At 63.5% G+C, this 174762-nt stretch carries 145 protein-coding genes and 4 tRNA genes; 88 read left to right on the top strand and 61 right to left on the bottom strand.

Annotated features, from left to right (window positions below; translation table 11 throughout):
• Nucleotides 1-192: 192 nt before the first annotated feature.
• Nucleotides 193-543 carry a DUF805 domain-containing protein gene (locus tag BAUR9175_RS04395; RefSeq protein ID WP_444500374.1) on the top strand — a complete coding sequence of 117 codons (351 nt, stop codon included), beginning with the start codon at nucleotides 193-195 and terminating at the stop codon, nucleotides 541-543.
• Nucleotides 544-879: 336 nt separating this feature from the next.
• On the opposite strand, the gene BAUR9175_RS04390 is transcribed toward BAUR9175_RS04395, so the two are convergent.
• A complete protein-coding gene (locus tag BAUR9175_RS04390; RefSeq protein WP_165770318.1) occupies nucleotides 880-1986 on the bottom strand; it encodes a tellurite resistance/C4-dicarboxylate transporter family protein in 1107 nt (368 codons plus the stop codon).
• Between the two features lie 234 nt (nucleotides 1987-2220).
• On the opposite strand from BAUR9175_RS04390, the gene BAUR9175_RS04385 reads away from it, so the two are divergent.
• Nucleotides 2221-3063, top strand: coding sequence for an ATP-binding cassette domain-containing protein (locus BAUR9175_RS04385; RefSeq protein WP_009884317.1), 843 nt, complete (start codon nucleotides 2221-2223; stop codon nucleotides 3061-3063).
• A gap of 94 nt (nucleotides 3064-3157) precedes the next feature.
• Nucleotides 3158-5335, top strand: a complete 2178-nt coding sequence (locus tag BAUR9175_RS04380) for a YhgE/Pip domain-containing protein (RefSeq protein ID WP_101556582.1) — start codon at nucleotides 3158-3160, stop codon at nucleotides 5333-5335.
• A 37-nt stretch (nucleotides 5336-5372) separates the two neighbouring features.
• Here BAUR9175_RS04380 and BAUR9175_RS04375 read toward each other — a convergent pair whose 3' ends face one another.
• The gene (locus BAUR9175_RS04375) at nucleotides 5373-6095 is read right to left on the bottom strand and encodes an AAA family ATPase (RefSeq protein ID WP_009884315.1); all 723 of its coding nucleotides are present in this window, start codon (nucleotides 6093-6095) and stop codon (nucleotides 5373-5375) included.
• Between the two features lie 80 nt (nucleotides 6096-6175).
• Complete coding sequence (locus BAUR9175_RS04370) at nucleotides 6176-6775, bottom strand: LysE/ArgO family amino acid transporter (protein WP_009884314.1); 600 nt, start codon at nucleotides 6773-6775, stop codon at nucleotides 6176-6178.
• 69 nt (nucleotides 6776-6844) lie between these two features.
• Between BAUR9175_RS04370 and BAUR9175_RS04365 the strand changes: the two genes are divergently transcribed.
• Nucleotides 6845-7780 (top strand): ArgP/LysG family DNA-binding transcriptional regulator, encoded by a 936-nt coding sequence (locus BAUR9175_RS04365; protein WP_069601455.1) that lies wholly within the window; start codon nucleotides 6845-6847, stop codon nucleotides 7778-7780.
• Between the two features lie 21 nt (nucleotides 7781-7801).
• On the opposite strand, the gene BAUR9175_RS04360 is transcribed toward BAUR9175_RS04365, so the two are convergent.
• Complete coding sequence (locus BAUR9175_RS04360) at nucleotides 7802-8404, bottom strand: TetR/AcrR family transcriptional regulator (protein ID WP_101583056.1); 603 nt, start codon at nucleotides 8402-8404, stop codon at nucleotides 7802-7804.
• A gap of 159 nt (nucleotides 8405-8563) precedes the next feature.
• Here BAUR9175_RS04360 and BAUR9175_RS04355 point away from each other — a divergent pair, with 159 nt between their 5' ends.
• Nucleotides 8564-9043 (top strand): hypothetical protein, encoded by a 480-nt coding sequence (locus BAUR9175_RS04355; protein WP_009884311.1) that lies wholly within the window; start codon nucleotides 8564-8566, stop codon nucleotides 9041-9043.
• 70 nt (nucleotides 9044-9113) lie between these two features.
• Nucleotides 9114-11237 (top strand): RecQ family ATP-dependent DNA helicase, encoded by a 2124-nt coding sequence (locus BAUR9175_RS04350; RefSeq protein WP_096146250.1) that lies wholly within the window; start codon nucleotides 9114-9116, stop codon nucleotides 11235-11237.
• A 65-nt stretch (nucleotides 11238-11302) separates the two neighbouring features.
• On the opposite strand, the gene BAUR9175_RS04345 is transcribed toward BAUR9175_RS04350, so the two are convergent.
• From BAUR9175_RS04345 to BAUR9175_RS04330, 4 genes are all read right to left on the bottom strand, one after another.
• Nucleotides 11303-11734 carry a hypothetical protein gene (locus tag BAUR9175_RS04345; RefSeq protein WP_205677676.1) on the bottom strand — a complete coding sequence of 144 codons (432 nt, stop codon included), beginning with the start codon at nucleotides 11732-11734 and terminating at the stop codon, nucleotides 11303-11305.
• The gene (locus BAUR9175_RS04340; RefSeq protein WP_069600983.1) at nucleotides 11731-12492 is read right to left on the bottom strand and encodes a VOC family protein; all 762 of its coding nucleotides are present in this window, start codon (nucleotides 12490-12492) and stop codon (nucleotides 11731-11733) included. Before BAUR9175_RS04340 ends, BAUR9175_RS04345 begins: the two co-directional genes overlap by 4 nt.
• A 73-nt stretch (nucleotides 12493-12565) precedes the next feature.
• Nucleotides 12566-13339, bottom strand: coding sequence for an isocitrate lyase/PEP mutase family protein (locus BAUR9175_RS04335; RefSeq protein ID WP_096146252.1), 774 nt, complete (start codon nucleotides 13337-13339; stop codon nucleotides 12566-12568).
• 114 nt (nucleotides 13340-13453) lie between these two features.
• The gene (locus BAUR9175_RS04330) at nucleotides 13454-15178 is read right to left on the bottom strand and encodes an amidase (RefSeq protein ID WP_096146253.1); all 1725 of its coding nucleotides are present in this window, start codon (nucleotides 15176-15178) and stop codon (nucleotides 13454-13456) included.
• Between the two features lie 147 nt (nucleotides 15179-15325).
• On the opposite strand from BAUR9175_RS04330, the gene mobA reads away from it, so the two are divergent.
• The gene (gene mobA, locus BAUR9175_RS04325; RefSeq protein ID WP_069600980.1) at nucleotides 15326-16000 is read left to right on the top strand and encodes a molybdenum cofactor guanylyltransferase; all 675 of its coding nucleotides are present in this window, start codon (nucleotides 15326-15328) and stop codon (nucleotides 15998-16000) included.
• A gap of 36 nt (nucleotides 16001-16036) precedes the next feature.
• Here the strand turns inward: mobA and BAUR9175_RS04320 are convergent, their stop codons facing one another.
• The 5 genes from BAUR9175_RS04320 to BAUR9175_RS04300 all read right to left on the bottom strand — a co-directional run bounded on the left by BAUR9175_RS04320 (nucleotide 16037) and on the right by BAUR9175_RS04300 (nucleotide 23969).
• Nucleotides 16037-16837 carry a hypothetical protein gene (locus BAUR9175_RS04320; protein ID WP_125178419.1) on the bottom strand — a complete coding sequence of 267 codons (801 nt, stop codon included), beginning with the start codon at nucleotides 16835-16837 and terminating at the stop codon, nucleotides 16037-16039.
• A 194-nt stretch (nucleotides 16838-17031) separates the two neighbouring features.
• Nucleotides 17032-19368 carry a hydantoinase B/oxoprolinase family protein gene (locus BAUR9175_RS04315; protein WP_206430638.1) on the bottom strand — a complete coding sequence of 779 codons (2337 nt, stop codon included), beginning with the start codon at nucleotides 19366-19368 and terminating at the stop codon, nucleotides 17032-17034.
• 12 nt (nucleotides 19369-19380) lie between these two features.
• A complete protein-coding gene (locus BAUR9175_RS04310) occupies nucleotides 19381-21543 on the bottom strand; it encodes a hydantoinase/oxoprolinase family protein (RefSeq protein ID WP_069600978.1) in 2163 nt (720 codons plus the stop codon).
• Nucleotides 21544-21557: 14 nt separating this feature from the next.
• Nucleotides 21558-21998 carry an acetone carboxylase subunit gamma gene (locus BAUR9175_RS04305; RefSeq protein ID WP_069601453.1) on the bottom strand — a complete coding sequence of 147 codons (441 nt, stop codon included), beginning with the start codon at nucleotides 21996-21998 and terminating at the stop codon, nucleotides 21558-21560.
• 54 nt (nucleotides 21999-22052) lie between these two features.
• The gene (locus tag BAUR9175_RS04300; RefSeq protein WP_096146257.1) at nucleotides 22053-23969 is read right to left on the bottom strand and encodes a hydantoinase/oxoprolinase family protein; all 1917 of its coding nucleotides are present in this window, start codon (nucleotides 23967-23969) and stop codon (nucleotides 22053-22055) included.
• A 315-nt stretch (nucleotides 23970-24284) separates the two neighbouring features.
• Between BAUR9175_RS04300 and BAUR9175_RS04295 the strand changes: the two genes are divergently transcribed.
• A complete protein-coding gene (locus BAUR9175_RS04295) occupies nucleotides 24285-26948 on the top strand; it encodes a winged helix-turn-helix domain-containing protein (protein ID WP_164513994.1) in 2664 nt (887 codons plus the stop codon).
• 76 nt (nucleotides 26949-27024) lie between these two features.
• On the opposite strand, the gene BAUR9175_RS19325 is transcribed toward BAUR9175_RS04295, so the two are convergent.
• Nucleotides 27025-27189 carry a hypothetical protein gene (locus BAUR9175_RS19325; protein ID WP_164513993.1) on the bottom strand — a complete coding sequence of 55 codons (165 nt, stop codon included), beginning with the start codon at nucleotides 27187-27189 and terminating at the stop codon, nucleotides 27025-27027.
• Nucleotides 27190-27470: 281 nt separating this feature from the next.
• Between BAUR9175_RS19325 and BAUR9175_RS04290 the strand changes: the two genes are divergently transcribed.
• Nucleotides 27471-27686 (top strand): GntR family transcriptional regulator, encoded by a 216-nt coding sequence (locus BAUR9175_RS04290; protein ID WP_083248857.1) that lies wholly within the window; start codon nucleotides 27471-27473, stop codon nucleotides 27684-27686.
• A gap of 22 nt (nucleotides 27687-27708) precedes the next feature.
• Nucleotides 27709-28152: a GntR family transcriptional regulator gene (locus tag BAUR9175_RS04285; RefSeq protein ID WP_083248856.1), complete on the top strand. Its 444-nt coding sequence runs from the start codon at nucleotides 27709-27711 to the stop codon at nucleotides 28150-28152.
• A 7-nt stretch (nucleotides 28153-28159) separates the two neighbouring features.
• Here the strand turns inward: BAUR9175_RS04285 and ykgO are convergent, their stop codons facing one another.
• Complete coding sequence (ykgO, locus tag BAUR9175_RS04280) at nucleotides 28160-28282, bottom strand: type B 50S ribosomal protein L36 (RefSeq protein ID WP_069600974.1); 123 nt, start codon at nucleotides 28280-28282, stop codon at nucleotides 28160-28162.
• 68 nt (nucleotides 28283-28350) lie between these two features.
• On the opposite strand from ykgO, the gene BAUR9175_RS04275 reads away from it, so the two are divergent.
• Nucleotides 28351-29391, top strand: a complete 1041-nt coding sequence (locus tag BAUR9175_RS04275) for a GTP-binding protein (protein ID WP_096146259.1) — start codon at nucleotides 28351-28353, stop codon at nucleotides 29389-29391.
• A 13-nt stretch (nucleotides 29392-29404) separates the two neighbouring features.
• Here BAUR9175_RS04275 and BAUR9175_RS04270 read toward each other — a convergent pair whose 3' ends face one another.
• Nucleotides 29405-29818, bottom strand: coding sequence for a Fur family transcriptional regulator (locus tag BAUR9175_RS04270; RefSeq protein WP_069600973.1), 414 nt, complete (start codon nucleotides 29816-29818; stop codon nucleotides 29405-29407).
• Between the two features lie 142 nt (nucleotides 29819-29960).
• Here BAUR9175_RS04270 and BAUR9175_RS04265 point away from each other — a divergent pair, with 142 nt between their 5' ends.
• Together BAUR9175_RS04265 and BAUR9175_RS04260 are read left to right on the top strand one after the other, a co-directional pair.
• Nucleotides 29961-31130: a CobW family GTP-binding protein gene (locus BAUR9175_RS04265; RefSeq protein ID WP_069600972.1), complete on the top strand. Its 1170-nt coding sequence runs from the start codon at nucleotides 29961-29963 to the stop codon at nucleotides 31128-31130.
• A 452-nt stretch (nucleotides 31131-31582) separates the two neighbouring features.
• A complete protein-coding gene (locus tag BAUR9175_RS04260; protein WP_180959202.1) occupies nucleotides 31583-35245 on the top strand; it encodes an efflux RND transporter permease subunit in 3663 nt (1220 codons plus the stop codon).
• Nucleotides 35246-35300: 55 nt separating this feature from the next.
• Here BAUR9175_RS04260 and aztA read toward each other — a convergent pair whose 3' ends face one another.
• The gene (aztA, locus tag BAUR9175_RS04255) at nucleotides 35301-35933 is read right to left on the bottom strand and encodes a zinc ABC transporter ATP-binding protein AztA (RefSeq protein ID WP_096157623.1); all 633 of its coding nucleotides are present in this window, start codon (nucleotides 35931-35933) and stop codon (nucleotides 35301-35303) included.
• A gap of 29 nt (nucleotides 35934-35962) precedes the next feature.
• Between aztA and aztB the strand changes: the two genes are divergently transcribed.
• Genes aztB through aztD form a run of 4 tightly spaced genes read left to right on the top strand, consistent with a single transcriptional unit; the run spans nucleotide 35963 to nucleotide 40267 of the window.
• Nucleotides 35963-36814 carry a zinc ABC transporter permease AztB gene (aztB, locus tag BAUR9175_RS04250; RefSeq protein WP_096146262.1) on the top strand — a complete coding sequence of 284 codons (852 nt, stop codon included), beginning with the start codon at nucleotides 35963-35965 and terminating at the stop codon, nucleotides 36812-36814.
• 9 nt (nucleotides 36815-36823) lie between these two features.
• A complete protein-coding gene (locus tag BAUR9175_RS04245; RefSeq protein ID WP_096146263.1) occupies nucleotides 36824-38056 on the top strand; it encodes an outer membrane protein assembly factor BamB family protein in 1233 nt (410 codons plus the stop codon).
• A complete protein-coding gene (aztC, locus tag BAUR9175_RS04240) occupies nucleotides 38056-38997 on the top strand; it encodes a zinc ABC transporter substrate-binding protein AztC (protein ID WP_096146264.1) in 942 nt (313 codons plus the stop codon). The genes BAUR9175_RS04245 and aztC overlap by 1 nt, the downstream gene beginning before the upstream one ends.
• A gap of 19 nt (nucleotides 38998-39016) precedes the next feature.
• Nucleotides 39017-40267 (top strand): zinc metallochaperone AztD, encoded by a 1251-nt coding sequence (gene aztD, locus BAUR9175_RS04235; protein WP_096146265.1) that lies wholly within the window; start codon nucleotides 39017-39019, stop codon nucleotides 40265-40267.
• A 9-nt stretch (nucleotides 40268-40276) separates the two neighbouring features.
• Here aztD and BAUR9175_RS04230 read toward each other — a convergent pair whose 3' ends face one another.
• Nucleotides 40277-41083 (bottom strand): FadR/GntR family transcriptional regulator, encoded by an 807-nt coding sequence (locus tag BAUR9175_RS04230; protein ID WP_096146266.1) that lies wholly within the window; start codon nucleotides 41081-41083, stop codon nucleotides 40277-40279.
• Nucleotides 41084-41299: 216 nt separating this feature from the next.
• On the opposite strand from BAUR9175_RS04230, the gene BAUR9175_RS04225 reads away from it, so the two are divergent.
• The 7 genes from BAUR9175_RS04225 to BAUR9175_RS04195 all read left to right on the top strand — a co-directional run bounded on the left by BAUR9175_RS04225 (nucleotide 41300) and on the right by BAUR9175_RS04195 (nucleotide 49908).
• Nucleotides 41300-42991, top strand: a complete 1692-nt coding sequence (locus BAUR9175_RS04225) for an L-lactate permease (protein ID WP_096162012.1) — start codon at nucleotides 41300-41302, stop codon at nucleotides 42989-42991.
• An 89-nt stretch (nucleotides 42992-43080) separates the two neighbouring features.
• On the top strand, nucleotides 43081-44349 hold the full coding sequence (locus BAUR9175_RS04220; protein ID WP_096146267.1) for an alpha-hydroxy acid oxidase: 1269 nt from the start codon (nucleotides 43081-43083) through the stop codon (nucleotides 44347-44349).
• 384 nt (nucleotides 44350-44733) lie between these two features.
• The gene (gene dnaK / locus BAUR9175_RS04215; RefSeq protein ID WP_101583051.1) at nucleotides 44734-46599 is read left to right on the top strand and encodes a molecular chaperone DnaK; all 1866 of its coding nucleotides are present in this window, start codon (nucleotides 44734-44736) and stop codon (nucleotides 46597-46599) included.
• Nucleotides 46599-47318: a nucleotide exchange factor GrpE gene (locus tag BAUR9175_RS04210; RefSeq protein WP_096178397.1), complete on the top strand. Its 720-nt coding sequence runs from the start codon at nucleotides 46599-46601 to the stop codon at nucleotides 47316-47318. Before dnaK ends, BAUR9175_RS04210 begins: the two co-directional genes overlap by 1 nt.
• 145 nt (nucleotides 47319-47463) lie before the next feature.
• Entirely contained in the window at nucleotides 47464-48483 is a 1020-nt protein-coding gene (locus BAUR9175_RS04205; protein WP_101583050.1) for a DnaJ C-terminal domain-containing protein, read from the top strand.
• A 14-nt stretch (nucleotides 48484-48497) separates the two neighbouring features.
• Nucleotides 48498-48941: a heat shock protein transcriptional repressor HspR gene (locus BAUR9175_RS04200; RefSeq protein ID WP_009882590.1), complete on the top strand. Its 444-nt coding sequence runs from the start codon at nucleotides 48498-48500 to the stop codon at nucleotides 48939-48941.
• Between the two features lie 94 nt (nucleotides 48942-49035).
• Complete coding sequence (locus tag BAUR9175_RS04195; RefSeq protein WP_009882589.1) at nucleotides 49036-49908, top strand: DUF1206 domain-containing protein; 873 nt, start codon at nucleotides 49036-49038, stop codon at nucleotides 49906-49908.
• Nucleotides 49909-50057: 149 nt separating this feature from the next.
• On the opposite strand, the gene BAUR9175_RS04190 is transcribed toward BAUR9175_RS04195, so the two are convergent.
• The 3 genes from BAUR9175_RS04190 to BAUR9175_RS04180 form a co-directional block, all read right to left on the bottom strand.
• Nucleotides 50058-51419, bottom strand: a complete 1362-nt coding sequence (locus BAUR9175_RS04190) for a COG1361 family protein (RefSeq protein WP_009882588.1) — start codon at nucleotides 51417-51419, stop codon at nucleotides 50058-50060.
• Between the two features lie 242 nt (nucleotides 51420-51661).
• Nucleotides 51662-53848 (bottom strand): hypothetical protein, encoded by a 2187-nt coding sequence (locus BAUR9175_RS04185; protein WP_125240796.1) that lies wholly within the window; start codon nucleotides 53846-53848, stop codon nucleotides 51662-51664.
• Between the two features lie 174 nt (nucleotides 53849-54022).
• Complete coding sequence (locus tag BAUR9175_RS04180; protein ID WP_029416838.1) at nucleotides 54023-55138, bottom strand: diacylglycerol/lipid kinase family protein; 1116 nt, start codon at nucleotides 55136-55138, stop codon at nucleotides 54023-54025.
• 119 nt (nucleotides 55139-55257) lie between these two features.
• On the opposite strand from BAUR9175_RS04180, the gene serS reads away from it, so the two are divergent.
• Both serS and BAUR9175_RS04170 read left to right on the top strand, forming a co-directional pair.
• Nucleotides 55258-56538, top strand: a complete 1281-nt coding sequence (serS, locus tag BAUR9175_RS04175) for a serine--tRNA ligase (protein WP_101583046.1) — start codon at nucleotides 55258-55260, stop codon at nucleotides 56536-56538.
• A 28-nt stretch (nucleotides 56539-56566) separates the two neighbouring features.
• The gene (locus BAUR9175_RS04170) at nucleotides 56567-57415 is read left to right on the top strand and encodes an HAD family hydrolase (protein ID WP_101583044.1); all 849 of its coding nucleotides are present in this window, start codon (nucleotides 56567-56569) and stop codon (nucleotides 57413-57415) included.
• 3 nt (nucleotides 57416-57418) lie between these two features.
• Here BAUR9175_RS04170 and BAUR9175_RS04165 read toward each other — a convergent pair whose 3' ends face one another.
• The 5 genes from BAUR9175_RS04165 to ilvA form a co-directional block, all read right to left on the bottom strand.
• Nucleotides 57419-58255 carry an HAD family hydrolase gene (locus tag BAUR9175_RS04165; RefSeq protein WP_241211301.1) on the bottom strand — a complete coding sequence of 279 codons (837 nt, stop codon included), beginning with the start codon at nucleotides 58253-58255 and terminating at the stop codon, nucleotides 57419-57421.
• Nucleotides 58252-58770, bottom strand: coding sequence for a hypothetical protein (locus BAUR9175_RS04160; RefSeq protein ID WP_096159837.1), 519 nt, complete (start codon nucleotides 58768-58770; stop codon nucleotides 58252-58254). Before BAUR9175_RS04160 ends, BAUR9175_RS04165 begins: the two co-directional genes overlap by 4 nt.
• Complete coding sequence (locus BAUR9175_RS04155) at nucleotides 58767-59291, bottom strand: proteasome activator (RefSeq protein ID WP_101583042.1); 525 nt, start codon at nucleotides 59289-59291, stop codon at nucleotides 58767-58769. The genes BAUR9175_RS04160 and BAUR9175_RS04155 overlap by 4 nt, the downstream gene beginning before the upstream one ends.
• A 61-nt stretch (nucleotides 59292-59352) precedes the next feature.
• Entirely contained in the window at nucleotides 59353-60381 is a 1029-nt protein-coding gene (locus tag BAUR9175_RS04150) for an NAD(P)H-quinone oxidoreductase (protein ID WP_101583041.1), read from the bottom strand.
• 114 nt (nucleotides 60382-60495) lie between these two features.
• A complete protein-coding gene (gene ilvA, locus BAUR9175_RS04145) occupies nucleotides 60496-61782 on the bottom strand; it encodes a threonine ammonia-lyase IlvA (RefSeq protein ID WP_101583039.1) in 1287 nt (428 codons plus the stop codon).
• A 214-nt stretch (nucleotides 61783-61996) separates the two neighbouring features.
• Between ilvA and BAUR9175_RS04140 the strand changes: the two genes are divergently transcribed.
• Both BAUR9175_RS04140 and BAUR9175_RS04135 read left to right on the top strand, forming a co-directional pair.
• Nucleotides 61997-64252 (top strand): maltokinase N-terminal cap-like domain-containing protein, encoded by a 2256-nt coding sequence (locus BAUR9175_RS04140; protein ID WP_101583037.1) that lies wholly within the window; start codon nucleotides 61997-61999, stop codon nucleotides 64250-64252.
• A 102-nt stretch (nucleotides 64253-64354) separates the two neighbouring features.
• Nucleotides 64355-64439: transfer RNA gene (locus tag BAUR9175_RS04135), tRNA-Ser, on the top strand.
• Between the two features lie 66 nt (nucleotides 64440-64505).
• On the opposite strand, the gene BAUR9175_RS04130 is transcribed toward BAUR9175_RS04135, so the two are convergent.
• Nucleotides 64506-65915 (bottom strand): APC family permease, encoded by a 1410-nt coding sequence (locus tag BAUR9175_RS04130; protein WP_101583035.1) that lies wholly within the window; start codon nucleotides 65913-65915, stop codon nucleotides 64506-64508.
• A gap of 368 nt (nucleotides 65916-66283) precedes the next feature.
• On the opposite strand from BAUR9175_RS04130, the gene BAUR9175_RS04125 reads away from it, so the two are divergent.
• Nucleotides 66284-67366 (top strand): MBL fold metallo-hydrolase, encoded by a 1083-nt coding sequence (locus tag BAUR9175_RS04125; protein ID WP_069600953.1) that lies wholly within the window; start codon nucleotides 66284-66286, stop codon nucleotides 67364-67366.
• Nucleotides 67367-67400: 34 nt separating this feature from the next.
• Nucleotides 67401-68510, top strand: coding sequence for a C45 family autoproteolytic acyltransferase/hydrolase (locus BAUR9175_RS04120; RefSeq protein WP_101583034.1), 1110 nt, complete (start codon nucleotides 67401-67403; stop codon nucleotides 68508-68510).
• 37 nt (nucleotides 68511-68547) lie between these two features.
• Here the strand turns inward: BAUR9175_RS04120 and BAUR9175_RS04115 are convergent, their stop codons facing one another.
• Together BAUR9175_RS04115 and BAUR9175_RS04110 are read right to left on the bottom strand one after the other, a co-directional pair.
• Entirely contained in the window at nucleotides 68548-69570 is a 1023-nt protein-coding gene (locus BAUR9175_RS04115; RefSeq protein ID WP_096146279.1) for a hypothetical protein, read from the bottom strand.
• 89 nt (nucleotides 69571-69659) lie between these two features.
• The gene (locus BAUR9175_RS04110) at nucleotides 69660-70307 is read right to left on the bottom strand and encodes a TetR/AcrR family transcriptional regulator (protein ID WP_009882568.1); all 648 of its coding nucleotides are present in this window, start codon (nucleotides 70305-70307) and stop codon (nucleotides 69660-69662) included.
• Between the two features lie 205 nt (nucleotides 70308-70512).
• On the opposite strand from BAUR9175_RS04110, the gene BAUR9175_RS04105 reads away from it, so the two are divergent.
• Together BAUR9175_RS04105 and BAUR9175_RS04100 are read left to right on the top strand one after the other, a co-directional pair.
• Nucleotides 70513-73374 (top strand): MMPL family transporter, encoded by a 2862-nt coding sequence (locus BAUR9175_RS04105; protein WP_101583031.1) that lies wholly within the window; start codon nucleotides 70513-70515, stop codon nucleotides 73372-73374.
• Nucleotides 73371-75779, top strand: coding sequence for a YhgE/Pip domain-containing protein (locus BAUR9175_RS04100; protein WP_101583030.1), 2409 nt, complete (start codon nucleotides 73371-73373; stop codon nucleotides 75777-75779). The genes BAUR9175_RS04105 and BAUR9175_RS04100 overlap by 4 nt, the downstream gene beginning before the upstream one ends.
• Nucleotides 75780-75949: 170 nt before the next feature.
• On the opposite strand, the gene BAUR9175_RS04095 is transcribed toward BAUR9175_RS04100, so the two are convergent.
• Together BAUR9175_RS04095 and BAUR9175_RS04090 are read right to left on the bottom strand one after the other, a co-directional pair.
• Nucleotides 75950-78250 carry an FAD/NAD(P)-binding protein gene (locus BAUR9175_RS04095; RefSeq protein ID WP_096162023.1) on the bottom strand — a complete coding sequence of 767 codons (2301 nt, stop codon included), beginning with the start codon at nucleotides 78248-78250 and terminating at the stop codon, nucleotides 75950-75952.
• Nucleotides 78247-80127, bottom strand: a complete 1881-nt coding sequence (locus BAUR9175_RS04090) for an LCP family glycopolymer transferase (protein WP_101583028.1) — start codon at nucleotides 80125-80127, stop codon at nucleotides 78247-78249. The genes BAUR9175_RS04095 and BAUR9175_RS04090 overlap by 4 nt, the downstream gene beginning before the upstream one ends.
• 711 nt (nucleotides 80128-80838) lie before the next feature.
• Here BAUR9175_RS04090 and BAUR9175_RS04085 point away from each other — a divergent pair.
• The 8 genes from BAUR9175_RS04085 (at nucleotide 80839) to BAUR9175_RS04050 (ending at nucleotide 87649) form a co-directional block, all read left to right on the top strand.
• Nucleotides 80839-80927: transfer RNA gene (locus BAUR9175_RS04085), tRNA-Ser, on the top strand.
• 208 nt (nucleotides 80928-81135) lie between these two features.
• Nucleotides 81136-81729, top strand: coding sequence for a short chain dehydrogenase (locus tag BAUR9175_RS04080; RefSeq protein ID WP_009882562.1), 594 nt, complete (start codon nucleotides 81136-81138; stop codon nucleotides 81727-81729).
• Nucleotides 81730-81784: 55 nt separating this feature from the next.
• Nucleotides 81785-82540: a GntR family transcriptional regulator gene (locus tag BAUR9175_RS04075; protein ID WP_069600948.1), complete on the top strand. Its 756-nt coding sequence runs from the start codon at nucleotides 81785-81787 to the stop codon at nucleotides 82538-82540.
• A 188-nt stretch (nucleotides 82541-82728) separates the two neighbouring features.
• Nucleotides 82729-83979, top strand: coding sequence for an FAD-dependent oxidoreductase (locus tag BAUR9175_RS04070; RefSeq protein WP_101583027.1), 1251 nt, complete (start codon nucleotides 82729-82731; stop codon nucleotides 83977-83979).
• Between the two features lie 57 nt (nucleotides 83980-84036).
• Nucleotides 84037-84936 carry a dihydrodipicolinate synthase family protein gene (locus BAUR9175_RS04065; protein ID WP_069600946.1) on the top strand — a complete coding sequence of 300 codons (900 nt, stop codon included), beginning with the start codon at nucleotides 84037-84039 and terminating at the stop codon, nucleotides 84934-84936.
• Between the two features lie 34 nt (nucleotides 84937-84970).
• Entirely contained in the window at nucleotides 84971-86086 is a 1116-nt protein-coding gene (locus BAUR9175_RS04060; RefSeq protein WP_069600945.1) for a proline racemase family protein, read from the top strand.
• Between the two features lie 4 nt (nucleotides 86087-86090).
• Nucleotides 86091-86837 (top strand): SDR family NAD(P)-dependent oxidoreductase, encoded by a 747-nt coding sequence (locus BAUR9175_RS04055; RefSeq protein WP_096146285.1) that lies wholly within the window; start codon nucleotides 86091-86093, stop codon nucleotides 86835-86837.
• Nucleotides 86838-86893: 56 nt separating this feature from the next.
• Nucleotides 86894-87649 carry an SDR family NAD(P)-dependent oxidoreductase gene (locus tag BAUR9175_RS04050; RefSeq protein ID WP_083248850.1) on the top strand — a complete coding sequence of 252 codons (756 nt, stop codon included), beginning with the start codon at nucleotides 86894-86896 and terminating at the stop codon, nucleotides 87647-87649.
• Nucleotides 87650-87700: 51 nt separating this feature from the next.
• Here BAUR9175_RS04050 and BAUR9175_RS04045 read toward each other — a convergent pair whose 3' ends face one another.
• The 4 genes from BAUR9175_RS04045 to BAUR9175_RS04030 form a co-directional block, all read right to left on the bottom strand.
• Nucleotides 87701-88504, bottom strand: a complete 804-nt coding sequence (locus BAUR9175_RS04045) for an ATP-binding cassette domain-containing protein (RefSeq protein ID WP_009882555.1) — start codon at nucleotides 88502-88504, stop codon at nucleotides 87701-87703.
• Nucleotides 88501-89238, bottom strand: coding sequence for an amino acid ABC transporter permease (locus tag BAUR9175_RS04040; RefSeq protein ID WP_009882554.1), 738 nt, complete (start codon nucleotides 89236-89238; stop codon nucleotides 88501-88503). Before BAUR9175_RS04040 ends, BAUR9175_RS04045 begins: the two co-directional genes overlap by 4 nt.
• A 31-nt stretch (nucleotides 89239-89269) precedes the next feature.
• Entirely contained in the window at nucleotides 89270-90112 is an 843-nt protein-coding gene (locus BAUR9175_RS04035) for a substrate-binding periplasmic protein (protein WP_101583025.1), read from the bottom strand.
• 303 nt (nucleotides 90113-90415) lie between these two features.
• Nucleotides 90416-92029, bottom strand: a complete 1614-nt coding sequence (locus BAUR9175_RS04030) for a PucR family transcriptional regulator (protein WP_101556567.1) — start codon at nucleotides 92027-92029, stop codon at nucleotides 90416-90418.
• A gap of 185 nt (nucleotides 92030-92214) precedes the next feature.
• Between BAUR9175_RS04030 and BAUR9175_RS04025 the strand changes: the two genes are divergently transcribed.
• From BAUR9175_RS04025 to BAUR9175_RS04015, 3 genes are all read left to right on the top strand, one after another.
• Complete coding sequence (locus tag BAUR9175_RS04025) at nucleotides 92215-93660, top strand: aspartate aminotransferase family protein (protein WP_009882549.1); 1446 nt, start codon at nucleotides 92215-92217, stop codon at nucleotides 93658-93660.
• A gap of 226 nt (nucleotides 93661-93886) precedes the next feature.
• Nucleotides 93887-95260, top strand: coding sequence for an inorganic phosphate transporter (locus BAUR9175_RS04020; protein WP_009882548.1), 1374 nt, complete (start codon nucleotides 93887-93889; stop codon nucleotides 95258-95260).
• Nucleotides 95257-95490, top strand: coding sequence for a hypothetical protein (locus tag BAUR9175_RS04015; RefSeq protein ID WP_009882547.1), 234 nt, complete (start codon nucleotides 95257-95259; stop codon nucleotides 95488-95490). The genes BAUR9175_RS04020 and BAUR9175_RS04015 overlap by 4 nt, the downstream gene beginning before the upstream one ends.
• 516 nt (nucleotides 95491-96006) lie before the next feature.
• On the opposite strand, the gene BAUR9175_RS04010 is transcribed toward BAUR9175_RS04015, so the two are convergent.
• Nucleotides 96007-97839, bottom strand: coding sequence for a phosphoenolpyruvate carboxykinase (GTP) (locus BAUR9175_RS04010; RefSeq protein ID WP_009882546.1), 1833 nt, complete (start codon nucleotides 97837-97839; stop codon nucleotides 96007-96009).
• A gap of 355 nt (nucleotides 97840-98194) precedes the next feature.
• On the opposite strand from BAUR9175_RS04010, the gene BAUR9175_RS04005 reads away from it, so the two are divergent.
• The 3 genes from BAUR9175_RS04005 (at nucleotide 98195) to BAUR9175_RS03995 (ending at nucleotide 99716) form a co-directional block, all read left to right on the top strand.
• Nucleotides 98195-98581 (top strand): hypothetical protein, encoded by a 387-nt coding sequence (locus tag BAUR9175_RS04005; RefSeq protein WP_009882545.1) that lies wholly within the window; start codon nucleotides 98195-98197, stop codon nucleotides 98579-98581.
• Between the two features lie 165 nt (nucleotides 98582-98746).
• Nucleotides 98747-98819 (top strand) — tRNA-Arg (locus BAUR9175_RS04000).
• Between the two features lie 93 nt (nucleotides 98820-98912).
• Entirely contained in the window at nucleotides 98913-99716 is an 804-nt protein-coding gene (locus tag BAUR9175_RS03995; RefSeq protein ID WP_096146291.1) for an alpha/beta fold hydrolase, read from the top strand.
• Here the strand turns inward: BAUR9175_RS03995 and BAUR9175_RS03990 are convergent.
• The 3 genes from BAUR9175_RS03990 to BAUR9175_RS03980 form a co-directional block, all read right to left on the bottom strand.
• On the bottom strand, nucleotides 99679-100458 hold the full coding sequence (locus BAUR9175_RS03990; protein ID WP_009882543.1) for a DNA alkylation repair protein: 780 nt from the start codon (nucleotides 100456-100458) through the stop codon (nucleotides 99679-99681). The genes BAUR9175_RS03995 and BAUR9175_RS03990 overlap by 38 nt on opposite strands.
• A gap of 118 nt (nucleotides 100459-100576) precedes the next feature.
• On the bottom strand, nucleotides 100577-101998 hold the full coding sequence (gene argG, locus BAUR9175_RS03985) for an argininosuccinate synthase (RefSeq protein WP_069600939.1): 1422 nt from the start codon (nucleotides 101996-101998) through the stop codon (nucleotides 100577-100579).
• Nucleotides 101999-102113: 115 nt separating this feature from the next.
• Nucleotides 102114-103613: an APC family permease gene (locus tag BAUR9175_RS03980; RefSeq protein ID WP_101583023.1), complete on the bottom strand. Its 1500-nt coding sequence runs from the start codon at nucleotides 103611-103613 to the stop codon at nucleotides 102114-102116.
• 223 nt (nucleotides 103614-103836) lie between these two features.
• On the opposite strand from BAUR9175_RS03980, the gene BAUR9175_RS03975 reads away from it, so the two are divergent.
• The 12 genes from BAUR9175_RS03975 (at nucleotide 103837) to gap (ending at nucleotide 117838) form a co-directional block, all read left to right on the top strand.
• Nucleotides 103837-104946, top strand: a complete 1110-nt coding sequence (locus BAUR9175_RS03975; RefSeq protein ID WP_009882540.1) for a CPBP family intramembrane glutamic endopeptidase — start codon at nucleotides 103837-103839, stop codon at nucleotides 104944-104946.
• A 54-nt stretch (nucleotides 104947-105000) separates the two neighbouring features.
• Nucleotides 105001-105477: a DoxX family protein gene (locus BAUR9175_RS03970; protein ID WP_096146293.1), complete on the top strand. Its 477-nt coding sequence runs from the start codon at nucleotides 105001-105003 to the stop codon at nucleotides 105475-105477.
• A gap of 81 nt (nucleotides 105478-105558) precedes the next feature.
• Nucleotides 105559-106236: a GrpB family protein gene (locus tag BAUR9175_RS03965; protein ID WP_101556565.1), complete on the top strand. Its 678-nt coding sequence runs from the start codon at nucleotides 105559-105561 to the stop codon at nucleotides 106234-106236.
• Between the two features lie 53 nt (nucleotides 106237-106289).
• Nucleotides 106290-106856, top strand: coding sequence for an isochorismatase family protein (locus BAUR9175_RS03960; RefSeq protein WP_009882537.1), 567 nt, complete (start codon nucleotides 106290-106292; stop codon nucleotides 106854-106856).
• 122 nt (nucleotides 106857-106978) lie between these two features.
• Nucleotides 106979-109393 (top strand): MMPL family transporter, encoded by a 2415-nt coding sequence (locus BAUR9175_RS03955; RefSeq protein WP_096146294.1) that lies wholly within the window; start codon nucleotides 106979-106981, stop codon nucleotides 109391-109393.
• 173 nt (nucleotides 109394-109566) lie between these two features.
• Nucleotides 109567-110829: a sensor histidine kinase gene (locus tag BAUR9175_RS03950; RefSeq protein ID WP_240513693.1), complete on the top strand. Its 1263-nt coding sequence runs from the start codon at nucleotides 109567-109569 to the stop codon at nucleotides 110827-110829.
• Nucleotides 110826-111446: a response regulator gene (locus tag BAUR9175_RS03945; RefSeq protein WP_009882534.1), complete on the top strand. Its 621-nt coding sequence runs from the start codon at nucleotides 110826-110828 to the stop codon at nucleotides 111444-111446. Before BAUR9175_RS03950 ends, BAUR9175_RS03945 begins: the two co-directional genes overlap by 4 nt.
• Nucleotides 111447-111577: 131 nt before the next feature.
• Nucleotides 111578-112876 (top strand): chromate efflux transporter, encoded by a 1299-nt coding sequence (gene chrA, locus BAUR9175_RS03940; RefSeq protein ID WP_096146296.1) that lies wholly within the window; start codon nucleotides 111578-111580, stop codon nucleotides 112874-112876.
• 332 nt (nucleotides 112877-113208) lie between these two features.
• On the top strand, nucleotides 113209-115059 hold the full coding sequence (locus BAUR9175_RS03935; RefSeq protein WP_101583022.1) for a serine hydrolase domain-containing protein: 1851 nt from the start codon (nucleotides 113209-113211) through the stop codon (nucleotides 115057-115059).
• Between the two features lie 112 nt (nucleotides 115060-115171).
• Entirely contained in the window at nucleotides 115172-115516 is a 345-nt protein-coding gene (locus BAUR9175_RS03930) for a carboxymuconolactone decarboxylase family protein (protein ID WP_009882529.1), read from the top strand.
• 36 nt (nucleotides 115517-115552) lie between these two features.
• A complete protein-coding gene (locus tag BAUR9175_RS03925) occupies nucleotides 115553-116590 on the top strand; it encodes a GlxA family transcriptional regulator (protein WP_096146297.1) in 1038 nt (345 codons plus the stop codon).
• 252 nt (nucleotides 116591-116842) lie between these two features.
• A complete protein-coding gene (gene gap / locus BAUR9175_RS03920; RefSeq protein ID WP_009882527.1) occupies nucleotides 116843-117838 on the top strand; it encodes a type I glyceraldehyde-3-phosphate dehydrogenase in 996 nt (331 codons plus the stop codon).
• Between the two features lie 114 nt (nucleotides 117839-117952).
• On the opposite strand, the gene BAUR9175_RS03915 is transcribed toward gap, so the two are convergent.
• The 3 genes from BAUR9175_RS03915 to BAUR9175_RS03905 all read right to left on the bottom strand — a co-directional run bounded on the left by BAUR9175_RS03915 (nucleotide 117953) and on the right by BAUR9175_RS03905 (nucleotide 121640).
• On the bottom strand, nucleotides 117953-118267 hold the full coding sequence (locus BAUR9175_RS03915) for a hypothetical protein (RefSeq protein WP_009882526.1): 315 nt from the start codon (nucleotides 118265-118267) through the stop codon (nucleotides 117953-117955).
• A 91-nt stretch (nucleotides 118268-118358) separates the two neighbouring features.
• Entirely contained in the window at nucleotides 118359-120263 is a 1905-nt protein-coding gene (locus tag BAUR9175_RS03910) for a bifunctional sugar phosphate isomerase/epimerase/4-hydroxyphenylpyruvate dioxygenase family protein (RefSeq protein WP_101583020.1), read from the bottom strand.
• A 54-nt stretch (nucleotides 120264-120317) separates the two neighbouring features.
• The gene (locus BAUR9175_RS03905; protein ID WP_096146299.1) at nucleotides 120318-121640 is read right to left on the bottom strand and encodes an MFS transporter; all 1323 of its coding nucleotides are present in this window, start codon (nucleotides 121638-121640) and stop codon (nucleotides 120318-120320) included.
• A 160-nt stretch (nucleotides 121641-121800) separates the two neighbouring features.
• Here BAUR9175_RS03905 and BAUR9175_RS03900 point away from each other — a divergent pair, with 160 nt between their 5' ends.
• Genes BAUR9175_RS03900 through BAUR9175_RS03890 form a run of 3 tightly spaced genes read left to right on the top strand, consistent with a single transcriptional unit; the run spans nucleotide 121801 to nucleotide 123879 of the window.
• Complete coding sequence (locus tag BAUR9175_RS03900; RefSeq protein ID WP_009882523.1) at nucleotides 121801-122550, top strand: IclR family transcriptional regulator; 750 nt, start codon at nucleotides 121801-121803, stop codon at nucleotides 122548-122550.
• 2 nt (nucleotides 122551-122552) lie between these two features.
• Complete coding sequence (gene aroQ, locus BAUR9175_RS03895; RefSeq protein WP_096146300.1) at nucleotides 122553-122990, top strand: type II 3-dehydroquinate dehydratase; 438 nt, start codon at nucleotides 122553-122555, stop codon at nucleotides 122988-122990.
• A gap of 46 nt (nucleotides 122991-123036) precedes the next feature.
• Nucleotides 123037-123879 (top strand): shikimate dehydrogenase, encoded by an 843-nt coding sequence (locus BAUR9175_RS03890; RefSeq protein ID WP_009882521.1) that lies wholly within the window; start codon nucleotides 123037-123039, stop codon nucleotides 123877-123879.
• Nucleotides 123880-123904: 25 nt separating this feature from the next.
• Here BAUR9175_RS03890 and BAUR9175_RS03885 read toward each other — a convergent pair whose 3' ends face one another.
• Nucleotides 123905-124690 carry a DedA family protein gene (locus BAUR9175_RS03885; RefSeq protein WP_009882520.1) on the bottom strand — a complete coding sequence of 262 codons (786 nt, stop codon included), beginning with the start codon at nucleotides 124688-124690 and terminating at the stop codon, nucleotides 123905-123907.
• Nucleotides 124691-124839: 149 nt separating this feature from the next.
• Here BAUR9175_RS03885 and BAUR9175_RS19320 point away from each other — a divergent pair, with 149 nt between their 5' ends.
• From BAUR9175_RS19320 to BAUR9175_RS03840, 9 genes are all read left to right on the top strand, one after another.
• Nucleotides 124840-125307 carry a hypothetical protein gene (locus tag BAUR9175_RS19320; protein ID WP_096146301.1) on the top strand — a complete coding sequence of 156 codons (468 nt, stop codon included), beginning with the start codon at nucleotides 124840-124842 and terminating at the stop codon, nucleotides 125305-125307.
• Entirely contained in the window at nucleotides 125228-126766 is a 1539-nt protein-coding gene (locus BAUR9175_RS03875; RefSeq protein ID WP_257944261.1) for a sensor histidine kinase, read from the top strand. Before BAUR9175_RS19320 ends, BAUR9175_RS03875 begins: the two co-directional genes overlap by 80 nt.
• Nucleotides 126763-127422 carry a response regulator transcription factor gene (locus BAUR9175_RS03870; protein ID WP_009882516.1) on the top strand — a complete coding sequence of 220 codons (660 nt, stop codon included), beginning with the start codon at nucleotides 126763-126765 and terminating at the stop codon, nucleotides 127420-127422. Before BAUR9175_RS03875 ends, BAUR9175_RS03870 begins: the two co-directional genes overlap by 4 nt.
• Nucleotides 127423-127507: 85 nt before the next feature.
• Nucleotides 127508-128734, top strand: coding sequence for a glycosyltransferase family protein (locus BAUR9175_RS03865; protein ID WP_009882515.1), 1227 nt, complete (start codon nucleotides 127508-127510; stop codon nucleotides 128732-128734).
• Nucleotides 128724-130097 carry a glycosyltransferase gene (locus tag BAUR9175_RS03860; RefSeq protein ID WP_096159793.1) on the top strand — a complete coding sequence of 458 codons (1374 nt, stop codon included), beginning with the start codon at nucleotides 128724-128726 and terminating at the stop codon, nucleotides 130095-130097. Before BAUR9175_RS03865 ends, BAUR9175_RS03860 begins: the two co-directional genes overlap by 11 nt.
• Nucleotides 130094-131269 carry a glycosyltransferase family 4 protein gene (locus BAUR9175_RS03855; RefSeq protein ID WP_069600933.1) on the top strand — a complete coding sequence of 392 codons (1176 nt, stop codon included), beginning with the start codon at nucleotides 130094-130096 and terminating at the stop codon, nucleotides 131267-131269. The genes BAUR9175_RS03860 and BAUR9175_RS03855 overlap by 4 nt, the downstream gene beginning before the upstream one ends.
• On the top strand, nucleotides 131266-133152 hold the full coding sequence (locus tag BAUR9175_RS03850) for an ABC transporter ATP-binding protein (protein ID WP_009882512.1): 1887 nt from the start codon (nucleotides 131266-131268) through the stop codon (nucleotides 133150-133152). The genes BAUR9175_RS03855 and BAUR9175_RS03850 overlap by 4 nt, the downstream gene beginning before the upstream one ends.
• Before the next feature lie 2 nt (nucleotides 133153-133154).
• Entirely contained in the window at nucleotides 133155-134417 is a 1263-nt protein-coding gene (locus BAUR9175_RS03845) for a phosphotransferase (RefSeq protein WP_069600932.1), read from the top strand.
• Entirely contained in the window at nucleotides 134414-135553 is a 1140-nt protein-coding gene (locus BAUR9175_RS03840; RefSeq protein WP_133066482.1) for a phosphotransferase, read from the top strand. Before BAUR9175_RS03845 ends, BAUR9175_RS03840 begins: the two co-directional genes overlap by 4 nt.
• A 46-nt stretch (nucleotides 135554-135599) precedes the next feature.
• Here BAUR9175_RS03840 and mgrA read toward each other — a convergent pair whose 3' ends face one another.
• Nucleotides 135600-136640 carry an L-glyceraldehyde 3-phosphate reductase gene (gene mgrA, locus BAUR9175_RS03835; RefSeq protein ID WP_009882509.1) on the bottom strand — a complete coding sequence of 347 codons (1041 nt, stop codon included), beginning with the start codon at nucleotides 136638-136640 and terminating at the stop codon, nucleotides 135600-135602.
• A gap of 151 nt (nucleotides 136641-136791) precedes the next feature.
• Between mgrA and BAUR9175_RS03830 the strand changes: the two genes are divergently transcribed.
• From BAUR9175_RS03830 to BAUR9175_RS03800, 7 genes are all read left to right on the top strand, one after another.
• Entirely contained in the window at nucleotides 136792-137514 is a 723-nt protein-coding gene (locus BAUR9175_RS03830; RefSeq protein WP_101583017.1) for a GntR family transcriptional regulator, read from the top strand.
• Nucleotides 137511-138722 (top strand): anhydro-N-acetylmuramic acid kinase, encoded by a 1212-nt coding sequence (locus BAUR9175_RS03825; RefSeq protein ID WP_009882507.1) that lies wholly within the window; start codon nucleotides 137511-137513, stop codon nucleotides 138720-138722. Before BAUR9175_RS03830 ends, BAUR9175_RS03825 begins: the two co-directional genes overlap by 4 nt.
• Nucleotides 138723-138818: 96 nt before the next feature.
• Nucleotides 138819-140324: a sodium:solute symporter gene (locus tag BAUR9175_RS03820; protein WP_096159786.1), complete on the top strand. Its 1506-nt coding sequence runs from the start codon at nucleotides 138819-138821 to the stop codon at nucleotides 140322-140324.
• Nucleotides 140324-141265, top strand: a complete 942-nt coding sequence (gene murQ / locus BAUR9175_RS03815) for an N-acetylmuramic acid 6-phosphate etherase (RefSeq protein ID WP_096146307.1) — start codon at nucleotides 140324-140326, stop codon at nucleotides 141263-141265. The genes BAUR9175_RS03820 and murQ overlap by 1 nt, the downstream gene beginning before the upstream one ends.
• Nucleotides 141262-142281: an N-acetylglucosamine kinase gene (locus BAUR9175_RS03810; RefSeq protein WP_069600928.1), complete on the top strand. Its 1020-nt coding sequence runs from the start codon at nucleotides 141262-141264 to the stop codon at nucleotides 142279-142281. The genes murQ and BAUR9175_RS03810 overlap by 4 nt, the downstream gene beginning before the upstream one ends.
• A 98-nt stretch (nucleotides 142282-142379) precedes the next feature.
• Nucleotides 142380-144056 carry a glycosyltransferase family 2 protein gene (locus tag BAUR9175_RS03805; protein ID WP_180959201.1) on the top strand — a complete coding sequence of 559 codons (1677 nt, stop codon included), beginning with the start codon at nucleotides 142380-142382 and terminating at the stop codon, nucleotides 144054-144056.
• A 90-nt stretch (nucleotides 144057-144146) separates the two neighbouring features.
• Nucleotides 144147-145400 carry an FAD-dependent oxidoreductase gene (locus tag BAUR9175_RS03800; RefSeq protein WP_069600927.1) on the top strand — a complete coding sequence of 418 codons (1254 nt, stop codon included), beginning with the start codon at nucleotides 144147-144149 and terminating at the stop codon, nucleotides 145398-145400.
• A gap of 33 nt (nucleotides 145401-145433) precedes the next feature.
• Here the strand turns inward: BAUR9175_RS03800 and BAUR9175_RS03795 are convergent, their stop codons facing one another.
• Complete coding sequence (locus BAUR9175_RS03795) at nucleotides 145434-146732, bottom strand: PH domain-containing protein (RefSeq protein WP_069600926.1); 1299 nt, start codon at nucleotides 146730-146732, stop codon at nucleotides 145434-145436.
• A 459-nt stretch (nucleotides 146733-147191) separates the two neighbouring features.
• Here BAUR9175_RS03795 and BAUR9175_RS03790 point away from each other — a divergent pair, with 459 nt between their 5' ends.
• On the top strand, nucleotides 147192-147443 hold the full coding sequence (locus tag BAUR9175_RS03790) for a PspC domain-containing protein (protein ID WP_069600925.1): 252 nt from the start codon (nucleotides 147192-147194) through the stop codon (nucleotides 147441-147443).
• A 38-nt stretch (nucleotides 147444-147481) separates the two neighbouring features.
• On the opposite strand, the gene BAUR9175_RS03785 is transcribed toward BAUR9175_RS03790, so the two are convergent.
• Complete coding sequence (locus BAUR9175_RS03785; protein ID WP_096146309.1) at nucleotides 147482-148483, bottom strand: aldo/keto reductase; 1002 nt, start codon at nucleotides 148481-148483, stop codon at nucleotides 147482-147484.
• A gap of 101 nt (nucleotides 148484-148584) precedes the next feature.
• On the opposite strand from BAUR9175_RS03785, the gene BAUR9175_RS03780 reads away from it, so the two are divergent.
• Nucleotides 148585-149424, top strand: coding sequence for a helix-turn-helix transcriptional regulator (locus BAUR9175_RS03780; RefSeq protein WP_101583061.1), 840 nt, complete (start codon nucleotides 148585-148587; stop codon nucleotides 149422-149424).
• Between the two features lie 60 nt (nucleotides 149425-149484).
• On the opposite strand, the gene BAUR9175_RS03775 is transcribed toward BAUR9175_RS03780, so the two are convergent.
• Together BAUR9175_RS03775 and BAUR9175_RS03770 are read right to left on the bottom strand one after the other, a co-directional pair.
• Nucleotides 149485-149557 (bottom strand) — tRNA-Lys (locus tag BAUR9175_RS03775).
• Nucleotides 149558-149682: 125 nt separating this feature from the next.
• Nucleotides 149683-150621 carry a hypothetical protein gene (locus tag BAUR9175_RS03770; protein WP_257944258.1) on the bottom strand — a complete coding sequence of 313 codons (939 nt, stop codon included), beginning with the start codon at nucleotides 150619-150621 and terminating at the stop codon, nucleotides 149683-149685.
• 168 nt (nucleotides 150622-150789) lie between these two features.
• Here BAUR9175_RS03770 and BAUR9175_RS03765 point away from each other — a divergent pair, with 168 nt between their 5' ends.
• The 3 genes from BAUR9175_RS03765 (at nucleotide 150790) to BAUR9175_RS03755 (ending at nucleotide 153294) form a co-directional block, all read left to right on the top strand.
• Complete coding sequence (locus BAUR9175_RS03765) at nucleotides 150790-151377, top strand: hypothetical protein (protein WP_069600912.1); 588 nt, start codon at nucleotides 150790-150792, stop codon at nucleotides 151375-151377.
• A gap of 237 nt (nucleotides 151378-151614) precedes the next feature.
• Nucleotides 151615-152280 (top strand): DUF47 domain-containing protein, encoded by a 666-nt coding sequence (locus BAUR9175_RS03760; protein WP_226823654.1) that lies wholly within the window; start codon nucleotides 151615-151617, stop codon nucleotides 152278-152280.
• 3 nt (nucleotides 152281-152283) lie between these two features.
• Nucleotides 152284-153294, top strand: coding sequence for an inorganic phosphate transporter (locus BAUR9175_RS03755; protein ID WP_009883699.1), 1011 nt, complete (start codon nucleotides 152284-152286; stop codon nucleotides 153292-153294).
• A gap of 60 nt (nucleotides 153295-153354) precedes the next feature.
• On the opposite strand, the gene BAUR9175_RS03750 is transcribed toward BAUR9175_RS03755, so the two are convergent.
• The 4 genes from BAUR9175_RS03750 to BAUR9175_RS03735 form a co-directional block, all read right to left on the bottom strand.
• A complete protein-coding gene (locus tag BAUR9175_RS03750) occupies nucleotides 153355-153816 on the bottom strand; it encodes a DUF4383 domain-containing protein (protein WP_009883698.1) in 462 nt (153 codons plus the stop codon).
• Between the two features lie 442 nt (nucleotides 153817-154258).
• Nucleotides 154259-155980, bottom strand: a complete 1722-nt coding sequence (locus tag BAUR9175_RS03745; protein WP_226825635.1) for an ABC1 kinase family protein — start codon at nucleotides 155978-155980, stop codon at nucleotides 154259-154261.
• A gap of 63 nt (nucleotides 155981-156043) precedes the next feature.
• Nucleotides 156044-156601, bottom strand: a complete 558-nt coding sequence (locus tag BAUR9175_RS03740) for a PadR family transcriptional regulator (protein WP_009883696.1) — start codon at nucleotides 156599-156601, stop codon at nucleotides 156044-156046.
• A 194-nt stretch (nucleotides 156602-156795) separates the two neighbouring features.
• The gene (locus BAUR9175_RS03735) at nucleotides 156796-157356 is read right to left on the bottom strand and encodes a dihydrofolate reductase family protein (protein ID WP_069600909.1); all 561 of its coding nucleotides are present in this window, start codon (nucleotides 157354-157356) and stop codon (nucleotides 156796-156798) included.
• 101 nt (nucleotides 157357-157457) lie between these two features.
• Here BAUR9175_RS03735 and BAUR9175_RS03730 point away from each other — a divergent pair, with 101 nt between their 5' ends.
• Nucleotides 157458-158102, top strand: coding sequence for a winged helix-turn-helix transcriptional regulator (locus BAUR9175_RS03730; RefSeq protein ID WP_069600908.1), 645 nt, complete (start codon nucleotides 157458-157460; stop codon nucleotides 158100-158102).
• Nucleotides 158103-158255: 153 nt separating this feature from the next.
• Here BAUR9175_RS03730 and pstB read toward each other — a convergent pair whose 3' ends face one another.
• The 9 genes from pstB to BAUR9175_RS03685 form a co-directional block, all read right to left on the bottom strand.
• Complete coding sequence (gene pstB, locus BAUR9175_RS03725; RefSeq protein WP_009883693.1) at nucleotides 158256-159035, bottom strand: phosphate ABC transporter ATP-binding protein PstB; 780 nt, start codon at nucleotides 159033-159035, stop codon at nucleotides 158256-158258.
• Nucleotides 159036-159098: 63 nt separating this feature from the next.
• Nucleotides 159099-160238, bottom strand: coding sequence for a phosphate ABC transporter permease PstA (gene pstA / locus BAUR9175_RS03720; protein WP_009883692.1), 1140 nt, complete (start codon nucleotides 160236-160238; stop codon nucleotides 159099-159101).
• 2 nt (nucleotides 160239-160240) lie between these two features.
• Nucleotides 160241-161248, bottom strand: a complete 1008-nt coding sequence (gene pstC, locus BAUR9175_RS03715; RefSeq protein ID WP_371860648.1) for a phosphate ABC transporter permease subunit PstC — start codon at nucleotides 161246-161248, stop codon at nucleotides 160241-160243.
• 119 nt (nucleotides 161249-161367) lie between these two features.
• Nucleotides 161368-162471: a phosphate ABC transporter substrate-binding protein PstS gene (pstS, locus tag BAUR9175_RS03710; protein ID WP_029417181.1), complete on the bottom strand. Its 1104-nt coding sequence runs from the start codon at nucleotides 162469-162471 to the stop codon at nucleotides 161368-161370.
• A 397-nt stretch (nucleotides 162472-162868) separates the two neighbouring features.
• Entirely contained in the window at nucleotides 162869-163843 is a 975-nt protein-coding gene (locus BAUR9175_RS03705; protein WP_009883689.1) for an NUDIX hydrolase, read from the bottom strand.
• Nucleotides 163840-165984, bottom strand: a complete 2145-nt coding sequence (locus tag BAUR9175_RS03700) for an RNA degradosome polyphosphate kinase (protein WP_069600907.1) — start codon at nucleotides 165982-165984, stop codon at nucleotides 163840-163842. Before BAUR9175_RS03700 ends, BAUR9175_RS03705 begins: the two co-directional genes overlap by 4 nt.
• Before the next feature lie 4 nt (nucleotides 165985-165988).
• Nucleotides 165989-166957: a mycothiol synthase gene (gene mshD, locus BAUR9175_RS03695; RefSeq protein WP_009883687.1), complete on the bottom strand. Its 969-nt coding sequence runs from the start codon at nucleotides 166955-166957 to the stop codon at nucleotides 165989-165991.
• Nucleotides 166954-167937 (bottom strand): winged helix-turn-helix domain-containing protein, encoded by a 984-nt coding sequence (locus BAUR9175_RS03690; protein WP_069600906.1) that lies wholly within the window; start codon nucleotides 167935-167937, stop codon nucleotides 166954-166956. The genes mshD and BAUR9175_RS03690 overlap by 4 nt, the downstream gene beginning before the upstream one ends.
• Before the next feature lie 134 nt (nucleotides 167938-168071).
• On the bottom strand, nucleotides 168072-168887 hold the full coding sequence (locus BAUR9175_RS03685) for a class I SAM-dependent methyltransferase (protein ID WP_096157575.1): 816 nt from the start codon (nucleotides 168885-168887) through the stop codon (nucleotides 168072-168074).
• 303 nt (nucleotides 168888-169190) lie between these two features.
• On the opposite strand from BAUR9175_RS03685, the gene BAUR9175_RS03680 reads away from it, so the two are divergent.
• The 5 genes from BAUR9175_RS03680 to BAUR9175_RS03650 all read left to right on the top strand — a co-directional run bounded on the left by BAUR9175_RS03680 (nucleotide 169191) and on the right by BAUR9175_RS03650 (nucleotide 174670).
• On the top strand, nucleotides 169191-169994 hold the full coding sequence (locus BAUR9175_RS03680; protein WP_257944256.1) for an ammonia permease: 804 nt from the start codon (nucleotides 169191-169193) through the stop codon (nucleotides 169992-169994).
• Nucleotides 169995-170164: 170 nt separating this feature from the next.
• Nucleotides 170165-170764 carry a nitrobindin family protein gene (locus BAUR9175_RS03675; protein WP_009883682.1) on the top strand — a complete coding sequence of 200 codons (600 nt, stop codon included), beginning with the start codon at nucleotides 170165-170167 and terminating at the stop codon, nucleotides 170762-170764.
• A gap of 1 nt (nucleotide 170765) precedes the next feature.
• Nucleotides 170766-171968, top strand: coding sequence for a CAF17-like 4Fe-4S cluster assembly/insertion protein YgfZ (gene ygfZ / locus BAUR9175_RS03670; protein ID WP_009883681.1), 1203 nt, complete (start codon nucleotides 170766-170768; stop codon nucleotides 171966-171968).
• A gap of 208 nt (nucleotides 171969-172176) precedes the next feature.
• On the top strand, nucleotides 172177-173541 hold the full coding sequence (gene gabT, locus BAUR9175_RS03665) for a 4-aminobutyrate--2-oxoglutarate transaminase (RefSeq protein WP_101583012.1): 1365 nt from the start codon (nucleotides 172177-172179) through the stop codon (nucleotides 173539-173541).
• Between the two features lie 805 nt (nucleotides 173542-174346).
• On the top strand, nucleotides 174347-174670 hold the full coding sequence (locus BAUR9175_RS03650; protein ID WP_096161804.1) for a hypothetical protein: 324 nt from the start codon (nucleotides 174347-174349) through the stop codon (nucleotides 174668-174670).
• Nucleotides 174671-174762 lie beyond the last annotated feature (92 nt).

Below are 174762 nucleotides of genomic sequence, written 5' to 3'. Positions count from 1 at the left end.
GCACCTGAGAGGTGCCCCTTTCTTGAACGGGAATGTTGACTTCGAACATCATCATTTTCCCAGTTCAGAAGGGGCATTTCCATTTCACGCGCGGCTTGATCCGGCTACTCGCATCGGTGGATCAAGGTTAAGCGCTTCTTCAAGAAGTACACCCACTTCTCGGGCCGCGCATCGCGCAGCGAGTTCTGGTGGATGGCGCTGTTCGCTTTCCTCGTGCAGCTCATTCCAATGATTCTGATCACTGTCGGCGCAATCATGGCGGCTAGTTCCGCGGCGATGGTCGATCCCTACGATCCGGCTGCTGCACAGGCTGCTATGTCGGGTCCCGGCGTGATCATCGCTGGAATCGGCTATGTCATCGGCGGTCTCATCGCTCTCGCCATGATCATCCCGAACCTGGCGATCACGTGGCGTCGCCTGCACGACGCGAACTTCGCCGGACCGTTCTTCTTCCTCAGCTTCATTCCCGGAGTCGGCGGTCTCATCGTGTTCGTCCTCGAGCTCCTGCCTTCCAAGCCTGAGGGCCAGCGCTTCGACGTCTGATCGTCTGAACGTTCTCGTCTGAGCGGGGCTCTGATCGCAGAGCCCGGGCCTCAAACGAACTGAAGCTGCCGCATGCATACCCTGCATGCGGCAGCTTTTTGCTGTGCGGGAACAGCCTGAGCATCGTCGTAGGCGTTGCTTCGCCGATTCGTACACGCCAATTCATACGCTCAGCGCCGTTTCGCACCTCGCCTGCTAAGTCGCACCGTTCCCGCTACCTCATACAGCTAGTTTCACTTTGCGACCTGGGGCTACTAAAACCTACTGGTGCAGATGTAGGGCGTGAAGCTGACTGGGCGTATTGCTCCCGGCGACGCCGCCCTCGTAGCAACGCCCTCACCCCGCCGCTACGCCAGAAGACCCCCTCGCGCTCATGGACTTCACAAATGACCACACCATCGCGGCGAAGACGATCGCCCAGACTGCCAGCGCGATCCAATACCACTGAGCGCCGATCCAGGAGATGATCGGCACATCGTCGACCTTCCCCACGTTCGTGCTCGCCCCGGAGTACATCCCCAGTGGGAAGACCATGCTCCACAGCCCGGCCGAGTACCCCAGGGGGATGCGATGTCCGAAGTGTCGCCACAGGCCGGCGATGACTAGTGCTGGGATGAGCCAGGTCGAGATCGACCACAGGATCGCCGAGGCGCCCGCGATGATGACGGTCGTCGCCGCAAGGATCGGCGCAGTCCCACCCTCGAGGATCTTCGAACCTGCGACCACTGAGATCGCCAGTGCGCCCATCATCACCCAGTACGGGGCATCGAGGTCCTCCGGGCCGATGCGGTGGAGCAGCGCCCTCATCCCGACGAAGGCGGCACAGAGGAGGTAGAGCCCGATGCCGACGCTCCAAGCGATGACAGCGATGACGGCAAGGGCGGAGCTGAGATTGACGCCAGACGCAGCCTCCGGGGCTGGCAGGTGTGCCATCAGCCCGGATGCGGCGACGGCAACTGACTGAGCCGCAACCACGCAGACGAACCAGGTGCCGTTGACCTGCGTGAGAATGGGAGACTTCGATGAGCCGAGCACGGCGGAGAACGGGATGAGGTAGCCCAGAATCAGCAAGGCGATGAGGCCGACGCTGAAGACGACGAGGGCGACGCGGAAATGTGCTTGGCCCTCCAGAGCGGTGGCCAGGACATTGGTGGCTGCGACGAAGGTGAAGAACCCGAAGGCCTTCGACGGATTGTGGAGATCGGCACGCAGCTCCTCGTTGTGCACGCAGGCACGCCAGATGACGAGCGAGAGGAAGAAGACGTAGAGAACCACGGCCAGCCAGAAAAGGATCGTTGAGAGTGCGGTCAGTCCCTTGAGGTGTGCGCCGACGGACATGATTCCGGTGGCCATGACGGACGCGAAACATCCTGGTGTGACCGTCCCCGGGCTCAGCCCCCACCTTGTCTGCAGGTGTGCCAAGTTCGTCTGTCCGTTGCTCATTTCTCCATTATCGACTTTTTGTGGGATTGGAGACATTCGCCGCATTTTGAAGACGGTAAGCAATTTCGGCACTATAGTTACTCATGAGTGACTTGACCTGCGTCAGACGGAACGGCTCCGTGCGAGCCTATGTGGCGTAATGTGCTTGGCAGCGGAGCATGCCTGAACCGCGTTCCCCGCGTCATCGGCCAGCGCAATGGGTCGACAGAGTCGCACACTTTGGGGGCAACAGGAATGCAGAGCACTTCGCAGACGCTCGTCGATGAGACGGAGCAGGCGGTCAGCCACGTCAGTCTTCGCGGATGGGGGCTGTCGGGAAAGCAGGGGGACGTGTTCTCCGGCCTCGACCTTGACGTCCCGCGCGGTTCGGTCGCCATCATCCAAGGTGCTGCCGGGTCCGGCAAGACATCCCTCTTGCTCTCGATCGCTGGACGCATGCGCGTGACTTCCGGCGAGGGGCATGTGGGCGAACTCGACATCCGTAAACAGCCTCGCCTCGTCCGCGAGCAGGTCACAGTCGGCCACATCGCCGGTCTCACCGACCTCGAGAACGACTTCACTCTCGCCCAGCACATCGCCGAACGGCTGATCATGCTCCAGCCCTGGTACAAACCCTGGGTCTCGAAGTCCTCCCTGCGCGAGGTCATCGACGTCATCCGCGAGACCTTCGCCTCCGCCACCGGGGTGATCGACCGTCTTCCCGAGGGCAACTTCTCCACATCTGATGCCAAGGACGCCGATTTCCTCATCGACGACGAGGGCAAAGCCTTCGTCTCCGAGCTCACCGAGCTGCAGAAGTTTCTCCTTGAGCTCGGCCTTGCCAGTCTCGCTCAGGCACCGGTCGTCGTCCTCGACAACATCGACTATCTGCGCGAGCGCGAAGACCGTGCCCGCGCCTGGGCGGCCATCCTCATCTACCAAGAGCTGCGCCGCAAACGCGATCCCGAGCATCCACTCACGGTCATCGCGTCCTGCGAGGACTCCTCCGATGTCGACCTCGTCCTCGACGCGTTGTCCACGGAGGTCTCACCCACCTCGGTGAGCACATTGCAGCTCACCCAACATCCCCGCCACTGAGTCGCCGGACTCAGTCACCGAGGTGGGCGACTCGGACCGTGGCCCGCTTCCACCAGCTTTTCGAATCTGTCGACGACAATAAGGTGCTTCTTCGATGTTCTCTCTGCCTTGGCTCGAGCTCAGCCGTTTCAAACGACACACGATCACTCGCCTGGCGATCATCGTCGTCGCGGTCATCCCCGCGATCTACGGTGGACTGTACCTGGCCTCGAACTGGGCCCCGACGGACAACCTTGACCAGCTCCAGGCTGCCGTGGTCAATACCGATGAAGGCGCGGAGAAACCTAACTCCGACGGCGAGAAGCTCCAGGCCGGCGACGAGCTCGTCGACAAGATCACTCCCGAAGGCGAAGGCGGATTCGACTGGCAGGAAACTTCGCTGAAGGAGGCCAACGACGGCCTGGCCGAAGGCAAGTACTTCGCAGTCCTCGAGATCCCATCGAACTTCTCGAAGCGTCTGGTCTCAACCGGGGGAGACGACCCTGAACAGGCAGGACTGAACCTGCGCACCGACGATGCACACAACTTCATCGTCGGACAGATGGCCGGAACCATCCTCAACGAGATCAAGTCAGGACTTAACGAGACCACGACGGCCGAATACGTCTCCGAGGTCTACCTCGGCTTCAACGACATCCACTCCTCGACAGAGCAGGCCGTCGACGGCGCCTCCCAGCTCAACGACGGCGCGACCGACCTCCACGAGGGGACGGGCGAACTCTCCGACGGCGCGCATACTCTCGACAAGGGAGTAGGGACGCTGCAGACCGGAATCGGCGATCTCGATGAGGGAGCAGGAGAGCTCGAAAAGGGCAGCGGAGACCTCAAGACCGGGGCCGACAAATTGGCCAAGAGCACCACCGAGGCGAAGAACGGTTCGAAGAAACTGGCGACCGGGGCCGGACAGGTCGCCGATGGAACTTCGCAGCTGCGCGACACCGCGGACGAGACCACGGACAAAGCCGAGGACCTGCGCGATCGCGCCGACGACCTCGTCGAGGGAGCACGCCCCAAGCTGAACCAGGCGGAAGACGACTTCGACTCGGCGCGGAACACGGTCAACGGCGATATGGACGACCGGGTCGCACAGCTGCGTGAAGATTATCCCGATGACCCGAATGTGCAGAAACTCGCTGACGACATGGACAACCTCGGCGGGGATCTCGACAAAGCCCACGGGCGGGCATCGAAGGCCGCAGATGAGGCCAAGGATCTGGAGGATCCGGTCAAGGACGCCGTCGATGACGTCATGGGCAAGATCAGGGAAGCCGATAAGAAGATCGGCAAACTCGACGATGGGGCGCAGAAGGTGGCCACCGGGGCCGATGACCTGCACTCCGGACTGATCAAACTCGACGCCGGTGCGGGAGACCTGGCCAAGGGCGCCGGCGACCTCAACGACGGCGTCATCCAGCTCAAGGACGGCACCGAGAAGGCCAAGACCGGTGTCGCCGACCTCAAGGACGGATCCTCGCAGCTGGCTGACGGCTCCGACGAACTCGACAAGGGTGCGAATAAGCTCGTCGATGGTTCGGGAGAACTCGCCGACAAGCTCGCCGACGGGCTCAAACAGATCCCGACCTATGACAAGTCTGATCGCGAGAACCGATCGGATGTCGTTGCGGTGCCTGTCGACGCCGAGAAACTCAAGGACAATGCTGTGGACGCCTACGGTGAGGGCCTGGCTGCATTCTTCGTCTCCCTGGCCCTGTGGATCGGCGGCATGATCACCTATATGGTCATCAACGCGATTCCGTATCGCGCGCTGATGTCATCGGCGAAGTCCTCCCGCATCGCGTGGGCCGGCTACGTGCCCGGCATCCTGTTCGGAGTCGCCCAAGTCGCGGTGCTATATGGAGTGCTCACCTTCGCCCTCGACTTCTCCGCAGGCAGCTGGATATGGACCCTGCTGTTCTCGATGCTCGTAGCGGCCAGCTTCCACGCGGTCCACCAACTCTGCGTCGCGGCCTTGGGAGGTGTCGGCAGACTGGTCGCCCTGGTCCTCCTCATGGTCCAGATCGCCTCGGCGGGAGGCACCTACCCGGTGCAGACGGCGCCGAGCATCTTCCAGATCATCTCGCCGTTCCTGCCGATGACCCACGCGGTCAACGGTCTGCGGACCCTGATCGCCGGCGGGGACATGTTCATCGCCGCGCAGTCGGCGGTCGTGCTGCTGCTGATGACCGCGATCTGTCTGGTGGCAACCATGTTCGTCTGCGGCCGGAAACGGATGGTCACGCTGACCCAGCTCCACCCGAGCCTGTCGCTCTAAGGTTCCGGAGCGTTGGACCCATTCCTCGCCGAGGTGGTCAATCGTCATCGAAATATCTCAGGTACCGCTGAGGTTCATGGAGGAATCGCCTCCAGTGATCGACCATATCGAGACGGTCCCATGTGGATTCGCGCAGCCCCCACTCGCCGACCTCGACGAGTTTGGCTCCCTCGGCCCGGGCCAGGACGGGGGAGTGGGTGGCCATGATGGTCTGCAGCCCCGCGCGATCTCGCTCTCGGATGAGCTGCAGGAGCGTCAGCGAAGCAGTGAAGGACAGTGCGCTCTCCGGTTCGTCGAGAACCCACAGCCCTAAGTCCATGAACTTCCCTGACAGCATCTCGATGAACATCTCGCCGTGTGACTGCTGCGAGTAGTGGTGGCCGCGCATGGCGCCGATCTCCATCAGGTAGGCCATGTTCTCGTGCATAGTTTCGGCGCGGAGGAAGAATGCGCCGCGCTTCGAAGCGGCACCGCGCACGATCTGCACGTGCTCGCTCAGCTCAGGAACCTCCTCAGCGTGGTCGCGCACTTCCCATCCCGTGCCGCCACCGTGCGGGAGGTCGAGAGCGGTGGCCAGCGCTTCGATGAGCGTTGACTTGCCTGAGCCATTCTCACCGACGAAGACGGTGGTGCGCTCGAACTCAAAGCCGTCCAGAAAGTCATGCACAGCAGGAAGCTCACGCAGCCAAGGGCTGAGCTCTGGCGGGGAGTGTGCATGTTTGGTCACCGATCGCAGCGGCAGATCTACCCGGGAATCCATGTGTCCGAATGTAGACGTCGGCACGGACATGACAATTCCGGGCAACGTCGCCGAGGCGGCTGGCGAAGACAGCTAAACTTCTACCCGAACGCCAACCGCAGGGCCAAGATCACCAGCACCACGGCGATGAGCACGTCGAGAACCTGCCACACCCGCGGCTTTGCAAGGAAGCGCGAGAGCCCACGGGCGCCGTAGCCGATGCCGAGGAACCAGGTGAGAGATCCGAGCATCGCCCCGATCGTGAACGGCAACGCTCCTCCTGGCCCCTGCTGATTCGCCAGATTGCCGAGCATGACGACGGTATCGAGGTAGACCCCAGGATTGAGGAACGTCAGTGCCAGGGTCGTCGCGATGATGGACTTCAGGCTGCGCTGATGCGTATCTGCCTCGAGCCCCGATGCCTCGCGCGCAGATTTCAGGCTGCCCCACGCATACCAGAGCAGATAGGCCACACCCAGCCACCGCAGAATCTCCAGAGCCCACGGAGCCAGCAGCACGATCGCACCGATGCCCACCGTGCCAGCTCCGATGAGCAGCACATCGGCGAGGATGCAGATCGTGAGCACCACGCCGAGATGCTCACGCCGAATTCCCTGCCGCAGGACGAGCGCATTCTGCGGACCGACGGCGATGATGAGCGACCAACCGGCGAGGGTTCCGCTGACGAGATGAGTGAGCACTCGAAAAGACTATGGCGCGCAGGCGGATAAGAAAAACAACAGAATCTTCATCTGATGCACAATTACTTCATGAACATCGATCACGTCAAAGCTCTGGCCGCCGTCGTCGACGAGGGCACGGTCGAAGGTGGAGCGTTCGTCCTGGGCGTCACGCCATCGGCGACGAGTCAGCGCATCCGCACGCTCGAATCCCGCATCGGGCAGGTGCTCATCCGTCGCACGAACCCGATCACCGTCACCGAGGCGGGGGAGGCGGTCCTGAAATATGCGCGGGAGATAGAGCTCCTCGAGTCCGAAACCATGGACCGTCTGCACGGCATCGACATCGACGCTCCCGACGGCATCGGCAAGGACGCCGGTGCAGCGCCCAACCAGAGAAGGCGAGTCCCGACAGTGCTGCGCATCGGTGTCAACGCCGATTCGCTCTCGACGTGGTTCCGTCCGATCTTCGCCGAGGTGGCCGACTGGGACGATATCGTCATCCGCATCGAGGTCGCCGACCAAGACAAAGCCCTGCCGCTGCTGACGTCGGGGGAGGTACTGGGCACCATCACCTCGGCGGAGGTCGGTGGGTACGGCACCCAGGTGCAGAAGCTCGGTTCGATGCGCTACGTCGCCGTCGCGACGAAGGGCCTGCTCGCGAAGTACGGCGCCGAGGTTGACGGTGGATCATTCGCCGAGGTGGATCTCGGATCCCTGCCCATGGTGAACTTCGGCAAGGACGATGACCTGCAGTTCACCTATCTCAGGCGCGCCGGAGTGACGACGATTCCGCCGATGTCGGTGGTGCCCAGCTCCTGGGAGTTCGCGGCCGCAGTCGAGGCAGGGGTCGGGTGGGGGCTGATCCCGATCACGCAGCTGGGAGATCTCAGCAAGGACCTCGTGCCGCTCTCGTCCGAACCGAACATCGACGTTCCGCTCTATTGGCATCATTGGAACCTCGCCTCGGAGAAGCTCGGCCGACTTACCGAGGCCCTGCACCGAGCCGCCGCCCAGATGCGCTGACGCTCGACCCAGCTGGCACGTCTACCGTTGCGCGCCAGGTACCGGTTCGAGCACCTTCGCGATCAGCCACCTGAGCTGATCGAGCGCGGCATCGACGGTGACGCGCTCGGGAGTAACGATCGAATGCAGAGCCAGCCCATCGAGCATGGTGAACAGGGCAACGGAGATGGCGGCCACCTCGGCGGGGTCGATATGGCCCTCCTCGGACAGCATTCCGAGCCACCGATGCAGGCATTCATAGGTGAAGTCGTGCCCGTACTCGAGGAGCCTGCGGGACACTTCGCGCCGGTCGGGGCCGAGTGCACTCAGATGCATCGTGAACCACAGCTCGAGCTGCATATCGCGGTGCTCGTGCGTGGGGAGGAACTGCGCGCAGCACTCGAAGAGACGATCGGCAGGATCCAGTTCGGAATCAGAGATTGAGAAATCTTTGACTGCCGTCTTCATCGAACCCCGGGCGATTGCTTCGTGCAGGTCAGCCTGGGTCGGGAAGTAGTGGCGCAGCGTCGAGGCACCGATCCCGGCCTCCTTCGCAACTGCCCGCACGCTGAGGCTGATCTGCCCAGGCGGGCCCTGTTCGGCCAGGCGGATTGCCGCAGAGATGATGTCATCGCGTCGTGACATTGCTGCTCCTCTCGGTCTCGCACTGCAGTGTCCCTTCCTGTATAGTACAGCGTACTGGCACACTGTGCTAGAAAGTCGGGTTCCAGGTCTGAAATGGATCGTGGGGTCGGACGCAGAACCTCGACCGTGACTCCGCCCTAGTGAAAATGGAGCCCAAGAATGATCGAATCCATCCAGAATTTCGCCGACTCGTTCCCCGACTGGCTGCAATGGGCCGGGGTGCTGCTCGTCTCCGCGATCCCCTTCGTTGAGTCCTACTTCGGTGCCGTCATCGGTGTCGCCATCGGCCTGCACCCGGTCGTCGCGATCCTCGTGGCCGTCATCGGCAACGTGATCTCGATGCTCGCCTTCGTATACGGAGCCGGGGCCATCCGCGACAAGGCGACGAAAAACAAAGACAAAGACGCTGAGCCCTCGCAGAAGCGCCAGAGACTCAAACGCATGTTCGACAAGTTCGGTGTCCCCGGAGTCTCCCTGCTCGGCCAGACTCTCCTGCCTTCGCAGATCACCTCGATGGCCATGGTCGGATTCGGTGCCAACCGCAATATCGTGGCCTTCTGGCAGATCATCTCGATCATCCTGTGGGGCGTGCTCTTCGGTGTCCTCGCCACCCTGGGAATCGAGCTCGCGCTGAGGTGATGAGGCAGAAGCTGAGCGGGCGGGCCAGGGGCTGAGCGGCTGCGTCAGTGCTCCCGCCTAGACTGGGCCCATGACGGAATCCACCCCGAGCACAGGGACCATCGACGCCGACGAATTCGCCGTTCAGGCTCAGCGGATCCTCGCCGAGCTCACCGCGAATCCCGACGCCCAGTTCCGCGACGGCCAGCTCGAATCGATCCGCGACCTCGTGGTCGAGAAGAAGCGCGTCCTCGTGGTGCAGCGGACAGGGTGGGGCAAGTCAGCTGTGTATTTCGTGGCAACCAGAATGCTGCGCGCGGCAGGCACCGGACCCAGCCTCATCATCTCCCCGCTGCTGGCCCTCATGCGCGACCAGATCGCTGCGGCCGAACGTGCCGGAGTGCGCGCGGCCAGCCTCAATTCCTCGAACGTCACCGAATGGGACACCGTCCTCGATGACCTCAGGGCAGGAAATCTCGACGTCCTGCTCGTCTCGCCCGAGAGACTGAACAACCCGCAGTTCCGTGACGAAGTTCTGCCGCAGCTGCTGGCCTTCCTCGGCCTCATCGTCGTCGACGAAGCCCACTGCATCTCCGACTGGGGCCACGACTTCCGCCCCGACTACCGGCGCATCGGACACATCCTGTCCGAACTTCCCGGCAACACCCCCGTCCTCGCCACGACAGCCACAGCCAACTCCCGGGTCGTCACCGACGTCGCCGAACAGCTCGGCCAGGACACCACCGTTGTCCGTGGCGAGCTCGCCCGCGACTCCCTCCGACTCGGGGTCCAACCCGGGCTCGACGCAAGCGCGCGCATCGCCTGGTTGTCCTCCCACCTCGGTGATTTCACCGGTTCGGGAATCATCTACACACTGACGGTCAGCGCAGCCGAGGACATCACCCGAATCCTGCGCGACCAGGGGCATGAGGTTCGTGCCTACACCGGCCGCACCGATGCTGAGGAGAGGGCCGAACTCGAGCAGCAGCTCAAGGACAACCGCATCAAGGCGCTCGTGGCCACCTCGGCGTTAGGAATGGGCTTCGACAAGCCTGACCTCGGCTTCGTCGTCCACGTTGGCGCCCCGTCCTCAGCCGTCGCCTACTACCAGCAGGTCGGTCGTGCCGGTCGTGCCACGGACTCCGCGGATGTCCTGCTTCTGCCCGGAGCAGAGGATCAGGAGATCTGGAACTATTTCGCCACAGCGTCGATGCCCAGCCAGACTGATGCCAATGCCGTGCTGCAGTCCCTCGCCGAGGCGGACGGCCCCCTGTCCGTGGCCCGCTTGGAGACGCTGGTCGGCACCAAGCGCACCCGGCTGCAGCTGCTCCTGAAGACCCTCGAGGTCGAGGACGCCGTGACCAAGATCAAGGGCGGCTATGTCTCGACGGGCCGCGGCTGGACCTACGACCAGGAGCGATACGAGAAGGTCGCTGCAGTGCGCGCGGCCGAAGCGCAGGCGATGCTTGACTACGAGTCGACGCGCGAATGCCGGATGGAATTCCTCATCCGCCAGCTCGATGACCCCGAGCCCAAGCCATGCGGACGCTGCGACAACTGCGCCGGAGCCTGGTGGTCGGCCGAGATCTCGGACGAGAACAGGCAGGCGACAGCAGGGACTCTGCATCGCATCGGCCTGCCCATCGACCCACGCAGCACCTGGCCCAGCGGCATGGCCAACATCGGCGTCCCGCTCAAGGGCCGCATTCCCGCGGGAGAGCTGGCAGCCGAAGGGCGAGCCATCGCCCGACTCAGCGACCTGGGGCAGGGGCAGACCCTGCGATCCTTCCTCGCTCCGGACGCTCCCGATGCCGAAGTGCCCGCGCAGATCGGCAAATGGTGCCTTGAGGTCCTGGCCCAATGGAACTGGGAGATCCGCCCCGAAATCGTCGTCTCGGTGCCAAGTGCGCGCAGGCCCACGACGGTGAGATCGTTGGCGGCGAATCTGGCCTCGGTCGGCAGACTCATCGACGGGGGAGAGCTGCTGCAGGTCCATGATCACGGCAGCCCTGAAGTCAACAGTGCCTTCCGCGTGAAGGATCTCTACGATGCCTTCGTCGTCCCGCCCGAGATCGAAGAGGCAGTGGCCGGTAAAGCGGTACTGCTCGTCGACGACGAGGTGGTCTCTCGCTGGACGATGGCGATCGGGGCGCGACTGCTGCGACAGGCGGGAGCAACAGCAGTGCTGCCATTCGCACTCGCACTGCGCGCCTGAGCTCAGCGTGCCGCGCGCATGTCCTTGACCAGCTTCGGCGTTCTCCAGCGACCGATCTCTGAGGCCTACTGCGTCCACGGGTAGGAAAGCCGGACGAGGTAGTAGTTGACGTATTCGGCGATTCCGAACACCCACACGACGATGACGACCACAGCCGCCAGCGGCGTCGATGGAAAGTTGGCGATCACTCCTGCTAACCCGGCGAGCAGGATGAGCGGGTTGATGATTCGCAGTCCGCGGAATAGTCGAGCCAGCTGCAACGGCATTCGACCAGGGCCGATCCAGGTCCGCGCGAGCAGCCAATAGACCCCTGCCTGGATGAGAACGAACTCCAGCGGCATGAGGGCGAACCACAGCGCCGCGCCCGCTCCTGCTCCCGCAGAGTCGAGTCGCTGCTGCAAGACGAAGGCGGCCGCCGCAAATGCTGCGACGGCCGCCAGCTCGCCAAGTCCCAGGCTCAGATATTTCCGCCTCAGCCTGGAGAAGCGATCTCTCACGGATTCTGTTGGAGTTGGAAGGTCGCCCCTTCCGGATCGGTGACGGTGACGATGCGACCATAGGGTGAATCCTCGGGGCCCGCGAGCGCCTTGCCGCCGAGTTCAGCCACCCGTGCTGCGGTGGCATCGGCGTCCTCGACATTGATGTAGTCACGCCAGAAGGAGACCTGTGTCCATTCGCTGGCGTCGCAGATGCCGGCCACGGCATTCTCCTCGGCGCCATGGGTCGAATAGGGGAACCCCTCCATCGCCACGATGTCGAATGAGAAGACGTTGCGGTAGAACTCCTGGGCGACGGGATAGTTAAGTGTCATGAGCTCGAACCACACCGGAGTTCCGGGCGTGAGTGGGGTGTCGAACCCGGTGAAGTTGCCGGGCTGCCACATGCCCACACCTGCACCCGTGGGGTCGGTGATGACCGCCATCTGTCCCAGCGGTCCGACGGACATGGGTTCGGCGATGGGGGCCGCGCCGGCGGTGAGCGCCGCCGCGTAGGTGCTGGCGATATCGCTGGTGTGGAGGTAGGTCGTCCACATCGCCGGAATCATCGGGTTCGGAGTGCCGTCCATATTCACGGCACGCATGGCACCGCCGACAGCGGCGCCGTCCTTCGTGATCATGTTGTAGTGGCCGAAGTCAGGTCCCTGATCCTCGAACTCCCACCCGAAGATCTCGGAGTAGAACTTCGTCGTGGACTCGAATTCGTGGCAGGTGTAATCGATCCAGACGGGCTGTCCTTCACGGAGATTCTCAGGCATTGCGGCTCCTCATCATTGCGGTTGGCGATCTGCTGGTGATTGCGTTCGGTGGCCGCGGAAACAGCGGCTGATATCAGTGCCAGTTCCTGGTGAACTCTGCGAAGTAGTCGCGCACGGTCGCCTGCAGCAGCGGGCCGAAGGTCACACGACTCACCCCGAGATCCTGCAGCTGGGAGAGATCGAGTTCATCGGGGACAGCTCCCTTGACGGGGTGTGCCGTGACATTGAGCGGCAGCGCTACCTCGGACAAGATGGTCTTGAGGGTGTCCGTGTTCGGCAGTCTGACGGGGTAGACGGAATCGGCACCCGCTTCGGCACAGAGATTGAGACGTCGGATCACCTCGGCGGTGGGATCTTCGAACTGATCAGGGTTCTTGAACACGTCGGTGCGGGCATTGATGACCACATGCACTCGCTGCGCATCGGCGGCCCGACGGAGATCACCGATGTATTCGGCATGTTCCTCGGTACTGCGCATCCGACCCTCACTGTGCACCGTGTCCTCGATGTTCACGCCCACCGCTCCCGCCTCGAGGAGGCCAGCAATGAGGTCCGGCGCCGAGGTGTCGTAGCCGGATTCCAGGTCAGCAGAGACCGGGACATCGACAGATCCGCACACACGGGCGATGCCCGCCAACGCTTGGCTCAGGCTCATCGCCTCACCGTCCGCGGCACCCAGAGAATCGGCGAGCGGGTGGGAGCCGATGCTTAAGGCCTCGAAGCCCGCTTCCACCATTGCACGAGCCGACCAGGCGTCCCACACCGTCGGCAGAACGAGGGGACGATTCTGCTGGTGGGCTTCGAGCAGAGTGGAGGCGCGTTCGGCGAGAACAGAGAAATCGGTCATGTCCAACACTGTGGCACCGATTGATGGCTACGATCCAGTAACCTGGCGATTTCACCCGAAGGTTTCAGACTTATTCACCCTGCGTGGACAGCCGGTTTCACCGCCTCGACATGATCACAGCCGTGGCGTGCGGGGAGGCTCCTCACGCCGGTCGCCGGTGGCTTCGAAGGCCGCGGCGAGTTCGATGAGCTTCGTGTCATCCCAGCCGCGGCCCGAGATCGTCAGCCCGATGGGAATGCCGGTGTCGGTCATCGTGCCCATCGGCACCGTCACCGAGGGGATGCCCAGATGCCGGGGCACCAGGTTGCCGTTGGCGACCCAGGTGCCGTTGCGCCAACCCAGATCGGCCGAGGCCTCGTTGACATCCATATCGGCCGGTCCCACGTCGGCCATCGCCGGGTAGACGACGGCGTCGAGTTCGTTGGCGTCCATCCACTCTTCGAGGTCGATCCGTCGTGTGACTTCGAGGCCTCGAACACCGTCTTCGAGCTCAGGGATCTCCGTCACCGAGGTGTAGGGGCGGTCCGCAGCCAGCTGCGGGTATTCGGCGATGTCGTCGTCGAACCCGGTGTAGCGGTCCGGCAGGGCACCGTCCGGGTGGGGGAAGATCCTCGTCCCGTCCACCTCAGCGAGGGAGGACAGCTTCGGGTCACCGTTGGCGGCGAGGAAGTCGTCCCAGGCCCACGCGGAGAGATCATTGATCTCGCGATCGAGGTAGTCGGCGCTGACGATGCCGCGCGTCTTGATGGTCGGAGCACCGTGGCGATCGCCTTCGTAGTTGCTCACGACGGGGAAGTCGGTCTCGACCACCTCTGCACCGGCGGCCTCAAGGTCACGGCGGGCGGTCTCCCAGGCAGCGATCACCGAGGCTCGGGTCTCGACCCGCTGTCCCGTCGGTCCGCCGATGCCGCCCTCGGGGTTCGTTCCGGCCTCGGGGTCCGCGTTGATGTACATCTTCGGGATGCCGAAGCGTTTGCCGGCCAGAGTCGAGCGTGCCGCCTCGGCATCGGTGGGAAGCAGTGTGGCATAGGAATCGGGGCGGATGGCAGAAGCGGCGGGAATCTCGACCCAGGGCTGGACTCGCCAGAAGTCGCCGCGAGTCTCGGTGTCGTCGGCGACGATGATGTCGAGAACCTCGCAGAGGTCGGCCATCGATCGGGTGTGGGGGACGACGACGTCCATTGTCGGCACCAGGGGCCAATTGCCGCGCACCGAGATCACTCCGCGAGAAGGGGTGTAGGCGACGAGTGCGTTGTGTGAGGCCGGAGCCCGTCCCGAGGACCAGGTCTCTTCGCCGAGTCCGAAGGCGGCGAAGTTCGCAGTCGTCGCTGTACCGGAGCCGTTCGACGATCCCGAGGCGAAGGCGCTGGTCAGCCATTCGGGGTTATAGGGGCTTTCGGCTCGACCGTAGAGACCGCGCTGCATGCCGCCGTTGGCCATCGGCGGCATGTTGGTCAGCCCCAGACAGATAGCCCCGGCGCCGCGGAGGCGTTCGACGGTGAAGGCGTCTTTGCCCGCGATGAGCTCCGCGAACGCGGGGGAACCGGCGGCCACAGTCAGGCCGGTGACCATATAGCTGTCCTTCGCGGTGTACGGGATCCCGTCGAGGGGGCCCAGCGCGTGACCGCGGGCACGTCGCTCGTCGGAGGCGGCCGCCTCGGCGAGAGCCTCCGGGTTGGCTACGATCACGGAGTTGAGCTTCGTCTCGGTGTCGGGGCCGTCGAAGGCGGCGATGCGCGCCTGGTAGGCCTCGACCAGCCCCACCGAGGTGGCGGTTCCGTCCTCGAGTGCCTGTCGCAGTGAGGCGATGGATGCTTCGACAACATCGAACTTCGTCATTCGCGATTCCTCCGTGCAATTCGAGCGCTGGTCCGCGGTTGCGGATGTGTTCGTGCCTACCAGTATGTCCCAGAGCTCGCGGGATCTGACTTCGAATTCCGTTGCTCGCCGCCGCGGAACCTGTCATCCACGCGTAGCATCGGGGGTATGACGATCAGCGCGATCATCCTCAGCGGCGGCCGCTCGAGTCGATTCGACGGAGCCCACAAGCCCGCAGTCGAACTCGGCGAGGCGACCGTCATCTCCCGCATCCTCGGCGCTGTCCGGACGCTCGATCCCACCGCGGAGGTGTGGGTTGTCGGATCAGTGGAGGGGCTCTCAGCTGGGGAGGAGAAAACAGTGCATCACATCCGTGAAGAGCCGGAGTTCGCCGGACCCCTCGCCGGTATCGCCGCTGCCGGTGAGAGGATGCATAGCGCGTCGTCGACAGCCGATGCGGTCGACACGAATCCTGTGGCTCTGACGCGATCGCAGCCCTCCCTGGCCCGAGATGCCGCGAGTGTGACCCTCGTGCTGGCGGGCGACATGCCTCTCATCACCCCCGGCCACCTCCGAGAACTCGTCGACTACTGCCGGGGAACCGGGCTGCCGGCGGCCGGAAGCGATGATCGGGGCAAGACCCAGTTCCTCTGCGCCGCGTGGCCGCGCGGGCTCCTCCTCTCACGCCTCGCTGAGGTCGGCGACCCCGTGAACGCGGCGGTGAAGCTCCTATACGCCGGTGTCGAGACAACCAGGGTCCACGTCGACGCGGAGGTCATCGCCGACTTCGACACCGTGGAAGAACTCGACCGCATCCGCGCCCGATTCGACTCAGAGCTCTGAGACGCACTCGATTTGATCAGAATGGGCAGAGTCGAATCAACTCGCCTGCCCCTGTTCTCTGATCTCCTTGATCCGCTCGAGGACTTGTTCGGGCACGGCGTCGGCGGGAACCTCCGAGAACAGTGCCTGAGCGGTCGGGACATCCCCGGATCCGTCCCAGAAATCTGCTCCGACGACCGGAACCGTCGGGATGTCCTCACCAAAGTCCAGTGAGTCTTCCCCTCGATGCCCGATCAGCCAACCATAGTGTTCGGCGGTATTGCGGATCGGCTGGTATGCCTCATCCGTTGTCAGTTCTGTCCGTTCGTCGAAGATGATGCCGGCGATTCTGTGTTCCGCAAAGATGCGTACCCAGTCCGCGTAGTAGACGGCCGCGAATTCGGCCGAATCATCGTCGAAGCTCTTGTCAGAGTCCGGATTGGCCGCGCGATCGGCCGTAATGAGCAGAGCCTTCGGTGACGAGAGATGGAGTAAGACTGGTGCGTTCTGCGTCTTGGACGCAGTGAAGACAAGATCGCGCACCTTTTCTTTGAGCGCCTCGTCGCCCAGCATTGTCCTCGTTGCGTACCCGGTTCGGGTCTTCGCCGCCATCGTCTCGAGCAGTGTCGTGTTGTGCGCCAGCTCGTCCTGTAGCAGCTGATCGATCCGGATGAGGGCGACGTCCGGTTTGAGCAGCATCTGAATGCTAGAGAGGTGATTCGAGAAGGCGGTGGCGTCGCTCCAGGGGACATCTTTGTCTTGGAGCAGAACTCGCTTGGCGTAGTCGGCCGCGTCGAGGAGTAGCCGAGGTGTTTTGTCGTTGCTGGTGAGCAGTGCTGTGAGCCGGTCTGACATCATTCTTCCTAACGCTTGTGGGTGTGACGATGGGTGTTGCAGTGCCTATTGTGGTTGTGGTGATCGGGGATGCCCGGAACCCGACTCTGGAGCAGAGCCGGGTTCCGGGCATCCGTTCCGCTGGTCCACGGCTCTCGATGGGCCAGCGGCCTCAACGAGGCTGGGGTCCCAATGGGCCCGGGCCCGGCGTGCGGGCGTCAGATCCGATGCGGAATGACTTCGTTGTATTTCTCTTCCAGCTCCCTGATTCGGCTCTCGAGGTTGTTGATCTTCACAACGTGCCTGTTCGGCATGAAGATGATCGGTATCTCTTCGAGTCTTCCTTGCACCTGCGTCGCGCCATGATGATCCCAGACCGTGGCGAACAGGTGTTCGTTGTTCTCCTGCCCCCAGGAGCCGAAATAGGGCACATCCGTCGGCGGCTCTTCGGTGACGAACTCCTTGACGAACTCGGCGTAGGGTTTGCTCCGTTTGATCCGGGCCCGACGCTCATCCGCGCGAAGCTGCTCCGTCTGCTCCACGTCGACGACGAAGGTCTCCGGGTTCCACGAGATTCGGTAGATGTCGCGAGCCACCTGTTCCGAGATGCGATCGAGCTGTAGATCCTCGACGACGAGTTCCGGGTCGCGTTCCAGCACATCCCCGTAGCCGCCTCCCGCACCTTGGGCGATCATGTAGAGTTCGCCTTCCTGTGCGATGTCGAACTGCAGGCCCATGTGATAGGTCGAATAGGTCCCACCTTCGAAGGGCTGCTCGTTCATCACCCGTTCCATGGACAGATCGAACTGCGAGGGATCCTTCTTCACGATGTCGAAGATGTTGATTCCTTTGACCATCGCGAGTGGGTAAGTGGGGCATCCGTACCCGCCGAAGAGCCCACACACGGAGGAGAATTTCGCCCCCGAGGTCACCGTCATGAATCCCCAGCTCGGAGTATTGCGGGCCGCGACGATCATTTCGTAGCCCATTCCGCTCCGGTACTTGCCGAACCCCTGGTTGTCACGGACGACGCGCTTGCTCACCAGCTGCAGGAACGGTACTTCCTCTTCCATCACCTCCTGCTCACCGGTATCGGCCATGGCGCAGAACAGCGGAGCGACCGAGTCCTCTCCGTCTTGGAAGGGCTTGGCACCGCCGCTCATGCCGTTGAGATCCGCGCAGAGGTTTCCGACTTGCTCCCCGTGCTGCGTGGTCCCGCCCCAGAGGAAGTCGTTGATCTGGTTGAACCAGGGGGCGAGCACGTTGGAATACTTCTCGGGCACAGAGAATTGGAGCTTGGCGTAGGCAATCTGCAGAGCGCTGAATCCACGGAACGAAGCCTGCAGGTTCTGGCCCGTCGGAGCGTCATAGCTGCAGTCCCCCCAAGTGCCCTCATCCGAGATGATCTCGATGGGGGATAGGGCACCAGTCGAACGCGGCAGGTCGGGCCACCAGTACGACAAAATCGCTTGTGAGACGAAGGCCTTCGTCGACGCCAGCGGAGAATTGATGGCCCGGTTGATGATCTCCGGTCCCGTTCCTCGCAGATCCACGATGAGCCGCTCGCCCTTGACCGTGATCTTGCAGGCGAACTTGATGAGGATGTTCTCCTTCAGGGTCGAATCGACGAACTGGTTGACGGTGACCGTGCCATCGGGCATCTCCAAGACGCGACGGCGCACCTCCTGCTCGACGTCTTCGACCGTCATTCGGATCGAGCCGACGAAGGTTTCGACCCCGAACTCACCGATGGATTGATCGACGATGTCCATCACGCGCTTGACCGCGCCCATCTTGACTTTGATGTCGGCGAGCATGAGCTTCGGATCACGAGTCGAATGTTGAAGGAAGGTGAGCAGATCGCGACGCAGCCTACCTTTTTCGACGATCTTCATCGGCGACCCGCGCAGACCGTCGTCAAAGGGCGTCTCCGAGCCGGACGGCATGCCGCCGGGCTCGCAGGCGCCGTTCTCGCCCTCGTGGATGGTCGCACCGACCCAGGCGATGATTTCACCTTCGCGCATGACGGGAACGAGCATCGACTGGTCGGTGTTGTGCACCATTCCGAAGCGAGCATCATTGTGGAAGAAGCCGTCGCCGGGATTGATACCGACTGAGGGCTCGTCCTTCCAGTACTTCATGATGTGTCGGATCGGATGGTGGAGGACGGCGGAGAATGCGATGACGCCGCGATTCGACATATAGGCAACATCCCCTGCCGCGGTGTATACGGCGACGGAGAGGTCCGCCCACTTTGCGCCCGGTGCGGCACCCATGCTCTCGCACATCTCGAATGCTTCGTCGAGAGCACCGGCCAGGCGCCGGCGGATGCGGTCAGCCACCAGCGGATCGAGATCGTGGGCGAGTATGCGTTCTTCAAGAGGACTTCGCTGCGCGATGCTGTGCTCCCGCATAATCTCCGGATCCGGCCCGATGAACAGCGTTGTGTCGTTCATGAAGGCGTCGACCCACTCCTGCTCTTCGGCAGTCAGATGGGTTTCAGGGGTCGGGTGTGAGTGTGCGTGTGTCTGCTGTGATGATTCTGTGGTGGTCATGGTCATTCTCCTTTATTCGATCGGCGAAGACGGGGAGCCCTGAGAGGCCGACTCATTGAGCAGCCAGACTGCGCCTTGCGGCGTCGGCTCGACGCGCCAACCGCGTTCGACCAGATAGGTGGTGTTCTCTGTGGTGATGACGGCGGGGCCGTGAACGACATAGTTCTCGTGCAGTGCCCCGGCATCGTAGATCGGTGTCTCGAGAGCCTCGTCTTCACCGACGAAGTGGACTTCTCTGTGTTCGACGGACTCTGGAACCGTGCGGTCTCCGCCATACTCGAGATCGTCGAATCGCACGACTTCTCCTTCAATGTAGGAAGCCACCCGCACCGTCTGCACCCGGACTCCTGCCTCGGGAGCTTGGGTGCCCTGTCCATATCGATCTCCGTAGATGTCAGAGAACTTGCGGATCACGCTGAGGACGTCGCCGACGCTGTCGATTCGATTGATCTTGAATGTCACGGCCGTGGTCACAAGCTGGTTTCCATAGCGCATGTCCATTTCGAGACGATGTTTGACTTCGTCGCTTGCATATCCCTGGCGGACCAGATCTTCGCGTCCGCGTCGTTCGAGCTCCTCGATGTAGCCGTTCAAACGCTCATACTCATCGAACAGCGAGCGGGTGATCGGATCGTAGAGCACCACATAGGAGCTGCGTTCGTGAATGTGCAGCGGCTTGAGGTTGCCTGCGCCAAGCGCGGAGAAGACAGACGCGAAGGGTGGGAAGAGGATGCGGGAGATACCGGCCCGGGCGGCGATGCCGCACGCGTGGAGCGGTCCATTTCCTCCGTAAGCCACCATTGTGTAATCCTCAACCGTGCCGCCGCGCGAACGCAGCTCCATCTCGATGCCGATTGCCATCTGCTCGTCGACGGTGCGCTTGATCACCTTCGCCGCGTCGACCGGTTCGAGGTCGAGTTCGTCGCAGAGAGCCTCTTCGATGGCGAAGCGGGACCGCTTCGGATTGAGCTTGATGAAGCCGTTGGCATAGTTGTCTGGATCGAGGTAGCCGAGCAAGAGGTCTGCATCGGTGACCGTCGGCGACAGACCACCTCGGTCGTAACAGGCGGGCCCGGGATCCGATCCTGCGGATTCAGGTCCGACGCTGACGGATTTGTGAATGCGGTCGTAGCTGGCGATCGATCCACCGCCTGCGCCGAGGGTGTTGAGGTGGACCATCGGAACGGAGACAAGCCAACGACCGATCGTGGGTTGGAAGTCATAGTGCTGAACTCCGCCCTCGGGTACGAGCCCGATGTCGAAGGAGGTGCCGCCCATGTCCATGGAGACGACGTCGCCGATGCCCGTGCTTTCCGACAGGTGCTGTGCTCCTCCGACGCCTGCAATCGGACCCGAGTGGATCGTCTGCAGGGCATCAGTCGAGTTCGACTGTGCCATTCCGCCGGAATTATGTATGACGAGCATCGGCTTCTCATAGCCGGCCTCGCGGAGGTTCGCGGACAGTTGGTTGAGCGCGTGGAACATCGTCTGGTGAAGGAAGGCGTCGATGATCGTCGAGTTCGCCCGGACGTATTCGCCCTTCCGGCCCGAGACCTGGCTGCTGAGCAGTACGGGGATGGACCCGAGCTCGTGCGCCGGATAGTCATCGAGGATGACCTCGAGGATCTCCTGTTCGTGTGAGCCGTTCTCGGTTGCATTCGTCAGAGCCACGACGATCGCCTCGGCTCCGTTGTCGACGAGCTCTCGCACCTGCTTGCGCACGTCATCGGGTTGGACGGCGACGAGAACGTCGCCGACGGAATCGACCCGCTCTTTCACTGCTCGCACCAGATTGCGCGGAACGAGAGGTGTCGGCCTCTCAGCGTCGGCCATATCGCCCTGTTTCTGAGGGTCGAGGCCGGCACCGTATCCCTTGGAGCGGGAGATGTGGATGGTGTCCTCAAATCCGTGGGTCACGATTGCCCCGACCCTGGGGCCTTTGGCTTCGATCAGAGCGTTGGTGCCGAGGGTGGTGGCGTACCGGACTGAGTCGACCTCTTGCAGTACGTCTTTGCGGCTGAGGCCTGCAAGGGAGCAGGCGTTCTCAAGCGCGGCGTTGAATCCGAGAGCGAGATTGTGGTGCGTGGTCAGCGCCTTGGACTCGATGTAGTGTTCGTTCCACGCGAAGAAGCAGTCGGTGAACGTACCGCCGATGTCTACTGAGATTCGTTTCATTGTTCGTCTCCGATTCAGCTCTGAGTGGTGCTCGACGAGGATTCTTCGAAACGCGGGCTCAGGTCAGCGAGTGCGTTCTCATCGGGTCCGTAGTTGATGACCTGGATTGCATTCTCTTCGACTTTGGCCCACTGCTCCTTGAGAGAATCGATGTCCCAGATCATGTCAACGGTCGGCGGATGACCCGGCGGAAGATACTCGGCCTCGATCTGCGTGCCGCAGCCCGGGCAGCAGTATTCGAGGATCCGGCAGTAGACCGGATCTGGTGAGAAGGTGTACTGATACTTCTCCCGGTCCAGCAGCGGCGGATGGATCTCCTCCGGATCGCGGTCGTGGACGAGTGTGCCTTCTTTGTAATTGCCTCGGGCATCGCCCAGGTCCTGGGCACAGACTCGGCATTGCCAGCGCTCGCTGTTTAGATCGATGTACAGGTACTCCGTCATGGGTACTTTCATTGGATTGGATCCTTTCGATTCGTCATTGAATTGATTCGATGTGATCAGACGCAATCAGGCGTGATCGGTGAGGATGAGGTCGTTTGTGTCAGAGACGACGAACTCCCACTGCTCCGGTACCCGGGCCGTGAAGAACGGGCCTTCGACGATGGCGGGACCAACCCCTGCAGCGTTCGGTGCCTGGTCCTCGAGCACGTACACGGGAGTCGACTTCCGTTCCCCGTCTGCGGTCAGCACGGAACGGGAGGCCGAGGATTCTGCAGCCCCTTCTGCCACCGGCAATGTTGCTGTCAGTGCCGGATGCGGCAGGGAGTGGCGGGCATCGAGTCGGAGGATCTTTCGCTGTCCGCTCTCCAGAGCGACGGACTCGTCGAGGTCGTGTCGCGAATGTTCGCTGCCATCCTCGTTCTCGACGATGATGCTCCAAACGAGGTCGCATTCGTCAATGGCATAGCCCTCCTGGAACATGTACCGCTCAGCTTGGTCGAGGAAGTCTGTGTGGATCGTGTCGACTTCCGAGGAGCCGAGCTCGGTGATCTCGGCCTCGTAGGACTGCGCGATATCGGAGAAGCTGATGCCGTAAGCGGAGAACACCGCTGCGAGCCGGGGTATGAGCACTTGATTCACCCCGGCCACGCGGGCCGCATGACACGCGCTCATCGGGCCGCCGCCGCCGAATGCGGCGAGCGTCGTCGTCCCATCCGTTCGCACCTGCGAGGAGAACGCCTCGGCGATCTTCTCCGAATGCGCCTGCTCCAGGCGGAGCAGAGCCTGGTCGATGTCAATGTCGAGAGGATCAGCGATGTTCTTCTGGATCACTTGCTGCGAACGTTCTGGATCGAGTCGCAGCTCCCCGTTGAGATAGGTCTCGGGGTCGAGGATGCCCAGCAGCAGATTGACATCGGTGATGGTGGCCTCGGTTCCGCCGAATCCGAAGCATGCTGGCCCGGGTGCCGCACCGACGCTTTCCGGCCCGACTGTGATTTCGCCGTCGACGACTCTGAAGATCGAGCTGCCTCCGACGCCCTTGGACTGGACGTCACTGAGTTCGAATGAGGTCGGAATCCCGTTGACTCGACCCTTTCGATCTGTGGCGATCTGCAGGTCCTCAACAGAACCGACGTCAGTGGTGGTTCCGCCGACATCGATCATGAGGACATGCGGAATGTCGTAGGCCGACGCCAGCGCGCGGGTTCCTTCGAGTCCGCCGCGAGGACCAGAGGAATAGGTCTTGAGCGCCACAGATTTTGCGACGCGAGATGAGGCACCATCATTGCGGTAGATGAGAAGCGGGTTCTTCACCTTGTGCGCACGGAGGCGATGTTCGGCGCTGTAGAGGAAGCGCTCCAGTGTCGGATGAAGGAAGGTATTGAGGATCGCCGACCACAGACGCCTTGTTCGCAGCGAATCCGCGGCGAATTCCCACGAGAAGAGAACCGGCACGGAGCCGAGCAGATGACGGGGGAATCGTTTGAGGAAGATGCGCTTGAGCTTCTTCTCATGTTCCGGATCCGAGATCGCCACCACAAGGCGCTCAGCGCCTGCCGTGGTCAGCGAGTTGACTGCCTGGACTAGAGTGGCATCCATTTCGTCGTCGCCGTCAACCGTGTCGATGACCGACACTCGTGAACCGACCAGCTCGTCGAATAGCGAACTTGTGGCATCGTCGTAGCGGATCTGTTCCATGAAGTCGGGTTCGTCGGTGACGATTCCGATGCTTGGGCCCTTGCGCTCGACCAGGGCGTTTGTTCCCTGGGTCGAGGAATAGCGGATCAAGTCCGTTTTCTGCAGCAGAGCCGAGGCGGTGGATTCGCCTGTCACCTTCTCTGCGGCCTTTGTGATTCCGGTGAAGAAGCACTCGGAGAGGTCTGCTGGCGTCGTCAGCGTCTTCGTATAGAAGAGCCCTTCTTTACCGGCGACGCAGATGTCAGTCAGCGTGCCCCCGTTGTCGATATTGATCAGATAGTCCATGAACTCCTCCTTGAGTATGCGGATCAACGGTGTAATCGGAATAACTGGTGTTCAACCGCTGTGGGGTCGAATCTACTGACCGTCTGGGAGGGCACCACAAGCCGTCCCGGGGGAGGGATACGACCTACCACCCGGGGTGGTGGTCGGACGCAGGGGTGCCCTCCCGGTAGCTGAACGGTAGGATCGGGACGTGAATCGACCGAATCAATGTCGCTTCAACCACGAGGGAGTGTCTTGATGACTCGCATGCCGCCAACAGCTTCTACCCGGTTCCGGCCGCCGACACCGGTCGGTCAGTGGCTGGCGCGTCCGCGTATGAACGCTCTGCTCGATCGGGTGGCGATGCGCAGACTTTCCTTGATCCACGCGCCGGCAGGTTTTGGAAAGTCGACTCTCGCTGCGCAATGGGTCGCAGAGCTCGAGCGACGCGGCAGTCAAGTCGTATGGTTCTCACTCGATTCTGACGACAATCACACTTTGTGGTTTCTCAGCCACCTGCTCGAGTGTCTCCAGCGCGCCCACCCGGAATTGGACCAGAGCGTCTTCCAGATCCTTGAAGAGCGGCCCGAGGACGCCGAACGTCACGTCATCCCCCTGATCATCAATGTGGTCAACAATGCACCGTCTCGCTGTGTCGTAGTGCTCGACGACTGGCACGTGATCGATGACTCACGTACACGGGACGTGCTGGCTCGTCTGCTTGAAGTCTCTGGTGACAAGCTGGGTTTCCTTGTCACCAGCAGGTCCACATCAGGGCTTCCGTTGACGTCCCTTCGCGTCCACGATCAGGTCGTCGAGGTGGCTCCGGAGATCCTGCGCTTCGATGAACGCGAATCACGCCAATTCCTCGTTGATGTCAAGGGGCTCAGTCTCTCGGGAATGGAGCTGACGGAGCTGCATACGACGACTGAGGGGTGGATCGCCGCGCTGCAGCTGACGTCGCTCTCCCTCAAGGAGAATTCCGATGTCACCGCGTTGATCGGCAACTTGGCGAGTCGCCAGCACGGAATCAGTGACTACCTTGCCGAGAACGTGCTCGACCTGCTGGATCCGAAGTTGAGACGCTTCCTTCTCCTCACTTCGGTGCTGACTCGGATCAATGCCGAACTTGCAACTCTGCTCACCGGTGAGGCCAACGCGGAACAGCGTCTCGAGCAGGTGCTCTACGGTGATCTCTTCCTGCAGCGTCTCGACGATTCGGGAGTTTGGTTCCGTTACCATCATCTCTTCGGGGATTTCCTCAAGCAGCGCCTCAAACGGGACTATCCCGACAAGGTCGGCGAGCTTCACTCGCTTGCGGCGCACTGGTTCCACGACCAGGGAATGCTCTCTCCTGCCGTCGACCATGCGATCCTAGCCGGCGAGGATGCGTTCGCCGCCGATGTCGTCGAGGAACAGTCGCTGCGGCTCGTCGAGCATTCTCAGATGGCGACTCTGCTCGCTCTGGTCGCGAAGCTTCCCGACAGCGAACTCAGAGTGCGTCCCTGGCTCCAGCTGGCGATAGCCTGGGCATACTGCCTGCTTCATTTTCCAGACGACGCGTTCTCATCACTCGAACTGCTGGCGACTGCGGCGGAGGCTGACCGTACTCTCACTGCTGCCGACCGATTCCGTCTGTCGCACGAATCACTCGTGGTGCGGGAATGCGTGGCAATGTATCAAGATCGAGTCTCCGACGACCATCGGCTCAAGGATGAGGTACTCGAAGAGAGCGAGCGGCTCCACCCCTGGACGGTCTCCGTTGCAGCGAACGTCGTGACCTTCTTCGAGATCCACCGAGGTCGCGGCCCGGAGGCGGATCGGCTGCAACGGTGGGCGCAGCAGTATCACCGTCAGGTCGTCGGCAGCTTCAGTGAGGTCTATGGTGAATGCTTCGCAGGACTCATAGCGTTTCACAACCTCGACATCGCCTTGGCACAGCATCACTGGGAGAACGCATTCCGGACGGCCTGCGAACGCTCTGGTCGACAATCCCACGCGGCGAAGCTCTCTCTCGGTCTCGTCGGGAAACTCCTCTACCATCGTGGTGAGGTCGACCGGGCCGAGGAGCTCTTCGAAGAGGCGCTGCAGCTGGGGCAACGTGCGGGGGTCGTCGATTTCATGTTCCCTGTCTATGAATCACTGGCCTATATCCGCATTCGCCGGGGAGACGCCGACGGTGCCTGGGACATCATCGAAAAAGGTGAGCAGGCCGGGCTGTCGTTGCAGCTCACTCGGCTGTGGGACCGGATGGTCGCGACCAAGGAACGGCTCGGCTTCGAAGCCAGGCGCCCAAGTCTGCCCTTGGACGCCACGGGCAGGGAGAAGGCCAACATCGAGGGCGAACTGCTTCGCTACGATCTCTCGCATTTGCTGCACACAGAAGATCCAGCAGCCGTGGCCACCATCAGGCCGCAGGCCGAAGCTCTGCTCGTTGAATTGCAAAAGCAGGGGAATCACTTCCAGTCGTTGCGCGATCAGATTCTCCTCGCCGCCGTACTCGAGGTCAATGGATTGACCGAGGCAGCCGACGAGATGCTGCGGGAGGTCCTGCCAGACTGTGAAGCAGCCGGCATCCCACAGCCGCTCGTCGAGGGTGGGCGTCCCATTCAGCGAATTGTGTCTCGGCTCATCGACTCACCCGAATCCTGGCATCCCCGCACACGCACGCTCGACTGGATGCGCAAGCTGTTCCCGACGCACGCCGCTCTTGAGGAGGAACCCTCAGCGGCGGATCCCGAAGCCGGTCGAACCTTTGCCCGACCGGACGAGATCGACAGATTCGCTACCTTGGCCCCGAAGCCCAAATCACTGAGCGAACGCGAGAGGGAGATCCTTCACCTCGTCGACGCCGGGTACACGAATCGTGAAATCGCGGAGAGACTGTTCATCGGCCGCAACACGGTGAAGTGGTACCTGCGCAAGCTCTACCGCACACTTGGTGTCTCGACGCGAGATGACTGCGTCCGACGTGCCAAGAGTCTGAAGGTCCTTCCCTGAGCCATTAATCGCCTCCAGCCCGATCCCACTTCGACCATGGCTGTTGAGACGATCGAAGTTGGATCGAAGTCGGTGATCAGTCGTCGATCTGCGTTTGCTCGATGGCTTCGACCGATTCCTCTGGAGACAGTCGGCAGCTGATGCCGACGTAGAAGACGACGACCGAGAAGATCACCGTGATGATCTCACCCCAGACGAATGCCGTGTTGTCACATTGGATCCAATGGAGCGTGGAATTCACAGGAAGCAATTCCACATTTCGGAGTGTCTCCGCGCGAGATAGTGGTGGATTGCAGTTTGATTGCAATCGGCACGGCGTGTCTCGGGGCAACGGTCGATCCGGGGCTCGGGATCAGTCGTCTCAGGGCAGCAAGCGCACTCTCTGTTGGCCTGAAGCCCGCGCTCTTCCGGCTTGAGGGCGACTAGGCTTCACGGCAGGGGGCGGATGTCTGAGAGGGCATGTCCCGAGAGCGGGTACCTGCCCGAGAGTGGGTACGGTGATGGGCGAAGGAGGTTTGAGCTGTGACACACGATCAGGCGGCCAGCGCCAGAATCGCTGCAGAGCTGAGGTCGCGGATCATCCAAGGCGCTCTCGTTCCCGGAACCAGGATCAGGCAGGAAGAGATCGCCGAGGAGTTCGGTGTGAGCAGGCTGCCGATCAGGGAGACCCTGCGAATCCTCCGGGCTGGTCACCCTTGTGGCATCGACCGGAGCATGGGTTTCCACACTCGATCTTGACGAGTGCCGGGAGATCTATCTGATGCGGGAACGGCTGGAGCCGTTGCTGCTGAGAATGGCAATGCCCACGCACACGGCGGAGTCGTTCGTCGAGTTCGAAGCCAGCGCACTGCGGGTGGAAGCGGCGACCTCGCCGGGTGAGTTCCTCGAGTGCGATCATGACTTCCACCAAGCGCTGATGGCGGGAGCGACGACGATCAGGCTCCACGACACGGTCGATCACCTGTGGAACCTCACCCACTATTACCGCAGGCAGCTGCTGGCCCCGAATGGAGTCACCCGACGCTCTCGCCGGGCAGACATCTTCGCCGAGCACCGCATGATCCTCCGGGCCGTCATCGACGGCGATGTCGAATCCGCCGAGGCGATGTTGGCGTTGCATATCCGCCACACCAGAAAGCTCGTCGAACTCTACCCCGAGGTCTTCACACACAGCCGTGCGGGTGGACCAGAGCGGACATGCTGAGCTCGACTCAGCCCTGACGGGCCTTGAAGCGGGGGTTCTTCTTGTTGATGACGAAGATGCGGCCGCGCCTGCGAACGACCTGTGCCCCCGGCTGCTTCTTAAGCGAACGCAGAGAATTTCTGACCTTCATTGCTGAACTCCTTATTGAGAACGAGTATTATTAACATTAATACTAGGTTCTTCGAGGAAAGGAAGCCAATGCCGAAGATGGAGGCCGACATCGATGTGATCGCGGTGACGGGCATGTGTGTGGAGGAGCGGAGCAGCTACGCCAGGCGTCTGGCGGCGGTGCGCGGATTCGTCCTCGTTCCCGCTGAACAGACCGCCGAGGGCGTCGAGGTGGTGGACCGCACGGTCGACCTCCTCCGCAAGGCATCTCAGGCGCATGGCATCGTGCTGGAATACCCCTTCGAGACGCCGGTGATGGAGATCGTGGGGTCACTCAATGCGACCGGTGTCGACACGCGCCTCATCGACCTTGTCTGCGTACTCGATGTCGCGCACATGCTTGTCGACATATGGTCCCCGGACTATGTCGGCCTGCCGGCCATGGGCGGCGAGTGCGAGGGCGGTATCCTCGCTGCGAGGGCAGAGCTGCTCGTGAGCCAGATCGAGTTTTCCTCAACGATCGCGATCGTCAATTCCGGGGCGCTGGAGACCGCGGAACTCGAGCAGGCTGCCGCTCTGCTCGACCATCTTGCTCCGAGTGCCGACCAGTGTCTCATCGCCGATTCCGACCGCGTCCATGGCGAGGATCGGCGGCCATTTGCGAAGCGGCCGCCGGTTGCGGGCTGGGTCTCGATCCTCAATGGAGAATTCACGCCGAAGTTCCAGTCGCGTGGAGTCGTGGCGTGCCGATATGAGCAGCTGCGACCGTTCCACCCTGGGCGACTTCACCAGGCACTGACCTCGTGCCTCTTCCAGGGGCATTGTGGTCGGATTCTGCGTTCGGCTGGTTTTGCCCGTTTGGCCACCCGGCCGCACATCACCGGCCAATGGGACCAGGTGGGAGGGTTCTTCACGCTCTCACCTCTGGCACTTGATGACAGGCTCAGTGCCGATGGCGAAGTCCTGGCCTTTGGTCAGGACGTGGCGTTCATCGGTATTGGGATCGATGAACCCTTGCTGCGACGGGTCCTCGACAATGCCGCCCTCAGTGATGAGGAGTTGGCGGCCGGACCGATGGTCTGGGCAGACTTTCCGGACCGGTTCCCAGACTGGAGCACGGCGACGATGTGATTCGACGAGGACACTATCTGCTCTGTGCAGATGCGGCGCATTCAGCACAGAGTCCGAAGATCTCGAACACATGTCGGGTGACTTCGAATCCATGAGCTTTGGCTATGGTGCTCATCCAGTCCTCGCTGGGCGGTTCGATCTCGACAGCCTTGCCGCAGTTCTCGCACACCAGATGATGGTGGTGCTCGTCCTGAGCGCAGGCGCGGAACAGCTGCTTTTCCGCGATGGTGATGGAATCGGCATGACCGGATTCGCTTAGGGCGTTGAGCTGCCGATAGACGGTTGCCAACCCGACCGTGTGACCGTGATCTTCAAGTGTCCTGTGGAGCTGTTGGGCAGAGACGAAGCGCTTCTCGTTGTCGAGCGCGGAGCTGATCACGGCCTTCTGCGCCGTGCTCCGAGTCCTCTTGGGTTCCTCAACCGTCATGTCCTTGTGCCTCCGCCTGTGCAGCCTGTGCAATGCAGTTGGTCCTATGAGCATATGCGCATACGTCGATGTGTCCTGAACTTAATGAAAAACGTTACCATTAGCGGGTGAGTGGTGGCCATGCGACTGATGCGGAGGACATGTGAGTAGGAATCAGCCCGCAGGTGCTGTTCCGGTGATCCTCCTGACCGGTTACCTGGGGGCGGGGAAAACCAGCCTCCTCAACCATCTGCTGCGCCACCCCGACGCGCGCATCGGGGTGGTCGTCAACGATTTCGGAGACCTCAACATCGACGCGGGCCTCGTCGTCGGGCAGGTCGATGAACCCTTCTCCATCTCGGGTGGATGCATCTGCTGTCTTGATGACGACACCTCTCTCGAAGACGCCCTCACAGCACTCGCGAAGCCACGATTGCGGCTCGATGCCATCATCGTCGAAGCCAGCGGCTTCGCCGAACCGCTGACCTTGGCGCGAATGGTCACTCGCATGGGCCACCACCGCTTTCACCTCGGCGGGGTCATCGATGTCATCGATGCCACCATGCATGCCGCTACGGTCGATACTGAAACCGCACCCCCGATGCGGTACGCGGCGACGACTCTGGTGCTTGTCAACAAGCTCGACCAGTTGCCGGCAGCGGAACGTGGGTCCGCTGTCGATGCGATCCAGGAGCGGGTTCATCAGCGCAATCCGCGACTGCTCGTCGTCGGCACCAGTTACGGCCGACTCGACCCGGCACTCATCTTCGATCCAGGATCCGGGGCCGGACGAAGCGGCGACGGAACCCAGCCAGGTGCCTGTTCGGGCGAAGAGCCAGGAGCGAACACGGAACCCATCCAGGCTGAACTGCCGATCCGGGACCTCATCCGGCAGGCCTACGTCGAAGCGGCCCAGGAGGGCGTCGACGGCGAGAACGTCCCAGTCCACAGGCACGCACAGTCGGTGACGGTCACCGGTCACGGGTGTGCTGACGCTGGTGCCATACTCGACGTCCTCGAAGATCTGCCGGCCGGGGTCTACCGGGTGAAGGGGTCGATCCTCGTCAACGACAGGGCCCGAAGCAGGAGCTTTGGAATCCAGGCAGTAGGACCGAATGTCTATGTGTCGACGGCTGTGCCTCAGAACTCGACGGCTGTGCCACAGAACTCGACGGCCGTCGCCCAAGACACGAGCTGGGATAGTGTGCTCGTCATCATCGGCGAATCCTTCGACGAAGACGTCGTCAAAGCGAAGCTGGAAGGCGCGTTGCACGGCGGTGGGGACCCGAGTGGCGTCGAGCGACTCCGCCACTACGTCCGCCTGCACAGCTGAAAACAACCCTGCACAGCTGAAGGCAGCTGAGTATCGCCGAATACAGCTGAGAGCACGAAGCAACCATCTGCGTCGACCCAGCGCTGTGAGGCACTGACCTGTCCCGGTGCTGGCATGGAGCGCGATTGTGGTGTTACCGGAACCCGATACGGAGGAAAACACCCGCGCCCGCAGACCACGGCGCTCATATGATCAGATTATGACCGATCTCCCCTGTCGCACTCAGCCTTATGGGGGAGGAGGAAGACAACTTTTGGGGGACGCGCTGTACGGGCTGACCTGAAAGACTGGATTCGTTCCCCTGCCCGGACCATCCCTGCTCGACCAACCCCACCCAGCACCACCGCTGAAGAACCACCGCTGAAACATCAGCGTCACCGAAACGCCCGAACACCCGCCCGCAGCTGCCCTATGCTCGAAACCCGGAGGAACACGTGTCCCTGATCACCAGGATGAGTCTGAAGAACCGCCTCATCGTCGGACTGCTCACCCTCGTGATCGCCGTCTTCGGCGTTATCGCCACCACCTCTCTCAACCAGGAGACGATGCCCTCGGTCGAACTGCCTGGCACCTCGGTGCAGGTCACGGTCCCGGGAGCCTCACCAGAGGTCGTCGAGAAGACGGTGACCGAACCGATCGAAACCGCACTTGAGGGCCTCGGTGACCTCGAGACAGTGAGCACAACCACCTCGGCGGGATCGATGTCGGCCAACATCACGTGGCCCTTCGGCAAGGACGCCGAGGAGATGACGGACTCTGTGCGCTCCGCCGTCGACTCCGCGAAGGCGGACCTGCCCGACGGCGCCGAGGCGGAGGTGCTCTCCCAGCAGATCGACGACGTTCCGGTGGTCATGTTCGCCGTCTCCGGGGGAGAAGATGCACAGAAGCTCGGTGACCTCGTCGAGAACGAGCTTGTGCCTGAACTCCAAGCCGTCGGCGGCGTCGCAGGCGTCGAGGTGGCCGGACAGACCGAGCAGCGGGTCAACATCAGCTTCCGGCCCAACGACGTCAACGACAAGAATGTCGTCACCACCTCGGTGCCAGATGAGCTCACCGCTGCGGGAACCGTCGTCCCAGCCGGACAGAGCGCAACCGGTGACAAGTCTCTGTCGGTCGAGGTGGGCGGCGAACTCGACGCCGTCGACCAGATCGAGAAGACTCCGCTGCGAACGGCCGATGGAACGGTCCTGCTGGGTGAGGTAGCCGATGTTGAGCTCGACTCGGTGGAGAAGACCTCGTATTCGCGTGCCGACGGCAACGATGCTGTGACGGTGTCCGTGACCAAGGGGCAGGATGACAATGTCGTCGAAGTCTCCCACGGCGTCAACGAGGTCCTCGACACGATGGGTCCGAAACTCGGGGACGACATCGCGTTCTCCACGATCTTCGATCAGGCACCAGAGATCGAGAAGTCGATCCACGATCTGTCCGTCGAAGGCGGGCTCGGGCTGTTCTTCGCCATCCTCGTGATCCTGGCCTTCCTCGGCTCCTTCCGCTCCACAGTCGTCGCCGCGATTTCCATCCCGATGTCGCTGCTCATTGCCATGATCGGACTGATGGTCGGGGACTACACACTCAACATCCTCACCCTGGGTGCCCTGACCATCGCTGTCGGACGCGTCGTCGACGACTCCATCGTCGTCATCGAGAACATCCGCAGACGGCAGGGCACGACCGAGCTGACGGTCGATGACATCGTCGCCTCGGTCAAGCAGGTCGCCGGGGCCATCACCGCATCGACGCTGACCACTGTGGCTGTATTCCTGCCCATCGCCTTCGTCGACGGCATCGCCGGGCAGCTGTTCCGCCCGTTCTCCGTGACCGTGACGTTGGCTCTGCTCGGCTCTCTCGTTGTGGCTCTGACCATTGTTCCCGTCTTCAGCTACTGGGTGCTGCGCAAGAGCCCGAAGCCTCTGTCCCCGAAGCGCCAGGCTGCCACCGATGCAAGCTATGAGGCCTGGGCCCAGAAGCATCGTGAGAAGGGCATCAAGCGAGCGGAGCGCCGCCAGAGGAAGATCGAGAAGAAGAACGCGAAGCGCGAGGCCAAGGGCAAGACACTGCTTCCAGCGGCGACTGCCGATGCTCCGGTGGAGCCGATGCCCGGTGACGGTGAGGCCTCCGACCGGGTCGACCGTCTCCAGCAGCGCAGCCTGCCTGCCATTCTCGCGGCACTGAGGCACCCATGGCGGACCATCGTCATCTCTGTGGCGATCTTCGCCGTCACCATGATGATGGCCAGCTTCCTCAAGACCGATCTCCTCGGATCTGCGGGACAGGGCTCCCTCTACATTTCACAGACGTTGCCCGCCGGAGCCTCGCTCGAGGCCAGCGACGAGGCGGCGAAGAAGATCGAAGACGTGCTCGCCTCCGACCCCGACGTCGATACCTATTCGACGACGGTCAATGGGCCAGAAACCGGCGCCGAGAATTCCTTCAACATCACGTTGAAGACCGACTCCGATGCGAAGGCGGCGACGAACCGGATTCGGTCCCAGGTCGAGAGCCTCGGTGAGGATATCGGTGAGGCCGATGTTCAGGACGCCTCCGGCAGCACGAATGAGGACGTCGAGATCAAGCTGGCCGGCTCTGATATGAAGGCCCTCGGCGAGGCCGCTGACGCGGTGACGAAGAAGATGAGTGAGACCGAGGGTGTGACGAACGCCCGCAACGACCTCGCCTCCGATCAGCCGATCATCCATGTCGACGTCGACCGTGAGAAGGCCGCGGACTACGGCTACAGCCAGGCTGAGGTGGGCCAGGCCATCGCCGCTGCCCTGCAGGGCAGCGAGGCCGGCACTCTGACATTGGAGGGCAAGGAGCGAGACATCTTCCTCGCACCGACCCACCCTGATGCGACACCCGATGAGATCCGAGCCTTGGAATTTCCGGTCACCGAGGTGCAGACGCAGAACGCGCAGGAGGACGCGACCGACGCCGTTGAGGAGAAGACCGATCGCAGGGCCGACGAAGCCAAGGCCAAGGCCGAGGACGACGCGGCCGAGCAGCTCGACTCTGCACGCGAGGCCCGGGACAATGCCGCCGATCAGTTGGAAGAGGCTCGAAAAGCACTGAGGGACGCAAAGAATCCTCCACCGGCACCGAGCCCTGATGATATGGCGGCCGAGCAGGTCGACCAGGCCGAAGAAGGAGTCGAGCAGGCGCAGAAGGGTCTGAACGAAGCCAACGACGCTATCGATGACCTGGTCGATGGCCAGCGTGAGCAGGAGGAGAACCAGAACGAGGAGCAGGACCTCGCCGACGAGCAGGCAGCGATCCCCGACATCAAGGGTGAGCCGATCACGGTCGATGAGATCGCGAACGTCGATGAGACCGAGACTCCTGCCACGATCACTCGTGAGGACGGGGACCGTCAGGTCACCGTGTTCGCCACACCGGCCGAAGGGCAGCTCAATCCCGTATCCGCCGAGGCGAGTGCGCTGACCTCGAGCATGGACCTGCCCGCTGGTGTGAGCTTCGACGTCGGAGGCGCCAGCCAGGAGCAAGCTGATTCTTTCGCTCAGCTGGGATGGGCGATGCTGGTGGCGATCGCGCTGGTCTTCCTTGTCATGATCGCGACCTTCCGCAGCTTCGTGCAGCCATTGGTCCTGCTCGTGTCGATCCCGTTCGCCGCGACCGGTGCCGTGCTGCTGTTGCTGCTGACCGGAACGCCGCTGGGCATTCCCTCGCTCATCGGTCTCCTCATGCTCATCGGCATCGTGGTGACCAACGCGATCGTGCTCATGGACCTCATCAACAAGCTTCGTGAACACGGAATGGGGCTGATGGATGCGATCATCCACGGCACCCGTCTGCGTCTGCGCCCGATCCTGATGACGGCCGCTGCCACGGTCTTCGCACTCGTGCCCATGTCACTGGGGCTCACAGGTGGGGGAGTCTTCATCTCCCAGCCGCTGGCGATCGTCGTCATCGGCGGTCTGACCTCCTCGACCGTGCTGACTCTGATCCTCGTGCCTGCCCTCTACCTCCTCGTCGAGCGACGCAAGGAGCGCCGGGCCGAGCGCCACGACGCGAAGGCCGCGGCGAAGCGCGATGCCGATGAGGCAAGGATCGAAGCGGAGACCGCCGAGGTGGACGCCGGGTACAGGGAGGAGTGACCCTGACCGCGGCGGCAGGTCGATGTCAGCGTCGGCAGGCAGCCAGCCGTCCCCGTCAACCCGCTGCGAGGACGCCCTGCTCGAGCCGGACGACATGATCGGCACGCTCGGCCTGGGCGCGCTCGTGCGTGGCCATGACGATCGTGGCGCCGCGGTTGCGCTCGGAGTCGATGGCCTCGGCGATGTCCACGGCCGCGTGAATATCGATGCCGGCCAGCGGCTCGTCGAGGAGGAGCAGCTCGGGGCGCTGCGCCAAGCCCTGCGCCACGAGAGCGCGCTGACGCTGTCCGCCGGAGAGCGACCCAAGGCGTCGCGAGGCGAGGTCGCTGATCCGCAGACGTGCCAGGCAGTCATCGATGATGCGTCTGTCCTCACCGCCGAGGCGAGTCAACGGCCCGCAGGAGGCCCACCTGCCCATCGCGACAGTCTGCCGGACGGTGATCGGCAGGTGGTCGGGAGCCGTGCTGCGCTGAGGCACGAATGCGATGCTGGCCGGACGGCCGGAGATCGTGCCGCTCGTCGGCCTGAGCAGGCCGGCCAGCGCCATGAGGACGGTCGATTTGCCCGAACCGTTGGCCCCGACAAGTGCTGTGACCTGGCCCGGGACTGCTGTCAGTGACACGCCTTTCACCGCGAGATGGTCACCATGGTGGCAGGTCAGGTCTGCGACTGTGATCGGATTGCCCATTCGATAACAATAATGATTATCATCAGCAAATGGAATTCCTATTCGCGCCCTTCGAGGTGTCCTTCGTCCTCCGCGCCCTCATCGCCGGTGTGCTCGCTGCCGTGCTTTGTGGGTGCATTGGCACCTGGGTCGTCCTGCGCGGCCTGGCCTTCTTCGGGGATGCGATGTCGCACGGGATGCTGCCGGGAGTCGCAATCGCGGCGCTCCTCGGCGGTCAGCTCATGATCGGCGCGGCGGTCAGTGCGCTGGTGATGGCGGCCGGGATCACCTGGGTATCGCGCGAGTCGAAGCTGTCCCAAGACGTCGGCATCGGACTGCTCTTCGTCGGAATGCTGGCCATCGGCGTGGTCATCGTGTCCCACTCCCAATCATTCGCCGTCGACCTCACGGGCTTCCTGTTCGGTGACGTGCTCGGGGTCCGCGGCCAGGACCTGATCATCCTCACAGTCGCAGCCTGCCTCGGAGTGCTGGCCTGCATTCTGTTGCACAGGCCGTTCCTCGCGCTCGCCTTCGATGAGCGAAAAGCCGCAACTCTGGGCATGCGGCCCGGTTGGGCTCATATCGCGATGCTCATGCTCACAGCCCTGGCGGTTGTCGCATCGTTCCAGGTCGTCGGCACTCTCCTCGTCTTCGGACTCCTCATTGGACCCCCGGCCACGGCCTGCCTCCTGTTCGACCGCGTCGGGGCAATCATGGCAGCGGCCTCGGTGATCGGTGTGTTCTCGTGCTTCTTCGGGCTGCTCGTGAGCTGGTATGCCCAGACCTCTGCCGGCGCGACCATTGCGCTGCTCACCGTCCTCATCTTCTTCGCGGTGCTCGTCGCGAGGCGGGTGAAAAGTGCGCTACAATACTTTCAATACAATGAGAACCATTATCAATAGAAAGATCTCATGACGAGGACAACTGCATTCGCCGCACCGAGCGCGGCACTGATCGCACTGCTCGCCCTGACCGGGTGCCAGGGCCAACAAGCGGACAGCGGGGCCAACAGCCCCAGTCAATCGACGGCGCCCCACGGATATGTCGAAGGGGCAGAGGAGGCCGACGAGCCGCAGCTGCGGCTGGCCGTCAGTGATGCGAAGACCGGCGCGGTCTCGGTCATCGACCTGCTCACCGAGGATGTCGTGGAGAAGGTCGAAGGCTCACCATCGACGACCCTGGCGGGGGCAGATTCCCGGTACCTCTACCTCGGCGATGGTGAAGCCGGAACGGTCACAGCCGTCGACACGGGGGCGTGGACGGTCGACCACGGCGATCACAGGCACTACTACAAGGCCGAGGCGAAGACCATCGGTCAGGTCGACGGGGCCGACCCCGCGCACGTCGTCTCGACCCCGACCGAGGTCGCCTTCTTCTTCGACGGCGAGGGCCGGGCGAAGATCTATGACCGGAGCGCCCTCGGCGATGGTGAACTCACTCAGCTCGGCACCGTGAAACCGGGTGCCCACCACGGAGTGACGGTCCCCTTCGAGGATCACTTCGTGTCCACGCTTCCAGGGGACAAGGCCGATGATCTGCCTTCCGAACTCACCGTGTACGACGACAAGGGTCAGGCCTCGCCGATCGATGCGACATGCGAGGAGATCCACGGAGCCGGAGTCACTCGCGACGGGCTGGTCTTCGCCTGCGCCGACGGCGTGATCAGGGTCGATGAGGGCTTCGACGCCGAGGTGCTGCCCTACCCCGAGGACACCGATGAGCGCGCGTGGTCGATCGAGGTCGGTCGAGACCTCGCCGCGGCACCTTTCGATGATGGTGGAATCGGGATCCTCGACGCGTCGACCGATGAATGGATGTACGCCGACACCGACGCCGAGGTGGTCTCCGCCGGCATCGCCCCCGACGATTCCGTGGTCGTGGCCCTGGACGAAGACGGGACCGTCTATTCGCTGGACCCGGAGACCGGGAAGGAGTTGGCGAAGAAGAAACTCATCAAGCCCTTCGACGCCGAGGACCAAGGTCACGGAGCCGGACCCTCGGTGGCCGTGGATAGCGAACGCACCTATGTCAGCGACCCTGCGTCGGGCACAGTGCTCGAACTCGACCCGGCCGATGGGCTGCGTGAGGCACGCAGCTTCGACCTCGGCGGAGCGCCCGCGAGCCTGGCTGTGACGGGACGGTGATGAGCACACGGCACCACCTCACTGCGGTGGCACTCACCCTGGCAACGCTCGGATCACTGACTGCCTGCAGCGGGGGCGACGATGAGCCGTCGATCGTGGTGACGACGAACATCCTCGGCGATGTCGTGAGCAGTCTCGTCGCAGACCACGCGGCGGTCACGGTGCTGATGAAGCCGAACTCCGATCCGCATTCCTTCGGCATCTCGGCGAAGGAAGCCGGGGCCATGGAGAGCGCGGATCTCATCATCGGCAACGGCCTCGGACTGGAAGAGGGGCTCTCAGCCAACCTCGACAATGCGCGCAGCGAAGGGGTGCGTGTCCTCGATGTCGGTGAGAGCATCGACCCCCTCGAATACACCTCGGGCGGCAGCGCGGGCACACCCGATCCGCACTTCTGGACCGATCCCGCGCGGATGATCGCCGCCGTCGACACCATCACCTCGGCGCTGGGGGAGGAGGTCGGCGATGACCTCGCCGAGGCGATCGAACCGTCCGTGGCCTCGTATCGGGGGCAACTGGAGGACCTCGATGCCGAAATCGCAGAGATCGTCGAAGCGATTCCTGCGAAGAACCGGAAGCTGGTGACGAATCATCACGTGTTCGGCTACTTCGCACAGCGCTTCGACTTCGAGGTCATCGGAGCGGTGCTGCCAAGCGGAACCACGCTGGCCTCACCCTCGGCAGCCGACCTCGAGGAGCTCGCGCGCACGGTCGAAGACGCCGGCGTGCCCACGATCTTCGCGGACTCCTCGCAGCCGCAGAAGCTCGCCGAGGCCCTGTCTGAGGAAGTTGACCTCGACGTCGAAGTGACACCGCTGTTCTCGGAATCGCTGACCGAGGCCGACGGTGAGGCCGGAACCTACATCGACATGCAGAGAACCAACGCGAAGGCCATCGCGGACGGGCTCGCATCACCACAGATCACGGACACACCATCATGAGAATAGGGAAGAGAGAAGAATGAGAACACGACACACCCTGATCGCACCACTGGCTGCGACCGCGGCCGTCACCGCCCTCCTGCTGAGCGGCTGCGGCGGCACCGGAGCGGAGGCCGACCCCGACACCGGCGACCAGACAGATGCGGGGGAGCCCTCGGACGCCGAACAGGTCGAAGAAGCACAGTCGCGACTGGTCACCACCTACGACGGCGGCATCCTCACTCTGGATGCGAGGACGCTTGAGGTCATCGACGACACGAAGCTCGAAGGCTTCAACCGGGTCAATCCGGTCGGAGACGGACGGCACGTCATGGTCTCGGTGGCCAGCGGATTCCAGCTCTTCGACGCCGGAGTCTGGACCGAAGAGCACGGCGACCATACCCACAGCTTCGCCGGATCGCCTGAACTCACCGACAAGGTCTACGAAACCGATACCCCAGGTCACGTCGTGCGCCACGGTGGTTCGACGGTGCTCTTCGGCGACGGCGACGGACGGATGCAGATCTTCGACACCAATGCCTTCGGTGACGGCACACCCGAACCCGAGGTCAAAGAAGCAGAAGAGGCACACCACGGTGTGGCAGTGCAGTTGGAGAACGGCAACGTCCTGCACACCATCGGCAACGAAGAAGAACGCTCGGGAGCGAAGGTCATTGACGCCGACGGCAAGGAGATCGCCCGCAACGAAGACTGCCCGGGTGTCCACGGGGAAGCCGCTGCCCAGAACGAGGCGATCGCCGTCGGCTGTGAAGACGGCATCCTCTACTACAAGGACGGAAAGTTCACGAAGGTCGACGCCCCGGATTCATACGGCCGCATCGGCAATCAGGCCGGATCCGATGACTCACCGGTCGTGCTCGGCGATTACAAGGTCGACGAGGATGCCGAACTCGAGCGCCCGGAGAAGGTCACTCTGACGAACACCGAGACCGGGACGATGAAACTCGTCGACCTCGACTCCTCGTACAGTTTCCGTTCCCTGGCCCGCGGACCCGAAGGTGAGGCCCTCGTGCTCGGCACTGACGGCAAGCTCAACGTCATCGACCCGGAGTCCGGCAAGATCACTGACTCCCACCCGGTCACCGAAGCATGGAAGGAGCCCGTGGACTGGCAGCAGCCTCGGCCGACGCTCTTCGTGCAGGGGGAGAAAGCCTACGTCTCCGAACCGGACAAGAGCCAGCTCCACATCGTGGATCTGGCGACCGGCGAGGTGGAGAAGAGTGCTGAACTGCCACACGCCAGCAATGAGGTCACCGGGGTGACGGGCTGACGCCTGCGCTCAGCTGCCTGCCCGGCTCTGATTGGTCAGCTGCGGCAGGGCGGCGGTGGCCGATCGGATGTGATCCTCGGTCAGCTGCACCGCGTGATCGGTGTCGCGGTCGACGATCGCCTGCATGATCGCATGGTGCTCTTCCTGCAGCTGCGCCATCAGAGCGCGCGGATCCTCGACCTCGTGGAAGGCATCGAGGATGGGTCGCCGCAGAGAACCGCGGATGGCTTCCGTGAGATCCGAGAGCAGCTGATTGTTCGAAGCATGGGCGATGGCGACGTGGAAGGCGGTATCGGCATCGTTGAAGGTCTCCAGGCTCACGCCCGGAGTGTCCATGATCGCCAATGAGGCATTCATGCCGGCCAGCGCGTCATCGTGGACCCGTCCCGTCGCCAGCGCGGTGCTTGAGCGCTCCAGCTGGATGCGTGTTTCGATGGCCTCCTCGATGCTGAAGTTCGCCAGAGCCACGTGGAGGCGCAGGAACCGAGTCAGCGCCTCCTTGGGCATAGAGGCGATGAAGGTGCCCGCCGATTTTCCTGAGCCGACATTCGAGACGATGACGCCGAGTGACTCCATGACCCGCAGGGCCTCACGCACCGCCGCGCGACTGACCTGAAGCTTGGCAGCCAGCTCCCGTTCCGAGGGGAGCGGATCGCCGACGGTGAGGGACCCGGAGGTGATCTGCTCCTCGATCGCATTGATGACGAGCTCGTGGGTGCTCGATCGGGCAACCGGCTTCCAGCTCGGTCCCTGAGGCGCATTGACGGTGTGACCTGCGGCGGTGTCGTCGTCCTTGCGGACTGATTCACTGGGCATGAGTACTCACTTTTCGCACCTCGCCATCATCCCATGAGTAGGACCCTTCCTCATCGGGAGCAAATCCTTGACCTGGATCACATTCAGTCCTACACTCACTTTAGTGGTCTGACCACACAAAGGACATACTTAAACCAATCGAGTATGCATGTTCGGGGCGCGTTCATCGTCGAACCGCAGACGCTGGAGTCGAGCACCGACCGTGTAGGAGAAAATATGTACACTCCTGAAATCGCCCCACTTGCAGACAGCCTCATGCGGTCATCGCTGGTTGCGCTGCTGCCGCTGCTGACCATCTTCGTCACCCTCGGGTTCTTGAAGTGGAAGGCCCACTGGGCCGGGCTGGCAGCCGTAATCGTCGCCCTGATCGTTGCCATCTTCGTCTACGGCATGCCGGTCGGACTGGCGGGGCTCTCAGCCAGCCAGGGATTCGCCTTCGGGCTGTTCCCGATCATGTGGATCGTCATCACCGCCATCTGGCTCTACGAACTGACGGTGAAGTCAGGACACTTCGAAGACCTCAGGTTGGTCATCAACGTCATCTCCGATGATCCTCGCGTGCAGGCGATCCTGGTCGCCTTCTGCTTCGGAGGACTGCTCGAAGCCCTTGCCGGATTCGGTGCCCCGGTTGCCATCACCGGTGTCATGCTCATCGCAGTCGGCTTCACCGCCATGCGTGCAGCAGTCGTCGTGCTGGTGGCCAACACCGCTCCGGTCGCCTTCGGTGCGATCGCCATCCCGATCATCACCGCCGGTAACCTCACCGGGATCGATTACAAAGAGATCGGTGCCATGGTCGGTCACCAGACTCCGTTGCTGGCTGCCGTCGTGCCGCTGTTCCTCATCTTCCTCGTTGACGGCAAGCGCGGTCTGCGTCAGCTGTGGCCACTTGCTCTGGTCGTCGGGATCGTGTTCGGAGCAGCACAGTTCGTCTCCGCGAACTATCTCTCGGTCGAGATGACGGACATCGTCGCCTCGCTCATGGGCCTTGCTGCTGCCGTGGTCATGCTCCAGTTCTGGAAGCCAGTCGGCGGCCAGGACGCGCTGGACAAGATGGCAGACGAGCGCAGTAAGGAGAAGGCCAGCGCTCCCGATGCTGGTGGAGCAGCCGCAGCCGTGACGACCACGGTGGACACGAAGGCTGCACCTCTGACCGGCAAGCGCGTCTTCATGGCGCTCTTCCCCTACCTCATGGTCATCGTCATCTTCTCCGGTGCCAAGCTGATCCCAGTCATCGACAAATGGTTGGCCAGCACCGATATCAAGATTCCTTGGCCGGGGCTTGACGGGAACATCATGACCGCTGCCGGAGAGCTGTCGACGAGCACGGTCTACAACTTCCAATGGTTGTCATCACCGGGCACGATGCTGCTGGTCTCAGGCATCATCGTCGCCATCGTGTACAAGATGACCGTCAAGGACGCAGTCCAGGTCTTCGTCGACAATGTCGTCAAAATGCGATTCTCCATCCTCACCGTCGGACTTGTCCTGGCACTGGCCTACGTCATGAACCTGTCGGGCCAGACGATCACAATCGGCACCTGGATCGCCGGGACCGGGGCACTGTTCGCCTTCCTCTCGCCAATCCTCGGCTGGCTCGGCACGGCGGTGACCGGTTCCGACACCAGCGCCAACGCACTGTTCGCGACACTGCAGCAGACGGCCGCGACGAAGGCCGGAATCGATCCCGTCCTGCTGGTGGCCGCCAACAGCTCCGGAGGCGTCGTGGGCAAGATGATCAGCCCGCAGAACCTCACCATCGCAGCCACAGCGGTCGGCCTCCTCGGCCAGGAGTCCTCGATCTTCCGCCGCGTCATCTGGTGGTCGCTGGGCATGCTCGTCGTCATGTGTCTGCTGGTTGGTCTGCAGTCGACCGTCCTGTCCTGGATGCTTCCCGGTGGAGCCTGAAACTCCGTGATCTGAAGCCCGCAAGCTGAAGACAGAACACTGAAACCACCTAGCTGAAAATACGAACTGAAGAGAAAGAGGCAGTGCCCATGGTCAAGAGACAGTTGCCCAATCCGTCCGAGATCTTAGAGCTGATGAAGTTCAAGAAGTTCGAGCTCAATTCCCGGAAGCGTCGTCTCGATGCTGCATTGACGATCGAGGACCTGCGCCAGATCGCCAAGCGCCGCACCCCGGCTGCTGCGTTCGACTACACCGACGGTGCGGCCGAAGGCGAGATCTCGATGGAGCGCTCGGTTCAGTCTTTCCAGGACGTCGAGTTCCACCCCTCCATCCTCAACGATGTCTCGCACGTCGATACGACGACTCAGATCCTCGGCGGCAGTTCGGCGATGCCCTTCGGTATCGCACCGACCGGGTTCACCCGGCTGATGCAGACCGAAGGCGAGATCGCCGGAGCCTCCGCGGCCGGTGCTGCGGGCATTCCGTTCACCTTGTCCACTCTGGGAACGACCTCGATCGAGGACGTGAAGAAGGTCAACCCGGAAGGTCGGAACTGGTTCCAGCTCTATGTGATGCGCGAGCGGGAAATCTCCTATGGTCTCGTTGAGAGGGCCGCCGCAGCAGGGTACGACACTCTCTTCTTCACGGTCGACACCCCGATCGCCGGTGCACGGCTGCGCGATACCCGCAATGGTTTCGCTATCCCGCCGCAGCTGACGCCGAAGACCATTCTCAATGCCATCCCGCGTCCGTGGTGGTGGTGGGACTTCCTGACCACCCAGAAGCTCGAGTTCGCGTCCCTGTCGGAGACCGGCGGAACGGTCGGCGAGCTGCTCAACTCGGCGATGGACCCGTCGATCGACTTCGACGATCTGGCGGAGATCCGCAAGATGTGGCCGGGTAAGTTCGCGGTCAAGGGAGTCCAGACCGTCGCTGATGCGAAGAAGCTGGCCGACCTCGGCGTCGATTCGATCGTCCTGTCTAACCACGGCGGGCGCCAGCTCGATCGCGCGCCCGTGCCCTTCGAACTCCTCCCCGAGGTGGCTCGCGAGATCGGCAAGGACGTGGAGATCATCATCGACACCGGAATCCGCAACGGCGCCGACATCGTCGCGTCCCTGGCCCTGGGCGCGGACTTCACGCTCATCGGTCGCGCCTACCTCTTCGGCCTCATGGCCGGCGGTCGAGCAGGAGTGGACCGGACGATCGCGATACTCAGCGAACAGATTGAGCGGACGATGAAGCTGCTTCAGGTCTCAAGCGTCGCCGAGCTCAACCCGAGCCATGTGACCCAGCTGCGCAGGTTCAGTCGGGATGGTCAGCTGGATGGTGCGAATCCGAGGACCGACCTGTCCTGAGGCCTCGTCATCTCCACTGTGGAAGCGGTCTGCGGAATTCTCCGTGGGCCGTTTCTGCTGTGAGTCATGCGGCACCAGTGGCTGAGCTGCGACGTCAAGTGCCCTGTCGGGGAGCAGCGGAGGGCTGTCCTAAAAACTTTTTCTCCCCCGCGGAATAAACCTTCGCTCCGCAAAGTTGAGTCTAGTGTACGCAACTTTAGTGAGGCTGAGCTTGACTGCTCGAGTCACGAAGATAATACTTGAGTGCAGTTGGCTCAATGTGTGCGGTCGAGTGGGTCCACCGCTCGTCCCCGCAGCAGGAAATGCTGTGGAAGCCCGGTGGTGGATCCGCCCGATCGCACACATTCGAGTCGAGAGTACTCACGATATGTAAGGAGAAACGTTATGGCACGTGCAGTTGGAATCGACCTCGGAACCACGAACTCCGTCGTCACAGTCCTCGAAGGCGGTGACCCTAAGGTCATCGCGAACGCGGAAGGCGGTCGCACGACCCCATCCGTCGTTGCTGTCAACAAGAACGGCGACTCCCTGGTCGGCGAAATCGCCAAGCGCCAGGCCGTCACGAACATCAAGAACACCGTCGCTTCGGTCAAGCGCCACATGGGCACCGACTGGTCCACCGAGATCGGCGGCAAGAAGATGTCCGCTCCGGAGATCTCCGCCCGTATCCTGCAGAAGCTCAAGCACGACGCTGAGGAATACCTGCAGGAAGACGTGACTGACGCAGTCATCACCGTTCCCGCATACTTCAATGACGCCGAGCGTCAGGCCACCAAGGATGCCGGTGAGATCGCAGGACTCAAGGTCTCGCGCATCATCAACGAGCCCACCGCTGCAGCTCTGGCCTACGGCCTCGAGCGCGGCAAGGAAGACGAGACCATTCTGGTCTTCGACCTCGGCGGCGGTACGTTCGACGTCTCCCTGCTGGAAGTCGGCAAGGACGAAGACGACTTCTCCACGATTCAGGTCCGTGCGACCTCGGGCGACAACCGCCTCGGCGGCGACGACTGGGATCAGCGCATCGTCGACTGGCTCGTCGGTGAGGTCAAGAACGGATACGGCGTCGACCTGAGCAAGGACGCAACCGCAATCCAGCGTCTGAAAGAAGCTTCGGAGCAGGCCAAGAAGGAACTCTCCTCGGCCACCAGCACCAACATCTCGCTGCAGTACCTGTCGATGAGCGAGAACGGACCCATCCACCTGGATGAGACCCTGACCCGCGCGAAGTTCGAGGACCTGACCAAGGACCTCCTCGAGCGCACCAAGGCTCCGTTCCACGCAGTCATGAAGGACGCAGGCGTGTCCGTTAACGAGATCGACCACGTCGTGCTCGTCGGCGGTTCGACCCGTATGCCCGCCGTCTCCGCCGTCGTCACCGAACTCACCGGAGGCAAGGAGCCCAACAAGGGCGTCAACCCCGATGAGGTCGTCGCGATCGGCGCAGCCGTGCAGGCCGGTGTCCTCGTGGGTGAGCGCAAGGACGTTCTGCTCATCGACGTCACCCCGCTCTCGCTCGGACTCGAGACCAAGGGCGGCGTGATGACCAAGCTCATCGAGCGCAACACCCCGATCCCGACCAAGCGTTCGGAGACCTTCACCACCGCTGAGGACAACCAGCCCTCCGTGTCGATCCAGGTCTTCCAGGGTGAGCGTGAGTTCACTCGCGACAACAAGAACCTGGGCACCTTCGAGCTGACCGGCATCGCTCCGGCTCCTCGCGGCGTGCCGCAGATCGAGGTCGCCTTCGACATCGACGCCAACGGCATCGTGCACGTGTCGGCCACCGACAAGGGCACCGGCACCGAGCAGTCGATGACGATCACCGGCGGTTCCGCGCTCCCGAAGGAAGACATCGACCGCATGGTCAAGGAAGCCGAAGAGCACGCAGACGAGGACAAGAAGCGCCGTGAGGCCGCTGACACTCGCAACAATGCGGAGAACCTCGCCTACCAGACCGAGAAGCTCGTCACCGACAACGAGGACAAGCTGCCCGAAGAGGTCAAGACCGAGATCAACTCGGACGTTGAGGCTCTCAAGGAAGCGCTCAAGGGTGAAGACGACGATGCAGTGAAGACTGCCTACGACAAGCTCGTCGAGAACCAGCAGAAGATCGGCGAAGCCATCTACAGCCAGCAGGGTGGTGCCGAAGGCGCCGCTGGTGAAGAGACCGCAGCCGGTGCAGATGCAAGCGCTGACGACGATGTCGTCGACGCTGAGGTTGTCGACGAAGAGGACGAGGAGAAGAAGTAATGACTTCCGAGGGCAACGATCCGTCGTCCGAGGAGCCAGGCTTCACCTTCAGCGACAAGCGCCGGATTGATCCGGACACCGGTGAACTCCGCCCAGAGGCCGACTCAGCGTCGGCCTCGGCGGAGACCGGTGAGGCCGATGTCGCGAACGACGCCACCGGTGCCGCAGGCGCCGACGACGTCCAGGGCGCGGAGGAGGATCTGGCTGATGCCAGCGACCTCGGCGTCGACATCCCGGCCGACGCTTCGACGTTGAACGACACCGAGGCTGCTCAGGGCGAAGAGGCTGCCGAACCCGCACCGGGAACTGAGGCTGCAGCGCACCTGGCCGACCTCAAACGCATCAACGCCGAGTACGCCGCCTACCGGATGCGGGCCGATCGCGAACGCGAGCGGGCTGCGACCGGTGGAACGATCAAGGCCGTCGAGGCCCTGATCCCAGTACTCGACGAAGTGCGCCTGGCGCAGGAGAACGGCGACGTCACGGGGCCTTTCGAGACCCACGTGAAGAAGCTGGTCGACTCGCTGAACAAGGTCGGCGTCGAGCAGTACGGTGAAGTCGGCGACGAGTTCGATCCGCGGCTGCACGAGGCACTCATGCAGCAGCCATCGGACGACGTCGAGACTCCGACCGTCTTCCTGGTCATGCAGCCGGGCTATCGCATGGGTGACCGGGTCATCCGTGCGGCACGCGTCGGCGTGCAGCAGCCGGAAGACTGAGAACCACACCCTCGCCGAGGTGGTCCCACCACCGTGGAACCACCTCGGCGGCGGTCCGGATCACCCGGGATGACAATCCCGGGGTTGCGGATTGTGAGGAGACAATTGAATACACTGATGAAGAAGACACGGAAGGAGGTGCCAGGTGAATACCGGTCCTCAGAATGATTGGTTCGAAAAGGACTTCTACAAGACCCTCGGCGTCTCCAAAGATGCTTCCGACGCAGAGATCAAAAAGGCCTACCGCAAGCTGGCACGCAAGTACCACCCGGATGCTAACCCAGGTGACTCCAAGGCTGAAGACAAGTTCAAGGAGCTCGGCCAGGCACATCAGGTGCTGTCTGACAAGGAATCCCGCGCCCAGTATGACCAGGTCCGCGCCATGGGCGGCGGAGCCAGGTTCACCGGTTCCGGTGGACCCGCAGGCGGTTCCGGCGGCGGATTCGACGACGTATTCTCCGACCTCTTCGGCGGAGGCGGACGGACACGGACCCGCTCGCCCTACGGCGGAGGCGGGGGAGACGTGCCCCCAGATCTCGCTGACCTTCTCAACGGCTTCGGCGGAGGAGGCTACGGCGGTGGCGGTTTCGGCGGCGGCTATTCGCCACCGACCAAGGGCGGGGACATCAAGTCCAACACCACCCTGTCGTTCACCGAAGCGATCAACGGAGCCTCGGTGAAGCTGAACATGCCGGGTGGGAAGCCGCTGACCGTGCGTACACCGATCGGGGTCAAGGACGGGCAGAAGATCCGCCTGGCCGGCAAGGGCAAGACCAGTCCGAACGGCGGCGAGCCCGGCGACGTGATCCTCACCGTGCACGTGAAACCGCACCCGGTATTCACCCGTGACGGTGACAATCTGCGCATGGACCTGCCCGTCAGCTTCGACGAGGCGGCCCTCGGCGCTGAGGTCAAGGTGCCGACCCTGGGCGGAACGCCCGTCAAGGTCAAGGTCGCACCGGGGACACCCTCGGGACGGACCCTGCGCGTGCGGGGCAAAGGTGTGAAGACGAAGAAAGGCACCGGCGATCTGCTGGCTACGGTCCAGATCGCGGTGCCGAAGAACCTGTCCAAGGAGGCCAAGGCTGCGGTCGAGTCGTTCAGGACTGCGACCGAGGGTGAAGACCCCCGCGCCGGCCTCCTGGACAAGGCCAAAGCCAGTTGAGGTGATGAAACACAATGCACATGCACATTTCGTCGAGTGCTGCGGTGTATGTCATCTCGGTGGCGGCGGATCTGGCGGGTATGCACCCGCAGACCTTGCGGCAGTATGACCGACTGGGTCTCGTCACCCCCGAGCGCACGGCAGGACGCGGTCGTCGCTACTCCGGTCAGGACATCGCCGAGCTGCGCATGATCCAGCAGCTCTCGCAGGACGAAGGCGTTAACCTCGTCGGGATCAAGAAGATCATCGACCTGCAGAATCAGGTCGATGCGCTCAAGTCCCGGAACGAGGAGCTGGAGACCGAAGTCAGGTCTCGGATGTCAGCGAAGGAACGCGAAGCTCGTGTCTTCGCTGCCGGCACTGCTGGTGACGTCGTCTCGATCTCGCGTGGCAGGCGGCCCCGGGGTCGGCCCGAGCCGGGTGCGATGGTTCTCTACAACAGGTTCAGACGCCGGTAAGCAACTGAGATTGGAGGCTGCCCGCGGCGCAGCCTCTTGTAGTCGACGCCGGCATTCGTCACTACACCGACCGTGCTGTGCCAGAATGTCGTTCATGGACGAAACTGACAAGCTCAAAAGTGCCGCGGACTCGGCCGACGACGCGGCCCAAGAAGCTGCGGACAGCAAGTGGTTCGAACGGGTTGCGCGAGCTGGTTTCGTCGCGAATGGAATCGTGCACATCATCCTCGGAGCCACCGCGGTTGCCGTTGGACTCGGTCGCGGTGGCGAGGCGGATCAATCGGGTGCGGTCCAACAGATGGCCGCACAGCCGTTCGGCATGGTGCTCATCGTCCTGTGCCTGATCGGCTGTGGGCTGATGGCCCTCTGGTGTGTGTTCAACGCCTTCTTCGGTTCCGCCTCTCTGCGCGGAGCCGGCACGAATGCCCCTCAGCATCGGCAGGGACGCCGCAGATGGGTCGAATTCATCAAAACGATCGGTTCCGCTGTTGCCTATGCCGCAGTTGCCCTGACGTTCGCCCAGTCCGTCATCGGCGGCGGATCTGATTCAGGCAAGACCAGCTCTCAGGCATCGACGACCCTGGCGAAGGCCCCGGGCGGCCTGTACATCCTCGCAGCGATCGGGGTTGTGATCGTCATGATCGGCATCGGTTTCTGTATCGCCGGGATCCGCCTCAAATGGATGGACGAGCTGCGGATGCCACGTAAGGCTCCGGTGAGCACGCTGCTGATTGCCACTGGCATCATCGGATATTTGGGCAAAGGCGCGACGCTGCTGGCAGTCGGAGCGCTCGTCGTCGTCTCGGCGATGACCGGTGACCCCGAAGAGTTCACGGGAATTGACGGAGCGCTCAAAGCGATGCGCGACCAGCCGTTCGGCACTGTGCTCATGCTCGCTGTGGGTGCTGGTCTTGTGCTCTACGGAGTCTTCCTCAGTCTGCGTGCTCGGTACGACCGGATGGATTGATGCCTCGGGCACGGCACATCGGCACAATTCCTTATGCCGGGAAATAGCCGCCCAACAGGGATGTCCGAACGTGAATGCAAGAAGAGTGCGAACCCTCCACGGGCTCGCACTCTTCTTACATTGTCATCGCCGCTGCGACGGCCGACTTATCAGATCGCTGAAGGATCCTCGACGGCCTTCTTGCGACGCATGGTCATGGTGACTGCGGCTCCACCGATGAGGAGGAGAGCAGCTCCGCCGACGAGGCCGGTCAGCTCGGTACCGGTGCGAGGCAGGTCGCCGCCACCGTTTCCGTTGCCGTCATCATCGCCGCCGTTACCGCCGTCTGCGTTGCCGTCTTCATTGCCATCTTCGTTTCCGTCGCTGCCGCCGGCGTTGGCGTCATCGCTGACGGTGAAGGCTCCGGTGAGCTCGTCGTCGCCACAGGTGACGGTGACGTCGTAGTCGCCGAGGTAGGCCGATGGGTCATTGGCAGAGGTGCCGTAGACGTTGACGGAGGCATTGCCCTCGTCATCGGCCTTGACGGTGTTGTCGTAGGCGGTGACGTTCGAGTTGCCCTTGGGGGTGACGAGGTAGTGAACGTCCGAGCCTGGCTCGCAGTTCTCGACTGCCAGGGTGACACCCTTGTTCTCCACGACGAAGTCAGCGGCCTCAATGGTCTCAGGCGAGACCTTCAGCGTGGCTTCAGCGGCCGGAGTGGTGGGCTTGGGCTCTTCGGTCTCGTCTGCGGTGACGGTGAACTTGGCAGAGTTCGAGACTTCTTCGCTTTCGGCGTCGACTGCGGAGACCGAGTAGTCGCCTGGTTCGAGGCCATCTTCTGGTGCCTCGACGGTGGTGCTGATCTTGCCGTCTTCGTCGGCCTTGACCTCTTCCTGGAAGAAGGGCGACTGAGTGGCGTTGCCCAGCACAGTCACTGCGCTGTCGGGGGTGAAGCCCTCGCCGGTGACTTTGAGGCCGTCCTTTTCGAAGTCCGAGGCGGAGATCTTCTCGGTGTTGAGGGAGACCTTCGGGTCGACTGCGGGTGCTTCTGGCTCTTCGGCGTCGCCGGTGACCTTGAAGGTAGTCGTGGCTGAGTCTTCGGCGTCTTCTGGGTTAGTCACAGTCACGGTGTAGCTGCCTACGAACGCGGGGTTGGGTTCTCCTACGCCTTCGACTGCCGTCTCAAACGCACCACTTGCGTCAGTGGTGACGGTCGTTTCATATGGGTTGACGGCCTGTCCATCGGCAGGGGTTACAGCGAGTGCGTACTCGGTGTCTGGGGTCAGTCCTTCGCCCGCGATTCCGACGCCGTTTTCGGCGAATTCTTCGACGGTGACGCTGTCGGCGGAGACTCCGATGGTTCCGGCCTGAGCGTCCGCTGAAGTTGCGCCAGAGACTTTGGCCTTCTGGAGTGCGCCAGTCTGTGATGTGGGCTGTGTCTGAGCGGGGGTCTCAGGTGCAGCCATTACTGGGGATGCGGCAAGGCCGGTGATGGCCAGGGCCACTGCGGGGGCGAGTACAAGCTTCTTCATGATGTCCTTCGTTTAAGCAGCTGAGGATGATGTCCTACGAAGGTAACAATAATGAAATATTTACAACGAGCATAGTTGTGGTCGTTTTGTTCACAGTTGTCGTACAGATCAGTCACAGGCGTCGTTGACCAGTTAGAGCAATGGGCGTGTTGGACATGGGTGCGGCCCCGACCGAAGCCGGGGCCGCACCCAGTTGCAGGCTCAGATGCTCACCTATTTGAGTTGATCATCTGCAGTGTTCATCAGAAGTCGGTAGGTGACTGTCCGACCTTCTTGCGACGACCGGTCATGGCGATTGCGGCTCCACCGACGAGGAGGAGCATCGCTCCCGAGGCAAGACCACCAAGGTCTGCACCGGTGCGTGGCAGCTGGCTGCCATCGTTGCCGCCGTTGTCGCCGCCGTCGCTTCCGCCGCCATCTGCGCCGGCGGTGACTGTGAATGATTCCTTCATCGAGTCATCGCCGCAGGTTGCGCTGGCGGTGTAGTCGCCGACATAAGCTGAAACGTTGTCAGAGGTGCCGAAGACATTGACCGAAGCCTTGCCCTCGTCGTCGGCCTGGACCGTGTTCTCGTACGCGGTGACCTGGATGCCCTTAGGGGTGACTTCGAAGTGCACATCCGCGCCGGGTTCGCAGTCCTCGACGGCCAGGGTGACGCCCTTCTTGTCGTTGGCGAAGTCCGCTGCTTCGAGCGTCTTCGGCGAGACCGTGAACGATGCTTCTGCTGGCGCTTCGGGGGTATCTCCTCCGTCGCCGTCGTCGCCGTCTTCTTTGTCTTCGGCGACGACGGTGATGTTGCCATTGAGTGTCTCCGACTCGGTGCCTTCGCGGTCGATGGTGACCGTGAACGGAACCTTGCCTTCTTCGAGGCTGTCGGGGTTGCCCTGGTAGTAGAGGTGGAGTTTGTAGTCGCCGTCGGCCTCGGCTGTCTCGGTGTCTCCGGTCAGCGAGTCGGTGATCTTGTCACCCTTTTTCACGCCGGTGACGGTGACGGTGACGCCCTTGTCCTTGTTGGCGAGATCCGCTGCGGTGATCTCCTTGGGGTCAACCTTGAGCGATGCATCGATCGCCTCAACGGCGTCGTCCTCGGTGACGGTGACTTCGACCGGGGCGCTCTTTTTACCGGTCTCATCGTCGATGAAGGTGAGCGAGTACTTGCCAGCTTCGATCGATTCAGGCGCGGTCACAACTCCGCTGACATTGCCATCCTCGTCGGCAGTGGCCTTGTCAGCCTGTGGTGCGGCACTCTGTGCCGAAACGGCTTCGCCCTGGACACTGACGGTGCCGTTGGGGCTGAAGCCCTCACCGGTGAACTTGAGTCCATCCTTCTTGAAGTCCTCGACCGAGATCTCATTGGTTGAGAGCGAGACCTTCGGGTCAACGTCGGAGACCTCGTCGACGACGTTGATCTCTCCTTCGAGGGTGACCGAATCTTCGCCTTCGCGATCGATGGTGACTGTGAACGACTTCTTACCCTCGGCGAGATCTTCAGCTGCACCCTGGTAGTAAAGGTGTAGCTTGTAGTCGCCGTCTTTTTCGGCGGTTTCGGTATCTCCGGTCAGGGAGTCTTTGATCTTGTCGCCCTCTTTCACGCCAGAGACGGTGACGGTGACGCCCTTGTCCTTGTTCGCGAGATCCTCGGCGGTGATCTCCTCGGGATCGACAGTGAGCGAGACCTTGGGGTCAACGTCGGCCTTAGTGACCTTAACCTGAGTCTGCAGGCTCTCGGCCGAGACGCCTTCGCGCTGGACCTTGACGGTGAGGGCCTTCGAGCCTTCGGTGAGGTCTTCTGCATCGCCGTTGTACTTGACGTTGAGAGTTGCGGTCGAGCCGGAGGCCGTCGTGGCCGGTGCGCTCAGGCCGGAGGTTGAGAGCTTGTCACCCTTCTCCAGTCCGGTGACCGTGACCTTGACTCCCTTGGTGGCGAGATCTTCGGCCGAAACCGACGAGGCGGCGACCTTCAGCTGAGCGTTGATCTCCTCGACATCGTCCTTGTCGTCGGAGTCGTCCTTCTTCGGCTCGTCATCCTTCGGCGCAGGCTTCTTCGCGTCCTTGGCATCATCGCCGGACTTCTTGTCTGCCTTGTCGTCAGCCTTCTTCTTATCGTCGGCTGCTTTCTTGGCTGCGGCCTTCTTGTCAGCAGCCTTCTTCTCGGCTGCGTCCTTCTTCTCCTGCTCAGCCTTCTCTTTGGCTTCCTTCTCAGCAGCGGCCTTTTCCTCGTCGGCCTTCTTCTGCGCGGCCTCTTCCTTGGCGAGCTTGTCGGCCGCTTCTTTGTCCTTCTTGTCCTGCTCGGCCTTTGCTTCAGCCTTGGCAGACGCGGAATGGGTGGAGGGGGTCTCGGCGGCGGCGACTGGGGCGGCCACCAGACCTGTGAACGCGAGGGCCACGGCCGGCGCGAGAATGAGCTTCTTCATTGTCAGTGCCTTCAATCTAGAGAGTGTGAGGGGGTGCACATCTGAAACTCATACTAGGTTCGAAGGATTCTCTAAACTATTTGCGTAAGTTTTGTTCAGTGGTATTTGCAGTAACACTTTGGTGAACAAAGGGTGCGCAGTGAAACACTCCCGTGATGTAACTATTCGGTAACTACCGGGCCTTTGCCCTCAGATGGGCCAGGCCTCGGCTCGGATCTGCTTGCGCTGCTCGACCGTCGGCACACGAACGGTCAGCGCTGCGGGCATGACCTCCATCGCCAGATATCCTGACTGGCCGATCGGATCTCCGTCCAGCTGCACATCGAGTTCCTCGCCGGATTCGATGACGACCTTCTGGCACTTGCGAATGTCCGTGTGCAGACCCTTCGAGGTCTTCCGGCCCAGCACGGAGGCCAGGACGCCGACCCACTGGCCCAGGTTCTTCGGGCTGACGATGAGGACGTCGAGCATCCCGTCATCGATGACAGCCTGGGGCAGCAGCTGAATGCCGCCCTGCAACTTTCCGCAGTTGCCGCCGAGGACCGAACGCACGCGGGCCGAGACCCGATAGTCGTCGTCGAAGGTCACCTTCACCTGGCTGGGTCGACCGACGAGCTTCCGGGACCCGGCTTCGACATAGGCCAACCAGCCCAGGCGGGACTTGAGGTCGGAATTGGTGTCGGCCATGACGGCCGCATCGAACCCGAGTCCCGTCATCACGGTGAACACGTGAGTGTCCCCATCCTCGGCGGTCTTCGCGGTTCCGACGTCGATCTTCCGGTTGCGGCCCCACAGTGCGATGCGCAGCGCCCACTCGGTCTTGTCGAGGACGATGTCGAGGTTTCGCGACAGCAGATTCCCCGTTCCCAGTGGGACGATCCCCATCGGTGTCTCTGACCCGGCCAGCGCCGAGGCGACTGCGCGGACCGTGCCATCACCGCCGGCGGCGATGACGACGTCGACCCCCTCATCGAGTGCGCGGGAAGTGGCTCCCTCACCGGAATCCTCTGGTGTGGTCTCGATGACCAACGGCGGGTTCCAGCCTTCGAAACGGCAGATCGCCTCGGCGGTCGAGGATAGTCTGCTGACATCGGCCTTGGTGGGGTTGACGACGAGGGCGGCCCGGTAGCGACTGGAGAGCTCGATCTCAGTCGACTCAGAGTCAGTGCCGCGGGCATACTGTCGAACTCGGCTCAGCGCACGACGCGTCCCGATGCGGTGGCCGACGAAGAACGCGACGATCAGCACAACGATGATGCCGGCGACGACGAACCACGTCATCATGGGGTCTAAAGCAATGGTCATGCCCCAAATTTACAGTGCCCAACTCGGGTGGGAGTTGCTCACCCACCTCTGGCGCGCCGCTGACCCTCCTACGAGCCCGCCGAATATCGAAAAGACTCCCATACCGTTAAGCTGAGAGGGTGATCGATCTAGTGCTCCTCAGAGAAAACCCGGACCTGTTCAAGGCATCGCAGGAGGCCCGCGGCTCGTCCGTCGACCTCGTCGACGAAGTCCTGGCTGCGGACTCCGCACGCCGTTCTGCCATCACCGCGTTCGAGGACGCACGCGCAGATCAGAAGTCCTTCTCCTCCCAGATTGCGAAGGCACCCAAGGACGAGAAGCCTGCCCTCATCGCCGCAGGCAAAGAGAAGTCGGCCAAGGTCAAGGCGCTGCAGGCCGAGTCAGAGGAAGCCACCTTCGCGTTCGACAAGCTCGCGTCCAAGCTCCCGAACCTCATCGTCGAGGGAATCCCCTCCGGCGGCGAGGAGAACTTCGTGACCCTGAAGACCGTGGGCGAGCCCCGCGACTTCAGCAGCGACGGCTTCGAGCCTGCCGACCACCTCGAGATCGGTGAGACGCTCAAGGCCATCGATACCGCCCGCGGCACCAAGGTCGCAGGTTCGCGCTTCCACTACCTCACCGGATTCGGCGCCAAGCTGGAGATGGCCCTGCTCAACCTGGCCCGCGATGTGGCCGAAGAGGCCGGTTTCATCCCGACCATCACACCCACGCTGGTCAAGCCCGAGGTTATGCGCGGCACCGGCTTCCTCGGCGAGCACGCCGACGAGGTCTACCGACTCGAAGCCGATGACCTGTTCCTCGTCGGCACCTCCGAAGTGCCCCTGGCCGGACTCCACATGGACGAGATCATCGACCTGAGCGACGGTCCGCTGCGCTACGCCGGAATCTCCTCCTGCTACCGCCGCGAAGCCGGTTCCTACGGCAAAGACACCCGCGGAATCATTCGCGTCCACCAGTTCCAGAAGGTCGAGATGTTCGCCTACGTCGAGATCGAGAACGCCGAGGCTGAACACGAGCGCATGCTCTCTCTGCAGGAGAAGATGCTGGGCCTGTGCGAACTGCCCTACCGCGTCATCGACACGGCAGCCGGTGACCTCGGCGACTCCGCGGCACGCAAGTTCGACTGCGAAGCTTGGGTACCGACTCAGGGCACCTACAGGGAACTGACTTCGACCTCGAACTGCACGACCTTCCAGGCACGTCGCCTGCAGGTCCGCGAACGCTATGACGGAGCCACCCGCCCCGTCGCCACACTCAACGGAACCATGGCCAACACCCGCTGGCTCGTCCCGATCCTGGAAAACCACCAGCAGGCCGACGGCTCGGTCACGGTTCCCGCGGCACTGCGCCCCTACCTCGGCGGCATGACCGCACAGGGACCAGAGGGCCCGCGTTACTGAAGCCACGATCCTCACGCTTGGAGAGAAATTGCCCGAACACCTCATCGCGCTCGACATCGACGGCACCGTCGTCAACTACGACGGCTCCCTGTCCGAACCCGTCCGCCAGGTGCTGACCCAGCTTGTCGACGCCGGTCACCATCTCGTCATCTCCACTGGACGGGCGCTGCCCGGAGCACTTGAGGTCGTGCACGCACTCGGCCTCAAGGAAGGATTCGTCGTCTGCTCGAACGGATCCGTCGTCGTCAAACTCGACCCGGCCGCTCCGCTGGGGTGGGAGATGCACCACGTGGTCTCCTTCGATCCCAGGGACGCACTGGAGAAGATGCACGAGGCACTGCCCAGCGCACTGTTCCTCGTCGAGGACCCAGACCTGCACCGTTGGGCCTCGGGACCGTTCCCCATGGGTGAGCTCGCGGAATCGGACACGCTCGACATCGTCGACTTCGACCAGCTCCTGGAGAAGCGGGCCACTCGCATCGTGATGCGTGAGGTGAACGGCACTGCAGAGGAGTTCGCCGAGGCGGTTGACCGTCTCGGACTCCACGAAGTCAGCTATTCGGTGGGCTGGAGCAACTGGCTCGACATCGCCCCCGACGGTGTCTCGAAGGCCAGCGGCCTCGAACTCGTCGAATCTGAACTTGGAATCGACCATGAGCTGACCATCGGCGCCGGTGACGGACTCAATGACATCGAAATGATCGAATGGGTCCACCACGGGATCGTCATGGGCCAGTCGAAGGACGTGCTCAAGCAACATGCCTCAGTCGTGACGAAGTCTGTCGACGACGACGGCCTGGCCGTTGCCCTCGTTGACTACTTCGACCTCGACGCCAAGGTGCTCTCATTCACCGGTTCCCGCGCCACCCACGGCTGACGCTCAGCGCGAGGTGCGGGCGTCGAGCACTGCGTTCAGGTAGCGGGCGACGCCGTCCTCATCGACTGAGTCGGTGACGGTGGCCGCGCAGTCCTTGACCGACTGCAGTGCATTGCCCATGGCCACACCGTGGCCGGCCCAGGTCAGCATCTCGATGTCGTTGGGCATGTCCCCGAACGACATCACCTGCTCGCGTGCCACGCCGAGGTGCTTGCACAGTTCTTCGAGCGTCTTGGCCTTCGTCACCCCAGCCGGCGCGAGTTCGACGAGTCCGTTGACCGGGTCGGAGAACGAGGCATGGCAGTTGGCGGCGACAAGTGGGTCGAGCAGATCGTGGAGGGCTTGCGAATCGTCGGAGCCGATGCTGACGAGGATCTTCACGACGTCCCGTGTGGCCAGCTCCGACAGGTCCTCCATGACATGGGCCTGGCGCGGATTGCGTGAGATGAAGTTCTTGTCGACGAGGCCGCCGGTCAGTGTTTCGAACGCGAAGTGCGCCTCCGGGTGGGAGGCTGTGATCGCGGCGATGATCTTCTCCACCTCGGTGAACTCGATGGTGTGAGCCGAGACCACACTCGCCGAGGCGATGTCATAGACAACTGCCCCATTGAGGCAGATGACGCGGCCGAGGTCGGGGATCTGTTCCGCGATCGCTTCCAGCCATCTGATCGGCCGGCCGGTGACGAGGACGAAGGGGATGCCCATGTCCTGGCAACGATGGATCGCATCGATCGTCGCGTTGGAGATGGGTTTCCAATCGAGCAGGAGCGTGCCGTCGATATCGCTGGCCACGAGGCCCACGTCGAAGCCCTCCGGCGGTGTCATCGTTGCCTTCGTCATGCTTCGTGGCCTTCGTCGATGGCGGCCTGGGCACGTTCGAGCAGCTGTGCGGCATCGGAGATGAAACGTTCGGTCGCCTTGGCACTCGGTTCGATTGGTCTGCCGGCGATGATCTCTGTGCGGGCCATCGAGGCCGCCAGCACCGCCTCGGCGACCTTCGATGAGGCCTTGGTCAGCAGTTCGGGGGTGTCGCCGACAGCGTTGCGGGTGTGGCTGGGAACGACCTGACCGGTGACCGGATGGTGGGCGTGCAGCCACGCGGTGACCTCGTCGACGACGGGCACCAGATCGTTGAGGCGCTGCGTCCCATCGACGATCGTGTTCGCGTCGGCGGAGGTGCCCTGACCGTCGCTGGGCAGCTTGTGGATGGCCACGGAGGTGGTGTAGTAGCGGTCGACGGCGCGGATGAACCTGTCGCGGTTGTGCCGCCAGAGTCCGGTGCCGAACTGTTGGTCAGGGCCCTTGCGCGATGAGGAACCGGCCGACTTTTCCCGACGGGAGAAGATGTTCTTCACAGGTAGTTGCCTGGGCGAGGAACGTCGGAATCGTCGTGCTTCTGCTCGTTCTCGGCTGCGCCGGGAGCCGCGCCGGGGGGCACCACTCCCGGTGGCAGTTGGCCATGGCCCGCGATTCCCTGTTGTGCCATGGCCTGCTGCGCCATGATCGCGGTCTGGATGCCGTGGAAGAGTCCCTCCAGCCAGCCGACGAGCTGGGCCTGGGCGATGCGCAGTTCGGAGTTGGTCGGAGGTCCGTCACTCGTGTCGAAGGGCAGGTCAAGGCGTTCGAGTTCGTCGATGAGGTCCTTGGAGAGCCCATCTTCGAGCTCGTCGATCGACCGGCGGTGGATCTTGGCCAGGCGTTCGCGGCCCTTCTCATCCAGATCGGTGCTGCGGACCTCTTCGAGGAGCTGCTTGACCATAGTCCCGATCCGCATCACCTTCGCAGGGGAGGACACATCGGCCTGGGACGAAGACTGTGCCACGGAGTCGCCTTGCTGCTCGGATGCACTCTCGGACTGATCAGGACTGTTGATCATGATCGGATACCTTCTTCCTGCGCGGGGGCTCAGGCGAACTGGGCCCCAGCCTCAACGAACCTCAGACGCTCTGTGCCGACTTCGCGTTCTGTGCTGACTCGTCGGCGATGAGCAGCACCTTCCCGATGCTCGTGCCCTCTTCCAGCGCGGTGTGGGCCTTGGGAGCCTCGGACAGCGGCATCGTCTCATGGATGATCGGACGGATGTCACCGGAGATCACGGCCGGCCACAACTCTGCGGCCACCTCGGCGACGATCTCGATCTTCTGTTCCTTGGGACGTGCTCGCAGCGTCGTTCCCGCCACCGATTTGCGCGGCTGCATGAGGGAGGCGATGCTCAGCTCGGCCTTCGCCCCGCCCTGCATGCCGATGATGACGAGGCGTCCGTCGGTGCCCAGGGCCTTGACGTTGGACTTCAGGTACTTCGCACCGATGATGTCGAGGATGACGTCGGCGCCGGTGGAGCCGTCGGGGCGCACGCAGATCTCGTGGACGCGTTCGACGAAGTCCTCTTCGCGGTAGTTGATGACGGCATCGGCACCGAGGTTGCGGCAGAATTCGGCTTTGCGCTCGGATCCGACGGTGACGACGATCTTCACGCCGAGGTGCTTGGCGATCTGGATCGCGGCCGTGCCGATTCCCGATCCGCCGCCGTGGACGAGCAGCCATTCCCCGGCCTGGATGTTCGCGTTGCCGACGATGTTGGAATGCACGGTCGACAGAACCTCGGGCAGGCCCGCAGCCTCGGTGAGGTCGAGACTGTCAGGGACTGGAAGCAGCTGACCTGCGGGGACGGGAACCGACTCGGCGTAGCCTCCGCCGGAGAGGAGGGCGGCGACTCGGTCGCCGACCTTCCAACCGGTGACCTCGGAACCGAGCTCAGCGATCGTTCCGGAGACCTCGAGGCCCGGGATCAGAGTGGCACCGGCCGGTGGATCGTAGAATCCCTGACGCTGCAGCAGATCGGCGCGGTTGACGCCGGCAGCGTGGACGGTGACGAGGACTTCGTCGGCTGCGATGTCCGGCGTCGGCTCCTCGGTGATCTGGAGAACGTCGGGGCCGCCTGGTTCAGAAATCGTGATTGCTCGCATGATTCCACTCTAGTGGTTTGCCCGACGATCGGCCCGGGCCGCTCTGTGCTGCGAGACAGCGCTGAGTCCCGAGGCCCTCAGGCACTGAGTCCCGAGGCTCTCAGTCGAAGAACCTCAAGCGAAGAGACGGAACATCGGCGAGTTCTGGTGCACGCGTTCGATCTCGATCTGTGAGGCGTCCATGCGTTCGAGCAGGTTCGGCAGGTCCTCGGCATTGCCGAGTTCGATGCCGACGAAAGCAGGGCCGGTCTCGCGGTCGGAGCGTTTGACGTACTCGAACATCGCGATGTCGTCCTCGGGGCCGAGGATCTCGTTGAGGAAGCGCCGCAGAGCGCCGGGCTCCTGTGGGAAGTCGACGATGAAGTAGTGCTTGAGGCCCTCGTGGACAAGTGAGCGTTCGAGGATCTCGGGGTAGCGGGAGATGTCGTTGTTGCCGCCGGAGACCAGACACACGACAGTCGATCCCGGTTCGATGGTGATCGGCTTGGCAGTCCCGGGTGCCCCGATGGCCGCCGAGGCGATGGCACCGGAAGGCTCGGCGATGATGCCGTCGACCTGGTACATGTCGAGCATCTCCGTGGCGACGGAGCCCTCAGGCACGGGGCGGACATCGACGTTGAGTTCGGAGACGATGTCGTAGGTCAGGGCGCCGGCGCGTTTGACCGCGGTGCCGTCGGCGAAGGGGTCGATGTTCTCCAGGGACACCGGTCGTCCGGCCTTGAGGGCCGCGATCATCGAGGCAGCACCTGCGGGTTCGGCGCCGATGACGGTGGTGTCGGGAAGGTGCTCGGCCGCGTAGGCGGCGATGCCGGAGATCACTCCGCCGCCGCCGACGGGCACGATGATGTAATCGGGGGCGGCTTGGAGCTGGTCGGCGATCTCCACAGCCACTGTTCCCTGGCCGGCGATGGTGCGCAAGTCATCGAAGGCGGAGACGAGGAGGGCGTCATTGCGTTCGGCGTACCGGTGGGCCAGTGCCGATGCATCGTCATAGGTGGAGCCGGAGATTTCGATGGTCACCCGGTCGCCGCCGAAGTGGCGTACGCGTTCGATTTTCTGCCTCGGCGTGGTCTTGGGAACGAAGATGGTGCCCTGGATGCCCAGTTCCTTGCACGCGCGGGCGAAGCCCTGGGCGTGGTTGCCCGCCGAGGCGCACACGACGCCGCGGGCGCGCTCGGTCTCATCAAGCTGGAGCATGAAGTTGAAGGCGCCCCGGATCTTGTAGGAGCGCACCATCTGCAGATCCTCGCGCTTGAGGTAGACGGTGGAACCGGTGGCGGCGGAGAGCCGCTCCGAAATCTGCAGGGGAGACTTAATCACGGAGTCGGCAATTCGCGTCGCGGCCGCTTCGACCTCGTTCGCGAGTGTTTGCTGCTGGGGTGATTCGTCTGTTTTCAACACGACTCCATTGTGCTCCTTCTGTCTTGCGCTTGTGCAAGTCGTTCCGAGATAAGGACACTTGGCAGGCCGCTGACCGGTACGGGGACAGTGGTCTGCTGGTGCGCTGAAGGGAAGGAAAGTGGCGCTGAGTTGATGATTTCTGGTGCGCCCTGAACAGCGCGAAGGTCGTAACATGATTGGATGGAGATGCCCGTAATTCCTTCAAGGAGGCGACATGGCCATCAGCAGTGAGCTGGAGCAACTGTTAGCCGGCTGGATACCTCGGCAGTCGTGGTTTCCCAAGCTCGCCGCAGACTTCGGAACCGACCCCGATATCACCCCGATGTCGGTGGCTCGCGCCTTCGTATACAAGGCCGAGGAGCTCGGCGGTTTCGCCGGCCTCGTGACCGTGATCTCTGTCGGTGACGGACCGACCCTGCGCCGGCTCAACATTCCGCTCTCACTGCGCGGAGTCGAAGACATGCACCTGCGCAAGTCGCTGATCGGTCAGATCGACGACCTGGCCCTGGGCCACGTCTACGTCTACGACGGCGCGGCAGACCCCGTCTTCGTCAACCTCATGGCCGACGCGATCACCAAGCGCAAGGTCTTCGACGGCGGCCAGCTGAGCACCGAATCCCTGCGGCACAGCCAGGAGAAGGCAGAAACACGGGACACCCTGCCCTCCCAGTCGCCATCGACTGCCCATAGCGGTTCCCCCGCCGAGGTGGTTCCACCGAAGCCATCGAAGGCTGCCCTGGTCGCCGATACCCGTGAAGAGCTGCCCGTCGACATCCGACCCATCGAGGTCGCCGACGCCGGTGCCTCCAAGTCAACGGTCATCATCCACGACGAGTACGAGCCGATGGAGCTCAGCTTCTTCCGCGTGCTGGAGAACGGGATGCCGTCATCGCTGACGATTCCAGTCCTGCTCACCGAGGCTGGCTCCCGCAGCGTTCCCGAGGTCATCGGCTGGGGCTCGGGCCGGTGGTACGACATGTTCGAAGTCACCGAGATGGAAGCTCCGATGGCGCTGCTGTCCCATGTCGACGTCGACGCCGAACCCGCTTGGCGCGAGGCTGTCGACATCGTGTGCGCCGTTGACTCCGGTTCGATCGGTGCCTACAACGCTCAGGCCGCGGAGATGGGTCGCCGCATCGGCGAACTCCACTCGGACATGGCTGCCGAATTCGGCATCGTCGAAGGCCGTGGAGAACCGACGAAGCAGCTGGCCAAGAAGTGGATCGAACGCATCGACTGGGCGTTGGGCCGTGCCCCGCTGGCCCTGGACTCTCTGGTGCCCGAGCTGCGTGCCCACCGCGCGAAGCTGCAGTCACTCGAGACGATCGGTGTGCTGCAGAAGATCCACGGTGAGCTGACGCTCGATCACGTGGTGAGTTCCGGCACCGACGGCTATTCGGTCGTGAAGTTCACGGACTCGACGAACTCGGATCCCAAGCCGGTGGCACTGGACCTCGTAGCCCTGCTGCGCAGTATTGACTATGCCGCTGGTTTCGCTCGCCTGCAGCGGACCGGCGAGCTCGAATCCGAAGACGGCGGGCTCGTCGTCAACGGCTTCGGCAATGACGCCTCCGCGCTGCGGACCATCTACGACTCTCCGGAGTTCCTGTGGGCATCGCAGGTGCAGAACTCGCTGCTGAGCGGATACTCCCGTGCCCGGGGCGAGAGCCTGGGCCTCGGCGATCCCGTGCTGCGCGCGGCCCTCATCGACAGGCTCCTTGTGGAGGTCGTCACCGAGCTGCGCAACCGGCCCAACTGGCTCTCGGTTCCGCTGTCGACCCTAAGTCTCGTCCTCAAAGGCAAACCGGCTCGTTCCGGTGATGCCCCCGCCGAGGCTGATTCGCCATCCGAGCCTGTTTCGCCAGCTGTCCCTGCGCAGGCCCCTGCGGCTGCCGCCGACGTCGCTTCCGACGTCTCGGCTGAGGCCGATGATTCGGCTGAGCCCGACTCCGACTCTTCATCCGAGGTTGAGGCTGTGGATTCTGACAAGAAGAAAGCAGAGAAGCCTGCTGTAGTGGTCGAAGCCGACGACGCTCTGACCGACGCCGACACCACCTCGGATGCCGACACCACCTCGGTGGTGGACGACGCGGTAGAGCCGGAGACCTCGGACGACGCAGAGCCCGCCGAGCCTCAGTCGCGCCCTACCATCGAGCAGGAGCCGGCAGCACCGTCGGTCGGTGCTTCCAGACAGAGCAAGATTCGCCGTCAGAGCCCCGCTGAACTGGCTGACTCGGCCGAAGAGGAGTTCGAGGACGAAGAAGACGAATTCGTCGTCTCACCCGTGCCCGCGACCTTCGCTGCCCGCGGTGCCGCCGCGGAAGATTCGGATTCGACAGGTCGTCACATCGTGCAGGAGGGAAAGCACGAGAAGCCACAGCCTGAAGGTTCCGACAAGTCGGCGACCGATGATTCTGAGCAGTTGCCCACCGAAGTTTCTGATCAGGACACCAGCACGGGGAAGCACTGACTCCAGTCCTGCGGGAATCGATTAGCAGAAGACAATCGGTTTATGAGAAACTGTTGTGGCTCAGCCTCGCGCTGAGCAGGCCGTGGTTCATTGCGAACCATTGGAAGCGTGTCCGAGCGGCCGAAGGAGATGGTCTTGAAAACCATTGTGCGGCAACGTACCGTGGGTTCGAATCCCACCGCTTCCGCAAAGTGAAGGCCCCCGTTCGCATCGTGAAAACGATAGCGAGCGGGGGCTTTTCGCATCCCTACCCTCAAACAGACTCTGGTTTGGCCTCTGGCTCTGGTTCGGCCTCTGGTTTGGCCTCCGGCTCGGACATCTCGGCATCGGCCTCAGGATCGTCGAAGCTGCGGACTGTCCGTTTGAAGCCGCGGGTCAGCACCGCCAGGTAGATGACGCCGATGGCCAGCCACACCACTCCGCCGATGAGAGCGGTCTCGTGCAGGCTCACCCACAGAATGCCGGTGAGAATCGCACCGATGGCCGGCAGCACCACATAGTTGAATGCTGACTTGACGTCGACGACCTGCCTGGTGCGGAACGCGAAGTGCGCGATGACCGTGAGGTTGACGAAGGTGAAGGCGATAAGCGCCCCGAAGTTGATCAGCGCGGAGATGAACTCGAGGCTGAACGACATCGCCAGCAGGCAGACCGCGCCGACGAGGATGATGTTGAACATCGGGGTGTGCGCCTTCGGGTGGATGTAGCCGAAGGCCTTGCGCGGGAGCACCCCGTTGCGTCCCATCACCAGCAGCATGCGGGAGACCGAGGCATGGGAGGCCAGGCCAGAGGCGACCGTGGCAGCAAAGGCAGCGGCCAGGAAGAAGCCCATGAAGACAGGGCCGCCGGTGAGGAGTCCGATCTCCGGCAGCGGATCGTCGACGACATTGAACTGCGAATTGTCGGGGAAGAGCTGCTGGGCGAAGTAGCTGGCGACGAGGAAGATGGCGCCGCCTGCGAGGACTGTCAGCAGAATCGCCTTGGGCATGAGGTTCACATGCTTGGCTTCGTTGGTGTACATCGTCACGGCGTCGAAGCCGATGAAGGAGAAGCAGACGACGGTGGCGCCGGTCAGCAGCGCGGACATGTGCACGCCCTCGTGCATGAAGGGTTCGGCGCTGAAGACGATTCCGGATCCATCGCCGTTGGTCAGGTTGACGACGGCGACAATGCAGAAGAGCGTCACCATTGTGACGGCGAAGACCAGGAGAACACCGTTGAGGTTGGCTGTTCCGCGCATGGAGACAGCAACAATGGCGGTCATGATCACGGTGTAGAGGACCACCCACACCCACGGCGGAGCGTCGGGGACCAGGGACTCCATATACAGCCGAGCGATGAGGCAGTTGACCATCGGCAGCAGCAGGTAGTCCATGAGTGAGGTCCAGCCGACCAGGAAGCCGAGGCCGGGACTCATGGTCTCTCGCGTGTACGTATAGGCCGAACCCGCTGTGGGGAAGACCTTGACCATCCTGCCGTAGCTGAATGCAGTGAACACCATGACGATGAGTGCGATGAGATAGGCCGACGGTACCGCCCCGTTGGTTTCATCCGACACGATTCCGAACGTGTCGAAGACCACCGTCGGCGTCATATATCCAAGGCCGAGCCCGACGATGGACCACAGCCCGAGGTTGCGTTTCAGTGAGCCTGACGCGGCCATATCAATCCTCCACAATGAGTCTTGCTAGATGGTGCAGCGATCGGATCCGGACCCGTGTGAGCACAGGAATGGAAGTGATCTGCGCCATAGATGCTATCCCGTGTGCAACCGAAAACGCAATCATTCTCACGAAATGAAACGATAACTTCACCTGTATCGCGCCATTCGCAACGAATCCAGTAGCCCAGGTTGCTGATTTCCGGGCGACCCTTCACACAGGGCCTCAAGCCCATCCCGACGCCGAGGTGGTGCTGCCCCACCGCTCCTCCCTGTCCCGCCTATCGAACGACTTTTCAGTGACTGTGGAAAGAGAGTAGGTTGATCAGCATTGGCAATGATGCTCGACGAAGAGAAGGCAAGGTCGAACAATGGCGATCGAATCACTCAGCTCCGCACAGTCGAAGGCGTGGAAGGACAGAGTCCTGCCCGAAGTGGAGAACGTTGCCGAAGGTGTCTGGGCGATTCCCGTCCCGATCCCGAACAACCCGCTCGTCTACACCTACTGCTACGCCGTCGCCGACGGTTCGGGTCTGATCCTCATCGATCCCGGTTGGGATGGCAAGGACCAGTACCTGGCGCTCACCTCGGCGCTGGGATCCCTGGGATTCACTGTCGCGAACGTCCACGGGATCGCGATCACCCACTACCACCGCGACCACATCGGGCTGGTTCCGGCACTGCTGCACAAGAACCCCGACATGTGGGTCGCCATGCACGGCGAGGACCTGCGCTCGATCAAGAAGTTCTTCTCCAAGAGCGTGGACCTGGGCACCGGAGTCGACCCGAGCATCAACATCGCCCGCGCCTACGGAGTGCCCGAGGATCGCTGGGACGAGGTCGAAAGCCTCCAGGTCGGCAGCAAGAAGGGCAAGGGCGAGGCCGGGTCGAAGAATGACTTCGCACTGCTGATGAGCAATATGCCCGACACCGTGAACATCCTCGAGGACGGCTCCGAACTGCCGCTGGAGTCCGGATCGCTGCGGGCGCTGTGGACCCCTGGCCACACCTACGGGCATTCGGTGTTCGTCCGCGACGAGGGCCAGCTGCTGTTCTCCGGTGACCATGTGCTCCCGACGATCACCCCGAACATCGGACTCGACAGCGGCGCGATCACGCACAGCCTCGGCGACTATCTCGGTTCCCTGGACAAGATCGGTAAGCTCGACGCCGAGGTGGCGGTCCTGCCCGCACACGGCTTCCGCTTCCAGGGTCTCCACGATCGCCGACGCGAACTCGTCGAGCATCACCAGCAGCGTCTGGACGAGATCACGGAACGCATGGACGCCACCGACGATCACAGCGTCTACTCGATCGCCCAGGGCCTGCACTGGTCGCGCGGATTCGACTCCCTGCACAACTTCAACCTGTTCGCCGCCCTGGCCGAAACGGCCGCTCACATGCACTACCTGGACATCGACGTCGGAGTGGGGTCACTCGTCCCGCAGTCGTGAGACGAACGAGCCCGCGCGAGAAGAGGAATCGACAATGAGCACCGAATACGTTCCCGCAGCCGAGGTCAGGCCCGAGACCTTCATGGTCCGAGCCTCCGACCACCTCCGGCGCGGCACCCAGCGCGGGCGTGAGCTGCGCACGGGCATCGAGTCCGCGATCGCCGGCTACCGGCGCTACTTCGAATTCCTGTCCATCGCCGAGGCGGATGTCCGTGCCGCGGCCGCGTCGAGTCTCGCGCGTCTCCAGGCCTGGTCCCCGGAGGCCGCCGAGGAGGTGGCAGCCGTGGCGCAGGGAGCTGAGATCCCCGTCGAGGAACTCATGGAGGTCATCGCCCGCACAGAGATCATGACCCTGGCGCCGGCCTCGGCGACGGAGTGCTCGACCGTGAGCTTCACCCGCCCCGGAAGCTCGCTGGCCGCACAGAACTGGGATTGGGCCGCCGACTTCTCGACACTGTGGCACATCAACGATGTGGGTGCCGTGCCCGGGCAGCTGCGCCACGTGGGCATCGCCGAATACGGGATGCCAGGCAAGATCGGACTCAACGAGGCAGGCGTCGGCGTCCTGCTCAACATTCTCAAGCATGAGGGCGACGGGGCCGGGGGAGTGCCCATCCACATGATCCTCGAGCGGGTCCTGTCGACGGCGAGCACTCTTGCCGAGGCGCTCGAGATCATCCACTCGGCACCCACCACATCATCGTCGATCATCACGGTCGTCACCGCCGACGAGGTGGTCCAGGTCGAGATCGCCAACGCCGAGAAGCGTGAGCGTCGAGCCGGTGCGGGATTCCTGCTGCACACGAATCACTTCCTGCACCCCGAGCTCATCCCCGGCAGCCTCGAGCTCAATGCGACCTCGACCTCCCGTGCCCGTCACGCTCACCTCGAGCAGCGACTCGAGGACTACGCCAAGCAAGTGGGAACATCCGGCGGCCCCGAGTCGACGGCCGACCTCACCGACCTTCTGACCACCGGTCCGGGCGAGGCGCCGGTGTCCTGCACTCCGGATCCAGGTGCCACCTATGGGGATCGCTCGGCGACTCTGGTCACCGTGCAGATCGACCCGAAGCGCAAGCAGTTAGACCTGGCTCCGGGTTCACCGGCGGACGGGATGCAGGGCAACCGTCGCTATCAGCTCTGAGCTGTCAGCCTCAGGCCTTGTCCGTCTCGGCGCTGCCTTACTTGGTGCCGTCTGGCTCAGCGTCGTCTGACTTGGCGCCGTCACCCTCGGCGGCTGCTTCGTTCGCGGCTTCCTCTTCGCGCATCGAGATGATGGTGTCGAGGCCCGAGGCGATCGAGTTCGAATCCTCAAGCGCCGTCTGGGCTAAGCGCCAGGGCACCATGTCGAGGTTTTGGTCGCCGACGCGGAAACGCACAAAGGGCTGCCTGCTGCGGGGATCATCGGGTTCGAGGTCGGCACCGTAGCGCCACTGTCCGAAGCCGATGCGCCGAATCGTCTCACCGATGAAGCGCATCGCTCCGGCGACGAACTCGGTCTCCTCTTCCGTCATCATCTCGTCACGCGAGTCGTAGCGGGCCTTGAGCTGCTTGCCCAAGCGCACCAGCGCCTCGCGCCCGAACTCCCACGAGGACGGGTCGGCCTGTTCCTGGGTCCAGGCGGCGATGCCCGGTTCCACGGTGCCGATGAAGCGGGTGAGGAACTCGACCTCTTCCTCGCTGGAGTTCTCAGCCGTGAGCATCCCCATCGCCAGACCGGTGCAGCTGCGCTTCGGCTCACCGTCACCGCCGAGATTCTCGCGAGCCTTGCTCAGGACTGCCGTGAAGACCTCGGCAGTACGGGCGTCGACCGCGGCGAGGATGATCGCCAGAATCGGGATGGGCTCACCCTTCAGCGGCCCTTCCTCGGTATCCGGACGGATGAACGGCATCCCGTTTCCGGTCTCTTCGTCGTGGTCCCAGGCTCCGCCGATCGCACGGAGATAGGTCTCGCCGAGGTAGCGGATGAGGCCTTCGACGAATCGGCGGTTCTCCGGGTCGATCACATCGTCGGGAGTGGGGAAGCGGGAGAGGACGAAGAGTTCGAGCATCGGCAGGGATTTGGGGCCGAAGTCCTTGGGGAACTTCACCGTCTCCCCGTCTTCCTTGTCGAAGGTCTCGGGCAGGTCGGCGAGGACGAACGCGCCGAGGCGGACGTCCATGTTGTTGATGAAGGCGTAATATTCGCGCTGTAGTTCATTCACGCCAACCACCTTAGTGCCTAGCGGCCGGTCCTGGGGCTGACTAGAGGTTCAGTAGGCCGAGAGCCCGGGCTGTCGGGAGGCCAGGACGCTCAGGGCTTCTGCGAGAAGTCGAGCAGTCGGTTGAGGATGCGCACCATCTGCGTGGAATCGATCTCGACGACCTCGTGCAGATCCTTCCCCGCAGCTGCGCGCAGGGATGACTGCGTGTGGATGGCGGTGAGCGCCTCGATGAGGTCCTTGAGTGGAATTGTCGAGGCGGCTTTCGCGAAGCCGATGGCGTTCTCGATCAGCGATTGGATCCGCTGGACCTGGAACGAGCTCAGTTCCGCGTACCTGGGGTAGAGCTCAGGTGTGCGCAGACAGTACAGCTGGATTTCCTGCTCAGCGATCACCTCGGCGGCGGTGGACCTCTTCTGACTGAAGGTGTCGTCGATGAACTCCGTGAGGAAGCCTTCGATGTTCTCGGGTCGACTGGAGTTGAGGCGATCGCGCCAGCGTTCGATGGCGGCGTCGAGCATGTCGAGGTCGCGGGAGGTGCGCTGTTCGATCGTGGCCAGAACCAGATCGTCGCGGCTGGAGAAGTTCGAGTAGAACGCGCCGCGAGTGAACCCGGCGGCCTCGCAGATCTCCTCGATCGAGGCGCCATCGATGCCTTTGTGGGCGAAGACGGACATGCCCGCCTCCACCAAGGTGGATCGGGTCTGCCGTCTGCGGGCGCTGAGATTGTCTGTATTCATCGAACATTTCATCGTCGGGGTGGTCGCGGTGCTGGTGTGGCTGTGGTGCTGTCGCACAGGCTGTGCTGTGTCGGTCCGTGCGGGTCTCTGTCGGCCTGGGCATCCGATGAGAATCTTCACGAAACTCCTGATGCATTTGCGCTGAGGGCACTGAGTCAACAACAATACAATACTGTATCCAATACACTTTTGTATCGAGGTCTTCGTGTCAACATTCCTGTACGCTCTGGGTCGTCGTGCCTACCGCGCTCCCATCCGATTCATCGCTCTGTGGTTTGTGATCTTCGCGCTCGTCGGCGCCGGTGTCGCGGCCTTCGCGAAGGACTTCGACAACGACTTCACCCTCCCAGGGTCCGAAGCTCAGGTCGCACTCGATTCGATGGAGACGACCTTCCCAGAAGCCTCAGGTGTGGGCGCCTCCGTCATCGTCGTCGCCGCCGATGGCGACTCGGTCAATGACTCCACGTACAAGGATGAGATCGAGAAGGAAGTCGATCGGCTCGAAGACCTCCCTCACGTCGACGCCGTGACCTCGCCGTTCGACAAGATGGTCAAGGGTGCGATCAGCGAGGACGACTCCGCTGCGATGATCTCCGTCCAGTACGACGGCACCCAGCAGGAGGTCGGCGAAGCGGCCCCCGACCAGCTTCTCGACGAACTGGATCCGATCCGCGACGCCCTGCCCGAGGGCTCCCAAGTCGAAGGCGGAGGCCAGCTCTTCCAGATCACCGGCGTGGAGATCTCCTGGGTCGAAGGCATCGGCGTCGTCATCGCCTTCATCGTCCTGCTGCTCACCCTCGGATCCTTCCGCGCTGCCGGCATGCCGCTGATCACAGCACTCATCGGCGTCGGCATCTCCGTTCTCCTGGTCGTGGGATCCACGGCCTTCGGCGCAGTCAACTCTTCATCGATCATGTTGGCGCTGATGTTGGGCCTGGCGGTCGGCATCGACTATGCCCTCTTCATCGTCTCCAGGGCCCGGGCACTCCTGGCCGAGGGACATGACCCGCTCGAAGCCACCGGACGGGCCGTCGCCACCGCCGGATCGGCCGTCGTCTTCGCGGGCATGACCGTGATGATCGCGCTGCTCGGCCTGTCCCTGGCCGGCATCCCGTTCCTCACCGTCATGGGCATCGGCGCCTCCGGGTCCGTCGTCGTCGCCGTGCTCATCTCCCTGACGATGGTTCCCGCGCTGCTGGGATTGGTCAAGGACAAGATCACCCCCAAGCCGACGAAGCGCTACCGTCGGGCGTTCGCAACCGCGCAGGAGAAGGCGGGCGACTCCGTCTCTCGGTCTGAGATTGCCGCCGAGGCGGAGGCTGAGGCCGGTGAACCGTACCCGAAGACGATCATGAACAAGTTCTTCGCCGGTTGGCTGCACGTGGTGACGAAGATTCCGCTGCTGACGGTCGTGATCATCGTCGGTGGACTCGCATTGTTCGCCATCCCTGCCTCCAACCTCCAGCTCTCCCTGCCCACTGCAGGCAGCCAGGAGGAGGGCACGCCTGCCCGCACGAGCTATGACCTCATCGACGAGCACTTCGGTCCCGGCTTCAACGGACCGCTGGTCATGACGAGTGAGATCGTGACCTCCGACGACCCCCTCGGCGATGTCGAGAAGATCGAGAAGGAGATCGAGGACGTCGAAGGCGTCGACCAGGTCATCCTCGCCACCCCGAACCGGGACGCGACGACAGCTCTGTTCCAGATCATTCCGACCACGAGCTCCGAAGATCCGGCGACTCTCGACACCGTCGACCGCCTCCGTGATCTGAGTGCCGACATCGAGGACGAGGACGGTTTCGAAACCGCGGTCACCGGTGCGACGGCGATCCAGATCGATGTCTCTGATCAGCTCGGCAAGGCGCTGGTGCCCTTCGGCATCTTCGTCGTCGGCCTCTCGATCATCCTGCTCATGATGGTCTTCCGTTCGATCTGGGTGCCGATCAAGGCCACCGGCGGTTTCCTCCTGTCCGTCTTCGCCTCCTTCGGCACCGTGGTCCTCGTCTTCCGCGACGGACTCTTCGCCGGTGCGATGGGCATCGATTCGACCGGTCCGGTGATCAGCTTCCTGCCGATCATCGTCATGGGCATCCTCTTCGGGTTGGCCATGGACTACGAGGTGTTCCTCGTCTCCGGAATGCGCGAGGCCTACGTCCACGGTGCGAGTGCCCGGGGTGCGATCAAGGCCGGCTTCGCCTCGTCGGCCCGAGTGGTCTCGGCCGCGGCGATCATCATGTTCTCCGTCTTCGCCGCCTTCGTTCCCGCGGGTGAGCCGATCATCAAGTCCATCGCGCTTGCCCTGGCCTCGGGAATCTTCGTCGACGCCTTCCTGGTGCGCATGTCCTTGGTGCCTGCAATCATGCAGATGCTCGGCGACAAGGCCTGGTGGCTGCCGAAGTGGCTCGACCGCATCCTGCCCCGCCTCGATGTCGAAGGAGAGGGCCTGGCCCACGAGGTGGCTCTGCGAGATTGGCCGGAACCGGACTCCGAATACCGGGTCTACGGTCGCGGCATCGCCGTCAGCTCGGGTCGACGCGGATTCGCCCAGGTCGACATCTCGCTCTCACCGGGCCAGATCCTCGTCGCCAGCGGCCAAGCACGCAAGGCATTGCTGCTGGCTCTCTCCGGTCGCGTCGGACTGACCGCCGGTGAGATGAAGATCGGAGACATGGTCCTGCCCGAACATGCCGGACGGGTGCGTCGTCGTGTCCCGTACTTCGACCTCGATAAGAACGGGCCGGGGACGATGCCAGGGTCACGCGAGCTCTCACAGCTGCGCACCTCGGCGCCGGACCTGCTCATCATCAGCGAAGCAGGTGCACTGGCCGGAGAAAGCGGCCGGGACGTACGCGATCTACTCTTCGATCTGCAGGCCGAGGGCACGGCAATCGTGCTGGGTCTGCCCGACGGCGACATCACCGGGATCCTGTCCCCGAACACGAACTACTTCCACCTCGATCTCGATGAGGCCAAGCCGGAGGCTGAGCGTGGAACCGACAATGACAACGGCGGCGTGCAAGCTCACGCGGCCGGTCGCAGCGAAATGGAAGGCGTGCAGTCGTGAGACTCGAACGTGCGAACTCGAAACGGCCCGTGACCTGGCTGTCCCTCTTCGGTCTGGTGCTCATCCCGATCATCGTGGCCGCTGGATTCATTCTGGCCACGTACAACAGCACCGATCGCCTCGATACGATCGAGGCCGCGATCGTCAACAATGACGACGGCGCCGAGGTGGATGGTGAGACCGTGCCGATCGGCCGGCAGCTGACCAGCGGGCTTGTGGGTGAAGAGGACAACAACATCCATTGGGTCATCACCGATGAGGACGATGCCGAGAAGGGCATGTCCGATGGGACCTACGCAGCGACTCTGACGATCCCCGAGGGCTTCTCCCGGGCTGTGACCTCGGTCAGCGATGCCAAGTCGGCAACTCAGACGCAGCTCGACGTCGACGTCTCCGGAGTCGCTCCGGCCGCCGACACCCAGATCGCGCAGTCCGTGGCCGGAGTGGCACGGACAACCTTCAACACGCAGATGACCGAGACCTACCTCGACAACATCTATGTCGGCTTCAACGACATGGGTGATCAGATGAAGGACCTCGGAGACGCCGCCGGTGAACTCGACGAGGGTGGCGAAGAGCTGGCGAAGGGGACGGAGAAATCCGCGAGCGGGGCCGGTGAACTCTCCGCCGGTATGGACAAGCTCGACTCTTCTGGATCCGAACTCAGCAAGGGCGCCGGAGACCTGTCCAAGGGTGCTGGTGAACTGTCGAAGGGCACCTCTGAACTTTCGGGCGGTCTCCAGGACATGAAGAAGTCGACGGCGGATCTGCCCGACAGCACGCAGAAGCTGGCTGACGGTGCCGGAGAGCTCTCCGGGGGAGTCGACGAGTACACGAAGTCCATCGACCAGATCATCAAGGGCTTCGCCGGTTCCGGTGACTCCGGCTCCGGCGAGGGCGGTCTCGATGATCTCCTCAAGGGCGGCAAGGACCTCGACAAGGGTGCCCAGGGAGTCTCCGAGGGTGCAGAAGGCCTGTCAACGGGTCTCGGCCAGTACCGCGACGGGCTCCAGGAAGGCGCCGACCAGGCCGATCAGCTGGCCAAGAGCGGAACCGTGACCGGTCTCGATTCGCTGGTGTCGGCGGGCATGATGACCCAGGACGAGGCCGATCAGGCACGTGCTCAGATGTGCCCTGCCGGCACACCGGACGAGGTCTGCGCCGGCATTGAGAAGGCCTACGCTCAGGGGCTGCTCAACGGCACCTCGGGTGGCCTGAACAGCGCCGTCGACGGTCTGGAGCAGAAGCAGGACGGCGAGTCGCTGCTCGGCGGAGCGGACAAGCTCGCCGACGGTGCGGGTGAACTCAGCGACGGCATGAGCAAGTTCGTCAAGGGACTCGAAGACGGCCTCGGTGAACTCACCAAGGGCATGGAGGACATCTCGAAGAATGCTCCGAAGCTGCTCGAGGCCTCGAAGGGCCTGCGCGATGGTGCCTCCGGTGTCGCCGAAGGCAATCAGAAGCTTGCCGACGGAATGCCGGAGCTCAGCGACGGCATCGCCAAGGTCGCCGATGGTTCGAGCGAACTCGACGACGGTGCCGGACAGCTCTCCGATGGACTCGGCGAATTCTCCGCGGGACTCGACCAGTACACGACCGGTGTCTCCACTGCTGCCACCGGCACCTCTGACCTTGCGGCCGGACTGGACACCCTGTCCGAGGGCACAGACAAGTATTCGCAAGGAGTCGGCAAGTTTGCCGACGGTGTGAAGAAGGGCGCGGACGAGGTTCCCTCCTATTCGGCACCGGAGCGTGACAAGCTCTCCACAGTCGCCTCGGAGAACATCAAGTCGCCGGACTCCTCCGACGCGGGCGATGTGCTGCAGGGATCGACTCTTGCGCTGCTCATCATGCTCGCCCTGTGGGTCGGCGGACTCGTCACCTACACGGTGCTCAAGCCGATCCCCGCCTCGACTCTGCTCTCGACGAAGTCCTCGGTGGCCGTCTGGCTGCGCGGATTGGTGCCTGGCGTAATTGTGGGACTGCTGCAGGCCCTGGTGCTGTCGATCCTGGCGGTGACTGTGTTGGATATCGACGCCGTCCAAGGCTTCGACATCGCGGTGTTGACGTTCGTCTCCGCGCTGGTGTTCATGGTGCTCAACTTCGCACTGGTGGCGTGGTTCGGCGGCGTGGGCAGGTTCCTGTCGGTGATCGCCGTGGTCCTGGCTGTAGCCGGCCGAACGATCGGCGCGGTGCCCGGCTTCTTCGACTTCCTCGCCCCGATCCTGCCGCTGACGCCGGCGATGAACGGCTTCGCTGCGATCACCGCCGGAACCACGGGCGTGGCCGCTGCCTATGGCGGCCTGCTGGCCTGGGCGATCATCGGAGTCGTGATGTCCCTCCTCGCGATCGTGCGAGCCAGGACCACGAAGCCCGAAGCCGCCCTCGAAATGGCCGACGCCTAAGGGGAGACCCGCTTGGCGGGTGCCGCCTGCGTGGGGAGTGTCCCGCGTGGGTGCCGCCTGCGTGGGGCTGTTCAGGGAAACAGCTCCATCGAAGTTGAATAGCTCTGCTTTAAAGGCGAGCTATTTAACTTCGATGCAGCACCAGCAGGAACTCGCGCGCTGCTGCACCTTCAGATGAGGTCGAGGATCGCTGCTGCCGCGGCGTGGGAGTCGTTGAGAGTTGCGGCGTTCGTATTGGGGTTCGCTGCGATCGCCAGCCCCCATTGGACCGAGGAGAGTTGAATGGACAGCGCGAAACGGCGGGGGTGAACAGCGCCCTCCACGTCGATCGTGCGGTAGGGCCGCGGGGTGAGCGCGAGCCCGTTGAGGAACTTCTCGCGGCCATCATCCAAGGTCAGGCGGGCAGGCGTGAGCTGACCGCGTTCGACCATCCCATGCACCAGCACATCGGCTGCCCTGGACACCGCGTTCGTCGGTGAAGCCGCATCGATGACCACACTGCCGGTGATGTCGCCTGCCACCTGCGCCGAGGTGACTGTGAAGATCTGCGGCAAAGGATCCCCGGTTGGAGCCGCGGGCCACCCGCTTGCAGGTGTTGCACCCACGTCCGCAGGTGCAGCGACCTCGGGACTCGCTTCGATGCGCATATCGGGGCCGATGAACTCGACGAGGCCGGCTTCGGCCAGTGCGAGAAGCTCGGCGATGCGCTGCGGGGGAGGACCGTCGCAGATGCCGGAGACGAAGCTTTCGAACCAGCCGCAGATCTCCATGTCGATGCTGACTCGGTCGATGTGGCCGGCCACGATGAGCTCTTTGAGCAGCAGTCGAGACTGCCAGAGCACGGTGAACAGCGATTTCTCAGCGCTGCCCTCTGGCCCGGACAGAGAATCATGAAGGTCGTTGCGGAGGAAGTCGAGCATCCACTCGTGCAGAGAATTGGTCTCCCGGGGGCCACGACTGTCGAACTCTCGACCTTCGAGAGGATTGAGCAGCTCGTGCAGTGACATGCGGTGGGCCGGATCGGGGACGAGGCTCTCCTCGATCTCCGACCATGCGAAGGCCTCACGGGTGACACGACCCTGCCGCGCAGCCTCGGCGCCTTCGTGCTCTCGGGACTCGGCCGCGCCCGTGGCTGCGGAGTCCCCGCTGCCAGCACTGGTCTCGCGCGTCTCGGGGTGGGTCTCCTGCCAGGTGCGCCTGGTCAGGTGTCGGGACACCGCCTCGGCGATGGCCTCACGCAGCTGACCGGGATCACCGGCGAATGCTCCGGGACGGATCCGGGACAGGGTGCTGTAGTAGGCGAGACGGAGATCGGCGAGGATCAGCGGCCACAGCTGGTCGTTGAAGCGCGCACCGGCTTTGCGGTCGCCGTCGAGGTCATCGAGACCGGCCAGCAATGCGATGTTCTCCCGCGTGAAGTAGCGCAGCGGCCACGGTGAGCGCGGGTGGGCCTGGCAGATGGGTTTGCTGCGGTAGGGGACGCCGCGACGGGAGCCGAGCAGCAGACGAGGTTCCTCACCGCTGCGCACATAGCGGAGCTCGCCCGCGATGTCGGGACCCGGGTCGAATCGGCCGCCACGTTCGTGCGTGAACAGGGTCTGCAGATCGAAGTAGTTCAGGCCCATGCCACGGACGATGACACGGTTGCCAGGGGCCACCTCGGCGACGGGAGCTTCGGCAGGCAGGCCCTGCGGGATGTAGAGCCCGCCGGAGCGCTGCGCGAAGGCCGCGAGCCGGGCACGCTCATCGGTCTGCGCACTGGGAATATGGCCGACGGCGAGGACGACGGCGGAGGCGATGATGGCGGTGCCATCCTCACAGCGAACCAGCTGCGGCGGCACGGTCTCGGGATCCGCGGACGTGTGGCCGAAAGGTTCGACCGGCGGGAGATCGATGACCGATTCGACCTTCGTGGGGTGCTCGACGATCTCGATGAAGTCGGGTGCCATGTCGCGGATGCGAGCGTAGGCATCACGCAGATAGCGGCCGTAGAGAGTCCGGCTGGGGAACGTCGCGTCGACGGGATCCGTTCCACCCATGTCGCGATACCACTGCGCCATATCGGGGCCGAAGCGATCGGACGCGGCGCCGGAGTCCGCAGCAGTTTCGGGGGAGACGAAGGAGCAGCTGGAGTCGGGGAAGATCGTCTGTTCGGCAATCGTCGTGTTCATCAGCAGCGTCTCGGGCTGATCCGTGCGCCAGACGATGCCCGCACCCGGAGGGTAGGGGTCGATGAGGTGGATGACGATCGCGGGCGGGGTGTCAGCACCCACACCAGTACCAGCACCGTCGCCGTCGGCGCTCGAGAACCGTTCGGCGGCGAGGGCGACGAGCCTCTCGAGGACCGAGAGTCCTCGCGGTCCGGCGCCGATGATCGCGACCGAGTGGGCCTGCGAGTCCAGGCTTTCGGCGCTCGAAGCGCTCGTCTCAGCTGAGCTGCTGGTTCCTGACCATGGTGAAGAAGTCGTCACCCTTCATCTCCGGCTCCCGGGCCTGGATAGCCGGGGAAGTCGTCGCCGGGCTTGAAGCCCTTCGGGTAGCACTTGCCTTCGGCGTTGGGCTCGCCGGGCTTCGTGGTCTCGGTGGGCTCGCCGCCCTCTTCTTCGGCGGGCTGGTCCTCGGCAGATGCCTCCTCCGAGGGAGACTCCTCCGAAGGTGCCTCCTCGGCGGTGTCCTTCTCCTCATCCGTGGTCGGCTTGTTCGTCGGTTTCGCGGTCTCTTCGCCATCGGACGCGCCCTTGACCTCGCCGAGGATCCACTTGTGGAGGACGTCGAAGTCGGGGTCGTAGGTCGGGGTGACGTCGTTGTTGATCTGCACCGTTGTCACGTCGCCCTTCTGCATGGCGACAGCGAGTTCGATGAAGGCCGGGACCTCGTTCTGCGGGATCGAGGTGGCGATGTTCTGAGTCGCTGAGTTCGCGAGCTTCGGATACGCCGTCGCGAGTTCGCGCGGATCGATCTGGTCGAGGGTTGTTTTGATCATGCGCTGCTGACGGCACATGCGGTCGTAGTTGTCGCTGCCTTCACGCGACCGGACGTACCAGAGTGCGTCCTTGCCTTTGAGTGTCTGCGGGCCCGGGTCGACCCAGCCGTAGACCTCGTTGGCGACTCCAGACATCGATTTGCCGCCGCCCATCGGGATGGGACGTTCGACGTCGATCTTCACACCGCCGATGGCATCGACGACGTCTTCGAACCCGGCCATGTCGACCGCAGCCCAGTAATCGAGATTGAGGCCGAGTGAACCCTCGACTGCCTGCATCGTGGTGAACATACCCGGCTCCAGGCCATGGGTGTCGCCGATCTTGTCCTTGTTCTCCTCGCCCCACTGCCAGACGGAGTTGATGAGGTCGACCGAGGGTTGGCCCGTGGGCCGAAAGCCGTCGGGCCAAGCCTTCTCCAGTTCGCTGCCTTCGGGGAAGATCGGGAACGCGAGGTTACGCGGCACTGAGATCAGGGCGGTGTTGCCTGTCTTCGTGTCGATGGAGGCGACGAGCATGGTGTCGGGACGTGTGCCCTCGCGGTCATCGCCGTTGTCGCGGCCCATGAGGAAGACGTTGATGTAGGGCTTGTCGGCCCAGAGGTCCTCGGCGCTCTTGGAATGTCCTGTGCTGTCGCCGAACAGGCTCGAGACCGTATCGCCCTGGACCCGGGAATAGACCGAGCCGACGCCGAAGGGAATGCCGATGATGAGCGCCAGAGAGACGACGAGCACGCCGGCCAACTTGTTCTGCCACGAGGTATAGCGGTGCCCTTTGCGCAGCCCGAAGTGGGAGATCACGATCACGAGGATCCAGATCACGCCGATGACGGCGAGGACGATCGCGAGGAAGGTCAACATCGTCGGACTTGAGACGACGGTGCCGAACGCGCGGATCGGTCCCTTGATGAGGACGTAGACGAGAGCGACGAGGAAGGTGAGGACGAATCCGCCGAGCAGGATGAAGCCCAGGGGACGGAAACGTGTGCGCAGCAGCCCGATGCCCGGGAGCAGCGTGCTCAGCGAGGTCCAGCCGACAAGGCTGGGGAAGGCTTCCCCGACTCGTGAGGAGTGGCGACGTGCGCGCGGAGCCTCGTCCGCGGACGCTGCCTCGGCCTCGCGGCGGTCCCTGCGCCGTTGAGGTGCTTCCGCTTCGTCGGCGAAATCATGTGCTGATTCCCTCGCCGAGGTGGGGCGGTTGTTCCGTGCGCCGGTGGGCCTGCTGGACTCGGCAGCGAATGTCGCTGGCGCGCCGGGGGAATGCTCCGTTGTGGAGGCGCTGTGGTCCCGGGCCTTGTCATCGTGTGCTTGGGCGGCCGATGCCACACCTGCTGCTGAGGCGCCGCTGGCTCCTGCTGCGCGAAGCATCCGTGCTTCGCGGCGGGTCCGTGGCGCTACCGGGCGAGGTGTCGGTGCCTTCGACTGGTTCTGCTGAGAGTTCGACTGGTTCTGTGCTGAGGACGAGTTCTGAGACTGTGCGGGCCTCCGGCCGGACTGTGACTGAGCTCGTGACTGCGACTGCGACTGTGACGGCGTCTGTGGCTGCGATGTCGGGCGGAGCGAATTGGATCCATCGTCACTGGCTGTGGCATCACCGCGGAATCGAGGACGAGAAGAAGCGCGGAGCCGATGACCAGCAGGGCGTGAATTGGGGTCGTTCCCATTCGGCCCGTGCTTGTCAGGGGGAATCTCTGGCAAGTTCTTAACTCCTCATAAATTACGTCTCGTGCTATATGCGTTGCTCACGATGCAGGCCATCGGCGCGCATCGTGGACGATGTCAGCGCAGGGGGCACCTCCGTAGCATCGTTCCCGAACCCGTCAGAGAGCAAACCGCAGAGCACTTCAGATCGATTTTACGCTTGTACATTGATGAATGCTGGAATTCGCGTGTACGTGAGCATGGGAGTCTGGTCGCCATCCCCTTCTATTCGGCGATCCACCCCTGAGATGTTTATGATCAAGGCCACTCTTTGCCCGCACATTTTGCTCTTCGCCATTGGTTTCGCATAGGCTGTTCCCCGTAGTGCAAACTGCAGATTCGACGCTCTCTTCGCAGAGTGGCATCGAGTCAGTATTTGGAGTCGTGGCTGAGCGGCCGAAAGCGTCACCCTGCTAAGGTGAAGTCCCTTGAACTGGGGACCGAGGGTTCAAATCCCTCCGACTCCGCGTTGTTCGAAACCCCCGTCTGACCAGGTGAACACTGGGCAGGCGGGGGTTTTTCGTGCGCTCGCTCCCGCCGCGTGCCTAGGCTCACGCCAGACTCCCACTCACACTGGCATCCAGACTCTGGTGTGATCGGCCCCGATCCTTTAGGCTCAGGATTGTCAGTCAATCCTGTGTTGGCTGACATTTGCGTCTACGAGAGGGCAGTGTCATGAAGATCTTGGTGGTCGGAGCAGCAGGGCACGTCGGAGGAGTTGCTCGAGCCGAACTGGAAACCCGAGGGCACCAGGTCATCGCAGCCTCGCGGTCGACAGATCCCGGAGTTGATACCTCGGACCCTGAATCGATCGCTGCGCTGCTCAAGGCCGTCGGGCGAGTCGATGCCATCGTCGTCGCGGTCGGTGCCGCGGCATTCAAGCCGGTCACCGAACTTTCGCGTGAAGACTATCTGGAGGCCTTCACATCAAAGGCCCTGGGGCAGGTCGAATTCGTCACGCAGGGCCTCGACTACCTTAATGACGGTGGTTCGATCACTGTCACCACCGGTGTGCTCAGCCGGGAGCCTGTGCCGACTGCCGCTGCGGCAGCATTGGTCAACGGCGCCGTCGAATCGTTCGTCATCTCCGCAGCACCTGAGCTTCCGCGCGGCATCCGGATCAACGCGGTCAGCCCCAATGTGCTGGCGAACTCCCCGCACTTCCACGACGCATTCGCGGGAATGGTCCCGGTTACTGACGAACAGGTTGCTGCGGCCTTCGTGCGCTCCGTCGAAGGAAACGTCACCGGCAGGGTTCTATCTGTCTGACCCAGTCCGTGATTCGACCGAACTCAACAATCGATACCGATCAGGAGGCGTCGGAGTGGACTCATCGAAATCAACGAAGAATACCGTGGGACGCCCAACGGCAGGCACGTCGGCATCGCAGGCCCCGCTGGACTCTTCCTCGAGCGCGGCACGGACTCCTGCGTCCAACACGGAACGCAGGCAGCGCGTCGTCGATGCAATCAAAAGGCGGATCATCCTCGGCGAGATCCGCCCGGGCCAACGCATCATCGAAGCAGAAATCACCTCTTCTCTCGACGTGAGTCGCCCCACCGCTCGCGAGGCGCTCAATCAGATGGCCAGGGACGGCTTTCTCATTCAGGAGGCCTATCGGGGCCTTCGCGTGGCCGATATTGAGGCCGATTCCCTTCTGGAGATCGCTCGAGTCAGGGTCGCCCTCGACACGGAGGCGATCAGCGAGATTCTCGCCGACCAGTCTGGGCAGCGCATGGCCGTGCTGGAGGCGGCATGGCGGAAGTTCGAGAAGGCGACAGCGGGATCGGATCCGCTGGCTCTTCACGAGGCGCACGTGGAATTCCACCGGGGCATCTGGGAAGCGGCGGACAACTATCTGCTCATGCGCATCTGGCCGGTGATGGAGGCCCAGATGACCATCGTCTTGGCCTATGACCAGTTCACCCGGACGAATCCCGCACGGGCTCATGCCATCCATGCGGCACTGATGCGCGCGATTCGCACCGGCGATCCGGCGCAGATCCGCACTGCTCTCGACGTACACACCATGGACAGTGCGCAGGAGCTGGCACTGCTGGCTCCCGGCTCGGCTGAATGACCGGTCCCGAGGCGTGATCGGGGGAGTCGCTCCACCCGTGGTGGAGGCCGTCAGGAAACTCTGTGCCGAAGAGCATTGACGCGGTCAGATCGAGTGCGTAGCGTAAACCTCAGAGGGATTGTCATACAATCCCTGCGGCCTGAGGCTGCGGCCAGCGGCGGTCGCAGTCGACACTGAGGGAGACCTGCATGAAGGTAGTCGTTGTCGGTGGTGGAGTGGTCGGGCTGACCAGCGCCTATGAATTGGCGAGTGCCGGCTGTGAGGTCACCCTCCTCGAAGCAGGAAAGTGCGGCGCCGGTGCATCCCACGGCAATGCCGCAAAAGTGGCGCTGGCGGAAAGCACTCCGGTGCCAGGGCCTGGTGTCTTGCTGCAAGGCATCAGATGGATGCTCAGACCCGACAGCCCCCTGTCGATCAAACCGTCCGTGGCCCCCGGCTATCTGAGCTTCCTGCTCCGCATGGCCCGGCACTGCAATGCCCGGGACTTCGAGGCCGGACTCGACGTGCACCTGCGGCTGGGAGAAGACGCGAATGCGCTCTTCGACGACTACCAGCGCCAGGGCATCGATTTCGAGATGCATGCTCGAGGAGTTCTCCTCGCCTTTGAGACCACCGCTCGATTCGACGAGCACAGGCAGACGTTGCCAGCCTTCGCCTCGGCCGGATATATCGGCGAAGAGCTTCACGGTGATGACCTGCTGGCAGCAGAGCCGGCCCTGAGCGACCGCATTCGCCATGGAATCTACTTTCCCTCCGATCGCCAGATAGAGCCCGACTCCCTGACCCGCGGACTGCTGGGGAAGTTGAGCGAGCTCGGAGTGAAGGTGTGCGAAGGAGTCAGTGTGCGCAGCTTCGTGCGCACCGGTGACACAGTGACTGCGGTCGTCACCACTGATGCGGAAGTCATCGCAGCCGATGCCGTCGTCGTGGCTGCGGGTGTCCCGACCGGCGCACTCGCGTCTGAGCTCGGAGGCAGGCTGCCCATCTACTCCGGCAAGGGGTACAGCATCGACTACTCTCCGGCGCCGATAGAGCTCAGAACCTCCCTGACTCTCGAAGACACGAGAGTCGCAGTCACTCCGCTCAACGGCATGCTGCGTCTGGCGGGAACGATGGAGTTCGGCAGCCGCAATGACGATGTCAACGACATCCGCGTCGAAGCCATTCGCCAAGCCGCCCGCCAGTCATTCCGGGACTGGGGCGAGAACCCGACCCGCGAGCGAGCCCCATGGGCGGGCTCACGGCCGATGACACCGGATGGGCTTCCGGTGATCGGCGGTCTGGGAACCGCGAAGAACGCCTACATCAATTCCGGGCACTCGATGTTGGGGCTGACCCTGGCCCCAGCCTCGGCGAAAGTGCTTACCGACATCATGCTCGACCGCTCCTCCAGCCTCAGCACCGATCTCCTCGCGCGGATATCGCCGCAGCGATTCTGATCGCCTCACCCCGCCGTTCGACGCCGAACGACGAACACCAGTTGAAAGGCCACCACCATGACGACCACCTTCACCGGCATCTACGCCGCGTGCATCACCCCATTCAGCTCTGATGGTGCCGAGATCGATATCGCCGGTATCTCAGCTCAGGTCGAGCACATGATCTCCAACGGTGTCCACGGTCTGGTTCCGGGCGGCTCGACCGGAGAGTTCACGGCTCTCACGGTCGCAGAGCGCAAGGCCTGCAACCGTGCGTACATCGAAGCCGCCGCCGGGCGCGTGCCCGTGGTCGCCGGCACGGGGGCACTGTCGACAGCAGAGACCATCGAGCTCAGCCGAGATGCCGAGGAAGCCGGAGCCGATGCTCTGATGATCGTGCCTCCCTTCTACGACACTCCTTCATTCGAAGAGATCCTCGTGCACTATCGGGCGATCTCGGACGTCGTCGACATCCCGATCATGTTCTACAACATCCCGGATGCCACAGGCCTTGAGCTCAGCGCCGAAGAGTTCGGACGTCTTGGTCGGGAAGGAAGAGTCGCGAACTTCAAGGACACCAGCGGCGACTTCTCCAAGTTCACCTCGGTCTACCTGAACCACTCCGACGACATCCAGCCCATCAACGGCTGCGACACGTTGACCTTCGCCGCACTGGCACTCGGAACCGGTGCCGGAGTGTGGGGAGCCGCCAGCTTCATTCCCCGCCTGTGCACCGATCTGTACTCTGCGCTGGCTGTCGACGTCGACATGCCCCGGGCGCGGGACCTGTGGAAGAAGATCCATCCGATCTGCGTCTTCCTCGAATCCCACAGCTACGCCTGCGGGGTGAAGACCGGGGTCGAGCTCGTCGGGCTGCCGGCAGGACCGACACGTGGACCGATTCTGCCGCTGGCCTCGGAGCATCGTGAGGAGCTCCGAGGTCTCCTCACCGCAGCAGGCCTCGACACCGTCGCCTGATCGTCTAACGCGGTCTGAATAGGGGAGGGACACAATGACCAACAGGCAGCTCATCCAAACAGTGGACGTTCACGCGGCGGGAGAGCCGGGTCGGGTCCTCATGGGTTCTGGCCTGCGCGTCAAGGGCGAGACCATGGTCGAACGTCTTCGCTACTGTCGGGACCACCTCGACGACCTGCGCACCCTGATCCTCCAGGAGCCGCGCGGATATCCCGGGCTCTGCTCACCGCTCATCGTTCCCGCAGCAGATCCCAGCTGCGACTTCGGCATGATCGTCATGGAGCAGGGTGGGTTTCGACCCATGTCGGGTTCGAATCTCATCTGTGCAGTCACGGCACTCATCGAAACGGGCGCGATCGACGTCAGCGAACCTGTCACCACACTGCGCGTGGACACGGCAGTCGGAGTCGTCACGGTGCGGGCACAGGTCGAAGATGGTCGGGCCGCACTGATCACCTTCGACAATGTGCCGTCCTTCGTCCATGGCCTTGACCTGCCCTTGGACGTCCCCGGCTACGGCACGATTCCCGTTGACGTCGTCTTCGGGGGACAGTTCTACGTCCAGACCTCTGCCGAGCACCTCGGCGTCGAGCTCGAACCAGCCAACGCCAAGGAGATACTCAGAGCCGCAGCAGCGATGAGGAAGGCCGCCGATGATGCCTTCGACGTCGTCCACCCGCTCATTCCCGAGATCGACTCGATCGATCTGCCGATGATCCACGGGCCGGCACGCAGCGAGGGCACGCACGGCCGCAATGCAGTCGTCCTGCCCAACGGCGAGGTCGACCTGGATGACCCGAGCACCTGGTCGGGCACCTTTGACCGATCACCGTGTGGAACCGGGACGAGCGCACGCGTGGCGGCGAAATTCGCCAGGGGAGAGCTGGCCATCGGGGAGAAGTTCGTCCACGAGTCGATGATGGGCACCACCTTCACCGCCGAGGTGAAGGAGACAGCAACCGTCGGAGACCTCCCCGGGATCATCCCGACGATCAGGGGCCGCGGATGGATCACCGGATTCCACCAACTCGTTCTCGAAAGTGACGACCCGTTCCCCGTCGGCTACACCGTCGGCGACATCTGGGGACAGGGCATGGGTCGAATGACGGCCGAAACCGCCGCCACAGACCGCTCGACTGCAAAGGAATAACAGCATGGATCTCGACGGCCGCACCATCCTCGTCACCGGGGCCGCCGGTGGCATCGGCTCGGCGATCACCGCAGCTTGCGCGCGACTGGGCGGAATCGTCATCGCCGTGGATCGAGTGGAGGTGCCTCACGATCCATCTCTGACCGCCGAGGTGGCAGCTCGGGTCACGTCATATCCGGCCGATATCTCGACTGCGGACGGCTGCACCGACCTCGTGACCCGGGTGCAGGAGCGCTTTGACTCCATCGACGGCCTGGTCAACTGTGCCGGAGTGATGCGCAGAGGTTCCCTCCTCGACATCGGTGAGGACGATTGGGCGGCGAGCTACTTCGTCAACGTCGACGCCGTCATGCGTCTGTGTCGCGGGATCCTGCCGATGATGATCGCGGCGCAGGCCGGCTCCATCGTCAACATCGCCTCCCAATGGGGTCTGCACCCGGCGGGCGGGCACATCGCCTACAACAGCTCCAAGGCCGCGGTCGTCTCGTTCAGCCAGAGCCTGGCGCGTGACTACGGTGGCGAGGGGGTGCGGGTCAACGCCGTGTGCCCTGGTGAGATCCTCACTCCGATGCTGCAGCAGAAGCTCGATACTTCGAATATCGCCGAGGCGGAACTCGCCGAGTCCATCCCCTTGGGCCGGCTGGGACGCCCCGCTGACGTTGCGGAGCTGACGACGTTCCTGCTCAGCGATCGAGCATCGTTCATCTCCGGCGCCGCGATCGAGATCACCGGAGCCCAACGTGTCGGCTGATAGGCCACATCGGGCGCGACGGTGATTCGTCGGGCTCACTGATAAAGGAGGACAGCATGAGCGTCGAAGCAGCTCGCCCACTGGCAGGAAGGCGAGTCCTCGTCACGGGAGGATCGAAGGGCATCGGGGCAGCAATTGCCAGAGCCGTCCACAGAGACGGGGCGACGGTGGCGATCCACTTCAACTCCGACGAAGCCGGTGCCCGTGACCTCGCTGCCGAACTCGGTGACCGGGCATACCCAGTCCTTGCTGACCTGGCACGCCCCGGGGCTGCCAATGGTCTGTGGGCCGCGGCGGGCGAGACTCTCGGCGGCGTTGACACCCTCGTCAACAATGCTGGCGCCTGGATCCCCTCACCGCTCGCCGACGCAGACGAATGGGAACAGGGGTGGGAGGTGAACCTGCAGCTCAACCTCATCGCTGCGGCGGACCTGTGCAGGTGCGCGCTCCTTGATTTCCCCAACCTCGGCGGTGGCGCGATCGTCAACGTCACGAGCCGTTCGGCTCATCGCGGTGACGATGCAGAGCATCTCGCCTATGGTGCTGCCAAAGGGGGACTGCTGAGCCTGACCAAGGGCATCGCCCGGAGCTTCGGTCATGCCGGTGTCCTCGCCTATGCGATCGCTCCGGGATGGGTGGACACCGGACTTGCAGCCGGGGAGATCGACGACGAGGCGATCGCCGAATTGCCGCTGCGTGAAGTCACCCCGCCAGAAGACGTCGCCGAACTCGTGGCATTCCTCGTCTCCGGACGGTCCCGGCATCTGACCGGTGCGACTCTCGACATCACCGGAGCCGACTACGTGCGCTGAGGTCCGAACTCAGCGCACGCAGGCAGCACCGCTTCAGAACCGAACGGCGCTTCAGAACCGCACGGCGTCGATGAACTTCTTCAGCTCCGGGTCCTCTGTCTTGTTGAACGCGTCGTCTGGAGTCGCATTCACCGCGATCTCCCCCTGATGGAAGAAGACGACCCGGTCAGCGGCCTTCGAAGCGAACGCCATATCGTGCGTGACCAGGGCAACGGCGATGCCCTCCTCTTCTTTGAGCCTGCGCAGGACGTCGAGAACCTCGGCCGCCACCGGCGGATCGAGGGCACTCGTGATTTCGTCGCAGAGCAGAAGCTTCGGGCGCATCATCAGTGCACGGGCGATCGCCACTCGCTGCCGTTCACCACCGGAGAGCTCGCTGGGGCGGGAGTGGATGTGGTCGGACATCCCCACCTCGGCGAGGGCCTGCTCTGCTCGCTCCAGCGCTGCTGACTCCGACATGCCCAGCCGTTTGCGCGGGGCCAACGTGAGGTTCTTGAGCACATCCATGTGCGGCCACAGGGTGTAGCTCTGGAAGATCATGCCGACGTGGGAGTCGACCTGCTTCCATGCCGGAGTGCGTTTGGCGTCCTCGAATACGACCTCGCCGTCGAATGTCATCGTGCCGGCGTCGGGGTCGGTGAGTCCGGCGATGGCCCGCAGAAGCGTGGACTTGCCCGATCCCGACCTGCCGATGATGACGGTGATGTCACCGGCCAGCATGTCGAAGTCGATGCTCTTCATGACCTCACGGTCTCCGAAGCTCTTCTGCAGTCCGCGGCAGGAGACGAGCACATCGCCGGACTTTGCGGTGATGTCCCTGTGCATCCCGGTGTGGGCAGTCGTGTTCTCGCTCATGGTTTGACCTCGACTTTCGTTCCGGGTGCCATCTGTGCGGCCAAGCTCCTCTTGCGAGTGCCTCTCACATTGCCTGTGGCCATGAGGTTGCGCTCGATCTTGCTCAGGATGAGCGAGGCCGGGAACGCGATGATGAAGTACATGAGCGCGGCGACGGTGAGGATCTCCAGTGCCCGGTAGGACTCGGTGGAGATCTTGTTCGCGGTGAACATCAGGTCTGCCACAGCGATCGTCGAGACCAGTGCGGTGTCTTTGAATATCGAGATATTCAGAGACATGATCACCGGCAGCTGCTGTTTGAGCGCCTGCGGGACGATGATGTGGCGAATCTGCTGGAACCGAGTCAGCCGCAGCATCTTCCCGGCCTCCACCTGTTCGGGTGGGACCGATTGGAATCCGCTGCGGTAGGCCTCTGCCATGAAGGCTGTGAGGTTGAGGGTGAGCGCGATGATCGCCGAGATCGTGCCGGGGATGGTGATCCCTGTCAGGGTCGGCAATGCGTAGTAGACCCAGAACAGCTGCACCAGCAGCGGCGTGCAGCGGAAGATCTCGATGTAGAGCTGGGCGAGCCAACGCACTACCTCGATATTGGACATGCGCAGCAGAGCCAGCGGGATGGCGATGATCATACTGAGCACGATGACGATGACCGCGATCTCCACGGTCAGGAGCAGGCCTTCGAGCAACCGTGGGAAGTTGTTCGAGACCACGCTCCAGTCGAACGTGTAATTCATGGGAATTCCCTTCTACCGGGGGCGAGGTCGATCACTTCATTGCGAGATCGCCGAGGTCGTCGGCACTCACGACTCCCGCCTTTTCCAGCGCGGCATCGAAGGATCCGTCGTTCTTCGCGTTCTGGATTGCGATGTTGATGACCTGCAGGGAGCGAGGATCGATGTCCGCGCTGACTCCGTAGTTCGAGTCGCTCTTGAAGATGACGGGCTTGGGGCGCACGATCTTCAGTGACTTGTTCTTCTGCGCGGCGTCAGCCAGAGTCGGCAGATCGCCGAGCGCGGCGATGGCGCGGCCCGATTCCATCGCGGTGACCGACTGCGGGATCGCCTCGGCGTTGACGATGTCGACGCCGAGGTCGACGACCCGTCGTTCGTACGAGGTGCCCGTTGCCACGGCGACCGGCTTCTTCTTTTTGAGGATGTCCTCGGTGGACTTCAGCCCGGACTCAGCCTTGACGATCCAGACACCTTCATAGGTGTAGACAGGGTCGGTGAACTGAATGGCCAGGGAGCGCTCCGAGGTGGCGTCGAGGTAGGCACCGACGTCGAACCTGTCGGCCTGCAGGCCGGAGACCATCTTTGACCATTCCGCTGCGACGGGAGTGAACTTCACTCCCATCTCATCGGCGAGGTTCTGCAGCGGCAGCACATTCGGCCCGCCCATCTTCCCGTCCTTCTGCTCTCCGGTCATCGGGGGAGCCGACGCGATTCCGACTCGGAGCTCGCCTTGGTCCTTGATCTTCTGGATCCATGCGCCGTTCTCGGTGCCCCCGGCACTGCCTCCGGACCGGAGTCCAGCTCCGAAATAGCCGCCCGCCAGCGCGAGTACGATGACGGCGACGATTGCAATGATGATTTGACTTGTCTTGGACATCTTTGTCTCTCTTCGTCAAAATGCCGACCCTGCTCCGGGTCGACCCTGCACGGTATGGCGGGGCCCATCAGGGTGACGGACAGACACAATCCTCCCGCCGGTGTGTCATACAATCGACCATATAGCGACTTCTGCGCAATATCGAGAGTAGAGCGCAAACTGGACCCGCAAGTGTTACCGAATCACTGATGAGTGCGGTGATCCGCAAAAGTCAAAGTTTTGGGTTGTCAGACAATTTCAGGCTGATTCAGTGTGCCGCGTCGGCACGGTGAGACGTTTTGCGGACTCGCTGGCCTCAGCGCCTTACCGGTTTGTGCGCAGCCACAGAATGGCGACGTGGAGCGCGGTGCGCGATTCTGCGTCCTCCAGCGAGACGCCAAGCCTGCGCTGCAATCTGTCCAACCGCGCATAGAGCGCCGGCCGGGACAGGAAGCCGCTGCGGGCCAGTGCTGACTTGTTCCCGCCGTGTGCGAGGAACTGTTCGAGAAGACCGAGCATCTCCTCGCCATCGGACTGACCTCCGGGCTGACTTCCGGACTGGTTCCCAGGCCGATCCCCTCGCCCACTGGGGGCTTCGAGCAAGGGAGCAAGTTCTGCCTCTGCGAAGGCTCGAACACTCGGATCATCGTGCAGAGACGAGAGCAGTCCACGCAGCCTCACGTCGGAGAAGCGGTAGTACTGGCGTTCCCTCAGCTCGAGAGTCGAGGCGATCTCGGCCACCTGGGTCGCGGGCTCGAGCCCGGCAGCGGAGTCGATGAGCGACTCGCTCATGCGTCCGACGCCGACGGTGGTGCCGTCAGCGGGAATCTCAGCGATGAGCCGCTGCAGGGTCGTATCGACATCGACACCGGCAGGCAGTGCCAGCACAACCCCGAACGATCCCGACTGGAGTCCGGCCGAGAGCGTCGAGCAGCGATGGGCGCTCGCGGCAGACACGAAATCACGATGCAGTGACCGCTCGCGCAGCTGGAGGGTCGTCGGATCGGTGCTCGGGCCCCGATCGATGCGCACGACCAGAGGAATCATGCGCCCTCGCGGAGCGAATCCTAGATCTGCTGCCCTGGCCCGGACCTGCTTTTCGTTGAGGTCTGTCGATTCGATGATCTCGCGCACCAGCCCGCCCTGGGCCTGGACGAGGAGGTCCTGTTCATCACGCTCAGCCATTCGTGCCAGTGTCAGAGTCTGCGCAGCACGCTCGATGACCTGCGCAGCCTCCTCATCTGACCTCAGGCGACTGGGCGCCAGCAGACGCCCCCACCTGCGATCCCGCAGCCCCACCGGGGTCTGCAGCCACCGCTGCCCCTGTTCGCGTTCACGTCCAGGGCCACCGGCCTGGGCGAGCACACGATGCCCGACATCTTCTAGCAGCACAGGGGTGCCCAGCAGCTCCGCAGTTCGATTGACGATGTCCTGGGCTCCAGCGCTCTCGAGGCTCAGCTGCGTGAACACCTCGTGGACCGTGCGCGCATGTTCGACGCGAGCGAGCTGCCGCTTGAGCAGCTCCTGGTGAGCCAGCTCCGTGACGCGGACGAATTTGATGCGGCGGCGCAGGACCACGATCGGAAGCTCTCGACCCTGAGCTGCCCTTCGCACGTTCTCGATCGCGGCCTCATCGGGCCTGCCGTCGTCATGGATGAGTTCGATGACCGCGCCGGCGGCCGAGGCTGATTCGAGCTGATCGAAGAAGGTTGCCGTCGACTCCAATGAGGACCGGTAGGACATTCCCGTGCTGAGGACGAGTTCGCCGCCCTCGAGGAACTGGGCGACATTCTCCGAATCGGCGATGTGGACCCATCTCACGACTCGTCCCACCTGGTCGCCACCGGACACGAGCTCGGGCTCGCCAAGGCGAATCTCCTCAACGTCGAGCAGGCTCGCGAAGGTCAGATCCGGTGCTGGCTGCGACCAAGCCTCCATTACGTCACTCCTTTGTGTGTTCTCGAAATCATGGTGTTTACACAGTGTAAATCGAGCCAGGGAAACGTTGACAGGGTGTCCATAGTGAATCGGGTTCGACTGACCCACCATTGAAGGATCAGGGTCACCTCAACGGTCAGACCCACCTCGGCGATATGGGATGAACTGCGAAAGGACGGCACAGCATGACTGTGATGAACGCGAACGAAGACGTCGACCGCGAGGTCGTGGGCACAAGCGATGCGGGTACGGAGCCTGTTGAGACCCAGAGCCACGACTCTCGAACGTTCACCGCGGAAGAGCTGAGTGCCGGTCAGCAAGCTCATGATCTGGACCGGGCACACGTCTTCCATTCCTGGCAGGCGCAGGGTCCGTTCACCCCGATGACCGTGCTGGCAGCCGAAGGGCCCTATGTCTGGGACGGGGAGGGGCGGAAGCTGCTCGACATGTCCTCGCAGCTGGTGAACACGAACATCGGGCACCAACACCCGAAGGTCGTCGCCGCGATCCAGGAACAGGCGGCGAAGCTGTGCACCATTGCGCCTCAGCACGTCAACGATGCTCGGTCCGAAGCCGCCCGGCTCATCACCGAAGTCACCCCCGGCGACCTCGACCATGTGTTCTTCACCAACGGTGGTGCCGATGCCAACGAGCACGCAATCCGGATGGCGCGCCTGCACACCGGACGGACCAAGGTGCTCTCCGCCTACCGCAGCTATCACGGAGGCACTCAGCTGGCCGTCAATGTCACCGGTGACCCGCGGCGCTTCGCCAACGACTACTCGGCAGAAGGCATCGTCCACTTCATGCCCGCCTACCAGTACCGCTCCTACTTCGGGGCGACGACCGAGGCAGAGGAGACGCAGCGGGCGCTGCAGCACCTCGAGGACATGATCACCTTGGAAGGGCCGTCCAACATCGCCGCGCTCATCCTCGAGACCGTGCCCGGAACGGCCGGAATCTACGGGCCGCCGGCCGGGTACCTCGAAGGGGTGCGGGAACTGACATCGCGTCACGGCATCGTCTTCATCGCCGACGAGGTGATGGCCGGCTTCGGGCGGACCGGAGCCTGGTTCGCCGTGGACCATTGGGGAGTGACACCGGACCTGCTGACCTTCGCCAAAGGCGTGAACTCGGGCTATGTGCCCCTCGGCGGAGTCGCGATCTCCGATGACATCTTCGAGACCTTCCGCGACCGCGTCTACCCGGGCGGACTTACCTACTCGGGCCATCCTCTGGCCTGCGCGGCCGCGGTGGCGACGATCACCGCCATGCGCGAGGAAGGCATGATCGGCAACGCCGAACGCCTGGGTCGCGACATCATCGGACCCGCACTGCACGAGATGGCGCAGCGCCACCCCTCGATCGGCGACATTCGCGGAATGGGATGCTTCTGGGCCGTCGAACTGGTCAAGGACCGAACCACCAGTGAGCCGATGGCGGCCTACGGCGGCAGCTCACCGGAGATGAACCGGGTGATCGCTGCGATGAAGTCAGGCGGGGTGCTGCCGTTCGCGAACTTCAACCGGATCCACGTCGTACCGCCGCTGAACACGCCCGACGACGACGTGTGCTTCGGCCTCGAGGTGCTCGACCAGGCGCTGAGCATCGCCGACGGATACGTCAACTGACCTTTTCGGCCCTCGCCGGGTGGACTGTGAACAGCAATACATTCCGCACCTGGTGAGGGCACGTTCGGCCAGCTCAGAGATGAACGCAGAGTGTCGTGAGTGGAGTTCTGTCGAACAGTGGGTGAAGACTCAGGGAATTAGGCGGTAGACTTTTCGCAGATTGAGGTCGCTGCCCGCCAGCTAAATCATCCACGGTCCGAATTGTGTCTACGTTCAAGGTCGCTTAGTGGAAATCATCTTCGTCGTCGTGCTGGTCATCGTACTGGCACTGTTCTTTGACTTCACCAATGGCTTTCACGACACAGCCAATGCCATGGCGACACCGATAGCCACGGGAGCGATCAAGCCGAAGACGGCGGTCACCCTGGCAGCGCTGCTCAACCTTGTCGGAGCCTTCCTCTCCACCGAGGTGGCCAAGACCATCTCCGGGGGCATCATCAAAGAAGGTGGTGGGGGAGTCCAGATCACTCCGGACTTCATCCTCGCCGGCCTCATCGGTGCGATCATCTGGAACATGGCGACCTGGCGCTTCGGCCTGCCGTCATCGTCCTCGCACGCACTGTTCGGTGGACTCATCGGTGCCGCAATCGTCGGCGCCGGTCTCAACTCCGTGGACTTCGGCGTGTTCTTGTCCAAGGTGGTCCTGCCCGCACTCGCGGCTCCGATCATCGCCGGCGTGGGTGCCTATCTGTGCACCCGACTGGCCTACTCCATCACGCGTCGCAACGGCGAGGGCAAGACCGCTCACCGGGCGCCGTTCAAATACGGTCAGATCTTCAGCTCCTCGCTCGTGGCACTGGCACACGGGACCAATGACGCTCAGAAGACCATGGGCGTCATCACCCTCGTGCTCGTGTCCGCGAACCTGCAGGATCACGGAACCGGCCCGCACATCTGGGTCATCACCGCCTGCGCGCTGGCGATCGCCTTGGGCACCTACGTCGGCGGATGGCGAATCATCGACACCCTCGGTACGAAGCTCACAACCGTCAAGCCCGCTCAGGGTCTGGCCGCCGAGACTTCGACCGCAGCCGCCATCCTCGCCTCGTCCCACCTGGGCTTCGCCCTGTCGACGACGCAGGTCGCCTCGGGATCGGTGCTCGGCTCGGGACTGGGACGCAAGGGCGCAGACGTTCAGTGGTCCACCGCTGGACGCATCGCCTCCGGTTGGCTGCTGACCATCCCGGCGGCAGGAATCGTCGGTGCTATCGCAGCCGGTGTCGCACACTTGGGCACCATCGGAGTCATCCTCGACACCATCGTCGCCGTCATTGCGGTCCTCTGGATCTTCCTCAGCTCACGCAAAGTCGCCGATCCGGAGATCTCGAACTTCGACACCGTCGGCGAGGCTGTGGGAATTCGCGGTCGTAAGCGCAAGCTGCGCAAGGACCGCAACCGCAAACGCGCCGCTATGAAACGTGCCGCTCGCATCGATGCCCGCGACCAGCGAATTTCAGACAGGGCGGACGCGAAGTCCGATGCCGGCGTCACTGTCGATACGGATTCAGAACCTGCTTCCGGCTCCGGGGTTGCTTCCACCTCCGATACGGCGGAGACCGAAGTCGACGGGGCCCGCGCGGACAAGGGAGATACGAAATGATCGAGTGGAGCTCATTCCTCATCGTTGCGGTCGCGACCTGGGTGTCGGCGATCGTCGTCATCACGCTCTTCTCCACCGCAGTGCGAATGAGGGCCGTGCACGTCGACCTGGCCGCCGCGGGGCAGAGTAAGCCACTGCTCAGGGTCGGCTATTGGGCTGTGTTCGGTGTGTGCAGCATCGTCGTGCTCGTCGGCGTCTACCTCATCGTCCCGGCCCTCCACGGAGCGTAGGGCCTGGGGCGTCAGGCCCGGCGGCTAAGACCCGGCGGCTGATTCCAAGCGGCGACTGATCGCGTGGCGCTTGATGCAGAGCCTTATCGCTCCGGCGCCCCACGGCGTCTAGCCCTCGAAAGCTTCTAACTGCACGTCTCGTAATCGAGCGCGTCCCGGACCGTCACTGCTTCACTTCCTCGCTGCCAGCGGCAAGCAGCACCGGTCGTCGCATTCACTACAGTCCGTCGCTTACACAACCGTTAGTTCTGCACGTCCTCCCCGGACCCTCTCGTCCTACAGTTCCTGCGGTGCGCATTAGTGCTCCCGGTACGTGATGAGATTTCTGGCATTGGCAACCAGCCCGGAGCCTCGTCCAGGCCTCTGCCCACCACTTCGAACGGTTTCCGGCTGACTGCCCACCTCAGGGACTGAACCACACGGACCCCGCGTCCCGGCACACGAAAATCCCCCAACCACCTCGGCGATGGTTGGGGGATTCTCTGTCGTTCAGAAGAGTCTCAGAGCCTCAGTGACTCAGGCGAGGCCCAGACGGTCACGCAGGTTGTCGACCTCGGCGCGGAGTTCGGCAGGAACCGAATCTCCGAGCTGCTCGTACCATTCTTCGATGAGTCCGAGCTCGGTCTCCCACTCCTCGGGCTTGATCGCGAGAGCCTTGCGCAGCTGCTCGTCGGTGAAGTCGAGGCCCTCGGTGTCCAGACCGCCCTCAACGGGGGTCAGGCCCAGCGGGGATTCGGCTGCGTCGGCGGTGCCGGTCACACGCTCGAAGACCCACTTGAGAACGCGCGAGTTCTCGGAGAATCCTGGCCACAGGAACGAGTTGTCGTCATCGCGACGGAACCAGTTGACGTAGAAGATCTTCGGCAGCTGGGCACCCTCGGTGTTGCCGATGTCGAGCCAGTGCTGCAGGTAGTCACCGACGTTGTAGCCGATGAACGGACGCATGGCCATGGGGTCGCGGCGAACGACGCCGACGGCTCCGGTGGCGGCTGCGGTGGTCTCCGAGGAGAGCACCGAGCCCATGAACACACCGTGGTTCCAGCTCTTGGTCTCGGTCACCAGCGGCATTGTGGTCTTGCGGCGACCGCCGAAGAGGATGGCCGAGATCGGCACACCGTTCGGGTTGGTCCACTCGGGAGCCAGGGTCGGGACGTTGGCGATCGGGGTGCAGAAACGCGAGTTCGGGTGAGCGGCTGGAGTCTCCGAGTCCGGGGTCCAGTCGTTGCCGCGCCAGTCGGTGAGGTGCGCTGGCTTCTCGTCGGTCTTGCCTTCCCACCACACGTCGCCGTCGTCGGTCAGTGCGACGTTGGTGAAGATGTTGCCGCCGGCTTCGATGGCGCGCATCGCGGTCGGATTGGTGGTGTAGCCGGTGCCCGGTGCGACGCCGAAGAGGCCGAACTCGGGGTTGACGGCGTAGAGCTGGCCGTCGTCGCCGAAGCGCATCCATGCGATGTCGTCGCCCAGGGTCTCGGCCTTCCAGCCGGGAATGGTGGGCTCGATCATGGCGAGGTTGGTCTTGCCACAAGCCGAGGGGAACGCGGCGGCGATGTACTTGACCTCGCCCTCCGGGCTCGTGAGCTTGAGGATGAGCATGTGCTCGGCCAGCCAGCCCTCATCGCGGGCGATCGACGAGGCGATGCGCAGCGCGTAGCACTTCTTGCCCAGCAGGGCGTTGCCGCCGTAGCCGGATCCGAATGACCAGATGGAGCGGTCTTCGGGGAAGTGGGTGATGTACTTGGTGGAGTTGCAGGGCCAGGCGACATCTTCCTGACCGGGCTCGAGCGGAGCGCCGACGGAGTGCACGCACTCGACGAAGGTGCCGCCGTTGGCCACGATCGCGTCGAGGGCGTTCTTGCCCGAGCGAGCCATGACGAGCATGGAGAGCACGACGTAGGGGGAGTCGGTGACCTCGATGCCGAACATCGGCTGGTCTGCCTCAGCATGTCCCATGACGAAGGGGATGACGTACATGGTGCGTCCGCGCATCGAACCGGTGAAGAGAGGCTCGAGGGTCTTCTTCATCTCGGCTGGAGCCATCCAGTTGTTGAGCGCGCCGGCGTCCTTCTCCTCTTCGGAGCAGATGTAGGTGCGGCCTTCCACACGGGCGACGTCCTCGGGGTCGGAGGCCGCGTAGAATGAGTCCTTGGTGCCGGTCAGGCGAACGATCGTGCCGGCTTCGACGAGCTGGTCGGCGATAGTGGCCTTCTGCTCTTCCGAACCATCGACCCAGACGATGTCGTCGGGGGTGGTGAGGGTGGCGACCCGGCTGACGAACGACAGCACCGACTCGTTATCGGTCGGTGCGTTCTTCAGCTGGTCAGCGACGACGTCATGGTCGAGGACAGTCATGAGTGGTCTCCTGGTCAATCGGGATTACGGGGTTCTGCCTGGCGGCTGGTACATCTCCACCGTAGGACGCGGGTGACCCGGAAAATCCTGGTTTTGAGTCACGCGAAGATGTGCATTCGATCACAACGGCATCACGAAAGACGCAAATGAGTCATTTAGGTGACGTGTATTTGCATAGTGATGATCGTTTCTTGCAGAAGTTGTTCCAGCGTGAAAATCGCAGTCCTCGCTCCCTCGCCGAGGTGGTTCTCGGCTCCCGTGAGAGGTGGACCTAACTTCTACCTCTTGTAGAATTAGGGGCAGTCGTCGGCAGTATTGGCGCCTTCGACTTCATTTGAAACCCCTAAGGAGCATCATGCCCCGCACCACCATCGGACTCGGCGTCGTCCTCATCGCCGTCGGTGTTATTGCCTATGTCGCCACCGCCTTTGCCAGCTGGACCGCGCTGATCCCAGCCATTCTGGGTGCAGTCCTTCTGATCTGCGGCCTCATTGCTCTGAAGAAGCAGAAGCTCGGAATCCATATCGCCCTTGTCGTTGCGATCTTGGGTATCTTCGGCACCGCGATGAACGTCATGCAGATCGGCGCACTCATCGCCGGTGAGGCTGAACGGCCCGCCGCAGTGATCACCAGCATCATCACCTTCGTGCTGCTCATCATCTACGTCGTCATGGGCGTGCGGTCCTTCATCGCCGCCCGTCGGTGGAAGAATTCGGCACAGACGGAGTCCGCGCAACGATAGTCTGCGCGCTGTTGTCGAGTGGGGCCGCCGACTGCCATCGAGGCGGGCGCGGCTCCACTCAACCGAAGTCGCAAATGTGGCGAAGCGCACTCGGCCCGAATTTGAGCTTGAGTGAATTCGGTGTGTATAGTTGTTCGAGTTGCAGGGCGTGAGTCCGAGCGACATGCGCCACTAGCTCAACGGATAGAGCATCTGACTACGGATCAGAAGGTTGGGGGTTCGAATCCCTCGTGGCGCACAGTTAGAAAGCCCCTCACCAGCGGAAACGCAAGGTGAGGGGCTTTTTCGATCCCTGCCCACAGAGAAGCCAGCTCGGCGCTAGGATTGACCCATGGCCGCAATCACTGCCGATGACGGTGTCCGTCTCGAGTACACCCAAGCCGGAGACCCCTCCGGCCGCCCGGTAGTGCTGCTGGCCGGGTTCAAGGCGCCGGCGACCAGCTGGCGCTACCAGGTCGGAGCGCTGACGCAGGCAGGCTTTCAGGTGTTCAGCGTCGATCTGCGCGGCCACGGAAGCGCCGAGCATCCCAATGCCGGAGTGACCATGGAACGCCGCGGCCAAGACATGGCACAGGTCCTGGAAGCCTTGGACCTCACCGATGTTCTCCTCGTGGGCGGGTCCATGGGCGGCAACACCATCTGGTCCTACCTGTCCCAATTCAGCGCCGACCGCATTGCCGGAATCGCCATCGTCGACCAGACTCCGAAGATGCTCAATACTGCAGACTGGCCTCACGGCTACTACGGCTTCGACGAATCCAACGCCGATACCTACTTCGCCGAGGAGATCCCTCCCACCGGACACGGCACACCCATCTGGAAGAGGGGCAGGCGCCTGCTGCGTCTGCTCAAGGCGATGAAGGATGTGGACAGGACACTCACCCGCGGAGAGCTCGCATTGCTGAATGACCATGCCAAGGCCGATTGGCGCCCCGTGATCGAAGGGACGGATGTACCCGTGCTCTTCGTCGCCGGAGCCGAGAGCGAGCACTGGCCAGCATCGCACGCGGCCGCATCGGCAGGACTTGCTCCGATCGGTACGTCGGTGATCATCCCTGACGACGGGCATGCGGCCAACATCGAACAGCCCGAAGCGTTCAACGAGATCCTGCTCGACTTCGCGAAGTCCCTTTAGCGGCAAGCAGTGCATCTCGCTGTTCAGGGGACAGATGCTTGACCACTTCGCGCATCGTCACACCCGAGGCGCGATGGGCGCGGGGCAACATCCACTCGAAGACCATGTCCGGACGTGTGCGGGCCGTTTCGCGCAGCACCCACCCGATGGCCTTGCGGATGAAGAACTCCTTCTCCTCGAGCATGGCGTCGGCAAATCGCGTGAATCGCTCAAAGTCTCCGCGTCCCTCCTGCAGCGGTTTGAGGTGGGCCAGCAGTGCAGACCGTCGGATCCAGAAATCTTCGTCCCCAGACCAGCGTTCCAGCACCGGATCGAATTCCAGATCGTATTCGGCCAGAGGACCGACAACATCCCCAGCGAGGGGATCGACAAGGGCCCAGGTACGGGCCTGTCGCAGCAGTCGTTCCAGGAAGTCACTGTCACCGGCGCCGAGGTGGTCCTGCGCTTGGGTGATCACCATCGTGGCCGCGCTGCGGAGATCAAAGACAGGAGCGTCGATTCCGATGGGCGCCGGGTTCCACAGCGCCTCGGCAAGTTCGACGAGCACTTCGTGATCCAGTTCCGCAGTGTGCAGAGCCGAGCGCACCACAGCCCGAGTATCGGGCACGCCGACGCCGTAGTGGACGAGCTCGCTCTTGAGGTAGGCCTGGTCTTTGGCGGCGCGTACGGAAGAGCCACGAGCACGCAGTTCGCGCTCGATCACCTCGGCGAGGGAATGCGCAGTGGATGCAGCTGATGACATGGCACGATCATCTCACCGCACGACGAAGAAGGGCAGCACATAGAAAAACCCACGCACACAGCGATGTCACTGTGTGCGTGGGCTCCTGGAATGGCTCAGTCAGTCAGGTGGGTCCTGCTCAGTCCGTGCCGGCGTCGAAGGCTGCGGAGAGACCTGCGAGGTCACTGGCTGCATCGACATCGGCACCCGAGTTTGCGATCTCCTCGGCGCCACCGGCTTCGAGTGAGCCGACGAGCTCCGAGGTCGGGCCCGAGACGATGCCCATGGCCGCGTACTGCTCGAGGCGGGCGCGCGAATCGGCGATGTCGAGGTTGCGCATGGTCATCTGACCGATCCGGTCCTCGGGGCCGAAGGCGGCATCGCCCACGCGCTCCATCGACAGCTTCTCCGGGTGGTAGGACAGGTTGGGGCCCTGGGTGTTGACGATCGTGTAGTCGTCACCGCGGCGCAGGCGCAGGGTGACCTCACCGGTGATCGCCGAGGCGACCCAGCGCTGCATCGATTCGCGCAGCATGAGTGACTGCGGGTCCAACCAGCGTCCCTCGTACATGCGGCGACCCAGACGGCGACCCTCTTCGTGGTAGAGGGCGATGGTGTCTTCGTTGTGGATGGCATTGAGCAGGCGCTCGTAGGTGATGTGGAACAGCGCCATGCCGGGAGCCTCGTAGATGCCGCGCGACTTGGCCTCGATGATGCGGTTCTCGATCTGGTCGGAGACGCCGAGTCCGTGCCGGCCACCGACCTCGTTGGCCTTGAAGACCAGGGCCACGGGATCGTCGAACTTCTCACCATTGATCGACACGGGACGGCCGGCCTCGAAGCCGACGGTGACCTCTTCGGTGGCGACCTCGACGTCATCGCGCCAGGCGGCGACACCCATGATCGGATTGACGATGTCGAGTCCGTTATCGAGGAACTCAAGGCTCTTCGCCTCGTGGGTCGCACCCCAGATGTTGGCATCGGTGGAGTACGCCTTATCGGCGGAGTCGCGGTAGGGGTAGCCGTGCTCGACGAGCCATTCGCTCATCTCCTGGCGCCCGCCGAGTTCCTCGACGAAGTCCGCGTCGAGCCAGGGCTTGTAGATGCGCAGCTTCGGGTTGGCCATGAGGCCGTAGCGGTAGAAGCGCTCGATGTCGTTGCCCTTGTAGGTCGAGCCGTCGCCCCAGATGTCGACGCCGTCTTCCTTCATGGCGCGCACGAGCATCGTGCCGGTGACCGCACGGCCCAGGGGAGTCGTGTTGAAGTAGGTCTTACCGCCGGAGCGGACGTTGAAGGCACCGCACTGCAGAGCGACGAAGCCCTCCTCGACGAGGAGACGCTTGGCATCGACGAAGCGGGCGATCTCCGCGCCGTACTCCTTGGCACGTTCGGTCACCGATTCAAGGTCGGGCTCGTCATACTGACCGATATCGGCCGTGTAGGTGCAGGGGATGGCGCCCTTGTGGCGCATCCATGCGACCGCGCAGGACGTATCCAGTCCGCCGGAGAAGGCGATTCCAACGTGCTCACCGACAGGGAGCGAAGACAATACTTTCGACATGCCGTCCAGCTTAGCGGCCAGAACAACCCATGTCGAATTGTTATGCATAGATCTGTATTTTTATGTGAATGAGCGGAACGGTTGGACCCTCGCCGAGGTGGTGGCGTGCTGGATCTCAGCGATTCGAGCGGTGGGAACGGATCGCCTCGGCGACGGCGATCGCATCGCCTTCTGGCGCGTTGGACTGACGATCGGGGCGAGCGATGACGAGGTAGGCGAAGCCAGCAGCCAACACCACGACCAGACCGATGAGAACGATCCAGTCGGTGAAGAACGAACCCGAGTCGCCGGGCAGTGAGAGCAGGACCATGGCGAAGAGACCGTAGGCCAACGCCGCGACGTTGACGAGGAAGCCCCACCCGCGCAGCGACCATGGACCAGCCGGCTTCCATCCCTTGACTCGCTGGCGCAGTGCGCCGAGAACGACCATCTGGAAGGCCAGATAGATGCCGAGGATCGCGAATGAGGTGACCGCGACGAGGATCCCGTCGTTGAACCAGATGAGCACGCAGATGAGGGCCGGGGCGATGCAGGCGACGATGAGTGCGTTGCGCGGAACCTTTGTGCCCTCGGTGACCTTGGACAGCCAACGGTGGCCGGGCATCATGCCGTCACGGGCGAAGCTGAAGATCAGCCTCGACGCTGCGGCCTGGAGGCTGAGGACACAGGAGATGAACGCGAGGATCGCGACGAGGAGGAAGATCTTCGCACCGACTGCGCCGAGGCTGCCCTCGAGGATCGAGGGAATCGGATCCGCAACCTCGCCGGCGACGATCTCCTCGAGGTTCGGGGCCGCGAGGACGTATCCGCCGAAGGAGAACAGTGCCGAGACCGCGCCGCCGACGATCGTCATGAGCATGGCCTTGGGGATGCCGCGAGCGGGATTGGAGACTTCCTCGGCGACGTCGCCGCAGGCCTCGAAGCCGTAGAAGAGGAATAGGCCGGCGACCGCGGCGCCCAGGAACGTCCCGACGTAGCTGCCGTCACCGGCGGTGCCCATGGTGTCGAAGAAGACGGAGAAGCTGTGTTTGCGCTCAAAGATGAGGAGGAAGAGTCCGAGGCCGATGACGCCGATGAGCTCGGCGAAGAGTCCGATCCGGGCGATGCGCGCCAGCCATTTGGTGCCGCTGAAGTTGATGGCCAGAGCCAGGACCAGAAGCGCCAGGCTCACGGCGAGCGTGGTGTTGCGGTTGAGTTCGAAGCCGAGCAGGCTGGCGGCGAATCCGGAGCCGAACTCCGACACCGAGGTGATGGTGACGATGAGCGCGCAGATGTAGACCCAGGCTGCCATCCAGGCGTAGCGCTTGCCCCAGAGTCTGCGAGCCCACGGGTAGATTCCGCCGGCGATGGGGAACTGGGAGACGACCTCGCCGAAGACCAGGGCCACGAGCATCTGACCGCAGGCGACGATGACGATCCACCAGATCGACGGCGGTCCGCCGGTGGAGAGCGCGACGGCCATGAGCGAGTAGACGCCGACGAGCGGCGAGAGGTAGGTGAAACCGAGGGCGAAGTTCGCCCACGGGCTCATCGACCGCTCGAAAGAGTCGTTGTAGCCGAGGACGGAGAGATGATCTGCGTCCGAGAGATGGGGTTTCGGGGTTGGTTCAGTCATGGGATTGCGCCTTTGCACGAATCGACGGTGATACAACGGTGCTCATCGTATCTCAGAATGTGGATGGGGTGGAGCGTCTGGATGCAACGGGCCGGGTGGAAGGTCAGGGCCGCTCGCCCATGCGGACGAGAGCGATTTCACCCACGAGGCGGAGGTGCCCGGTTCTGCGACAACGTAGGTTGGATCGTAGAGACTGTGCAGGATATGAGGAGGAGCCGTGAGCATGGGAACGGATCGCAACGATAAGGTCATCGTGGACGCAGAGCCGACAGCTGCCTCGGCGGGGGAAGAAGTCGACGCCAAGGGGCGACCGTTGGCGATTGCGCCTGCCAAGGTGCCGTGGCTCGAGTTCGCAGTCTTCGTCGCTGTCGCGGTGATCCTCGCCTGGGTCGTGTGCCTGCCGCTGTGGCTGAGCGGCGAGGGCATCGGAAACGTGATGCTCGTACAGGTCACGGGGATGGCCATGATGTTCACCCCGCTGATCGCTGTGGTTGTGGCGATGCTCATCCAGCGCCGACGCACCGGCGAACCCCGGGCCAGCATTGTCAGGTACCTCGGCATCTGGCCGCTGCGTCCCTTCGGCCGGGTTCTCGGGATGACCGCGCTCGCCTTCTTCGGTGTCTTCGTGCTGGTTGCTGTGGCCTACCTGTTGGGTGCGGCCTTCGGATGGATGCAGGTTGATCTGCTCGGTCTCTCTGGCTTCAAGGCGCAGTTGGCGCAGCTGCCCGGGTTGGAAGACATCCCGGTGGTCGTGGCTGTGATCGGCTATCTGGGGCTCATGGTTCTGGGGTCGGTGCTCAACGTGCTCGTCGCCTTCGGTGAGGAAGTCGGCTGGAGAGGCTGGCTGCTGACGAGCCTGCGTCCCCTCGGCACCTGGCCCGCACTCATCATCGTCGGAGTCATCTGGGGTCTGTGGCACGCACCGCTGATCCTGCTCGGATACAACTTCGCTCGCCCCGACATCACCGGCCTGGCGTTCATGGTCGGCGGGTGCATCATGCTTGGCATCCTGTTCGGCTGGCTGCGGCTGCGCACCGGTTCGGTCTGGCCGGCCGTCGCCGCGCATGCCGCCCTCAACGGTTCGGCGGGGATGCTTCTCGGACTCTTCATCGATGGATCCGCCGAGGCGCCGGACATGGCTTTGGTCTCGTTCTTGGGAGTATCCGGTTGGATCGTCTCGGCGATCGTCATCGCCGTTCTCGTCGTCACCGGCCAGTTCCGCAAACAGCCCGAACTGGGTATCAAGGCGCCGAAAGCGCCCGTGCCTGCAGTGAGTCCGACAGAGGCGCCTACAGCGAGTCCGACAGTGACGCCTGATGGCGAAGTGCTTTGAGGCTGAGGTCGGGCATCCGTTAGGCTCAAAACCCCCAACCTCAAGGAGAATTCCATGGCATTCGGATCATCGTTGCTGCAGACGGCAGGACGCGTACTCACCGCACCGATCTTCATCACCGGCGGCTACTCGGCACTGACGAGTCCCGGCGGGCGAGTTGCTGCTGCCGCTCCGACGCTCGATGCGATCCGCGAATACGTGCCGGTCCTGCCCGAAGACGATGAACTCCTGGTCCGTGCCAACGGCGGACTTCAGCTCCTCGCCGGGACCACCATGGCGTTGGGCTTCAAGCCGCGCCTCTCCGCGCTCGCCCTGGCCGGATCTCTGGTGCCGACCACGCTGGCCGGTCACGCCTTCTGGGACATGGACGGCGCCGACGCTGCCGCACACAAGACCCACTTTTCAAAGAACGTCGCGGCATTGGGCGGGCTCCTCCTGGTTGCAGGCGCTCAAACGACCAAGCAGGCAGCTAAGAAGGCGGCACAGAAAGCCGCGAAGAAGGCTCAGAAGAAGGCACTGAAGCAGGGCTGAGCAACTCTGGCAGCTGATCAGCGGCAGAGCCGGGTCCAAGGGGGCTCGGTTCCAACCAATGTTATGGGTAGTGTGACGAACATGCCCGAAAAGAATGACGGCACCGCTGAGTCTCAGGGTGCTGAGACGGAGTCTCTTAGTTCCGAGTTGGACGAGATCATCACCTTTCACGATGTCGATGACTCCGACATGTGGGTTCGGTCCGGTCTGCCGCGCGCACCGATCGCACTCGTCGACCATGATTCTTCCTGGAACGAGCAGTATTCACATCTGTCGGAGCTGATCCTGTCCGCGCTCGGGCCTCTGGCATTGGGCATCGAACACGTGGGCTCCACCTCGGTGCCGGGACTGGCGGCGAAGCCCATCATCGACATCGCGCTCGTCGTCCCCAGCCCAGGTGAAGAGATTGCATACCGACCTCATCTGCACTCGATCGACTTCGAACTCGTGATCCGCGAACCTGCCTGGTATCAGCACCGAATGTTCAAGCACATCGACGCTGGAACCGGAACTTTGCTCACCCCACTGTGCAATCTCCACGTCTTCGGCCCGCGGTGCCCGGAAGTCGCCCGCATGCGAATGTTTCGGGACCGACTGCGCAGCCATCCCGATGATCGGGACCGCTATCAAGAGGCGAAGCTGCGCTCCGTTGCCAAGGCCAACGCCGCCGGTGAGACGGTCATGGAGTACAACGCCCGCAAACATGACGTGATCAGGGACATCTACCGCAGCATCTTCCGCTCCGCAGGATGGAATTGAGCGGCTTCGCCGCGGTCCCTGGAAAACTCCAAGCAAGCGCCTATGCTCGAGGTATGGGCAAGGCACTTCTCATCGTGGACATCCAGAACGACTTCACCGAGGGCGGGGCGCTCGGCGTCAACGGCGGTGACCGTGTTGCCGAAGAGGTGACGCGCTACGTCGACACCCACGCTGACGAATACGACGCGATCATCGCCTCTCGCGACTGGCACGATGCCGACAGCGACAACGGCGGCCACTTCAGCCAGGATCCCGACTTCGTCGACACCTGGCCAGTCCACTGCGTCGCGGACACAGAGGGCGCAGCGTATGACCCGCTGCTCTCCGTCGATGCCATCACCGACCACGTGCGCAAGGGCCAGGGCACCCCTGACTACTCCGCCTTCCAGGGGACGACGGAAGCGGGGGAGCACCTCGGCGATCTGCTGACGAGGCTCACCATCGCCGAGGTGGACGTCGTCGGAATCGCGACCGATCATTGCGTACGCGCCACGGTCCTCGACGCGCTCAAAGGCGGTTGGTCCGTGCACGTTCTGCAGGACCTCATCGCGGGCGTCGGCCCGGACTCATCCACTGTGGCCCTGTCCGAGATGGATGCGGCGGGCGCCACGATCGCCTGACGTAACTGTGCAGGTCACACGGCACGAAACCGCGTCTGCTGCGTTTACTCCATCGAAAGTTGCAGATTTAGTCTGAACTCCTAGGCGATGTTTCCAGCTCAGAAAATTGATGAGCTTGAGACATGAACACAACACTGACGAAAAGCGCGCACACACTCGTGTCGAAGCGCGGTTCGTGGTTCGTCCTCGGCGGGATCGTCATCCTTGTCACCCTCCTCTTCGGGCTCCTGTCCGGACCAGGCGAGGACCGGGCCAACGAATCAGCTCCGGCCGACTCCGAATCCACCCAGGCCGCCCAGCTCCTGCAGAAGTTCCCGGACGCCGACAAGCAGTCGGTCATGGTCGTCGCCTCTCACGAAGACGGTTCGACACTGAGCTCGGACGAACAGGCCGAACTGGGCAAGCTCGGCGGCACGCTCGGGGACTACATCGACTCGACCCAGAACGGAGATTCGAGCCAGAACGGCGAGTCATCCGATGCAGCGGACTCCGCGGCCGGTGACGATGCGTCCCAGGCCAGCCGACCGATCATGAGCGAGGACGGCAAGGCCGCGCTGCTCATGGTCCCCATCGAGGTCGGACTGACCAACTCCGACACCGCTGAGACCGTCGACGGGCTCCGCGACTTCATCGCCGATGACTCGCAGGCCGGTGCGCTCGAGGATTCCGGAATGTCCCTTCTGGTCACCGGTGGACCCGCGATCGGCGCCGACATCGCCTCTGCCTTCGGCGGCGCGGACTTCACGCTCCTCATCGTGACCATCGTCATCGTCGCCCTGCTGCTCATCATCACCTACCGCTCGCCGATCCTGTGGCTGCTGCCCCTGATCGTCATCGGCACCGCCGACGGGCTCGCCTCCACGGTGACCGGGGCCATCGGTGACGCACTTGACCTGCAGTTCGACACGGGCATCATCAGCGTCCTCGTCTTCGGCGCCGGAGCCAACTACGCGCTCCTGTTCATCTCCCGCTACCGCGAGGAGCTGGGCCGCGAATCCGACCACCGTCTGGCACTGGGATCGGCCTGGACCCACACCGCCTCGACGATCCTCGCCTCGAACCTGACGGTCGTCCTGTCCCTGCTCAGCCTCGTCTTCGCCGTCATCCCGGGAACCCGCGGACTGGGCATCGCCGCAGCGGTCGGACTCCTCATCGCCGCAGCCGCCGTGCTCTTCGCACTGCCACCGGTTCTCGCGATCTGCGGCAAGGGCGTGTTCTGGCCCTTCGTCCCCAAGGTCCAAGACGCCACCGATGAAACGGCTGCCACCGATGAGACGGCTGCTGATGAAGCGTCCGCAGCCACGCCAGCGGCCAAGCCCTCAATCTGGAGGACCATCGCGACTCGCGTGGTCAAGAAGCCGGGCATCCACCTCGACGCCGGAATCGTCATCCTCGGTGTCATGGCCACGGGACTCATCGGCACCTCGGTGGGACTGGACCAGTCCGAGAAGTTCCGCGTGCAGTCCGAATCGGCGCAGGGTCTCGACGTCCTGTCCGAGCACTTCCCACCCGGCGAATCGCAGCCGATCTGGATCGTGGCCGACTCATCCCATGCCGATCAGGTTGCAGACTCCGTGGCCGACATCGATGGGGTCGTGCGCGCCAACGTCATCGATGAGACGACGACCGAGGGGTCCTCGATCTCGAAGGTCATGGTCACCGGCGAATACGAACCGGACAGCCCCGCAGGCCTCGACCTGATCACGGACATCCGCTCCGACGTCCACGCGATCGACGGTGCGAACGCACAGGTCGGCGGCGCGGCGGCCACCGAACTCGATGTCCGTGACGGCAACGCTCAGGACTTCCTGACGATCGCGCCGATGATCCTGGCCATCAGCTTCATCATCCTGCTCGGCATCCTCCGTGCACCGCTTGTGGCCGGAACGCTGCTCGTGGTCAACGTGGCATCCTCGGCCGCGGCGATCGGCCTCGGCGCTTTCCTCAGCCGAGCGATGTTCGGCCAGGCAGTCCTCGATGCTCAGGTTCCGATCCTCGCGTTCCTGTTCCTCGTGGCACTGGGCATCGACTACTCGATCTTCCTCTCCCACCGGGCGAAGAAGGAATCGGTCGTCCACGGTGCTCGCCAGGGAATGATCGAAGCCATCAGCCACACCGGCGGCGTGATCACCAGTGCCGGCATCGTTCTGGCCGGAGTGTTCGCGGCGCTGGGCATGCTGCCGCTGATGGTCCTGGGGCAGCTGGGACTCATCGTCGGCGTCGGCGTCCTCGTCGACACCATCCTCGTGCGCACGGTCATCGTCCCGGCCATCATCAGCCTGGTCGGCAACAAGATGTGGTGGCCCAACAAGGCGATCACGCACTCGAAGTACAAGTACTCCGGCGCGGATGCCGCGGCGGCCGGTGACGCCGATATTCGGGACGATCAGCCAGCAAACTCCGCCCACTCCTCGCAGGCCAGCAGCATGCAGACCGACGAGGCACAGGCTGACGGCGCTTCGACAGAGGGAACCCGCCTCCTGGTCGAGTCCGACCGGGACGAGGCCACAACCTCGGCGGGCCACGGTAGGCACTGATCAGAGCTGCTGAAAGCTGACGCAGTCAGTTGGCACAAGCGGGGCCTGGTCATCGAGACATCTCGATGACCAGGCCCCGGCTCCGTCGAAAAGCGCACGCGGGTGCCGCAGATGTGGTTGAGTTGGCAGGAATGACGACAAACGCGAGGAACGACTTGCAGGAAGGTGGGACCGTGGAATTACGCGGGTGGACAGAGCGAACGATGGAGATCGGCCAGCACGCAATGGCCCTGGCTCTCACCGTGATCTCGTGCATCCGCGCCATCGATGCCGGAGCCGCACCCCTGGCCGCATTCGCCGTGAGCATCGTCTTCCTCGGCTGGTACGCGCTCGGGGCTGTGAGAGCCGCCCGCAGCGGCGCCATCGTCCTGGCCAAATGGTGGCTGCTGGTCCTGGCCGTCGCCTGGCTGTGCACCCTGCTGGTGTCCGCCGAGTTCATCTGGATCGCCTTCGTCCTGTGGCTGCTCGCCGGTCACCTGTTCTCCCTGCGCATCGCAGTCGTCTTCACCGCGCTGACCTACATCGCGACGGTCGTGGCGCCCCTGGCCCACTACGGTGCGGTCGGCACCGCCAGCATCATCGGATCACTCATCGGTGCGGTCTTCGCGCTCGGACTCTCCCGCGGCTACATCGAACTCCTGCGCGAGGGGCGCCGGCGCGAAGAGCTGCTGCAGTCCTTGGAACTGGCCCACCAGAACCTGCTCGACCTCCAGGACGAACTGGCCCTGACCCAGCGTCACGCCGGCGAGATCCAGGAACGCACTCGGGTCTCCCGCGACATCCACGACACGATCGCTCAGGAGATCTCCTCAATCCGTCTCATCGCCCACGCCGAGGTGGACAGGACCAGTGATGCCCATGCTGCCCAGGTCCTGCGCCAGGTCGAAGACCTCGCCGCGCAGAGTTCGCGAGACGTCCGCCGCATCATCGCCGCCCTCGCCCCGGCCGAGCTCGAGGACGGTGCCCTGACCGCCGCCATCCGGCGTCTGCTCACCCGCTTGGAGGACGACACCTCCATCCGCGGTCGTGTCGAAGTCGATGAGACCGTGCCCTCTCTGCCTGCCGAGGTGGAGGTGGCGCTGCTGCGGACCGCGCAGTCCGCGCTCGCCAACGTCCGACAGCACTCCCACGCCTCACGAGTCATGGTCAGCCTGATGGATCTCGACGGGTCGATCCGCATGGACATCGTCGACGACGGTGTCGGCATGTCCGAACCCGAGGCGCGAAAGCGCGAATCGGATTCCGGGTTCGGACTCGACTTCATCGGGTCACGAATGCGCGAACTGGGAGGCGAACTCGTCATCGAGACGACGCCCGGTTCGGGCTTCGCGATCTCAGCCACGCTGCCCAACAACCCGACCCTGACTTCCCGACAGAACCACCTCGGCGAAGGTGGGGACGTCGAAGGACAACGCACACAAGGAGACAGCGCATGACGATTCGAGTGATCCTCGTCGATGACCATCCCGTGGTGCGGGCCGGCCTGCGGTCCGTCATCGACGCACCTGACCACATCGCCGTCATCGGGGAGGCCAGCACCGGTGAGGAGGCGCTGGAGCTGGTCGATGAGCTCGCGCCCGATGTGGTGCTCTGCGATCTGCGTCTGGGAGAGGGCATCGACGGCATCGAGGTGACGAAGCGGCTGAACGCGCGGCCGAGCAAACCCGCGGTCCTCATCCTCACGACCTTCGACAACGACTCGGAGATCGTCGCCGCTCTCAATGCCGGAGCGGCCGGATACCTGCTCAAGGACATCAACCCTGAAGACATCTCGACTGCGATCGAGAAGGCTTCGCGCGGGGAGACCTACCTGCCTCCCGAGATCTCATCGAAGGTCGTCGCTGCGATGCGCAACCCGGGCCCGAAGCTGACTCGCCGCGAACGCGACGTGGTGAAGCTGCTGGCCACCGGTGCCTCAAATGCGCAGATCGCGCAGGAGCTCTTCGTCACCGAGGCGACCGTGAAGAGCCATCTGGTCAATGTGTTCACGAAGCTCGGCGTCGAATCTCGGTCACGGGCAATCCGCGTGGCTGAAGACCAGGGACTGGTGTAACGGTAAAAGGTCAATGTGTCGTGCCCGGCGTCGTACCCGCGCGGACAGGGCAGAAAAGTTGTCCTGAAGTTCATCGACGTATTCGACCGATATGACGGTTCGCCTGAGCCGGCCCGGCCAGAATAGTGAGAATGGGCGAAGCGATGGCAGACGTGGGGAATGAGCGCAGGAATCCCGGCACGATCGGTGAAGTGTTCTGGGCGTTCCTGCGTCTCGGTGTGACCTCGTTCGGTGGACCGGTCGCCCATCTCGGGTTCTTTCGTGAGACCTTCGTCGCCCGTCGTAAGTGGCTCTCCGACGGCGCCTACGCGGACCTGGTGGCACTGTGTCAGTTCCTGCCCGGACCTGCCTCCAGCCAGGTGGGCATGGCGATCGGACTGCAGCGGGCGGGCCTCGGCGGACTGGTGGCTGCCTGGTTCGCCTTCACCATGCCCTCGGCCATCGTGCTCGTCGCCTTCGCCCTCGGCGTCGCAGCATTCGGTGGGGATACGGGCATGGGGTGGCTGGCCGGACTGAAGGCCGCCGCCGTGGCCGTGGTCGCGCAGGCGGTGCTCGGGATGGCGAAGAGCCTGACGCCGGACGCCAAACGTGCCACCATCGCCGGGGCCGCGATGATCATCATCCTGCTCATCCCGAGCCCGCTCGTCCAGGTGGCGGCGATCGTCCTCGGCGGTGTCGTCGGACTTGCCTGGCTGCGCCGAGAAGCCGCTCAAGACGAAGCGGCACGAGACAAAGCCGCTCAAGGCGGTGCGTCGAAGGGCCCGGATGCGGATGAGCAGTCCGATGGAGGCAGTGCGCGACCAGACTTCGGGGTGCGCACCTCTCGAAAGGTCGGCATCATTGCGCTGACGACCTTCGTGGTGCTGCTCGTGGCACTGCCGATCCTGACCGCATTCACCGGTGATGCGAGTCTGCGCCTGGTCGATGTGTTCTACCGAGCCGGTGCGCTCGTCTTCGGCGGAGGGCATGTGGTGCTTCCGCTGCTTGAAGCGGAGACCGTCGCGACCGGTCTTGTGGGCCACGATTCCTTCCTCGCCGGGTACGGCGCCGCACAGGCAGTCCCAGGACCCCTATTCACATTCGCCGCATTCCTCGGCGCCTCCACAACAACGGGGCCGACAGGATTGATCGGTGCGGCCATCGCGTTGCTGGCGATCTTTCTGCCTGCAGCCCTCCTCGTCATCGCGGCCTTGCCCTTCTGGGAGCGACTTCGCAGCGCGAAGGCCGTGCGCCGGGCCCTGCTGGGAGTCAACGCCGCCGTGGTCGGCATCCTCGCTGCAGCCCTCTACGATCCGGTATTCACCCAGGGCATCACCTCACCTGCCACTTTGGCGCTCGCCGTGGGCGTCTTCATCGCCCAGGTGAAATGGAAGCTGCCTGCCTGGGCCGCAGTCATCGCCGCTGGCCTGATCGGTTTCGTGTTCCTCTGACAGGTCGCGGAGACCACGTGCCGAGACGCATGTGGAGAGTCGCTACCCCTACGTGTGCACAGGAGTCTCAACACGGCGGCGTTGTGTCGAGGTGGGGAGTACGACTAGGGTGCGATCAGCGCAGAACGCGCCGAGAACACCGAACTGTAAGTTGAATAACTGATAAGTAACCGATTGGGGTGACGTGCCTGGTAGAACGCCTGTCGTCCCACGCGATGTGGCTCGAAATGTTGCCTGAACCTCGAACTCAACTGTGATGGTTCTTCTCCTGCAGGTAGGCTCATCCATGCAGATCGGCAGTCCGTGCCGGTCGAGACAGGTGGAGGCGAACTATGGCAGATGGGGACAAGACCCTGCCCGGTTCCCCCGACGAACCAGGCAAACGTCGCTTCGGTGCTCTTTCGGGAAACACCAAAGGCATCAAGCCAGCGGCAGCGCAGACAGAGCAGACCGGCGACAACGCCGCCTCACCCGTACCTCCTGCCGCACCCGTACCTCCTGCCGGATCGGCCGACCACGTTCCCGCGGTTGAGCTCCAGGCGGATCCGACCGAACCACCAGCCGACCCTGCACAGCTCCCACCGGAGGCCGGTGACGTTCCTGCTGGCCCAGCGGGTGCCGAGAATGGACGCGGAACAACCGAGCCGCCAAGCGCCGTCGACCCGACAGCTGAACCGCAGGACATAGCAGGACTGCCCCCACTGCCGCGCGCCGGCGACCTCACCTCGGCGAGCGAAGACGCCATCGTCGACCCGTCCGAGGCGATCCTCGAACGCATCGACCTCGATTCCTGGAAGTGGCCGGAGTACTTCGCGTTCTCACTGACTCGGATGGAGGAGATCTTCCCTGTCGGCGGCATCCCGCGTGGCATCGGCCCGGTCCGCGATCTTGTGACCGAAGAGAACGACTTCCGTCCCCTGCCCATCGACCGCGAGAAGTGGTCCGGTGCCGACGAGAAATGGTCGACCGTCGGTGACGTTCTGGCCAACACATTCACCGATGCGTGGATGGTCTCCCGCGACGGCATCGCGCTGGAAGAGGAATACGCCTGGCCGATGAAGCCGGCCCGCCAGCACATGCTGTTCTCGATCAGCAAGTCCATCGTCTCCGCCGTCATCGGCGCACTCACCGACGCGGGCCTTCTCTCACCAGACGACCTGGTCACCACCCGCGTGCCGGCACTGGCCGAGAGCGGATATGCCGGAGCGACCATCCGCGATCTTCTCGACATGCGATCGGGCATCAAGTTCTCCGAGGAATACCTCAAGGAAGGCTCCGAGATCCGGGCCCTGTTCGAGGCGGTCGACTTCGCGCCGCGGACAGCCACCTCGGCGAACGGAATCAAGGACTTCCTCAAGGGCCTGACCAGCGACCGCGAGCACGGCGGGGCCTACGTCTACCGCAGCTGCGAGACCGACGTCCTGGCCTGGATCTGCGAAGCCGTCGTCGGGCAGCCCTTCTCCGTCATCGCCAGCGAATACGTATGGTCGAAGATCGGTGCGGCCCACGCGGCCCAGGTCTGCCAGGACCGGTGGGGCGGTTCCATCGCCGACGGCGCCATCAGCACCACCCTGCGCGACCTGACCAGGTTCGGTGAGATGATCGCCCGCGGCGGCACCACCGCCGAGGGAGTGCGTGTCCTCTCCGGCCAGTGGATCGACGACATCTTCACCGGAGCGGCCGACTCCGCCCAGGTCTTCGCCGATTCCCCGTCCGGTCAGTCCTACCCCGGTGGCATGTACCGCAGCCAGTTCTGGGTGCCCTCGGCCAGCCGCGACGTGGTCATCGGCATCGGCATCCACGGCCAGATGCTCTACATCGACCGCGCCACCCAGACCGTGGGCGTCAAGCTCTCCAGCGACCCCCAGCCGGTGAGCCTGGCCCAGCAGCACGGGACCCTGGCCATGTTCGAGGCCATCGCCGAGGCGGTTCCCCCGAAGTCCGAATCCGCCGCTACGTCGCCGGTGGCGTCCGCTGCCGAACCCGTGAACGACGTCGGCACCGCCGCTCCCTCCGCACCAGTGCCGAACACTTCTGCAGTGGCGGCGAGCACTCCTGCACCAGGTGCCGCCGCACCGAACGCAGCCGCTCCGAACGATTCCGCACCTAGCGCTGCCGCGCCAGCCGCTGCTGCACCCAGCATCGCTCCGCAGCCGTACGTGGCTCAGCCCGGCATCATCTGACTGAGGCTCCAGTGCTGGATTCCGTCGCTGTGTGACGAAACGGACGCACCCTCTTGCCACCGGCGGTAGCATGGCTATCTGGAACGTTTTCGATCCCAGGAGGTAGCGCACCATGACTGATTTCTTCGATCGCGAGGGCGACGGAAAGTACGACAAGGCCTACAAGGAGACCACTCCGGATATCCTCAAGGCCTTCGGTGATTTCAACAATGCAGTCTTCGCCGAGGACGGACGCGAGATCCCGCTGAAGTACCGCGAACTCATCGCCTATGCCGTCGGACTGACGACCCAGTGCGCCTACTGCATCGATGCGCACTCGAACGCCGCGGTCAAAGCCGGCGCTTCGGAGACCGAGCTGGCAGAGACCGCCTGGACCGCCTCGGCGATTCGGGCCGGTGGAGCATTCGCCCACGGACGCCTCGGCTTCAAACTCACCGGAGTCCACGACCACAGCTGATCCGGGCGGTCTGATTGCCTAGACTGAAGAGCAATCATGACTGATGACTCCCGAACACCTCTGCGCAGAACACCCCGTTCGCAGCCGCACCGCATTCTCGTGCTGGCTCTGGACGGGGTGTCTGCCATCGACCTCGGCGTCCCAGTCCAGGTCTTCGGCCGCGGCTCCAATGCGGTCAGCGCCACCGACTCGGTCCACCCGGGCGGCATCCTTCCGGGCGGAACCTGGCCGTACTCGGTCGAGGTCTGCGGGGCCGCAGCCGGGGTGATCACCGGGGCCGACGGACTCTCCTACAGCGTCGATGTCGGCCTGGACGCCTTGGAGTCGGCAGAGACGATCATCATCCCCGGAGCCACCTCGGTCGTCGACGACGAACCATCGGCTGCCGTCGTCGGGGCTCTGCTATCGGCGTTCGAACGCGGCTCCCGAATCGCCGCGATCTCGACGGGCACCTTCGTCCTCGCGCGCACCGGTCTGCTCGCCGGCAGACGAGCCACGACCCACTGGTCGACTGCGAAGGAACTCGCCCGACGCTATCCCTCGATCGAGGTCGACGAGAATGTTCTGTTCATCGATGAAGGTGAGCTGCTGACCTCGGCAGGTGCAGCCTCGGCGATTGATCTCTGTCTCCACCTCATCCGCCGCGACCATGGCGTTGGCCTGTCCAACCAGGTCGCACGCAGGCTCGTCGCAGCTGCCTACCGCAGTGCAGGCCAGGCCCAGTATGTGCCGCGCAGCGTGCCGGACCCTCTTGGTGAGGTCTTCGCGGACACCCGCGAATGGGCGCTGCAGCACCTCGGTGAATCACTGACGCTGACAGATCTCGCGGCCAATGCAGGGGTCTCCGTGCGTACATTCTCACGGCGCTTCGTCGATGACACCGGCTACACCCCGATGCAGTGGGTGCTGCGGGCCCGCGTCGACCTGGCCAGGGAACTCCTCGAGAACAGTGATCTCGGCATCGAGCAGATCGCTGACCAGGTAGGACTCGGTACCGGTGCGAACCTGCGCATGCACTTCCAGCGCATCCTCTCGACGTCTCCCAACGAATACCGGCACACGTTCTCCGGCTGAGAAGTTCCCCGTTCCCACCTGCACTCTCACCCGCGATTCACCACGCACTTTCACGCGAATCCTCACCCCGTTTTCACCCTTGCGGAGGCGTTGCAGAAACACTGTGAAACCGTTGGCCAGAAACTTGCGACATCTGGCAATACATCTGGCTAGAACCTTGCGTAGAATGTCTCGCTGGCCACTGTTGCGGTTCGTCTGAACGCGAGACTATTGAGATGTACCCACAAGGAGAACCCCTCGCAAGGAGTGACATTGACTCGCATCGCCATCAACGGTTTCGGTCGTATCGGACGCAGCACCCTGCGCGCGCTGTTTGAACGCGGCAGTGACTTGGAGGTCGTCGCCATCAATGACCTCGGCCCCATCGAGGACCTGGCGAGGCTGCTCAAGTTCGACACTACGCTCGGTCGCTTCGGATTCCCTGTCGAGGTCGCCGACGACAAGCTCATCATCGACGGAAAGTCGATCGCAATCCTCGCCGAGAAGAACCCGGAAAATCTCCCTTGGAAAGAATTGGACGTCGACGTGGTCCTCGAATCCACGGGCCGCTTCACCAAGGCTGAGAAGGCACAGGCTCACATCACTGCCGGTGCGAAGAAGGTCCTCGTCAGTGCCCCTTCGAAGGGTGCAGACGTCACGCTGGCCTATGGCGTGAACACCGAGGCCTACAAGCCCGAACACACCATCATCTCCAACGCCTCATGCACCACGAATGCTCTGGCTCCGCTGGCGAAGGTCCTCGACGACCTGGCCGGCATCGAACAGGGCTTCATGACCACGGTCCACGCCTACACCGGCGACCAGATGGTCCAGGACGGACCGCACAAGGATCCCCGTCGTGCCCGAGCCGCAGCAGAGAACATCATCCCGACATCGACAGGGGCCGCCAAGGCCATCGGCCTGGTGCTTCCGCAGCTTGACGGCAAGCTCAGCGGCGATGCCTTGCGCGTGCCCGTGCCGGTCGGCTCCATCGTCGAGATCAACACCATCGTGTCCCGTGAGGTCACCCGCGACGAGGTGCTTGAGGCCTACCGCACGGCTGCCGACGGAGAGCTCAAGGGCATCCTCGAGTACGAGACCGAACCTATTGTTTCCAGCGACATCGTCGGCCAGGCCGCATCCTCGATCTTCGATTCCGCGCTGACTCGCGTCGAGGGCAAGATGGTCAAGGTCGTCGCCTGGTACGACAACGAATGGGGCTTCTCCAACCGTGTCGTCGACAACCTGGAGCTCATCGCCGAAGGCTGACCCTCCAAGCGACTCTCCAGGCTGACTCATCAGCTGAGTGTCCAGTGAGACGAGAAGCTGCCCCGACCGCGCACATCGCACGGTCGGGGCAGCTTCTCGTCTGCTTGGGTGGTCTCAGACGTCGTCTTCGGCGGCGGTTCCGCCTTCGTCTTCCCAGCGTTCGATGGCGCGAACCTTGGCGCGGTTGAACTTCAAGCGGACGCCGTAGCCGCCTTGTGATTCATCGTGGACGAACTTGGCTCCGAATTCTTCGAGGGCTTCGCGAATGCGGTGCTCCTGGAGTTCGGTGAGGTCATCGCGTCCCTTTTCGAAGTCTCTGAGTTCGGACTTCTTCACATCAGCTTTGGACGCAACGTCCTTCACGGACACGCGAACCAGGGCGCGGGCGGCACGAGCCAACGGCCCGTCGAAGATCTGTTCATTGCTCATGAGCAATACCTTGCCAGAAGATTCCGGAACCTGCCAGATTCCACCTCTTCTGCACTGACTTCAACGTTGGCTGCGCTGATCGTCACCGCTGTCATGCGCCCCGCTGTGAGTTCTTCCGATGCTGTGCGGCCAACCGGACCGGAGCGTCGGGAGCGCCGAATCCGAGGTAGTCACCTCGGCGTTCGATCATCTCGAAGAACACGGAACCGATCGTCGACGTGTAGAAGTGCAGGAACTCACCGTGTTCGTCCCAATCGTAGAGGACGTGGTTCTCCTGCAGCCGCTGCAGGAATTCCAGGTCGAGATCGAACCGGGAGTCGAGGTCCTCATAGTAGTTCTGGGGCACAGGGAGGAAGTCGAGTCCGCGGGAGAGCGCAGTCGCGGCGGCCTGGAAGATGTCCTCGCAGGCCACGGCCACGTGCTCCGGGTAGGCCTCGACGACCGAGCCGATTCCACGACCCGCGACGGCTTCGGCATTCGGCTGCGGTGAGACGTTGAGCGGCATCCGAACCGAACCGTCGGTGCTCGACATGACCTGCGACCTGACCAGGCCTGATGGGCTCGGCACGTCCTGTGAGGACTGGGCGTGAAGCGCCAGCAGCGAGGTGTAGAACAGGACAGCCTCGTCGTAGTGGTTCGACGGCTGGGCCAGGTTCACATGGTCGATGTGGGAGACCTGTTCGTCGTGATCGTGCCCGAACTCCTTGATCCACGCCGGCGTCGCCGCGTCGAACTGGTGGAAGAAGACCTCGGAGCCGTCGGGGGCGAAGACTCCGCGCAGCACCTCGTCGTCGTGCGCCTGATCGCGCGGCACTTCCTCAGCGTGCAGGAGCGCGGCGCGGTCCATGGCCGACTGAGAGTCGGTGACTTCGAATCCGATTCCGCGCAGGAACGTGCCGTTCACCGGCGCCGAGGTGGTGCCCGCTTCCTCGGTCACCTCGCTGACGATGATCCGGGCCTGCCCCCGCAGCCACAGCTGCACGTGGGGTTTGCTGCGGTGGTAGCCGATGAACTGGAACCCGAGCTGGTGCATCTGGCGAGTCAGGGTGCCGAGGTCGTCGGTGCTCAGCTCGACATAGTTGATGCCCCGCGGCTCCTCCACCTCTGGCAGGGGCTGCAGATCCAGTGCCGATCCCGGGCCGGCAGATCCAGCAGACTGCTGAGACTCAGCCGCCTTCCCGGGTGTATCGGCGATGCTGGCCTCGAGCCAGCGCAGGGAGCGCAGGCCGTCGACGGCGGTGCGGTTGGTGTCGCTCTGGCGGAACGAGTCGTTGAAGACCTCAAGCGACACTGGTCCGGCGTAGCCCGTGGCCGCGATCCTGGTCAGGAAGTCGCTGAGATCCCAGGCGCCCTCGCCGGGGAAGACCCGGTGGTGGCGGGACCAGCTGAGGACATCCATGGTCAGTGCGGGTGCATCGGCGAGCTGGAGGAAGAAGATCTTCTCGCCTGGGATCTCCGCGATGCGGCTCAGATCTGTGTTGCGCGAGAGGATGTGGAAGCTGTCGAGGCAGGTGCCGATCCGTGGGTGGTCGGCGGCCTTCACCAGATCCCAGGCATGGTCGTATTCGGAGACGAACCGACCCCACGCCAGGGCCTCATAGGCGACGTTGACCCCGTAGGAGTCAGCAAGATCGCCGAGGCGACGCAGCTGTTCGACGACCACGCCGTCATCGGAGATGGTGGCTGTCCCGACGTTCGAACACAGCAGAATGGTGTCGATCCCGAGTCGAGCCATGAGCTGGAATTTCGTCTCCGCACGCTTCAGGTTCTTCTGAAACTGTGCTTCCTCGACGCCCTCGAGATCCCGGAAGGGCTGATACAGATCGAGGCTGATGCCCAGCTCGCCAGCCAGCTTCGCGATGGCCTCAGGGGAGTCGGGGGAGACGACGAGGTCCTGTTCGAAGATCTCGACTCCGTCGAAGCCGGCCCGTGCTGCGGCCCGAAGCTTCTCCTCCAGGGTTCCTGACAGGCACACTGTTGCTATCGACGTTCGCATGGACGTCCTTCCTTACTTCTCGTCACGGGCAATTCTTCGTCACCGGCATGCTCCTCAGCGTGAGCGTGCCTCGTGCACTGTGTCGATCTCTTCGAGGCTGAGCGCCTTGGTCTCCTTCGCCGTCATGGCGGCTAGCGCCGTGAAGACACAGACACCGGCGGTGAACCCGGCGACCGAGATCCAATTCTCTCCCGAGGCACCGGCAACGGCCGAAGCCAGCACCGGAGCGAGTCCGCCGGAGACGGCGAAGCCGATCTGCGTGCCCAGGGCCAGCCCGGTGACGCGCACCGTGGTGGGGAACATCTCCGCGTAGAACGAGGGCCAGATCGAGTTGGCCATCGAATAGGCGCAACCGGACATGATCGCACCGCAGATGAAGATGAGGGTCCAGTTTCCGCTCGAGACCGCTGCCAGGTAGGGGAACATCATCAGTCCGGCACCCAGGGCTCCGGTGATGAAGACGGGCTTGCGGCCGATGCGGTCGGAGAGGATCGCGGCCAGAGGGATGGCGAACAGAGCCACGCCGTTGGCGATGACCGACACCAGCAGCATGGTCGATCGTTCGAGGCCGACGATCGAGGTGGCGAACGACAGCGACCAGACGGTGAAGACCATGTTCACGGTGTTGACCATGGCGCACGAGGCAACACGTAGGACTGCGGCCTTGTGCCAGCGGAAGACGGCCAGCAGCGGAGGATTCTGATTGCGGGCCTCCTTGAACGCAGGTGGCTCGTCGAGGCCCCGGCGAATCAGCCAAGCGGTGAGCACCACAAGTGCCGAGAGCCAGAAGGGTACGCGCCAGCCCCAGCTGAATAGCGCCTCCTCTGGGAGGAATGCAGTGAAGGGGATGAAGACCGCGGTGGCCAGGAGGGTGCCGAACTGCGTGCCGTGCAGCGTCCAGCTCGTCGTCCAGGCGCGCTTAGTCTCCTGGGAGTGTTCGAGGGAGACGCTGATCGCGCTCGCCTGTTCACCGGCAGCGGAGAGTCCCTGGATCACGCGACACAGCACCAGAAGTGCCGGCGCGAGGTATCCGACCTGGTCGAAGGTGGGCAGGCAGCCGACGACGAAGGTCGAGAACCCCATGAGGAACAGGGTGAGCATGAGGACGAACTTCCGTCCGTAGCGATCGCCCAGGGGTCCCATGATCAGCGCGCCCAGCGGACGAACCACATATGCGACGCCGACTGTGCCCATCGCCAGAAGGATGGCCATGCCCGGAGCGGTTGTGTCCGGGAAGAACAGGAAATTGAGCACCAGTGCCGCGGCGGTTCCGTAGACCGCGAAGTCGTAGTACTCGAGAGCCGAACCCGTCCAGCTCGACAGCGCCGCCCGGAACGGGGTCTTGGCGGGACGAGCGTCTTCGGTCGCGTTGATCATGCTTCCTCGCATCTCTCTATTGCCATAATATGGAAGTCGTTGTTACAGTGTGGTTTACAGTGCGATCGAGATGACATAGTCTGTCAACGTTCAGTTCACGTAAACGAGCCACGTTCAGTTCACTCAGTCGAACCAAGCAGTCGAAGCAAGGAGGCGAAGAATGCCGGCAAAGGGATCCAACTCCGTGACCAAGGCCTTCGATATGCTCGAGCTCCTCGGCGATCACGCGGAGGGCATCAGTGCCGCCAGGGCCGCGGAGCTCACCGGCCATCCCTTCAGCACCGCCTATAGGCTGCTCGGCGGCCTCGTCGAATCCGGATACGCCGACTACGATCCCTCCACCAAGGCCTACACCCTGGGACTGGAAGTCTTCCGTCTCGGGCAGAAGGTGGCTCATCGTCGTGGTTTCGCCGGATCCTCCAAGGACCTGCTCCAGGCGCTGACGGCGTCCACGGGGGAGTCAAGCATCCTTTCCGTCCGTCGTGGCAATGCTGCGCTCACGGTGATCACGGTCGACGGTCCGCAGTTTCGGACCACGACGGATCCCGGTGACGACTCTCCGCTGCACACCTCGGCGCTGGGGCAGGCGCTGCTCGCCCACGACCCGAACAGCGATGACACGATCGGCAAGCTCGAATTGGAGCCGCGGACCCCGAACTCCATCACCGATCCCGCACAGCTGCGAACCAAGCTCGAACAGATCCGCACCACCGGCTGGGCGGGACAGTCCGAGGAAAACGACATCGGCATGAACGCCCTGGCAGTCCCCGTCTTCGACCTCGACGGACGGCTGCTGGCCGCCCTCGCATTGGCCGCACCGGTGTTCCGCCGAACCCTTGACGAACTCATCGAATTCGTTCCCCAGCTGACCGAGACGGCGGCCGCGATCGCCGCCAGATTGCCCAGGTGACCATGCAGACCGTTATCGTCCTCAACGGACCCAACCTCAACCTCCTCGGCGTCCGCGAACCCGAAATCTACGGTTACACCACGCTGGCCGATATCGAGGACATGTGCACCGCAAGTGCCGCCGAGGTGGGCCTGCGCGTCCGTTGCATCCAGAGCAACCATGAGGGCGACCTCATCGATGCCGTGCACGAAGCCCGAGAGACCACCGTGGGTGCCATCATCAACGCCGGCGCCTACACGCACACGTCGCTGGCTCTCCACGATGCGCTCAAATCCTACGATCACCCGATCATCGAAGTGCACCTGAGCAACCCGCACGCCCGCGAATCGTTCCGCCACCACTCCTACCTCTCACCCGTAGCCGCTGCAGTCATCGCCGGCGCCGGAGCCCAGGGGTATGTGCACGCGATGGAGATCCTGGCCGACAAGCTCGACACCTGAAACACCGCACGCACCACGTGAACACGCACCACACGAAAGTGAGACTATGACCCGGTCACTGCTCCTGGGACTCATCGGCGAAGGCATTTCCGCCTCCCGCACCCCGCGCATGCACGAGAACGAAGGCATCGCGCACGATCTGACCACGATCTACCGCACGATCGACATCGCCGAGGAGCGACTGACCTCTGTGCCGTTGGCTGAGCTGCTGACATCGGCCGTGCACCTCGGCTTCGACGGCCTCAACATCACCCACCCCTTCAAGCAGCAGGTCATCGAGCTACTCGACGAGGTCGACCCCGGCGCTCGCCGCATCGGCTCGGTCAACACGGTCGTCATCGACGAAGCCGGGCGCACGACGGGTCACAACACCGATGTCACCGGGTTTGCGCGAGGTTTCGAAGCCGGGCTCGAGGGTGCGGCACGGGACCGCGTGGTGCAGATCGGTGCCGGCGGAGCGGGCCGTGCCGTCGCCTTCGCCCTGTCTGAGTCGGGTGTCAAGGACCTCGTCATCGCCGACATCAGCGCCGAGCGGGCACAGGACCTGGCCGCCGAGATCGGGGACGACGTCCGCGCAATCTCGATGTCGGAGCTGGAACCGGCCATCACCTCGGCGGACGGAATCGTCAACGCCACCCCGGTCGGAATGGCGGCCTTTCCGGGGACGCCCTTCGACACGGACCTGCTGGATTCGCAGACCTGGGTCGCCGACGTCGTGTACTTCCCACTCGAAACGCAGCTGCTCAGGGAGGCCAAGGCCAAAGGGTGCCGGACCCTCGACGGTTCAGGGATGGCCGTCAATCAGGCAATCGACGCCTTCGAACTCTTCAGCGGACGCAAGGCCGATCCGACTCGAATGCGCGAGACCTTCCTGTCCTTCGGAGCCTGAGCTCACCGACGTGTGAAGTGGGAGCTCACTGAGCGTTCTTCTGCTTCCGGTACTCCCGGATATAGGTGATGACGAAGATGCCGACGATGATCGCCAAGGTCAGCCACAGCGCGTACTTGTCGACGACCTTGAGGATATCGACGGCGGCTTCGCCCAGCTGATAGCCCAAGGTCGTCCAGATGAGAGTGAAGATCAGGCAGCCCAGGAGGTCGGCGATGAGGAACAGCGATAACCGCATCCGTGTCCAGCCGGCGACGAGGTAGACGAGAGTTCCCGGTACTCCCGGGCAGCGCGAGACGATGGTCATGAGGAAGAGCGCCCAGTTCGGGATCCGCTTGAGGGATTCGATGCGTTTGATCTGTCGCTCGTTTTGGGCGAAGAGCCGTAGAATTCCGTCGCCCCAGCGTCGGCCGGCCAACCAGAAGGCCCAGTCGAGTTTCGCCATTCCGATGAATCCGGCAACGATGACGAGCCACAGCGGAATCTCACCGACGCGGGCGTAGGCACCTGCGGCAACGACAGCGGTCTTGGCGCCGTTGATGAATTCCTGCAGGACCGGGGCGTTGACCAGCATCCAAGGACGCAGCGGCATGAGTCCCAGGTAGACGAGTGGGACGCCGATGATGAGGAAGAGCAGCACCTTGTCCAGACGCGCGGCCTTACCCTTCCACGGTTTGATCGCGGCCCAGGGGCTCTCGTCGGAGGAGTCAGTGCTCTCTTTGGGGGCCTCGGTCGGGCCGTCGTGATGAGAGTCACTGCTTTCGGATTCCTCGAACCGGGCCTCGTCATCGGGCAGACGGTTCTCACTCATCAGGGGCTCCTGCCTGGGGCTGTGCGGTCGGCGCTCACGGTATCACAGGGACTCCGACGATCCCTGGCAGTGCGCGGTTGACCTGGTCTAAGAAGACTCTCATCGCGGATCGCTCGACAAACCTTCCGGCCTTGGGCAGTGTTGAGAGCGTGGAAGGACGATCGAAGATTCTGGGCGGCGTGATCGCTGGTCTGGTTGTCGTGCTCGCTTTGGTTGCAGTCATCATCGTCAGGACCTCTGCTCAGCCGGAGCCACCAGATCTCACCCCGGTCGAAGTCACCCCAGAGACCTCGGCGCCCGCGAGCGCCGATGGATCCGAATCCGCAGGTGCGACCGAATCGGCCGACGCAACCGAGTCAGCAGACGGCTCTGCCGATCAGCCCACCGACTCGAGTCAGTCCTCGAATTCTTCCGACGACTCGTCCGAGCCCGAGGAACTCGAACATTCCTATGAGCCGGTGCCCAACCCGCCGCGCGAAGTGCCCGCTGCCTCCGCCAACTCCGACGGCGGCGGCTCCGGCGGCGATGACGACGACGATGACGACGACGATGATGACGGCGACGACGACGGCGACGACGGCGACGACGATGATGATGGCGATGATGACGACGACTGAGCGTCGCATCAGGATGACCGTTCAGAACCGACTGACGATCGCGGTCGCCATTCTCTCCGTACTCGCACTCACCGTCGTCGGACTCGTCCTCTATACCGTCGAAGCGAACAACGTCGAGGGGCGGAACTCTGCCTCCATGACTCAGGAGATCGCAGAGATGCGCTCCTTCGCCCAGAACGGTGTCGATCCCGAAACAGGGGAGCGCTTCACCTCCGTCGATCAGATCCTCACCCAGTTCCTCGCCCAGAATCGGCCGGACGAGGACGAAACCCTCTTCGCCTTCCTCACCGATGGTCGCGTCCTCTACCAAGGAGACCCGAACTCCGCGGTGAATCGTTCCCAGGAGTTCGAGGAGGCCGTGGCCGGAGTGTCCGCTGACGGCGGGGAGATCAAACTGACGATCGACGGCGATGAATACGAGGGCTACGTACTGCCGATCACTTCCGGGCCCGGTGGAAACGCGCCCGCTGGGAATGCATCCGCTGGCGACTCAGCTGGCGGAACCAACTCGGGTACTGCCAACGGCCCGGGGTCGTTCGTCGTCGTCCACAACGTCACCGCCAGCCACACCGATCTCACACACGTCATGCAGATCTACATCATCGTCGCACTGGCCGCCGCACTGCTCATCTCGGGAATCTCGTTGGTGCTGGCCAGGAAGCTTCTGGCCCCGGTCACCGAGTTGCGACAGACCGCACAGTCGATCTCCGGCGGCGATCTCAGCAGCCGAATCACCACACGAGGCCATGACGACATCGCCGAGCTCGGACGCACATTCAACGACATGCTCGACCGCCTCGAAGCCTCCTTCGAAACACAGCGGCGCTTCCTCGACGACGTCGGCCATGAGCTCCGCACACCCCTGACCATCCTCAGCGGCCATCTTGAGACCATGGACTCCAGCGACGTCGATGACGTCGATGAGACCCGGACGATGCTGCTCGACGAAACCGATCGGATGGCCCGACTCGTCGAGGAGCTGCTGATTCTGGCGCGATCTCGGCGCCCCGACTTCGTCCGACCGGAACAGGTCGACGTACCGTCCCTGCTCAACGAGTCCCTGGCCAAGGCCAAAGGGCTGGGGCAGCGTGATTGGCGGATCGAGACTCCACCGGCAATCGTCCTCACCGGTGATCGACAGCGGCTGACGCAGGCTCTGCTTCAGTTGGCCTCAAACGCCGTCGAACACACCGAGGAGGACCAGTCGATCACCTTCGGCGCCCGCGTAGTCGATGACAACGTCCACATCTGGGTCCGCGATGAAGGAAGCGGAGTCCCGGATGAGATCGCTGCCGGCGTCTTCGAACGATTCAGTCGAGGGTCGACAGAAGGACACGGCTTCGGACTCGGACTGTCCATCATCAGGGCCATCGCCGAGGCGCACGGAGGCACCGTAGTCCTCGACCACGTCTCCAGGGGCGCCCAGTTCCGAATGATCCTGCCGAAAGGACCGCAGTGAACAGAATTCTCGTTGTCGAAGATGAGGCGCGGATCTCCGCCTTCATCGCCAAAGGGCTCAAAGCCGCAGGCTTCGTCACTGAGATCGCCGCCGATGGGATCACCGGCCGTGATCTGGCGCTGACAGGAGACTTCGACCTGCTCGTCCTCGACATCGGCCTGCCGGGCCTCGACGGATTCAGCGTGCTCAGCCAGCTGCGCAAAGACAGACCCGATCTTCCGGTCCTCGTTCTCACCGCACGCGACAACGCCGATGACACGATCTTCGCGCTCGAGTCCGGTGCGGCGGACTACATGATCAAACCGTTCAGATTCGGCGAGCTGCTGGCCCGCATCAGACTGCGGCTCAAAGAGACCGCCACCGAAGCACCGCAGACGGAACTCGTCCGCGGCGACGTGCGCATCGACCTGCTCAAGCGCCAGGTCTGGGTGGCAGACAAGATCATCGACCTCTCCGCCCGGGAGCTGTCCTTGGCAGAGATCCTGCTGCAGAACCGCGGCAATGTGCTCTCACGAGAACAGCTGCTGTCCCACGTGTGGGGATTCGACTTCGATCCCGGCTCCAACGTCGTCGATGTCTACGTGGGGTATCTGCGCAAGAAGCTCGGCAGCGACTTCGTCACCACGGTGCGAGGATTCGGCTACCGCGTCGACTGAGTTCGATGTCGACCGAATTCGACCCTAAGAGTCTTCTCATCTGAATCTTAATTCCATCTTAATTGCGCGCGACAAGATGAGAACTATGAATTCCACTTTGAGAATCGCACTGTTCTCCCACGACTCGCTGGGCCTGGGGCACATCCGCCGCAACCGTGCACTGGCCTTCGCCATGGCCAAGTCACTTCCCGCACTGACCGGTCGACGAGTGAGCGGACTGCTGATCGCAGGCAATCCCGAAGCCACCCGCTTCGACCTGCCGGCAGGGTGGGACTGGGTGATTCTTCCAGGTGTGACTCCTGCAGCCGGTGGATACCAGCCGCGGGCGCTCGCCTCGTCGATGGAGGGACTCAGCTCGCTTCGGAAGGCCGCCATCAAGGCGATCCTCGACCAGCAGGACCCGGAGCTCTTCATCGTTGACCGGCACCCCTTCGGCATCGACGGCGAACTCAGAGAAGCACTTCGCCACGTTCGTGCCCGTGGATGCCGGACGGTCCTCGGCCTGCGCGAGGTCCTCGACTCACCCAAGGTGATCGAGCGGGAATGGAATCGCGTGGGCGGCCCCGGTGCTGTTGCGGACTCCTTCGACGCGGTCTGGATCTACGGCGATCCTGACGTCTACGACCCTCGCACGACCGGCGAGGTGCCGACGGAACTCGCCCGCATCGCCGAATGCACCGGGTACCTGGCCATGGAACGCCCCGATGACCGGGCCACAACCACGCCGGGAAAGTTCGTGCTCACCTGTCTGGGCGGCGGCTCCGACGGCGCCGAACTCGCCTCGATCGCCGTGCGCTCACAGCCACCGGCAGGGTACAACCACCTGGTCGTGACCGGCCCGCAGATGGACTTCGCAGACTTCGAAGCACTCAAACGCACCGCAGCGAAAGAGACGACGGTCATTCGACACAGCGATGACATTCCCGGTCTCATCGCCTCGGCCAGCGCCGTTGTCTGCATGGGCGGCTACAACACTCTGAGCGAGGTGATGGCGACTGCGACCCCAGCTCTCGTCGTCCCCCGCAACAGCCATCGCGCGGAACAACCTCGGCGGGCAGAAGCGCTCGCTGCCGTCGGAGCCGTCGACACCTGCGCCTTCTCCGAGGTGAGCGTCGCCGCGCTCAACGACTGGTTCGGAGATCGGGTGGGCCACTCGATCGACCGTTCGAATGTCGACCTCGCCGGGCTCCAGACCATCGCACATCTCGCAGCCGAACTCATCGGCACAGACGCCGAGACAATCGGCACAGACTCAGCTGCAGCAAGCCGTGGCAGCATCACTTCGATCAAGGAGATTCGCTATGCAGGCTGATCACACTCCCACCAAGCCTTCCGTCCGCCGGGCCTACGTGCTGAAGATGTATCCCCGGTTCTCTGAGACCTTCATCGTCTCCGAAATCCTCGCCAGGGAAGCCGCCGGTGAAGAGCTCGTCATCTTCTCCCTCCGTCCCACGACCGACACCCGCTTCCACCCGGAGCTGGCCAGGGTCAAGGCGCCCGTCATTCACGTCGAACGGCCCTCGAGCGCCCGTAGCTACTGGCAGACCTGGCAGGACAGCCTGCAGGATCCGAAGATCGCCTCCGGTCTGCAGGCCCACCTCGGCGACCTTGCCGAACTCGGCCACGACGATGCCGTCCAGGCAGTGGCCGTGGCCCGCTTGGCACTCGAACACGAGGTCACCCACCTCCACGCCCACTTTGCCTCGGTGGCGACGACCGTGGCCAGAGCCGCCTCAGCCCTGACCGCTATTCCGTACTCGTTCACCACACATGCGAAGGACATCTTCCATGAGAGCGTCGAACTCGAGGATCTGAGCCGGAAGGTCGCAGGCGCCGACCACGTCATCGCCATCAGCGACTACAACCACAGCTATCTGCACCGCATCCTGGGACCCGAACTCAGCGAACGGATCGTCGTCGTGCGCAACGGTCTCGAACTTGAGCGTTTCCCCTACCGTCCCACCATCGCCGAGCAGCCAAGTGGCGCGGCGCAGGCGATTCCCTCGCTGCTGGCAGTCGGTCGCCTCGTCGAGAAGAAGGGCTTCGGGCATCTGCTCACTGCACTTGCCCGGCTGCGCGATCGCGGCCTGCCCTGCCACCTCGACCTCGTCGGCACAGGTCCGCTCGAGGACGAGCTGCGTGAGCTCATCGACACTCTGCATCTCACCGAGCTCGTCGACATGCACGGTGCTCTGACCCAGTCCGAGGTCCGCGAGATTTTCGTCAGCCACGACCTCCTCGTCGCCCCCTTCGTCATCGGCACCGACGGCAACGCCGATGGCCTGCCGACCGTGCTGCTCGAAGGCATGGCCACTGGAATTCCCTGTGTGGCCGGCAATGTCACGGCGGTGCCCGAGGTCATCATCGATGGTGAGACCGGCTGGCTCGTCGACGACGGGAGCGATCCCGAACAGATCACCACCGCCATCGCCGAGGTGGTCCGCCGTCTGCGAGAAGCCCCGGATTCCGTGCGAGAGATCACCGACGCCGCGAGAGATCTGGTGTGCCGGCTGCACGACTCGGCGGCCCAGGCCCGCGAACTGTCCGGACTGGTCGACCAGGCCGGCCGCGCCCTACCGAACGCCGGCCGCGCCGCACCAAACGCTGATCAGGCCGCGTCGAACACCGACCAAGCCGCACCGAATGCTGACCGCGAACTGGAGTACGTGTCATGAGAATCGCCTACATTCTGCTCGACCCGGGCATCGGAGTCTTCGGCACCAAGGGCGCGAGCGTCCACGTGCAGGAAGTCGTCCGCACCTTCAGGAGCCTCGGCCACGAGGTCAGCATCTTCTGCACCCGCACCGATGACGACATCCCAGCCGACCTCGCCGACGTCGACATCACCCGGCTCGAGGTGCCACGCGGACTGGACCGAAGCCAACGCGAGATCGCCCTCATGCGCCTGTCCGACATGCTCGCCGATATGGTCGTCGACACCGTTTCCGATCCGGATGCGGGAGCCGACCAGGGCTTTGACCTCGTCTATGAACGGTATTCGCTGTTCTCCACGGCCGGAGCCGAAATCAGCAGCCGCCTCGGCGCGCCATTGGTCCTTGAGGTCAACGCACCGCTGCTCGCTGAGCAGAAGCAGCATCGTGGGCTCGTCCACGACGAGCACGCGGCTCGGACCACGGCCCACAGCTTCGTCGGAGCCGAGCGGATCGTCTGCGTCAGTGATGCGGTCGCCGGCTGGGTGAACCGGGACTACCCGGGTCTGAGCGATGTCTCGGTCGTCCCCAACGGTGTGAACACGGACCGGATCACCCCCACCGCGACCGCCCGGGACGCATCAGGCAGCCGTGCGGTGCGGATCGGATTCGTGGGAACCCTCAAACCCTGGCACGGCACTGATCGACTGATCGAGGCCTGCGCGGGGCTGCAGGGAAACTTCCATCTCGACATCCTCGGGCATGGGCCGGAATCGGAGGCTCTGCAACAGCAGGCGAAGGCCCGTCGCCTCGGCGGTCGCGTGACCTTCCACGGTGCGCTGGCCCCCGAAGAGATCCCGGCGCACCTGCGCACCTTCGATATCGCCGTGGCCCCGTACCCGGCGGGGGAGAACTACTTCTCACCGCTGAAGATCTACGAGTACCTCGCCGCAGGGCTGCCCATCGTCGCTTCAGCCGTGGGATCGATTCCCGCAGTTCTCGAAGGCACAGATGCCGCGACACTGGTGCCCGCCGATGACACCGGTGCCCTGAGTGCTGCCCTGCAGAACCTCATCGACGACGCCGAAGTGCGTCATCGTATGGGTGCTGCCGCCCGATCCGAAGCCCTGGCCCATCATTCGTGGACCAGCCGGTGCCAGGAGATCCTGGAACCGTTCGTCATGGAGCCGGTATGAGTCAGACCCCACAACCAGAGCAGAAGTCGCAGCAGGCTTCGCAGTCGAAGAAGTCCCGGACGAAGATCTCGCCCGGGGCACTGAAGCGAACCCTGCGAATCCTCACCCCGCACCTGGGCCAGCACAAGTGGCTCATCCTCGGCGGGCTGGCCGCACTGTTCTGCGACGTCATCTTCCGCATCCTCGAACCCTGGCCGCTCAAGATCGCCATTGATGCGGTGACCTCTGCCCTGGGCGCAGAGATCGGGCCGACCATCGGCGTCGGATCCAACGTCGGGATGACCCTGGCCGCCGCCGCGATCGGTCTGGCGGTCATCGTGGCGGGCAGGGCCGTGGCGAACTATGCCTCGACCATCTGCTTCGCACTCGTCGGCGCCCGGGTTGCGACCCAGCTGCGCTCACGGGTCTTCGAACATGTGCAGGCCCTGTCGCTGAAGTACCACTCGCGGGCCTCGATCGGAGACACCTCTCAGCGCCTCGTCGGCGATATCGGACGCCTCCAGGAAGTGGCGGTGACGGCCGGTCTTCCGCTGGTGGGCAACGTCATCACCCTGGCCGTCCTCCTCGTCGTCATGGTCATCCTCGACCCGATCCTCAGCGCCATCGTGCTCATCACGGCCGCGATCTACGGGGTGCTCTCGAAGATCGCGACCCCGAAGATCACGACGGCTTCGCGTTCGACCCGTAAGGGCGAAGGCAGGCTCGTCGGCTCCGCTGCTGAGGCCCTCGGCGCCATCCGCGTCGTCCAGGCCTACGGTCTCGAAGGCACAGTGGCACGCGAATTCGCCAACGGCAACGAACGCGCACTCAAGGCGGGAGTGCGGGCACGTCGCCTCGCCGCCGGCCTCGAGCGCTCGACCGATGTGCTCGTCGGCATCTCCCAGGCTCTCGTGCTCATCTTCGGCAGCTATCAGGTGCTGCGTGGGGCCATGTCCCCGGGCGATCTGGTGCTGTTCCTCATGTACCTCAAGATCGCGATGAAGCCGCTGCGCGATATGGCCAAATACACCGGCCGGATCGCCCGCGCCACCGCATCGGGGGAGCGGATCGCGGACCTCCTCGACGAACCGATCGAGATTGCCGACGCCCCCGGTGCGCTCACCATGGGACCCGTTGCCGGTGATGTCGTCTTCGACCGCATCACCTCGACCGATGGTCATGGAAACCCGTTGTTCGATGATCTCAATCTGCTCATTCCCGCGGGTCAGAAGGTCGGAATCCTCGGCGCCTCAGGGGCCGGGAAATCCACACTGATGAGCTACCTGCTGAGGCTCTCGCAGCCGGAATCGGGATCGATCTTCATCGACGGCTACGGCACCCACAACGTCACCAGAGCCTCCCTGCGGTCGAGCATGTCCGTGCTTCTGCAGGAATCGGTGCTGTTCGCCGCGACCGTGCGGGAGAACATCCGCTACGGTCGCTTGGATGCCACCGACGCCGAGGTGGAGGCCGCGGCCCGTGCCGCCTCAGCCGATGATTTCATCCAAGGACTGCCCGACGGTTACGACACCGTGTTGGGCAACCGCGGCGACACCCTCTCCGGTGGGCAGCGCCAGCGCCTGGCCATCGCCAGGGCATTGGTGCGCGACGCCCCCGTCGTCGTCTTCGACGAAGCGACCTCGGGCCTCGACCCGGCGACCCGGGGACAGGTCACAGACTCGGTCTCCATGCTGACCGAAGGGCGCACCAGCATCGTCATCACTCACGATCTGGCCATGATCCGCGGCCTCGACCGGGTGCTGTGGCTCGAAGACGGACAGATCGTCGAAGACGGATCGCCGAGCGAGCTGGCAGGCAATCCCGGCACACGCGTCGCCGAGTGGATGCGCACACAGGCCGAAGATTCCCAGATGGGAAATATTCCTCAGGAGGTAAGGGCGTGACCATGACGGACCTTCATGGAATCGATGATGAGGCAACGGCAGAACTCGATGAGGCAACGGCGGAGTTCGCGAACCTGCCGTACGTGACCGAGCTCAGATCAGCCGAGGCACTCTCGCAGCGCTTAGGCTTTCCCGTCGTGCCCAACCGCATCCGCGTCAAACCCGGTCGCAATGCCATCGTGTCCTGGTCGCGGGAAGCCGGGAGCCGCCTCGGCGGGCTTGAGGACTGGGGGTGGACTGCGGTTGTGACCAGCGCTGACAAGCTCGTCAATATTCGCAGGCGGGCTGCCCGGCACGATGAGACGATCACTGTGCACGAATGCAGCGAACCACGATCCGCCGGTGCCACCGGCAGTGTGCTGCTGAGTGGATCGGTGGCGGCGGATTCGAAGCTGGGGAAGGAGACTGCTCGCGCGATTGCGCGGTTGAACGGTGAGATCGATGTCATCGGCTACAACCCCGGACGGAGAGTTCTGCTCAAACATTCGCCAGAGCACGCGGGGGCTCCCGAGTTCATTCGCATCGGCACCCGCTCCCAGCAGCACCTGGTCGAGACCGCCAAACAGTGGACCGATTGGGGTCTGCCGACCCTCCCTGTCGAACCCATCGGCAGCAAAGGAACGGCTGTGGGCTCTCCCTGGTGGGGGACGGGTGACCTGGAGACGTCTCCCGACCTCGCTGTGGCCGAGGAAGTGGGAGTCATCATCGCAGAACTTCACCGCCACACCCCCGCCGAGGTGGTCTCCGGTTCCTCTCCATCGCCGTTTGATCAAGCCGAGGAAACCGCGACGCTGCTGGCGCAGCTGCTGCCCGAAGTGGGCAGGTCCGTCCAGGACATCGTCCGGGAGCTTCGACAGCGGATCGGGAACGAACCCCTCACCGGTGCTGCAGCCGATGGCGGCGCCCGTGCGATTCATGGGGACCTCAGCCCCGACCAGGTGCTTGTCGGTCATTCGGAATGCCGCATCATCGATCTCGACCGGGCCGGTGTCGGCCCTGTCGGGATGGACCTTGGCCGCTGGGTGGCCGCCTGTCGGCGACGCACCGACGAGGAAGGCACGTCACTCGAGGCCGGGTTCCTCGACGGCTACCGAGCAGCAGGCGGAGTCGATGTCGATGTGGAGGCATGGGCCGCCTGGGCCATGCTCGTCACGGCCGTCGAACCGTGGCGCACATGCCGACCGGATTGGCAGCAGGCCACAATGCAGACCATCAATGCAGCTCAGCAGGCTCTGTCCGCGAACGCGAGCCGGGTGTCGAAATGACGCCAGGACCTGCGGCACAAACGGTGTCTGACATCCCCGAATTCGTCACGATCGAAGGCCAGAAGTGGACTGTGTGCCGTGCCTGGCCCGCCAGCCGAGGTCGGATCGCGCTCGAAGCTCAGCACGGGTCTGCGATCAGGTCAGGGTTCCTCAGCAACGGTCGAGTGGACATGCTCGAGGAAGGCAGAGACTCGAAGCTGCCGGGACTCGAGCGACTGCTCGGCACCGCTGGGAACCGCGTGGTCTCGCATCGGCCGGGGAAGAGAGCCGTGATCCGCCTGGCCGATGGACGCTTCGCCAAATGCGTGCGCTCGTCCAAAGCGGATGGAATCGTCGCCGGACAGGACCGGGCCGAAGCGTTCCGGAACGGCTTCGCATTGCCGACCGTGCTCACCGCGGATGATTCGACCGTCGTCCTCAGTGCACTGCCGGGCGTCGAACTCCATGATCCACAGCGCTTGGGTGCTGATTGGTCGCGTGCCTGGGCTGAAGCTCTCGACGCTTGGGCGCTCGCCGCATCCACGACCGACACGACCACTGAGACGGACATGACTGCTGGAGCGGACACGAGTGCCGCGACGAACACGATTGCTGCGGCGATGCCGTCGATGCCGGTCCATTCGGCGAGCTCGGAAGTGCAGGTGCTCAACGAGTGGCGCGATCGTGCCCGCGTCCACCTCGGAGAGAAGCTCGCCGAGGTTGATGCTCTGATCACGCAGGTCAGCGCCGACCTCCTCAGCGACGGCGCGTCCTTGGCAGACGGGAACAATTCCTCGGCGGGGGAGCGGAACTGGGGTCCGATCCACCGCGACCTCCATGACAAGCAGGTCATGTGGGATCCGGTGGCCGGACCCGGACTGCTCGACGTCGACACGGCCTGCCTCGGCGAACGCGAACTCGACCTGGGCAACCTGCGCGCGCACGCGCAGTGGCGCAGTCACCAGGGGATCTGGACCCAGGACGACGCCGAGGTGGTGATCGGGGAGATCTCTCGGATCACCTCGGCGAGCGGACTGGATCCAGACCGGGTCCGCACCTATGAGCGCTCAGCACTCGTGCGGCTGGCCTGCGTCTATGCATTCCGACCGCGCTGGGCCCCACACACCGGGGTCCTGCTCGAAGCCGCCCACGAATGACGCGACTGCAGGCGTTTCTCGCCCCGTGCTCGGCTCTCGTCGAGTTTCACTCCTGAGTGCTGCGGCGGGCATCTCCCCAGATGTCGACGCCGGAATCGACGGCGAACGTATCGATGGCGGCCAGTTCCTCGGCGCTGAATGGTTCCGAATTCAGCGCCGCGACATTGTGTTCGAGCTGGGCGACCCGGCTGGAACCGATGACAAGAGAGGACACACGATCATCGCGCAGCGCCCAGCTCAGCGCCATCTGTGCCAGTGACTGACCGCGAGCTTCGGCGAGATCATTCAGCCCGCGAATGCGCTCGAGGTTGTCCTCGGAGAGGAAGCCATCCTTGAACGAAGGAGTGGACTTTCCTGCCCGTGACTCTTCGGGAACTCCGCCGAGGTATTTGTCGGTGAGCAGACCCTGTGCGAGTGGGGAGAACGCGATGACGCCCAGCCCCTCGGAATCGGTCGTATCGAGGAGGCCATCGGATTCGATCCACCGGTTGAACATCGAATACGAGGGTTGGTGGATGAGCAGCGGAGTGCCCAGCTCCTTCGCCAGCGCCGAGGCGCGGGCTGTGTCGGCGGCCGAATATGAGGAGATGCCGGCGTAGAGGGCACGGCCCGAACGCACCGCGGTGTCGAGGGCGCCGATGGTCTCCTCGAGGGGAGTCGAGGCATCGGGGCGGTGAGAGTAGAAGATGTCGACATAGTCGAGGCCGAGCCGCTTCAGCGAGGCGTCGAGACTGGCCAACAGGTATTTGCGGCTGCCGCCCGGTCCGCCGTAAGGGCCGGGATGCATCGCCCACCCGGCCTTGGTCGAGATGATGAGCTCGTCGCGGTAGGGATGGAGATCTTCGCGCAGCAGTCGCCCGAAGTTGGTCTCGGCCGAGCCGGGAGGTGGACCGTAGTTGTTCGCGAGGTCGAAGTGGGTGATGCCTAAGTCGAAGGCCCGGCGCACGATGTCACGCTGATTCTGGAAGGCAACATCATCGCCGAAGTTGTGCCACAGCCCCAACGACAGGGCGGGGAGGACGAGTCCGGAGCGACCGACCGGGCGATAGCTCATCGATTCGTAGCGGTCATCGGCTGCTTGATACACGGTGCCTCCTGCGGCGGGAAAAGACTCGAGTGCTGACCCTCAGCTTAGTCGTACCCGCGGACACGGCTGATGCCCTCTCATCTGTCCTCAAATCGTAAAAGTCAGACCAGTGGTCTTGATTTCCAGGTGTGTCCTATGCCTCAATAGTCACGTGACCAAATTCCACTCGATTCGGGATCAGCTCCTCGACCGCCTTGAGACGATGGCCGCCGGCGAGCAGTTCCCGCCCGAACGCCAGCTCGCCGAAGCGCTGGGCATCTCGCGGATGACCCTGCGCCGCGCCATCGACGAACTGGTCTCCAAGGGCGTCGTCCGCCGTCGCCATGGCGCAGGCGTCTTCGCCCTCGGCCCGAAACTCGACCAGCCACTGGCAGCGAGCTCCTTCACAGAAGACATGGTCGCCCGCGGTATGCGCCCGGGGTCGCGCGTGGTCTCCTTCGACGTGACCAAGGCCGGCGCCCACATCGGGCGCAGGCTCCACATCGACGATGATGCCGAGGTCATCGCAATTCTGCGTCTGCGCCTGGCCGATGACGAACCACTCGCACTTGAGGAACTGCACATCCCCGCCGCCCTCGTCCCCGGTCTGAAGCCTGCGGACCTGGAGAACAGTTCGTTCTACGAACTGCTGGCCTCGCGCTTCTCCATCTCTCTCAACCACAGTGTGCAGACGATCGAACCGACCCTCCTCGACGCGGGCGAGGCGAAGATCCTCGGAGTTCCCGAACAGTCAACGGCACTGCTCTTCGAACGCACCTCCCGAGGAGCCGACGGCGTGCCCTTCGAATTCGTTCGCTCGGTCTATCGCGGAGATCGCTACAAGATCCGCAGCGTACTCACCCTGCCCGACACCCACGGAGGAGGCCGCCCATGATCATCGCCGGCCTGATGACAGGAACGTCCGCCGATGCCCTCGACGTCGTCCTCGCTGATTTCATCCACGATGACGGTGACGAGCTGAGTGTCCGCCAGGCGGCTGGTCTCTCCGAACTTGGTGTCCGCATCCTCGCCAGCCGAGAGGTCGAATTCGACCAGCAGCTGCGCCGCGACATCCTGCGTCTGCTCGAGCCTGCCGACGTCCCCCTGTCCTTGGTCTCCAGTGTCGATGCCCGCTTGGGCCGCTTCTGCGCCCAGGCCGTCAGCGACCTCTGCACCGAAACCGGAGTCGAGGCCGAGCTCATCGTCTCCCACGGGCAGACCGTGCGCCACGACATCACCGAGGGTGCCGTCACCTCCACACTGCAGATCGGCCAACCGGCATGGATCGCCGAGGCGACCGGAGCTCCCGTACTCTCCGACGTCCGTGCCCGCGACGTTGCCGCCGGTGGGCAGGGCGCCCCGCTCGTCGGAATCCTCGACAGCCTCCTTGTCGGTGACGTCGAGGCTCCGATTGCGGTGCTCAACCTCGGCGGCATCGCCAACATCACGGTCCTCGCGCCCGAGCGCGCACCGCTGGCCTTCGACACCGGCCCCGCCAATGCACTCATCGACATCCTCGCCCGCAGGATCACCAAAGGGGAGGCGGGCTTCGACCGTGACGGGGAGCTGGCCGCACGCGGTCGGGTCGATGAGGAGCTGCTCGAGCAGCTGCTGGCCGATCCGTACTACCAACTTCCGGCACCGAAGTCGACGGGCAAGGAACTCTTCCACGCGGACTACCTCGATGGATTCCTCGAACCCAGGACCCACCTCGGCGAGCATGATGCCATCGCGACGGTCACGGCGCTGACCGCGCGCACGGTCGCCGATGCCTGCCACGCACACGGCGTCACCACGGTCATCGCCTCCGGCGGGGGCACCCGGAACCCGACGCTGCTGGGACGAATGGCCTCGGAGCTCGGCCCCGGCATCACCCTGACCAGCACGGATCAGGCCTTCGGGCTGCCCGAAGGTGCCAAAGAAGCCCTCCTTATGGCGCTGCTCGGATGGCTGAGCTGGAACGGACTCGCAGGCACCGAGCCGAACCTCACCGGTGCCGCGCATTCGAGCATCGCCGGACGGCTGAGTCCGGGACGCGGCCCGCTGAACCTGCCCGAGCCTCTGGAAGCCAGACCCACACGCCTGAGAATCCTGGACCGATGAGACCGGCGGACCGATGAGACCACTGAACTGATGAGGCCCTGCACCGATGCAGGCCTCGCGAAGAAACGCACACCCCTTGTATGAAGGAGAAACACCATGCAGATCATCGACCTTCTGGTGATCATCGCCTACCTCGTCGCCACGGCGTGGTTGGGCCTGAAGCTCAGCGGAAAGCAGAAGGACCTCCAAGGCTACTTCCTGGGTGGTCGGAACATCCCGTGGTGGGCGGTGTGTCTGTCCGTGGTCGCCACGGAGACCAGCGCCCTGACCGTGATCGGCATTCCGGTCATGAGCTACCTCGGCGACATCAACTACCTGCAGCTGGGCCTGGGCTACATCCTCGGCCGAGTCGTCGTCGCCTTCTTCATGCTCCCGCGCTACTACGACGGTGAGATGCTCACCGCGTACGCCTACCTTGGCAAACGCTTCGGCACCTCGACCCAGACAACCGCGGGTGTGACCTTCCTGTTCACGCGCCTGCTGGCAGACGGCATCCGCGTGCTGGCCGCCGCCATCCCGGTCAAAGTCATCCTCGACGGCCTGGGCATCCACACGAACTACTTCGTCATCATCGTCGTCCTCTCACTCGTCACGATCGCCTACACCTTCATCGGCGGCATCAAGGCCGTGGTCTGGGTCGATGTGGCTCAGATGTGCCTCTACGTCGTGGGCGGTCTGCTGGCGATCATCGTCATCACCGCTGCCCTCGGCGGTGGCTGGTTGAGCGAGGCGGCGTCGGCCGACAAGCTGAACATGTTCATCTTCGAAGGCAATCCGATCTCGGCTCCCGACTCGTTCATCCCCTCGCTGCTCGGCGGCGCGGTCTTCGCCATGGCCTCCCACGGCTCCGACCAGCTCATCGTCCAGCGTCTCCTGTCCTGCCGCTCGAAGATCGAGGCGCAGAAGGCGCTCATCGTCTCCGGCGTCGTCGTCTTCGTCCAGTTCGCGATCTTCCTCGCGGTCGGCCTGGCGCTGTGGGCCTACTACGATCACGCGCTGCCGGCCGATCTGGGTCTGAGCCGTGACGACGAGATCTTCCCGCTCTTCATCATCGAGGGTCTGCCACCCGGCGTCTCGGGTCTGCTGCTGGCCGGCATCCTCGCTGCGGCCATGTCGACCCTGTCCTCGTCTCTGTCCGCACTGTCCTCCTCGACGGTCAACGACGTCTATGCACGGTTGAAGAAGACGCCGATGACCGACGCCGAGGGCTTCAAGGTCGGGCGCTGGGCGACGATCGGCTGGGGCATCGCCTTCATCCTCCCCGCCACCGTCTTCCAATCCGATGAGGGCAACATCGTCATCCTGGCCTTGGGCGTCGCGGGCATCACCTACGGCGGGCTGCTCGGGGCGTTCGTGTTCGGCATGGTCAACAAGCGCGCCACCGCTGTGGACGCGAACATCACCTTCGCCCTGGCAGTCGCGGTCAACGCCTTCTTCTTCGTCATGGAGAAGTACATCACCGGCGAGGTGTGGGTCGCCTGGCAGTGGTACCCGCTCCTCGGCGTCATCGTCATGGTCGTGATCGGCGGGCTCCTGTCCCTGCGCCACCCCAAGGCTCAGACCCGCAGCACCGTCGCCGAGGTGGAAGGCAGCAACCGCTGATGACCCAGTCCCAGCAGCCACCGTCCCCGGGCCCGCTGTCGCCGACCGAACAGCGCAACCCCCGCAGCGCGGGACTCGACGACCTCGACACCCTGGGTGTCCTGCAGGTGATGAATGATGAGGACCACGCCGTCCTGGCCGCGGTGCGGGCGGCCCTGCCGCAGCTGGCAGAACTCGTCGACATCGCGGCCGAGCGAATGCGCCGAGGCGGTACCGTCCACTACTTCGGTGCCGGCACCTCGGGCCGGTTGGGAGTACTCGACGCCAGCGAACTTCTGCCGACATTCAACCTCGAACCTGGGCGCGTGGTCGGGCACATCGCCGGTGGCCAGGCGGCGCTGGTCAACGCGGTGGAGAACGCCGAGGACTCCACCGGCGACGGTCGCAGAGCTGCGGGAAAGCTCGGTCCCGACGACGTGGCGATCGGAATCGCCGCGAGCGGTTCGACACCCTATGTTCGCGGGGCATTGGAAGCCGCCGGTGAGGTGGGCGCGCACACCGTGCTCATCTCGAACAACCCCGCTGCCCCCGTCGCCGAGGCGGCTGCTGACCATATTCTGCTCGACACCGGACCCGAAGTGGTGACGGGTTCGACCCGGCTCAAGGCCGGAACGGCGCAGAAGCTGACGCTCAATGGGTTCTCGACGGCGCTGATGATCGCGCTGGGTCGCACCTGGCGAAACCTCATGGTCTCCGTGGTCGCCACGAATGACAAACTGCGGGAACGGACCGTGCGGATCCTCTGCGAAGCAGCCGACCTGTCTGATGCTGCTGCCCGTGAGCTGCTGGAGGACTGCGACGGCGAACTCAAAACGGCGTTGGTCGTCTCCTTCACCTCGGTGACGCCCCAGGCCGCGGCGAAGCATCTCGCGGACTCCGACGGCTCAGTCAAGGCTGCGATTGCGGCAGTGTCTGCTGAATCGGGACGCGAGACCTCATGAGCGGTTTCGTCCTCGGCATCGACATCGGTGGCACCGGCAGTCGCGTCGCGATCGCACCCTTCGACGCGAATGCTGCGAGCACGACTGCTGACGGCGCCACGGCCGACGGTGTCGCGGCCGAGCCGCTGGGGGTCCTTACCGGCCCCGGGGTCTCCATCGGAGCCGAGGGCAGCAACGCCCCACAGCAGATCCGGCGGCTCGTCGTCGCGGCCAAGGAAGCATGGCCGGACCATGTCGAGTCGATCCGCGGAGTCGGCATCGGTGCCACCGGCATCGCCTCACTGAGCGCCGACGTCGGGGAGCTTGCGCGATCACTGGTGGTGGAGGCGAAAGCAGAAGCGGCGGTGGCGATCGATGCGTTGACGGCCCACCTCGGCGCCCTATCGGGTTGTGGGGGAGCGGTGACGGTCCTGGGCACGGGAGCAATCGCCATCGCCCATCCCGGGCCCGACCCGCAGGGAATGCTGTTGCCGAAGTGGAGGAGAGTCGACGGTTGGGGGCATCTCTTCGGTGACCGCGGGGGCGGTGCCTGGGTGGGTAGACAGGCACTCGAGGCAGCGCTGAAGTGCCACGACGGAGTCGATGATCGAGGCGCCGGTCTGCTTGAGGCGGCACGACAGAGATTCGGCGAACCGGGCACGTGGCCTGCACAGTTCTACACGCGCAGCGATCGAGCAGGACTCCTCGCCGAGTTCGCCGTCGACGTGGCTGGCCGCGCCGGTGCGGGTGATCCCGTGGCCAGCGCACTGTTGGCCGAGGCTGGACGCGAGGCCGCGCGCAGTGCGATCGCAGCCGGAGGCCAAGGAGTCGACGCCGCATCCCGAGTCACGCTCAGCGGTGGTCTGCGCCGGGCAGGTGAGTCTCTCGTCGAGGCGTTTCGTGCTGAGGCTCTGCGCCTGAGGCCAGGGGCGGCCGTTGTCGAACCCGCCGGCGATCCGCTCAGCGGGGCGCTGACCTTGGCGAATCTGGTGGGGCAGAGGCGATTGCGGCCGCAGCCGGGAGTGCTGTGGGTCTGAGTTAGTCGCGCCGGCGACGGCAAATGCATGTCCAGTATTCACCTGGCCTGCATCTGCGGACCAACAGTCGGTCAGGATCTTCACACAGGATCGACAGTGTGAGAACGATTCGTGAACTGAATTCCGCGGTCCACCGTCCTGCCGATGAGCTCGAACTTCCCACGGGGCCGCGCACGAGGGCCTACAGGTGCTTCGAAGCACTGCCGGCGATCGTGAGCTTCTCCGCCATCGGATTGGTGTTCGTCCTGCCGTTCATCGACGCGACTGCCGGGGCGATCTACGTCTTCACCGTTGTCGGACTCACTCTGTTTCGGGCGATGCGCGGAGCCGTCGACGTTTCACGAGGATTTGTGCGCTTCCGGCGCAGCTCCCGAGTGGACTGGGGCGCCAGGCTGCTCGATGTCGAACGGGCGCTGGACGGACAGCCCTCACGTCCCTATCCCTGGTCTGGGTTCCGGGCGCAGCAGCACGCCGCGACGATTGCCCGAGTGCGCGAGAACCCAGGTGCAGTGATGCGTCCCTCGTCCGTGCTCCATGCTGTCGTGGTCGCTGCCTACCACGAGCCCTACGATGTGGTCGCCGACGGAATCCGCTCCCTCCTGCACACCTCGACCTCGCCCTCTAAGATCGTCGTCTTCTTCGCCTATGAGGAACGCGGCGGGCCTCGGATGGCTGAGACGGCACGTCGCCTGGCGGCCGAGTACGGTGACGGTTTTGCGGCCTTCGTCCTCGTCGAGCATCCGGCCGGAATCCCGGGAGAGATTGCGGGAAAGGGCGCGAACATCACCTACGCCGGTCAGCGGCTGGCTCATTGGGTGGAGGCGAACGGGATCGATCCCGAGTCGGTGCTCGTGACCAGCCTCGACTGCGACAACACACCCCACGAGGCGTATTTCGACTATGTCGCCTACGAATATGTGCTCGCGCCCGATCGCGCCCACCTCGCGTTCCAACCCATCAGCCTCTACCTCACGAACATCTGGGAGGCGCCCGCGCCCTCTCGTGTCGTCGCGAGCGCGAACTGCTTCTGGAATCTCACGACCACGGTCCGCCCTCTCTCGCTGCGCAACTTCGCCTCCCACTCTCAGCCACTGACCGCGCTCGTCGACATGGGGTTCTGGTCGAAGAAGACGATCGTCGAAGACGGCCACCAGTACTGGAGGAGCTGGTTCCACTTCGACGGTGACTACCGTGTCGTGCCCATCCACGTTCCGATCTACCAGGATGCTGTCCTCGCCGGCGGATTCAGGGACACGATGGTGGCTCAGTTCAAGCAGCTCAGCCGTTGGTCATACGGTGCCAGCGATGTGCCCTATGTAGGGGTGAGGGTCTTCTCCGGGACTGCTCGAACACCCTTCTGGCCCGGGTTCCTCCGCTTCCTCTCACTCATCGAAGGTCATGTCAGCCTGGCCTCGATCTCTGTGATCATCGCAGTCGGCGGGTGGATTCCCTTCGCTGTGGCAACCCAGACAGGAGAGGTTACGGACCTCATCGAGCGGATGCCGATGACGGTCGGTCTGATCCAGCAGATCGGCATGGTCGGTCTCATTGCTTCCGTCATCGTCTTCAACTCGCTGCTGCCGCCCCGGCCGGTCCACGTTCCACCGGTGCGTCGGGTGACCATGTGGCTGCAGTGGGTGCTGTATCCGCTGACCCTGCTCGTGTTCAACTCCTCGACCGCGCTGCATTCGCAGTGGCGACTGCTCACCGGTCGCTACCGTGAGCGCTTCGACGTCACTGAGAAGGTCTCCGGGGTGGGACGCAGGACTGTGTGAGTTCGCCGCCCCATGTCAATCGGTCTCCTCGTGGTCTAGCATCGATTCTGTGCCCGCAATGCTGAGGAACACAATGCTGAGGAGCGTGTCATGACAGACGCTGCGCACGACCAACTCGATGCCGACTGTGACTGCATCATCTCCGGAGGCGGGCCCGCCGGAATCGTTGCCGGGCTGCTCCTGGCCCGCGGTGGTGTCAAGGTTGTGGTGCTGGAGAAGCACACCGACTTCTTCCGCGATTTCCGCGGTGACACGATCCACCCATCAACACTGCGGCTTCTGGACGAGCTGGGTCTCTACAACGAATTCGCTCGCATCACCCACCGCAGGGTGACCAACATCAGTCTCGCGGGTGACGACGGTCGGGACTACATCCTCGGCGACCTGTCCAGGTTGAACACGCCGCATCCGTTCATGACGATCGCACCTCAGTGGGACTTCCTCAATCTGCTGGCCAAGGCAGGGGAGGACGAACCCGGGTTCGATCTGCGCATGGGGGCCGAGATGACCTCGCTGATCTGGGACGGCGACCGAGTCGTCGGTGTTCATGTACAGGCTCCCGACGGTGAGACCGAGCTGCGGGCACCACTCGTCGTCGCCGCTGACGGTCGCTGGTCGAAGGCTCGGGACGAGGCGCAGCTGTCGATGCGGGAGCTGCGGTCCACGATCGACGTGTGGTGGTTCCGGATCGACACCCAGGCGCAGCTGGCCGAATCCATCGCTCCTCGCGCCAAGGGCGGCAACGTGTTCGTCGCGATTCCGCGCGACGGTCACGTCCAGATGGCCCGCCTCATCCCGAAGGGCGAGGACACACGCTTCCGTGAGCAGGGGATCGAGTCTCTTCGCCGCGCGGTCGCCGAGACCTTCCCCGTGCTGGCAGGCGATGTTGCAGCGCTGCGGCTTGAGGATGTGAAGCTCCTTGATGTCAGGCGCAATGAGGCCAAGCGCTGGTTCGTCGACGGGGTGCTGTGCATCGGTGATGCGGCCCATGCCATGAGCCCGCTGGGCGGAGTCGGCGTCAATCTGGCAGTCCAAGACGGTGTGGCCACGGCTCGTCTGCTGGCGGAGGCGCTGCGGACGGGAAGCGTGTCCACCAGCGACCTCAGGCGTGTGCAGCGCAGACGGCTGCTGACGACGAAAGCGGTTGAGCTGCTGCAGGGAGGCATCCACGCGATGGTCGAGCCGGTCGTCCACAACGGCGGAGTCATCCGCCCGCCGGCGCCGGTCCTCTGGCTGCTGAAGACGTTCCCGGCACTGACCGTGATTCCGGCGCGCATCCTCGGAATCGGTATCACTCCCGAGCATGCTCCGGACTTCGCCCGTCGGCAACCGGAGACAGTCTGACATTCGCTGCCGCGGAACTCCGAGCGTCTGCCTTCAGTCCCGGATGCGGCGTTGCCTCGCCAGCAGGTTGGTGAGCTGACGGCATTCGGCATCTGACATCGTGTCCAGGCCGAAGCGGGCATCGGCGACGATCTGACTGGCCCTGTCGGTCAGCGCACGTCCCTTGGGCGTGATCTCAGCGAAGACCTCTCCGTCGTCACCGGGTTCCAGCGCCCTTTCGAGCAGATCGTTGTCCTCCAGCCACCGCACTGTGGAGAAGGATGAGCTGGTGTCGACCTGCAGCTGATCGGTGAGTTCGACGAGGGGGAGAGCGCCTCTCTGATCGAAGAACAGGAGGAGCAGGGCTTCATAGCGTGCGTAGGTGAGTCCCAGCGGGCGCAGCTTCTCATCGAGACTGTCGATGAGGAAGCGGTGGGCCCGCATCAGTTCGGTGGCAGTCTGCATCCGATCGCGTTCGGGCCATCGCATCTCCCACGCGCTCGCGGCCATTGAGACCGGATCGTTCAAGGCCGGTGAGGCGTTGCCGATCCTGAACTCCTCCGAGTCCCGGAAGCCGTGATCGGTGTTGAACTCCATCGTGTTCCACTCTTCGGTGTCCACATTGGGGCCGACTCCGGTGCGCACTGCCGGGTACTGACCGGTCCGCGTGCCGGCGCTGAAGCGTGGCTGGTGTTCGGCCCTGAGCTCCTCATCCGAATCGAATTCCTGGTCGGCGTCGGAATCGAAGTCCGTGTCGGCGTCGATGTCGGCCGAGGCGCCGGTGACGAGGTCGTCACCGTCCGGGAGCTCCTCGTCGTCGTCTTCGTCCCTGGTGTTGAGCGAGGTGATGGCCGAGCGCAGTCCGGAACGCTGAATCACCGTTTGGATGGTGAGGTCTCGTTCGTCTGGCCGGCCGACGTAGCGGATGTCGCGCAGGCCCTGGTCCTGGGCAGCGGATTCGAAGACGAAGTGACCGTATCTGAAGATCCGGCCCATCAGGGGCTTATGGACCGAGATATCGAGGATACGTGCCATCGGCATCGTGGCCTTGTGCTGAGTGAAGATCCCATGGATGCGGAACACGCGCATGTTCGTGATGACGAACCGGTCCATGTGCACGAACAGTGCACGGTAGACGCCGAACAGGGCAATGGCGGCACCGATTCCCAATGGGATCGACGCGAAATCGATCGGGACTGTGAAGCTCAGGGCGGCAACGGCCAGGCCCAGCAGAATGATGAGCGTGGGGGAGACGAAGGCAAGGAAATGGCGGCGAACTTCGTCGACGACGATTTCGCCCTCTTCAGCGATGAGATGATCTTCGACTCTCGGGTCGGTCAGTGCCCCGAACACGTCAGGCTGCTTCCTGCGCGGCTACGCGGACAGGGAAGTGAAGAAAGTGACCAGTGAGCCGACACCGGTACCCACTGCTTCGAAAGCGTTCCGCACTGCCTCGGCTGAATCTTCTGGCCGACTGAACAGATAGAACGCCACAAAAATGACGACGAGCGTGAGGACGGCCTTTTTCAACCACTTCACAACGGACTCCTCTTTGCCGCGTTGCTGGGATGGCAGATGCGGACAATTGGTTGCACAACCCGTTAATCGTAACCGCCCTTGCTGTCGGCCCCCGAGAAGGCGCGCCCAAAACCTGTGATCGTCGTCTCATACAGCGAGAATTGAAAGCAGATGGCCGCCGAGGTGGCCCTTCCCTTGCCAGCGCCCCCAAAGGGTGCCATTCCGGTTTCCCTCATCCCGGTTCGACGGTCAGCACCCCTGTGCAGACAGCGGAATCTGCGTACTGTTGAAGGCATGAGAAAACTATTTGATTCCATTCGCAAAGTTGGTTTCCGTCGCGGGCCCGACCGGGTTCTCGGCGGTATTGCAGGCGGTCTCGCCGAGGCCACTGGAATGAACGTGTGGCTGATGCGCCTGCTCGTCCTCATCTCGTTCCTGCTTCCAGTTCTGGGCGTCGGCGCATATGTGGTGGCCTGGGCGCTCACTCCTTGGCAGGACGGAAGCATTCCCCTTGAGCAGGCCTTCGGCGGCCGCCTTGAACGCTGAGTGAACATTCGGTGTCGTGCGGCCGACCGGCCGTGTCCTCAGCGTTCGCTGTCCAAGAGCATCATCTGTTCGGACGGATAGCGATCGCCCCGGACTTCGCTGTCGGCCAGAGCTGAGTCGATGACCGCCAGATCATCGGCGCTCAGGCGCACTCCATTGCTGGAAACGGTGGCGGCCACCTGCTCAGCAGTGCGAGACCCGACGACCGGCACGATGTCCTCACCTTGAGCGGCCACCCATGCGATCGCCAGCTGAGGAAGCGTCACGTCCCGCGCTGCAGCGATTTCCGCGAGGGTGGAGGCGATCCGCTGATTGTGGACTAGGTTGTCCCCCTGGAAGCGCGGGAACATCGCGCGAGTCCCTCCCACGGAACCTGCAAACAGACCCTTGGCCAAAGCCCCGTATGCCGTGACTCCGATGCCGAGTTCACGGCATGCAGCCAGAATCCCATTCTCTTCGATGCCGCGGCTGAGCAGTGAGTATTCGATCTGCAGGTCGCTGATGGGCGCTGTCGCCGCCGCCCGACGAATAGTCTCTGATCCGACCTCGCTGAGCCCGATGTGGCGGACGTATCCGGCATCGACGAGGTCGCTGATGGCGCCCACAGTCTCCTCGATGGGCACACTCGGGTCGAGCCGAGCCGGCCGGTAGATGTCGACGTGGTCCGTGCCCAAGCGCTTCAGCGAATAGGCCAGAGAGTTTCGGATCGCGTCTGGACGAGTGTCGAATCCGATGAACGAACCATCGGGTGCAAGGACGGCGCCGAATTTCAGTGAGATCACGACGTCCTCACGGTTGCGCTCACGCAGTGCGGCGCCGATGAGCATTTCATTGTGACCGGCACCGTAGAAGTCTCCGGTGTCGATGAGTGTTCCCCCGGCATCCACATACGAGTGGATGGCGGCGATGCTCTCCTCGTACCGTGTCGGTCCATAGGCTCCGGACATGCTCATGGCACCCAGTCCGGGAGATGTGACGCGAGGTCCCTGCGTTCCGAGTCGGCGAGTGTTGACGGTTGGATTCTCTGTGTATGTGCTCATGACCTCAAGCCTGGCAGGACGGTGTCGATGGCACGAGGCCCTGTCGATCCAGGGACAGACTGTCCCTGGTTACATCGGCCGATCGGATGGACAATCAGGAGATGACTGATCGTTCTGGGTTCGCTGACTTCATCCGCCGTCGACGGGAGCAGCTGCGGCCAGAAGATGTGGGGACCGGCCACACGCATCGTCGCCGCACTCCTGGACTGCGGCGCGAAGAGGTTGCCATGCTCGCTGGAGTATCGGTCGACTACTACGCTCGCCTCGAACAAGGGCGGGGATCGACCCCGTCGATCGGAGTGGTTTCGGCGGTGGCTCGTGCGCTGCAGTGCGACCGCGATCAGCGCGACCACATGCTGCACCTCGCCGGCCACCCGGTGCCGCCGCGCAGCTCAGACGGTCACGTGCGTCCCGGTCTCATCGCTGTTGCCAACCGGCTCGTGGATCTTCCCGCGGTGATCGTCACCGACCTCGGCGAAATCGTCTGGGAGAACTCTCTGGGTCGCATACTTCTCGACGGCCTGGCAGGAGAGCCTGGACGCGGCAGGAATCTCATCTGGGAGTGGTTCGCCGACCCCGACACTCGGGCGATGCCCCCGGAGCACTGGGATCGCATCTCCGCAGCCCACGTCAGCGACTTGCGGGCCACCTACGCCCGCAGGTCAGGCGAAGCTCACGTAAGGAAATTCGTCCGGGATCTCATTGCTGTCAGCGACGAGTTCAAGGAGCTCTGGGAGCGTCACGATGTGGCAGTCCACCACTCGGACACCAAGGTCTTCGTCCACCCGGAGGTCGGATTGCTCGAGCTTCGATGCGAAGTCCTGCTGACGCCCGACGACGACATCTCTCTGCTTGTGTTCTTCCCGATGGAGGGCACCAACGCGGCAGAACAGCTGCAGCTGCTCGGCGTCGTCGGTTCGCAGAAGATCTCATCCGACTGAGAGATGCAAAGACCCCGCGATCCCTTGTCTTCACAGGGATCGCGGGGTCTTGCTTTCGGGTGGGCCCCGTGGGGATCGAACCCACGACCCACGGATTAAAAGTCCGTTGCTCTACCAACTGAGCTAGAGGCCCCGCCCCAACGAGACCGCGTGGACAAGCGCCACGGAAGTGTTGTCGGAGACTCAATAATATTAGAGGTAAGGGGCCCGAATACTCAAACCGGTTCTCAGTGGGGACCAGCAGGATTCACTCACTGATCATTTTCCGAGTTCAGGATGCTCGTCACCGGTGTAGGTGCGAGGGAGGGCATCCGGTGCAGTGGGATACTCCTCGGCAGCCTCGTCGATGACATCGGACTCGATGGCCTTGTTCTTCTTGATCTTGCCGCGCAGCGCCGCAACGTTCTTCAGCCCGGCCAGCAGCTTGCGATCCTTCTTCGGTGCGACGTACTCGGGATCGGTCTCCAGCGGGAAGATCGTGGGCGCGTCACCGAAGGCCTCGGATGACTCTTCGGCAACCTTGCGGGCCATCTGAGCGTTGACCACACCGCCGATGATCGCGCCGATGCCGAAGGGCAGCAGACGACCGACCAGTGAGCCACCGGCACGTGCGGCGAATTTGCGGATGAAGGTCTTGCGCAGTTTCCGTACCAGCAGATCGACGACTGGAGCAGGCAGCTGCTTGGTCACTGTCGAACCCCAGTTGCCGAACATCGACTCCGAACCGCCGGACTGCTTGCTGAACTTCTGGACGAGATTCTTTCCGTCCTTGCCGAGCATCAGTCCCAGCACCAGCGCATTCGCGCGCTTGGAGTCCTGGACCGGAAGTCCGTGGATCTCAGAGATCGCCTGAGCAAACAGCGCGGTCCCTTCGAGGAAGCCGGCAGTCTCTGCTGTGGCCACACCCAATGCTGCGGTCGTACCCAGTCCTGGAACGGCGGCGGTGGCGCCGACAGCTACTCCGCCCGAGGTGGTCAGGGCGAGGTAATGGCGACGGATGATCTTGATGAGCTCTTCCGGAGTCGCATCCGGGTTCCGGCGACGCAGGCTGCGCACATAGGCGAGAGCCACGGGGCGCTGGACCGACAGAAGCCTCGACAGCATCGACTGGGCACGGGGATTGAGGGACCCGTCCTCGTTGACAGCGAACTTCGCTGCCTTGTCCAGGCCCTTCTTCGCCACTGATGATTTTGCCACGGGAGTTCCTCCTCGTTGTCTGCACTCGTGACCTGCGGGTCGCAGGCACGAATTTGTCACCAGTTTAGTAGTGGCCACTGTGAACGTGACGAATGAAACCTGACCGGGAGGCGAAAGCCGGCTCAGGATGGAGCACCGGTCAGAGTGGGGGACTAGACTGCTCTGACGATGACACAGCCACGCTTCCACCGCCCGATACCTCTGGCCGATCTCGATTCCATCAGCGACACGAGTGACCCGGTGACCAGATCAGAGACCTCTCATGCCACCGCGGCGCTCCTCCTCGGAGACTCGCGCGGACAGCGCGACGAGGCCGCGACGAAGCGATTCGTGGAGTTGGCCGACGACATCGGTCTCGAGGTGATCGCCGAGATGTGGTCTGCGGCTCCCGCTGTCTCCGCGCCGGGAGCGCTCTGGCGCCTGTATGCGCTGCGGGAGTGGATACTCACCGCTCCGCGTGAGCTCGCCGACATGTTCTCAGCTGGGCAGCGCAGGGTGACCGACGGGCTCGGCCTCGACGACATCCTCGCCGGGGTGGAGCTGCCCGCAGGTCCCGACGAGGTGGCCCGTGCCATCGATGAGATCCTTGCCGGCGCTTTCCGTGGGGATGTCGTCATCGCCCTCCTTCGGGCTGCCGCGTTTGTCGGCATGTGCGCCGAAGGCACCGACGACGTCGAGGCGGCCACGCGGCTGCGGCAGTTCGCGAAGGACCTCAAGGATGCCGCCATCTCCCACCGCCACGGCGGACTGGACTGAGCAGGCGACCTGACCGTATGCGGAGCACCTGACCCGGTGCGCGACTGTGAGATTGTCAACTCTCGTTCACCCGCCTCGGCGGTGGACTCATGAGTGTGAGCGAGTATCGTTGTGGGTGGCCCTCGTGGCCACCGGACGCTGGATCTGAAGCCCCGGGCTCCAAATTCAGCCGCTTCGAGCGGCCTACCGCCGAGAGGCGCTCTCGGTTCAGCGTCCGGCACATACAATTGAAGCAACATGCACATTCGTCCGGCTCGACCGGGCCCCGGGCAGGAGGAGCGCATGCGGCTCAAGCGAGTACCGCAGGACACTGTCTTCTACGAACGTCTCTCCGACCTGGTCGGACAGATGAGGCAATGCAACCTGGTGCTTGCCGAACTCTCCGGCATCGAAGTCAGCGAACGCCGGCAGGTCGCAGACCGCCTCCGCGAGATCGGCGATCAAGCCGATGAAGACATGGGAGCCGTGCTTCGTGCGCTGCGCGAGAACTACATCACCCCCTTCGATCGCAATGACCTGTACCTGCTCGGTCATCACATGCGCGATATCTGCCATCTTCTCCACGGTGCTGGTTTCGTCCTCGCCTCTGAAGCATTCGATCAGCTGCCCTCAGGCGTCCTCGAAACCCTGGCCGTCCTGTCTAACCAGACGGACCACACTTCCCGCATGGTTACCCGACTGCCGGGCAAATTGGATCAGTGGGACTACGTCGACTCCATCAATCGCCTCACCTACCAGGTCGAGGCTCTGCAGTGGCGAATGTCCGATGCTGTTCCGAACTCGAAGCGGGGCCTGACCTACATGGCCGCCGTCTCGCAGCTGGGACAGGCCTTCGTTCGCGCCGCATACGGCTTCACCGAGCTGGGCAAGGTCGTCGCCGCCATAGCGATCAAGGAGTCGTAGTCCGTGGATCTGCTCTTGGCGGGAGTCATCGTGACCGCGGTGATCTTCGCCGGTTCGAACGGTTTCCATGATGCAGCGCTGACCATCGGAAACGCTGTCGTCGGACGGTCCATCAATGCACGGTGGGCCCTGGGCCTGGCCGTGGTCTTCAACTTCATCGGGGCACTGCTGGGCGAGGGAATCGCCTCCGTCGTGGCCAACCAGATCGTCCACTTCGACGGCGACCCCGAAGTCATCCTCACGTCCCTGATCATCGCCTTCGTCGCAGCAACGGCGTGGAGTCTGTTCACGTACTATCTCGCGTTGCCGGTGTCTTCCACGCACTGTCTCATCGGCGGACTCCTGGGTGCCGGCATCGTGCTGGGCTTCTCGGTCAACTCCGCGGAAGCCCTCGACTCGGTGATCCTGCCGCTGGTGCTCTCGCCGATTCTCGGCTTCCTGCTCTCATGGGGTCTGACGGCTCTGCTGTCGAAGACCTTCGCGGCTTCTCCGCCGAAGCCGCTCTTCCGCGGTGCCCGCATGGTCGACTCGGTCCTCACCGCCTCGTTGTCGCTGGTCCACGGCATCCAGGACGCACAGAAGATCGCGGCCCTGGTCATGGTCGGCCTCCTTGCGGTCGAGGCCAACCCGTACACCGAACTCTCCGTGGTCGAGATCTCCTGGCCGGTGCGACTGATCATCGCCGGGGCATTGGCGATCGGTACCGGATTGAGCGGATGGCGGGTGGTGCGCACCCTGTCGGTGCGCATGGCTGGACTCGATCCTCTGAAATCTGTGGCAGCGGACGGCACCGCCACGGTGCTCATGTACACCGCAGCACTCATCATGCGAGTCCCCGTGTCGCTGACATTCATTCTAGGATCAGCGATCTTGGGCACTCAGTACGCCGGTCGCAAGGGTCGCGCCCGTGCCCGTTTCATCCTGCCCATCGCCGGGGTCTGGATTCTGACCATCCCCGCGGCAGCGGCATTGGCGATCTGCATCGGCCTGGTGGTCCGGACCTTCGTCGGCTGATCTGAATCGTCACTACTGCGCCGCGGGGTGCGCCTCACTGGCATGTGTTACTGCCGTGCATCACTTCTGAGCCGCAGCGCTGGTCTTCCAACCGAAGACGATCCCGGTCGTGACCATGGCGACGGCGAGGACGAAGTGCAGCCAGTTGTCGGCGGTGTTGAGCGGAACGAAGTTGCCCATCGACTCCATCGGAACGACGAGTCCGTAGATCCACAGCACCGCGTAGACGATGCCTCCGACGATGAGGTATGTCTTGGCCAGTCCGCGTGACCTGAGCCCGAGCAGTCCGACGATGCCGAAGAGCAGGTGGACGATGTTGTGCAGCACCGAGACTTGGAAGATCCCCAGCAGCGCGGCTTGTGAATGATGTCCGGCGAACATGATCGTGTCCAGGTCCTGGGTGATACCTGGAACGAAGCCCAGGATGCCCACGAGGAGGAACACTGCGCCGAAGAGACCAGAGACGAGTTGGACGCTGGTGCGGGTGGTGTGAGCTGATGATGAAACTGTATGAGTTGTCATGACGATCCTTTCGAAGACTCTCGTCGTACATCAGCTGATTCGGAGCGGATTGAGTCGTGGATGGGTGGGCCGGCAGAATTCCAGTCGGAGTGGAGGGCGAGTGTCGCGGAGCTCAGCCACGATCAGTGTCAGTTGTCTGCCGGTTCCGCTGTCGAAGACATGACGGCTCGCACTGGTAATCTCCGATGGCCCGGCAGAGCTGTTGACCGAATTCTCCCGCGCGTATGGAGCGGTTCTCGACCATGTTGTGGTCCAAATGTGGGCAGACAGCCTGAATGCAGACAACGGTTGGTAAGTCCTTGTCGACCCGCGTGCTTGAATCGACTAAAACTTACCAATCGTTGGGCTTCGCCCCTGCGAGTGGATGCTTGGGAATAGAGTATGCAACTCCCTGGAGGCATCGGCTTGAGCTGATTGACGCTGCTGTCCGGCGCCCCGACACTCACCGACTCCGTTGTCGGAGTGTGAGCCTCCTGTGCCGCAGCAGGGTGGTCAGACTGTGGATGAGCGCCGGCGCCGAAGCGATGAGCAGCAGTATGCCACCCAACCTCGTCGTCGGCAGCAACACAGCACCGCCGATGACGAAGCCGGTGAACAGGACGGCAGAGATCACGCCGCGGGCCAGGAGTTCGAGGCCGGCGACCCGGCGGTCCAGTTTTGGAGTGGCTACCGATAGTTCGCCGTTCTCGAGCCTCTGCACCAGGCTGTCGAGTCGTCCCGGCAGACCCAGCGTCAGGCGCACGAAGTTGAGGGCTTCCTTGGCCGCAGTGCCGGCGACGCCGCCCTTCTCCTCCTCGATCAGCTCCCTGGCATAGGGTTCGACGACCTCCCAGATGTTGAATGAAGGATTGAGCGAACTGCACAGGCCCGAGACCATGGACAGCGAGCGGATGATGAGGAAGAGGTTCTCCGGCAGCTGCACAGGCAGATCCCGCACCACTGATTCGAAATCCGTGGAGAAGGCCCGCAGCTCCTTCTCATCGACGTCGCGCAGCTGCGCGAACCCCATGCCTCCGAATCGTGCGAAGAGTCCCGTGAGGGAGCGCTCGAGTTCCTCCGTGTCCGCGCCGTCGAGCAGAACCCCGATGAGTTCGACGCTGGCGACGAGGCGGCGGGAATCTCGCAGCGCCACAGCGATGATGAGTTCCCGCAGGCCCGCGCGCAGGTTCTCGGGCACGTGCCCCATCATTCCGAAGTCAACGAAGGTCAGGTGCCAGTTCGGCCCCGCCGAGGTTGTGCCCGGGTGAGAAGGTGTCACGAAGATATTGCCGGGATGGGGATCGGCATGGAAGAAGCCGGTGCGGAAGAGCTGGTCGAACATCGTGTGCGCGAAAGTTGTTGCAACCTTGTGGGGGTCGATCCCGGCTCGGCGCAGATTGGTGATGTCGTTGGCCTTGATTGCTGTGACATCTTCCATGGTCAGGACCTGTGGTGTGGTCTGTTCCCAGACGATCCGCGGGGCCTGCACCCGGGCTGACTCGACCGCAGGAGCAGCATCTGACGCGTCCGCCGACCGTGCCGCCGACGGTGTCGCCGACCCGGTTGCCGATGCTGCCGCGTCCATGGCGAAGGCCTCCGCATTCGCGGCTTCATGGAGATAGTCGATCTCCTCGAGACTGACATGGGCGAACTCTTCGACCAGTGCCGGCATATCGACCCGTCGGGAGATCAACCGGACTCGGGAGAGCCAGCCGGCGATCCGGCGCAGGGCGCGCAGATCGACGGCGATGACAGCGGCGATGCCTGGACGCTGGACCTTGACGACCACCTCGGCGAATCCGAGCTCCTCGGCATTGTCCGAGGTCAGAGTCGCCGAATGCGCCTGACCCAAGGACGCGGCAGCCAGCGGGCGCGGATCGAAGGAGACGAAAGCGTCGTTGAGATCCATCCCCAGCTGCGCCTCGGCGAGGGTGCGGATCTGCTCGAACGGAACAGGGGCGGCCTCGTCCTGCAGCCCCTCCAGTTCCTTGGTGATCTCAGGTGGGAGCACATCCATACGCGAGGAGAGGAACTGACCGACTTTGATCATCAGCCCGCCGAGCTCGACGGCCAGGGCGCGGAACCGTTTGGCGCTCGAACGCCACCGGTCTATCCGGCCCCGGGCCGCGAACCGACCCAGGCCGATTCGCGGCAGCGTCAACTCGAACCACCAGGCCACGATCATCTGGATCGCAGCGAATCGGAGGATGCGACCGTAGCGAGCCCGAAGGGTCCTCTCCTTCACGTGTCAGTCCTCGGCGAGGATCGAATACAGCCTGCGCTTGGTCTCCTCGAGAGCAGTGACCGCCTCAGCGACCTGTTCTTTGCTGCCGGTACGACCGACCTGAGCCGCTGCCTGGGCCAACTCGACGCCGGCCTTGGCCAGGTTTGCGGCTCTTGGTGCGTCGGGCTTCTTCGTCGTCTCCCACGGAGCACTGGACTCCGGTTCGGATTCGACCTGTTCGCGTCCGGCCTCGGTGAGCGAATAGGTCTTGCGCCCGCTGGAGGACTCCGCGCTGATGAGTCCCTCATCGGTGAGCAGCTGCAGCGTCGGGTAGACCGACCCCGGGCTGGGCTTCCAACTGCCGCCGCTGCGTTCTTCGATCTCTTGGATGATCTGGTAGCCGTGCATCGGGGCCTCGGCCAGCAATGTGAGGATCCCGGCGCGGACGTCTCCACGGTTCATGCGGAAAGGCTGTTTGGGGTTGAAGGAAGAGCGCAGCTGCTCCATCGCCTCCCAGATGTTGGAACCGCCCCAATCGCCGCCTCGGCGAGAGAAACCTCCGTGATTGAATGGCTCGTTCATGATGACCTCCAGGTCTGAATGTATCGCTCTGACGATATATAACGATATATCGGCGATGTGTTGCTGGGAAGGTCATTCGGTTGATTGAGGAGGCAACTCCCAGGCCATGTTCAGGGGGACTCGCTGCCGAGATTTGGCCCGGCGCTGGACCTGGTGTTCGGGCTGCTGCCAGTCGTGCCGTGGCCCGGCCGCTGTCAGGCCTGCCGCGGCGCGTAGGTGACGAGCAGATTGCCCTTGGAGGTTCTCTGCACGTCGGTCAGAGACAGGCGCTTGGGTGCATTGCCGTCGAAGATCGCGCGGCCGCTGCCGGCGACAACGGGATGGATGGCCAGAGTCAGTTCGTCGATGAGCTCTGCGTCGAGGAGCTGGCTGACAACGGACAGCGAGCCCTGCACCGCGATGTTTGCGCCAGGGCCTTCCTTCAACGCCCTGACGTACTCAATGAGATCTCCGTTGATGAGCGTCGAATTGGACCAGGTGAGATCTTCGGGAGACAGGCTCCGTGAGGCGACATGCTTCGGTGTGGAGTTGATGAAGTCGGCGAATATGGTGTCTTCGCCCGACGTGATGTTCGGCCAGTAGCCTGCCCACTCCTCGTAGGAGGTTCGGCCCAGAACGCAGTCGTCGACACTGTTGATGGCTCCGGTCATCCACTGACCCAGGTCATCATCGAATGAGTCGAACTGGAACAGGTTGGGGGCGGAGGCGACGCCGTCGAGCGAATGGAAGAGGCTGGTGATGAGTTTGCGGGTCATGGGATTCTCCTCATTGAGCGATCTGTGCGGCAAGGCGATAGTGAACTTTAAAAAATAAACTGCAGTTCTCATGATGAACTTCTGTTGCTAGGGTGTCAACCATGAAGTCATATGGACAGTACTGTGGTCTGGCTCGAGCCGCAGAGCTTGTGGGGGAGCGGTGGTCTCTGGTGATCCTGCGTGATCTGCTTGTGGGCCCGAAGCGCTTCAATGAACTCCGGCAGGGGATCCCCGGTATTCCGTCGAACCTGTTGACCAGCAGACTGCGCGACTTCGAAGATGCGTCAGTCGTCGAGAGGGTCTTGGACGGCCGGAACGTCGTCTACCGACTCAGCGAATACGGCCAGGGCCTTGAGCCCATTGTGGTCGGTCTGGGCCGTTGGGGCGCACGCCAGATGGACGTCCCGCGTGAGAATGAGGTGCCGACCGACAATTCGCTCGCAGCCGCCCTGCTGACTGCGCGCACAGACGAAAAGGTCCAGGCCTTCAGCGTCGAAGTGACTGCAGGTCCGGCCACCGCCCACGCAGATGTGTCTGCCACCGCGGTCTCGGTCGCAACGGGGCCCTTTCCCGACGCGGATCTGCGTCTCGGAGGTTCGAGTCTGCGCAGGTTGCTCGCAGATGGCGACATCGACGCCGCGATCTCTTCGGGAGCAGTCACAGCCAAAGGCCCGGCGACGCTGCTGAAAGAGTTCACCCGTGCCTTCAGCACACCCCTCGATGAGGTCGCCCACAATCTGCCGTGACTGCAGTCCGTGAATGCAGGCAACGGGTGGTAACTTCGTCTCGACCCAGGCGCTTGGATCGAGACGAAGTTACCACCCGTTGGAAATTCTCGATGAGAACTGCAGCCAACCTCGGCGAGCCGTAGTCACGGCTGCTCCTGCAGCCGCCTCAGATCATCCGAAGCGGCCGGAGATGTAGTTCTCGGTCTCTTCCTTCTCCGGGTTGGAGAAGATCGTCGAGGTCTCGTTGAACTCGATGAGCTTGCCCGGCTTGCCGGTGCCGGCGATGTTGAAGAACGCGGTCTTGTCGGACACGCGAGCGGCCTGCTGCATGTTGTGAGTGACGATGACGACCGTGTACTGGTCCTTGAGGTCGTTGATGAGGTCCTCGATGGCCAGGGTGGAGATCGGGTCGAGTGCGGAGCATGGTTCGTCCATGAGCAGGACCTCGGGCTCGACGGCGATCGCGCGGGCGATGCACAGGCGCTGCTGCTGACCACCGGAGAGTCCGGAGCCGGGCAGGTTGAGGCGGTCCTTGACCTCGTTCCAGAGGTTGGCGCCGCGCAGTGCACGCTCGGTGAGGTCATCGGCCTCGGACTTCGACATGCGCTTGCTGTTGAGGCGCACGCCGGCCAGCACGTTCTCCTTGATGCTCATCGTGGGGAACGGGTTCGCGCGCTGGAAGACCATGCCGACCTCGCGACGCACGTTGACCGGGTCGACGCCGGCACCGTAGATGTCGTTGCCGTCCATGAGCACTTCGCCCGAGACGCTGGCGCCCGGAATGACTTCGTGCATCCGGTTGAGGGTGCGCAGCACGGTTGACTTGCCGCAGCCGGAAGGGCCGATGAGGGCCGTGACCGAGCGGGGCTTGATCTGCATCTGCACACCGTCGACGGCGCGGAAGTCCCCGTAGAAGATGTCGAGATCCTTGATGTCGATCTGCTTGGACATGTGTTTCCCTATCTGTGGAATGTCTGTAACAAGTATGGGGTGCGTCAGGGTCTCAGCGCTTCATCAGCGCCCTGTCTTCGGGGCGAGCACCCTCGCGATGACGCGGGCGAGGAGGTTGAGGACCATGACCAAGGTGACGAGGACGAGGGCTGCTGCCCAGGCTCGCTCCGAGCTGGCCAGGGCCGCGTCACCGGGGGAGACGGGACGCAGCTGCGAGTCGTAGATGTAGGTGGGCAGGGTCGACATCCAGCCGGAGAACAGGTTCCAGTTGAGTGCCTTGGCGAATCCGGCGGTGACCATGATCGGTGCGGTTTCGCCGATGACACGGGCGATCGCAATGGTGATGCCGGAGAGGATGCCCGACACCGAGGTGGGCAGAACGATCTTGACGATCGTCTTCCACTTCGGCACGCCCAGAGCGTAGGACGCCTCGCGCAGGTCCATGGGGACCAGACGCAGGATCTCCTCCGTGTTGCGCACGACGATCGGAATCATGAGCACCGACAGTGCTACGGCGGCTGTGAAGCCTGTCTTCGCAATGCCTGCCGCATCCGGCATGATGAAGCCCACGATGGTGGAGAACAGGGCGAAGGCGAAGAGTCCGGCGACGATCGAGGGGATGCCGGTCATCACGTCGACGAGGAAGGTGATGGCCTTGCCCAGCTTGTTCTTGCCGGAGTATTCGACGAGGTAGATGGCCGTCAGCACACCGATGGGGATCGAGATGACGCATGCCATGGCCGTGATCAGGACGGTGCCGACGATCGCGTGGTAGAAGCCGCCTGCGATTGTTGCTTCGCCGGCGACGTACTGCTGGTCGAGGACGCCCTTCATGCCGAGCATCGTGCGGGTGAGGAGGTCGAAGCTGATAGCGGCTCCGCCCTTGGCGATGGTCATCCAGAGCAGAGAGATGAGGGGAACACAGGCGAGGATGAACGAAGAGGTGACGACGGTGGTCGCCACCCGGTCGGTGGCCTTGCGGCGGCCTTCGTAGGCTCCGGAGAGCGTGAAGACGGCCACGACGTTGATGAGCCCGGCGAGGACTGCGACGACAGGGATGTTGAAGCCGCCGAAGGCGATGAAGCTGATGATGGTCGCGACGATGATCGAGGCGGCCGCAATCACCCATGGTGTGATTTTGGGCAGCTGCTTGGAGGTGAGGGCGCGAGACGTGGTCGTCGAATTGTTCGTAGTAGTCAACATTCTCAACTGCCCTTCACCGAGGTCTTGGCAACAATTGCACGTGCGCCCATGTTCACCAGCAGGGTGATGACGAACAGGACGAGGCCGACTGTGATCAGCTCGGACAGTCGCAGTCCGGCGGCTTCGGGGAAGTTCTGAGCGATCTCAGAGGCGATGGTCTGATTGCCGCTGACCACCAGGGATGCGGTGAGCAGTCCAGGGGAGAGGATCATGGCCACAGCCATGGTTTCGCCGAGCGCGCGGCCGAGGCCGAGCATGGTCGCCGAGGCGATGCCGGACTTTCCGAACGGCAGCACCGACATGCGGATCATCTCCCAGCGCGTGGCGCCGAGAGCGAGAGCAGCTTCCTCCTGCAGGCGGGGAGTCTGCAGGAAGACCTCGCGGGTCAGGGAGGTGATGATCGGCAGGATCATGATGGCGAGCACGAGGGAAGCCGTCAGCAGGGTACGCCCGGTGTTCGACACATCGCCGTTCGCGTCTGGGGCGAAGATCGGAATCCAGCCGAACCACTTCGACAGCCACAGGTAGAACGCGGTGAGGTTGCCGGCCAGGGCGATTCCCCACAGTCCGTAGACGACGGAGGGGATCGCGGCGAGCAGGTCGATGACGTAGCCGAGGAGCGGCGCGAGCTTCCGAGGCGACATGTGCGTGGTGAACAATGCGATGCCCAGTGCGAACGGAGTCGCCACGAGCAGGGCGATGGCGGAGGAGATCAGTGTGCCGATGATAAGTGGCCAGACGTAGGAGAAGAATCCCTTGCCGCCGGTGATCGAGCTCGGATCGGTGATCTGGGCTTCGATGGTGTCCTTGGACTGCGCCAGAAGGAACAGGGCGACTCCTACCAGGATGAGCAGGATCAGGATGCCGGCGATGAGCGTCGCGGCCGAGAAGATCCGGTCTCCGGGACGAACGACGGCTTTGGGCTTCTGGCCCGCCCCGGACTCACCGCGTGAGCCCGGTTCAGGTGCTCCGGCAGGGCCGGACTCTGTGGTCTGTGTGCTGGTCGGCACAAGTGCTCCTCATGAAACTTGTGGTGGATCCGGTTCACGGATCCCTAGGCACCGAGAAGCGGCGCAGGGTCGCTGCGCCGCTTCTCGACTGATCAATTCTGCAGGTCAGTGGCCAAGTCTCAGCCTTCAACCTTGATCGAATCGATGACTGTTTCGATCTGCGAACGCAGGTCGTCAGACAGTGGAGCCGAGCCAGCGGAATCCGCTGCCGACTTCTGTCCTTCTTCGGAGACGACGAACTTCTCCCAGGCCTTGACCATGTCCACGGTCTCCTGGTCCTTGTAGGACGAGCAGACGACGTGGTAGGACACGAGGACGATCGGGTAGGCGCCCGACTCGGTGGTGTCGCGAGCCAGATCGAAGGCGAGGTCGCCTTCGCTGCGGCCTTCGACCTTCTCGGAAGCGTCGACGACCTTCGAGGCGGCATCGGCGGAGAGCTCGACGAATTCCTCGCCGACCTTCACCTTGGCCTTGCCCAGTGAACCGACAGCGGAAGCGTCGGCGTAGCCGATGGCTCCATCGGTGTCGGAAACGGTCTGCACGACACCATCGGTGCCCTGTGCAGCTTCGCCACCGAAGTCCTTCGGGAAGTCTCCGCTGACCTCAGCGTCCCAGTCCTTCTCGGCTGTGGCCTTGAGGTACTCGGCGAAGTTCTCCGTGGTGCCGGAGTCATCGGAACGGTGCACGGCGGTGATCTTCGTGTCAGGCAGATCAGCATCCGGGTTATCGGCCTTGATTGCCTCGTCGTTCCACGTGCTGATTTCGCCCTTGAAGATCTTGGCGATCGTTGCAGGGGAGAGGTTGAGTTCGTCGACACCCTCGACGTTGAACGCCACCGCGATCGGGGAGATGTAGACGGGGAACTCGTAGGCTCCATCGGCGCCGCAAGCTTCTTTGCCCTGCTCGACTTCGTCATCGTCGAGGTGAGCGTCAGAGCCGGCGAACTGAGCGTTGCCAGCCAGGAACTGCTCGCGGCCTGCACCCGAGCCATCGGGGGAGTAGTTGACGGTCACGCCGGAGTTCTCCGAGGCGAAGTCGGCGGTCCATGCGTCCATCGCAGCCTTCTGCGATGAAGCGCCGATGCCGGTGAGGGTGCCCTGCAGGTCGCTGTCGCCACCGCTGCTTGCTTCCTCTCCGGTGGCGGAGGTTCCGCCGCATGCCGACAGGGTGAGTGCGCCGACTGCGAGGATTGCAGCGGAGGGTGCCAGGTGCTTCAGCTTCACGAAGATGCCTTTCGAATATGAGAACACTGTTCGAGATTGCTCGATCTTTCGTGTTACACGCTAAGGATCGTGTGTAAAGCTCGGGGAGTGGCTAAGTGAATGGAAGATGAATGAACCCTGAAGGCTTCAAGTCCGAGTGAGTGCTCCATCACAGGCCGGGGTGAATTCATGAAAGGATCGTTGTCGGGACGACACGTCGGAGGGCTGAAGCCCGGCATTTCGGGTGACGCTGTGACCAGTCATTACGGGTGAAGTCCAGTCACGGGCACGCTGAAATCTTGAGGCGAACACGCCTAGGCGCAGTGACGGACACGCCGAAACCCGGGTGCAGACACGCCGAAACCCGGGTGCAGACACGCCGAGGCAAAGACGCGCCGAGGCAAAGACACGCCGAGCCTCAGGCGTCGATCGGGCGGATCCGTTCGAACTCGACGATGCGAGGCACAGCCCCCGGACGCACATACGCGACGATGATCTCACCGGGTTTGAGGTAGGGGTCCTCCTTCGGCAGCTTCTCCGCGATGCGCTGCGGGGCGTGCTTGGCATAGACCGAGAGGATCAGCGGCAGGACCGGCCGGTGGGTGCAGTAGATGACCGGCTTGCCTTTTTCCAGCAGCTTCTCGATGTACCGCGAGGTCTTGTCGGGGTTCGCTGAACTTGCCTTCTCGCTCAGGCACGAGACCTTCCTGATCGACTTGCCTGTCGCCGCAGACAGGGGAGCCAGCGTGGCCACACACCGCTTCCAAGGACTCGAGATCAGTTTCTTCGTGCCCCATGCCGAGAGCAGCCCGGTCAGGGCCATGGCCTGGCGGGTGCCCAGCGCCAGCAGCGGGCGCACGTGCTCCGTCTCATGCCACTTCGCGCGGGGAAAGGCCTTGCCGTGCCGGACGAGGATCAGCGGCCAGGCGCGAAGGGCGTCGGTCGCATCGTACTTCTCCAGGGCATCGAGTTGGTCGCGATCGGCGTAGGACGTCAGCTTCGTGCGGGCCTCGCCGACGGGAAGCCATCTCACCTCATCGACCTCGGCTTTGTTCATCGGCGCGAAGGTGTTCTCGCTCTTGACCTGTGCCGACCAGTAGAAGACCTTCTTGAGGTTCTTTCCACCGACCATGTATTCGGCCGAGGGCAGAGGAATGCCGAGGGTGATGTCGAGCCCCGTCTCCTCCTTGACCTCACGAACGGCAGTCTCAGGGAGGGTCTCTCTCGACTCCACCTTGCCCTTGGGCCAGGACCAGTCGTTGTAGCGGGGGCGGTGGATGAGGGCGACCTCGATGCCCTCGCTGCCCTGGCGCCAGCACAGGGCCCCGGCGGCGAGGATATCTGCGGTGACGCGCGAGGAGGCCTGCGCGGAACCGACCGATTTCGCGCTCAAGCCTCTTCCCCGATCTGTCGACGCTTGCGATGTCGGCGGATGAGCTCCGTCTGATACTCGGTGAGACGGTTGCCTTCATCATCGTGGGTGCTGCGCGTCCACTTGCCGTCGGCGGCAAGGTCGAACGCCGAGGTGGTGTCCGCGAAGGCGAGGTCGAAGAGTTCGATGATCTCGGCCTTGTGATTCGGGGCGACGAGTTCGACGAGGGTTTCGACGCGACGATCGAGGTTGCGGTGCATCATGTCCGCCGACCCGATGTAGACGAGCGGATCGCCGCCGTTGCCGAAGACGAAGGTCCGCGAATGTTCGAGGAACCGGCCGAGGACGGAGCGCACGGTGATGTTCTCGCTCACCCCGGGGATGCCCGGTCGCAGGGCGCAGATGCCGCGGACGAAGACCTCGACCTTGACCCCGGCCCGGGAGGCCATATAGAGGGCATCGATGATCGCCTCGTCGACGATGGAGTTGACCTTGATTCGGATCATGCCCTCACCGCCCGCCTCGGCGATGGCGATCTCCTTGTCGATGAGCTCGGTCAGTCCCGACCGGACCCGGGTGGGTGCGACGAGCAGACGCGAATACTCGGCCAAGGGGGCGTAGCCGGAGAGCTGGTTGAACAGCTTCGTCAGGTCATCGGCGACGTTCTTGTCCTTGGTCAGCAGCCCGAAGTCCTCGTACCCGCGTGCGGTCTTCGGGTGGTAGTTTCCGGTGCCGACGTGGCAGTAGCGGGTCAGCCCCTCGGCCTCTTGGCGGACGACGAGGGAGAGCTTCGCGTGGGTCTTGAGGCCGACGATTCCGTAGACGACGTGGACACCGGCGCGTTCGAGCTTGCGCGCCCAGGTGATGTTGGCCTCCTCGTCGAAGCGGGCCTTGATCTCGACGACGGCGAGGACCTGGATGCCGGCCTGTGCGGCGTCGACGAGGGCGTCGATGATCGGGGAGTCACCCGAGGTGCGGTAGAGCGTCTGCTTGATGGCGAGCACGTTCTTGTCCGCTGCCGCCTGCTCCAGGAATGCTTGCACGCTGGTGGAGAACGAGTCGTAGGGGTGGTGGAGGAGGATGTCGCGATTGCTCACCGCTGCGAAGACGTCGACCTGGTCGCTGGATTCGCGCAGCGACAGGTCCTTGTTCATCTGCGGGACCATCTTGCGGAAGTGCAGGTCATCGCGGGGAACATCGGCGATATCCGACATGCCGGAGAGGTCGAGCGGGGTCGGCAGCTGGTAGATCTCGTTCTCGTCGATGCCGAGTTCGTCCTTGAGCATCTCGCGGACCCGGGGGTGAATGTTCTCCGTGATCTCCAACCTCACGGCGGGGCCGAAGCGACGTCGCAGGAGCTCCTTCTCCAGAGCCTTGAGGAGGTTCTCCGCATCGTCCTCTTCGACCTCGACGTCCTCATTGCGAGTGACGCGGAAGGTCGAGTGGTGGATGATCTCCATCCCCTCGAAGAGAGTGTCGAGGTGTTCGGCGATGATGTCCTCGAGCGCAACGAAGCGGGCGGGGACATCGCGGCCGACGGGGCGGTCCGTGGCCGTGGCGACATTGAAGAACCGGGGCAGGCGCGGGGGCACCTTGACCCGGGCGAAGAGTTCCTTGCCGGAGTCCTGGTAGCGCAGGAGGACGCCGAGGTTGAGCGAGAGTCCCGAGATGTAGGGGAACGGGTGGGCCGGGTCCACAGCGAGTGGGGTGAGGACCGGGAAGACATGGCCGGCGAAGAATTCGTCGACCCGGGCACGTTCGTCCTCGGTCAGCTCGTCCACTTGGACCTTCGTGATCGACTCCGCGTCGAGGCGGGGCCCGATGTCGTCCTTGAGCAGGGCGGCATGGCGGGTCATGAGTTCGTGGGCCCGGACGCCGATCGCGTGCATCACCTGCAGCGGCATCCGCCCGGTGACGCTGGGCACGGCCAGGCCGGTGTTGATGCGGCGTTTGAGGCCGGCGACGCGCACCATGAAGAATTCGTCGAGGTTGGTGGCGAAGATCGAGAGGAAGCGGACCCTCTCCAGCAGCGGCATGTCAGGGTCTGAGGCGAGGTCGAGGACACGCTCGTTGAACGCCAGCCAGCTGAGCTCCCGGTCGAGGAATCGATCCTCGGGGTCCGGCAGACCCAGTTCCGCTCCGACTGCAGTGATGTCGTACATCGCTCTACTCCTGATTGCGTTCGGTCGAGGAAGCCGGCGCGTAGGACACGTGCGCCACCGCGACATGGAACCCCAGCCGCTCGTACAAGCCTAGCGCCGGGGCATTGTCGGATTCGACGTAGAGTTCGATCACACTCGCACCGGCGGCGACCATCCGGCGCATGCCCTCGATCGTCAGCGCCTTGCCCACGCCCTTGGCATGGATGCTCGGGTCGACCCCGACGACATAGACCTCGCCGAGGCGGCCCTCAGCGCCGAAGTCCGTGAGCTTGGTCTGGTGGAATCCGATGACCTGATGATCTCGGATGGCGAGGATCACCGAATCCTGGTCGAAGTCGGATGCCTGGATGATCTCGGCGAAGTCTTCTGCCGTCTGCGACCCCTGCTCTGGGTGCCAGTCGAAGGCCGCGTTGTTGACTCGCCGCCAACCGTCCTCATCACCGGTGGTGAAGGAGCGGATCGTGACACCTTCCGGCGCCGAGGTCTGCGGCAGGTCATCGAGTGAGAGACCCGGATCGGTGCGCATCTGATAGAGAACGCGGTCACGACCGAGGTTGTGCTTCTTCGCCAGTGCCTGTGCGCCTGGGTGGTCGCCGTGTGACCAGCACCAGGAGTCGGGCTCTTCCTGAAGGATCGTCGACAGCAGCTCTTCGCCCAGTCCCTGACCGCGGTGATCGGGGTCGATGAGGAATTCGGCCGCATGACGATCGCCCTGGAGCGCGCGGATGCCGAAGCCGATGAGAGCGCCGGCGTCGACGTTCGAGTCTGCTGAGTCGTCGGCATAGATTCGCCATACGCTCGACGCTGTCTGCGCGGAATGAGATTCGTCCTCGCCGGTGGCGATGGCCAGAAGTCCGCCGGAGATCTCGGCGGACCCATCGGATGCTGCCACGCGGTCGAGGAAGGTCAGCTCCGCCTCGGCGAGGGTGGTGATCGGGGTACCGGTCACGGCTCCGCTGGCTTCGATTCTCATACCTTCATGTCCTCCTCGTTCGACTCTGCTTCTGACTGTTCGTGCTCTGGCAGTTCGTGATCCGGCTGTTCGTGCTCCGCGGCCTCGTCAGTGGCCGTCGCTTCGTCGGGTCCCACCGCTGCGTCGGTGTCTGGCGTTTCTTCGGTGTCCGACTCTGCCTCATCACCGTCGCCGTGTGCGGCCGCGGAGTCGGGGCTGAAGCGGTAGCCGACGTAGCGGACGGTGTGGATGGCGTTCTCGAAGTCTTTGCCGAGTTTCGCACGCACTCGGCGGACATGCACATCGACGGTGCGGGTCCCTCCGAAGTAGTCATCGCCCCACACCGCGAGCAGGATCTCGTCGCGCGTGAAGACACGTTCGGGGTGCAGCGCGAAGAACTTCAGCAGGGCGAATTCGCGATAGGTCAGGTCGAGGCTGCGCTCGCCCAGGTGCGCGGTGAACGCGGTCTCGTCGATGCGCAGGGCGCCGCTGACGACGATCATGGGCTCGCCCTCGCTCGTCCAGGGGCCGCTGGTGTTCCAGGATGGGCGGTCGGGCCGCGATCTTCCGGTGGTGGCTGTCGAGCCGGTTGCGCTCACACCGGCCCCGCCTCCCCACGAGGTGGCGCCGTGTGAGGTCTGCGCCAGGTGGTGATCACGTGCCAGGCGCAGGCGGGCCTCCACCTCGGCGGGGCCGGCAGTGGTGAGGACGATGTCGGCCACGTTCCATTTCGCCGAGGCGGTGGCCAGTCCGCCTTCGCTGAGCACGACGATGATCGGAGCTGCGATGCGCGTCTGCGCCACCGCCTCGGCGATGGCAGGCGCCAAGGACAGGTCCAGGCAGGCGTCGGCGACGACGATGTCGGCAGCGAGCGAGCTGGAGTCTGCCCGGCTCAGCTGATCGAGGCTGAGGCGTTCGATCTGGTGGCCGAGATACTGCAGGGATTCCGGTGCCAGTGGGGATTCGATCCGGGCGGTGGGGCAGATGTGCAGGATTCGCATGTACTCGTCCTACCTCCTCTGACTCGGTGCGGCCGCAGAAGATGCGGCCTGGGGAAAGTATACCGAGGGTGCGAAGGTGTGCTTCCCCAAAGCCGGGGGAGGAGGGCGCCGGGTCGCTGGAGAGGTGGGGCCGGTTATGCGCTCGGCTTGCGTCCTGCCGTGTATGTCAGTGAGAAGAAGCGCGCACGGAATTCGGGGTCAGTGAGCATGGCGCGGTAGCGGTCCATATCCGTCATGCTCAGCCCCGTGGCCAGGAGCGGTGCCTCGGCTTGCTTGCTGAGGTTGGATTGGTAGACGGCCCAAGGACCGCCGCCGCGGGCAAGCGGGACGAGGTGCTCTGCGGAAACCTCGCTGAGCCCGGCACCGAACATGGCTGCCTCGGTCTGCTCGGCCCACAGATAGTCGTGTCCGGCGGCCGGACCGACCTGCCGGTACGCCGCATCGTTGTACTTGCGCCAGACATCATGATCGGATTCCTCCGGCGCCACCAGCAGCTCGTCGGCAAGGCCCACATCTGCGAGAACGAGCCAACCTCCGGGGGCCAACTCATCGATGAGCTGGGCGAATATCTCTCGTCGCGCGGGCAGGTGGGTGAGGACGAGCCGTGCGTGGATGAGGTCGAAGGGGCCAGCGGGGACTCCCTCGCGAATGTCGTGACGGTGCGGTTCGACTCCGGGCGTTCGTGGCAGGTGTGTTGTGTCGAGGTCGATCGCCACCACCTGCCCGCCGGTCTGCTCGGCGATCATCCGGGCCACCGAGCCGTTTCCTGCCCCGATCTCCAGACTGTTCGGTGATGCGGGGAGGGGCAGAGTGCTCAGGACCGAACGGGTGGTCCCGTCGAAGAGGGCGGAGAGTGAATTGAGCTGCTGCGCTCCGAGGTCCGAGCCGTTGTCGAAGAGGTAGTGGTCGAAGTAGTGGTCGTTGGGTGAAATCGGCTTCATCGTTGTCATGGTGTCCTCCGTATGGCCTGTCCGGGCCTGGGTGCTGACCGATCGGGATGAATTGATGCGATCCGTTTGAACTGGTGCGCATCAGCGTAGGTTGGTGCGCAAAGGTGTGACCAGGTTCGGACGTGACTCATGTCCGATGCCCGCGAGCGGAGGTCTGATGCCTGTGGAAGGCTGCCTGTTGTCTGTAAAAGGCGGCTTGCTGGCCGTGAAAGTCGGTGATCGCGGGCGACCCGAGCATCGGCGGGGGATCGCCGATACCGGCTCAAATCGCGTCCTCGCGGCCGAGTAAGGCACGATAGTCCTGTGATCAGATGGATTCGAGTAGCTGTTGCCCTGGTGCTGGCCCTGGCCCTCAGTGCCTCCGTGTACTGGGGCTACACCTTGTTCCTGCTCGCCACGGGACTCATCGTCTTCGGCGTGGCCTACGGTTGGCCCCGGCTCACGGACTCACCGCAGCCCCGCGCGACCTCGATCATGCTCTTCCTCTTCGGTGCGGCCGGACTGCTCGCGGCGTACCGCGATGACACGGCACCCTATCTGGACTGGCTCCCGGTCCTGGCGGGTCTCGGTCTGCTGTGGACCTTCGTGCAGAATCTCACTCGCGGGATGGGTGCTTCGGACGCCGTGGCCAACGTCTCGGCGCAGGTTGCTGGCGTGGTCATCGCCTTGTCCGCGAGTACGTGGGTTGCCGCGATCACCGTTCCCGGAGACAAAGAGTCCATCGTCGTGGGCCTCGTCTCGCTCATCGTCGCAGGCTGCATGACGGCCTTGCCCTGGCCCGCGACCTACACCTCACCGCTGGCGATTGCGATGTCGACAGCGGTCGCCGGAATCCTTTCGGTCCTCATCTTCGAGAGCTCTCTCAGCCTGCCCGTCTCGCTGATCCTCGGCGCCATCATGGGTCTCCTGGTCGCCGGAGTCGACCGCATGCTCGGACTCATCGCCCACAGCAAATATCAGGCCGTGAGCCTTGAGCTGTCCCAGAACCTCGAGCTGAAGAAGAACGTGGAGAAGGCCCGCAGCTTCGCCGTCCAGCTCGCGCTCGGCGCGACTCCCATCGCACTCGGCGGTGTCGTCGTCTACTCCCTCGAGCGCATCGCCTTCTGAACTCGGCCTGGGTGCGCGCACCACGGAATGGAAATGTAGACTGGGAGCATGGATAACCTCGTCGCTCTCGAAATCGTCTTCTCCAGTCTCGTCGGCATTGCCGCACTCGGCGCCCTGGGCGTCGGAGTCAAGGTCGTCACGGCGCTGTTCAAAGACAATCGCTGAACTCAATGATCGAACTTGATTCCTCGGTACATCCCGAGCTCGTTCCCCTGTCCTGGCTGATCGGTTCGTGGGAAGGCGTCGGAGTCGTCGGCTACGCAGACACCCCGGAGAAGCAGTTCGGGCAGCGCGTCGAATTCACCGCCCACCCGGGAACACCGTTCCTGCAGTACACCGCGCATGCGTGGCTGCTGAGTGAGGACGGGGAACTGGAGTCGACCCTGACCCTGGAGACAGGAATCTGGCAGCTCGTGCGTCCGCGCGATGCCGGTGACGTGGGCCCGGGAATGCTCATTCCGACCGAGGACCCGAGCTTCACCACGGCTGCGGCCGTGGAGACCCTGCGCACCAATGACGACGGATTCGAGATCGAAGCCGAGATCGTCCACCCCCACGGAGTGATGGAACTCTACGCAGGTCACGTGAAGGGACCGCGCATCGATCTCAGCACCGATGTCGTCGCCCGGACCAAGACCGCGAAGGAGTACACGGCCTCGACCCGCATGTACGGCCTCGTCGGCGGAGAACTGATGTGGGCCTGGGACATGGCCGCACTGGGCCACGAGCTCGCCACCCACTCCTCGGCCCGACTGAAGAAGATTGCCTGAGATGGTCGACCCCGACTCGAACGCACATGACGGCGAAGCCGACGCTGCGGAGACGCAGGCGGCGCAGTCGCGTCCCTCATCGCTGAGCCGCCCGCTGAGCTCCACCGCGGTCCTCGGCGAAGGCGAACTGGCACACACGCCCCTGCACTACGGTTCACCGCTGCGTGAACAGCGGGCACTGCTCGAAAAGGGCGCGATCGTCGATCTGGCCCACCTGCGCATCCTGCGTCTGAGTGGAGCAGATCGTCTCACCTGGCTGAACTCCATCACCACGCAGAAGCTCGACACCCTTGCCCCGGGCGTGGCCACAGAGACTCTGGTCTTGGACCCGAACGGCCGCATCGAAGGCTGGCTGAAGCTCGTCGACGACGGTGAAACGCTGTGGGCGATCAGCGAGCTGCGCACCGACGACACCCTCGAATTTCTGCGCAAGATGGTCTTCATGATGCGGGTGACGATCGAGGACGTCAGCGACGAGTTCCAATGCATCGGCGCACTCGTCGCCCTGCCGGACAGCCTGCCGGTGACCCAGCTGTGGACCGACCCCTGGCCGCACATCGGGACCGGCTCGGCCTCGTACGCTCAGGTTGATCTCGGCCTCGGGGTGGCAGGGGAGGATCACCCCGGACTCGAGACCCAGTTCGTCATCGGCATCATCGCCCGCGCTGACCTGCGGGCCACCTCGGCGAATGACTTCACGATGGCCGGCTTCGACGCCTGGGAAGCCCTGCGGATCGCCGCCTGGCGTCCCGGTGTGAACGAAATCGACCACAAGTCGCTCGTCGGCGAACTCGACCTTCTGCGCACCTCGGTGCACCTGGCCAAGGGCTGCTACCGCGGCCAGGAGGCTGTGGCGCGCGTGCACAACCTGGGCCAGCCGCCTCGTCGACTCGTCTTCGTCCATCTCGACGGATCCGGGCACATCCAGCCCGAAGCCGGCGCCGAGGTGCTCGCTGAGGTCCGCGGAGCCGAGCGTTCCGTGGGGCAGCTGTCGTCGGTCGCCCTGCACTGGGAGCTGGGTCCGATCGGCCTGGCCGTGGTCAAGCGCAATCTCTCCGCTGAAGCGCAGCTCAGCTTCGATCTCGGCGAGGACGCGGCCCGTGTGGTCGGGGCCCAGGAGACGATCGTCGCGCCCGTGCGCGAACACGATCTCGACCTGCCCAGCCGCAACAGAGACGTCGACATGCGGAATCAGAACCGCTGAATTTCGACCTCGACGAAAACCGCGGGTAGAAACTGCATCCTCGGTTCGCTCAGCGGTCTGGAACCGTTCTGTGAGCACGTTTCGCATGCTCTGACAGCTGCGCCGACGGCAACTGAATTCGCATCGTCTGGTTCCGAGTTTCGCGTGATCTGACCAGCCTGCGGACGGTAAGTGACAAGAACCGTCGATAGGCTCTAATCTTCTCGTTATGACAGCTTTGGAAATTGGCGGCGAAGCTCTGCCGCAGGAACGTAAGATCGTCACCGAGATCCCCGGGCCGAAGTCCCGTGAGATCGAGGAACGACGCAAGTCGGCAGTAGCACCGGGAGTCGGCTCGAGCCTGCCCGCCTATATCGTCGCCGCCGGCGGCGGAATCCTCAAGGACGTCGACGGCAATCAGATCATTGACCTGGGTGCAGGCATCGCCGTGACGACCGCCGGAAACTCGAACCCCCGCGTGGTCAAGGGCGCTACCGAACAGCTCGAAGCGTTCACCCACACCTGCTTCATGGTCAACCCGTACGAGGGCTATGTCGAGGTCGCTGAGGCGCTCAACCGCCTGACACCCGGCGATCACGAGAAGCGTTCGATCCTGCTCAACTCCGGCGCCGAGGCTGTCGAGAACGCCGTCAAGATCGCCCGTGCCCACACCGGTCGCGATGCGGTCGTCGTGTTCGACCATGCCTACCACGGTCGCACCAACCTGACCATGTCGATGACCGCGAAGGCCGCTCCCTACAAGGCCGGCTTCGGTCCGTTCGCCGGTGAGGTCTACCGCGCCCCCATGTCCTACCCGTTCCGCGACAACGACGCGGCCGGCACCAAGGTCAGCGGCGAGGATGCGGCCAAGCGCGTCATCACCATGATCGAGAAGCAGATCGGCTCCGAATACGTCGCCGCGATCGTCATCGAGCCCATCCAGGGTGAGGGCGGCTTCATCGTCCCGGCCGAAGGCTTCCTGCCGACGCTGGTCGAGTACGCCCGCGAGAAGGGCATCGTCTTCGTCGCTGACGAGGTTCAGGCCGGCTTCGCCCGCACGGGCAAGATGTTCGCCTCCGAATGGGAGGGCATCGTCCCCGACCTCATCACGACGGCGAAGGGCATCGCCGGCGGTCTGCCGCTCTCGGCCGTGACCGGTCGCGCGGAGATCATGGACTCGGTCGGACCGGGTCGCCTCGGCGGCACCTACGGCGGCAATCCGGTCGCCTGCGCGGCCGCACTCGGCGCCATCGCCTCCTATGAGGAAGACGGACTCGTCGAGAACGCCGTCCACATCGGCGAGATCATCACCGAACGTCTCACCAAGCTCCAGAGCACGTACCCAGAGGTCGGTGACATCCGTGGCCGCGGTGCCATGATCGCCGCCGAGTTCGTCCAGCACGACTCGATCGATCCGAACCCGGACCTGGTCAAGAAGATCGCCGACTACTGTGCGAACAACGGCGTCCTCGTGCTCACCACGGGAACCTTCGGCAACATCCTGCGCTTCCTGCCGCCGCTGACGATCTCAGACGAACTGCTCAATGAAGCATTCGACGTCATCGAAGCAGGCCTCGGCGAGATCCTCGGCTGAGCAGAAGTCCCCGGCTCGATCTGACCCAGAGCGCCCAAACTCGCTCTAGAACCACCTGACGGCGGTCCAGCTACCTTGTACTTGGTAGCTGGGCCGCCGTCAGCATGGTGTGGAGTGGGACGGGAGTGGTGCTCAACCGCTCCAAGTTGGCAGCAGTGGGTCAGTCAGCGGAGGTGCGACGAAGAAGAAGCCTGGCAAAAAGACGTGCATCCACAACGTCAACAGCGGAATCTCGTTCAAGGGAGCTATCGTCCACGTGAAACAACTGGTCACCGGAGTCGTGACCTACAAAAACACCAAATACACAATCCAGGTCGGTGATGAGTGACATGCGTGGGCAGGCCCGCCGTTCCGTTCTCCTCACCGGGTTGAGCTACCCGCTCTTCATTGCTGGAATCGTCCTCCTCTTCACCGCAATGAATGTCCCAGGCGCCGTTCTGCTTGGGTCCGGCGTATTTCTTATCGGCATAAACGAGCTGTGCCTCTATATAGCGAGAAGCAGTCTGGAAAGGCAGAATTTAGGCTCGTAGCTAGCTATTTTCTCTCTCAGAACTGTCATGCTGGCACCAACTCGGGCAGTGGCGGCAGGGGCCAGCACACTGTCGGATATCGGTGATATCACCAGGTCAAGGGGACGAGGTGATATCACCGGTTCCAAAAGGGGACGGTCCGGGTTGTTCACGAGGGGCGTGCTGCTGTGGGGAATGCCTTTACAACGCTAGCCTGCTTGTCGCGAACGGGCATCGCACGTAAGTATGAGATCCGCCTGCTTCGGCGGGAACGAGGGCATAGCACAATAGGCTCCATGACATCAGCGACAGACGACGGCACCATGAGTACGCCCAACAGATTGTGGCTCGTATTCCGTGGGCCGCGCTTCGTGGATCTGCCTATGCGGCTTCTCGCCCTCATCATGGGGCTGACTGTGCTGATTCCGGGGTCGTTCGAGATCGATGAACCTCGATACATGCTCCTCCTCGTCTGCGCCTATGCTCTCATCGTTCTCTCCCCGTTCTTCCCTTTGGCGACGGTGTTCGTCTCGACAGGGCTGAGCCTCGTCTTCGTCGTGCTCTATCCCGACCTGGAGAACATGTGGCTCTTCGCAGTTAGGGGTGTAATCGGGGTCTGAATCCTCCCGTCTCGAGCAAGCTTCGGGCGATGTAGTGGGTGAGGTTCCGGAACCCCAGCGCCGATCCACGTAGGTGTTCCAGCCTGCCGTTC

The organism is Brevibacterium aurantiacum (genome assembly GCF_900169065.1).
Classification (GTDB): Bacteria; Actinomycetota; Actinomycetes; order Actinomycetales; family Brevibacteriaceae; genus Brevibacterium; species Brevibacterium aurantiacum.
The sequence above is the reverse complement of the archived record's forward strand: the minus strand, read 5'-3'. Positions and strand labels throughout refer to the sequence as shown.

Bases quoted from the DNA above. Each gene is read 5' to 3' on its own strand.
- BAUR9175_RS04395 (WP_444500374.1), top strand. From the start codon at position 193: ATGGCGCTGTTCGCTTTCCTCGTGCAGCTCATTCCAATGATTCTGATC.
- BAUR9175_RS04390 (WP_165770318.1), bottom strand. From the start codon at position 1,986: ATGAGCAACGGACAGACGAACTTGGCACACCTGCAGACAAGGTGGGGG.
- BAUR9175_RS04385 (WP_009884317.1), top strand. From the start codon at position 2,221: ATGCAGAGCACTTCGCAGACGCTCGTCGATGAGACGGAGCAGGCGGTC.
- BAUR9175_RS04380 (WP_101556582.1), top strand. From the start codon at position 3,158: ATGTTCTCTCTGCCTTGGCTCGAGCTCAGCCGTTTCAAACGACACACG.
- BAUR9175_RS04375 (WP_009884315.1), bottom strand. From the start codon at position 6,095: ATGGATTCCCGGGTAGATCTGCCGCTGCGATCGGTGACCAAACATGCA.
- BAUR9175_RS04365 (WP_069601455.1), top strand. From the start codon at position 6,845: ATGAACATCGATCACGTCAAAGCTCTGGCCGCCGTCGTCGACGAGGGC.
- BAUR9175_RS04360 (WP_101583056.1), bottom strand. From the start codon at position 8,404: ATGTCACGACGCGATGACATCATCTCTGCGGCAATCCGCCTGGCCGAA.
- BAUR9175_RS04355 (WP_009884311.1), top strand. From the start codon at position 8,564: ATGATCGAATCCATCCAGAATTTCGCCGACTCGTTCCCCGACTGGCTG.
- BAUR9175_RS04350 (WP_096146250.1), top strand. From the start codon at position 9,114: ATGACGGAATCCACCCCGAGCACAGGGACCATCGACGCCGACGAATTC.
- BAUR9175_RS04340 (WP_069600983.1), bottom strand. From the start codon at position 12,492: ATGCCTGAGAATCTCCGTGAAGGACAGCCCGTCTGGATCGATTACACC.
- BAUR9175_RS04335 (WP_096146252.1), bottom strand. From the start codon at position 13,339: ATGACCGATTTCTCTGTTCTCGCCGAACGCGCCTCCACTCTGCTCGAA.
- BAUR9175_RS04330 (WP_096146253.1), bottom strand. From the start codon at position 15,178: ATGACGAAGTTCGATGTTGTCGAAGCATCCATCGCCTCACTGCGACAG.
- mobA (WP_069600980.1), top strand. From the start codon at position 15,326: ATGACGATCAGCGCGATCATCCTCAGCGGCGGCCGCTCGAGTCGATTC.
- BAUR9175_RS04320 (WP_125178419.1), bottom strand. From the start codon at position 16,837: ATGATGTCAGACCGGCTCACAGCACTGCTCACCAGCAACGACAAAACA.
- BAUR9175_RS04315 (WP_206430638.1), bottom strand. From the start codon at position 19,368: ATGACCACCACAGAATCATCACAGCAGACACACGCACACTCACACCCG.
- BAUR9175_RS04310 (WP_069600978.1), bottom strand. From the start codon at position 21,543: ATGAAACGAATCTCAGTAGACATCGGCGGTACGTTCACCGACTGCTTC.
- BAUR9175_RS04305 (WP_069601453.1), bottom strand. From the start codon at position 21,998: ATGAAAGTACCCATGACGGAGTACCTGTACATCGATCTAAACAGCGAG.
- BAUR9175_RS04300 (WP_096146257.1), bottom strand. From the start codon at position 23,969: ATGGACTATCTGATCAATATCGACAACGGGGGCACGCTGACTGACATC.
- BAUR9175_RS04295 (WP_164513994.1), top strand. From the start codon at position 24,285: ATGAACGCTCTGCTCGATCGGGTGGCGATGCGCAGACTTTCCTTGATC.
- BAUR9175_RS04285 (WP_083248856.1), top strand. From the start codon at position 27,709: ATGCGGGAACGGCTGGAGCCGTTGCTGCTGAGAATGGCAATGCCCACG.
- ykgO (WP_069600974.1), bottom strand. From the start codon at position 28,282: ATGAAGGTCAGAAATTCTCTGCGTTCGCTTAAGAAGCAGCCGGGGGCA.
- BAUR9175_RS04275 (WP_096146259.1), top strand. From the start codon at position 28,351: ATGCCGAAGATGGAGGCCGACATCGATGTGATCGCGGTGACGGGCATG.
- BAUR9175_RS04270 (WP_069600973.1), bottom strand. From the start codon at position 29,818: ATGACGGTTGAGGAACCCAAGAGGACTCGGAGCACGGCGCAGAAGGCC.
- BAUR9175_RS04260 (WP_180959202.1), top strand. From the start codon at position 31,583: ATGAGTCTGAAGAACCGCCTCATCGTCGGACTGCTCACCCTCGTGATC.
- aztA (WP_096157623.1), bottom strand. From the start codon at position 35,933: ATGGGCAATCCGATCACAGTCGCAGACCTGACCTGCCACCATGGTGAC.
- aztB (WP_096146262.1), top strand. From the start codon at position 35,963: ATGGAATTCCTATTCGCGCCCTTCGAGGTGTCCTTCGTCCTCCGCGCC.
- BAUR9175_RS04245 (WP_096146263.1), top strand. From the start codon at position 36,824: ATGACGAGGACAACTGCATTCGCCGCACCGAGCGCGGCACTGATCGCA.
- aztC (WP_096146264.1), top strand. From the start codon at position 38,056: ATGAGCACACGGCACCACCTCACTGCGGTGGCACTCACCCTGGCAACG.
- aztD (WP_096146265.1), top strand. From the start codon at position 39,017: ATGAGAACACGACACACCCTGATCGCACCACTGGCTGCGACCGCGGCC.
- BAUR9175_RS04230 (WP_096146266.1), bottom strand. From the start codon at position 41,083: ATGCCCAGTGAATCAGTCCGCAAGGACGACGACACCGCCGCAGGTCAC.
- BAUR9175_RS04225 (WP_096162012.1), top strand. From the start codon at position 41,300: ATGTACACTCCTGAAATCGCCCCACTTGCAGACAGCCTCATGCGGTCA.
- BAUR9175_RS04220 (WP_096146267.1), top strand. From the start codon at position 43,081: ATGGTCAAGAGACAGTTGCCCAATCCGTCCGAGATCTTAGAGCTGATG.
- dnaK (WP_101583051.1), top strand. From the start codon at position 44,734: ATGGCACGTGCAGTTGGAATCGACCTCGGAACCACGAACTCCGTCGTC.
- BAUR9175_RS04210 (WP_096178397.1), top strand. From the start codon at position 46,599: ATGACTTCCGAGGGCAACGATCCGTCGTCCGAGGAGCCAGGCTTCACC.
- BAUR9175_RS04200 (WP_009882590.1), top strand. From the start codon at position 48,498: ATGCACATGCACATTTCGTCGAGTGCTGCGGTGTATGTCATCTCGGTG.
- BAUR9175_RS04195 (WP_009882589.1), top strand. From the start codon at position 49,036: ATGGACGAAACTGACAAGCTCAAAAGTGCCGCGGACTCGGCCGACGAC.
- BAUR9175_RS04190 (WP_009882588.1), bottom strand. From the start codon at position 51,419: ATGAAGAAGCTTGTACTCGCCCCCGCAGTGGCCCTGGCCATCACCGGC.
- BAUR9175_RS04180 (WP_029416838.1), bottom strand. From the start codon at position 55,138: ATGACCATTGCTTTAGACCCCATGATGACGTGGTTCGTCGTCGCCGGC.
- BAUR9175_RS04165 (WP_241211301.1), bottom strand. From the start codon at position 58,255: ATGACGAAGGCAACGATGACACCGCCGGAGGGCTTCGACGTGGGCCTC.
- BAUR9175_RS04155 (WP_101583042.1), bottom strand. From the start codon at position 59,291: ATGATCAACAGTCCTGATCAGTCCGAGAGTGCATCCGAGCAGCAAGGC.
- BAUR9175_RS04150 (WP_101583041.1), bottom strand. From the start codon at position 60,381: ATGCGAGCAATCACGATTTCTGAACCAGGCGGCCCCGACGTTCTCCAG.
- BAUR9175_RS04140 (WP_101583037.1), top strand. From the start codon at position 61,997: ATGGCCATCAGCAGTGAGCTGGAGCAACTGTTAGCCGGCTGGATACCT.
- BAUR9175_RS04130 (WP_101583035.1), bottom strand. From the start codon at position 65,915: ATGGCCGCGTCAGGCTCACTGAAACGCAACCTCGGGCTGTGGTCCATC.
- BAUR9175_RS04125 (WP_069600953.1), top strand. From the start codon at position 66,284: ATGGCGATCGAATCACTCAGCTCCGCACAGTCGAAGGCGTGGAAGGAC.
- BAUR9175_RS04120 (WP_101583034.1), top strand. From the start codon at position 67,401: ATGAGCACCGAATACGTTCCCGCAGCCGAGGTCAGGCCCGAGACCTTC.
- BAUR9175_RS04110 (WP_009882568.1), bottom strand. From the start codon at position 70,307: ATGAATACAGACAATCTCAGCGCCCGCAGACGGCAGACCCGATCCACC.
- BAUR9175_RS04090 (WP_101583028.1), bottom strand. From the start codon at position 80,127: ATGCTTCGCGCAGCAGGAGCCAGCGGCGCCTCAGCAGCAGGTGTGGCA.
- BAUR9175_RS04080 (WP_009882562.1), top strand. From the start codon at position 81,136: ATGAAGATCTTGGTGGTCGGAGCAGCAGGGCACGTCGGAGGAGTTGCT.
- BAUR9175_RS04070 (WP_101583027.1), top strand. From the start codon at position 82,729: ATGAAGGTAGTCGTTGTCGGTGGTGGAGTGGTCGGGCTGACCAGCGCC.
- BAUR9175_RS04065 (WP_069600946.1), top strand. From the start codon at position 84,037: ATGACGACCACCTTCACCGGCATCTACGCCGCGTGCATCACCCCATTC.
- BAUR9175_RS04060 (WP_069600945.1), top strand. From the start codon at position 84,971: ATGACCAACAGGCAGCTCATCCAAACAGTGGACGTTCACGCGGCGGGA.
- BAUR9175_RS04055 (WP_096146285.1), top strand. From the start codon at position 86,091: ATGGATCTCGACGGCCGCACCATCCTCGTCACCGGGGCCGCCGGTGGC.
- BAUR9175_RS04050 (WP_083248850.1), top strand. From the start codon at position 86,894: ATGAGCGTCGAAGCAGCTCGCCCACTGGCAGGAAGGCGAGTCCTCGTC.
- BAUR9175_RS04045 (WP_009882555.1), bottom strand. From the start codon at position 88,504: ATGAGCGAGAACACGACTGCCCACACCGGGATGCACAGGGACATCACC.
- BAUR9175_RS04040 (WP_009882554.1), bottom strand. From the start codon at position 89,238: ATGAATTACACGTTCGACTGGAGCGTGGTCTCGAACAACTTCCCACGG.
- BAUR9175_RS04035 (WP_101583025.1), bottom strand. From the start codon at position 90,112: ATGTCCAAGACAAGTCAAATCATCATTGCAATCGTCGCCGTCATCGTA.
- BAUR9175_RS04030 (WP_101556567.1), bottom strand. From the start codon at position 92,029: ATGGAGGCTTGGTCGCAGCCAGCACCGGATCTGACCTTCGCGAGCCTG.
- BAUR9175_RS04025 (WP_009882549.1), top strand. From the start codon at position 92,215: ATGACTGTGATGAACGCGAACGAAGACGTCGACCGCGAGGTCGTGGGC.
- BAUR9175_RS04015 (WP_009882547.1), top strand. From the start codon at position 95,257: ATGATCGAGTGGAGCTCATTCCTCATCGTTGCGGTCGCGACCTGGGTG.
- BAUR9175_RS04010 (WP_009882546.1), bottom strand. From the start codon at position 97,839: ATGACTGTCCTCGACCATGACGTCGTCGCTGACCAGCTGAAGAACGCA.
- BAUR9175_RS04005 (WP_009882545.1), top strand. From the start codon at position 98,195: ATGCCCCGCACCACCATCGGACTCGGCGTCGTCCTCATCGCCGTCGGT.
- BAUR9175_RS03995 (WP_096146291.1), top strand. From the start codon at position 98,913: ATGGCCGCAATCACTGCCGATGACGGTGTCCGTCTCGAGTACACCCAA.
- BAUR9175_RS03990 (WP_009882543.1), bottom strand. From the start codon at position 100,458: ATGTCATCAGCTGCATCCACTGCGCATTCCCTCGCCGAGGTGATCGAG.
- argG (WP_069600939.1), bottom strand. From the start codon at position 101,998: ATGTCGAAAGTATTGTCTTCGCTCCCTGTCGGTGAGCACGTTGGAATC.
- BAUR9175_RS03980 (WP_101583023.1), bottom strand. From the start codon at position 103,613: ATGACTGAACCAACCCCGAAACCCCATCTCTCGGACGCAGATCATCTC.
- BAUR9175_RS03975 (WP_009882540.1), top strand. From the start codon at position 103,837: ATGGGAACGGATCGCAACGATAAGGTCATCGTGGACGCAGAGCCGACA.
- BAUR9175_RS03970 (WP_096146293.1), top strand. From the start codon at position 105,001: ATGGCATTCGGATCATCGTTGCTGCAGACGGCAGGACGCGTACTCACC.
- BAUR9175_RS03965 (WP_101556565.1), top strand. From the start codon at position 105,559: ATGCCCGAAAAGAATGACGGCACCGCTGAGTCTCAGGGTGCTGAGACG.
- BAUR9175_RS03960 (WP_009882537.1), top strand. From the start codon at position 106,290: ATGGGCAAGGCACTTCTCATCGTGGACATCCAGAACGACTTCACCGAG.
- BAUR9175_RS03955 (WP_096146294.1), top strand. From the start codon at position 106,979: ATGAACACAACACTGACGAAAAGCGCGCACACACTCGTGTCGAAGCGC.
- BAUR9175_RS03945 (WP_009882534.1), top strand. From the start codon at position 110,826: ATGACGATTCGAGTGATCCTCGTCGATGACCATCCCGTGGTGCGGGCC.
- chrA (WP_096146296.1), top strand. From the start codon at position 111,578: ATGGGCGAAGCGATGGCAGACGTGGGGAATGAGCGCAGGAATCCCGGC.
- BAUR9175_RS03935 (WP_101583022.1), top strand. From the start codon at position 113,209: ATGGCAGATGGGGACAAGACCCTGCCCGGTTCCCCCGACGAACCAGGC.
- BAUR9175_RS03930 (WP_009882529.1), top strand. From the start codon at position 115,172: ATGACTGATTTCTTCGATCGCGAGGGCGACGGAAAGTACGACAAGGCC.
- BAUR9175_RS03925 (WP_096146297.1), top strand. From the start codon at position 115,553: ATGACTGATGACTCCCGAACACCTCTGCGCAGAACACCCCGTTCGCAG.
- BAUR9175_RS03915 (WP_009882526.1), bottom strand. From the start codon at position 118,267: ATGAGCAATGAACAGATCTTCGACGGGCCGTTGGCTCGTGCCGCCCGC.
- BAUR9175_RS03910 (WP_101583020.1), bottom strand. From the start codon at position 120,263: ATGCGAACGTCGATAGCAACAGTGTGCCTGTCAGGAACCCTGGAGGAG.
- BAUR9175_RS03905 (WP_096146299.1), bottom strand. From the start codon at position 121,640: ATGATCAACGCGACCGAAGACGCTCGTCCCGCCAAGACCCCGTTCCGG.
- BAUR9175_RS03900 (WP_009882523.1), top strand. From the start codon at position 121,801: ATGCCGGCAAAGGGATCCAACTCCGTGACCAAGGCCTTCGATATGCTC.
- aroQ (WP_096146300.1), top strand. From the start codon at position 122,553: ATGCAGACCGTTATCGTCCTCAACGGACCCAACCTCAACCTCCTCGGC.
- BAUR9175_RS03890 (WP_009882521.1), top strand. From the start codon at position 123,037: ATGACCCGGTCACTGCTCCTGGGACTCATCGGCGAAGGCATTTCCGCC.
- BAUR9175_RS03885 (WP_009882520.1), bottom strand. From the start codon at position 124,690: ATGAGTGAGAACCGTCTGCCCGATGACGAGGCCCGGTTCGAGGAATCC.
- BAUR9175_RS03875 (WP_257944261.1), top strand. From the start codon at position 125,228: ATGACGACGACGATGATGACGGCGACGACGACGGCGACGACGGCGACG.
- BAUR9175_RS03865 (WP_009882515.1), top strand. From the start codon at position 127,508: ATGAATTCCACTTTGAGAATCGCACTGTTCTCCCACGACTCGCTGGGC.
- BAUR9175_RS03860 (WP_096159793.1), top strand. From the start codon at position 128,724: ATGCAGGCTGATCACACTCCCACCAAGCCTTCCGTCCGCCGGGCCTAC.
- BAUR9175_RS03855 (WP_069600933.1), top strand. From the start codon at position 130,094: ATGAGAATCGCCTACATTCTGCTCGACCCGGGCATCGGAGTCTTCGGC.
- BAUR9175_RS03850 (WP_009882512.1), top strand. From the start codon at position 131,266: ATGAGTCAGACCCCACAACCAGAGCAGAAGTCGCAGCAGGCTTCGCAG.
- BAUR9175_RS03845 (WP_069600932.1), top strand. From the start codon at position 133,155: ATGACGGACCTTCATGGAATCGATGATGAGGCAACGGCAGAACTCGAT.
- BAUR9175_RS03840 (WP_133066482.1), top strand. From the start codon at position 134,414: ATGACGCCAGGACCTGCGGCACAAACGGTGTCTGACATCCCCGAATTC.
- BAUR9175_RS03825 (WP_009882507.1), top strand. From the start codon at position 137,511: ATGATCATCGCCGGCCTGATGACAGGAACGTCCGCCGATGCCCTCGAC.
- BAUR9175_RS03820 (WP_096159786.1), top strand. From the start codon at position 138,819: ATGCAGATCATCGACCTTCTGGTGATCATCGCCTACCTCGTCGCCACG.
- murQ (WP_096146307.1), top strand. From the start codon at position 140,324: ATGACCCAGTCCCAGCAGCCACCGTCCCCGGGCCCGCTGTCGCCGACC.
- BAUR9175_RS03810 (WP_069600928.1), top strand. From the start codon at position 141,262: ATGAGCGGTTTCGTCCTCGGCATCGACATCGGTGGCACCGGCAGTCGC.
- BAUR9175_RS03800 (WP_069600927.1), top strand. From the start codon at position 144,147: ATGACAGACGCTGCGCACGACCAACTCGATGCCGACTGTGACTGCATC.
- BAUR9175_RS03790 (WP_069600925.1), top strand. From the start codon at position 147,192: ATGAGAAAACTATTTGATTCCATTCGCAAAGTTGGTTTCCGTCGCGGG.
- BAUR9175_RS03785 (WP_096146309.1), bottom strand. From the start codon at position 148,483: ATGAGCACATACACAGAGAATCCAACCGTCAACACTCGCCGACTCGGA.
- BAUR9175_RS03780 (WP_101583061.1), top strand. From the start codon at position 148,585: ATGACTGATCGTTCTGGGTTCGCTGACTTCATCCGCCGTCGACGGGAG.
- BAUR9175_RS03765 (WP_069600912.1), top strand. From the start codon at position 150,790: ATGACACAGCCACGCTTCCACCGCCCGATACCTCTGGCCGATCTCGAT.
- BAUR9175_RS03760 (WP_226823654.1), top strand. From the start codon at position 151,615: ATGCACATTCGTCCGGCTCGACCGGGCCCCGGGCAGGAGGAGCGCATG.
- BAUR9175_RS03750 (WP_009883698.1), bottom strand. From the start codon at position 153,816: ATGACAACTCATACAGTTTCATCATCAGCTCACACCACCCGCACCAGC.
- BAUR9175_RS03745 (WP_226825635.1), bottom strand. From the start codon at position 155,980: ATGATCGTGGCCTGGTGGTTCGAGTTGACGCTGCCGCGAATCGGCCTG.
- BAUR9175_RS03740 (WP_009883696.1), bottom strand. From the start codon at position 156,601: ATGAACGAGCCATTCAATCACGGAGGTTTCTCTCGCCGAGGCGGCGAT.
- BAUR9175_RS03735 (WP_069600909.1), bottom strand. From the start codon at position 157,356: ATGACCCGCAAACTCATCACCAGCCTCTTCCATTCGCTCGACGGCGTC.
- BAUR9175_RS03730 (WP_069600908.1), top strand. From the start codon at position 157,458: ATGAAGTCATATGGACAGTACTGTGGTCTGGCTCGAGCCGCAGAGCTT.
- pstB (WP_009883693.1), bottom strand. From the start codon at position 159,035: ATGTCCAAGCAGATCGACATCAAGGATCTCGACATCTTCTACGGGGAC.
- pstA (WP_009883692.1), bottom strand. From the start codon at position 160,238: ATGTTGACTACTACGAACAATTCGACGACCACGTCTCGCGCCCTCACC.
- BAUR9175_RS03700 (WP_069600907.1), bottom strand. From the start codon at position 165,984: ATGTACGACATCACTGCAGTCGGAGCGGAACTGGGTCTGCCGGACCCC.
- mshD (WP_009883687.1), bottom strand. From the start codon at position 166,957: ATGAGAATCGAAGCCAGCGGAGCCGTGACCGGTACCCCGATCACCACC.
- BAUR9175_RS03690 (WP_069600906.1), bottom strand. From the start codon at position 167,937: ATGCGAATCCTGCACATCTGCCCCACCGCCCGGATCGAATCCCCACTG.
- BAUR9175_RS03685 (WP_096157575.1), bottom strand. From the start codon at position 168,887: ATGACAACGATGAAGCCGATTTCACCCAACGACCACTACTTCGACCAC.
- BAUR9175_RS03675 (WP_009883682.1), top strand. From the start codon at position 170,165: ATGATCGAACTTGATTCCTCGGTACATCCCGAGCTCGTTCCCCTGTCC.
- ygfZ (WP_009883681.1), top strand. From the start codon at position 170,766: ATGGTCGACCCCGACTCGAACGCACATGACGGCGAAGCCGACGCTGCG.
- gabT (WP_101583012.1), top strand. From the start codon at position 172,177: ATGACAGCTTTGGAAATTGGCGGCGAAGCTCTGCCGCAGGAACGTAAG.
- BAUR9175_RS03650 (WP_096161804.1), top strand. From the start codon at position 174,347: ATGACATCAGCGACAGACGACGGCACCATGAGTACGCCCAACAGATTG.